The sequence below is a fragment of the Novosphingobium percolationis genome (genome assembly GCF_020179425.1).
Lineage (GTDB): Bacteria > Pseudomonadota > Alphaproteobacteria > Sphingomonadales > Sphingomonadaceae > Novosphingobium > Novosphingobium percolationis.
This window is the reverse complement of sequence record NZ_JAILYM010000007.1, coordinates 1-222,358: the sequence shown is the minus strand read 5'-3', so window position 1 is coordinate 222,358 and position 222,358 is coordinate 1. Positions and strand designations below refer to the sequence as shown.

At 67.3% G+C, this 222,358-nt stretch carries 227 protein-coding genes, 1 tRNA gene and 1 other RNA gene (1 of these 229 cut by a window edge); 109 read left to right on the top strand and 120 right to left on the bottom strand.

All coding sequences use genetic code 11. The annotated features are described in order from the left end of the window. The 4 genes from K3A84_RS17660 to K3A84_RS17645 all read right to left on the bottom strand — a co-directional run. A protein-coding gene (locus K3A84_RS17660) for a hypothetical protein (protein WP_225010796.1) crosses the window boundary here: on the bottom strand, positions 1-215 show its 5' portion. 169 nt of this gene lie to the left of the window's left edge; 215 of the gene's 384 nt are visible here — the first part of the coding sequence; its start codon is at positions 213-215; its stop codon lies beyond the left edge, outside the window. Further along, the gene (gene nadC / locus K3A84_RS17655; protein WP_225010795.1) at positions 215-1,090 is read right to left on the bottom strand and encodes a carboxylating nicotinate-nucleotide diphosphorylase; all 876 of its coding nucleotides are present in this window, start codon (positions 1,088-1,090) and stop codon (positions 215-217) included. Before nadC ends, K3A84_RS17660 begins: the two co-directional genes overlap by 1 nt. A gap of 194 nt (positions 1,091-1,284) precedes the next feature. Continuing rightward, positions 1,285-2,082, bottom strand: coding sequence for a LytR/AlgR family response regulator transcription factor (locus K3A84_RS17650; RefSeq protein ID WP_225010794.1), 798 nt, complete (start codon positions 2,080-2,082; stop codon positions 1,285-1,287). Positions 2,083-2,151: 69 nt separating this feature from the next. Next, positions 2,152-3,345 (bottom strand): sensor histidine kinase, encoded by a 1,194-nt coding sequence (locus K3A84_RS17645; protein ID WP_225010793.1) that lies wholly within the window; start codon positions 3,343-3,345, stop codon positions 2,152-2,154. Between the two features lie 84 nt (positions 3,346-3,429). Here K3A84_RS17645 and K3A84_RS17640 point away from each other — a divergent pair, with 84 nt between their 5' ends. Continuing rightward, the gene (locus K3A84_RS17640; protein ID WP_225010792.1) at positions 3,430-4,032 is read left to right on the top strand and encodes an HD domain-containing protein; all 603 of its coding nucleotides are present in this window, start codon (positions 3,430-3,432) and stop codon (positions 4,030-4,032) included. 19 nt (positions 4,033-4,051) lie between these two features. Here K3A84_RS17640 and K3A84_RS17635 read toward each other — a convergent pair whose 3' ends face one another. The 11 genes from K3A84_RS17635 to K3A84_RS17585 all read right to left on the bottom strand — a co-directional run bounded on the left by K3A84_RS17635 (position 4,052) and on the right by K3A84_RS17585 (position 16,947). After that, complete coding sequence (locus K3A84_RS17635; protein WP_225010791.1) at positions 4,052-4,978, bottom strand: PDZ domain-containing protein; 927 nt, start codon at positions 4,976-4,978, stop codon at positions 4,052-4,054. Then, complete coding sequence (locus tag K3A84_RS17630) at positions 4,959-5,699, bottom strand: DsbA family protein (protein WP_225010790.1); 741 nt, start codon at positions 5,697-5,699, stop codon at positions 4,959-4,961. Before K3A84_RS17630 ends, K3A84_RS17635 begins: the two co-directional genes overlap by 20 nt. Before the next feature lie 10 nt (positions 5,700-5,709). Then, positions 5,710-7,065, bottom strand: a complete 1,356-nt coding sequence (locus K3A84_RS17625) for a M48 family metalloprotease (RefSeq protein WP_404823180.1) — start codon at positions 7,063-7,065, stop codon at positions 5,710-5,712. Positions 7,066-7,077: 12 nt separating this feature from the next. Continuing rightward, positions 7,078-8,016 (bottom strand): alpha/beta hydrolase, encoded by a 939-nt coding sequence (locus K3A84_RS17620; protein WP_225010788.1) that lies wholly within the window; start codon positions 8,014-8,016, stop codon positions 7,078-7,080. A 55-nt stretch (positions 8,017-8,071) separates the two neighbouring features. After that, the gene (locus K3A84_RS17615; RefSeq protein WP_225010787.1) at positions 8,072-9,463 is read right to left on the bottom strand and encodes a PAS domain-containing protein; all 1,392 of its coding nucleotides are present in this window, start codon (positions 9,461-9,463) and stop codon (positions 8,072-8,074) included. Positions 9,464-9,558: 95 nt separating this feature from the next. Further along, positions 9,559-10,446: an HpcH/HpaI aldolase/citrate lyase family protein gene (locus tag K3A84_RS17610; protein ID WP_225010786.1), complete on the bottom strand. Its 888-nt coding sequence runs from the start codon at positions 10,444-10,446 to the stop codon at positions 9,559-9,561. Further along, the gene (locus K3A84_RS17605) at positions 10,424-11,695 is read right to left on the bottom strand and encodes an MFS transporter (RefSeq protein ID WP_225010785.1); all 1,272 of its coding nucleotides are present in this window, start codon (positions 11,693-11,695) and stop codon (positions 10,424-10,426) included. Before K3A84_RS17605 ends, K3A84_RS17610 begins: the two co-directional genes overlap by 23 nt. Positions 11,696-11,711: 16 nt before the next feature. Then, complete coding sequence (locus tag K3A84_RS17600) at positions 11,712-12,155, bottom strand: DUF2141 domain-containing protein (RefSeq protein WP_225010784.1); 444 nt, start codon at positions 12,153-12,155, stop codon at positions 11,712-11,714. Beyond that, positions 12,152-12,883, bottom strand: a complete 732-nt coding sequence (locus K3A84_RS17595) for a sterol desaturase family protein (protein WP_225010783.1) — start codon at positions 12,881-12,883, stop codon at positions 12,152-12,154. Before K3A84_RS17595 ends, K3A84_RS17600 begins: the two co-directional genes overlap by 4 nt. A gap of 33 nt (positions 12,884-12,916) precedes the next feature. Then, positions 12,917-15,178: an NADP-dependent malic enzyme gene (locus tag K3A84_RS17590; protein WP_225010782.1), complete on the bottom strand. Its 2,262-nt coding sequence runs from the start codon at positions 15,176-15,178 to the stop codon at positions 12,917-12,919. Between the two features lie 131 nt (positions 15,179-15,309). After that, positions 15,310-16,947, bottom strand: a complete 1,638-nt coding sequence (locus K3A84_RS17585) for a hypothetical protein (protein WP_225010781.1) — start codon at positions 16,945-16,947, stop codon at positions 15,310-15,312. Positions 16,948-17,069: 122 nt separating this feature from the next. On the opposite strand from K3A84_RS17585, the gene mutS reads away from it, so the two are divergent. Both mutS and K3A84_RS17575 read left to right on the top strand, forming a co-directional pair. Further along, positions 17,070-19,640: a DNA mismatch repair protein MutS gene (mutS, locus tag K3A84_RS17580; RefSeq protein WP_225010820.1), complete on the top strand. Its 2,571-nt coding sequence runs from the start codon at positions 17,070-17,072 to the stop codon at positions 19,638-19,640. Between the two features lie 2 nt (positions 19,641-19,642). Continuing rightward, positions 19,643-20,638, top strand: coding sequence for a hypothetical protein (locus K3A84_RS17575; RefSeq protein ID WP_225010780.1), 996 nt, complete (start codon positions 19,643-19,645; stop codon positions 20,636-20,638). On the opposite strand, the gene K3A84_RS17570 is transcribed toward K3A84_RS17575, so the two are convergent. Then, a complete protein-coding gene (locus K3A84_RS17570; RefSeq protein ID WP_225010779.1) occupies positions 20,628-21,881 on the bottom strand; it encodes a NupC/NupG family nucleoside CNT transporter in 1,254 nt (417 codons plus the stop codon). The two genes, K3A84_RS17575 and K3A84_RS17570, sit on opposite strands and share 11 nt — an antisense overlap. An 89-nt stretch (positions 21,882-21,970) precedes the next feature. Here K3A84_RS17570 and K3A84_RS17565 point away from each other — a divergent pair, with 89 nt between their 5' ends. From K3A84_RS17565 to K3A84_RS17520, 10 genes are all read left to right on the top strand, one after another. Next, positions 21,971-22,651, top strand: coding sequence for a queuosine precursor transporter (locus tag K3A84_RS17565; RefSeq protein WP_225010778.1), 681 nt, complete (start codon positions 21,971-21,973; stop codon positions 22,649-22,651). A 51-nt stretch (positions 22,652-22,702) separates the two neighbouring features. Next, entirely contained in the window at positions 22,703-23,623 is a 921-nt protein-coding gene (gene argB, locus K3A84_RS17560) for an acetylglutamate kinase (protein WP_225010777.1), read from the top strand. A gap of 50 nt (positions 23,624-23,673) precedes the next feature. Further along, complete coding sequence (locus K3A84_RS17555; RefSeq protein WP_225010776.1) at positions 23,674-24,240, top strand: hypothetical protein; 567 nt, start codon at positions 23,674-23,676, stop codon at positions 24,238-24,240. Between the two features lie 103 nt (positions 24,241-24,343). Beyond that, on the top strand, positions 24,344-24,637 hold the full coding sequence (locus K3A84_RS17550) for a YggT family protein (RefSeq protein WP_169494547.1): 294 nt from the start codon (positions 24,344-24,346) through the stop codon (positions 24,635-24,637). Between the two features lie 16 nt (positions 24,638-24,653). Further along, positions 24,654-25,547 (top strand): bifunctional methylenetetrahydrofolate dehydrogenase/methenyltetrahydrofolate cyclohydrolase FolD, encoded by an 894-nt coding sequence (gene folD, locus K3A84_RS17545; protein WP_225010775.1) that lies wholly within the window; start codon positions 24,654-24,656, stop codon positions 25,545-25,547. Positions 25,548-25,655: 108 nt separating this feature from the next. Beyond that, the gene (locus tag K3A84_RS17540; protein WP_225010774.1) at positions 25,656-26,423 is read left to right on the top strand and encodes a hypothetical protein; all 768 of its coding nucleotides are present in this window, start codon (positions 25,656-25,658) and stop codon (positions 26,421-26,423) included. A gap of 3 nt (positions 26,424-26,426) precedes the next feature. Beyond that, entirely contained in the window at positions 26,427-27,047 is a 621-nt protein-coding gene (locus tag K3A84_RS17535; protein WP_225010773.1) for a MarC family protein, read from the top strand. Positions 27,048-27,144: 97 nt separating this feature from the next. Next, entirely contained in the window at positions 27,145-28,131 is a 987-nt protein-coding gene (locus tag K3A84_RS17530; RefSeq protein WP_404823179.1) for a right-handed parallel beta-helix repeat-containing protein, read from the top strand. A 40-nt stretch (positions 28,132-28,171) separates the two neighbouring features. Beyond that, the gene (locus tag K3A84_RS17525; protein WP_225010771.1) at positions 28,172-28,507 is read left to right on the top strand and encodes a hypothetical protein; all 336 of its coding nucleotides are present in this window, start codon (positions 28,172-28,174) and stop codon (positions 28,505-28,507) included. Positions 28,508-28,562: 55 nt separating this feature from the next. Beyond that, complete coding sequence (locus K3A84_RS17520; RefSeq protein ID WP_225010770.1) at positions 28,563-28,862, top strand: hypothetical protein; 300 nt, start codon at positions 28,563-28,565, stop codon at positions 28,860-28,862. A 35-nt stretch (positions 28,863-28,897) separates the two neighbouring features. On the opposite strand, the gene ribA is transcribed toward K3A84_RS17520, so the two are convergent. From ribA to K3A84_RS17490, 6 genes are all read right to left on the bottom strand, one after another. Further along, a complete protein-coding gene (gene ribA, locus K3A84_RS17515) occupies positions 28,898-29,965 on the bottom strand; it encodes a GTP cyclohydrolase II (RefSeq protein WP_225010769.1) in 1,068 nt (355 codons plus the stop codon). After that, positions 29,962-30,753: an exodeoxyribonuclease III gene (locus tag K3A84_RS17510; protein ID WP_225010768.1), complete on the bottom strand. Its 792-nt coding sequence runs from the start codon at positions 30,751-30,753 to the stop codon at positions 29,962-29,964. Before K3A84_RS17510 ends, ribA begins: the two co-directional genes overlap by 4 nt. A gap of 338 nt (positions 30,754-31,091) precedes the next feature. Then, the gene (locus tag K3A84_RS17505) at positions 31,092-31,748 is read right to left on the bottom strand and encodes a LolA family protein (RefSeq protein ID WP_225010767.1); all 657 of its coding nucleotides are present in this window, start codon (positions 31,746-31,748) and stop codon (positions 31,092-31,094) included. A gap of 110 nt (positions 31,749-31,858) precedes the next feature. Further along, the gene (gene rpmG / locus K3A84_RS17500; protein ID WP_011446825.1) at positions 31,859-32,026 is read right to left on the bottom strand and encodes a 50S ribosomal protein L33; all 168 of its coding nucleotides are present in this window, start codon (positions 32,024-32,026) and stop codon (positions 31,859-31,861) included. Between the two features lie 83 nt (positions 32,027-32,109). After that, positions 32,110-32,889, bottom strand: a complete 780-nt coding sequence (ppk2, locus tag K3A84_RS17495) for a polyphosphate kinase 2 (protein ID WP_225010766.1) — start codon at positions 32,887-32,889, stop codon at positions 32,110-32,112. 62 nt (positions 32,890-32,951) lie between these two features. Beyond that, a complete protein-coding gene (locus K3A84_RS17490) occupies positions 32,952-34,013 on the bottom strand; it encodes an acyltransferase family protein (protein WP_225010765.1) in 1,062 nt (353 codons plus the stop codon). Positions 34,014-34,189: 176 nt separating this feature from the next. Here K3A84_RS17490 and phhA point away from each other — a divergent pair, with 176 nt between their 5' ends. After that, complete coding sequence (gene phhA, locus K3A84_RS17485; protein WP_225010764.1) at positions 34,190-35,131, top strand: phenylalanine 4-monooxygenase; 942 nt, start codon at positions 34,190-34,192, stop codon at positions 35,129-35,131. Positions 35,132-35,204: 73 nt separating this feature from the next. On the opposite strand, the gene K3A84_RS17480 is transcribed toward phhA, so the two are convergent. The 5 genes from K3A84_RS17480 to K3A84_RS17460 all read right to left on the bottom strand — a co-directional run bounded on the left by K3A84_RS17480 (position 35,205) and on the right by K3A84_RS17460 (position 40,922). Then, entirely contained in the window at positions 35,205-35,489 is a 285-nt protein-coding gene (locus K3A84_RS17480) for a hypothetical protein (protein WP_225010763.1), read from the bottom strand. Between the two features lie 73 nt (positions 35,490-35,562). Then, the gene (locus K3A84_RS17475) at positions 35,563-35,829 is read right to left on the bottom strand and encodes a GlsB/YeaQ/YmgE family stress response membrane protein (protein ID WP_225010762.1); all 267 of its coding nucleotides are present in this window, start codon (positions 35,827-35,829) and stop codon (positions 35,563-35,565) included. Positions 35,830-35,958: 129 nt separating this feature from the next. Continuing rightward, positions 35,959-36,774, bottom strand: a complete 816-nt coding sequence (locus K3A84_RS17470) for an undecaprenyl-diphosphate phosphatase (RefSeq protein WP_225010761.1) — start codon at positions 36,772-36,774, stop codon at positions 35,959-35,961. Between the two features lie 75 nt (positions 36,775-36,849). Then, the gene (locus K3A84_RS17465) at positions 36,850-38,997 is read right to left on the bottom strand and encodes a M13 family metallopeptidase (protein WP_225010760.1); all 2,148 of its coding nucleotides are present in this window, start codon (positions 38,995-38,997) and stop codon (positions 36,850-36,852) included. A 134-nt stretch (positions 38,998-39,131) separates the two neighbouring features. Next, positions 39,132-40,922 (bottom strand): ABC transporter transmembrane domain-containing protein, encoded by a 1,791-nt coding sequence (locus K3A84_RS17460; protein ID WP_225010759.1) that lies wholly within the window; start codon positions 40,920-40,922, stop codon positions 39,132-39,134. A gap of 163 nt (positions 40,923-41,085) precedes the next feature. Between K3A84_RS17460 and K3A84_RS17455 the strand changes: the two genes are divergently transcribed. Continuing rightward, positions 41,086-42,342 (top strand): polyhydroxyalkanoate depolymerase, encoded by a 1,257-nt coding sequence (locus K3A84_RS17455; RefSeq protein WP_225010819.1) that lies wholly within the window; start codon positions 41,086-41,088, stop codon positions 42,340-42,342. 40 nt (positions 42,343-42,382) lie between these two features. Here K3A84_RS17455 and K3A84_RS17450 read toward each other — a convergent pair whose 3' ends face one another. The 3 genes from K3A84_RS17450 to K3A84_RS17440 all read right to left on the bottom strand — a co-directional run bounded on the left by K3A84_RS17450 (position 42,383) and on the right by K3A84_RS17440 (position 44,450). Next, positions 42,383-42,844 carry a MaoC family dehydratase gene (locus K3A84_RS17450; RefSeq protein WP_225010758.1) on the bottom strand — a complete coding sequence of 154 codons (462 nt, stop codon included), beginning with the start codon at positions 42,842-42,844 and terminating at the stop codon, positions 42,383-42,385. A 78-nt stretch (positions 42,845-42,922) separates the two neighbouring features. Beyond that, a complete protein-coding gene (locus K3A84_RS17445) occupies positions 42,923-44,284 on the bottom strand; it encodes a putative O-glycosylation ligase, exosortase A system-associated (protein ID WP_404823178.1) in 1,362 nt (453 codons plus the stop codon). Position 44,285: 1 nt separating this feature from the next. Then, a complete protein-coding gene (locus K3A84_RS17440) occupies positions 44,286-44,450 on the bottom strand; it encodes a hypothetical protein (protein WP_225010756.1) in 165 nt (54 codons plus the stop codon). A gap of 90 nt (positions 44,451-44,540) precedes the next feature. Between K3A84_RS17440 and K3A84_RS17435 the strand changes: the two genes are divergently transcribed. The 4 genes from K3A84_RS17435 (at position 44,541) to K3A84_RS17420 (ending at position 53,677) form a co-directional block, all read left to right on the top strand. After that, positions 44,541-45,776, top strand: a complete 1,236-nt coding sequence (locus K3A84_RS17435) for a TIGR04063 family PEP-CTERM/XrtA system glycosyltransferase (RefSeq protein WP_225010755.1) — start codon at positions 44,541-44,543, stop codon at positions 45,774-45,776. Positions 45,777-45,839: 63 nt separating this feature from the next. Further along, positions 45,840-47,375 (top strand): hypothetical protein, encoded by a 1,536-nt coding sequence (locus tag K3A84_RS17430; RefSeq protein ID WP_225010754.1) that lies wholly within the window; start codon positions 45,840-45,842, stop codon positions 47,373-47,375. Positions 47,376-47,589: 214 nt separating this feature from the next. Then, positions 47,590-52,230, top strand: coding sequence for a glutamate synthase large subunit (gene gltB / locus K3A84_RS17425; protein WP_225010753.1), 4,641 nt, complete (start codon positions 47,590-47,592; stop codon positions 52,228-52,230). 13 nt (positions 52,231-52,243) lie between these two features. Continuing rightward, entirely contained in the window at positions 52,244-53,677 is a 1,434-nt protein-coding gene (locus K3A84_RS17420) for a glutamate synthase subunit beta (protein ID WP_225010748.1), read from the top strand. Between the two features lie 140 nt (positions 53,678-53,817). Here K3A84_RS17420 and ung read toward each other — a convergent pair whose 3' ends face one another. Then, positions 53,818-54,501, bottom strand: a complete 684-nt coding sequence (gene ung, locus K3A84_RS17415) for a uracil-DNA glycosylase (RefSeq protein ID WP_225010746.1) — start codon at positions 54,499-54,501, stop codon at positions 53,818-53,820. A gap of 141 nt (positions 54,502-54,642) precedes the next feature. On the opposite strand from ung, the gene K3A84_RS17410 reads away from it, so the two are divergent. From K3A84_RS17410 to K3A84_RS17395, 4 genes are all read left to right on the top strand, one after another. Then, positions 54,643-55,947, top strand: a complete 1,305-nt coding sequence (locus K3A84_RS17410) for a UDP-glucose dehydrogenase family protein (RefSeq protein ID WP_225010744.1) — start codon at positions 54,643-54,645, stop codon at positions 55,945-55,947. A 61-nt stretch (positions 55,948-56,008) separates the two neighbouring features. Then, entirely contained in the window at positions 56,009-56,626 is a 618-nt protein-coding gene (locus tag K3A84_RS17405) for a ribonuclease D (RefSeq protein WP_225010742.1), read from the top strand. A 19-nt stretch (positions 56,627-56,645) separates the two neighbouring features. After that, the gene (lptC, locus tag K3A84_RS17400) at positions 56,646-57,290 is read left to right on the top strand and encodes an LPS export ABC transporter periplasmic protein LptC (RefSeq protein ID WP_225010740.1); all 645 of its coding nucleotides are present in this window, start codon (positions 56,646-56,648) and stop codon (positions 57,288-57,290) included. Between the two features lie 33 nt (positions 57,291-57,323). Further along, positions 57,324-57,878: an LptA/OstA family protein gene (locus K3A84_RS17395; RefSeq protein ID WP_225010818.1), complete on the top strand. Its 555-nt coding sequence runs from the start codon at positions 57,324-57,326 to the stop codon at positions 57,876-57,878. Between the two features lie 21 nt (positions 57,879-57,899). Here the strand turns inward: K3A84_RS17395 and K3A84_RS17390 are convergent, their stop codons facing one another. After that, a complete protein-coding gene (locus K3A84_RS17390) occupies positions 57,900-59,492 on the bottom strand; it encodes a glycosyltransferase (RefSeq protein WP_225010739.1) in 1,593 nt (530 codons plus the stop codon). Between the two features lie 322 nt (positions 59,493-59,814). On the opposite strand from K3A84_RS17390, the gene K3A84_RS17385 reads away from it, so the two are divergent. Together K3A84_RS17385 and K3A84_RS17380 are read left to right on the top strand one after the other, a co-directional pair. Next, complete coding sequence (locus K3A84_RS17385; RefSeq protein WP_225010732.1) at positions 59,815-61,629, top strand: ABC transporter ATP-binding protein; 1,815 nt, start codon at positions 59,815-59,817, stop codon at positions 61,627-61,629. Next, on the top strand, positions 61,626-63,395 hold the full coding sequence (locus tag K3A84_RS17380; protein WP_225010730.1) for a glycosyltransferase: 1,770 nt from the start codon (positions 61,626-61,628) through the stop codon (positions 63,393-63,395). Before K3A84_RS17385 ends, K3A84_RS17380 begins: the two co-directional genes overlap by 4 nt. Here the strand turns inward: K3A84_RS17380 and K3A84_RS17375 are convergent. Further along, the gene (locus K3A84_RS17375) at positions 63,343-64,245 is read right to left on the bottom strand and encodes a glycosyltransferase family 2 protein (protein WP_225010724.1); all 903 of its coding nucleotides are present in this window, start codon (positions 64,243-64,245) and stop codon (positions 63,343-63,345) included. The two genes, K3A84_RS17380 and K3A84_RS17375, sit on opposite strands and share 53 nt — an antisense overlap. Before the next feature lie 112 nt (positions 64,246-64,357). On the opposite strand from K3A84_RS17375, the gene K3A84_RS17370 reads away from it, so the two are divergent. From K3A84_RS17370 to K3A84_RS17330, 9 genes are all read left to right on the top strand, one after another. Continuing rightward, entirely contained in the window at positions 64,358-65,365 is a 1,008-nt protein-coding gene (locus K3A84_RS17370; RefSeq protein ID WP_225010722.1) for a glycosyltransferase family 2 protein, read from the top strand. A 171-nt stretch (positions 65,366-65,536) separates the two neighbouring features. Beyond that, positions 65,537-66,610, top strand: coding sequence for a GDP-mannose 4,6-dehydratase (gene gmd, locus K3A84_RS17365; RefSeq protein ID WP_225010721.1), 1,074 nt, complete (start codon positions 65,537-65,539; stop codon positions 66,608-66,610). Between the two features lie 38 nt (positions 66,611-66,648). Beyond that, positions 66,649-67,932: an oligosaccharide flippase family protein gene (locus tag K3A84_RS17360; protein WP_225010817.1), complete on the top strand. Its 1,284-nt coding sequence runs from the start codon at positions 66,649-66,651 to the stop codon at positions 67,930-67,932. 59 nt (positions 67,933-67,991) lie between these two features. After that, positions 67,992-68,951, top strand: coding sequence for a GDP-L-fucose synthase (gene fcl, locus K3A84_RS17355; RefSeq protein WP_318248326.1), 960 nt, complete (start codon positions 67,992-67,994; stop codon positions 68,949-68,951). Next, positions 68,948-70,219 carry a WcaI family glycosyltransferase gene (locus K3A84_RS17350; RefSeq protein WP_225010719.1) on the top strand — a complete coding sequence of 424 codons (1,272 nt, stop codon included), beginning with the start codon at positions 68,948-68,950 and terminating at the stop codon, positions 70,217-70,219. Before fcl ends, K3A84_RS17350 begins: the two co-directional genes overlap by 4 nt. 45 nt (positions 70,220-70,264) lie before the next feature. Beyond that, complete coding sequence (locus K3A84_RS17345) at positions 70,265-70,690, top strand: hypothetical protein (protein ID WP_225010718.1); 426 nt, start codon at positions 70,265-70,267, stop codon at positions 70,688-70,690. Beyond that, a complete protein-coding gene (locus tag K3A84_RS17340) occupies positions 70,687-72,426 on the top strand; it encodes a hypothetical protein (protein ID WP_225010717.1) in 1,740 nt (579 codons plus the stop codon). The genes K3A84_RS17345 and K3A84_RS17340 overlap by 4 nt, the downstream gene beginning before the upstream one ends. Before the next feature lie 152 nt (positions 72,427-72,578). Continuing rightward, positions 72,579-73,787, top strand: coding sequence for a glycosyltransferase (locus K3A84_RS17335; protein WP_225010715.1), 1,209 nt, complete (start codon positions 72,579-72,581; stop codon positions 73,785-73,787). A 7-nt stretch (positions 73,788-73,794) separates the two neighbouring features. Beyond that, positions 73,795-74,931 (top strand): glycosyltransferase, encoded by a 1,137-nt coding sequence (locus K3A84_RS17330; RefSeq protein WP_225010714.1) that lies wholly within the window; start codon positions 73,795-73,797, stop codon positions 74,929-74,931. Between the two features lie 15 nt (positions 74,932-74,946). Here the strand turns inward: K3A84_RS17330 and galU are convergent, their stop codons facing one another. Beyond that, positions 74,947-75,834, bottom strand: a complete 888-nt coding sequence (gene galU / locus K3A84_RS17325; RefSeq protein WP_225010713.1) for a UTP--glucose-1-phosphate uridylyltransferase GalU — start codon at positions 75,832-75,834, stop codon at positions 74,947-74,949. A 136-nt stretch (positions 75,835-75,970) separates the two neighbouring features. Here galU and murA point away from each other — a divergent pair, with 136 nt between their 5' ends. Continuing rightward, positions 75,971-77,254 carry a UDP-N-acetylglucosamine 1-carboxyvinyltransferase gene (gene murA / locus K3A84_RS17320; protein WP_225010712.1) on the top strand — a complete coding sequence of 428 codons (1,284 nt, stop codon included), beginning with the start codon at positions 75,971-75,973 and terminating at the stop codon, positions 77,252-77,254. A gap of 16 nt (positions 77,255-77,270) precedes the next feature. On the opposite strand, the gene K3A84_RS17315 is transcribed toward murA, so the two are convergent. After that, entirely contained in the window at positions 77,271-77,519 is a 249-nt protein-coding gene (locus K3A84_RS17315) for a ribbon-helix-helix domain-containing protein (protein WP_225010710.1), read from the bottom strand. A gap of 47 nt (positions 77,520-77,566) precedes the next feature. After that, entirely contained in the window at positions 77,567-78,289 is a 723-nt protein-coding gene (gene phbB / locus K3A84_RS17310) for an acetoacetyl-CoA reductase (RefSeq protein WP_225010708.1), read from the bottom strand. A gap of 139 nt (positions 78,290-78,428) precedes the next feature. On the opposite strand from phbB, the gene K3A84_RS17305 reads away from it, so the two are divergent. Beyond that, entirely contained in the window at positions 78,429-79,124 is a 696-nt protein-coding gene (locus K3A84_RS17305) for a class I SAM-dependent methyltransferase (RefSeq protein WP_225010707.1), read from the top strand. Between the two features lie 82 nt (positions 79,125-79,206). On the opposite strand, the gene K3A84_RS17300 is transcribed toward K3A84_RS17305, so the two are convergent. The 5 genes from K3A84_RS17300 to clpB all read right to left on the bottom strand — a co-directional run bounded on the left by K3A84_RS17300 (position 79,207) and on the right by clpB (position 85,936). Beyond that, positions 79,207-79,926: a hypothetical protein gene (locus K3A84_RS17300; RefSeq protein ID WP_225010706.1), complete on the bottom strand. Its 720-nt coding sequence runs from the start codon at positions 79,924-79,926 to the stop codon at positions 79,207-79,209. A gap of 252 nt (positions 79,927-80,178) precedes the next feature. Further along, positions 80,179-81,222 (bottom strand): hypothetical protein, encoded by a 1,044-nt coding sequence (locus K3A84_RS17295; RefSeq protein WP_225010704.1) that lies wholly within the window; start codon positions 81,220-81,222, stop codon positions 80,179-80,181. Continuing rightward, a complete protein-coding gene (locus K3A84_RS17290) occupies positions 81,219-82,130 on the bottom strand; it encodes an SGNH/GDSL hydrolase family protein (protein ID WP_225010702.1) in 912 nt (303 codons plus the stop codon). The genes K3A84_RS17295 and K3A84_RS17290 overlap by 4 nt, the downstream gene beginning before the upstream one ends. After that, the gene (locus tag K3A84_RS17285) at positions 82,127-83,143 is read right to left on the bottom strand and encodes a glycosyltransferase family protein (protein ID WP_225010701.1); all 1,017 of its coding nucleotides are present in this window, start codon (positions 83,141-83,143) and stop codon (positions 82,127-82,129) included. Before K3A84_RS17285 ends, K3A84_RS17290 begins: the two co-directional genes overlap by 4 nt. Before the next feature lie 213 nt (positions 83,144-83,356). Beyond that, entirely contained in the window at positions 83,357-85,936 is a 2,580-nt protein-coding gene (clpB, locus tag K3A84_RS17280) for an ATP-dependent chaperone ClpB (RefSeq protein ID WP_225010700.1), read from the bottom strand. A 163-nt stretch (positions 85,937-86,099) separates the two neighbouring features. Between clpB and K3A84_RS17275 the strand changes: the two genes are divergently transcribed. After that, positions 86,100-88,982 (top strand): M16 family metallopeptidase, encoded by a 2,883-nt coding sequence (locus K3A84_RS17275; protein ID WP_225010698.1) that lies wholly within the window; start codon positions 86,100-86,102, stop codon positions 88,980-88,982. An 84-nt stretch (positions 88,983-89,066) separates the two neighbouring features. On the opposite strand, the gene gatB is transcribed toward K3A84_RS17275, so the two are convergent. The 7 genes from gatB to rpsU form a co-directional block, all read right to left on the bottom strand. Then, complete coding sequence (gene gatB / locus K3A84_RS17270) at positions 89,067-90,554, bottom strand: Asp-tRNA(Asn)/Glu-tRNA(Gln) amidotransferase subunit GatB (protein WP_225010696.1); 1,488 nt, start codon at positions 90,552-90,554, stop codon at positions 89,067-89,069. 40 nt (positions 90,555-90,594) lie between these two features. Then, complete coding sequence (locus K3A84_RS17265; RefSeq protein ID WP_225010695.1) at positions 90,595-91,746, bottom strand: acyltransferase family protein; 1,152 nt, start codon at positions 91,744-91,746, stop codon at positions 90,595-90,597. Positions 91,747-91,845: 99 nt separating this feature from the next. After that, complete coding sequence (locus K3A84_RS17260; RefSeq protein WP_225010694.1) at positions 91,846-92,703, bottom strand: FkbM family methyltransferase; 858 nt, start codon at positions 92,701-92,703, stop codon at positions 91,846-91,848. Positions 92,704-92,856: 153 nt separating this feature from the next. After that, on the bottom strand, positions 92,857-94,341 hold the full coding sequence (gene gatA, locus K3A84_RS17255) for an Asp-tRNA(Asn)/Glu-tRNA(Gln) amidotransferase subunit GatA (RefSeq protein WP_225010693.1): 1,485 nt from the start codon (positions 94,339-94,341) through the stop codon (positions 92,857-92,859). Then, positions 94,341-94,643, bottom strand: a complete 303-nt coding sequence (gatC, locus tag K3A84_RS17250) for an Asp-tRNA(Asn)/Glu-tRNA(Gln) amidotransferase subunit GatC (RefSeq protein WP_225010692.1) — start codon at positions 94,641-94,643, stop codon at positions 94,341-94,343. Before gatC ends, gatA begins: the two co-directional genes overlap by 1 nt. A 106-nt stretch (positions 94,644-94,749) precedes the next feature. Then, positions 94,750-95,295 carry an FKBP-type peptidyl-prolyl cis-trans isomerase gene (locus K3A84_RS17245; RefSeq protein WP_225010691.1) on the bottom strand — a complete coding sequence of 182 codons (546 nt, stop codon included), beginning with the start codon at positions 95,293-95,295 and terminating at the stop codon, positions 94,750-94,752. Between the two features lie 179 nt (positions 95,296-95,474). Further along, complete coding sequence (gene rpsU / locus K3A84_RS17240; RefSeq protein ID WP_008070684.1) at positions 95,475-95,681, bottom strand: 30S ribosomal protein S21; 207 nt, start codon at positions 95,679-95,681, stop codon at positions 95,475-95,477. Positions 95,682-95,876: 195 nt separating this feature from the next. Between rpsU and crcB the strand changes: the two genes are divergently transcribed. From crcB to K3A84_RS17205, 7 genes are all read left to right on the top strand, one after another. Further along, positions 95,877-96,275, top strand: a complete 399-nt coding sequence (gene crcB, locus K3A84_RS17235; RefSeq protein WP_225010690.1) for a fluoride efflux transporter CrcB — start codon at positions 95,877-95,879, stop codon at positions 96,273-96,275. Further along, entirely contained in the window at positions 96,272-97,543 is a 1,272-nt protein-coding gene (locus K3A84_RS17230) for an RluA family pseudouridine synthase (protein ID WP_225010689.1), read from the top strand. Before crcB ends, K3A84_RS17230 begins: the two co-directional genes overlap by 4 nt. After that, complete coding sequence (locus K3A84_RS17225) at positions 97,543-98,145, top strand: FMN-binding negative transcriptional regulator (protein ID WP_225010688.1); 603 nt, start codon at positions 97,543-97,545, stop codon at positions 98,143-98,145. Before K3A84_RS17230 ends, K3A84_RS17225 begins: the two co-directional genes overlap by 1 nt. Next, on the top strand, positions 98,142-98,804 hold the full coding sequence (locus tag K3A84_RS17220; RefSeq protein ID WP_225010686.1) for an HAD-IA family hydrolase: 663 nt from the start codon (positions 98,142-98,144) through the stop codon (positions 98,802-98,804). The genes K3A84_RS17225 and K3A84_RS17220 overlap by 4 nt, the downstream gene beginning before the upstream one ends. After that, complete coding sequence (locus K3A84_RS17215) at positions 98,801-99,022, top strand: hypothetical protein (protein WP_225010684.1); 222 nt, start codon at positions 98,801-98,803, stop codon at positions 99,020-99,022. The genes K3A84_RS17220 and K3A84_RS17215 overlap by 4 nt, the downstream gene beginning before the upstream one ends. Continuing rightward, the gene (locus tag K3A84_RS17210; protein ID WP_225010682.1) at positions 99,022-99,717 is read left to right on the top strand and encodes an ATP12 family protein; all 696 of its coding nucleotides are present in this window, start codon (positions 99,022-99,024) and stop codon (positions 99,715-99,717) included. The genes K3A84_RS17215 and K3A84_RS17210 overlap by 1 nt, the downstream gene beginning before the upstream one ends. A 61-nt stretch (positions 99,718-99,778) precedes the next feature. Continuing rightward, positions 99,779-100,075 carry a plasmid stabilization protein gene (locus tag K3A84_RS17205; RefSeq protein WP_225010680.1) on the top strand — a complete coding sequence of 99 codons (297 nt, stop codon included), beginning with the start codon at positions 99,779-99,781 and terminating at the stop codon, positions 100,073-100,075. Here the strand turns inward: K3A84_RS17205 and K3A84_RS17200 are convergent. From K3A84_RS17200 to K3A84_RS17185, 4 genes are read right to left on the bottom strand one after another with little or no spacing between them, the layout of a single operon-like run. Then, a complete protein-coding gene (locus K3A84_RS17200) occupies positions 100,072-100,989 on the bottom strand; it encodes a sterol desaturase family protein (protein ID WP_225010678.1) in 918 nt (305 codons plus the stop codon). The two genes, K3A84_RS17205 and K3A84_RS17200, sit on opposite strands and share 4 nt — an antisense overlap. Beyond that, positions 100,986-101,414, bottom strand: a complete 429-nt coding sequence (locus K3A84_RS17195; RefSeq protein WP_225010676.1) for a hypothetical protein — start codon at positions 101,412-101,414, stop codon at positions 100,986-100,988. The genes K3A84_RS17200 and K3A84_RS17195 overlap by 4 nt, the downstream gene beginning before the upstream one ends. 22 nt (positions 101,415-101,436) lie before the next feature. Further along, a complete protein-coding gene (locus K3A84_RS17190) occupies positions 101,437-101,868 on the bottom strand; it encodes a TIGR01244 family sulfur transferase (RefSeq protein ID WP_225010674.1) in 432 nt (143 codons plus the stop codon). A gap of 13 nt (positions 101,869-101,881) precedes the next feature. Then, on the bottom strand, positions 101,882-102,703 hold the full coding sequence (locus K3A84_RS17185) for a TerC family protein (protein ID WP_225010663.1): 822 nt from the start codon (positions 102,701-102,703) through the stop codon (positions 101,882-101,884). Positions 102,704-102,956: 253 nt separating this feature from the next. On the opposite strand from K3A84_RS17185, the gene K3A84_RS20565 reads away from it, so the two are divergent. The 7 genes from K3A84_RS20565 (at position 102,957) to K3A84_RS17145 (ending at position 109,753) form a co-directional block, all read left to right on the top strand. Next, entirely contained in the window at positions 102,957-103,736 is a 780-nt protein-coding gene (locus tag K3A84_RS20565; RefSeq protein WP_318248325.1) for a cold-shock protein, read from the top strand. A 171-nt stretch (positions 103,737-103,907) separates the two neighbouring features. Then, complete coding sequence (locus K3A84_RS17170) at positions 103,908-105,101, top strand: aspartate aminotransferase family protein (protein ID WP_225010661.1); 1,194 nt, start codon at positions 103,908-103,910, stop codon at positions 105,099-105,101. Further along, entirely contained in the window at positions 105,098-106,027 is a 930-nt protein-coding gene (gene argF, locus K3A84_RS17165) for an ornithine carbamoyltransferase (RefSeq protein WP_225010660.1), read from the top strand. Before K3A84_RS17170 ends, argF begins: the two co-directional genes overlap by 4 nt. Before the next feature lie 8 nt (positions 106,028-106,035). Beyond that, complete coding sequence (hslO, locus tag K3A84_RS17160) at positions 106,036-106,944, top strand: Hsp33 family molecular chaperone HslO (RefSeq protein ID WP_225010658.1); 909 nt, start codon at positions 106,036-106,038, stop codon at positions 106,942-106,944. Positions 106,945-107,042: 98 nt separating this feature from the next. Further along, entirely contained in the window at positions 107,043-107,456 is a 414-nt protein-coding gene (locus tag K3A84_RS17155; protein WP_225010656.1) for a hypothetical protein, read from the top strand. 58 nt (positions 107,457-107,514) lie between these two features. Continuing rightward, the gene (gene queC / locus K3A84_RS17150; protein ID WP_225010655.1) at positions 107,515-108,210 is read left to right on the top strand and encodes a 7-cyano-7-deazaguanine synthase QueC; all 696 of its coding nucleotides are present in this window, start codon (positions 107,515-107,517) and stop codon (positions 108,208-108,210) included. Further along, entirely contained in the window at positions 108,203-109,753 is a 1,551-nt protein-coding gene (locus K3A84_RS17145; RefSeq protein WP_225010653.1) for an MFS transporter, read from the top strand. Before queC ends, K3A84_RS17145 begins: the two co-directional genes overlap by 8 nt. 27 nt (positions 109,754-109,780) lie before the next feature. On the opposite strand, the gene K3A84_RS17140 is transcribed toward K3A84_RS17145, so the two are convergent. The 20 genes from K3A84_RS17140 to K3A84_RS17045 all read right to left on the bottom strand — a co-directional run bounded on the left by K3A84_RS17140 (position 109,781) and on the right by K3A84_RS17045 (position 125,639). Beyond that, positions 109,781-110,308 carry a superoxide dismutase family protein gene (locus K3A84_RS17140; protein WP_225010651.1) on the bottom strand — a complete coding sequence of 176 codons (528 nt, stop codon included), beginning with the start codon at positions 110,306-110,308 and terminating at the stop codon, positions 109,781-109,783. Positions 110,309-110,402: 94 nt separating this feature from the next. After that, positions 110,403-111,470, bottom strand: a complete 1,068-nt coding sequence (locus K3A84_RS17135) for an OmpA family protein (RefSeq protein WP_225010650.1) — start codon at positions 111,468-111,470, stop codon at positions 110,403-110,405. A 191-nt stretch (positions 111,471-111,661) separates the two neighbouring features. Further along, on the bottom strand, positions 111,662-112,120 hold the full coding sequence (locus tag K3A84_RS17130) for a DUF2793 domain-containing protein (protein ID WP_225010648.1): 459 nt from the start codon (positions 112,118-112,120) through the stop codon (positions 111,662-111,664). A gap of 25 nt (positions 112,121-112,145) precedes the next feature. After that, positions 112,146-114,344 (bottom strand): phage tail protein, encoded by a 2,199-nt coding sequence (locus tag K3A84_RS17125; protein ID WP_225010646.1) that lies wholly within the window; start codon positions 114,342-114,344, stop codon positions 112,146-112,148. 10 nt (positions 114,345-114,354) lie between these two features. Further along, positions 114,355-114,744 carry a peptidoglycan endopeptidase gene (locus tag K3A84_RS17120; protein ID WP_225010644.1) on the bottom strand — a complete coding sequence of 130 codons (390 nt, stop codon included), beginning with the start codon at positions 114,742-114,744 and terminating at the stop codon, positions 114,355-114,357. Then, positions 114,741-115,571: a DUF2163 domain-containing protein gene (locus K3A84_RS17115; protein ID WP_225010643.1), complete on the bottom strand. Its 831-nt coding sequence runs from the start codon at positions 115,569-115,571 to the stop codon at positions 114,741-114,743. Before K3A84_RS17115 ends, K3A84_RS17120 begins: the two co-directional genes overlap by 4 nt. 1 nt (position 115,572) lies before the next feature. Then, positions 115,573-117,912, bottom strand: a complete 2,340-nt coding sequence (locus K3A84_RS17110) for a DUF2460 domain-containing protein (protein ID WP_225010642.1) — start codon at positions 117,910-117,912, stop codon at positions 115,573-115,575. 14 nt (positions 117,913-117,926) lie between these two features. Further along, positions 117,927-118,499, bottom strand: coding sequence for a tail tape measure protein (locus K3A84_RS17105; protein WP_225010641.1), 573 nt, complete (start codon positions 118,497-118,499; stop codon positions 117,927-117,929). Beyond that, complete coding sequence (locus tag K3A84_RS17100) at positions 118,492-118,689, bottom strand: phage tail assembly chaperone (protein WP_225010640.1); 198 nt, start codon at positions 118,687-118,689, stop codon at positions 118,492-118,494. The genes K3A84_RS17105 and K3A84_RS17100 overlap by 8 nt, the downstream gene beginning before the upstream one ends. Further along, a complete protein-coding gene (locus K3A84_RS17095) occupies positions 118,686-119,000 on the bottom strand; it encodes a gene transfer agent family protein (protein WP_225010638.1) in 315 nt (104 codons plus the stop codon). The genes K3A84_RS17100 and K3A84_RS17095 overlap by 4 nt, the downstream gene beginning before the upstream one ends. Beyond that, positions 118,997-119,404: a phage major tail protein, TP901-1 family gene (locus tag K3A84_RS17090; protein WP_225010636.1), complete on the bottom strand. Its 408-nt coding sequence runs from the start codon at positions 119,402-119,404 to the stop codon at positions 118,997-118,999. The genes K3A84_RS17095 and K3A84_RS17090 overlap by 4 nt, the downstream gene beginning before the upstream one ends. 25 nt (positions 119,405-119,429) lie before the next feature. After that, on the bottom strand, positions 119,430-119,825 hold the full coding sequence (locus tag K3A84_RS17085; protein WP_225010635.1) for a DUF3168 domain-containing protein: 396 nt from the start codon (positions 119,823-119,825) through the stop codon (positions 119,430-119,432). A 3-nt stretch (positions 119,826-119,828) separates the two neighbouring features. After that, positions 119,829-119,984 (bottom strand): hypothetical protein, encoded by a 156-nt coding sequence (locus K3A84_RS17080; protein WP_225010633.1) that lies wholly within the window; start codon positions 119,982-119,984, stop codon positions 119,829-119,831. Next, positions 119,981-120,535, bottom strand: a complete 555-nt coding sequence (locus K3A84_RS17075) for a head-tail connector protein (protein ID WP_225010631.1) — start codon at positions 120,533-120,535, stop codon at positions 119,981-119,983. The genes K3A84_RS17080 and K3A84_RS17075 overlap by 4 nt, the downstream gene beginning before the upstream one ends. Before the next feature lie 127 nt (positions 120,536-120,662). After that, positions 120,663-121,835: a phage major capsid protein gene (locus K3A84_RS17070; protein ID WP_225010630.1), complete on the bottom strand. Its 1,173-nt coding sequence runs from the start codon at positions 121,833-121,835 to the stop codon at positions 120,663-120,665. A 68-nt stretch (positions 121,836-121,903) separates the two neighbouring features. Continuing rightward, positions 121,904-122,335 (bottom strand): HK97 family phage prohead protease, encoded by a 432-nt coding sequence (locus K3A84_RS17065; protein WP_225010629.1) that lies wholly within the window; start codon positions 122,333-122,335, stop codon positions 121,904-121,906. Further along, positions 122,332-122,640, bottom strand: a complete 309-nt coding sequence (locus K3A84_RS17060; protein ID WP_225010627.1) for a DUF6127 family protein — start codon at positions 122,638-122,640, stop codon at positions 122,332-122,334. The genes K3A84_RS17065 and K3A84_RS17060 overlap by 4 nt, the downstream gene beginning before the upstream one ends. Next, positions 122,637-123,803, bottom strand: coding sequence for a phage portal protein (locus tag K3A84_RS17055; protein ID WP_225010626.1), 1,167 nt, complete (start codon positions 123,801-123,803; stop codon positions 122,637-122,639). The genes K3A84_RS17060 and K3A84_RS17055 overlap by 4 nt, the downstream gene beginning before the upstream one ends. A gap of 26 nt (positions 123,804-123,829) precedes the next feature. Beyond that, the gene (locus K3A84_RS17050) at positions 123,830-125,158 is read right to left on the bottom strand and encodes a DNA-packaging protein (protein WP_225010624.1); all 1,329 of its coding nucleotides are present in this window, start codon (positions 125,156-125,158) and stop codon (positions 123,830-123,832) included. Continuing rightward, positions 125,151-125,639, bottom strand: a complete 489-nt coding sequence (locus tag K3A84_RS17045) for a hypothetical protein (protein WP_225010622.1) — start codon at positions 125,637-125,639, stop codon at positions 125,151-125,153. Before K3A84_RS17045 ends, K3A84_RS17050 begins: the two co-directional genes overlap by 8 nt. A 222-nt stretch (positions 125,640-125,861) precedes the next feature. On the opposite strand from K3A84_RS17045, the gene K3A84_RS17040 reads away from it, so the two are divergent. The 3 genes from K3A84_RS17040 to K3A84_RS17030 all read left to right on the top strand — a co-directional run bounded on the left by K3A84_RS17040 (position 125,862) and on the right by K3A84_RS17030 (position 128,598). After that, positions 125,862-126,500 (top strand): YqaA family protein, encoded by a 639-nt coding sequence (locus tag K3A84_RS17040; RefSeq protein ID WP_225010621.1) that lies wholly within the window; start codon positions 125,862-125,864, stop codon positions 126,498-126,500. A gap of 136 nt (positions 126,501-126,636) precedes the next feature. Beyond that, positions 126,637-127,260 carry a glutathione S-transferase family protein gene (locus K3A84_RS17035; protein WP_225010620.1) on the top strand — a complete coding sequence of 208 codons (624 nt, stop codon included), beginning with the start codon at positions 126,637-126,639 and terminating at the stop codon, positions 127,258-127,260. Positions 127,261-127,560: 300 nt separating this feature from the next. Next, positions 127,561-128,598, top strand: coding sequence for a sensor histidine kinase (locus tag K3A84_RS17030; protein WP_225010619.1), 1,038 nt, complete (start codon positions 127,561-127,563; stop codon positions 128,596-128,598). A 39-nt stretch (positions 128,599-128,637) separates the two neighbouring features. On the opposite strand, the gene K3A84_RS17025 is transcribed toward K3A84_RS17030, so the two are convergent. From K3A84_RS17025 to K3A84_RS17015, 3 genes are read right to left on the bottom strand one after another with little or no spacing between them, the layout of a single operon-like run. Next, a complete protein-coding gene (locus K3A84_RS17025) occupies positions 128,638-129,417 on the bottom strand; it encodes a GDSL-type esterase/lipase family protein (RefSeq protein WP_225010618.1) in 780 nt (259 codons plus the stop codon). Next, positions 129,417-130,616 carry a serine palmitoyltransferase gene (spt, locus tag K3A84_RS17020; protein WP_225010616.1) on the bottom strand — a complete coding sequence of 400 codons (1,200 nt, stop codon included), beginning with the start codon at positions 130,614-130,616 and terminating at the stop codon, positions 129,417-129,419. Before spt ends, K3A84_RS17025 begins: the two co-directional genes overlap by 1 nt. Before the next feature lie 14 nt (positions 130,617-130,630). After that, the gene (locus K3A84_RS17015) at positions 130,631-130,870 is read right to left on the bottom strand and encodes an acyl carrier protein (RefSeq protein WP_225010615.1); all 240 of its coding nucleotides are present in this window, start codon (positions 130,868-130,870) and stop codon (positions 130,631-130,633) included. Positions 130,871-131,031: 161 nt separating this feature from the next. Here K3A84_RS17015 and K3A84_RS17010 point away from each other — a divergent pair, with 161 nt between their 5' ends. Then, positions 131,032-131,601: a Pycsar system effector family protein gene (locus tag K3A84_RS17010; RefSeq protein WP_225010612.1), complete on the top strand. Its 570-nt coding sequence runs from the start codon at positions 131,032-131,034 to the stop codon at positions 131,599-131,601. On the opposite strand, the gene K3A84_RS17005 is transcribed toward K3A84_RS17010, so the two are convergent. Beyond that, positions 131,602-131,964, bottom strand: a complete 363-nt coding sequence (locus tag K3A84_RS17005) for a response regulator (RefSeq protein ID WP_225010611.1) — start codon at positions 131,962-131,964, stop codon at positions 131,602-131,604. Positions 131,965-132,069: 105 nt separating this feature from the next. On the opposite strand from K3A84_RS17005, the gene K3A84_RS17000 reads away from it, so the two are divergent. The 5 genes from K3A84_RS17000 to K3A84_RS16980 are packed head-to-tail and all read left to right on the top strand — an operon-like array spanning position 132,070 to position 135,303. Further along, positions 132,070-132,318, top strand: a complete 249-nt coding sequence (locus tag K3A84_RS17000; protein WP_318248324.1) for a DUF3572 domain-containing protein — start codon at positions 132,070-132,072, stop codon at positions 132,316-132,318. After that, positions 132,315-132,947, top strand: a complete 633-nt coding sequence (locus tag K3A84_RS16995) for an HAD family hydrolase (RefSeq protein WP_225010610.1) — start codon at positions 132,315-132,317, stop codon at positions 132,945-132,947. The genes K3A84_RS17000 and K3A84_RS16995 overlap by 4 nt, the downstream gene beginning before the upstream one ends. Further along, positions 132,940-133,407, top strand: coding sequence for a RidA family protein (locus K3A84_RS16990; protein ID WP_225010608.1), 468 nt, complete (start codon positions 132,940-132,942; stop codon positions 133,405-133,407). Before K3A84_RS16995 ends, K3A84_RS16990 begins: the two co-directional genes overlap by 8 nt. Then, positions 133,379-134,176: a glycerophosphodiester phosphodiesterase family protein gene (locus K3A84_RS16985; RefSeq protein ID WP_225010606.1), complete on the top strand. Its 798-nt coding sequence runs from the start codon at positions 133,379-133,381 to the stop codon at positions 134,174-134,176. Before K3A84_RS16990 ends, K3A84_RS16985 begins: the two co-directional genes overlap by 29 nt. Next, positions 134,173-135,303: a GNAT family N-acetyltransferase gene (locus tag K3A84_RS16980; RefSeq protein ID WP_225010599.1), complete on the top strand. Its 1,131-nt coding sequence runs from the start codon at positions 134,173-134,175 to the stop codon at positions 135,301-135,303. The genes K3A84_RS16985 and K3A84_RS16980 overlap by 4 nt, the downstream gene beginning before the upstream one ends. Positions 135,304-135,306: 3 nt before the next feature. Here K3A84_RS16980 and K3A84_RS16975 read toward each other — a convergent pair whose 3' ends face one another. After that, positions 135,307-136,110 carry an enoyl-CoA hydratase/isomerase family protein gene (locus tag K3A84_RS16975; RefSeq protein WP_225010597.1) on the bottom strand — a complete coding sequence of 268 codons (804 nt, stop codon included), beginning with the start codon at positions 136,108-136,110 and terminating at the stop codon, positions 135,307-135,309. A gap of 2 nt (positions 136,111-136,112) precedes the next feature. Next, positions 136,113-137,501 (bottom strand): 30S ribosomal protein S12 methylthiotransferase RimO, encoded by a 1,389-nt coding sequence (gene rimO, locus K3A84_RS16970; protein WP_225010596.1) that lies wholly within the window; start codon positions 137,499-137,501, stop codon positions 136,113-136,115. Between the two features lie 59 nt (positions 137,502-137,560). Here rimO and K3A84_RS16965 point away from each other — a divergent pair, with 59 nt between their 5' ends. Continuing rightward, a complete protein-coding gene (locus tag K3A84_RS16965) occupies positions 137,561-138,064 on the top strand; it encodes a hypothetical protein (protein ID WP_225010593.1) in 504 nt (167 codons plus the stop codon). A 70-nt stretch (positions 138,065-138,134) separates the two neighbouring features. Then, a complete protein-coding gene (locus K3A84_RS16960; protein WP_225010592.1) occupies positions 138,135-138,548 on the top strand; it encodes a DUF1761 domain-containing protein in 414 nt (137 codons plus the stop codon). Here the strand turns inward: K3A84_RS16960 and K3A84_RS20455 are convergent. From K3A84_RS20455 to K3A84_RS16930, 4 genes are all read right to left on the bottom strand, one after another. Then, positions 138,538-139,326, bottom strand: coding sequence for a M23 family metallopeptidase (locus K3A84_RS20455; protein WP_263626374.1), 789 nt, complete (start codon positions 139,324-139,326; stop codon positions 138,538-138,540). The two genes, K3A84_RS16960 and K3A84_RS20455, sit on opposite strands and share 11 nt — an antisense overlap. Then, entirely contained in the window at positions 139,326-140,606 is a 1,281-nt protein-coding gene (serS, locus tag K3A84_RS16940; protein WP_225010591.1) for a serine--tRNA ligase, read from the bottom strand. Before serS ends, K3A84_RS20455 begins: the two co-directional genes overlap by 1 nt. 53 nt (positions 140,607-140,659) lie before the next feature. Further along, positions 140,660-140,848, bottom strand: a complete 189-nt coding sequence (locus K3A84_RS16935) for a YgaP family membrane protein (protein ID WP_225010589.1) — start codon at positions 140,846-140,848, stop codon at positions 140,660-140,662. A gap of 80 nt (positions 140,849-140,928) precedes the next feature. Then, positions 140,929-141,003 (bottom strand) — tRNA-Val (locus K3A84_RS16930). Between the two features lie 90 nt (positions 141,004-141,093). On the opposite strand from K3A84_RS16930, the gene K3A84_RS16925 reads away from it, so the two are divergent. Then, entirely contained in the window at positions 141,094-141,402 is a 309-nt protein-coding gene (locus tag K3A84_RS16925; RefSeq protein ID WP_225010587.1) for a DUF3297 family protein, read from the top strand. Between the two features lie 51 nt (positions 141,403-141,453). Here the strand turns inward: K3A84_RS16925 and K3A84_RS16920 are convergent, their stop codons facing one another. Then, positions 141,454-142,350, bottom strand: a complete 897-nt coding sequence (locus tag K3A84_RS16920; RefSeq protein WP_225010586.1) for a LysR family transcriptional regulator — start codon at positions 142,348-142,350, stop codon at positions 141,454-141,456. 89 nt (positions 142,351-142,439) lie between these two features. Here K3A84_RS16920 and K3A84_RS16915 point away from each other — a divergent pair, with 89 nt between their 5' ends. The 5 genes from K3A84_RS16915 to mmsB all read left to right on the top strand — a co-directional run bounded on the left by K3A84_RS16915 (position 142,440) and on the right by mmsB (position 148,047). Further along, on the top strand, positions 142,440-143,936 hold the full coding sequence (locus tag K3A84_RS16915; protein ID WP_225010584.1) for a CoA-acylating methylmalonate-semialdehyde dehydrogenase: 1,497 nt from the start codon (positions 142,440-142,442) through the stop codon (positions 143,934-143,936). A 159-nt stretch (positions 143,937-144,095) separates the two neighbouring features. Beyond that, entirely contained in the window at positions 144,096-145,238 is a 1,143-nt protein-coding gene (locus tag K3A84_RS16910) for an acyl-CoA dehydrogenase family protein (RefSeq protein WP_225010582.1), read from the top strand. Beyond that, positions 145,235-146,281 carry an enoyl-CoA hydratase/isomerase family protein gene (locus K3A84_RS16905; protein WP_225010580.1) on the top strand — a complete coding sequence of 349 codons (1,047 nt, stop codon included), beginning with the start codon at positions 145,235-145,237 and terminating at the stop codon, positions 146,279-146,281. The genes K3A84_RS16910 and K3A84_RS16905 overlap by 4 nt, the downstream gene beginning before the upstream one ends. Next, positions 146,278-147,060, top strand: a complete 783-nt coding sequence (locus tag K3A84_RS16900; protein ID WP_225010579.1) for an enoyl-CoA hydratase-related protein — start codon at positions 146,278-146,280, stop codon at positions 147,058-147,060. Before K3A84_RS16905 ends, K3A84_RS16900 begins: the two co-directional genes overlap by 4 nt. Positions 147,061-147,177: 117 nt before the next feature. Next, a complete protein-coding gene (gene mmsB / locus K3A84_RS16895) occupies positions 147,178-148,047 on the top strand; it encodes a 3-hydroxyisobutyrate dehydrogenase (RefSeq protein ID WP_225010577.1) in 870 nt (289 codons plus the stop codon). Positions 148,048-148,065: 18 nt separating this feature from the next. Here the strand turns inward: mmsB and K3A84_RS16890 are convergent, their stop codons facing one another. After that, complete coding sequence (locus K3A84_RS16890) at positions 148,066-148,848, bottom strand: CHAP domain-containing protein (protein WP_404823176.1); 783 nt, start codon at positions 148,846-148,848, stop codon at positions 148,066-148,068. 124 nt (positions 148,849-148,972) lie between these two features. On the opposite strand from K3A84_RS16890, the gene der reads away from it, so the two are divergent. Both der and K3A84_RS16880 read left to right on the top strand, forming a co-directional pair. Further along, complete coding sequence (gene der / locus K3A84_RS16885) at positions 148,973-150,367, top strand: ribosome biogenesis GTPase Der (RefSeq protein ID WP_225010576.1); 1,395 nt, start codon at positions 148,973-148,975, stop codon at positions 150,365-150,367. 7 nt (positions 150,368-150,374) lie between these two features. Next, positions 150,375-150,800, top strand: coding sequence for a DUF983 domain-containing protein (locus tag K3A84_RS16880; protein WP_225010575.1), 426 nt, complete (start codon positions 150,375-150,377; stop codon positions 150,798-150,800). A gap of 3 nt (positions 150,801-150,803) precedes the next feature. Here K3A84_RS16880 and purU read toward each other — a convergent pair whose 3' ends face one another. The 6 genes from purU to K3A84_RS16850 all read right to left on the bottom strand — a co-directional run bounded on the left by purU (position 150,804) and on the right by K3A84_RS16850 (position 155,264). Continuing rightward, positions 150,804-151,655 carry a formyltetrahydrofolate deformylase gene (gene purU / locus K3A84_RS16875; protein ID WP_225010574.1) on the bottom strand — a complete coding sequence of 284 codons (852 nt, stop codon included), beginning with the start codon at positions 151,653-151,655 and terminating at the stop codon, positions 150,804-150,806. Positions 151,656-151,732: 77 nt separating this feature from the next. Further along, positions 151,733-152,515: an SDR family oxidoreductase gene (locus tag K3A84_RS16870; protein ID WP_225010573.1), complete on the bottom strand. Its 783-nt coding sequence runs from the start codon at positions 152,513-152,515 to the stop codon at positions 151,733-151,735. Positions 152,516-152,536: 21 nt separating this feature from the next. Beyond that, positions 152,537-153,085 carry an NUDIX hydrolase gene (locus tag K3A84_RS16865; RefSeq protein ID WP_225010572.1) on the bottom strand — a complete coding sequence of 183 codons (549 nt, stop codon included), beginning with the start codon at positions 153,083-153,085 and terminating at the stop codon, positions 152,537-152,539. After that, positions 153,082-153,768, bottom strand: a complete 687-nt coding sequence (locus K3A84_RS16860; protein ID WP_225010571.1) for a TPM domain-containing protein — start codon at positions 153,766-153,768, stop codon at positions 153,082-153,084. The genes K3A84_RS16865 and K3A84_RS16860 overlap by 4 nt, the downstream gene beginning before the upstream one ends. Position 153,769: 1 nt before the next feature. Next, positions 153,770-154,561, bottom strand: a complete 792-nt coding sequence (locus tag K3A84_RS16855; RefSeq protein WP_225010569.1) for a TPM domain-containing protein — start codon at positions 154,559-154,561, stop codon at positions 153,770-153,772. Between the two features lie 25 nt (positions 154,562-154,586). Continuing rightward, positions 154,587-155,264 (bottom strand): LemA family protein, encoded by a 678-nt coding sequence (locus tag K3A84_RS16850; protein WP_225010568.1) that lies wholly within the window; start codon positions 155,262-155,264, stop codon positions 154,587-154,589. 212 nt (positions 155,265-155,476) lie between these two features. Here K3A84_RS16850 and mscL point away from each other — a divergent pair, with 212 nt between their 5' ends. Together mscL and ssrA are read left to right on the top strand one after the other, a co-directional pair. Then, a complete protein-coding gene (gene mscL, locus K3A84_RS16845) occupies positions 155,477-155,920 on the top strand; it encodes a large conductance mechanosensitive channel protein MscL (RefSeq protein WP_318248328.1) in 444 nt (147 codons plus the stop codon). A gap of 47 nt (positions 155,921-155,967) precedes the next feature. After that, positions 155,968-156,333, top strand: a transfer-messenger RNA (tmRNA) gene (gene ssrA, locus K3A84_RS16840). Positions 156,334-156,383: 50 nt separating this feature from the next. On the opposite strand, the gene K3A84_RS16835 is transcribed toward ssrA, so the two are convergent. The 7 genes from K3A84_RS16835 to K3A84_RS16805 all read right to left on the bottom strand — a co-directional run bounded on the left by K3A84_RS16835 (position 156,384) and on the right by K3A84_RS16805 (position 164,866). Further along, positions 156,384-156,638, bottom strand: coding sequence for a hypothetical protein (locus K3A84_RS16835; RefSeq protein WP_225010567.1), 255 nt, complete (start codon positions 156,636-156,638; stop codon positions 156,384-156,386). Positions 156,639-156,819: 181 nt separating this feature from the next. Further along, positions 156,820-157,857 (bottom strand): arginine N-succinyltransferase, encoded by a 1,038-nt coding sequence (locus tag K3A84_RS16830; protein WP_225010566.1) that lies wholly within the window; start codon positions 157,855-157,857, stop codon positions 156,820-156,822. A gap of 7 nt (positions 157,858-157,864) precedes the next feature. Next, entirely contained in the window at positions 157,865-159,070 is a 1,206-nt protein-coding gene (locus tag K3A84_RS16825) for a hydrolase (RefSeq protein ID WP_225010564.1), read from the bottom strand. A gap of 42 nt (positions 159,071-159,112) precedes the next feature. Continuing rightward, a complete protein-coding gene (gene rsmA / locus K3A84_RS16820) occupies positions 159,113-159,934 on the bottom strand; it encodes a 16S rRNA (adenine(1518)-N(6)/adenine(1519)-N(6))-dimethyltransferase RsmA (RefSeq protein ID WP_225010563.1) in 822 nt (273 codons plus the stop codon). Further along, positions 159,931-160,932, bottom strand: a complete 1,002-nt coding sequence (gene pdxA, locus K3A84_RS16815) for a 4-hydroxythreonine-4-phosphate dehydrogenase PdxA (RefSeq protein ID WP_225010561.1) — start codon at positions 160,930-160,932, stop codon at positions 159,931-159,933. The genes rsmA and pdxA overlap by 4 nt, the downstream gene beginning before the upstream one ends. A gap of 45 nt (positions 160,933-160,977) precedes the next feature. After that, positions 160,978-162,384, bottom strand: a complete 1,407-nt coding sequence (locus K3A84_RS16810) for a peptidylprolyl isomerase (protein ID WP_225010560.1) — start codon at positions 162,382-162,384, stop codon at positions 160,978-160,980. A 199-nt stretch (positions 162,385-162,583) separates the two neighbouring features. Then, a complete protein-coding gene (locus K3A84_RS16805) occupies positions 162,584-164,866 on the bottom strand; it encodes an LPS-assembly protein LptD (RefSeq protein WP_225010559.1) in 2,283 nt (760 codons plus the stop codon). Between the two features lie 115 nt (positions 164,867-164,981). Between K3A84_RS16805 and K3A84_RS16800 the strand changes: the two genes are divergently transcribed. The 5 genes from K3A84_RS16800 to K3A84_RS16780 all read left to right on the top strand — a co-directional run bounded on the left by K3A84_RS16800 (position 164,982) and on the right by K3A84_RS16780 (position 167,899). Continuing rightward, positions 164,982-166,442: a leucyl aminopeptidase gene (locus tag K3A84_RS16800; RefSeq protein ID WP_225010557.1), complete on the top strand. Its 1,461-nt coding sequence runs from the start codon at positions 164,982-164,984 to the stop codon at positions 166,440-166,442. 3 nt (positions 166,443-166,445) lie between these two features. Continuing rightward, positions 166,446-166,601 carry a DUF2256 domain-containing protein gene (locus K3A84_RS16795; RefSeq protein WP_225010556.1) on the top strand — a complete coding sequence of 52 codons (156 nt, stop codon included), beginning with the start codon at positions 166,446-166,448 and terminating at the stop codon, positions 166,599-166,601. Beyond that, positions 166,601-167,044 carry a DNA polymerase III subunit chi gene (locus K3A84_RS16790; protein WP_225010555.1) on the top strand — a complete coding sequence of 148 codons (444 nt, stop codon included), beginning with the start codon at positions 166,601-166,603 and terminating at the stop codon, positions 167,042-167,044. Before K3A84_RS16795 ends, K3A84_RS16790 begins: the two co-directional genes overlap by 1 nt. A gap of 83 nt (positions 167,045-167,127) precedes the next feature. Further along, positions 167,128-167,550, top strand: a complete 423-nt coding sequence (ndk, locus tag K3A84_RS16785; RefSeq protein ID WP_225010554.1) for a nucleoside-diphosphate kinase — start codon at positions 167,128-167,130, stop codon at positions 167,548-167,550. 103 nt (positions 167,551-167,653) lie between these two features. Continuing rightward, positions 167,654-167,899, top strand: coding sequence for a hypothetical protein (locus K3A84_RS16780; RefSeq protein ID WP_225010551.1), 246 nt, complete (start codon positions 167,654-167,656; stop codon positions 167,897-167,899). On the opposite strand, the gene K3A84_RS16775 is transcribed toward K3A84_RS16780, so the two are convergent. The 3 genes from K3A84_RS16775 to purM are packed head-to-tail and all read right to left on the bottom strand — an operon-like array spanning position 167,896 to position 171,093. After that, positions 167,896-168,993: an MFS transporter gene (locus K3A84_RS16775; RefSeq protein WP_225010550.1), complete on the bottom strand. Its 1,098-nt coding sequence runs from the start codon at positions 168,991-168,993 to the stop codon at positions 167,896-167,898. The genes K3A84_RS16780 and K3A84_RS16775 overlap by 4 nt on opposite strands. Positions 168,994-169,052: 59 nt before the next feature. Beyond that, the gene (gene purN, locus K3A84_RS16770) at positions 169,053-169,994 is read right to left on the bottom strand and encodes a phosphoribosylglycinamide formyltransferase (RefSeq protein WP_225010549.1); all 942 of its coding nucleotides are present in this window, start codon (positions 169,992-169,994) and stop codon (positions 169,053-169,055) included. Beyond that, complete coding sequence (purM, locus tag K3A84_RS16765) at positions 169,987-171,093, bottom strand: phosphoribosylformylglycinamidine cyclo-ligase (protein WP_225010547.1); 1,107 nt, start codon at positions 171,091-171,093, stop codon at positions 169,987-169,989. Before purM ends, purN begins: the two co-directional genes overlap by 8 nt. Before the next feature lie 143 nt (positions 171,094-171,236). On the opposite strand from purM, the gene K3A84_RS16760 reads away from it, so the two are divergent. The 5 genes from K3A84_RS16760 (at position 171,237) to K3A84_RS16740 (ending at position 174,722) form a co-directional block, all read left to right on the top strand. Then, positions 171,237-172,475, top strand: a complete 1,239-nt coding sequence (locus K3A84_RS16760) for a heavy-metal-associated domain-containing protein (protein WP_225010546.1) — start codon at positions 171,237-171,239, stop codon at positions 172,473-172,475. 22 nt (positions 172,476-172,497) lie between these two features. Further along, positions 172,498-173,127 carry an HdaA/DnaA family protein gene (locus tag K3A84_RS16755; RefSeq protein WP_225010543.1) on the top strand — a complete coding sequence of 210 codons (630 nt, stop codon included), beginning with the start codon at positions 172,498-172,500 and terminating at the stop codon, positions 173,125-173,127. Between the two features lie 163 nt (positions 173,128-173,290). Next, positions 173,291-173,998 carry a serine O-acetyltransferase EpsC gene (gene epsC / locus K3A84_RS16750; RefSeq protein ID WP_225010541.1) on the top strand — a complete coding sequence of 236 codons (708 nt, stop codon included), beginning with the start codon at positions 173,291-173,293 and terminating at the stop codon, positions 173,996-173,998. Between the two features lie 68 nt (positions 173,999-174,066). Then, positions 174,067-174,369, top strand: coding sequence for a DUF2794 domain-containing protein (locus K3A84_RS16745; protein ID WP_225010539.1), 303 nt, complete (start codon positions 174,067-174,069; stop codon positions 174,367-174,369). Between the two features lie 8 nt (positions 174,370-174,377). Then, complete coding sequence (locus K3A84_RS16740) at positions 174,378-174,722, top strand: hypothetical protein (protein ID WP_225010537.1); 345 nt, start codon at positions 174,378-174,380, stop codon at positions 174,720-174,722. Here K3A84_RS16740 and K3A84_RS16735 read toward each other — a convergent pair. The 4 genes from K3A84_RS16735 to K3A84_RS16720 all read right to left on the bottom strand — a co-directional run bounded on the left by K3A84_RS16735 (position 174,709) and on the right by K3A84_RS16720 (position 178,439). Next, a complete protein-coding gene (locus K3A84_RS16735) occupies positions 174,709-175,323 on the bottom strand; it encodes a DUF4328 domain-containing protein (protein WP_225010535.1) in 615 nt (204 codons plus the stop codon). The two genes, K3A84_RS16740 and K3A84_RS16735, sit on opposite strands and share 14 nt — an antisense overlap. Before the next feature lie 76 nt (positions 175,324-175,399). Then, positions 175,400-176,308: an SDR family NAD(P)-dependent oxidoreductase gene (locus K3A84_RS16730; RefSeq protein ID WP_225010533.1), complete on the bottom strand. Its 909-nt coding sequence runs from the start codon at positions 176,306-176,308 to the stop codon at positions 175,400-175,402. Between the two features lie 59 nt (positions 176,309-176,367). Further along, the gene (locus K3A84_RS16725; RefSeq protein WP_225010531.1) at positions 176,368-177,468 is read right to left on the bottom strand and encodes a branched-chain amino acid aminotransferase; all 1,101 of its coding nucleotides are present in this window, start codon (positions 177,466-177,468) and stop codon (positions 176,368-176,370) included. Between the two features lie 419 nt (positions 177,469-177,887). Then, positions 177,888-178,439 carry a hypothetical protein gene (locus K3A84_RS16720; protein WP_225010529.1) on the bottom strand — a complete coding sequence of 184 codons (552 nt, stop codon included), beginning with the start codon at positions 178,437-178,439 and terminating at the stop codon, positions 177,888-177,890. 25 nt (positions 178,440-178,464) lie between these two features. Here K3A84_RS16720 and K3A84_RS16715 point away from each other — a divergent pair, with 25 nt between their 5' ends. The 4 genes from K3A84_RS16715 to K3A84_RS16700 all read left to right on the top strand — a co-directional run bounded on the left by K3A84_RS16715 (position 178,465) and on the right by K3A84_RS16700 (position 180,716). After that, entirely contained in the window at positions 178,465-179,247 is a 783-nt protein-coding gene (locus K3A84_RS16715; protein ID WP_225010527.1) for a TlyA family RNA methyltransferase, read from the top strand. Between the two features lie 112 nt (positions 179,248-179,359). Next, positions 179,360-179,914: a TspO/MBR family protein gene (locus K3A84_RS16710; protein ID WP_225010525.1), complete on the top strand. Its 555-nt coding sequence runs from the start codon at positions 179,360-179,362 to the stop codon at positions 179,912-179,914. Between the two features lie 143 nt (positions 179,915-180,057). Beyond that, positions 180,058-180,345: an accessory factor UbiK family protein gene (locus tag K3A84_RS16705; RefSeq protein WP_225010523.1), complete on the top strand. Its 288-nt coding sequence runs from the start codon at positions 180,058-180,060 to the stop codon at positions 180,343-180,345. 80 nt (positions 180,346-180,425) lie between these two features. After that, complete coding sequence (locus K3A84_RS16700; RefSeq protein ID WP_225010521.1) at positions 180,426-180,716, top strand: hypothetical protein; 291 nt, start codon at positions 180,426-180,428, stop codon at positions 180,714-180,716. Between the two features lie 9 nt (positions 180,717-180,725). On the opposite strand, the gene K3A84_RS16695 is transcribed toward K3A84_RS16700, so the two are convergent. Together K3A84_RS16695 and K3A84_RS16690 are read right to left on the bottom strand one after the other, a co-directional pair. Continuing rightward, on the bottom strand, positions 180,726-182,081 hold the full coding sequence (locus K3A84_RS16695; RefSeq protein ID WP_225010519.1) for a PAS domain S-box protein: 1,356 nt from the start codon (positions 182,079-182,081) through the stop codon (positions 180,726-180,728). A gap of 75 nt (positions 182,082-182,156) precedes the next feature. After that, positions 182,157-183,365 (bottom strand): trans-sulfuration enzyme family protein, encoded by a 1,209-nt coding sequence (locus K3A84_RS16690; RefSeq protein WP_225010517.1) that lies wholly within the window; start codon positions 183,363-183,365, stop codon positions 182,157-182,159. A 65-nt stretch (positions 183,366-183,430) separates the two neighbouring features. Between K3A84_RS16690 and K3A84_RS16685 the strand changes: the two genes are divergently transcribed. Then, positions 183,431-184,735: a phospholipid carrier-dependent glycosyltransferase gene (locus K3A84_RS16685; RefSeq protein WP_225010515.1), complete on the top strand. Its 1,305-nt coding sequence runs from the start codon at positions 183,431-183,433 to the stop codon at positions 184,733-184,735. A gap of 12 nt (positions 184,736-184,747) precedes the next feature. On the opposite strand, the gene K3A84_RS16680 is transcribed toward K3A84_RS16685, so the two are convergent. Genes K3A84_RS16680 through recO form a run of 3 tightly spaced genes read right to left on the bottom strand, consistent with a single transcriptional unit; the run spans position 184,748 to position 187,581 of the window. Continuing rightward, positions 184,748-185,872: a glycosyltransferase gene (locus K3A84_RS16680; protein WP_225010513.1), complete on the bottom strand. Its 1,125-nt coding sequence runs from the start codon at positions 185,870-185,872 to the stop codon at positions 184,748-184,750. Positions 185,873-185,883: 11 nt separating this feature from the next. Then, entirely contained in the window at positions 185,884-186,939 is a 1,056-nt protein-coding gene (gene leuB / locus K3A84_RS16675; protein ID WP_225010511.1) for a 3-isopropylmalate dehydrogenase, read from the bottom strand. Positions 186,940-186,975: 36 nt separating this feature from the next. Continuing rightward, positions 186,976-187,581: a DNA repair protein RecO gene (gene recO, locus K3A84_RS16670; protein ID WP_225010508.1), complete on the bottom strand. Its 606-nt coding sequence runs from the start codon at positions 187,579-187,581 to the stop codon at positions 186,976-186,978. A gap of 89 nt (positions 187,582-187,670) precedes the next feature. Here recO and apaG point away from each other — a divergent pair, with 89 nt between their 5' ends. The 3 genes from apaG to K3A84_RS16655 all read left to right on the top strand — a co-directional run bounded on the left by apaG (position 187,671) and on the right by K3A84_RS16655 (position 191,030). Next, positions 187,671-188,072 carry a Co2+/Mg2+ efflux protein ApaG gene (gene apaG, locus K3A84_RS16665; RefSeq protein WP_225010506.1) on the top strand — a complete coding sequence of 134 codons (402 nt, stop codon included), beginning with the start codon at positions 187,671-187,673 and terminating at the stop codon, positions 188,070-188,072. A 73-nt stretch (positions 188,073-188,145) separates the two neighbouring features. Further along, positions 188,146-188,952, top strand: a complete 807-nt coding sequence (locus K3A84_RS16660) for a LysR family transcriptional regulator (protein WP_225010504.1) — start codon at positions 188,146-188,148, stop codon at positions 188,950-188,952. 74 nt (positions 188,953-189,026) lie between these two features. Beyond that, on the top strand, positions 189,027-191,030 hold the full coding sequence (locus tag K3A84_RS16655) for a putative bifunctional diguanylate cyclase/phosphodiesterase (RefSeq protein WP_225010502.1): 2,004 nt from the start codon (positions 189,027-189,029) through the stop codon (positions 191,028-191,030). A gap of 13 nt (positions 191,031-191,043) precedes the next feature. On the opposite strand, the gene K3A84_RS16650 is transcribed toward K3A84_RS16655, so the two are convergent. Continuing rightward, the gene (locus K3A84_RS16650) at positions 191,044-192,321 is read right to left on the bottom strand and encodes a multidrug effflux MFS transporter (protein WP_225010501.1); all 1,278 of its coding nucleotides are present in this window, start codon (positions 192,319-192,321) and stop codon (positions 191,044-191,046) included. 110 nt (positions 192,322-192,431) lie between these two features. Here K3A84_RS16650 and dinB point away from each other — a divergent pair, with 110 nt between their 5' ends. After that, a complete protein-coding gene (gene dinB, locus K3A84_RS16645; protein ID WP_225010810.1) occupies positions 192,432-193,568 on the top strand; it encodes a DNA polymerase IV in 1,137 nt (378 codons plus the stop codon). On the opposite strand, the gene K3A84_RS16640 is transcribed toward dinB, so the two are convergent. After that, positions 193,547-194,044 carry an NUDIX domain-containing protein gene (locus tag K3A84_RS16640; protein ID WP_225010809.1) on the bottom strand — a complete coding sequence of 166 codons (498 nt, stop codon included), beginning with the start codon at positions 194,042-194,044 and terminating at the stop codon, positions 193,547-193,549. The genes dinB and K3A84_RS16640 overlap by 22 nt on opposite strands. 119 nt (positions 194,045-194,163) lie before the next feature. Between K3A84_RS16640 and K3A84_RS16635 the strand changes: the two genes are divergently transcribed. The 9 genes from K3A84_RS16635 (at position 194,164) to gspN (ending at position 203,183) form a co-directional block, all read left to right on the top strand. After that, positions 194,164-194,529 carry a hypothetical protein gene (locus tag K3A84_RS16635; protein ID WP_225010499.1) on the top strand — a complete coding sequence of 122 codons (366 nt, stop codon included), beginning with the start codon at positions 194,164-194,166 and terminating at the stop codon, positions 194,527-194,529. 106 nt (positions 194,530-194,635) lie between these two features. Next, positions 194,636-195,481: a type II secretion system protein N gene (locus tag K3A84_RS16630; protein WP_225010492.1), complete on the top strand. Its 846-nt coding sequence runs from the start codon at positions 194,636-194,638 to the stop codon at positions 195,479-195,481. After that, positions 195,478-197,655: a type II secretion system secretin GspD gene (gspD, locus tag K3A84_RS16625; RefSeq protein ID WP_225010491.1), complete on the top strand. Its 2,178-nt coding sequence runs from the start codon at positions 195,478-195,480 to the stop codon at positions 197,653-197,655. The genes K3A84_RS16630 and gspD overlap by 4 nt, the downstream gene beginning before the upstream one ends. Positions 197,656-197,659: 4 nt before the next feature. Continuing rightward, entirely contained in the window at positions 197,660-199,207 is a 1,548-nt protein-coding gene (locus K3A84_RS16620; protein ID WP_225010489.1) for a GspE/PulE family protein, read from the top strand. Next, entirely contained in the window at positions 199,207-200,436 is a 1,230-nt protein-coding gene (gene gspF / locus K3A84_RS16615; RefSeq protein WP_225010487.1) for a type II secretion system inner membrane protein GspF, read from the top strand. The genes K3A84_RS16620 and gspF overlap by 1 nt, the downstream gene beginning before the upstream one ends. 3 nt (positions 200,437-200,439) lie before the next feature. After that, complete coding sequence (gene gspG / locus K3A84_RS16610; protein ID WP_225010483.1) at positions 200,440-200,922, top strand: type II secretion system major pseudopilin GspG; 483 nt, start codon at positions 200,440-200,442, stop codon at positions 200,920-200,922. Between the two features lies 1 nt (position 200,923). Further along, positions 200,924-202,033, top strand: coding sequence for a type II secretion system protein GspL (gene gspL, locus K3A84_RS16605; protein WP_225010482.1), 1,110 nt, complete (start codon positions 200,924-200,926; stop codon positions 202,031-202,033). Beyond that, on the top strand, positions 202,030-202,491 hold the full coding sequence (gspM, locus tag K3A84_RS16600) for a type II secretion system protein GspM (protein ID WP_225010481.1): 462 nt from the start codon (positions 202,030-202,032) through the stop codon (positions 202,489-202,491). Before gspL ends, gspM begins: the two co-directional genes overlap by 4 nt. Next, positions 202,488-203,183: a type II secretion system protein N gene (gene gspN, locus K3A84_RS16595; protein ID WP_225010480.1), complete on the top strand. Its 696-nt coding sequence runs from the start codon at positions 202,488-202,490 to the stop codon at positions 203,181-203,183. The genes gspM and gspN overlap by 4 nt, the downstream gene beginning before the upstream one ends. Before the next feature lie 3 nt (positions 203,184-203,186). On the opposite strand, the gene K3A84_RS16590 is transcribed toward gspN, so the two are convergent. Beyond that, on the bottom strand, positions 203,187-203,642 hold the full coding sequence (locus K3A84_RS16590) for a Dps family protein (protein WP_225010478.1): 456 nt from the start codon (positions 203,640-203,642) through the stop codon (positions 203,187-203,189). Between the two features lie 98 nt (positions 203,643-203,740). Next, complete coding sequence (nhaA, locus tag K3A84_RS16585) at positions 203,741-204,919, bottom strand: Na+/H+ antiporter NhaA (RefSeq protein WP_225010477.1); 1,179 nt, start codon at positions 204,917-204,919, stop codon at positions 203,741-203,743. A gap of 138 nt (positions 204,920-205,057) precedes the next feature. On the opposite strand from nhaA, the gene K3A84_RS16580 reads away from it, so the two are divergent. From K3A84_RS16580 to K3A84_RS16560, 5 genes are all read left to right on the top strand, one after another. Continuing rightward, positions 205,058-206,434: a glycosyl transferase family protein gene (locus K3A84_RS16580; protein ID WP_225010475.1), complete on the top strand. Its 1,377-nt coding sequence runs from the start codon at positions 205,058-205,060 to the stop codon at positions 206,432-206,434. Further along, a complete protein-coding gene (locus tag K3A84_RS16575) occupies positions 206,431-207,558 on the top strand; it encodes a hypothetical protein (protein WP_225010474.1) in 1,128 nt (375 codons plus the stop codon). The genes K3A84_RS16580 and K3A84_RS16575 overlap by 4 nt, the downstream gene beginning before the upstream one ends. A 72-nt stretch (positions 207,559-207,630) precedes the next feature. After that, positions 207,631-208,545, top strand: coding sequence for a sulfite exporter TauE/SafE family protein (locus K3A84_RS16570; RefSeq protein WP_225010472.1), 915 nt, complete (start codon positions 207,631-207,633; stop codon positions 208,543-208,545). Between the two features lie 71 nt (positions 208,546-208,616). Further along, entirely contained in the window at positions 208,617-209,315 is a 699-nt protein-coding gene (locus K3A84_RS16565) for a TIGR02186 family protein (RefSeq protein ID WP_225010808.1), read from the top strand. Positions 209,316-209,417: 102 nt separating this feature from the next. Continuing rightward, positions 209,418-211,079, top strand: a complete 1,662-nt coding sequence (locus tag K3A84_RS16560; RefSeq protein ID WP_404823175.1) for an ATP-binding protein — start codon at positions 209,418-209,420, stop codon at positions 211,077-211,079. Here K3A84_RS16560 and K3A84_RS16555 read toward each other — a convergent pair whose 3' ends face one another. The 3 genes from K3A84_RS16555 to K3A84_RS16545 are packed head-to-tail and all read right to left on the bottom strand — an operon-like array spanning position 211,080 to position 213,570. After that, a complete protein-coding gene (locus K3A84_RS16555; protein ID WP_225010471.1) occupies positions 211,080-212,528 on the bottom strand; it encodes an MATE family efflux transporter in 1,449 nt (482 codons plus the stop codon). It abuts the gene before it with no gap. A gap of 5 nt (positions 212,529-212,533) precedes the next feature. After that, positions 212,534-213,058: a YceD family protein gene (locus K3A84_RS16550; protein ID WP_225010469.1), complete on the bottom strand. Its 525-nt coding sequence runs from the start codon at positions 213,056-213,058 to the stop codon at positions 212,534-212,536. Beyond that, positions 213,055-213,570, bottom strand: coding sequence for a ubiquinol-cytochrome C chaperone family protein (locus tag K3A84_RS16545; protein ID WP_225010806.1), 516 nt, complete (start codon positions 213,568-213,570; stop codon positions 213,055-213,057). The genes K3A84_RS16550 and K3A84_RS16545 overlap by 4 nt, the downstream gene beginning before the upstream one ends. Before the next feature lie 180 nt (positions 213,571-213,750). Here K3A84_RS16545 and K3A84_RS16540 point away from each other — a divergent pair, with 180 nt between their 5' ends. From K3A84_RS16540 to K3A84_RS16525, 4 genes are all read left to right on the top strand, one after another. Next, positions 213,751-214,248: an outer membrane protein assembly factor BamE gene (locus K3A84_RS16540; RefSeq protein ID WP_225010468.1), complete on the top strand. Its 498-nt coding sequence runs from the start codon at positions 213,751-213,753 to the stop codon at positions 214,246-214,248. Positions 214,249-214,304: 56 nt separating this feature from the next. Beyond that, positions 214,305-214,892, top strand: a complete 588-nt coding sequence (gene hslV / locus K3A84_RS16535; RefSeq protein WP_318248323.1) for an ATP-dependent protease subunit HslV — start codon at positions 214,305-214,307, stop codon at positions 214,890-214,892. A gap of 5 nt (positions 214,893-214,897) precedes the next feature. Continuing rightward, positions 214,898-216,199 carry an ATP-dependent protease ATPase subunit HslU gene (gene hslU / locus K3A84_RS16530; RefSeq protein WP_225010467.1) on the top strand — a complete coding sequence of 434 codons (1,302 nt, stop codon included), beginning with the start codon at positions 214,898-214,900 and terminating at the stop codon, positions 216,197-216,199. Between the two features lie 126 nt (positions 216,200-216,325). Beyond that, entirely contained in the window at positions 216,326-216,526 is a 201-nt protein-coding gene (locus K3A84_RS16525; RefSeq protein ID WP_225010466.1) for a DUF1737 domain-containing protein, read from the top strand. Positions 216,527-216,529: 3 nt separating this feature from the next. On the opposite strand, the gene K3A84_RS16520 is transcribed toward K3A84_RS16525, so the two are convergent. The 4 genes from K3A84_RS16520 to K3A84_RS16505 form a co-directional block, all read right to left on the bottom strand. Then, positions 216,530-218,347 (bottom strand): ABCB family ABC transporter ATP-binding protein/permease, encoded by a 1,818-nt coding sequence (locus K3A84_RS16520; protein ID WP_225010465.1) that lies wholly within the window; start codon positions 218,345-218,347, stop codon positions 216,530-216,532. Between the two features lie 58 nt (positions 218,348-218,405). After that, complete coding sequence (locus tag K3A84_RS16515) at positions 218,406-219,353, bottom strand: aspartyl protease family protein (RefSeq protein WP_225010460.1); 948 nt, start codon at positions 219,351-219,353, stop codon at positions 218,406-218,408. A 67-nt stretch (positions 219,354-219,420) separates the two neighbouring features. Then, positions 219,421-220,911, bottom strand: a complete 1,491-nt coding sequence (locus K3A84_RS16510; protein ID WP_225010459.1) for an oligosaccharide flippase family protein — start codon at positions 220,909-220,911, stop codon at positions 219,421-219,423. Positions 220,912-220,916: 5 nt separating this feature from the next. Continuing rightward, the gene (locus K3A84_RS16505; RefSeq protein WP_225010458.1) at positions 220,917-221,915 is read right to left on the bottom strand and encodes a glycosyltransferase; all 999 of its coding nucleotides are present in this window, start codon (positions 221,913-221,915) and stop codon (positions 220,917-220,919) included. Between the last annotated feature and the right edge of the window lie 443 nt (positions 221,916-222,358).

The window sequence follows — 222,358 nt, the reverse complement described above, 5'->3', positions numbered from 1 at the left end:
ACGAACCAGCGGGCAAGGCCCATGCGTCCGCGCGAGACGACCAGCGCAAGGCCGGTCGAGACGGCGGCGTTGGCGAAGGCGCCCATCATGATCGTGGGCGGCGCGGCCTGGCTGAACGCGGCGAGCGCGCCCATGAACGCGGCCACGCTGCCGAGCCGCAGTGCCTGACCTGCAAGGAACAGGCGTTCAAACCAGGTGACCGACTGGGGACGCATCAGGCGGCACCTTCCATGGGGGTGAAATCGAGCCCGATGTCGGCGGCAGGCGCCGACTGGGTCAGCCGTCCGACCGAAACATAGTCCACGCCGCTCGCGGCGATTGCGGCGATGGTATCCAGCCTGACCCCGCCCGAGGCTTCACACGGAACGCGGCCTGCGACCACGGCCAGCGCCTGACGCAAGGTGTCCGGCCCCATGTTGTCGAGCAGCAGGCGCGTGGCCCCGGCGGCGAGCGCGGGCTCGATCTGCTCGATGTGGTCGACTTCGCAGATCACGTCGGTCACGCCAGCGGCGAGCGCGCGGGCGACCGCCTCGGCGACACCGCCTGCGACCAGCACGTGGTTGTCCTTGATCATCGCGGCGTCCCACAGCCCCATGCGATGGTTGTGCCCGCCGCCGGTGCGCACCGCGTACTTTTCGAGGTGACGCAGGCCGGGAATGGTCTTGCGCGTATCGAGCAGCTTTGCCTTCGTTTCCCCCATGGCATCGACGTAGGTGCGCGTCAGCGTCGCCACGCCCGAAAGGTGCTGCACGGTGTTGAGTGCGCTGCGCTCGGCCGTGAGCATCGCGCGGGCATTGCCGACGAGGCGCATGAGGTCGGTGCCGGGCGCGACCTGTGCGCCTTCATCGACAAGGATCTCGATCGCCATGGCCGGATCGAGCGCGCGGAAGAACGCAGCGGCGATGGGCAGCCCGCAGACCGTGATCGCGTCGCGGCTGTCCATGACGCCCGAAAACAGGGCGTCCTGCGGGATCACGCTGTCGCTGGTGACGTCGTGCCCGCCGCCGGGCAGGCCCTGTCCGAGATCTTCGGCCAGCGTGGAAGCGACGAAGGCGTCGATGTCGAAGCCGGGGATGGTGAAAGTGCTCATGGGCTGAGCACTATCCGCCCCGGCGAGGCCTGTCGAGGCGGCGGCGATGCTCCGACCGTTAGGTGAGGAAATCCGTTTCTCGCGGCGACGCAGAGGAGAAGGAAGGGCGCAGAGATGAGGCACAACGCCTCTGCGCTCGCTTGATCCCCGGCGTCTCTGCGAGAAACCGCACTACAGCGGCCGTGCCGCGACGTTCAATGGACGAAGCGCGCCACCACGTCGCGGTACGAGCGCGAGACCTTCACTTCCGCGCCCGATTCCAGCACGAGGAAGCATTCGCCGTTGGTGTGCGGGCGCACCTGCCGGACCTGATCCAGATTGACGATCTTCGAGCGGTGCACCCGCTGGAACACGCGCGGATCGAGCCGGCGTTCGAGATCCTTCATCGTTTCGCGCAGGATCAGCGAATTGTCGCCGGTGTAGATGCACATGTAGTCGCCCGCCGCCTCGATCCGTTCGATCGAATCGACGTCGACGCGGAAGATCTGGCCGCGATCCTTGATGTTGATGAGCTTTTCGAAGCGACCGGCAGCCGGTTCGCCGTCCTCGACCATCTCGGGCATTGCGTCGGGCGCGACTTCGGCGAGCACGTTCTTGAGCTTCTCGGCCTCCTCCAGCCCACGCTTTTCGGCCAGGCGGGTGCGCGCGCGGTCGAGCGCGTCGGCGAGACGGTCCTCCTCGACGGGCTTGAGCAGGTAGTCGACGGCGTTGGCCTCGAACGCCTTGATCGCGTGTTCGGAGTATGCGGTGACGAAGACGAACAGCGGCGGGTCGATCTCCATCACGCCCTTGACCACCGAGAACCCGTCGAAGCCGGGCATCTGGATGTCGCAGAATACGAGGTCGGGCTTTTCCGTCTTGATCTTGCGGATCGCCTCGCGCCCGTTCGAGCAGGTGTCGATCACCTCGACGTCGGGGAAGGCCTGGAGGCGGAGCTGGAGGCCCTGGATGGCGAGCTTCTCGTCGTCGACGAGGATCGTACGGATGGTCATGCGCTACCCTTGTTGTGCTTGAGGCAACCGCGACAAGAATGCGTCCCGGGCATTAAGTTCCCGATCGGTTCAATTTACAGCGAGCCGGGCCGACGCGGGCCTTGTACCGACCGCCACCGGAGCCTGTTCGCGCGCTTCGAACGGCAATTCGAGCGTTACCATGAATCCGCCTTCGGGGCGGTTGGCGATTTCGAAGCGCTGGTTCTCGCCATAGGCCTGGGCCAGCCGGTCGCGGATATTGGCAAGGCCAACTCCGGTCGAGACGTGTCCCGACCCAAGGCCCGACACGGTTGTTTCGCTGCTGTCGCTGGTCACGCCGATCAGCTTCGTCGGGTCAGTGCCCGCTGGCAAGCCCGGTCCGGTATCGGACACGGTAACGCGAAGCATCGAGCCGACGAGTTGCGTGGCGATGGTGATTTCGGCCCCGTATTCCAGCGGCCCGACCGCGTACTTGATCGCATTTTCGACCAGTGGCTGGAGCAGCAGCGAGGGCATCAGCGCGGCCTTGGTGTCCTCGTCGATGCGGAACTCGGTGCGCAGGCGCTCCTCGAAGCGCATCCGCTCGATGTCGAGGTAGAGCTTCAGTGTCTCCACTTCCTGCGCCACGGTCACGCGCGCGGTGGGCTCGTTCACCAGCGTATAGCGCAGGAACGAGGACAGGCGGCTGAGCATGGCGTTGGCGGGCTCGGTCTGCTTGAGCAGCACCAGCGTCGAGATCGAGTTCAGCGTGTTGAACAGGAAGTGCGGGTTGAGCTGATAGCGTAGCATGGCGAGCTGCGCGCTCGTGGCCTGGTTCTCCAGCCGCATCAGCTGGTCGTTCTGTTCTTCGACCTGGATGTAGAAATTGATCGCGTAATAGAGCGCCGACCATGCCCCTAGCAGCGTCAGGTCGAGGTAGAACACGCCCAGGAACAGCTGCGCGAAGCCCGCATCGCTGTTGGTGCGATAGAGGCTGATCACCCACGAATCGATGAAGGCATAGAGGCCCACCGCTATCGCCAGCACCACCGCCGTCACGCCCCAGGTGATCAGCGGTCGCCGGTTGATCAGCGCGCGGTAGATCACCGACAGGATCAGCGAGATCGAAAAGCCGGTGATCGTGGCGATCAGCACGATGATCAGGAACGACCAGGGCTGGGCGTTGGCGATGCTCGACAGCGCGCGCAGCAGCATCGCGCCGCCCCAGCCGAGGAATTGCAGGCGCCAGAAGGCGCGGTTCTTGTTGCCGAAGAACGGCGTAGGGGTCAGCGGCAGCACGGCCATCGACCTATCCTAGCGCCAAGCCGGGCATTGCGCAAAGCCTGCAAAGGCGTAGCCTGCCCGGCAAAACAACACAGGTGGAGATGGATGATGGGCCACGAGTCGCTCGCAGCCGTGGAGGAACGTGCGAAATTCCATGCGATGGAGGAGGGCACGAAGGAGGATTGGGCGATCATCGCGCGCGATTACAACGCCTTCGCCACCGGCCTTGCCGATCGCGTGCTGGCCCACCTGAAGCTGCTCGACGGCGATTTCGGTGGCTTTCCCGTCGACCGGCTGACCCACAGCCTGCAATGCGCCACGCGCGCGCATCGCGACGGGCGCGGCGAGACTTACGTGGCGATGGCGCTGCTGCACGATATCGGCGACACGCTTGGCACCTACAACCATCCCGAGGTTGCAGCCGCGATCCTCAAGCCCTTCGTGACCGAGGAGGAACACTGGATCTGCCAGAACCACGGCGCGTTCCAGGGGTACTACTACTTCCACTTCCTCGGCATGGACCGGAACCTGCGCGACAAGTTCCGCGATCATCCGTTCTACGCGGCCTGCGCGGAGTTCTGCGCCAGGTACGACCAGTCGGCGTTCGATCCGGATTATGACACGCTGCCGCTATCGTTCTTCGAGCCGATCCTTCGGCGTGTGATGGAAATGCCGCTCAGCCGGAGGCCACTGCCTGTTCCGGCCTGATGTCCAGGCCCTGAGCTTTTCAGGGCGCGACGTTGCGCTTGAAGCGCAGCGGCCAGTCCGCGTCGGGCGCGGCGGCGAGCGCGGCCAGCTCGGCATGGATATCGGCGGCGCGGGTACGCCAGCCACCGTGGCTTGAAGATCCGATCAGGAACTGCCGCCGCGCGATCACCGTGCGCATCAGCCGTTCCTCCGCCTCGGGCGGATAGCCCGCGTTGGCGAGCAGCCAGACTGCGAGCCGGTCGGCCTCGCGTTCGGTCTGGCGCACGACCGCGTTGGAGGATGCTGCTTCGAGCGTGGTCTGGTGGTCGAGCGCTGCGTGGGCCAGTTCGTGCGCGACGATGGCCGCCAGCAGCGCATCGTCACCTTTCGTCGTATTGTAGAGCCCGCGCCCGACGCGCACGTCGTCGCGGCTGGAACTGGCGTTGCCGCCACCGTCGTCCAGCAGGAAGCGCACGCGGCAGGCAGGCTCTCCGGTGATGGTGATGGTGCGCCCACCCGCGAGCGTCAGCGTAACCGCGCCCTTGTCGGCGACGGCCGTCTCCATGCGCGTCTGGAGGGCGAACAGGCGGGTCCAGCGGTCCTTGCCGGGCAGCGGCGGGCCCACCTCCTCGCCAGCGATGGCGACAATCGTGTCGTTGGCCTGCAGCCCCGCGCGGGCAGCCGGGCCATCGTCGGCGACGGCGCCGACCGCGATGTCGCCGGACAGGCCGTAGACGGCACGGGCGGCGGCGGGGTCTTCGAAAGTGCGCGCATCCTGCAACAGCAGGCCGATTCCCGGGGCCGCGCGCTTGCAGAAGCGGGCATTGGCGTGGGCGAGTTTCCAGCCGACCGACTGCACTTCGGCATCGGCCACTTGCAGACCGTCCACCGGGCGGGCCACCGATGGCGCGGCGGCCAATGCTAGCCCCAGCGCGGCCAGCCAGCGCTCAGCCCTTGCGCGCAGCATCGATGGCCTGTTGCAGACGGTCCTGCCCGACCGCGCCTGCGATCATGTCCTTGCCGATCACCCAAGCAGGGGTGCCGTTGACGCCCAACTGGCGCGCGAAGCCGAGGTTGCGCTCCAGCTCCTTGCTTACCTCGTCGCGCCCGGCGAAGGTCTGCGCTGCAGCCGGATCGACCCCGGCGGCGCGCGCGGCGGCGGCGATGCTCTCGGCGCTGGGGCGCGGCCCTGCGAACATTGCCTGATGAAAGGCGGCGTATTTCCCCTGCGCGGCTGCGGCGAGGCCCATGCGCGCGGCGGGCTCGCTTTCCGGCGCGATGATCGGCAGTTCCCGCACGACCACGCGCAGATCGGGATTGGCGCGGATCAGCGCGGCCACGTCCTCCACGCTCTTGCGGCAGTAGGTGCAGGCGAAGTCGGTGAATTCGACCAGCGTGACCTTGCCTGCCGGGTTGCCCAGCACTGCGCCGGGGAAGGGCGTTTCCAGCGCGCCGCGCATGGGGGCAAGCCGGGCCTGATTCTCGCGTGCCTGCAGCCGGTCCATCGCTTCGGGCAGGATTTCGGGGTGGTCGAGGATGTAGTCGCGCACCACGCCTTCGATCGCGGCGCGGTTGCTGCCGCCGATCGCAGCGGGTGTGCGAGCCTGCAGCCACCAACCTCCGGCGACGCCGAGAAGGGCTGCAGGCAGGGCGAAGACAAGCGCGGAGCGGAAGGCTGAGGTGGTCATGCGGGAAGCGCTACTTCTTCTTGCCGCGGCGCTCAATCATCGCGCGCGCCGACATGGCGATGTCCTGCGCGCGCAACCAATCGGGCGAACCCTTGGGCAGCGCGGCTTCGGCAGCTTCGGCACTGCGTACCGCTTCGGTCAGGTTCAGTTCCATCAACTGCTGTTCGGCGCTGGCAAGGCGCGCGCGCGCTGTGTCACCTTGCGCTTCGTAGACGACGCCCAACTGATACCAGGCAAACGGGTTCTCGCGGTCGCGCGCCACCGCGTTCTTGAGCACCTTCTCCGCTTCGGGATAGTTTGCGTGGTCCTCGGTCGCGAGCAGGGCGTGGCCAAAGGTGGTGGCGATCAGCGGGGCATTGCCGCTCAATTGGGTCGCACGGCGCAGCGGATCGAGCGCATCGCGCGGGCGACCCGATTCGAGCAGGATCTGCCCCTTCAGTTCGAGCGCGTAAGGATCGTTCGGCGTCTGCGCCAGCAGTGCGTCGGTCTCGCCCAGCGCCTTGTCGAGAAACGCCTCCTTGTGGAAGGCATAGGCGCGCGCATAGCGCGCCGGGCTATCGGTCAGGTATTCGGGATAGGCGGTCAGCGTCGATTGCGGCTCGGCCAGGTAGCCATAGAGCTTGGCCTTCACGCGCAGGAAGCGGGCCTGCAGCGCCGGGTCCGCTGGCTTGCCCCACGCAGGGTCGTGCTCGTAGGTGTCCTGCAAGGTGGTCAGGCGGTCCGAGGTCATCGGGTGGGTGCTGTAGAATTCGGCATCGGCGTCGCGCTTGAAGCCGTAGCGGAATTCCTGGCTCTGCAGCTTCTTGAAGAAGTCGATCGAGCCGCGCCCCGAGATACCGGCCTTCGACAGGTACTGCGCGCCCGCAGCGTCCGCGCTCGATTCCTGGCTGCGGCTGAAGGCGAGGTACTTGCCGAGCGCGGCCTGCTGGCCGCCCATGAACACCGCCATCCCCGCCTCGGTCGCGCCCGCCGCCGCCGCCGCCGCGCCCAGCAACAGGCTGAGCAGGGTGATGCCGGTGGCCGGCTTGGATCCCGCATCGCTGATGACGTGGCCACCGGTGATGTGGCCCAGTTCGTGCGCGATCACGCCTTGCACCTCGCCCACGTTGTCGGCCGCGCCGATCAGCCCCGAATGGATGTAGATCGCCTGGCCCCCCGCGACGAACGCGTTGATCGTGCCGTCGTTCAGCAGGATGATGTCGACGTTCTTCGGATCGAGCCCCGCCGCCGCGATGATCGGGGCGGACATGTCGCGGAACAGCGCTTCGGTTTCGGCATCGCGCAGCACCGCTTGCGCGGCGACCGGCTGGATCGTCAAAGCGAGCGCCGAGGCGAGCGAGACGAGGCGGGCGAGGAAAGGCTTCACGTCGCGCAAGGCTTATCGCCCCGCCGCCTGAACCGTGGGTGAAGCGGTGACTTTGGCAAGGAAGCCCAGCACGGCGTCCATCGGGCGGGCATCGCGCGTGAAGGGCCGGGCGAAGGCCATGATCACGGCTTCGTGGCCCATGCCGTCGAGCAGCACGGCATGGGTCGGCGCGCCTGCTGCCGTCAGCGCGCGGGCGAGCGCAACGGAGTTGCGCGGGCGTACGCGGGTATCGTCGCGGCCATGGAGCAGCAGCATCGGCGGCGCATCGCCGCGCACATGGGCGATCGGCTGGGTGTCCTCCGGGTTTGGCGCATGACCGAAGGCGGCGATGGTGGCCGAATCATCGAAGGGATAGAAGTCGTAGGGGCCCGAGAGGCCCACCACGCCGCGCAGGGCGTCGGCGGACAGCCGCTGATGCGCCAGCCAGCGCCGGTCGAGCGCGAGCATCGCCGCGTTATAGGCCCCTGCGGAATGGCCCATCAGCACCACCCGCGCCGGATCGCCGCCGTGCGCGGCGGCATGGTCGGCCACCCAGCGCAGCGCCATCGCGCCGTCTTCCAGCATCACCGGGAAGCGACCATGATGGTTGAGGCGATAGCCTGCCAGCACCACGGCATAGCCTTGTGGCGCCAGCGCGCGGGCGATGAAACGATAATCGTGCGGATCGCCCGAACGCCAGCCGCCGCCGGGGATGAACACCACCACCGGAAGGGGGCCGCGCGCATTGGCCGGCACGAACATCTCGATTTTCTGTTCGGGGTCTGTGCCATAGCGCGCCGCCGCGACCTGCCGGATCGTTCCGTCACCGCCGCGCAGCAGCTTGTCCGCGCCATCGAGCACGGCGACCGCGTTGGTTTCGAGCGCATGGCGCACGGCGACGAAGCCGACGAGCGCGAGCAGCAGCAGGCTGAGCCCGGTCCAGCCGAGCCAGCCGATCTGGGGAAGTGCCACGCGTTTCCGATCCTGCCTGCCCGACGTCATTGCACCGGGCTAGCAGGACACGGCCCTATCCCACAAGCCGACGCGCGGCGCGTTCGAACAGCGGCAGGTCATCCGAGACTTCGCCCACCAGCACCACGTCGCCCGAAGGCAGGCGGCGGACCATGACGAGCGCGAATTCGGCGCCTGCTTTCGGCAGCTCGACCAGCGGCGTGGCCGGCAGCGCGCGCAGGTCCTCTGCGATCGCTTCGTGCGGATCGAGCCGATCGCGCCCGCCTTCTTCGCGGCGCAACCGGCGTTCGAGCGCAACCACGCCCTTCAGCCCCCCCGGCGCTTCGGCAAGGAAACGCCCCAGTTCGCCCCGGCCAAGGCCGATGCGCTGCGCATGGCCGAGCGCGGTGGCATATTCGGTAAGGCGTGTCTTGTCGTAGTCCGCGCCGAACACGAGCTTCACCAGCGGGGTCAGCGGCGCGCGCTCCTGCATCGTCAGCCCGGCTTCCTCGACCATGCGGCGATAGTCCTGCGGGCAGGCCTGCGCGGCGAGCGCACAATCCCAGGCACGGCCAATCGCGGCATAGAGCGCGCTGCGGGTACGGTCCTCGCTCGAATTGGCGAGCTTGGCCAGTTCGCGCGCGGACGACAGCCAGTCGGCCAGCGTGGCGGGCACTTCCTCGTGCGGGCCTTGCGCCGCTAGGCCGAAGGCAGGGCCCGGCAGCGGTGCGGCGGCGAAGTCGCCCTCGTCGAGCGCTTCGGGGAAGGGCAGGATCTCGGCGTCGAAGTCAGCGAGGTCGAGCGGCGGCAGGTCCAGCATGGCCGGGCCATCGGCCCATTCGGCCAGCGGTTCGGCAGCGCGACCCGCCTTGCGGCGCGCGTCGGGCCGGGGCTCCAGCGCCTGGCCGATCTCGAGCAGAAGCTCGTCGGTCACGGCGCGGTCGGCCACTTCCTTCCAGTTGATCACGCCATAGATGTAGTCGATCGCGTTGCCGTTCGAGGTGAACGGCAGCAGGATGCCACGATAGAGGATCGTGCGCCCGCGCTGGTTGACGAACTCCGCCTCGAACCCGATCGGCGCCTGGTTGGCGATGATCTGCAGGTAGTGGTCGGTGATGCGCGAGAGCAGCGAGCGGCCCGGAACGTCGCTCAGGCGCTTGAGCACGCCTTGCGCGCCGCACTCTTCGGCCAGCGTCTGGCCGAGAATGGCGATTGCCGGATCGTCCATGCCGCGATCGAAGCGCAGCAGCACCGAATTGGGGGCGAAGTCGGGCAGCTTGCCATCGAGCAGGCTGGCGACCGGCGGGAACGGCCCGGTGCCCAGCAGGCTCGCCCAGAAGTTGTAGGCGCGCACCTGCATCCGGCGCTCGTCCTGCCCCACGGCAGGGGGCGGCGATTCGATCGGATGGTCGTCTTCGGCCAGTTCGTAGTCCTGACGCTCTGTGTCGAAGCCGCGGTAGTCGTCCATCGCAAGGAATCCCTGGAACCTGTCGGGACCCTTCTGGCGCAACGTGGTAAAGGAATCTTTAAGTTGCGCCGCAACTTTCCCCTCAGGTCGGAGGCTCAGCGTGCAGCGATGGCTTCTGCCTTTGCAATCAGGCGCTTGGCCATTTCAGCATGGAGCAGTTCGGCCATCTTGCCGTTGACGCGCAACGCGCCGCGCCCTGCGTTTTCAGGCGCTGCGAAGGCTGCGACGATCGCTCGCGCATCGGCCAGGTCCGATTCGGAAGGGGCGAACACGCGGTTGGCGACCTCGATCTGGCTGGGGTGGATCAGCGTCTTGCCGTCCATGCCGAAGTCGCGCGCCTGCGTGCATTCGGCTTCGAGCCGGGCGGGGTCGTCGATTGCGTTGCACACGCCGTCGAGCAGGGCGAGGCCGTTGGCGCGTGCTGCCATGATCGCCTGGGACAGCACCGGCACGAACACCGCGCGGCCGGGCAACTGCGCCATGCCGGTATCCTTGGCGAGATCGTTGAGGCCGAGCACGAAAGCGGCAAGGCGCGTGGTGCCGGCACAGGCGGCGATGCGTTCCAGCGCCAGGATCGCGCGCGGTGTCTCGATCATCACCCACAGCGCCACGTTGGGGGCATAGCCTGCCGCGTCCATCGCCTGCGAGAGCGCGACCACATCGTCGGCGTCATCCACCTTGGGCGCGAGCAGCGCATCGAGCGGCGCGGCAGCCAGCGCGGCCAGGTCGTCGTGGCCCCACGGCGTTGCCAGCGCGTTGATCCGCCCGACCATGCGGCGATGGCCGAAGCCGCCCGCCGTCAGCTCGGCCACCAGAATTTCGCGCGCCTCAACCTTCATCTCGGGCGCGACGGCGTCCTCCAGATCGAGCGCCACCGCATCGGCGTCCAGCCCCCGCGCCTTCTCGATCGCGCGGCGGTTGCTGGCGGGCATGTAGAGCAGCGAGCGCAGGGGCCGATGATCAGCGGCGGGCGACGTTTGCATGGGCCTCTGGCTCCTCTACCGAATCGATGCGTCCTTGTTCGCGGGTCGGCATAGGCGCGATCAGGCGCAGCGCAAGCGTCGCGGCGGTCCATGCGGCGGCGGTCCGCAGCGCGACGGGCTGGCCCGCCATGTCGGCAAGGCTGCCCCAGATCCATGCGCCCAGCGCCATGCCCCCGAAGGTGACCGCCTGGTAGATCGCCAGGCAGCGCCCCAGAATCGCCTCGGGCGAGCGCAATTGCATCGCGACGTTGAGGCTGGTCATTGCCGAGACGAAGCCTGCGCCGCCGAGGAAGGCCGAGGCCATGGCGTGGGGCAGGCTGTGCGCCAGCGAGATCGACAGCAGCGCCATCGCAAAGGCCACGGTCGCAGCGCTGACCACGTTTTCGCTGCCGAAGCGGCGACGCGCCTTGCTGACCCACAACGCGGTCAGGATCGAGCCGATGCCGAACGCGCCCAACATGAGGCCGTAGTCGAGCTCGGTGCCGTGCAGCATGCCGCGCACGACCGTTGGCATCAGTGCCTGAAAGCCTGCTACGCCGAGGCCGAAGCACAGGCCCCGCAGCAGCACCTTGCGGATCGGCGCGGAGGACCAGCAGAACGAGAGGCCCACGCGGATCGAGCCCAGCATCGGCTGACGCTGCGGCGGGGGAGCTTCAGGCCGCCACGCCAGCAGCACCGCGATCATCCCGACATAGCTCACCGCGTTGAGCGCGAAGGCGAGGCTGACGCTCCATAGCGAGATCAGCACGCCGCCCAGCGCCGGACCCACGCTGCGCGCCAGGTTGAACGCGATCGAATTGAGCGCGATCGCCTGTGGCAGGTCCTCGCGCCCCACCTGCAAGCGGACAGAGGCTTGCCAGGCCGGACCGTTCAACGCCGTGCCCATGCCCACCATCAGCGTCAGGGCAAGCAGCAGATGGGGCGTGAGCCACCCGGCGTAGCCCAGGGCGGCCAGCACGGCCGAGACGACCAGCATCCCGGTCTGTGCCCACAGCATCACGCGGCGGCGGTCGAAATTGTCGGCGATCGCGCCTGCGAACACGCCCAGCAGCAGGATGGGGATCGTCGCCGACGCCTGGATCAGCGCGACGAGGACGTGACTGCGCGTGAGGTCGGTCATCAGCCAGGCGGCGGCGACCGACTGGATCATCGAGCCGACATTGGAAAACAGGTTGGCCGTCCAGATGGCGCGGAATGCAGGGTAGCGGAACGGTGCCAGCGCCCCGCCGGGCCGGGGAGGCGCCCCCATGGTCACGGACGCCCGGTCACAGCAGGTAGCGGACCTTGATCGCGGTGCGCAGGGGAGCTTCCCCCACCACGAGCGCGGCTGCGCGGAAGCTCGGCGGGCCGAAGCGCACCGGCGCGTCGCGCGAGAATCCATAGCCTTCCTTGGGGATCATCATCATCTTGTCCATCCGGCCATTGCCGTTCTCGTCGTGGAACAGCGCCACGGCATAGCGCCCCGGAACAACGTCGTGGAAGGTCACGGTTTCCCCGTCACGCGCAGGGACAGACAGATGCCGTGCGCCTGAATCCTTCTGGCAGTCGGGGAAGGTCTTCGCATCGGCGGTCAGGCACACCTGCACCAGCCCCTTGCCCGAACGCAGGCCATCGACCGTCACTTCCACCGACGAGCGGGCAGGAGATGTGGCGCCCAGCACCAGGGGCAGCCCGGCCAGCAACGCAAACGGCAGAGGCAGGATCTTCATGGCGCGGAAAGTCCCTTGTCGGTGCCGCACAAGCGATCCCAGAAGCGGAAGTACAGGCCGTAATTGCACCGATACTGCTCGTGATGGCGGTGGTGGTGGCTTGCGGATATCAGCCACCGCCCTGCCCGCGCATGAACGAGCCAGGCGGGAAACATTTCCCAGCCCATGTGGTTGGTCACCCCCATCACCGTCATGACCAGCAGCACCAGCCCCAGCATCCCGACATGGATCGGGATGACGAAGACCAGCGCCGGGATCAGCAGCCCGACCAGCGCGGCCTCGACCGGATGGAAGTTCATCGCAGCCCACGCCGTCGGCGGGCGGCTGGCGTGGTGGATCGCATGGATGCGGCGGAACACCGCCGGGCGGTGCATCCAGCGGTGCGTCCAGTAGAACCAGGTATCGTGCAGGAACAGGTAGGCCAGCAGCGACAGCGGCAGCCACCACAGCGGGTAAGCGGCAGGATCGGTATAGATCTTCGTCCAGCCGCGTTGCTGCCAGCCCCACGCGACCACGCCGGCCGGCACGCCATAGATCAGGCAGGAGACGAGGCTCCAGGCGATCTCGGCGCGCATCTGCGCTTCCAGGCCCTTGTAGTGGCCCGGCCGGACCTTGCGGGTCAGGCCCGCGAACAGGCCCGACGTGGCCAGATAGCGCACCGCCACGATCGCGGTCATCGCCAGCGCCGAAAGCGCGACACTCACCACAACGGAAGGCGGCGTGTCCATGGCCGCGTCAGCCCGGACCCGCCGCCGTGCGCATCAGCCCGCGATCCCCGCCGCCGCCAGCACGGCAAGCGTCAGGATGTCGGGCGCGATCGCGGTCATCGGCGCGACCTGCACCGGCTTTTCCATGCCGATCAGCATCGGCCCGATCACCGCGTTGCCCGCCAGTTCGCGCAGCAGCTTGGCCGAGATGTTGGCCGATTGCAGCCCCGGCATGATCAGCACGTTGGCCGGGCCCGAAAGGCGGCAGAACGGATAGTTCGCCATGACCTTGGGGTTGAGCGCGGCATCGGGCGCCATTTCGCCTTCGTATTCGAAACCGGGGTTCTTTTCGTCGAGGATGGAGACCGCCCCGCGAATGTTGTCCAGCCACTTGCCCGAAGGATTGCCGAAGGTGGAGTACGACAGGAACGCCACGCGCGGTTCGTGGCCCATGCGCTTGGCCACCGCAGCCGTCTCGATCGCGATGTGGGCGAGATCCTCGGCCGAGGGGCGCTCGTTCACGGTCGTGTCGGCCAGGAACACGGTGTAGTTCTTGGCGACCATCAGGTGAATGCCGAAGGGCAGGTGGCCGGGCTTGGGGTGCAGGACCTGGCGCACTTCCTTCATCGACTGCGCGAACGTGCGCGTCATGCCGGTGATCAGCGCATCGCCATGGCCCAGCGCGACCAGCAGCGAGGCAAAGACGTTGCGGTCCTGGTTGACCATGCGGCGGACGTCGCGTTCCAGGAAGCCGCGGCGCTGCAGCTGCTCGTAGAGGTAGGCGACCATCTCGGGCACCAGCGGCGAGACGGCAGAGTTGTGGATCTCGTACGAATCGGCGTCGGCCACGCCCAGTTCGTTGAGCTTGTCGAGCACCGGCTGGGTGCGCCCCACCAGCACCGGCGTGCCATAGCCGAAGTCCTTGAACTGGATCGCGGCGCGCAGCACCACTTCGTTTTCGGCTTCGGCGAAGACCACGCGCTTGGGGTTCTCGCGCGCCTGTTCGAACACGCGGGTCAGCACAGCGGTCGTCGGATTGAGCCGCGCCTTGAGGCTGGTGCGATAGGCCGCGAAATCTTCGATCGGCTTCTGCGCCACGCCCGTTTCCATCGCCGCACGGGCGACGGCGGACGAGACCACTTCCATCAGGCGCGGATCGAACGGGGCGGGGATGATGTAGTCGAGCCCGAAAGTGTGGTTCTGGCCATAGGCCGCGGCCACTTCTTCCGGCACCGGCTCGCGCGCCAGTTCGGCGATGGCGCTGGCGGCGGCGATCTTCATCTCTTCGTTGATCGCGGTCGCCCGCACGTCGAGCGCACCGCGGAAGATGAAGGGGAAGCCCAGCACGTTGTTGACCTGGTTCGGATAGTCCGAACGGCCCGTTGCCACGATCGCGTCGGGGCGCACGGCCTTGGCCTCGGGCGGGGTGATCTCGGGATCGGGATTGGCCATCGCGAAGATGATCGGCTGCGGCGCCATCGAACGCACCATGTCCTGCGTCACCGCGCCCTTGACCGACAGGCCGAGGAAGATGTCGGCACCGACCATGGCTTCGGCCAGCGTGCGCTTGTCGGTCATCACCGCATGCGCCGACTTGAACTGGTCGACGTTTTCGCGGCCCGGATAGATCACGCCCTTGGTGTCGCACATGATCACGTTTTCGTGGCGCACGCCCATGGCCTTGATCAGCGCGGTGCAGGCGATCGCTGCTGCGCCCGCGCCGTTGACCACCACCTTGACCTCGTCGAGCTTGCGGCCCGTCAGGTAGCAGGCATTGAGCAGGCCAGCGGCCGAGATGATTGCGGTGCCGTGCTGGTCATCGTGCATCACCGGGATCTTGAGGCGTTCCTTGAGCGCCTGTTCGATGATGAAACATTCGGGTGCCTTGATGTCTTCAAGGTTGATGCCGCCAAAGCTCGGCTCCATCAGCGCCACCGCTTCGATGAACGCCTGCGGATCTTCGGTGGCGAGTTCGATGTCGATCGAATCGACGTCGGCGAAGCGCTTGAACAGCACCGCCTTGCCTTCCATCACCGGCTTCGACGCAAGCGCGCCGAGGTTGCCCATGCCGAGGATGGCGGTCCCGTTCGAGATCACCGCGACGAGGTTGCCCTTGGCAGTGTAGTCGTAGGCGGTGGCGGGATCGTCGGCGATGGCGCGCACCGGCACGGCGACGCCGGGCGAATAGGCGAGGCTGAGGTCACGCTGCGTCGCCATCGGCTTGCTGGCGATGATCTCGATCTTACCGGGGCGGATCGTGTTGTGGTAGAAAAGCGCCTCGCGCTCGGTGAAGCGGACGTTGCTTTCCTCGGACATGAGTCCCCCCTGATATTTTGGCGCGTTGTCGAAAGTCGAAACGGCACTGTCCGACCTGAACCGCTACGTCAAGGCGGCGATGCAACGCATTTTTCGATACTGCGATTGCGTATTGCGCAAGAAGGTTGCGGCTAGAAGTCCTTGGGCTTCCACGTCGGGAACCCCAGTGGACGGACCTGGAACAGCAGGCTGCGCCCTTCCTGCCACACGAGCTGGAGCCGGGGGTCGGGATTGCTGGGCAAGCCGGTGTCGATCAGCCACACGTAATCGACCCGCTCGATCGGCGCCTTGCTCAGCGCATAATCGACGGTGCGCATCCGGCGACCGGCGCAGCGGGGCGACCACACGAACTCCGACGGGTCGGCGGCGAAGTTGCGGCCGGGGCGGAAGCGCGGGATCACCATGTGCAGCCCCGGCACGGCCCAGTTGTCGTTGACCCAGGCCTGGCGATAGAGGCTCGACAGGCTGGCGAGGTGGTCGCGCCGGGTGTTGCGCCACGATTCTTCCAGGCAGGAATGTTCCACGAAAGCGAGCACGCGGCTGCCCGGCTCGACATGGTGGAGCGCCGCCAGCTGCTTGCGATAGTCCTGCGCGTAGTCGGCAAAGCTCGCGCCGGTGACCACCAGCCGCACCGCCAGCAGCAGCATGCCCGCCGTCGCGATGATGCGCGCGCGCCGTTCGCCCGCCTCGCTCCAGTCCTGCAGGCCCAGCGCCAGCATGGCGGCGACCGGCAGCAAGCGCACATCGACGAAGGCGCTGCCATTGATGTCGCTGGGGATCGCCAGGAACAGCAGGAACACGAGCAGGCCGGGCAGGCCGAGCTGCCACTTCCACCGCGCGCCAAGCGCCCAGCCGAACAGCACCAGTCCGATGCACAGCGCGGTCGTCGTGCCGTCGAGCAGCTTGGACTGGTCGCGCAGCGTCAGCACCAGATACCAGGCTTTCTGATCCCAGCGCCACTTGTTGAGGCTGCGCACAGGCTCGGGCGAAAGGTACTTCCACAGCACCATCGTCACGATCGTTGCCAGCAGCGGCCAGCACAGCAGCCACAGCCGCCAGGCGATGTCCTTCCACCCCAGTTCGCGCACCAGCGTGCGGGCGATCGAGGGCTTCCACCAGCCGCGCGGCAGGCGGTCGATCTCGCGCCCGACGGCGTTCGCGCCGACCAGCAGCGCCAGCAGCATGCCGCCGATGGCATGGCACAGCATCGCCACCGGCTGCGCCGCGATCAGCAGCGCCGCGCGCTGCTTCGGCTTGCGCTCCAGCCACACCGAGGCGGCGAACGCGGTCAGTGAAATGCCGGTTGCGAGAATATAGTTGAGAAAGCCGGTCAGCAGCGGGAAGCTGAACACGAACATCAGCGCCCAGGCCGCGCCGTGCCCACCCTTGGGATTGAGCACGCGGATGGTCCACAGGCAGCCGCCCGCGAACAGGCCGGTCGCCAGCACCGTGCTCCACCATCCGGCGGCAAGGATGCCGAACTGCGCGCCCAGCACCTTCATCAGCACGCCGCCACCGATGTTCAGGGTGAACACCCACTTCCAGCTGAAGTACTTTTCCAGCGGATTGCCCGGCCCGGCGGCCTCGATCGCGGCGGCGCCCATGTGGCCCGGCACGTCGATCAGCGGTGGCACTTCGACCAGCGCGAAGGGTAGGCAGATCGCCAGTACCAGCAGCACGATGCCCGGCCCGCTCAGCCACGGCAGCGCACCGGCGCGATCCCACAGCGCGCGCACGACGGACGAAAAGGATTTGTCGCGGACCTGCATCAGCCCTTTTGCGAGCCCCTGTGCGCTTGGCCGGAACTTGTCGATATCCGGCGACGGTGGTTTGAGAAACGGGCGCGTCTGGTCTAGCCACCAGCGTCGTGACGCCTAATGCCCCAACTCCGATGATGGCGCAATATCTTGCGCTCAAGGCGCAAGCCGCCGACTGCCTCCTGTTCTACCGGATGGGGGACTTCTTCGAGCTGTTCTTCGACGATGCGAAGGTGGCTGCACAGGTGCTCGACATCGCGCTGACCAGCCGGGGCGAACACGGCGGCGCGCCGATCCCGATGTGCGGCGTGCCGGTGCATTCGGCCGAAGGCTACCTCGCCCGGCTGATCAAGGCGGGCTGCCGCGTGGCCATCGCCGAACAGGTCGAAAGCCCTGAGGAAGCGAAGAAGCGCGGCGGCTCCAAGGCGCTGGTCGCGCGCGATATCGTGCGTTTCGTGACGGCGGGGACGCTGACCGAGGAAGCCCTGCTGGAACCGCGCCGCGCCAACGTGCTGGCCGCGATCTGCGGGGTGCGCGGGGTTGTGGGCATCGCCGCCTGCGACATCTCGACCGGCCGCATGGAGCTGGAGGAATGCGCGCCCGAGGCCATCGGCGCCGCACTCGCACGCCTGGGTGCGAGCGAGATCGTCGCACCCGAAGACTGGGACGAAGCACCCCTGGATATCGTGCCGCGCCCGGCGCGCAGCTTCGATTCGGGGCGTGGCGAGGCGCGGCTGAAAGAGCTGCACGGCGTTTCCACGCTCGATGGCTTTGGCCAGTTCAGCCGGGCGATGCTCGCCGCCGCCTGCGGGCTGGTGGACTACCTCGACCATGCGGGGCGCGGAAAGCTGCCGTTCCTGCTGCCGCCCGTGGTGCGCGAGCCGGGCGGCCACATGGCGATGGACGAGGCAACGCGCGCCAGTCTCGAAATTCTCGCCAGCACCACCGGCGGGCGCAAGGGCAGTCTGGTCGAAGCGGTCGACCGCTGCGTCACCGGGGCGGGCGCGCGGCTGCTGGCCGAAGACCTTTCGGCCCCGCTGACCGATCCGCAAGCGATCCGCCAGCGGCTCGAGCTGGTCAGCTGGCTCCACGATGATCCCCTGCTGCGCGGCGACGTGCGCGCGATCCTGCGCGCGGCGCCCGACGTGGGCCGTGCGCTCGGGCGTCTGGTCGCGGGGCGCGGCAGCCCGCGCGATCTCGGCCAGTTGCGCGATGGCCTGTCCGAAGCGCTGCGCCTGCGCGAGCTGCTGTTTGCGCGCGGTGACCGGCCGGTGCTCGCCGATGCGCTGGTCCCTGCGCTCGGCGGCCATGGCGCGCTGGTCGATCTCTACGCCCGCGCGCTCGTCCCCGCGCCGCCGACCGAGCGCGCGCAGGGCGGCTTCATCGCCGAAGGCTACGACGCTGCGCTCGACGAATTGCGCCGCGCGTCGGGCAATTCGCGCCGCACGATTGCCGCGCTCGAAGCGAAATACCGCGACGAAACCGGCGTTTCCGCGCTCAAGATCCGGCACAACGGCGTGCTGGGCTACTTCATCGAGGTTCCGGCCCGCCATGCCGACCGCCTGATGCAGCCCGATTCGGGCTTCACCCACCGCCAGACCATGGCGGGCGCGGTGCGCTTCAACGCGCTGGCGCTGCACGAGGAAGCCAGCCGCATCGCCGAATCGGGCGGCCATGCGCTCGCGGCGGAGGAAGCGCACTTCGAGGATCTGGTGGGCCAAGCCGTCGAACGCCGCGAGGCCATCGCCGCCACCGCCGCCGCGCTCGCCCGGCTGGATGTTGCCGCCGGGCAGGCCGAACGCGCTGCCGAGGGCGGCTGGACCCTGCCGCGCGTGGTGGACGAGCCCAGCCTCGAGATCGTCGGCGGACGCCATCCCGTGGTCGAAGCGGCGCTTGGCGCCAAAGGCGAACGCTTCGTCGCCAACGACTGCGCACTGTCTTCCGACGACCGGCTCTGGCTGATCGGCGGCCCCAACATGGGCGGTAAATCGACCTTCCTACGCCAGAACGCGCTGATCGTGCTGCTGGCGCAGGCGGGGGGCTTCGTGCCCGCGGAACGCGCCACGGTGGGCCTTGTCGACCGCCTGTTCAGCCGTGTCGGCGCTGCCGACAACCTCGCGCGCGGGCGCTCAACCTTCATGGTCGAGATGGTCGAGACCGCCGCGATCCTGTCCCAGGCGACCGAGCGCAGCTTCGTCATCCTCGACGAAGTGGGGCGCGGCACCTCGACCTACGATGGCCTCGCGCTGGCGTGGGCCGTGGCCGAGGCGGTGCACGAAGTGAACCGCAGCCGCTGCCTGTTCGCCACGCACTACCACGAACTGGCGCGGCTGGCCGAAACCTGCCCCGCGCTCTCGCTCCACCACGTTCGCGCGCGCGAGTGGAAGGGCGATCTGGTCCTGCTACATGAACTGGCCGAAGGCCCTGCGGACAAGAGCTACGGCCTTGCCGTCGCGCGCCTTGCCGGGGTGCCCGCACCGGTCGTCAAGCGCGCCAAGGCGGTCCTCGACAAGCTGGAGAAGGGCCGCGCCGCGACCGGGGGCCTCGCCGCGGGCCTCGGCGACCTGCCGCTGTTCGCCGCCGCGATCGAGGCGGCGGAGGAAAAGGTCGACGCCCTGCGCGACAAGCTGAACGCGGTGGACATCGATTCGCTCTCCCCGCGCGCCGCGCTCGATCTGCTCTACGATCTGAAACGGGAAATCTGACGATGGGGCGGGGGGCGTTGCGTTTGCTGGTGCTGGCGCTGTTCGCCCTGCTCGCCGTCCCGGCGCAGGCCGCCCCTGCTCAAGCCGGTGCGCCGAAAGCGGATGGCGTGCTGGTCGATCAGGAACTCTACCGCGCCGTCACCGAGCGGGTGCGCGCAGGCGAAGGGTTCTACCCCGCCACGATCACGGAACAGCGCGCGCGCGACTACCCGGTGCGCCCCGCGCTGGCCGTGCGCCCGCCGACGCTGGCCTATGGCCTCGCGCTACTGCCAACGACCAAGGCGCGCACCGCCGCGCTGTGGGGGCTGCTGTTCGTCGCGCTGATCGCGCTGCGCCGCACGCTGTCGGACCGGACCTCGCCAGAAGCGCTGGCCGCGATCGCCCTGGTGCTGGCGGGCCTGTTCGGCGCGTTCTTCCCCGGTGCGGCCTATCTGCACGAACAATGGAGCGTGCTGCTCGTCCTGCTCGCGCTCTGCGCGCATCGGCAGCCGGCGCTGATGGTCCTGCTCGCCTTCGCCGCCGTGCTGGTGCGCGAAACAGCGCTGGCGTGGCTGGCGGCGATGGTTCTCGTCGCCTTGTGGAAGCGCGATTGGAAGCTGGCGGCCATGAGCTGCGCGGCCATCGCAGGGGCGGGTGCGCTGTGGATGGTCCACGCCCACTTCGCCGCCGCGCAGGTCACCGCCGCCGATGTCGCCTCGCCCGGCTGGGTGCGCTTCCAGGGTCTGACGCTGGTCATCGACGCGCTGCGCCGCAACCTCGCGCTCTATCCGCTGCCCGGCTGGCTGCTGCTGGCAACCGTCGCGGCCTCGCTCGCTGCGATGCTGCGCTGGGGGCGCGAGCGCGAGCGCATCGCCGCGATCGGCAGCGCCGGCTTCCTCGCCGCGCTGACCGTGCTGGGGCGCGAGGACAACGGCTACTGGGGCTTCATGGTCGCGCCGTTCGTGCTGATGGGCCTGCCGCTGCTGGCGCGGCAGGGCTACACCGCGCTCAGGCGCTGAGGAACAGCCCGGCCAGCGCGGCGCTCATCAGGTTCGACAGAGCGCCCGCGACGAGCGCGCGCAGGCCGAGCTTTGCGATCACCGGGCGCTGGTTGGGGGCAAGGCCTCCCGTCACCGCCATCTGGATCGCGATCGAGCTGAAGTTGGCAAAGCCGCACAGCGCGAAGGTCACGATCGCGACGGTGTGCGGCGAAAGCCCTTGCGCATTGCCGAGGTCGATGAAGGCGACGAATTCGTTCAGCACCAGCTTGGCCCCGAACAGCCCGCCCGCCTGCATCGCCTCGGCCCAGTCGGGCGCGCCCAGCAGCAGGAACACCGGCGCGAAGACATAGCCGAGCACCTGCTGGAACGAGAGGTCGGGATGGCCGAACCAGCCGCCGATCCAGCCGAACATGCCGTTGGCGAGCGCGACCAGCGCGACGAAGGCCAGCACCATCGCGCCCACCGCGACGGCCAGCTTCACGCCGGTCTGCGCGCCCTGGCTGGCGGCCATGATGATGTTCGCGGGTCGCTCTTCCTCAGGGTCCATCGCATCGGGCAAGGGGTGCGGATCGGGCAGCACGCCGTCGATTCCGGCGGGCGCGGGTGGTTCGTCGGGCATCATGATCTTGGCCATCAGCACCCCGCCCGGCGCGGACATGAACGCGGCGGCGACGAGGTAGTCGATGCGGATGCCCATCGCGGCATAAGCGGCCAGGATCGTGCCCGCGACGCCCGCCATGCCCACGCTCATCACGCAGAACAGCTGCGACGGGGCGAGGCCGGCAAGATAGGGCCGGATCACCAGCGGCGCCTCGCTCTGCCCGACAAAGATGTTCGATGCCGCGCACAGTGCCTCGACCTTGCTGATCCCGGTCAGCTTCTCCAGCCCGCCGCCGATCCAGCGGATCACCAGCTGCATCACCCCCACGTAGTAGAGGATCGAGATCAGCGCGGCGAAGAACACGATCGTCGGCAGCGCCGAGATCGCGAAGCTGTGCCCGCCGATCTCGGGCGCGGCGAGCGGGCCGAACAGGAACTGCACCCCGGCGCGCGCAAAGCCCAGCAGGCTCTCCACCCCATGCGCCGCGCCCTGCAGGGCGGCGTTGCCCGGCGGGAAATAGAGCACCAGCGCCGCAAGCCCCGCCTGCAGCGCGAAGGCTGGGCCGACCACCCGCAACCGGATCGCGCGGCGGTTGGAGGACAGGGCAACGGCGAAAAGCAGGATGAGGGCCATCCCGGCAAGGCTGAGGATCACGCGCATCGGCGGGTCGGCGGCTCCGTGCAGGGAACTGGTTTCAGCCGGTCCTAAACGGGATTTGGCGAGGGGTCAAAATCCGCTATCGCGCGGTGATGCCAGGCCCTTCCGAAACCCTCACCATGCCCCGCTCGCTGTTCGCCTTCGCGCTGCTCTATGGCGGCTTGGTGGTGCTGGCAGGCGTGCTGGGCACGAAGATCGCTTCGCTCGGGCACTGGCCGCTGCTGGGCGATCTCGCGGTCGAATCGGGCATTTTCGCCTTCCTTCTGCTGGTTGTGCTGGCGAGCGCCGTGGCCGAACTGTTCGGACAGGACACGGCCAATCGCCTCGTGCGGCTGGGCTTCGTGCCGCTGATCGTCTCGATGGCGCTGCTCACGTTCGTCATCCACGCCGTCCCGCCCGCGCCCTTCTGGAGCGATCAGGACGCCTTTGCCCGCCTGCTGGGACAAGGGGCGCGGATGCAGTTCGCAGGCCTCGTCTCCTACGGTGTGTCGCAGACGCTCAACGTTGCGGTGTTCTCGCGCCTTGCCAGTGGGCGCGGCAACCTGCTGCTCGTGCGGGCGTGGGTTGCTGGCGTGTTGAGCCAGGTGGTCGACACGCTGATCTTCATCACCCTGTCGTTCTGGGGCGTGGCCGATGCGAGTGGCCATCCGCTGCCCCTGGCGCAGATGCTGGAGGGCCAGATCATCGCCAAGCTGGTGCTCTCGACGATCATGGTCCCGCCGCTGATCTGGGCCTTCGTGTGCCTTGGCCGCTGGCTCGACGGCACGGGCTGAATCACGATTCCGCTTTAAATTCGCTGCCGGGTGCGTAAGGGCGCGAGGACTATGGCCACGAACATCGACCAGACCGACGCCTATCGCCAGTCCATGCTGGACAAGGCCGAAACGCTCATCGAGGCGCTGCCCTACCTGCAGCGCTATGCGGGGCGCACCTTCGTGGTGAAGTACGGCGGCCACGCCATGGGCGATCCCGATCTGGCCGAGGACTTTGCGCAGGACATCGTGCTGTTGAAGGCCTGCGGCATCAACCCGGTGGTGGTCCATGGCGGCGGCCCGCAGATCGGACGGATGCTCAAGGCGCTCGGCATCGAATCGCGCTTCGTCGATGGCCTGCGCGTGACCGACAAGCAGACCGCCGAAGTCGCCGAAATGGTGCTGGCGGGCGCGATCAACAAGGAACTGGTGGGCTGGATCGCCCGCGCCGGGGGCAAGGCCATCGGCATTTCGGGCAAGGACGGTGGCATGGTGCTGGCCCGCAAGGTCCAGTCCAAGGCGCCCAAGGCGATCGAAGACCATGGCGAGCCGCTGGTCGTCGACCTCGGCTTCGTGGGCGAGCCGGAGCGGATCGACACCACCGTCATCGACACCGTCTGCGCGGCGGGCATGATCCCGGTGATCGCGCCGATCGGCGTGGGTGCGGATGGCGAGACCTACAACATCAACGCCGATACCATGGCGGGCGCCATCGCCGCAGCGCTGGGGGCATCGCGCCTGTTCCTGCTGACCGACGTTCCGGGCGTGCTCGACAAGGACAAGAACCTCCTCACCGACCTTACGCCCGCCGACATCACGGCGCTGGCCGAAGAAGGCACGATCAGCGGGGGCATGATTCCCAAGCTCGAAACCTGCGTCCACGCGGTGGAGGCCGGGTGTGAGGCGGCGGTCGTGCTCGATGGTCGCGTGCCCCATGCCATGCTGCTGGAAATCTTCACCTCGCGCGGGGCGGGCACGCTGATCCGCGCGTGATCCCGGCGGCGCCCGCGGGAACCAAAGCGGGCGGCAGGCGTCGCTGCCCCATGATCCGCTTTGCCCTTGCCGCCGCGCTCACTTCGGCCGTCGCCATCAACCTGAGCGGTTGCGACCGGCCCGCGCCGGTGCCGAGCGACAGCGCCAGCCCTTCGGACGCGGCGCTGGAAAGCATGGCCGCCAGCGTCGGCTCCAGCGTCGGTGCTGTCGTGGATGGGCCTTCGCCGGCCCCGACGCCCACCGCCGACATCCGCACTCCCGGCGTGCCTTCGGTGTCGCGCGATGCGGGCGAAGTTCTTGCCGCGTGGCGCAAGGCGGTGGAAGCCCGCGACTGGGCCACGGCGCGTGCCTATTGGGGCGATCACGGCGCACGCAGCGGCTTGTCGGAGAAGGCCTTCGCGGCGAAATGGTCGACCTTGCTCGACCCCAAGGTGACCATCGACAGGGGTGAACAGGAAGGCGCGGCGGGTTCGCTCTACTACACCGCGCCGGTGCGGATCATCGACGGCTCGCGCATCCTCCGGGGCGAGATCGTCCTGCGCCGGGTCAATGACGTGGACGGCGCGACCGACGAGCAAGTGCGCTGGCATATCGACAGCACCACGCTCGAGCCCTGATCCCGCCCGCACTCATCCGTATTTTCCAGTCGCGCAGGTGTTTCCACCGCACGCCAAAATGCTCTAAGGGGCCTCGCATCCATCCCGCGTGCGAGGACGTTCCATGCTGCTCTACACTCTCGTCCAGATGATCGATTATCTGGTCAACATCGTCAGCATGGTGGTGATCGTGCAGTTCGTGCTCGGCCTGCTGATCGCCTTCAACGTCGTCAACATGCAGAACAATGCCGTCGCCGCGATCTGGAAGGCGCTGAACGCCATTCTCGAACCGCTGTTGGCCCCTATCCGCCGCATGATGCCCGATACCGGGCAGATCGACTTTTCGCCGATGGTGCTGATCGTCCTGCTCAATCTGCTGTCGATCCTGCTCCGTGGCATTGCCGCGTCCGGCTACTGATACAGGAACCTCGCCCATGACCGCTGCCGTTATCGACGGAAAGGCCTTTGCCGCCACCTTGCGCGCGCGCGTCGGCGATCTTGCTCGCGCCTTCGAGGAGAAGGCCGGCCGCAAGGCAGGTCTCGCCGTGGTGCTGGTGGGCGAAGACCCGGCGAGCCAGGTCTATGTCCGTTCCAAGGGCAAGAGCACGCTGGAAGCCGGCATGGCGAGCTTCGAGCACAAGCTGCCCGCCGACACCGCCGAGGCCGATCTGCTCGCGCTGGTCGAACGGCTCAATGCCGATCCGGCGGTCGATGGCATCCTTGTCCAGTTGCCGCTCCCGGCGCACATGGACGAACAGAAGATCATCGCCACCATCGCGCCCGACAAGGACGTAGACGGCTTCCACGTGATCAACGCCGGGCGCCTCGCCGTGGGCCAGCCGGGTTATGTGCCGTGCACGCCGCTCGGCTGCCTGATGCTGCTGAAGGACAAGCTGGGTGACCTGTCGGGCCTCGATGCCGTGGTCATCGGTCGTTCGAACATCGTGGGCAAGCCGATGGCGCAGCTGCTGCTGGCCGAAAGCTGCACCGTTACCATCGCGCACAGCCGCACGAAGAACCTGCCCGATGTGGTGCGCCGCGCCGATATCGTCGTGGCCGCCGTGGGCCGCCCGCAGATGGTCAAGGGCGACTGGATCAAGCCCGGTGCGACCGTGATCGACGTGGGCATCAACCGCATCCCCGCTGCCGAGGAAGGCAAGACGCGCCTCGTCGGCGACGTCGACTATGCCGAAGCCGCGCAGGTGGCGGGCGCGATCACCCCGGTACCGGGCGGCGTCGGCCCGATGACCATCGCGGTCCTGCTGCGCAATGCGCTGGTCGCCGCCTACCGCCACGAAGGACTGGAGCTGGCGCCCGACGCCATCTGAGTGGCGGAAAGGCCCACCCCTCGCGCATATGTGGGGTGGGCAGCGGCGCTGCACGACGCACTGCCCGCAGGGGTGGGCACCGCACGCCCTTTCGGCTACCCTGGGCCCATGAAGCGTCTGATCCCGCTCGCCTTCCTCGCCCTTGCAGCGACAGTCCCCGCCCATGCCGAGCGGGCCCCGCGCGGCGGCATGATGCGCCCACTCGCCAATCCCAGCGCCCTGATCGCGGCGGAAATGGCCTTTGCCCGCGCGGCGCAGGACAAGGGCCAGTGGACCGCCTTTGCCGAAACCGCCGCGCCCGAAGCGCAGATGTTCGTGCCACGGCGCGTGTCTGCGCCCGAATGGCTCAAGAACCGCGCCAATCCGCCCGCCGCCGTGAAGTGGCAGGCCCACGCCGTGTGGATGGCCTGCGATGGCAGCGTCGGCGTCACGCGTGGCGCATGGGCTGGCGAAGGCAGTGCGACCGGCTGGTTCACCACCGTCTGGCAGCGCCAGAAGAAGGGCGATTACAAGTGGCTGCTCGATCAGGGCGGGCCTTCCCCTACCCCGATCGCAGCCCCCGATTTCCTTGAAGGCAAGATCGCCGATTGCCCCGTCCGGCCCGATCCGAAGGGCGATGAAGCGCCGCCCCCTGCGCCTGAGCGTCGCCCCGCCAAGGGCGTACCCGAACCCCTGCCGCCGCTCGCCGGGCCGATCCCTTCGCTTGATGCGCCCGCAGGCGCGGACGCCAAGGACGGGCGCTCGCGCGATGGCACGCTGGCCTGGCGTTCGGTCGTGCTGCCCGATGGCGCGCGCGATTTCATCGCGTGGATGTGGAAGGACGGGGCCATGGCCGAAGTCGTTAGCACCCACGCCGACGCGCCAAAGGCGGGCTGAACCATGCTCCAGCTGTTCATCTCCGCCTTCGTCACCCTGTTCGTGGTGATCGACCCGCCGGGCTGCGCGCCGATCTATGCGGGCCTCACCTCGAACGCCTCGGCCAAGCAGGCGTTCTCGATGGCCTTGCGCGCCTGCCTGATCGCCACCGGCATCCTGCTGGTCTTTGCCCTGTTCGGCGAGGACCTGCTGGGGGCGTTGCACATCGAACTCGACAGTTTCCGCATCGCGGGGGGCATCATGCTGTTCCTGATCGCGCTCGACATGGTGTTTGAAAAGCGCACCGAACGCCGCGAGGAACGCGCCGAGAAGGTCCGCACCGCGCAGCCCCATGTCGAGGACGTTTCGGTGTTCCCCATGGCCATGCCGATGCTGGCGGGGCCCGGCTCGATCGCTTCGGTGATGCTGCTGACGGCGCGGGCCAAGGGAATCGAGGAAACCGGCGTGATCCTCGCCGCGCTGGCGGTGGTCATGCTGCTCAGCTTCCTCGCGCTGGTAGCGGCGCGCCCCATCATCCGCGTGCTCGGCTCGCAGGTGGAGGCCGTGGTCACACGCCTGCTGGGCGTACTGCTGGCGGCACTGGCGGCGCAGTTCGTGATCGACGGGATTCAGGCCCAGTTCTGACGCCTGTCCCGTTACGGTGCGGCACTGCGCCGGGAACCGGGATGACGGGTCGACCATTTGGCGATACCCCGATGCCATGCGTCGGACTTTCGCCATGATGAACCCGTTCGAATCCCGGATGAGCCGCCACAGCGCCGCGCGCGTGCAGCTGATGCTCCTTGGTCTGGCCATGCTGCTGGCGATCCCCGCGGGTGCGGTTTTCGCCCAGAGCCAGCTTGCGCCCTACACCGTGGTGGAAAGCGGCCAGCGCTTCGGCTCCCTGCAACAGGCGGTCAACGCCATCGGCGAAGGATCGGGCACCATCTCGATCGCGCCGGGCGTGTGGCGCGATTGCGCGGTGCAGACGCAGGGTGATGTCGCCTATCTGGCCGAAGTTCCGGGCAAGACCGCGTTCGACGGGCAGACTTGCGAAGGCAAGGCGGCGCTGGTGATGCGTGGACGGTCGATGCGGGTGGAAGGGCTGACCTTCCAGAACCTGCGCCTCGCCGAAGGCAATGGCGCGGGCATCCGGCTCGAACATGGCGACCTCACCGTCCGGCAGACCTGGTTCAAGGACAGCGAGGAAGGCATCCTTTCGGCCGAAGACCCCACCGGGACGGTGCTGATCGAACGCTCCACCTTCTCGCGCCTCGGCCGCTGCGATCGCGGGCTTTCGTGCGCGCATTCGCTCTATTTCGCCAATTACGGCAACGTGATCATCCGCCGCAGCCGTTTCGAGGAAGGGCGCGGGGGGCATTACGTGAAGAGCCATTCGACGCGGATCGAGGTGGTCGATTCGAGCTTCGATGACAGCCGGGGCAAGACGACCAACTACATGATCGACCTGTCGGTGGGCTCGACCGGGCTGATCGCCGGCAACTGGTTCGTGCAAGGCAAGGACAAGGAAAACTACAGCGCCTTCATCGCCAATGGCGCCGAAGGGCACAAGAACTCCGCCAACGGCTTGACGATCAAGGACAATGTCGCGCGCCTCGCCCCCGGCGTCGATCGCAACACGGTGTTCTTCGCCGACTGGACCGGCGATGCGGTGAAGCTGGGCGCAAACACGATCGGCGCGGGGCTCAAGCCGTTCGAGAAGCGCTGAAAGGCTTGGATTTTCGGCGTTTGGTCCTTAGATCGGGGGCATGACGCTGCGCCGTCCCTTCCGTGTGTGGACCTTGTTGCTGGTCCTCCTCATCGCTTTCCAGGCGCTCGCGCCGGTGGGCGAAGGGTTGCGGCTGCGTTCGGGATCGGCGTTCAGTGCCGATACCGTGGAAGTCGCCATCGCGCCGGTCCGGCGAATGGCCGACGCCTCGCTTCCGGCGCTTCCCGCCCCTCCTGTTCCGGTTCCGGCGGTGGTGCCGCCCCTGGTCATGGCACTGGTCGCGGTGTGGTTGCCGAAACCGCGCCAGACGGCCCCCCCACGCCTGAATCCGGCGCTTTCCCAAAGGCTTAGACCGCGAGCGCCGCCGCTGACCTGAACGACACCTAACCGCACCCAAGGTGCACCTAGACGTCTTTCAGGACTACAGAGCCATGAACGAACTGAACCCGAGCGCCACGGCGCTCGCCCGCCGCGCGCACGTCGAGGCGCTGCTGGCCGCCTACCCCGATGTCACGCCGTCCGAGCATGAATTGCTGGTCAACTGGTTCCGCAAGGAAGCCAGTTCGCTGGACGTTGGCATGGTCGCAAGCAATCCCGACATCGCGCGGGGCTATCGCCTGTTTCGCCAGCAACATGTCGACCGCTTCACGCTGGCCGATCTGGGGAAGGGTCTAGCTTTCGCCTGTGCGATGGTGCTGATCTGCGGGCTGATGCTTTTCCGCGCCTTCTGAACCGTGGATGGGAGAGGTGCTTGCCGCCTCTCCCTCTACTTCAGGATGTGGCCCGTCCGGTCGCGCTTGGTGGCGAGGTAGCGTTCGTTGTGCGGATTGGCGGGCAGCTGGTGCGCGACGCGTTCGATCACGTCTACGCCAACCGCCTGCAGCGCGGCGACCTTGGCCGGGTTGTTGGTCATCAGCCGCACCTTTTCGATGCCCAGCAGGTCGAGCATCCGTGCCGCCACGGGAAAATCGCGCGCTTCGCTGGGCAGGCCGAGCCGTTCGTTGGCGTCGACCGTGTCGAAGCCCTGGTCCTGCAATTCGTAGGCGCGCAGCTTGTTGATCAGGCCGATCCCGCGCCCTTCCTGCCGCAGGTAGAGCAGCACGCCCCAGCCGCCCGAATCGCGCGCTTCGGCCGCCATCGCCCGCAGCGCCGCGTCGAGCTGCGGGCCGCAATCGCACTTGAGACTGCCAAGGATGTCGCCGGTCAGACATTCGCTGTGCAGGCGCACCAGCGGGGGGCGGTCGCCGCTCTGTTCGCCGATCACCAGCGCGACGTGTTCCCGCAAGTCGTCGCGGGCGCGGAAGGCGACGATCTGGGCGTGCTCGCAGGCATCGACCGGCAGGCGGGCGCGGGCCTGGATGGTGAGGTTGAGCGGGTCCTTGAAGGCGGCAAGATCGGCCACCGTCACGTCGACTGCCACCTGCGCGCCGCTGGCGACGAGGAAGGCGGGCAGGATGCCTGCCAGCCGTGCCAGTTCCATCGCGGCGACGGCGGCGTCGTGCGCAGCGATCGGCTCGGCGCGGAACGGCCCGCGCAGCGGATGGGCAAGGTCGAGCGCCGGATCGGCCAGTTCGCGCGCGGCGTGGAGGCTGAACGGTTCGGCGCCGTGGATCATCACCGGCGCTTCGGGCACGGCGGCTTCGCGCTGGTTGGCGAGCTTGAGCGTGGCGGCGCGGGCGGCGGAAATCAGCAGGCGCGCGGCATAGAGGCCGGGCTGGGCAAAGCCGGTTTCGGCCGCCAGCAGATCGAGCGCGCCCGATTCGCCGGTCACGCGAATCGCCCAGCCATGGCGCAGCGCATCGAGCGCGCGGGCGACGGCCCGAGCCTCGCTCAAAGTGCCAGCTCCGTGATCAGTGGAATGTGGTCCGAAGGCTGTTCCCAGCGGCGGGTCTCTTCCACGAAGCGGTGCGCAACCGACTGCGCGGCGACTTGCGGTGAGGCCCACATGTGGTCGAGCCGGCGTCCCTGATCCTTCTGCCGCCAGTAGGAGCGATAGGACCACCACGAATAGTTGCGCTCAGGCGCGGGGATGTGCTTGCGGCCAAGGTCGACCCAGCCGTGCGCATCGGCAAAGCGTTGCAGGGTCTCGATCTCGATGGGGGTGTGGCTGACCACCTTGAGCAGCGCCTTGTGATCGTAGACGTCGCACTCCAGGGGCGCGATGTTGAAATCGCCGACGATCAGCGTCGGGCGGTCGAGCGTGTCTGCCCAGCGGGTCATGCGCTCGAGGAAGTCGAGCTTCTGCCCGAACTTGGGGTTCACCGTGCGATCGGCAATGTCGCCGCCCGCCGGGATATAGACGTTTTCGAGGATCAGGCCCTGGCCCGGCCCCAGCAGTTCGACGCCGACGTGACGCGCTTCGCCGTTGTCCTGCCAATCGTGGCGGTCGATTTCACGCAAGGGGATGCGGCTGACCGTGGCGACGCCGTGGTAGCCTTTCTGCCCGTGCACCGCGCGGTGGGTGTAGCCGAGCTTGTCGAACACATCGTGCGGGAACAGCGATTCGGCCGTCTTGATCTCCTGCAGGCACAGCACGTCGGGCGCTTCGGACAAGAGAAAGCGTTCCACTTGTTCGGCGCGCAGGCGGACGGAATTGATGTTCCAGGTGGCGATCGAGACCATGGCCCGGGCTTTAGGGGCGATGGCGGGGGGCGGCAAGGGAATCGGTTGGTGTTGCGCTTTGGCGGGGCACTGGGGCGGGGTGGGGCTGCCAGCGCCGTGACCGCAAAGGAAAACCCTCGTCCCGGGGGCATTGGGACGAGGGTTCCTTGTGCGTTCGTCACGCGATGACAAGCGGCGAATTGGAGGCCGGGCAACAGGGGGGAAACCCGCCTCGACCGTCTTGTCGAGAACCCTTCTAGGAGGCTCCGGCTTGCTGGCCGATGAATGCAACCGTCAGGATTATCGCAATTTGTCGCGAGAAGCGGGCAGGCCCGTGACGAAGCGCGCCATTCGGCCGATCAGTGGCGGACCTGCGGGCGCGGGTCGTTCCAACGGAAGGTGTTGTCGCTGACGGCCATCCCGTACTGGTGATTCGCCAGACGCACGGTGGTCCGCTTGGCCTGCGAATCAAGCGAGACCCACGAATCGAGTTGCCACCCGCCCGGCGCATCGGCGCGACGCGTCATGACCAGCGTGATCGTGCCGTATTCGGGGTGGCGCGGATCCTTGACGGTCAGGCTCAGCACGTCGGGATGCGCCGTGGGGTTGAGCGTGGCAAAGCGCGCCACGTCCTTGTTCGGATCGAGCAGCGCGCCCAGCGGGCTGTTGCGGATCGGCCAGCGCTGCACCTGCCGCACTTCATAGTCGATCATCGTCAGCGCGCTGCCGTCGGACACGATCAGGAAGGGCACGCCCTTCTGGTACTGGAAGCGGATGCGGCCCGGACGCTTGAGCGTCATGACGCCCGAAATGCCCTGTCCGTTGCGGTCGGTCTGGACGAAATCGGCGCGCATCGTGGTGATCGCGCGCAGCGCGGCGACCGCCTGGTCCACCTGCGACGAGCGCGCGGCCTGCGCGGCGACGGGCGCGGAGAACGCAGAAAGGCCCGTCACGCCAAGCGCGAGGGCCGAACCGGCTAGAGCCAGCGTGCGAAGGGAGTTCGAGATCGTGTTCATCGCCGTTCCTTGCAGTGTCGGCGTTGAACTCACCGTGAACCTGACAGGTTCCGGGAAAGGTGCGGGGCCCCGTACGCAGTGGTGTGCGCAAAGGCTGGCCCCGGCGCGCCTTACTTGATCTTCGCTTCCTTGAACTCGACGTGCTTGCGCACGACGGGGTCGTACTTGCGGAAGGTCATCTTCTCGGTGGTGTTGCGCGGGTTCTTCTTCGTCACGTAGAAGAAGCCGGTGTCTGCGGTCGAGACCAGACGGATCTTGACGGTGGTGGGCTTTGCCATTGCTCTATCCTGAAACGAAAGCGGCGGCGCGTCGCCACGCCGCCATCACAGGGCGCGGGCGTTGGGGGAGAATCGGGGCAAAGTCAAGTGTCGGGATAGGGTCTGAGCGGTTCGACCAGCCCGAAGCGCTCCGCGTGCGGCGGGTGCCCCAGCCGCGGCAGATCCAGCGGGGGCACGGGCACGGCGGTATCAGGCAGGCGATCGAGCAGGTGGCGGATCAGGGTCAGCCGGCCCCGGCGCTGGTCGTTGAAATCCACCAGTGTCCAAGGTGCGTGGGGCGTGTGGGTGACGGCGAGCATGGCTTCGCGCGCAGCGGTGTAGTCGTCGTAGTGCGCCCGCGCTTCCAGATCGACAGGCGAAAGCTTCCAGCGCTTCATCGGGTCGTCGCGGCGTTCGGCGAAGCGCTTCTCCTGTTCTGCCTGATCGCAGCACAGCCAGTACTTGAACAGGTACAGGCCATCATCGGTGAGCAGCTTTTCGAACGCTGGCGTCTGCGTGAGGAAAGCTCGCACCTGTTCGTCGCTGGCATAGCCCATCACAGTTTCGACTCCTGCGCGATTGTACCAGGAACGGTCGAACAGCACGATCTCGCCCGCGGCCGGAAGGTGCGGGACGTAGCGCTGGAAGTACCACTGCGTGCGCTCTCGCTCCGTCGGCTTGGCGAGCGCCACGGTGCGCACCTGCCGGGGATTGAGCTTTTCGGAAATGGCGTGGATCACCCCGGTCTTGCCCGCCGTGTCACGCCCTTCGAGCACGATCGCGACGCGCGCGCCGGTCGCCTGCGCCCAGCGCGCCATGCCGGAAAGTTCCTCGTGCAGCGGTTCGAGGAGGGCGTCGTAGTCCTTGCGCTTCAGTTCGGTCATGGAGATGCTCCGGTGGCGCGCTAAGCGTGGACCAGCTGCGAGCGATGAGCAACCGGCGTGCGTCAGGCCACCGACGGATTGGCGGGGCGGCGAGTTTCGAACGAACGAAACAGGCGGGTCAGCGGGCGCTCGCAGGCAATGTGGAAGGCGAAGCCGCCCGCGACCGAGCCAACGCAGATGGCAAGCACCAGCGGTGGCTGTGGCAGGGCGGCGACCGCCGGTATCTTCAGCAGGCGGCCGTAGCCGATCATCACGAAGACATGGCTGAGATAGAGCGCGTAGGAAGTGTCGCCCAGCCGAGCGAGCGCGGCGCCCGCGCGCCCGCGGGCGCGTAAGGGGAGCGACAGGCCTACCAGCACGAGCGCGGGCAGGCCCCAGGCTAGGACCCGTGCGGCGGCTGGCAGTTCGGCCGTGGTGGCGTGGGGAACCAGTACCGCCGCGAGGCACATGGCGATCAGCGCGAGCGCGCCCAGCGCAAGTGCGAGAACGCGCGGCAGGGGGCGTTCAATGACCCTGCGCCCAACAATGGCAAGGCCGATGCCGTAGCAGAACTCGATCGGCAGCGGGCTTTGCAGGAAGTCGCGCACCGGTCCTGCCGGCAGGAAAGTGGCGAGCGCGGCAGCACAGAGCAGCAGGCCCGGCACGCCGATGACGACCACACGGCGCGATCCGGACGCGAGCAGCAGCGTGAAGAGGATGTAGAACCACATTTCGAACACCAGCGTCCACGCCACGCCGACCAGCGTCGCGGGCGGGAACAGCGCGAACGAGCGTGCGATCTCACTGCCGGTGAAATTGTGCGCGCGCAGGAAGCCCATGGCGACGAGCGCGAGCATGGCGGTGCAGGTCAACCAGTAGAGCGGGTAGATGCGGACTACGCGGCGGTAGAGGAACGTCGCAGGGCGCAAGGGCGCGCGACCTTCCGGAAATGTCGTCCAGACCATGATGAAGCCGCTTATGACGAAGAACAGGTCCACCCCGGCAGCACCCACTGTCGTCAGCCAGTCGGGGCTGAAGGGCCTTGCCGCGCCGTTTGAATGTTCGAGCGCGTGGTGGGTGACGACCGCCAGCGCGGCGAGGCCGCGCAAAGCCTGAATGCCCTGAAGTTGATTCGTTCCCGCCATGCAACAGCCCGCCCCTATCTGCAGGCGAAACTAGCGATTGGTTGCAGTGCAGCAAGGAGCAAACCCGCCGATGCGGCGCAATCGGCATCGGCGACGTTCCGTTCGGGGCGCATCCGGCAGGTTGCGGCCAAATCCGGGAGGTTCCGGTTTGTCGTGCGTGGGTGTATAAGGTTTCAATGGAAACTTTGACCACCCCGACCGACTCTGTCTTCTCGCGCTTGCCCGACCCTTCCTCCGGCGTGTTCACCGCGCCCTTGCAGCGGCCGGGCCATGTCGGCGAGGACTGGGTGGAGCCGCGCCAGCACGTTTACGGCGCCGACGAGAACGCGGTGTGGGACGACCTGTTCGCGCGGCAGATGGAGGTTCTGCCGGGGCGGGCGGCGTCGACGTTCCTGGCGGGGCTGGGCAAGCTGGATCTGGGGCGCGGGGGCGTGCCGGAGTTTGCGCGGCTTTCGGCCGACCTTGGCGCGCTGACGGGGTGGAGCGTGGTGCCGGTGCCGATGCTGATCCCCGATCACGTGTTCTTCTGGCACCTTGCCAACCGGCGCTTTCCCGCGGGCAACTTCATACGCGGGCGCGCAAGCTTCGACTACATCGAGGAGCCGGACGTGTTCCACGACGTGTTCGGGCACGTGCCGATGCTGGCCGACCCGATCTTTGCCGACTACATGCAGGCCTATGGCCGCGCGGGGTGGAAGGCGATGCGGCACAACCGGCTGAAGGCGCTGGGCGCGCTCTACTGGTACACAGTGGAGTTCGGGCTGGTGGAAGAAGGGGGCGCGTTGCGCGCCTATGGCGCGGGCATCCTGTCGGGGCCGGGAGAGGCGGTGTTCGCGCTCGAGGCGGCCTCGCCCAATCGCATCCGGCTCAATGTCGACCGGGTGATGCGCACCGACTACGTGATCGACGACCTGCAGCCGACCTACTTCGTGATCGAGAGCTTTGCCGATCTCTATCACCAGACGGTCGAGCGCGATTTCGATCGGCTCTATCGCGGGCTCGGGCCCGGGTTCACGTATGCCAATACGGCGGTCATCGACATTGACGATGTGCTGCACCGAGGGACGCTGGAGTACCACTTGCGCGGCGGGCGACGTTCGGGAGCGAAGCCGGTCTGAACGCAAAAGCCAAGCGGCGCCGGGTTGCCCCGACGCCGCCTGTGCGAACCCGAAAGGTCGGCGCTGCGGGCGATCAGCCCGGCGCCTTGTCCATCTTGTCAGCCTGGTCTTCCATCTTGTCGGCCTTGTCCTCGCCAGCCTTGCGGACGGCGTCGGCCTTGTTTTCGAGCTTCTGCTCGGTCGCGCCGCTGGTGGCGTTGGCGGCCGCGTCGATCGCGTCGGCCGTGGCGTCGGTCATCTTGCGGACGGCGTCGGCCTGGTCTTCGGCAGCGTTTTCCTGCTTGGAATCGCAGGCGGCAAGGCTGAGGCCGAGCGCGGCAACCGACGCGATCATCGCGCCCTTGATGAAGCTCTTCATGATTTTAGTCCCCTTCTTGGAAGAAGGGCGGTCCCGAAGGGCCGCCCTTGATGTTGAGGTTGGGTGGGTCGGCTCAGCGCACCGCGCCGCGACGGACGAGGTTGACGATGGCGAGCAGGATCACCGCGCCGAGGAACGACACGATCAGGCTGCCGGCCGAAATGCCGTCGGTGATCGAACCGCCGCCGATCAGCGGTGCGAGGAAGAAGCCGCCCAGCAGTGCGCCGACGATGCCGACGACGATGTTGAGGAAGATCCCCTGCTGCGCATCGGTGCGCATGACGATGCTTGCCAGCCAGCCAAGAATGCCGCCGACGACGAGAAGAATGATCAGGCCCATGGTGGTAATCCCTTCGAATTGCTGTCTTTCCGGCAAAACCGGGGGGACGGCATTTGGTTCCGAAGGTGCGACGAACCGTTACGGCAAGTGCTTGCCGGGGACTTGGTCTTTACTTGGGGTGGCGTGCGATCAGGCGTTCAGCAGCCAGGCGCCTGCCGCGAGGCCGACGACGATGCGATACCACGCAAACGGCGTAAAGCCGCGGCGGCTGACATAGGCGACGAACAGCTTGATCACCGCCAGCGCCACGATGAACGCAACCGCGAAGCCGATGGCGATCTCGCTCCAGCCGACGCCGGTGGTGCCGGCGGCCAGTTCGTGGCGCTGGCCGAGCAGTTCGATCGTGCTGGCGCCGAGCATGGTCGGGATGGCGAGGAAGAACGAGAACTCGGCCGCCGTGCGCCGCTCGATGCCCATGGCAAGCGCGCCCATGATCGTGGCGCCTGACCGGCTCATGCCCGGAATCATGGCGAAGCACTGGACGAAGCCGACGCCGATCGCCTGGCGCAGCGGCAACTGGCCGATGCCCGAAGGCTCGCCACCCTTGGCGAAGCGTTCGACGATCAGGATGCCGATGCCGCCGACAATCAGCGCGCCGCAGACCACCAGCGGGCTGCCGAGCATGCCTTCGATCTGGTGCTTGAAGATCAGGCCGATCACGGCGGCGGGCATGAAGGCGGCGAGCAGGTTGCGCACGAAGCGGATGCTGAGCGGTTCGAGCCGCAGCAGGCCCATGCCGACCGCCCAGAAGGTGCGCCAGTACTGCACCACGACCGCAAGGATCGCGCCCAGCTGGATCACCACGTTGAACAGCGCCCACTGGTGCGCGTCGTAGCCGAACAGCTCTGTCGCGAGGATCAGGTGGCCGGTCGAGGAGACGGGCAGGAATTCGGTCAGGCCCTCGACGATGCCGAGAAGAACCGCGGTGATGGTGGTGCTGTCCATGGGGGCATGGAGTTGCCGCAGTGCAGCAGAGTGTCAAGGGCGGCGGCTGCGCGCCGCCCTTAAATTTCGGTCACCTTACCAGATGCGAACGCGCTCCTTCGGCGGCAGGTAGAGCTTGTCGCCCGGCTTGACGTGGAAGGCCTTCACCCATTCGTCGAAGTTCCGCACCACGCCGTTGATGCGGTACGTCGCGGGCGAGTGCGGATCGGTGACGAGGTACTGGCGCGCGGTTTCCTCGCGGATGGACTGGCGCCAGACCTGTGCCCAGCTCATGAAGAAGCGCTGGTCGCCGGTCAGGCCGTCGATCACCGGGGCGGGCTTGCCGCCCAGTGACAGCTTGTAGGCGCGGTAGGCAAGGCTGAGGCCGCCGAGGTCGCCGATGTTCTCGCCCATGGTCAGCTGGCCGTTGACGCAGGCCTTGCCGCCTTCGCTCTTGTCATCGAACGGGCAGAAGCTGTCATACTGCTTGCCCAGCATTCCGGTCAGCGCCTCGAACGCGGTGCGGTCCTTGTCAGTCCACCAGTTGCGCAAGTTGCCCTTGCCGTCATAGGCCGAGCCCTGGTCGTCGAAGCCGTGGCCCATCTCGTGGCCGATCACGCCACCGATTGCGCCATAGTTGACCGCCGGATCGGCGTGGGGGTTGAAGAACGGCGGCTGCAGGATCGCGGCGGGGAACACGATCTCGTTGAAGGTGGGGTTGTAGTAGGCGTTGATCGTTTCGGGCAGCATGCCCCATTCGCTGCGATCAACCTCCTGCCCGACGCGCGCGGCTTCAAAGCGGCTGGCCCAGTCCTGCGCGGCGATCGCGTTGGCGAGCGGGGTCGCGGCGGACAGTGTCAGCCCGGCGTAGTCCTTGTATTTCACCGGCGCGCCGATCTTGGGCGTGAAGGCATCGAGCTTGGCCTGCGCTTCCTTGCGCGTTTCCGGGCCCATCCACTTGAGATCGGCAAGGTTCGCGGCCATCGCCTTGCGCAAGTTGGCGACGAGCGCGTCCATCGCCACCTTGCTTTCGGGCGGGAAGTAACGCTCGGCATAGAGCTTGCCCAGCTGCTCGCCGACCTGGCCCTCGACCGTGGCGATCGCGCGCTTCCAGCGGGGCTGCTGCTGCTTCTGGCCCGCCAGCACGGTGCCGTAGAAGGCGAAGCGGGCATCGTCGATCGACTGGGGCAGGGCGCCCGCATAGGCCGACAGGAACTGCACGGTCATCCACGCCTTCCAGCTGTCGATCGGCTCGCTGCGGATCAGCGCGGCCATGGCAGGCACACCGCCGCCCAGCTTGGCGGCCATTTCGGGCGTGAACCTGGCGGCGGTCAGCTTGTCCTGCGAAGGCGGCATCTGCGCGATCACGGCATAGGTCGCCTTGGAAAGGCCCATGGCATCGAGCATGGAATCGACCGGCAGGCCGGGCAGCGCCTGCCCGAGGTCTGCGCGCGCCAGCTTGGTGTAGGTGAGCGTGGGGTTGCGCGAGAGCGCGCGGTCCCAGTCGGCGGCGGCAAGCTTCTTTTCGAGCGCATAGACCGCATCGGCGGTCTTGGCCGGATCGGCATACCCCGCCTGGGTCAGCGCAAAACGCAGCCATTCCATGTACTTGGCGCGCACGGTCAGGTTGCGGGGATTGTCGACGAGGTAGAAATCGCGATCAGGTAGGCCGAGGCTGCCGGTGGCCAGATAGAGCGCGTAGTGGTCGCTGTCCTTTTCGTCCGCCGTCACGAAGAAGTTGATCGGCGAAGCGATGCCGGGCGCGGCGAAGAGGTGGGCGAGATCGTCGGGCGTTTTTGCGGCCGCGATCTTGTCCAGCCACGGCCTTGCAGGCGCAAGGCCCGCTGCGTCGATGGCGGCGGTATCGAGGTAGGCAGCGTAGGCCGCGGCGATCTTGCCTTCGGGCGTGGCCGGGTCAGGCTTCTTCGCCACCAGTTCGTCGAGGATGCCCTTGAGGCGATCCTGCGAAAGATCCTGCAGCACGTTGAACGAGCCGTAGCGCGTCTTGTCGGCAGGCATGGCGAAGGCCTGCTGCCACTTGCCGTTGACGTAGGCGTCGAAGTCGTCGCCCGGCTTCACCGCCTTGTCGACGTACTGAAGCTGCAGGCCGCTGCCGGGGAAGTCGCGACTCATCAGTGGGGCGGCCGGCTGCGCCTCGGTGGCGGGGGCCTGTTGTGCGTTGGCGGTGGAGGCGAGGAGGGCGAGCGCCGACGCGGCGAGAAGGGTAGCACGGTACCTGGGCATCTTCGGGGATCATCCGTCCGGTTGCAAATGTGACCGGATCATCCTTAACGCCTTGACCGGCGCTGAACACCCCCGACGGCGGGGGTGGTCAGGTAGCTCATGTCGTTTGTCGGCAGGTGTGGCGCGTTTGTCGATCAGGCGTCCGCGCCATCGAACTGAAGACGTGCGAGGCGGGCATAGAGGCCGTTCTGGGCCGACAGGCTGGCGTGGGTGCCCTGTTCGGCGATGCGGCCGTGATCCATGACGATGATGCGGTCGGCCTGGCGCACGGTGGCGAGGCGGTGGGCAATGACCAGCGTGGTGCGCTGGCGCATCAGCCGGTCGAGCGCATCCTGCACCAGCCGTTCGCTTTCGGCATCGAGCGCACTGGTGGCTTCATCGAGAAGGAGGATCGGCGCATTGCGCAGCAGCGCCCGGGCGATGGCGATGCGCTGGCGCTGGCCGCCCGAAAGGCGCGCGCCGTCTTCGCCGAGGAAGGTGTCCAGCCCCTGGGGCAGCGCGCGCAGGAAGGTTTCGGCATTGGCATCGCGCGCGGCCTGCCAGATCTGCTCGTCGCTGGCGTCCCAGTTGCCATAGCGCAGGTTGTCGCGGGCAGAGGCGGCAAACAGCACGCCTTCCTGCGGGACCAGCGCCATGCGCGCGCGGATCTCGGCGGGGTCTGCCTGCGCCAGCGGTACGCCGTCGACGCGCACGGTGCCGCCTTGCGGATCGTAGAAGCGCTCGGCCAACTGGAACAGCGTGGACTTGCCCGCGCCCGAGGGGCCGACGATGGCGACCGTCTCGCCCGGTTCGATGGTCAGCGAGAAGTCTTCGAGCGCCGAGACTTCGGGGCGGCTGGGGTAGCGGAAGGTGACGTTCTGGAAGGCCAGTTGGCCGCGCGGCGGCTGGGGCAGCGCGATCGGCCGGGCGGGCGGCGCGATGTCGGGCTCTTCCAGCAGCAGTTCGTTCAACCGGCTGGCCGCGCCCGCGCCGCGAACCAGATCACCGTAGACCTCCATCAGCGCGCCAAACGCGCCCGCGACGATGCCGCCGGTCAGCACGAAGGCGGCGATCGTGCCGCCGCTGATCGTCCCTTCGGCCACGGCCCTTGCGCCGCGCCACATCAGCGCGACGAGGCCGCCGAAGACCAGGAAGATGGCGATGGCAGTCAATGCCGCGCGGATCGAGATGCGGCGCTGCGCGGCGGCGAAGGTGCGCTCGACCGTGCCGCGGAAGCGCTGCGCCTCGCGGCTTTCCTGGCCGAACGCCTGGACCACGCGCATCGCGCCCAGCACTTCGGAGATCATCACGCCGATGTCGGCAACGCGGTCCTGGCTGGAGCGCGAGGCATTGCGCAGGCGCGTGCCGAAGAAGATGATGGGACCAAGGATCAGCGGGATGCCGATCAGCAGGTAGGCGGTCAGGCGCGGGGCCAGCGCGAACAGGTAGATCACCCCGCCGATCGCGGTCAGCAGGTTGCGCAGTGCGACCGAGACGGTGGTGCCGACGACCGTTTCGATGATCGCGGTGTCCGACGTCATGCGCGAGGAGATTTCCTTCGGGCTGTTGGTCTCGAAAAAGGAGGGCGGCAGGCGCAGCAGGTTCTGCTGCACCTTCAGCCGCAGGTCGGCGACGACGCGCTCGCCGATCCACGAAACGAAGTAGAAGCGCGTGGCCGTGCCAAGGCCGAGGATGAAGACGATCACCACCAGCAGCGCGAAGGCATGGTCGATGGTGGTGGTGTTGGCACCCGCGCCGAAGGCCTGATCGATGATCGAGCGGAACCGGGCGGGGATCGAGATCGTCGCCGCCGACGTGGTCATCAGCGCGGCGAGCGCGATCAGGACCTGCGTCGGATAGGCAAGCGCGAGCCGCCACACGGTGCGCAGGGGGGAGAGGCTGCGCGCGCGGCGCGGTTCCTCGGAGCCTTGAGATACCTCGTCCATGCGCGCTCGCCTAGCCGATGCGCGGGCGCGCCGGAAGGGGGTGCGGGGCGCCTGCCCTTTTTTGCTGCATTGCACAATCGCGCAATTGCAGGCATTCTCGGGCGCAATCGAATCCCGACCGCGTCTTCCGACAGAGGGCAGCGGATCACGAAAGGTGTCGCAGGTGCTCTACAAGGCCTATGAAATCCAGCGTTCCCTGCTCAACGCAGGCAGCGCCTGGGCGTCGATGACGGCGGATCTGCTGAACGATCCGCGCTACCCGCTGGCCGGAGTCGGTGGCACGCAGATGCTCGCCTCCGCGCTCGACGTGTTTGCGCACGCCACCGCACCGCGCGGCAAGCCCGCCTTCGGGATCAAGGCCATCCATGTCGATGGCGCGAGCCACGCTGTGAGCGAATCGACCGAAGTGCAGCTGCCGTTCGGCAAGCTCAAGAAGTTCACCCACGCCGGCCTTCCCGCCGATGCGCCGCGCCTGCTGATCGTGGCGCCGATGAGCGGTCACTTCGCCACGCTGCTGCGCGGCACGGTGGAGCGCATGCTCGACCGCTGCGTGGTCTATATCACCGACTGGGCCGATGCGAAGTTCGTGCCGCTGGCGGAGGGCACGTTCGATCTCGACGACTACATCGAGTACCTGGTGAAGTTCCTCGAACATATCGGCCCCGGCGCGCATGCCATGGCGGTGTGCCAGCCTTCGGTGCCGATGTTCGCGGCGACGGCGGTGATGGCGGCGGACGAACACCCCTGCCGCCCCGTGACGCTGACCATGATGGGCGGGCCGATCGACACGCGCGAATCGCCTACGGCGGTCAACGATCATGCGATCACCAAGCCCTACGTGTGGTTCAAGCACAACGTCATCACCACGGTGCCGAGCAACTATCCGGGCGAGGGGCGCCGCGTCTATCCGGGCTTCGTGCAGCTGACCAGCTTCATGTCGATGAACCTGGGCAGCCACATGATGAGCCACTACAAGCTCTACCAGCACCTGATGCAGGGTGCCGACGAGAACGCCGACGCGACCAAGGCGTTCTACGACGAATACCGCGCTGTCTGCGATCTGCCGGCGGAATTCTATCTCCAGACCGTGGACGTGGTGTTCCAGCAGCACGCGCTGCCCAAGGGCGAGTTCGTCCATCGTGGCAAGGTCGTCGACCTGGGTGCGATCACGGATACCGCGATCCTGTGCATCGAGGGAGAGAAGGACGATATCTCGGGCATCGGGCAGACCAAGGCCGCGCTCAAGGTGACGCCGAACCTGCCCGACGAGATGAAGAAGTATCATCTCGCCGCCGAAGTCGGCCACTACGGCATCTTCAACGGTTCGCGCTGGCGCGCGTCGATCGCGCCGGTGGTGGATTCGTGGATCGCCAAGTTTGAGAAGAAGGCCAAGGGACGCAAGCTGAGCGTCGTGGCCTGAAGCGCGACGCCCCCGGCGCGAGCCGGGGGCTGATGCAGCTTCACACGAAGAACTGCGTGACCCATTCGCAGATCAGGGCGGGCTTTTCCTGACCCTCGATCTCGACGGTGATCTCCATCGTCTGCTGCCACTGGCCGGGGCGCTTTTCGTCCAGCTCGAGCAGCTTGAACAGGCCGCGGATGCGCTTGCCCGAGCGGACGGGCGAGAGGAAGCGCGTCTTGTTGCCGCCGTAGTTGACGCCCATCTTCACGCCTTCGGGGCGCGGGCAGTCGCTTTCCATGGTCAGCAGCGGGATCAGCGACAGGGTCAGGAACCCGTGCGCGATGGTGCCGCCGAAGGGCGTGTCCTTGGCGCGTTCGGGATCGACGTGGATGAACTGGAAGTCGCCCGTAGCTTCGGCGAACTGGTTGATCCGCTCCTGCGTCACTTCGACCCAGTTGGACGTGCCGACCACCTGGCCGACCTGCTTCCTGATCTCGGCTGCCGGAATGTACCGCGTCATCTCTCTCTCCGCCTGTGATTTTGCGGACAGTCATGACGGCTCTGCGCGATGCGGGCAAGGCCTTGCTTAACTGATTGCTTAACCTGCGGCGGCGGGGACGGTCCGGGGCGCGCGGAACGGCACGGGCGCCGCGCGGCGAACGCGGCCGATATAGGCGGACAGCCCGCATTGCAGCCCGACCAGCATGTAGCAGAACGGCTGGAAGGCGATGCCCACGAACGCCCCGCCCACCAGATAGACGATCTGCGCCTGTTGCAGCGCATCGGCCAGTGGCGTCACCCAGGCGAACTGTTCGGGCGGGTTCTTCGCGTATTGCCGCCGGATCACTTCCATGTGGATCACCCCCATGAGGTGCAGCAGCAGCCACAGCGCAAGGCCCGGATAGCCCTGTTCGCCCAGCATCTCGAAATAGCTCGAATGGTAGGCGCGGCCCTTTTCCTCGATCCGCTCGGTTTCGATGACGGCGTTGTTGTCGCCCGCATAGTCGGCCTTTTCGGTGTCGTAGGAGACCGCGTTCTGGCGGAAGGCGTCGAAGCCGCCGCCGAAGGGGTGATCCTTGGCGAATTCTATCGTCCACTTCCACACCGCGACACGGGTGGAGGCGGACTGGTCGGCCTTGTGGTTCTGGATCGTGCTCATCCGCTCGCTGAAGCTCGACGGCAGCAGCGGGATCGCCACCAGCGCGCCTGCGCCCAGCAGCGAGAGGTAGAGCAGGCGGCGCTTGGTACTGCGCAGCATCATCGCCAGCAGCACGCCAAAGCAGACCAGTCCTGTGCGCGCCTGCGTTCCCACTGGCATCAGCACGCAAGCGAAGCACAGCGCGAGCGCAAAAGCCCAGACCATCCAGTTGGGGCGGAAGATCGTGCCGTATCGCGCCAGCCACAATGCCAGCGGGATCACGCAGATGGCGACGGTGGAGATGATCGAGCCTTCGTAAAGCCCGGTGTTGTCGTTCACCAGCAGCTTCAGCTCGCCATAGCCGCCGCCCGAGAACACCGTCTTGATCCCGCCGCCGATGACGATGACCGAGACCGACAGCACCATGATCAGGGTCAGCGCCTCGATCCTGAGGCGCGTGCGGAGCGTTAGCGGCAGGAACAGCGCGAAGACCAGCGCCTTCCACACCCAGCCCCACTTTTCGAGGGCCTGTTCTGGAAAGTCGGCGGTGCGTGTGGTCAACCCGCAATAGATCAGCAGCAGCAGCAGCACCATCTGCCGGGGCGAGAGGCGGATGCCGTTCTTGTCTTCGGCCACCATCCACGCCCCGAACGCGCAGCAGAACGCGATCAGCGAGACGGGAACGCTCTGGAGGAATCCCCAGGTGACCTTCTGCGGTGCGACAATGTCGATATAGGCATAGGCGAGCACGAACAGGAACGGCCTGCGCACGCCAGCGGCGAGGAAGGCCGAAACGAAAGCCGTGAGGAACAGGTTGAGCACGTCAGTGCGGGCCCTCTGCATCGCTCCGCAGGCGCTTCGTGCGCTGCCAGCCGAGCGTGCGCCGGGGCAGGGAGGGATCGGAATCGAGATCGTCGCGGTGGAGCAGGCGCCAGATCGCCAGCGCCATCAGCAGGTGGGGCAGCAGAACGGTGAAATTGTCGATCATCGCCGTTGTCCCTGCGCCTTTTGCCCGAACTTGCGGCTACAAGAACGAAGTTGACGCTGCGTTAAGCGTTCTGTTGGCATCGGAGGCAGCATGACCAGGGTGCTCCACGTCCTCGACCACAGTCTGCCGCTGCACAGCGGCTACACGTTCCGCACCCGCGCGATTCTCAAGGCGCAGCAGGAGCTTGGCCTGACGGTGGCAGGCGTAACCGGGCGTCGGCACAATGTCGAGACGGGCGAGGCCGCGCCGGATGCGGCGCAGGAAGCCGAGGGATTGACCTTTCACCGCACGGCCGGGTTGCCCGGCGGCCCGCCGCTGTGGCGCGAATGGCGCGAGGTTGGAGCGCTGGCCGAGCGCATCGTGGCGGTGGCGCGCGATTTTCGGCCGGAGCTGCTCCACGCCCATTCGCCCGCGCTCTGCGGCCTTGCCGCGCTGCGCGCCGGGCGGCGGCTGGGGGTGCCGGTGGTCTACGAGATCCGCGCTTTCTGGGAGGACGCCGCGGTCGGCAACCTGACCGGACGCGAGGGATCGGCGAAGTACCGCCTGACCCGTGCGCTGGAGGACCGGGTGGTCGCGAGCGCCGATGCGGTGGTGACGATCTGCGAAGGGCTGCGCGCCGATCTGGTGGCGCGAAAAGTTTCCCCGGGGAAACTTTCTACGATGCCCAATGGCGTGGACCTGTCGCTGTTCGGCGATCCGCGCCCGCGCGATCCGGCACTGGCAGAAGCGCTGGGGCTGGGCGAGGGCCCGGTGATCGGCTTCCTTGGCAGTTTCTACCCCTATGAAGGGCTCGACGATCTGGTTGCGGCCATGCCGCGCATCGTCGAGGCGCGGCCCGATGCCCGCCTGCTGCTGGTCGGTGGGGGCCCTGCCGCCTCCACCGTGCGCGCGCAGGCGGCGGCTTCGCCGGCGGCCCATGCGATCCGCTTCGTCGACCGCGTGCCGCACCACGAGGTAGAGCGCTACTACGCGCTGGTCGATGTGGTCTGCTATCCGCGCAAGGCGATGCGCCTGACCGAACTGGTGACGCCGCTCAAGCCGCTGGAGGCGATGGCGCAGGGCAAGCTGGTGGCGGCAAGCGATGTCGGCGGACACCGCGAACTGATCGCGCACGGGGTGACGGGCACGCTGTTCCCCCCCGACGATCCCGCTGGGCTCGCGGCGGCGCTGGTTGCGCTGCTGGCCGACCGCAGCGGCTGGGAGGCGCGGCGCACGCAGGCGCGGGCTTTCGTGCAGCGCGATCACGACTGGGCTTTCAATGTCAGGCGTTATCAGCGCGTTTACCAAACCGCTTTAGATCCGGGGTCCAGGTTGGACCAATCGTGACGCCTGCCGGCGCGCTTTTTGTCTACGCGAATCGATGAAAGCAAAGGCATAAGTCAGAGGATCATGAGCCGACGCCAGACCACCGCAGGATCGCCCGCCCGCGCCGAAGCCCGTGCCGCGGGGCAGCCGGTCCCCCAGCCGATTACGGGGCATCGCCTGTTTCCTGCACTCGTGGCGTTGTGGTTTGCGGCGCTGCTGGGCCTCGGCAGCTTCGTGGTTCCCGCCAGCCTGATCGAGCGCGCGAGCAGCGCGGCAGGCCTCGCCGCGCTTGTTCCGGCTGCGGCGCCCCCGCTGGGGCTGACCGCGCGGCTGCTGATAGCAGCCGTGATGACGATAGTGGGCGTCGTTGCGGGCCTCGGCCTCGCGCTGCGGCTGCGCCCGCGCCCGGTCGAGGTGGTGCGCCGTCGCGGCGCTGTCGCGCGGACGTACGATGCGGACGAAGTCGAAGAGGCCGAGCCCGTGCAGGAGGAGGCTCCCGTGCTGGCTAAGCAAGAGGATGACGCGCCGCAGGTGCGCGCATTCGATGCCCATCCCGACGCGCCCCCGCGCAGGCCCTTCGTGCTGAGCGACGATCTGGTCCTCGCGGACGAGCCTGCGTCGACGGACCATGACATGCCTCGTGTTGCCGAGCCGACGATCGCCCGCGATGCGTTCGAAGAGGCCGAATGGACCGAGGCGGAAGGTGAAGAGCAGGTTTTCTGCGTCTCCGAGGCTGTTGCAACTGCGGCGCCCGACGTGGCGGTGGAGAGCGCGGCGGCAAGCCCGGTCGCCAGCGTCATCGCGCGCAGAGGCGCTGCGATTGCGGATGCTCCGCTCGATACGCTGGGGCTGGTGCAACTGGTCGAGCGGCTCGCGCTGGCGATCGATGCGCGCCGCGCCTTTGTTGGCGGCGATGGCCAGCCTGCTGCGGCGCCTGCGCACGTTCCGTTCGTCCAGCCTGAAAGCGAGCCTGTTGTTGCCCAGAGCGCCGAGAGCATCGAGTTCGCGGAGAGCATCGAGGCGACCGAGCCGGAAATCCCGCGTCAGGTGTTTGTGATGCCCGGCCCGGCGGACGCGCCGGCGGAGATCGCGATCGAGGCGGACGTCGAGCTGGAAACCGAAGTGGCGGAGCAGGCCGATATCGTCGCACCGGACGTGGTCGCACCGCTGCCGTTGGCCCGACCTTCCACCCCCCTGCCGCGCCTGTTCGGTGCAGGCGAAGCGCGTGCGCAGCCCCCGCGCATCCTGGCGGCGAGCTGGGACGCGTCGGACGACGATGATGCCCACGACGAAGACATCGTCGTGCCGCGCTTTCTCGGACGTGCGCCTGCCGCCACCGCTACGCCAGATGATGGCAACGCCGAGCCCACGCCGGTCTCGCGCTTCGGGGCGCCGCGCGCCACGCCGCGCCAGGAGTTCATCCGTGACCATGCCGACGACGCCGACGCGTCCGAACCCGTTGTGGTCTTTCCGGGGCACGCCGCGCGCGCGCCGGTCGATGATGGGCAGAGCCGCGCTACCCAGGTCGAGCCGCGCATCGATCCCCAAGGTGCGGAAGACACCGAGCGTGCGTTGCGCGCGGCGCTGGCGACGTTGCAGCGGATGACAGCGCGCGGCTGATGGCGCGCCGGGCCTGCCCAAAAAGCTAGGCAATGCACGGACTTGGGCCGTGCATCCGTATTTCCCTGATAGCCTTGATGGGCGGAATCGCCTCTCGCGGTTGCAAAATAACTTTCCTGCAGTCATGGGGGAAATTCGCGCAACTTTCGCTCTCCAGCCGGGGGGCGTGATTCGCGTAGCCTTTCCACTTTATGGATGTAGGAACACCTTCGAGATGGGATTTCCGCCGGTTCAGGGCCTGTATGATCCGCGTAACGAGCACGATGCGTGCGGTGTGGGCTTCATTGCCCATATCAAAGGCGTCAAAAGCCACGCGATCATTAACCAGGCCCTCGAGATCCTGCACAATCTCGACCATCGCGGCGCGGTGGGCGCAGACCCGCTGCTGGGCGATGGCGCAGGCATCCTGATCCAGCTGCCCGACCAGCTGTTCCGCAAGTGGGCCGCTGCCGAGGGCAAGGACCTGCCGGCCTCGGGCGACTACGCCGTGGCGATGTGCTTCCTGCCGCAGGACGAGCCGAGCCGGAACTTCGTGACGGAATTCTTCGAGAAGTTCATCGCCAAGGAAGGCCAGGAACTGGTCGGCTGGCGCGACGTGCCGACCACGCTCGAAGGCCTTGGCAAGACCGTGATCGCCGAAATGCCGGTGATCCGCCAGTGCGTGATCAAGCGCGGTGCGGGCACGCCCGACCAGGACGCGTTCGAGCGCAAGCTGCTGGCGATCCGCAAGCAGACGCAGAACCCGCTGGCGGCCATGGCCGAAAAGTACAACCTGCCGGGCGTGACGCAGCTCTACATGCCGAGCTTCTCGTCGCGGACGATCGTGTACAAGGGCCTGCTGCTCGCCACGCAGGTCGGCGGTTTCTATGACGACCTGCGCGATCCCGACTGCGTCTCGGCATTGGGCCTCGTCCACCAGCGCTTCTCGACCAACACCTTCCCGAGCTGGAAGCTGGCGCACCCGTTCCGCTTCGTTGCGCACAACGGCGAGATCAACACCGTTCGCGGCAACGTGAACTGGATGAACGCGCGCCGCCGCACGATGGAATCGGAGCTGCTCGGCCCCGATCTCGACAAGATGTGGCCGCTGATCCCGCATGGCCAGTCGGACACCGCGAGCCTCGACAACGCGCTCGAACTGCTGCTCGCGGGCGGCTATTCGCTGGCGCACGCGGTGATGATGCTGATCCCGGAAGCCTGGGCCGGCAACCCGCTGATGAGCCCGGCGCGTCGTGCGTTCTACGAATATCACGCCGCGCTGATGGAGCCGTGGGACGGCCCTGCCGCCGTGGCCTTCACCGATGGTCGCCAGATCGGTGCGACTCTCGATCGCAACGGGCTGCGGCCCGCGCGCTTCTCGATCACGCGCGACGATCTGATCTGCATGGCCTCGGAAAGCGGCGTGCTGCCGTTCCGTGAAGAGGACATCGTCCGCAAGTGGCGTCTCCAGCCCGGTCGCATGCTGCTCATCGACATGGACAAGGGCCGGATCATCGAGGACGAGGAGATCAAGGCCGAACTCGCGGGCGCCGAGCCCTACGAGGAGTGGCTTGAATCCGCGCAGTACAAGCTCAAGGAGCTGGAAGTCGTCGAGCCCGAGCTCGCCGCGCTGCCGGTGGAGACGACCTCGCTGCTCGATCGCCAGCAGGCCTTCGGCTACACGCAGGAAGACGTTACCAAGTTCCTCGAACCGATGGCGGCGATGGGTGAAGATCCCATCGGGTCGATGGGCACCGACACGCCGATCGCGGTCCTGTCGAGCCGTTCGCGCCTGCTCTACGACTACTTCAAGCAGAACTTCGCGCAGGTGACGAACCCGCCGATCGACCCGATCCGCGAGGAACTGGTCATGTCGCTGGTCAGCATGATCGGGCCGCGCCCGAACCTGCTCGGCCATGACGCGGGCAGCCACAAGCGGCTCGAAGTCGACCAGCCGATCCTGACCAACGAAGACGTGGCCAAGATCCGTTCGGTTGAGGCTGCGCTCGATGGCGCGTTCCGCACTGCCACGATCGACACCACCTGGGACGCCGCGACCGGCGCTGCCGGGCTGGAACAGGCGGTCAAGGAAATGTGCTGGGCTGCGACCGAGGCCGTGCTGGCGGACAAGAACATCCTGATCCTGTCCGACCGCTCGCAGTGCGAAAGCCGCATCCCGATGCCCGCGCTGCTGGCGACGGCGGCGGTGCACCACCACCTTGTCCGCCAGGGCCTGCGCATGCAGACCGGCCTCGTCGTGGAAACCGGCGAAGCGCGTGAAGTGCATCACTTCTGCGTGCTCGCGGGCTATGGCGCCGAAGCGATCAACCCCTATCTCGCTTTCGAAACGCTCGAAGCCATCCGGGTCGACAAGGATCTGCCGCTGTCGACCAAGGACGTGCAGAAGAACTACATCAAGGCGGTCGGCAAGGGCATCCTCAAGGTGATGTCCAAGATGGGCATCTCCACCTACCAGTCGTACTGCGGCGCGCAGATCTTCGACGCGGTGGGCCTGTCGAGCGACTTCGTCGAGAAGTACTTCACCGGCACTGCCACCACGATCGAAGGCGTCGGCCTGGCCGAAGTCGCCGAAGAAACCGTGCGTCGCCACGCGGCGGCCTATGGCGACAATCCGATCTACAAGAAGATGCTCGACGTGGGCGGCATGTACCAGCTGCGCCTGCGCGGCGAGGAACACGCCTGGACCGCCAGCAACATCGCCAACCTGCAGCACGCGGTGCGCGGCAATACGCCTGAAAAGTATCGGGAATTCGCCGAAAGCATCAACGAGCAGTCGGAGCGGATGCTGACCATCCGCGGGCTGATGGAACTGAAGAAGGCCGACCAGCCGATCGACATCTCCGAGGTCGAACCGGCGAGCGAGATCGTCAAGCGCTTCGCCACCGGCGCGATGAGCTATGGCTCGATCAGCTGGGAAGCGCACACCACGCTGGCGCTGGCGATGAACCGCATCGGCGGCAAGTCGAACACCGGCGAAGGCGGCGAGGACCCGATGCGGTTCAAGCCGCTGGCGAACGGCGATTCGATGCGTTCGGCGATCAAGCAGGTTGCCTCGGGCCGCTTCGGCGTGACGGCGGAATACCTCGTCAATGCCGACGACGTGCAGATCAAGATGGCGCAGGGCGCCAAGCCCGGTGAAGGCGGCCAGCTGCCAGGCGACAAGGTCGACAAGACCATCGGCAAGACCCGTCACTCGACGCCGGGCGTCGGCCTGATCTCGCCCCCGCCGCACCACGACATCTACTCGATCGAAGACCTCGCGCAGCTCATTCACGATCTCAAGAACGTGAACACGGCTGCGCGCATCTCGGTCAAGCTGGTGTCCGAAGTGGGCGTGGGCACCGTGGCCGCGGGCGTTTCCAAGGCGCGTGCCGACCACGTCACGATCTCGGGCTACGAAGGCGGCACCGGCGCTTCGCCGCTGACCTCGCTGACGCACGCGGGCAGCCCGTGGGAAATCGGCCTTGCCGAAACCCAGCAGACTCTGCTGCTCAACAACCTGCGTTCGCGCATCTGCGTGCAGGCCGACGGTGGCCTGCGCACGGGCCGCGACGTGGCGATTGCGGCGCTGCTCGGCGCTGACGAGTTCGGCTTTGCCACGGCACCGCTGATCGCGGCGGGCTGCATCATGATGCGCAAGTGCCACCTCAACACCTGCCCCGTCGGCGTTGCCACGCAGGACCCGGTGCTGCGCGCGCGCTTCACCGGCCAGCCGGAACACGTGATCAACTACTTCTTCTTCGTCGCCGAAGAGCTGCGCGCGATCATGGCCGAGATGGGCTTCCGCACGATCGCCGAAATGGTCGGTCGCGTCGACCGGCTCGATACCAAGAAGGCGGTGTCGCACTGGAAGGCGCAGGGCGTCGACCTGTCGAAGCTGCTGCACAAGGTGGAACCGGTGGCCGGCACCACGCTCAACTGGAGCGGGACGCAGGACCACGGGCTCGAAGCCGCGCTCGACAACGACCTGATCGCGGCGGCGAAGCCTGCGCTCGACAAGGGCGAGCCGGTGCGCATCGAACGCAACGTGATCAACGTCAACCGCACCGTCGGCGCGATGCTCTCGGGTGAAGTCGCCAAGAAGTATGGCCACAAGGGCCTGCCGGACAACACCATCGCCATCTCGTTCAAGGGCGTGGCGGGCCAGTCGTTCGGCGCGTTCCTGGCGCATGGCGTGACGGTCGATCTCGTCGGCGATGCCAACGACTATGTCGGCAAGGGCCTCTCGGGCGGTCGCGTGATCGTGCGGCAGCCCTCGCACGTCGAGCGCGAGGCGACCGACAACATCATCGTCGGCAACACCGTGCTCTATGGTGCGATCGCGGGTGAAGCCTACTTCAACGGCGTGGCGGGCGAACGCTTTGCCGTGCGCAATTCGGGCGCTATCGCGGTGGTCGAAGGCACGGGTGACCACGGCTGCGAATACATGACCGGCGGCGTCGTCGCGGTGCTGGGCCGTACGGGGCGCAACTTCGCGGCGGGCATGTCGGGCGGTATCGCCTACGTCTATGACGTGGACGGCAACTTCGCCCAGCTCGTCAACGGGGCGATGGTCGATCTGCTGCCGATTTCGGCCGAGCGCGACGAAGAGGACGGCACCGGCCGTCCGCAGCAGCGCGGTGTGGACGTCAACGATTATGGCATGGGCGACATGCTCCGCCATGACGCCGAACGCCTGCGCGTGCTGATCGAGCGCCACCTGCTGCACACCGGCAGCAAGCGGGCGCGCGCGATCCTCGACAACTGGGCCGAGGAACTGCCGCGTTTCGTCAAGGTCATGCCGCGCGACTACGCGCGTGCGCTCCGCCAGATGGAGGCCGAGCGCCTCGCTGCCGCCTCGGTCGCGGCGGAATAAGGGTTAGAATACAATGGGCAAGGCAACCGGCTTTCTCGAGATCGATCGCAAGGATCGGACCTATGACGCTCCTGCCGAGCGTCTGAAGCACTATCGCGAATTCGTGATTCCGCACGACGAGGCGGGCCTCAAGGGGCAGGCCTCGCGCTGCATGAACTGCGGTATTCCGTATTGCCACAACGGCTGTCCGGTGAACAACCAGATCCCGGACTGGAACCACCTGGTCTATGAAAACGACTGGCAGGAAGCGGTCGAGAACCTGCACTCGACCAACAACTTCCCCGAGTTCACCGGCCGCATCTGCCCCGCCCCGTGCGAGGCAGCCTGCACGCTGAACATCATCGACCAGCCGGTGACCATCAAGTCGATCGAATGCGCGATCGTCGACAAGGGCTGGAAGGAAGGCTGGATCGTTCCCCAGGTGCCGGCCAAGAAGACCGGCAAGTCGGTGGCGGTCGTAGGGTCGGGTCCTGCCGGTCTCGCCGCGGCGCAGCAGCTCGCGCGCGCCGGCCATTCGGTGACCGTGTTCGAAAAGAACGACCGCGTGGGCGGTCTGCTCCGCTATGGCATCCCCGACTTCAAGCTGGAAAAGCACCTCATCAACCGCCGCATGGTGCAGATGATGGCCGAAGGCGTGGAGTTCCGCACCTCGGTGGAAGTGGGCGTCACCGTCTCGGTGGCCTCGTTGAAGGAAAACTTCGATGCGATCGTGATGGCGGGCGGTGCGGAAGATCCGCGCGGCCTTGACATCCCCGGCTTCGAACTGCCGGGCGTGCGCTTTGCGATGGAGTTCCTGACACAGCAGAACAAGCGCAACGCGGGCGATGATGAACTGCGCGCCGCGCCGCGCGGCTCGCTGCTCGCCACCGGCAAGCATGTCGTCGTGATCGGCGGCGGCGACACCGGGTCGGACTGCGTCGGCACCTCGAACCGTCAGGGTGCGGCGTCGGTCACGCAGCTCGAAATCATGCCGCGTCCGCCCGAAAAGGAAGACAAGGCGCTGAGCTGGCCGAATTGGCCGCTCAAGCTGCGCACCTCGTCGAGCCATGAAGAGGGGGTCGTGCGCGAATTCGCCGTGCTGACCAAGCGCGTCGTGGGCGAAAACGACGTGACCGGGCTCGAATGCGTCCGCGTCGAATGGGTCGATGGCAAGATGCAGGAAGTGCCGGGCAGCGAATTCACGCTCAAGGCCGACCTGATCTTCCTCGCGATGGGCTTCCTGGGACCGCGCAAGCAAGGTCTGCTCGAACAGGCCGGTGTCGAACTGGACGTGCGCGGCAACGTCAAGGGCAACATGACCGACTACAAGACCAGCGTCGACGGCGTGTTCGCCTGCGGCGACATGCGTCGCGGCCAGAGCCTTGTCGTGTGGGCGATCCGCGAAGGCCGCCAGTGCGCGCGCGCGGTGGACGAGGCGCTGATGGGCGTGAGCGATCTGCCGCGCTGATCGTTCGCAGTCCGCTGAAAATCAGGAGGGGCGTCCGGTAGCGGGCGCCCCTTTTGCTTGGGTCCAAGGCTGGCGCGTAAGGGTGGCGCCCAGCCCAGACCCTTCCTGCTTGCGGGAGGTGGGATTCGGGCTTTGTTGTCTCAAACCCGCCAGTCGATTGCGCCGCGACCGTGACGTTCAAGAAATTCGTTGGCCTGGCTGAAATGGCGTGAGCCGAACCAGCCGGAATGCGCCGACAGCGGGCTGGGGTGCGGCGCGCGCAGCACGAGATGTGGGCCGCTCGCGAGTTCCGGCACGCGTGCGGCCTTCTTCTGCGCGTGGCTGCCCCAGAGCATGAACACGCTGGGCACGTCGCGTTTCGCAACTGCAGCGACGGCGGCGTCGGTGAACGGCTCCCAGCCGCGCTGCTGATGCGATCCGGCCTGCCCCGCCTCGACCGTCAACGCATTGTTGAGCAACAGCACGCCCTGCCGCGCCCAGGCTTCGAGATTGCCGTGATTCGGACGCGGCAGGCCGAGGTCGCTTTCCAGTTCCTTGTAGATGTTGAGCAGGCTGGGCGGCACTTTCACGCCCGGCTGGACCGAGAAGGCGAGGCCGTGGGCCTGACCGGGACCGTGATAGGGATCTTGCCCGAGAATCACGACTTTCACGTCACCGAGGGGCGTGAGTTCAAGCGCGCGCAGGCGCTGGCCGCGCGGCGGGAACACGGTCTTGCCACCCGCTTCCTCTGCACGCAGAAAGCCACCGAGTGCGCGCAGTGGCGGCGTTTCGAGAACGGGCCCGAGTGAGGGCTGCCAGCTGGGCGGTAGGGCGGATCCGGTCATCGTTCCCTTGCGATAGGCGCTGGGCCCTCACCCAAGCAAGTCCTCGGCGCTTGCTCCCATAAGGATCTGCCCTTAAATGCTGCTTCTGCGAAGAGAATTTTCCAGCGGCCCGCGCCGCACCAGCAAGCCAAGGAACTGCGAATGAAGATCGCGATGGTGGGGTCCGGATATGTGGGCCTCGTTTCCGGTGCGTGCCTTGCCGATTTCGGACACGACGTGGTTTGCATCGACAAGGATGCGGGCAAGATCGAGCGCTTGCATCAGGGCGTGATGCCGATCTTCGAGCCTGGCCTTGCCGAGCTGGTGGCGTCGAATGTCAAGGGTGGCCGGCTTTCGTTCTCGACCGACCTTGCCAGCGCCATCGACGGCGCGCAGGCGATCTTCATCGCGGTTGGCACGCCTTCGCGGCGCGGCGATGGCCATGCGGACCTGAGCTATGTCCATGCCGTGGCGAAGGAAGTGGCCGAGAACCTCAAGACTCCGGCGGTGGTCGTGACCAAGTCGACCGTGCCGGTGGGCACGGGCGACGAAGTCGAGCGGATCATCCGCGATTCGGGCACCAAGGTGCAGTTCGCGGTCGTGTCGAACCCCGAATTTCTGCGTGAAGGCGCGGCGATCGGCGATTTCAAGCGGCCCGACCGCATCGTCATCGGCGCCGAGGACGATTGGGCGCGCAGCGTGATGAACGAGGTCTATCGCCCGCTGTTCCTCAACAAGGCGCCGATCCTGTTCACCAGCCGCCGCAGCTCGGAACTGATCAAGTACGCCGCCAACGCCTTCCTTGCGACCAAGATCACCTTCATCAACGAGATGGCGGACCTGTGCGAGAAGGTGGGCGGCGACGTGCAGGACGTGGCGCGCGGTATTGGCCTCGACGGGCGCATCGGGTCGAAGTTCCTGCACGCGGGGCCGGGCTACGGCGGCTCGTGCTTCCCCAAGGATACGCTGGCGCTGCTCAAGACCGCCGAGGACTACAACAGCCCGGTGCGGATCGTGGAGGCGGTCGTCCACGTCAACGATTCGCGCAAGCGCGCCATGGGCCGCAAGGTGATCGAGGCACTGGGCGGCGAAGCGCGGGGCAAGAAGGTCGCCCTGCTGGGCCTGACCTTCAAGCCGAACACCGACGACATGCGCGATGCGCCCTCGATCGCGATCGTGCAGGCGCTGCAGGATGCGGGTGCCGATGTGGTGGCCTACGATCCCGAAGGCATGGACATCGCCGCGCCGATGATGCCGGGCGTGACCATGGCCAAGGGCGCCTATGACGCGGTGACGGGCGCGGACGTGGTCGTGCTGGTGACCGAATGGGATGCCTTCCGCGCCATCGACCTCGATCGCGTGGGCCAGCTTGCGCGGCAGAAGATCATCGTCGACCTGCGCAACGTCTACAATCCGGCCGAAGTGCGTGCTGCCGGGTTCGCCTATAGCAGCGTCGGGCGGCCCTGAACCTTTGCGCGCGGTGGCGAGGGTCCTTGCCGCCGCGCGCCGAAGGCCTTAAGTGCCGGCAATGGCCGTTTACCTGCACGAAGAAGACCTTCCCGCCGATTGCCTTGCACCGGGCATCGTTGCGGTCGACACCGAAACCATGGGGCTGATCACCACGCGCGACCGCTTGTGCGTGGTGCAGATCTCCGACGGGAAGGGGGACGAACACCTTGTCCGCTTCGGCGTGGGCAGTTCTTATGACGCGCCCAACCTCAAGGCGGTGCTGGCGGACCCTGCCCGCATCAAGCTGTTCCACTTCGCACGGTTCGATCTGGCCGCGATCCACCACTATCTGGGCGTGATGGCGACGCCCGTGTTCTGCACCAAGATCGCGAGCAAGCTGGTGCGCACCTACACCGATCGCCATGGGCTGAAGGATCTGGTCCGCGAACTGCTGGGCAAGGAAATCTCCAAGCAGCAGCAGTCGAGCGACTGGGGCGCGCCCGTTCTGACCGATCCGCAGCAGGAATATGCCGCGTCCGACGTGCGCCACCTGCACGCGATGCATACGATCCTGGTCGAGCGGCTGGAACGCGAAGGCCGCACCGCGGTTGCGCAGGCGTGCTTCGATTTCCTCCCCAGCCGCGCCCTGCTCGACATCGCCGGTTGGGCCGACCGCGACATCTTCAGCCACGAGTGAGCGGCGAGCGCGCGCGTCCATGACCATTCAGGCCGACCAGATCCGCTCGCGGCGACAGCTGTTCGCCGCGCCGGGCGGCTCTCATGACCGGCTGGTGCGGCTGGCCGCGCGCGGGCTGCCGCTGCTGATCGGCGCGCTGCTGGCGGTGATGATCCTTGCGCCTCTCAGCCCGCGCGGCGAGATCAGCTTCCTGCTCGATCGCAACAAGGTGGCGGTGGTGCAGGACCGATTGAAGGTCGTGAGCGCGATGTATCGCGGGCAGGACAACAAGGGGCGCAACTTCTCGGTCACGGCGGGCAATGCGGTCCAGCATTCCGAACACGACGACGTGGTGCAGATGAAGGACGTGACCGCGCGGGTGATGCTCGACAGCGGGCCTGCCATCCTGACGGCGGATGCGGGTGGTTACAACTTCGCCAAGCAGACGATCGCGGTGGACGGTCCGGTCAATTTCCAGACCGCTGACGGCTATCGCATGGTCACCGAAGGCAGCGATATCGACATCGACGCCAAGCGCATGGTCAGCCGCGGGCGCGTCGAGGGCCGGATTCCGGCTGGCACATTCACCGCAGACAGGATAAGCGCCGACCTTGAACAGCGCACCGTGACGCTTGAGGGCAACGCCCGACTGCGCATGGAGCCGGGCAAGATGAAGACGCCGTGAGGACGATGCCATGAGGACCAGGCCTTGACGACGATGATCGAGACCATCCGCCAGGCCCGTCCGCTGCGTCAGGCCGCCATCGGCTTCGCGCTTGCGGCCGCAGGCATTGCCGGGGCGCAGCATCTTGCGGCGCAGGCGATCGCCTCGCACAACAGCAATGCGCCGGTGAACTATGCGGCCGACCGCATCGAACTGCAGGACAAGCAGAAGCGCGTGGTCCTGTCGGGCAATGTCGACATCACGCAGGAAGCGCTGCACATGACGGCGGCGCGGACCACTGTCGCTTATACCGATGCGGGCGATCTCAAGATCCAGCGGATCGACGCGACGGGTGGCGTGGTGGTGACGCGGCGCGACGAGCGCGCCAGCGGCGACGTGGCGGTCTATGATTTCAACCGCAAGATCATCACCATGGTCGGCAATGTCGCACTGCGGCGCGGCAGCGATACGCTCAACGGCGGGCGCCTGGTGATCGACCTGAACACCGGCATTTCCAGCGTCGACGGACACAGCGGCGGCGGCGCTTCGGGCGCGGCGGGCAGCGGCGGCCGGGTGAGCGGCAGCTTCAGCGTCCCCAAGAAGTCCTGAGGCCGGGGTTGCGCGGCGGGGTCAGCCCGCCTTGCGCGCGCGGATGGCGATGTTGACCGGGAAGGTCGGATCGCACGGTTCGAGCCATTGGACGCCAACGTCCTCTTGCGCCACGCCTTGCAGGAAGCAGGTGGCGGCAAAGGCATTGCCGCTCAGCTCCACGTCGACGTTGCCCGCGCCGAATGCTTCTTCGAACAGGCGCTGCGCGGAATGGCGCGTGAACAGCCAGTACCATTCCCAGTCTTCGTGATCGACGGGCGAGATGGCCGGCACGGTTGCCAGCACCACTCCGCCGGGCTTGAGCGCGCGATGCAACTGCCGAACCGCGCCGCGCGCGTCGTAGAGGTATTGCAGCGTCTGGGTCAGCACCACGCAGTCGAAGGCATCCGCCGGGAGCAGGCCATCGGCGGCAAGATCCCCCACGATGGTCGCGCCTTCTGCCGGCACGGCGTTCAGGATGTCCTGTTGCGTGATGGCCCGGCCGTAGCGGCGGCTGTACTTGTCGTCGGCGATTTCCAGCACGCGGCCGCGGATGTCCGCTGCGTGGGTCACGAGGAAACGCTCGATGTAGAAGCGGTCGACCGGGGTGCCGCGCCGGAAGCCGTAGCCCTGGCTTACCGGCTTGATCCGCGCGAGGTCGCCGAAATCGATCTTGCCCGCGCCTGCGATCAACGCTCGGCGGCGCAGGCTGCGCATCGCGTCCGCCAGCGGGCGGGGCAGGCTTCGCGCCAGGAGTTGGCGCAAGGCGGCCTTGGTCGTCGTCCAGGGCGCGAGCGCCATCATCCTTCTCCGCTGCTTCCACTTCGGCCCGACGCTGGCGCCGCGATCGGTCCAGACGATGTTGGCATAGGCGCCGACCTGGGCGTGCATCCCTTCCTTCCACGCTTGCAGCGCGGCAGGATCTGAACCGTCGGGACGATAGCGTTCCAGTACGCGCCGATGCCAGGTGAGCATCTCGACGGCATCGAGTGACATGTTGGAGCCGTGCAGGCGGTAGAGCGCAACAACGCCATTGTGACTGGCGATGCGATGATCGCGCGTGATGCGCAAGTAGAGTTCGTAGTCCTCGCAGCGCCGCAAGGCAGGGTCGAATCCGCCGACCTTGGTCACGACGTGGCGATCGTAGAGTACGGTTGCCGGCATTCCGATGTGGTTGCCGCGCAGTAGCGCATTGTGGCCGAGCGGCCCCAGCCGGGGCAGCACCGCCCCACCGCGCGGACGCAGGTTAGCGTCTGCCAGCCGGAAGCCGCCGCAGACCAGCGCGACGCCAGGGTTGGCATCGATGCATGCAAGGCCATCGGCCACGGCACCGGGCAGCAGCACGTCGTCGGCGTCAAGAAAGATCACATGACGCGCGGTGATGGCGGCAAGGCCATTGTTGCGGGCGGCGGGCAGCCCCTGGTTCGTGGTGCGTACGACGCGGACGGCGGGGAATTGCGCGGCGACGGCTGCCGGGTCGTCGGTCGAGCCATCGTCCACGACGACGACTTCTCGGGGCAACCGGGTCTGCGCGAAGACGCTGCGCAGCGCGTCTACCAGGAAATGGGCATGATTGTAGGTGGCGATGACGACCGCGACATCGGCAGCCCCTTCGGAGGTGCATTCGGGGGTCACGCCAGCCGGAGCGGGGGCAGCGAGGCCAACGCCTGCAAGCCCGGAGCAAGCCAGGTCTGGGTCTGTGCCCAGGGTCATGACCAAAAGCTGTCGATGTGCCTAATCATCCGGTCTGTCGTTATCGTCATGGTGCCGCCTTCGCAATTGCGAAACCTATCGGAAACATGCGATAAGTCTATGCTATCGGTTTATGAGGCAAGGTTTCTTTGGCGGTACGTGTAGAACGGCGGGGAAGGTTGTTGGTGTATCGTTTTAGACGGGCAGGGACTGAATGATATCTAAAGACTATATTTAACACTAACCTTAGGTAAGGCCTCTACTCTTGTCCGGACCCCTGCCTGATCCCACAGATGCCGACCAGGGCGATGGCGGCCGAGCGACCCCCGCCTCGTTGCTGACGTCGCCTGTGCTGGGGCCGATTCTGCGACCCTATTGGCGGTATGCGCCGCTGGTGGTCCTGCTTGGATTGCTCACCACCCTGCTCGAAAGCGTCGGTATTGGCGCGCTCGTTCCCCTGATCGGCCTGCTGATGGGCCGGAACATCGCCATCGAACTGCCGGGGCCGATGCTGGCGATGGAGCGACTGGTCGGAACGGTCGCGCCCCATGGGCAGGCCTATGTGCTGCTCGGGATCATCATGGCCTTGATCGCGGGGAAGGCCATGGCGCACGTCGCCAACAACGCGCTGGTGGGACGGGTCCATGCCGCCGCCTGCCGCGACGTGATGGACGCGATGGCGCGCAAGACGCTGGATCTGGAGTTCTCGCTGCTGCTCCGGGGCCTTGGCGCGCGCATCTTTCCCCTGTTCGGACAGGCGAGCTGGTGGTCGTTCGAAGCGATCCGCGCGCTGTTCCTGATCCTGCAGGCGAGCGCCAGCGTGGTGGTCTTCGCGGCGATCCTGGTCTGGCTCGACTGGCGTCTTTCGCTGATAGCGGTGCTGGGCGTCACGGCGGTCTCGCTGGTGATGTCCCGGATCGAGGCCGCCCAGCGGCAACGCAGCCTTGCGGCCAGCGAGCGGGACAAGGCCCTGCTGATCAAGGCCCGCGAAATCACCGACGGGGCGCGTGTCATCCGCCTGTTCGGTCAGGCCAAGGCCGAAGAGCAGCGGTTCAGCGCCGTCTCACGCGAAAGCTTTCGCGACTATCGCGTGCTCAACGTGCTGGGCGGGGTGGTGCGGCCGCTGTTCGACTTTCTGGTCGCCTGCATGTTCGTGTCGCTGTTGCTGGCGGCCTTCATGCTGGCCGTGCCGATCGAGCAGGTGACCGCATTCCTGCTGCTGATCCTGCGTGCCCAGCCGCAGGCGGCGCAGATTACCCAGGCGCGCGCCGCGCTGGCCGCCTATGCGGGGTCGGTGGGCGAAGTGGAATGGCTGCTGCGCCTGCCATCGCCGCCCCCGCCCGCACCCGATGCGCTGGCCGTGCCCGCCATCGACCGCACGATCACGTTCGACCGCGTCGACTATGCCTATCCCGATGGCAGCGTGGCGCTGGCCGGCGCATCGTTCGCGATCCAGCCGGGCACAGTGACCGCGCTGGTAGGCAAGTCTGGCGCGGGCAAATCGACCGTAATCAACCTGCTGACGGGACTTGTGGCGCCCGCGTCAGGCGCGGTGCGCTTCGGCGATGCGCCGCTGTCGTGCCTCGACATGGCACAATGGCGCCAGCGGATTGCGGTGGCCGGGCAGGACGTTGGCCTGTTCGATGGCAGCGTGGCTGACAACATCGCCTATGGCTGCCCCGACGCTAGCGCTGCACAGATCGGCGAGGCGGCCCGCGCAGCAGGGGTCGAGCAGTTCCTTGCCGCCTTGCCGCACGGCCTCGCTACGCGGGTCGGCGAAGGGGGGGGCAACCTCTCTGGCGGCCAGCGCCAGCGCGTCGCGCTCGCCCGGGCGCTGCTGCGCCGGCCCGACCTGCTGATTCTCGACGAAGCGACCAACGCGGTCGACGCCGTGACCGAGAACGAGGTCATGGCGCTGCTCGACGATCGGCGCTGGTTCCGCACCGCGCTGGTCATCAGCCACAGGCAGAGCACGCTGTCCGCCTGTTCCGCGGCGATCGTGCTGCAGGATGGCCGTGTCGTCGAAGCCGGCCCCTTGCAGCAGACGGCCTATCACGCGGTCATGGGAGGGGCGCCGTGACGCGCGATCCGGGCCTGCCATCGTTCTCGATCATCATCCCCACCTACCAGCGGCGCGACATGGTTTGCGAAGCCGTAGGGGCGCTGTGCCGGCTGGACTATGCGGGCGCGATTGAACTGGTCGTGGTGGTCGATGGATCGACCGATGATACCGCCGCCGCGCTGCGCCGGATCGAAACGCCGTTTCCCTGCACGATCATCGAGCAACCCAACGGCGGGCTGGCGCAAGCCCGGAATGCCGGGGCCGCGCGCGCTTCGGGCGAGATCCTGTTCTTCCTCGACGACGACATGATCTGCCGCCCCGATATCGTTGCCGAGCACGCGCGCAGCTATGCCGAGGGCGCGGACGCGGTGGTGGGCGAGATTCCACTCGAAGCCAGTTCGCCGCGCGGGTTCCTGACCGAAGGCATCGCGCTTTGGGCGGAGCGGTCGGCCAAGGCGGCGCGGGCCCTCGACAAGCTGACCCCGTTCAACGTCTTCGGTGGGCAGATCTCGATCCGGCGGAGCGTGTTCGACGCCATCGGCGGGTTCGATCCCGACTACACGGCGGGCGGCAAGTACGGCAAGGAAGACGCCGACATCGCGGTCAAGCTGCTCGCGCGCTACGATGTGCGGCACAACTCCCGCGCGGTCAGCATGCACCGCTACATCGTCGAGCCGCGCGAGTACCTGCGGCGCGGTTATGAACTGGGGCGGGCCGACGTGCGCTTTGCGCAGCGGCATCTGGGCCATGCGCGGGAAATCTTTGAGATCAGCCTCGCTTCGCACCCCGCCACGCGCTGGATATTTCGCCCGCTGGCCAGGGTGCCGGGCCTGCATCGGCTGCTGGCGACCGTGGCGGCGAGCATGGCCGAACTGGTGCTGCGCAGCCCCTGGCGTTCGAGCCGAACTTTCGGGCGGCTGTTTTTCGCGTGCCGGATGGTCGGCTATTGGGCCGGCGTCGCCGCCAGCGGCGGCGTGCCGGACCGCCAGAGCGCACTGGTGCTGTGCTACCACGCCATCGCCGATCATGCCGAGGATCCGGTGCTGAGCTGCTTCAGCGTGCCGCGCGCGCGTTTCGAGGCGCATCTCGCTTCGCTGGTACGGCGCGGTTTCGTGTTCATCAGCGCCGACGATCTGCTGGCCGCGCGCGAAGGCCGCATCGGTCTGCCCCGGCGCGCGGTGCTGCTGACCTTCGACGACTGCTATGCCGACCTGCTCGACGTGGCGTGCGAGATCCTGCGCCCGCGCGGCATTCCGGCGCTGGCCTTCGCGGTGACCGGCATGGCTTCTTACACCAACGAGTGGGACCAGCCGCACGGCGCGCACCGCCATCGCCTGCTGGATTGGGCGCAGTTGCGCGAACTGGCGGCGCTGGGCGTCGAACTGGGGTGCCATTCGCGCAGTCATCGTTCGATGCCGCTGCTCGATCCGGCGGCGCTGGAGGCAGAGACGCGCGGCGCTGCGGACGATTTCGAAAGGCATGGCCTGCCGCGCCCGCGTACGTTCTGCTATCCCTTCGGGCAGCACGATGCGCGCGTGCGCGACGCTGTCGCGGCAGCCGGCTATCGCGCGGCCTTCGGCCTGAAGGATTGCCGCGTCGAGGCACACAGCCCGCTGTTCGACCTGCCGCGAATCGAGATCAACGCCACCGACGGGCCTTGGCGCTTTGCCTTCAAGACGCAAATGCCGCGCCTTGCCACGTTCCTGCGGGTAGCAGCCTGGCGCGACCGGATCAGGCGCGAGTTGTGCGCCCTCTGGCCCGCCAGTGGCGGACACGCCACCTGAGCTTCCACAGCAGCGGATGCCGCAGCCAGCGCAATTCCGTCCGAACGGTACGCGCCAGCCCGGGCGTGGCGAGTGCGGGGTGGCGCACAAGGTGCCCGGCCAGCCATTCGAAATACTGGCGGCGGCGCGGCAGGTACTGGCGCGCGGCGCGGACATGGGCAGTGCAACTGTCACCCCGAACGCGATAGAGCAGCCAGTGGCGATCCGAAAAGCACGTGGGATAGGCCAGCATCAGCTTGGTGAAGAGCACCTGGTCCTCGTACATGTCGCGAAAGGCATCTTCGGGCCCGCCGACCGCCATCACCGCATCGCGGCGCAGCAGGACTTCGCTCGGGCTGGGCGCGCCATCATCGCCCACGGGATAGAGCCGCGGGACCGGGACGCCCGGCGGCGCGACCGGCGCGATCGCGCCACCGGTGCGGATCACCTCGTCCTCGCCGCCGTCCCAACTGCTCCAGTAAGTGACAACGCCGCAGGCCATCGCCGCGTCGGGGTGCGCATCGAGCAGGGCCACCTGTTCGCCCAGCTTGCCGGGCAGCCAGACGTCGTCGGCGTCGAGGAACGCGACATATTGTCCGCGCGCCACCGAGAGGCCCAGCGAGCGCGAGGCGCTGATGCCCAGATTGGCCCGGCCGGGGTGCGAGAGCATGGTCGCGCGGCCGGGCAGGCAGGCGGCGTGGGCTTTGGCGATGCTTGCACTCGAATCAGTCGATCCGTCGTCGACGAGGATCAGTTCGAAATCCGTGAAATCCTGCGCGAGAACGCTGGCGAGCGATTCGGCAATGAAGCTTTCGGCGTTGAGGAAAGGGCAGATCACCGAGACGCGAGGGGACACAGCGGCCTTTTGCATCGACGGGTTTCCCTCAATCACCTATCTTCGCCCCTGCAACATGGCGGGGGCAGGCTCGATCTGCTTCTATCGTCGCGACCGGCCGCTGCAACCATGACGAGACAGATTCCCCATGCCAATGCAGAGTGAAGCCGGGCCGATCGAGGCGGGGTGGTGCGGCGGCGCGACCTTGCCCTTCATTTCGATCATCATTCCCACGTACCAGCGGCGCGACGTCGTCTGTGACGCGCTGCGCGCGATCGACAGGATTGCCTACGGCGGCCCGTTCGAGACGATCGTCGTGGTTGATGGATCGACCGACGGCACCGAAGCGGCGATTGCCGGGCTGGCGCTGCGCCACCCCCCACGCGTGCTGGTTCATGCGAACAAGGGGCCTGCCTATACCCGAAATCGTGGCGCCGGGGCGGCGCAGGGAGAGATCCTGCTGTTCCTCGACGATGACATGATGTGCCGCGAGGACATCCTCGACGCCCATGTCGCTGCGCACCGTACGGGGGCGGACGCGGTCATGGGCGACATTCCACTCGATCCGACCTCGCCGCGCGGGTTCCTTAGCGCGGGCGTGGGGGCGTGGGCCGAACAGCGGCGATTGCGGCTGGCGTCCGGCGGAGCGCTTGATACGGCTGATCTGCTGGGGGGGCACATTTCCGTGCGCCGCGAAGTGTTTACCGCGATTGGTGGGTTCGACGGACGCTTCACCCGGGACGGAACCTACGGCAACGAGGATCTCGATTTCGGGGTTCGCCTGCTCGAACGGCACACGGTGGTCTTCTGTGCGCAGGCCGTCGCCTTCCAGCGCTACGTCGTGACGCCCGCACAGAACTTGCGCCAGTATTTCGAGGCGGGTGAGGCGGACGTGCTGTTCGCGCGCAAGCATCCCGGGCTGGCGGCGGATGTTTTTGCGCCGCACCGGCCCGATCGGTTGCGGGTGCGGTGGCTGATCCGTCCTCTGGCGCGGATACCCGGCGCCCCGTGGGTTTTGGCGCGCCTTGCCTGCCTTGCTGCAGCGCGGCAGCGGACGAGCCCGCGTATGGACCGGTTCGTCGAAAGGGTTTTCAGCCAGACGCGCGAGGTCTTATACTGGGCAGGGGTCAACCGCGCCCGGAAAATGCTGCACTGATATTGCAGTTGCATGTAGTTGGCGTGCGGGTGCGAATTGGCAGGGCTGTCGTCAGATCTAACGCGCTTGATGCGTGATTTACCATTCATTTTGGATGTTTTTGCTTGCGCCGCCGCAAATGGACGGTAGATCATTTCGCATCTGCACAATTCTCAGATTCAAGGCGGAACCATGACGGACGGCGTCGGCAAAGTTGCATTGATCACGGGTGTCACCGGGCAGGACGGCGCCTATCTTTCGCGCCTGCTTCTGGAAAAGGGCTATGTCGTTCACGGCCTGAAGCGGCGCTCGTCGTCGTTCAATACCGGCCGCATCGAGGACATCTACCAGGACCCGCACGTGGAGCATCAGCGCTTCCACCTGCACTATGGCGATCTGACGGACTCCACGAACCTGATCCGGATCGTCCAGCAGGTTCAGCCCGACGAGATCTACAACCTTGCGGCGCAGAGCCATGTGCAGGTCTCGTTCGAAACGCCCGAGTACACGGCCAACGCCGATGCGATCGGCACGCTGCGCCTGCTCGAGGCGATCCGCATCCTCGGCCTCGAACAGAAGACCAAGTTCTACCAGGCTTCGACCTCGGAACTTTACGGTCTCGTCCAGGAAGTGCCGCAGCGCGAAACGACGCCGTTCTATCCACGTTCGCCCTATGGCGTGGCCAAGCTCTATGGCTACTGGATCGTGGTCAACTACCGCGAGGCCTATGGCATCCACGCCAGCAACGGCATCCTGTTCAACCACGAAAGCCCGCTGCGCGGCGAAACCTTCGTGACGCGCAAGATCACCCGCGCCGCGGCCGCGATTTCGCTGGGGCGGCAGGAAAAGATCTATCTCGGCAACCTCGATGCCAAGCGTGACTGGGGCCATGCCCGCGAATACGTGCGCGGCATGTGGCTGATGCTGCAGCAGGAAACGCCCGACGACTACGTTCTGGCGACTGGCGAGACGACCGAAGTGCGCGAATTCGTGCGCTGGGCCTTCGAGGAGGTGGGCATCACCGTCGAGTTCAAGGGCTCGGGCGTCGATGAAAAGGGCTACTGCGCCAAGACCGGCAAGTGCCTTGTCGAGATCGACCCGCGCTATTTCCGCCCGACCGAAGTCGAACTTCTGATCGGCGACCCGACCAAGGCCAGGGAAAAGCTCGGCTGGACGCACGAGATGACGGCGCGCGAACTCGCCAGCGACATGGTCCGCGCCGACCTCGAAGTGATGAAGAACGCGCCGATCGCGAAGGACGCCTGAGGCGCGGGCGGTGATTCTGCGGGCTGGGCGATGACGTGATGCTCAATATTCGGCGCAACGTCATCTTCAGTCTGCTCGAGGTCTGCTCTGCGACCCTACTGACCTTCTTCAGCTACCGCATGGTGGTGGTCGAAGGTGGTATCGCGCAGCTTGGGGTGTGGTCGACGCTGATGGCTTGGCTGGGTATCGCCCGGCTCGGCGATTTCGGTCTCGGCGGTGCGGCGACTCGCTTCGTCGCGCCGCTCGACGCGCGCACCGATACGCACCGCATCCACGGCTACATCGATACTGCGATCATCAGCAACGTCCTGCTGATCACGGTGTTGTCGCTCGCGGCGGGGCTTGCGGTCTCGCACTGGCTCACGTTCGTCGTCGGGCCCGATCACGTCGCGGTGGCACGGCCCGCCTTGCCATGGATGGTCGGCGCGATCGTCTGCACCAATCTGGCGATGGTGGTCACCAGTTCGCTGTTTGCGCTCCATCGCGGGTTCGTCCGTTCGATGATCATGGTGGCGGGCAACCTGATCCAGCTGAGTCTGGTGTTCGTGCTGGTCCCGCGTCACGGACTGACCGGCTTCGCCATTGCTCAGATCGTTCAGTTCCTGTTCTGCTCGCTCGCGGCCTGGATCGCGGTATGCCACGCGCTCGGCGCGCCCCGCCTGCCCATCGCCTTTCGCATGAGCGCCCTGCGCGATCTGGTCGGGATCAGCGTGAAGCTGCAGGCAGCAAACATCCTCAACTCTTCGTTCGAACCCCTGTCGAAGATGCTGGTCAGCCACTTTGGCGGGATGCACGTGCAGGGGCTATATGAAGCCGCGTTCCGGGGCGTGACGACCGCGCGTAATCTGTTTTCGAACACCTCGACCACGCTGGTGCCTGCGATGGCTCGCCTAATCGGGACGGATCTGCCCGAAGCGCAGCGTTTGTACCGCGTGACCTTGCGGAACATGTGGCGCGGGGTGCCGATCGTGTTCATCGGGCTCGTGGTCGGGTCTCCGGTGATCTCCCTGCTGTGGTTCGGTTCCTTTCAGGCGCCGTTCTGTGTCTTTGTGGCGCTGCTGTGCTTCGGTCACGGAACGGCTGCGATCTGTGCGCCCGCCTACAATCTGGGTCAGGCGACGGGCATGATGCGCGGCGTGATCGTTTCAACCGGGATCGGTCTTGCCACGCTGGCGTTGGCCGGAACGGTGGTGGGGCTGTTCGGACCGCCGATGCTGATCGTGCTTGTGGTGTCGGCTACGCTGGTGGGCCAGAACCTGCTCGTGCGGCGCATGAACGAGCCGATTCTGGGCCTGCATCATCACGCGCCGCAGGCCGCGTGACGCGCTGACTTTGGATTGAAACCGAGGCTCCGTGCGAGCCGCAGTACCGGGAAGTGACCATGGCTGACGTACCCCACGATCTGAGCGGAAAGCGCGTCTACGTCGCCGGCCATCGCGGCATGGTCGGCTCGGCGATCGTGCGGCGCCTTGCTTCGGAAAACTGCGAGATCCTGACGTCGGACCGTGCGACCGACCTGCGCGAACAGGGCGCGGTGCGTGATTGGTTCGAGGCGAACCGGCCCGACGTGGTGGTTCTCGCCGCCGCCAAGGTCGGGGGCATCCTCGCCAACGACACCTACCCGGCGCAGTTCCTCTACGACAACCTGATGATCGAGGCGAACGTGATCGAGGCGGCGCGTCTGGCGGGCGTCGAGCGGCTGCTGTTTCTGGGCTCCTCGTGCATCTATCCCAAGTTCGCGCCCCAGCCGATCACCGAGGACGCGCTGCTGACCGGGCCGCTGGAACCGACCAACGAATGGTACGCGATCGCCAAGATCGCCGGGATCAAGCTGTGCCAGGCCTATCGCCGCGAGTACGGGCTCGACTACATCAGCGCGATGCCGACCAACCTCTATGGTCCGGGCGACAACTTCGACCTGGCGGGTAGCCACGTTTTGCCCGCGCTGATCCGCAAGGCGCACGAGGCGAAGCTGGCGGGCAAGGACGCGATCGAGATCTGGGGGACGGGCACGCCGCGCCGCGAATTCCTGCACGTCGATGACCTGGCTGACGCCTGCGTCTACCTGCTCAAGACCTATTCGGGCGAGAGCCACGTCAATGTCGGCAGCGGCACCGATATCGCCATCGGCGATCTGGCCGAACTGGTGTGCAAGGTCGTGGGCTTCGAAGGCGGCGTCACCAAGGATGCGACCAAGCCCGATGGCACGCCGCGCAAGCTGATGGACAGCGGCCTGCTGGCGAGCATGGGCTGGAGCGCCTCGATCGGTCTCGAAGAAGGCGTCGCGGGCGCGTACCAGTGGTTCCTCGAAGGGCTGGAACAGGGCACGATCCGCGCATGACCAGCTCTGTGCCGGTCCTGCTCATCGGGGTGAACTATGCACCCGAGCCGGTGGGCATCGGTCCTTACACGACAGGTCTGGCCGAGGCGCTGGTCGAAGCCGGGCGACCTGTCACCGTGATCGCGGGGCAGCCCTATTACCCGCAATGGCGGGCCTACGACGGCTATGGCGGTGGCTGGCGGCGCAGCATCGAGCGGGGCGTCGGCGTGGTGCGGTGCCCCCACTACATCCCGCGTAACCCCGGCGGGCTGAAGCGCATCGTCCATCTGGCGAGTTATGCGCTGACGGCGCTTCCGGCCGCGCTGGCGGCGGCGTGGCGAGCGCGGCCCGGCGTGGTCGTGGTGATCGCGCCCGCGCTGCTGTCGGTGCCCGTGGGCTGGGTGGTCGCGCGCCTGTTCGGGGCGAAGCTCTGGGTCCATGTGCAGGACTTCGAAGTCGATGCCGCGATGGCGACAGGCCTGGTCGATGCGCGCGGGTTCGTGCCCAAGCTGGCGCTGTGGGTGGAGCGGGTGATCCTGCGCGCCGCCGATCGCGTTTCCACGATCAGCCCGCAGATGTGCGCGCGGCTGGTGGAGAAAGGCGTCGCTCCTGAGCGCGTGATCGAGGCGCGCAACTGGGCGAACCTCGCCTTCGCGCGGCTCGATGCGACCGGCAACGACTATCGCCGCGACTGGAACCTGGGTGACCGGAAAGTGGCGCTCTATTCGGGTAACATCGCCAACAAGCAGGGCATTGAGATCATCATCGAAGCCGCGCGGCTGCTGGCCGACCGGCGGGATCTGGTTTTCGTGATCTGCGGTGAAGGGCCCAACCGTGCGCGGCTGGCGCAATTGGCCGAAGGGCTATGCAACGTGCAGTTGCACGATCTGCAGCCTGCCGAAAAGGTCGCGGATCTGCTGGCGCTGGCTGCGGTCCACCTCTTGCCGCAGATCCCCGATGCGGCGGACCTTGTCCTGCCGAGCAAGCTTGCCAACATGCTCGGCTCCGGCCGTCCGGTGGTGGCGACGGCGGCAGCGGGGACGGGACTGGCGGTGGAAGTCGAAGGTGCCGGCCTGGTGACGCCGCCCGGTGATGCTGTGGCTTTCGCCGACGCGGTCGCACATCTGCTCGATCATCCGGAGCAAGCGCAGGCGTTTGGCGAGGAAGCGCGCGTTCGCGCAAGAACACGGTGGGGCAAGGATGCACTGCTCCAGCGCTTTGTCGATGCCATCGGCGCCATCGCGCGTCGCCAGAGCGGGCCAAACGACACTGAGCTTTCCTACAAATAACCATATAGGTTATCTAGCGCACCTTTCCAGCAGAAAGGTGTTCTCATGCCTCCCACCCCCATTGCGTCCCCCGCGGGCTATGCCACCGCCAATGCCATGGCTTATGCCGATGGCGACGGAAACGTTGCGATCGTCTCGGGCCAGCAGCCGCTACCCGTGCAGAAGAAGTTTGCGGCGACCGCGCCGCTCGCAGGGTTGACAAGCGTAACCGGCGTGTTCGGGCCGTTTGCCCCGGCGCTTGATCGATCCGTCATGCTCACGCTGTCGGGAACCTGGGCGGGGACGGTCAAGGTCGTGCGCTCGATCGACGGCGGGGCGACGCGCCTGCCGCTGACGGTCGCGGGCAGCGTCTGGGCGCAGTTCACCGGCAACGCGTGCGAACCTGTCTGGGACGAATCCGAATCGGCCGCCACGCTCTATCTCGATGTCACGCTGACGTCGGGCACGCTTGTCTACCGGCTGGCCCAATGAGCATGGACGCGATCGCGCGGGGCCTCGCGAACAAGGCCCAGACCGCCATTGCCAACGGCAACCTTCCCTATGCATTGTCGACCGGGTTCTCCACGGGAACGGTCGGACGCAAGCTTCAGGAGACGCCGAGCGCGCGCGACTTCGGCGCGAAGGGGGATGGCAAGCTCCTCAGCAACGGCGCGATGACGGCAGGCAGCGCCACGCTGACGGTGAGCCTTTCCGGCTTCTCTGGTTTCACCGCCGCGGATGTCGGCAAGGCCATCACCGTTCCGGGCGCCGGAACGGCGGGTGCCGCGTTGGTCAGCACGATCGCCACCGTGGTGTCGAGCAACAGCGTGACGCTGGCGGCGAGCGCGGTGACGACGGTGACCGGCCAGCAGGTGACCTTCGGCACGAACGACACGGCGGCGTTGCAGGCCTTGCTCGACTACGTCACCGTCAACCGCCGCCAGGCGTTCCTGCCCGATGGCATCTACTGCGTCACGAGCACGCTGAATGTACAGGCACGCCCCGGCTGGGGCCTTTCGGGTAACGGACCGGAATGTTCGATCATCGTGCAGATGGCCGACAACGTGCCGTTGCTCGACCTTGGCGGCGTTGCTGCGTCGCTGCTGCACACCTACCTGCTTGAAGATTTCAAGCTGTCCTATGCCGCGCTCCAGCCTTCGGCGAACACCAATGCCTCGTGCATGGTCTTTTCGACGATGGCCTTCTGGGGATCGCTCCGCCGCATCTATTTCGAACGCGGGTTCGACGGCATCAAGGTACGTTCGGGCATCGGTGGGCCGTGGGGCCAGAACTGGGACGACTTCCGCTTCATGCAGACCTTGTCCGGCTCCGCGATGGACTGGACCGGGGCCACCAACGGCGTACCCAACAACCGCTGGGGCCGCATGGTCGTTGAGATGAACAACATGGCCAAGCCCGCCTTCAACCAGGTGCGCGGGTACAACTGGTCGATCGAATCGATCGAGATGCTGGGTTCGGTGGGGCCGAACTCGGGCGGTGGCACGGGTCAGCAGCTGTTCAACCTGCAATCCGGGTCGACGGTCGACATCAACTGCCTGAAGCTCGAAACGTTGAACTACACAGGCACCCATGCCTTCACCAGCAGCGCCCTGATCTATGCGCCCAGCGGTGCGGTGCGCATCCGCCAACTGTTCTTCGGCGGCACGCAGAGCGTGTTCAACACCACCAATGCACTGACGATCTTTGGTGGCGCGGTTCGCGATTTCCAGGTGGAGTACTTCTACACCACGCTGTCGCAGGCACCGGTCAACGTCACCGTCAGCGGGGCAAGCTCAGGGCGCGTGGTCATCGGCAATCTGGATGATGCCAACGGCGTGGGCGTGATCCCTATGACCAACATCGGCAGCAGTGTGGGCGCAAACATGGTGACGTATGCCCGCAATGCGGTGCGCCGGCTGTCCGACGACATCGGCAATGCCGATTATACGCTGGCGACCAATGGCGGACCGACCGTGATCGTCGCGCAAACCGCCCTGACGCTGCCGCGCTCGGTCGAGATCATGGCCGACACAAACTACCTGTTCAACGGCTACACGGTGACCGTGCTGTCGCGCGGGGCGGTCAACGGCACCAACACGCTGACGATCAAGGCAGGCGGCATCACCAAGGCGACGATCAGCAGCGACAACTACGCCGTCGAGCTGACCTGGCGGCGCAATCCGACCGCGCACAGCGGCTGGGTCATCACGCGACAGGGCGCGGCCTGAACGCAGGTGCAGTGCGAGTGTCGGCAGGGGGGGCGTGGCAATGGCTGCGCCCCCTTTTTCTGGCCGCCAATTTTGCTGCATTGCCTTCATACTATTCAAAATGGAGCTTTTCTGGTTGCAACGCAGCAAGGAATTGCCTTTAACCTCAAGCCATGACGAACCCTGGGCGCCAACCGACGATCGGCCTGATCTGGACCCAGTTTTCGGCGTATCACGTTGATCGCCTGGAAGCGGTGGGCCGTCGTCTGGCTGGCCGCGCGCGCGTTCTGTCGGTCGAGGTCGCGTCGAAGTCCGCCACTTATGCTTGGGATCCTTCGGGCGATGTTGCGGGGACCGAAAAGAAGCGCCTTTTTCCCGGTGAATCGCACGAGGCGATCCCGATCTGGCGGCGGTTCCGTACCGAATTGAAGGTGCTGCGCCAGTGCGACGTCATCTTCGTCGGCGTCCCCTACAGCGAGCCGGACATTATCGCGCTGTCCTACATCCTGCGCATGCTGGGTAAGCGCGTGGTGATGATGACCGCGTCGAAGTTCGACGATTTCCAGCGCCAGGCCTCGCGCGAATACTTCAAGCGACTGCTGCTGACACCCTATTCCGCGGCGATCGTCGGCGGGCGGCGGCAGTTCGAATACGTGCGCTTCCTCGGCTTTTCCAATCGTACTGTCCTGCCCGGCTATAACACCGTCAGCATGGAGCGGGTGCGCCAGCAGGCGCAGGATGGAGGGTCGGAACCTGCGTTCGACGAGCGCAGCTTCGTCTTCGTCGGCCGCTTCGTGGAAAAAAAGAACATCGAGCGGATGTTCGAGGCCTATGCCCGCTACGTCCATGCTGCACCGCAGCGCGCCAAGCGCCTGAACATGATCGGTGATGGCCCCTTGCGGGCCGCGATCGACGCGCAGTGCGCGCGGCTCGGCATTATGCACATGGTCGATTTTCCCGGCTTCCTGCCTGCCGCCAAGGTCTCGGCCCAGCTCGCCCGTTCGCTGGCGCTGGTGCTGGTGAGCGAGGAGGAGCAGTGGGGCCTTGTGATCAACGAGGCGCTGGCCGTGGGCCTGCCCATCCTTGCCAGCGCCGAAGTCGGCGCGCGCGAGGCGCTGGTGCGCAATCTCGAGAACGGTATCGTCGTCGAAGCCGGCGCGATCGAGGGCATGGCGCGCGGATTTGCCCGGATCGGCGACGACGAGGGTGAGTGGCGAGCAATGTCGGAGGCTTCCACCGCGCGCGGCTGGCATGCCGATACCGAGCGTTTTGCCGATGCGGTCGAACTGATGGTGTTCCCCGGCGCCGAGCCGGCTGCCACGGACAATGCCCGCTTTGCGGCGGAAATCCTGATCGATCCTTCGCGGGTCGCCTGCGTATGAGGTCCGCATGAAGGGGCCGCTTTCCGGCCTGCGCATCGGCCTGCTGACGCCGTGGGCTTCGCGCGCAGGCGGCGGCGTCTTCGAAGTGGTGGCGCTGCAGGCCGGGATGATCCGCGCCGCCGGGGGTGAGTCGCTCGTCTTCGCGCTGGATCGTGGGCACGCGGACGAAGACACTGCCCGCTTTGCGCGCGGCAGCCTGCGGCTGTGCCGGCAGGTCGGGCCATCGTTCCTCGGCTATGCGCCCGACATGGTCGATGTGCTGGTTGGGGCCGACCTCGACTTGCTCCATCTCCACGGCATCTGGATGTACCCTTCGGCGGCCGGCGCGGCCTGGGCGCGGCGCACGGGACGGCCCTACATCGTCTCGCCCCACGGGATGCTCGATCCGTGGATCACGGGTCGCGGGCGCTGGAAGAAGGCGCTGGCGCGGGCGGGCTACGAGCGCCGCAGCTGGCAGGCCAGTGCTTGCTTCCATGCGCTGACCCAGCGCGAGGCCGAGGATATCCGGCGCGAATCGGGCCGGGCCGACACCATCGTCATCCCCAATGCAGGCCCTCTGGCCACCATCCGGTCGAGCGGCTTTCCGCCCCCGCAGGTGGTCTATATCGGGCGCATCCACCCCAAGAAGAACCTGCTGCCGCTGGTTGCAGCGTGGAAGGCGGCGGCTCGTCCTGCCGAGGCCCGGCTGGTGATCGCGGGGTGGGGCGCCGAAGCCGACGTTGCCGCGCTCACCGCCGCGATCGGCGATGATCTGTCGATCGACTATATCGGGCCGATCTTCGGAGAGGCCAAGGACGCGCTGATCGCGGGCGCGCGCTATGTCGTGCTGCCATCGCTCAGCGAGGGCCTGCCCATGGCCATCCTCGAAGCCTGGGCGGCTGGGGTGCCGACGATCATGACCGACGAATGCAACCTGCCTGAAGGGTTGGAAGCGAACGCCGCGGTGCCCTGCGGCTTCGATGCCGCTGCGATCGCGGCCGCGCTCGACATGGCGCTGGCGATGCCCCCGCAGGACTGGGCGATCATGGCGGCGAACGCGCGCCAGCTCTACGAAGAGCGCTTCAGCGCGGCGCATGTCGCCAGCGCATGGGTGGGGACTTACGCCCGCCTTGCCGCTGCGAACGCCAGGTTCGCCGGGGCCTGAGCCCCGGCGCAAGCCTTATTCCGCCAGCAGCCTGCGCATGATCGCGCGCACGTCGTCGGCCATGTCCGGGCGTTCGAGCGCCAGCGCGATCGTTGCCTCGACAAAGCCGGTCTTGCTGCCGCAATCGAAGCGGCGGCCTGCAAACTTGACCGCGTGGAACGGCTGGTGGCCGATCATCTGGGCCATCGCGTCGGTCAGCTGGATCTCGCCGCCCGCGCCCTTCTCCTGCCCTTCGAGCGTGCGCATCACGTCGGGCTGCAGGATGTAGCGGCCCGAGATGATCAGGTTCGAGGGCGCATCCTCGCGCTTCGGCTTCTCGACCAGCCCGGTGACTTCGGTCAGCGTGTCCGAAATCCTGGCGCCCGGCGCGATCACGCCATAGCTCGACACTTCCTCTTCCGGCACTTCCAGCACCGAGATCAGGTTGCCGCCGACTTCGTTGTAGGCATCGACCATCTGCTTCATGCAGCCGGGGCTGCCGACCATCATTTCGTCGGGCAGGAAGATCGCGAAAGGTTCGTCGCCCACTACCGCGCGCGCGCACCACACCGCGTGGCCAAGGCCCATCGGCACCTGTTGGCGCACGGTGACGAGGTTGCCCGGCTGGATGCGCGTCGGCTCCAGCACTTCCAATGCCTTGCCGCGCCCGCTCATCGTCGCTTCGAGTTCGTAGGCCGTGTCGAAATGTTCGACGATCGCGGTCTTGCCGCGCCCGGTCACGAAGATCAGCTGTTCGATGCCCGCCTCGCGCGCCTCGTCCACGGCGTATTGGATCAGCGGACGATCGATGATCGGCAGCATTTCCTTGGGGATTGCCTTGGTCGCGGGGAGAAATCGCGTGCCAAGGCCGGCAACGGGAAACACGGCCTTGCGGATGGGCTTGCGGATGCTGGCGCTGGTCATGCCTCGTCTATTTCCCATTTATGTTGCAGTGCAGTTATGCAGCGCACAATTCGCAACGCAAGCGCCGTTTGTCGTGGCGGTGGAACAAGCAGCCGACGCCTTTGCACGCGTCGGCCAAACTCGCTAAAGCCTGCCGATGGACAAGATCATCATTCGTGGCGGCAAGCGGCTTTCCGGTACCGTCCCCGTTTCCGGCGCCAAGAACGCGGCGTTGACCCTGCTGCCCTGCGCGCTGCTGACAGACGAGCCGGTGACGCTGCGCAACCTGCCGCGGCTGGCCGATATCGACGGCTTCCAGCACCTGATGAACCAGTTCGGCATCTCGACATCCATCGCGGGCGCCCGGCCAGAGGATTTCGGCAGGGTGATGACCTTGCAGGCGACGCGCCTCACCTCGACGGTCGCGCCCTATGACCTCGTGCGCAAGATGCGCGCCTCGATCCTCGTGCTGGGGCCGTTGCTCGCGCGCGCGGGCGAGGCGACCGTGTCGTTGCCCGGCGGCTGCGCCATCGGCAACCGCCCGATCGACCTGCACCTGAAGGCGCTCGAGGCGTTCGGCGCGAAGATCGAGCTGGCGGCGGGTTATGTCCGCGCCATTGCCCCTGATGGCGGCCTGCCCGGCGGGCGCTACAGCTTTCCCGTGGTCTCGGTCGGTGCGACCGAGAACGCGCTGATGGCCGCCGTTCTGGCACGCGGCACCAGCGTGCTGCACAACGCCGCGCGCGAACCCGAAATCGTCGACCTGTGCAACCTGCTCGTCGCAATGGGCGCGCAGATCGAAGGTATCGGCACGTCCGACCTCACTATCCACGGCGTCGATCGCCTGCACGGTGCGACCTACATGGTCATGCCCGATCGCATCGAGGCCGGTTCCTATGCCTGCGCCGCCGCGATCACCGGGGGCGAAGTAACGCTCGCGGGCGCGCGCGCCAGCGAAATGGAAGCCACGATCCAGGCGCTGCGCGACGCTGGCGTCCATGTCGAAGAGACGAAGAACGGCGTCCATGTCGCTGCCGATGGGCCGCTGCGCCCCGTCACGCTCTCGACCGCGCCCTATCCCGGCTTTGCTACAGACATGCAGGCCCAGCTCATGGCGATGCTTTGCCTTGCGCAAGGGTCCAGCGTGCTGACCGAAACGATCTTCGAAAACCGCTACATGCACGTTCCCGAACTGAACCGGATGGGGGCGCGGATCGAGACCAAGGGCCGCACTGCGATCGTCCATGGCGTCGACAAGCTGCACGGGGCCGAAGTGATGGCGACGGACCTGCGTGCATCGATGAGCCTCGTCATCGCAGGCCTTGCCGCAGAGGGCGAAACCCAGGTCCACCGCCTCTACCACCTCGATCGCGGTTACGAGCGGTTGGAAGAAAAGTTCGCCCTGCTCGGCGCGGACGTGGAGCGCGTCGGCGGGGATTGATCTAGGCCGCGGCCACTCAGTCGGCCCCGTCGTTTCGCAGTACCCGCGCCGCCAGCCAGAGCCGGATCGCGCCCGCCAGCCCAGGCGGCGTTTCGGCCTGTATGCGCTCGACGTCGATGCGCGCGACAAGCGCGTTGATTGGCACGCCTTCATCCTCGGCCGCCTGCCGCAGCAGGTCCCAGAACAGCGGTTCGAGACTGATCGAGGTCTTGTGCCCGGCGATCTCAACCGAACGTTTGACCGGCGGGTGGTAGGGCGTGGGCATGTTCGTCGGGACGTGGGGACCTGCCCGGTGGCAGGCCCCCGAACGCCTCAATACATGTGCTGGCCGCCGTTGATGCTCATGGTCGAGCCGGTGACGAAGCCACCGTCTTCCGAGGTCAGGAAGGCGACGCCCCGCGCGATCTCGCTGGCCTGGCCGAGACGGCCGCAGGGGATCTTGGCGATGATTTTTTCCAGCACCGGGGCGGGCACGGCGGCAACCATGTCGGTGTCGATGTAGCCCGGTGCGATGGCGTTGACGGTGACGCCGAACTTGGCGCCTTCCTGCGCCAGCGCCTTGGTGAAGCCGTGGATGCCAGACTTGGCCGCGGCATAGTTCACCTGCCCGTACTGGCCAGCCTGCCCGTTGATCGAGCCGATGTTGACGATGCGGCCCCAGCCGCGCTCGCGCATGCCGGGGAAGGTTGCCTTGGCCATGTTGAAGCAGCCGCCCAGGTTGATGCGCATGACTTCGTTCCAGTCGTCGAAGCTCATCTTGTGCAGCACGCCGTCGCGGGTGATGCCGGCGTTGTTGACGACGATGTCGATCGGGCCGACTTCGGCGGCGACGCGGGCGCAGCCTTCCAGCGTGGCTTCATGGTCGCCGACGTCCCACTTGTAGGCCTTGATTCCGGTCGCCTCGGTAAAGGCGCGGGCCTTTTCTTCGTTGCCGCCGAAATTGGCCACCACCGTGCGGCCTTTTTCCTTGAGTGCAAGGCATATCGCCTCACCAATACCGCGTGTACCGCCCGTAACGATTGCAACTCGCGTCATCTCATCAACTCCCGCCTTTGCCCTCTCGCGGCTAGGGTAGAAGCATGACGGTGATGCGACAAGCGCGGTGGTGGCGCGCGTTGACGGCTGGATGGGGTCCGCATAGGAATTAATGCGAAATGGCCGTGCGGGGATGACGATGCAGCATGAACTCGGCCAACTTGCCGCCCGGCGGATCGACGGGCTGCCCGTGTTCTGCGGTGCTGCGGCGCCAGGGTTGATCGAAGTTGCCGAATGGCACGTCTGGAGCCTGATTCCCTCGACCCCCGACCAGTTGCGGATCGAGGCCTGGCTGGAAGGCTTTGCGCTCAACGGCGCTTCGATCCTGCATGTTGGTGCGGGCAACTCGCTGTTTGCCAAGCGGTTTTGCGGGCATGGCGCATGCGTTACCGGCACCACCGTGGCGCCCGAGGAAGTGGCACATGGCGAAAGCCTGGCCATCCCCGGCTACCGGGTACTGTTGCACAACAAGTATTCCGGGGCCGATGGGCGCGACTGGCCGCGCTTTGATTTCATCGTCGACAACAATCCGTCGAGCTTCGGCTGCTGCCTCGATCACTACATGGCGATGCTGCGCTTCTATGCCGATGTGCTGGCACCCGGCGGGCAGGTGCTGGTCGACAGGGTGGGCCTTGGCTGGTCGTTGAGCAATGCGCAGTCGGATGCGCGCTGGGGGTTTGCGTTCGAGGATCTGGCGGCGACGGCAGAACTGGTGGGCCTTCGCGCTTTCGCGGTTTCGCCGACGATCATCGCTCTGGCGCGGGAAAATCCAAAAAAACCGAGCTATATCAGGCAATTGATGCGAAAAATCGTGCGGCGACTGAAAGGGGGCTGAACGGCACCTAAAGGGGGGAGAGGCCTACCCAAGGCGCGTGGAAGCGGGCCTGATAGCCACCAATCAGCCGTTCAAACGGGAATCAGAAGCGGAACTGGGTTCCGACGTAGACGGCCTGGTTATCCTGCTTGCCGTCGGTGAGCGGACGCAGGCGGTCGCGCTCGGACGAATAGCGGATGCCGGCCGTGACGTTGAAGTTTCGCGTCAGGCGATAGCTGCCGCCCAGATCGAGCTGGTAGTCGCCCTGATTTTCCAGCGTGCGCGGGGCGCGGCCGGTGCGTTCCTTCTCGTCGATCTGGATGCGCGGGGCCAGGCGACCGGGGTTGACCGGCGTGGTCGACCCGGCGGGCGTGAAGCTGCGCAGATCGGGCACGTTCAGGCGCTCGATCTCCCGCGGGAGCACCGCGTTGCCCGCGGCGAAGCTCTGATAGCCGCGTGCGGCGCCCAGATTGTAGACCGTGGGGGCGATGCGGACGGCGGCGAAGCCGGGCGTGGTTGCGGAAGCGGGCAGCGCGCCGCGCACCGAAATCGCGCGGGCTTCATCGCCATCGATGCGAATCGCCACAGTTACGGCGCGGTCGGGCCGCGTTTCGGATCCGGCGGGCGTGAAGCGGAACAGCTTGCCGTGGGTCGACAGGCCGAGCTGTGCGGCAAGGCGCGGATCGACCGAGGCCGGTGTGAACGAGCCGAGGCCGCCACGCGCCGCGAGGCTGACCGGCTTAGGCTCGAAGTGCCCTGCAAGTGCGTTGCCGACAGTGGGGACGACGAAGATACCAAGCGCGGCGAAGGCAGTTGCGAGCAAGGGCGCACGCAGAAACTGACGGCTGATGCCGCGTTTCGCTCCCCTGTTCCCCTGCCCAGCCATTGCTTAGAACCTGACCCTTGTGTGCCCGATCCCCCTGACGACTCGCAGAAACTGCTGCTGCCGGAGAATCTCGTAGCTCAGACATAGGCAACAAGTCGGCGTAATTCCAGCGGTGAAGCATGCGGATGTGGCACACATCGATTCTTCCCGTCGCCTGTTGCGCAAACCCCACAGCGGCGCAAGGCGTGTTCAGGCGCGGCGCTGCTCGGCTCGGCGCATCCGCGCGCTGGCGGTCATGCCGGGCAGCAGGCGGCGACCGATGGCGCGGACCAGCTTCTTCATCCGGAAAAGGGCGGCGAGCGCGGCCGAATTTTCCTCGGCGATGCGGCCGCTGATCAGCGCGACGCGTGCGGGCGCCGTGCCGCGAGCGAGGATCGAGGCGGCCGCGATCGTGGCGAAGTGGGCGTTGTCCTGCCCGACCACGCCGCCGCATCGGGCCAGCAGGTGGATGTTCTTGAAGGCGACCAGCGTTTCCTGCTCGACCAGGTCGGGACGCTCCATCAGCATCTTGTGGTTGGCGTTGTTGAAGCGCTGCTCCTCGGTGTCGAAGATCAGTTCGACGCCCGGCGGGCACACTATCTCCTGCGGGGCGGCGGGGCTGTCGCTGGCGAGGAACAGCTTGGCAAACGGCCAGACGGCGTGGATCTCGGCAATGCGGGCGTTGATGACCGAGGCGGGCACGAAGGCCGTTTCCACCGCCTTGTCGCCCCGGCGGAAGTGGACGCCCAGCGTGTCGGCATCGACGCCGAGCCGCGCGCGCTGCGCTTCGCACCAGGCGGCTACATCGGGCAGGATCTTGAGCCAGTTGAAGGCGAGCCCTTCTGCCAGGGTGCGGCTGGTGACGGCCATGCCGAGCCGCGCCGACATCTTGTCGAGCAGCGCCTTCTTTGCCGCCGCATCGAACGGCGGCATCAGGCGCGGGTCGTGGACGACGATGCGCGCGCTCTGGTCTTCGGTGATCGCGACGACGGGTGCGTCGTCCAGCCCGGTCAGGTCCACCGGATCGTTGAGTTCCGCGAACGTCTGGCCATAGGGCGGATCGGCGGGCGAGAGGAACACCGCCTTGCGCCCCAGCGCGAGCGCCATGGCGAGCGTCATGATGCGCCCGGAAAGCTGGCCGCCAAGGCCGCAAGCGACGGGGCGGAACACCAGCAGGCGGTCGACCGGGCCGAACTGGAGCGCCTGCAATTTCTGCTCGAAGCGCTCGGTCAGGGTGAGGGAAGCGTCCATCATGGTTCCTCGCGCTTACGCGGATTGAAGGGGGGCAGGTTGGGGATGATGGCATCGGCGATCAGCCGTGCGCCCCGTGCATTGGGGTGGATGTCGTCGATGTAGCAATCGCGGTCCCAGCCGGGCAACGCGGCGGGCGAAACGTAAGCACTGCCGGGGCGGACGGCGGCCAGTTCGCGAAAGAATGGCTCGCCCGCGATGTCGCCGTCCATGATGCTTTCGTCGCGCCGGGCATGGCCGACGATCACGATCGGCCCGGCGATGCGCGGCGCGATTCCGGCAAAGCGGGCGAGGGCCTCGCCGCGCATTTCCGGGCGGTGCGGGCCCGGCGTCAGGAAGTGCGAACGGAACGGCCACCAGCGCGGCCGGGCGCGGTAGATGTGGCGACGCGCCAGCCACAGGGCGAGCCAGAGCGGACGGCGCGTGGGGAACGACAGCTCGCTTTCGCCCCGGCCCACGGTGTCGAAATCGCCGGTGTTGACGACCCAGACCAGCGCGGCGGCCTGTTCCCAGCCGGGCAGCGTGGTGAGGGCCCCGAGTTCGTTGGAGAGTGCCCAGCCGTGACAAGCGACCGCGCTGACCGCCCAGCCGCTGTCGCGCGCGACGATGGCCGCCAGCGTATCGTCCTGATCAAGATGGATGCCGCCTTCGACCACGCTGTCGCCCAGCAGCACGATCCGCCCGGCAAGGCTGGCGGCGCTGTCGTCGGTGCGAATGCCGAAGCGGTCGAACCGCCAGCGGGCGCGGCGGCGGAAGCGGCCCTGCTGATCCGACGCCATGCGGTAGGTGGATGCCGGGTCGCGCGCGTAGAGCGGGAAGCCGCCCAAGCCCATCACGCGCAGCGCGATATCGAGCGCCAGCGCGCCAGCAATACCAAGGCTTGCGACCGCGAGGAGCGCTGGCGCGATCATGCGAGGCCGAGGTAGCCGCGCAGGCGTTCGATGCTCTGCGCGCCCCACGCGCGGGCGCGCGCAGCGGCAAAGGCGGGGTCCTGCGGGGGCGGGATCGCGGCGGGATCGAAGCTGGCGGGATCGCCATCATAGGCGACGTGCGCGAGCCCTTCGACGATGCAGGTGCGTTCGAGCAGCGAGCCCTTGCGCACGATCACCGGCAGGCCGAGCTGGATGGCGCGGCCGAACACGCCCGAGGCCTGATCGTAATCGGGCGCGTAGCAGCTCCAGATCGCGCTGGCGGAGGCATAGAGGTCGAGCAGTTCCTCGTGGCTGATGTAGCGCACGCGCGACAGGCCGCCGACCGCTTCGAAGGCACGCAGGTCCTCGCCCACTTCGTGTTCGGTGACCTTGCCGCCGAAGGCGAAGAGCCAGCGTTCGCGCAGGTCGGCGCGCTGCGCGAAAAGCTGCGCGAACATCGCGAAGCCCTTGTCGATGTCCTGCCGACCGACGGCGCTGACGACCTTGCGCCCGGCGGCAGCTTGACGGATTTCCTCGGCTAGTGGCCCGGCCGGGCGATCCTTGTCGACCGCTTCGGGGTAGTTCAGGTCCCAGTACTGCGGATCGTGAATCCAGCCATTGGCAAAGCGCGCGAAGGCGGGCTCCAGCTCGAACGGCAGGATCGTCAGCGTGGCGACGCCGGGCAGGGGCTTTACCAGTTGCAGCAGGAAGCGCTTCAAGCGCAGTCGGAACAGCTTGCCTTCGACCAGCGGTAGCGGTCGGAAGAGGATCCCCGCGGTGCGGCGTCCCATCAGCGTGCGCACCACGCAGAGCGCGACGTAGGACCAGACCGAAGCCTCGATCGCGCCGTCCAGCACCGGCTGGCGCGCCCACAGCGCGCGCCATAGCGAGTTGGTGCGCGCACTGCCGATCAGGCGGGCCATCAGCGCGTAGTATTCGGCGCGGTGACCCTCATTGCCCGGATAGTTGTCGTAGATGATGACCGCGGGCGCGGTAGCCGCGCTCTCTGTCATGCAGCGGCTTTTCGCAGGTGCGGCGGAGCCGGCGATAGATCAGACACGAACGGTTCCTCCGGCCAACAGGTCCACGGGTTTGGCGAGGCGCGCGTCCGATAGAGATCATGCTGGCGGGCGCGTCAAGACCTTGCGCCGCTATCCCGTTGTTGCACTGCGATATCGTGACGGGACCGGCTCCGGAAGGGCGTGACCCCTTCCGGAGCCTGTCGATCAGGCGACGATGAAGGTCAGCGCGCCATCGCCTTCGTCGATGCTGACGGTGCTGCCGTCGGGGATTTCGCCCGCCAGCAGGCGCTCGGCCAGCGGGTCCTGCAGGTAGCGCTGTACCGCTCGCTTCAGCGGCCGCGCGCCATAGACCGGATCGTAGCCGACCCGGCCCAGCCAGCGCTTGGCGGCATCGGTCAGGTCGATGGAGATCTTGCGATCCTTGAGCAGCTTGGCCACGCGCGCCACCTGGATGTCGACGATCGGGGCCATGTGATCCTGCCCCAGACGATGGAACAGGATGATCTCGTCCAGACGGTTGAGGAATTCCGGCCGGAAGTGCCCGCGCACCACGTCCATCACCTGCGGCTCGACGCTTTCCACGTCCTGCCCTTCTTCCAGATTGGCGAGGTACTGGCTGCCGAGGTTGCTGGTCAGGATGATCAGCGTGTTGGTGAAGTCGACCACGCGGCCCTGGCCATCGGTCAGGCGGCCATCGTCGAGCACCTGCAACAGGACGTTGAACACGTCCTGGTGCGCCTTTTCCACCTCGTCGAACAGCACGACCTGGTAGGGCCTGCGCCGCACGGCTTCGGTCAGCACGCCGCCTTCGTCATAGCCGACATAGCCCGGAGGGGCGCCGATCAGGCGGCTGACGGCGTGCTTTTCCATGAACTCGCTCATGTCGATGCGCACCATCGCGTTGTCGTCGTCGAACAGGAAACCCGCCAGCGCCTTGGTCAGCTCGGTTTTGCCGACACCCGTGGGGCCGAGGAACAGGAAGCTGCCGAGCGGACGGTTCGGGTCCTGCAAGCCGGCGCGCGCGCGGCGCACCGCCTTGGACACGGCGAGCACCGCGTCCTTCTGCCCGATCACCCGCTTGCCGAGTTCGGTTTCCATGGCGAGCAGCTTCTCGCGCTCGCCTTCCATCATGCGGTCGACGGGCACGCCGGTCCACTTGCTGACGACGGCGGCGATGTCCTCGGCCGTGACTTCCTCGCGCAGCATCGCATTCTGGCTGACGCCTTGCGCTTCTTCGAGCTGGCGTTCGAGATCGGGGATGCGGCCATAGGTCAGCTCACCCGCCTTGGCGAAATCGCCATTGCGCTGCGCCTGCTCCAGTTCGACGCGCGCGGCGTCGAGCTGCTCCTTGACCTTGCCCTCGGCCGCGATCTTGTCGCGCTCGTTCTGCCAGCGCGTGGTCAGTTCCGCGGACTGCTGTTCGATGTTGGCCAGATCTTCGCGCAAGGTGGCAAGCCGGTCCTTCGAGGCCTGGTCGGTCTCCTTGGCGAGCGCCATCTCCTCGATCTTCATCTGGATGATGCGGCGGTCGAGCTTCTCGATCTCCTCGGGCTTGCTTTCCACTTCCATGCGGATGCGGCTGGCGGCCTCGTCCATCAGGTCGATCGCCTTGTCGGGCAGGAAGCGGTCAGAGATGTAGCGGTTCGACAGCGTCGCCGCGGCCACGATGGCGTTGTCGGCGATGCGCACGCCGTGGTGCAGCTCGTACTTGTCCTTGATGCCGCGCAGGATCGAGATGGTATCCTCGACCGTCGGTTCACCCACGAATACCGGCTGGAACCGGCGCTGGAGCGCGGGGTCCTTCTCGACATACTTCTGGTATTCGTCGAGCGTGGTCGCGCCGATGCAGTGCAGTTCGCCGCGCGCGAGCGCGGGCTTCAGCAGGTTGGAGGCATCCATCGCGCCTTCGCCTTTGCCCGCCCCGATCAGGGTGTGCATCTCGTCGATGAACAGCACGATCTCACCCTCGGCGCCCTTGACCTCGTCGAGCACGGCCTTGAGCCGCTCCTCGAACTCGCCCCGGTACTTCGCGCCCGCGATCAGCGCGCCCATGTCGAGCGCCATCAGGCGGCGGTCCTTGAGACTGTCGGGCACGTCGCCATTGGCGATGCGCAGCGCGAGGCCTTCGGCGATCGCGGTCTTGCCCACGCCTGGTTCGCCGATCAGCGCCGGGTTGTTCTTGGTGCGGCGGGCGAGGATCTGCACGGTGCGGCGGATTTCCTCGTCGCGGCCAATGACCGGATCGAGCTTGCCGTCGCGCGCGGCCTGGGTAAGGTCGCGGGCGTACTTCTTCATCGCTTCATAGGCGTTTTCCGCGCCCGCGCTGTCCGCTGTGCGGCCACCACGCAGCGCGGTGATCGCGGCTTCGAGCGCCTGCGGGGTGACGTTGGCAGCCTTGAGCGCCTGCCCTGCTGTGGTGGTGGTGGCGAGCGCGAGGGCCACGAGCATACGTTCGACGGTCACGAAGCTGTCGCCGCTCTTGGTGGCGATCTGTTCGGCCTGGTCGAGCACGCGCACCGCGTCGTTGTCGAGGCCGGGCGTCTGTTGCGCGCCGGATCCCGACACGGCCGGAACCTTGGCCAGCGCCTTGTCCACCTCGCTCTGCGCGAAGGCGGCGTTGCCACCGGCGCGCTGGATCAGCCCGCTGGCCATGCCCTCGCCGTCTTCCAGCAGGGCCTTGAGCACGTGGTCAGGGGTGATCCGCTGGTGGTTCATGCGGATGGCGACGGTCTGGGCGGCCTGAAGGAAACCCTTGGCGCGGTCGGTGAATTTCTCGAGGTTCATGGGGTATGTGTCCTCCTGCTGGATCCAGAAGTAGTGTTGCGTTTTGGCAACACAAGGACGTAGATCAAAAATGTACCCGTGCGGCGCAGCGTGCAAGCACGTGCATCGAAAATTGCCGATGGTTCATTGGTTTTCGTACGGGGGACGGTTAGCATCCCGGCCCATGCGCATCTCCCACTCGTTCGCCACCTCGCTGCTCGCCCTCGCGCTCACCGCCTGCGCCGTCGGGCCCACCTCGCCGCTGCCGGTGGCTGCGCCCCCGCCGCCAGTTGCCGAGGCGCCAAGGGCCGCGCCGCTCTCCGACCTCGTCGCGGCGGTGAAGCTGCCTTATGAGCGGTTCACGCTGGCCAACGGGCTGACGGTGCTGGTCCACACCGACCGCAAGGCGCCGGTGGTGGGCGTGGCGGTGTGGTATGGCGTGGGCTCGAAGCACGAACCGCAGGGCAAGACCGGCTTTGCCCACCTGTTCGAACACCTGATGTTCTATGGCACGCGCCACGTGCCGGGCGATTTTTTCCAGCCGCTCACCCAGGCGGGCGCGACCGACATGAACGGGACGACCTGGTTCGATCGCACCAACTATTACGAGACGGTGCCGACCCCGGCGCTCGACCGGGCGCTGATGATGGAAAGCGATCGCATGGGCTATCTGCTGCAGGCGATGACGCAGAAGCGGCTCGATGCGCAGCGCGCGGTGGTGCAGAACGAGAAGCGCCAGCGCGACAACGATCCGTTCGGGCTGGTCGACTACGAGATGCTGGAAACGCTGTACCCGGCGGGGCACCCATATCGCCATTCGACCATCGGCTCGATGGCGGACCTCGATGCTGCTTCGCTGGCCGACGTGAAGGGCTGGTTCATCGACCATTATGCCCCGAACAACGCGGTGCTGGTGCTGTCGGGCGACATCGACGTGGCAACCGCGCGGGCCAAGGCTGAACGGTGGTTCGGGCCGATCCCGACGGGCCCGAAGGTCCAGCCCGTGGCCGTGCCGGTGCCGACGCTGCCCGCACCCGTCGCGCGCACGATCCATGATCAGGTGCCGACGACCCGGCTTTACCGGATGTGGGCGGTGCCGGGGTACGACCAGCCCGATTATCTGCCGTTGCAGGTGGCGGGCGTGATCCTGGGCGGGCTGTCCAGCTCGCGGCTGGATGATGCGCTGGTGCGCGAGAAGCAGCTGGCCGTGGCGGTGAGCGCGGGCGCGCAGGTGTTCGCGCAGGGTGGGCAGTTCTTCGTGCAGGCCGACGTCAAGCCGGGGGCCGACCCGGCGGCGGCAGGCGCGGCGCTCGATGCCGAACTCGCCCGGTTGCTGGCCGAGGGGCCAAGCCCGGACGAGATGACGCGCGCGCTGACGGTGGTGGCGAGCGGGCAGATCCGCGCGCTCGAATCGGTGGGCGGCGAAGGCGGCAAGTCGCAGTCGCTGGCCGAGGGCCTGCTGTTCTCGGGCGATCCCGCCTATGTCGAAGCCGAGCTGAAGCGCGCCGCCGCGCTGACGCCCGCCGACGTGCGCGATGCCGCGCGGCGCTGGCTCGCCCGCCCGGCCTTCGCGTTGACCGTGGCGCCCGGCGTGCGCGAGGGCGGAGGCGAGCAGCGCGGCGGCGACGGCCTGCCGCCGCTTCCCAAGGCGGCCCGCAAGGTCAGGACGATGCCGCCGATGACGGCTTTCGTCGATCCAGTGGACCGGACGAAACTGCCACCTGCCGGCGCGGTCGATGCGCTGGACTTCCCGGTGATCGAGCGCGCGACCTTGTCCAACGGCATGAAAGTTGCCTTTGCGCGCCGCACGGCGGTGCCGACGGTCTCGGTGCGGATGGAGTTCGATGCAGGCTATGCCGCCGATCCGGCCGATGCCGCGGGCACCGGCGCGCTGCTGCTGCAACTGATGGACGAGGGGACGACGACGCGGTCATCGACCGAACTTGCCCGCCAGCGCGAGCGGCTGGGTGCGCAGATCAATGGCTCTGCCAGTGCAGATACGACCTCGTTCCAGTTGGACGCGATGGAGACGAACCTCGCGCCTTCGCTCGACCTGCTGGCCGATTACGTGCGCAACCCGGCGCTCGCCCCGGCGGAGCTGGAGCGCGTGCGCGCGCAGCAGCTGACCGCGATCGCAGGCGAGGCAAGCGACCCGCAGGGATTGGCGAGCCGGGTGTTGTACCCGGCGCTGTACGGTCCCGGCCATCCCTATGGCCGCGCGCCATCGGGCACGGGTGAGGCGGTTGTCGTGGCGAAGCTGTCGCGCGATGACCTCGCCGCGTACCACCGCCGCTGGCTGCGGCCCGACCGCGCGCAGGTGATCGTGGTGGGCGATACCACGCTGGCCGCGGTGACGCGCCTGCTCGAAGCAAGCTTTGGCGATTGGCGCGCGCCCGCCGAGGCCGCACCGACCAAGGCGTTCCCGCAGGCGTTGCCTGTCGCGCAATCGCGGGTGTTGCTGGTCGACCGGCCGGGAATGCCGCAAGCCATGATCATGGCGGGCGAACCGATCGCGGTGAAAGGCGCGGACGATACGGTGGCGCTGGAGACGGCCAACGACGTGATCGGCGGCGATTTCCTGTCGCGGCTCAACACCGACCTGCGCGAGACGAAAGGCTGGTCCTACGGCGTCTACAGCGGCCTCAACGACCGCGCCGACGCACGGGCGTTCCTGATGGTCGCCCCCGTTCAGGCCGACAAGGCAGGCGCGGCGGTGGCGGCGATGCGCGGCGATCTGGTCGACTACTTGAACCGGAAGGGCACGACGGCGGCCGAACTGGACCTGGCGAGCGCGAGCAACGCGCGCAAGTTGCCAGGAATGCTCGAAACCACACCATCGCTGCTGGAGGCTGTAGCCAAGATCGTGCGGCTGGGGCGGCCCGACGATTTCTACGCGCGCCTGCCCGAACGCTATCGCACGCTGACCGCGACAGACCTGGACGCTGCGATCCGGAGCAAGGTCGACGCGGGGCGGCTGGTCTGGGTGGTGGTGGGCGATGCGAAAAGCATCCGCCCGCAACTGCAAGGGCTGGGGCTGGCGGTGGAGCAGGTGAAGGTGGCGGAGTGATCCGCGCCTTCCCATCGCAACCGACGAAGCGCCATCCCCAAACCGCAAGCGTTTGAAAAATGGCGCGGTATCGGTCCTGAATGCTTACCCCAGCTTTGCCTTCAGCACCTGGTTGACCAGCTGCGGGTTACCCTTGCCAGCCATGGCCTTCATCGTCTGACCGACGAAGAAGCCGAACAGGGCTTCCTTGCCGCCGCGATACTGTTCCACCTTGTCGGCATTGGCGGCCAGCACGGCATCGACGGCGGCTTCGATCGCGCCGGTGTCGGTGGTCTGCTTGTTGCTGTCGATTTCGGCGGCAAGGTCGATGTCGCTGGTCAGGTGACTCTCGAAGATTTCCTTGGCCTTGCTGCCCGAGATCACGCCCGCTTCGGTCGCCACGACGATGGCGGTGTTGGCTTCGAGCGAGTTCTTGGCGTGGTCGGCCGGAAGCGCGTGGGCGTTGAGGATGCCAGGGCGTTCCGACAGCAGCCAGTTGGCGACCCGCTTGGCAACGTCGGCATCTGCCTTGCCCGCGGCGCTGGCGACCGAAGCCAGCAGTTCCTCGAACTGACGCGCCGTTTCGACATCGGCGGTCAGGGCGTTTGCGTTGTAGGCCGACAGGCCGAGCGCGGTTTCATAGCGGTGGCGCTTGGCGTCGGGCAATTCGGGCAGGCTGGCGCGGCATTCGTCGAGGAAAGCATCATCCAGCACCAGCGGCAGCAGGTCGGGGTCGGGGAAGTAGCGGTAATCGTGCGCGTCTTCCTTGCTGCGCATCGAGCGGGTCTCGTTGCGGTCGGGATCGTAGAGGCGCGTTTCCTGCACGATCTTGCCGCCGTCCTCGATCACGCCGACCTGACGCTTGGCTTCCTGTTCGACCACGGCCATCACGAAGCGGACCGAGTTGACGTTCTTGGTCTCGGTGCGGGTGCCGAACGGCTCGCCCGGGCGGCGCACCGAGACGTTGACGTCGGCGCGCATCGAGCCCTGGTCCATGTTGCCATCGCACGAGCCGACATAGCGGACGATCTGGCGCAGCTTGGCAAGGTAGGCGCCGGCTTCGGCGGGGCTGCGCATGTCAGGGCGGCTGACGATCTCCATCAGCGCCACGCCCGAGCGGTTGAGATCGACGTAGGACATCGTCGGGTGCTGGTCGTGCATCAGCTTGCCCGCGTCCTGTTCGACGTGGATGCGCTCGATGCCGATGGTCTTGGTCGATTCGGGGTTCTTCTCGTCGACCTGCACCTCGAGGCTGCCTTCGCCGACCAGCGGGTGGTAGAGCTGGCTGATCTGATAACCCTGCGGAAGATCGGCGTAGAAGTAGTTCTTGCGGTCGAAGCGCGACCACTTGTTGATCTGCGCGTTGATCGCCATGCCCGTGCGCACCGCCTGGCGGATGCATTCGCGGTTGGGCACCGGCAGCATCCCCGGCATCGCCGCGTCGACAAGGCTGACCTGCGCGTTCGGCTCGGCCCCGAACGCGGTCGCCGCGCCCGAAAAGAGCTTGGCGTTGGAAGTGACCTGCGCGTGGACTTCGAGGCCGATCACGACCTCCCATTCGCCGGTGGCGCCCTGGATACGATATTCGCTCATGCTGTGCCCGATAGGGCGCGAAGCGGCGCGTGAAAAGGGGTCAAGTCACGCGCGGGGCGGGAACGGGGGCAAGCAGCAGCCGGCGCGACCAGCGGCGGGCCGGATCTTCGACCAGCCGCCAGCCGATCCATGCGGCGAGCAGGGCGGTGCCGATCATGACGATGCACAGCGCCAGCGTCGGGAGCGCGGGCAGCAGGATCAGGTCTTCGCCGCCGAGATGGGCCGAAACCCAGGTCGCGCCCAGCCGGGTCTGGACGATCCCGATCACGTCGAGCACGCGCCCGAACACCAGTCCGTGAACCATGTAGAGACCATAGGAAAGCGTGCCGAGCCAGACCAGCGGTGCGGTCAACAGCAGGCGGCTGACCGGCCCGCGCTCGCCCGCAAACAGCAGAAGCGTCGCGCCGAACAGAAGATCCATTGCGAGGTAGGGCCAGTCGGCCGCGGCGGCGGCAAGCAGCACGGGCAAGGCGGCCAGTTCGAGCAGTGCCATCAGGGGGCCGGGCAGGGTGCCAAAGGTGCGCCCGCAGCGGTCATGGAGCAGCCAGCAGCCAAGGCCCAGACCGAACCCGCCGATGCCGCGCAGGATCTGGTCGGAAATAGCATCGGACCCGACCAGCAGCAGCCCCAGCGCGGCAAAGGCAGCCGGGATGGCCACGGCATAGGCGCGCGGTCCCAGCGCTTTCCACAGCAGGGCGATGCCAAGGTAGAGGCCCACTTCGACCGAGATCGACCAGCTTTGCGCGTTCCACAGATCGCGCCACGGATAGAGCCAGGCCTGCAGCAGGAACAGCGAGACAGGCAGCGTGGCCAGTTCGCGCGGGCCGGTGAAGGGCACGCGTCCGGACAGGACGCCAAGGTTCTCGCCCGTGCCGCCGCCTGTCTTGAGCCAGAACGCGGTTTCCAGCGCGAGGTAGGCCAGCACGAGCGTGGCGTGGAGCGGCCACACGCGTCCCAGGCGCAAGCCCATGAAGCGCCACAGGCCGAAGCCGTCGGACAGGCGGCGGCCATAGCTCGCGGCGATGACGAAGCCGGAAAGGACGAAGAAGAAGTCGACCGCGAACGACAGGTTGCGGTGGAGTGTGCCCGACAGGAAGAACGCCGTGCCGTGCAGATGGTTGACGGCGACGGCGAGCGCGGCAAGCCCGCGCCAGGAATCGAGCACGCGGAATTTGGGACGACCTTCGGTCACGCGTCGCACCCGGACACGGCGGGTTTGGAAAGTCTCATGGGCCGCAGTGCTATCACCGCGGGGCGCAGGCGGCAACGCGCGAGCAGGCCCCCAGGGGCTTCAGGGCCTGAGGTAGAAGATCGAATGGCCCTGCACGATCATCTCCATGCCGCGTTCGGCCATGGCGCGCTGGAGGTGGCGCGAACTGCGGCGGCCCGGGAATAGCCAGTCGTGCGGTTCGACCATGACGATCTCGAACCGGTCGATCCAGCCGGTATCGCGGGCGAAGAGGTCCTCCTCGAAGCCTTCGATGTCGATCTTGCAGGCGAAGGGCTCGCCGTCGGGCACATGGGCCAGCGCCTGCTCTATGGTGACGATCGGCACGCCTGTCTGTGCGCGGGTTGTGCGGACGCCCCAGGCAAAGCCGTCGCCATCGTTGGACAGCGCGGCATGGCCGGGCACGCTGCCGATCGCTGCTTCGAGCAGGAGGTGATTGGGTGTGCCGACAAGGTTCCGCCGCGCCATGGCGGCATTGCCGGGGTCGGGCTCGATGGCGACGAAGGCGGCACGGGGCCAGGTTTCGGCGAAGGCGATAGTGGCAGCGCCGATGTTGGCGCCGCAATCGAGTACGACCGGACGACGGCCCGCAGCGAGAATGGCGCGGTATCGCCGATCGAGGCGCGCGGCGAGGTGGGGGTGGCGGGCCATGTCGTAAGCGCGCTCGCCGAACACCTCGCGCAGCACGGAAAGATCGCTTTCGTGGCGGCGGATCTCGATCGGGCCGTGGCCGCGCAGGTGGACGGTCTGGATCGGCTGGGCGGAAAACCGCCCGAAGTGTCGCAGCAGCACCGCAGGCCCCAGTCGCACCGCATCGCTGAAGTTCAGCGCGACCGAGGCACGCAGACGGCGCCACATGCGCCCAACGGCACTCTCGGCCGGCGCAGGTTGCGGCAGTGTCGCGCGGATCGGATGCGGCATGCCGCGCGGCGGCGCATCCAGACCGGGCGGATCAATCCATTCCTGCGCAACCATGATCACCCCAACTCATATCGTTGGGGCCATATATAACTATCTTTGGTTATAATTCCATACTTACCGTCAGGTTAGGTCTCTTTGCGAGGGTCGCCCAACTCACCACCACCGTGCCGGGCGAGCGGTGAACGCGGCGCGTTGTTCGATGGCAAGACCAGCATTCAGCACGCCCTGCTCGTCGAATGCCTTGCCGATGATCTGCAGCCCGAGCGGCAACCCGTTGCGATCGAGGCCCGCAGGCACCGACATCGCGGGCAGCCCGGCAAGGCTGGCGGGCACCGAGAACACGTCGTTCAGGTACATCGCCAGCGGATCGTCGCTGTTTTCGCCGAGCGCGAAGGCGGCGGTGGGGGCCGTCGGCGCCAGGATCACGTCGCATTGCGTGAAGGCGTTGGTGAAATCGTGGCTGATGAGCGTGCGGACCTTCTGCGCCTGCGTGTAGTAGGCATCGTAGAAGCCGGCCGAGAGCACGTAAGTGCCGATCAGGATGCGGCGCTTCACTTCCGGGCCGAAGCCTGCCGCGCGGGTGGCGGCGTACATGTCCTGAAGCCCTGCGCCGTCAGGCAGGTCGCGCAGGCCATAGCGCACGCCATCGTAGCGTGCGAGGTTCGACGAAGCTTCTGCCGGGGCGATGATGTAGTAGGTCGGCAGCGCATACTTGGTATGCGGCAGCGAGATGTCGACGATCTCTGCGCCAGCTTCCTTGAGCCAGGCGATGCCTTCGTCCCACGCGCGGGCGACGTCGGCGTCCATGCCATCGAGCCGGTATTCGCGCGGAATGCCAACCTTCTTGCCGCGCAGGTCGGCCGACAGGGCGGCGGTCCATTCGGGCACGGGCAGGTCGAGGCTGGTGGCGTCCTTGGGATCGAACCCGGCCATGGCTTCGAGCATGATCGCGCAGTCGGTGACGTCGCGCGCCATCGGGCCTGCCTGATCGAGCGACGAGGCGAAGGCGACCACGCCCCAGCGCGAGCAGCGGCCATAAGTCGGCTTGATGCCCGAAATGCCGGTGAACGCAGCGGGCTGGCGGATCGAGCCGCCGGTGTCGGTGCCGGTCGCGGCAGGCGCAAGACGCGCGGCGACCGCAGCGGAGGAGCCGCCCGACGAGCCACCGGGGGCGAGCGGGGCAGTGTCATCCGGGCGCCGCCAGGGCGAAATCACGTTGCCGAACGCGCTGGTCTCGTTCGAAGAGCCCATCGCGAACTGGTCGAGGTTGAGCTTGCCCAGCATGCCCGCGCCCGCGTCCCACAGCTTCTGCGAAACGGTCGATTCGTATTCTGGCTTGAAGCCTTCGAGGATCTTCGAAGCGGCGGTGGTCTGCACGCCCCGGGTCGCGAAGAGATCCTTCATGCCGATGGGAACGCCCGCCATCTTGCCCAGCGGTTTGCTTGCCGCACGATCGGCGTCGATTTTCGCGGCGGCCGCGAGCGCGGCGTCGGGCGTGGTCACGATGAAGGCGTTGAGCGCGTCCTGCGCTTCGGCCACCGCCGTGTTGAACGCGGTCGCGACTTCGGTGGCGGTGAATTCGCCGCTGGCGACGCCATCGCGAATGGCGGCGACGCCGAGATCGGTCAGATCAGTCATTATTCGATCACCTTGGGCACGCCGAAGAAGCCGTGTTCGGCAGCGGGAGCGTTGGCGAGCACCTGGTCGCGGATGCCGCCGCCGGTCAGCGGATCGGCGTTCACCACGTCATCGCGCAGGCGCAGCGTGTTGGGGATGACGGCGGTCATCGGCTCGATTCCGGTAACATCGACTTCGCCGAGTTGTTCGACCCAGGCGAGGATGCCGTTCAGTTCGGGCACCATGGCCTCGAGATCCGAATCGGTGACCTTGATGCGGGCCAGCGAGGCGATCTTCGCCACCGTGGCGGTGTCTACGGACATGGGAAACAAGCCTTTCCAAAGCCGGAAAAAGGAACGCCGCGCGCTAGCACAGGCGCGCGGCGATCTTCAAGCAGCGGGCCGCGATGCAGCCCGTTGTGGCAGGCGATCAGGGCTTCGGTGCGCCGTGGGGCATGTCGGGCATGCCCTGTCCACCCATCTGCTGCTGCATCTGCTGGATCATCTGGCGCTGGCGCTCGATCTCGGCCGCGCTCTTGAAATCGAGCAATTCGACTTCGAACACGAGGTCGCTGTTGGCCGGGATCACCACTTCGCCGGTGGCCGGGCTCTTCTGCTCGTTCGCGCCATAGGCCTGGCTGGCGGGGATCTCGATCCGGTATTTGCCGCCGCGCTGCATCTGCTGCAGGCCCTTGGCAAAGCCGGGGATCACGCCTTCGACCGGCATGACGGCCTTTTCACCACGATCGAATTCCTTGCCGCTGGCGAGGCGGCCGACGTAGTTGACCAGCACGACATCGGCAGACGTCGGCATCGCGCCTTGCCCGGCCTTGACCGTTTCGACCACCAGCCCGTGATAGCGCGTGGCGACGGCGGCGGCCGAACCCAGCGCGACCGCGAGCGCAACGCCCAGCCAGATCCTGGTGAGCGAGCCCTTGGCAACAGGCTGCAGCGGAACGCGAGTGATTTCCGACATTTCTTCCCCTCTGGGGTGAACCCCGAAATGCTTACAAGATCGGCGCTGATTCGCCTCGCAGGCCATGGACAAGGCCCGGATATGCAAAAGGGCGCCGCTTTCGACGGCGCCCTCTTGGCCCAGCAAGGGCCGCACGGCAAGAGGCCAGAAGGGAGAGGGTGGCCTCTCCCCCGGCAGTCTTACTTCGCGCCGTCGCGTTCGGCGCGCTTGCGCTCCAGCTTGCGGGCGCGGCGCACGGCGGCAGCCTTTTCGCGAGCGCGCTTTTCCGAGGGCTTCTCGTAGTGGCGACGCAGCTTCATTTCGCGATAAACGCCTTCGCGCTGCAGCTTCTTCTTGAGCGCACGAAGGGCCTGGTCGACGTTGTTATCGCGAACGAGAATCTGCATAAACCGCTATACCTCAATCAGCTTTGGACCAGAGCCCGCCATGTAAAAGCGCGGGAGTCGTCCCCAATTCCGGGAATGATCAAACGGGCCGAATCCGCAAGGGACTGGCCCGAACCGGCGCGCCGATAGCGATTCTACCCGGCAAAGGCAAGCAAACTCGTGCATTTGCCGCCCCGAGCGGCTAAGGGCCGGTCGATGATATCGACTTCTTCCTGGCAGGCCAGCGGTCTTGTCGCCTTGGGCGGCGCGACCGGCGCGGTGCTGCGTTTTCAAATGGGCCGTATGGTCCTCGCCCTCACAGGCCCCAATGCGGCATTTCCATGGGGCACCTTTTCGATCAATGTTGCAGGCTCGCTGGCGATGGGCCTGCTGGCCGGATGGCTGGCGCGTCATGGCGGTGGCGAAGCGTGGCGGCTGTTGCTGGCGGTCGGCGTGCTGGGGGGCTTCACCACGTTCTCCTCGTTCAGCCTTGAAACGGCACTGCTGATCGAACGCGGTCTGATGGGGCTCGCCGCGACATACGCGCTCGGCTCGCTGGTGGCAGGCGTCGGCGGCCTGTTCCTGGGCCTTTTCGTTATGAGGGCCGCAACATGAATCCGAAAGACGACAGCGAAGTTCGCCAGTTCACTATCAACAAGGACGACGCGGGCGCGCGGCTCGACCGCTGGTTCAAGCGTCACCTTCCGCAAGTGGGCTTCGCCACGGTTTCGCGCTGGGCGCGCACGGGGCAGATCCGCGTCGATGGCAAGCGCGCCGATGTCGACACCCGACTGGAATCGGGCCAGGTGCTGCGCGTGCCGCCGGGCGGCGCGCTGCCCGTGGGCGGCAAGGGCGTGCGCAAGCGCAAGCCGCTGACCGAGGAGCAGATCGCGCTCGCCGAATCGATGGTGCTGGAAAAGGACCGCGCCGCGATCATCCTGAACAAGCCGCCGGGCCTTGCCACGCAGGGCGGAAGCGGCACCTATGAACACGTCGACGGGTTGCTCGACGCCTTTGTCGGCGAGGACGAGCCGCGCCCGCGCCTCGTCCATCGGCTCGACAAGGATACCTCGGGCGTGCTGCTGATCGCGCGTTCGGCGGGCAGTGCGGCGTTCTTTTCCAAGCGTTTTTCTGGGCGGACCGCGCGCAAGATCTATTGGGCGCTCGTGACCGGCGTGCCCGACGTGAAGGACGGGCTGATCGAACTGCCCCTGGCCAAGCAGCCGGGAACGGGCGGCGAGAAGATGATGGTCGACGAAAGCGGCGAGGGGCAGAGCGCCCGCACCCGCTATCGCATCATCAGCCGCGCGGGCAACGCAGCGAGCTGGGTGGAATTGCAACCGCTGACCGGGCGCACCCACCAGCTGCGCGTGCACATGGCCGCGATCGGCCATCCGATCGTGGGCGATGGCAAATACGGCGGGCAGGCGGCGTTCCTGACCGGCTCGATCAGCCGCAAGATGCACCTGCACGCGCGCAGGCTGCGCATAGAACACCCCGAAGGCGACCTGATCGACGTGATCGCGCCTTTGCCGGACCACTTTGCCGCGAGCATGGCAAGCCTGGGCTTCCACGAGGAAGAGGGCGACCTGCCGCTCGAACCGATCAAGCTGGTGCCCGAAAAGGACATGCAGAAGCGCGCGGCCAAGGCGCACGCCAAGGAATACCGCAAGGAACGCCGGGGCGAGCGCCGCAAGCGCGCCGATGGCGGCGGCGGCACGGCGCGCAAGCCCACTGGCAAGCGTGCGGCGGCGCCTGCGGGCAAGCCGGGGGCAAGGCCTGTGGCAAAGGCGGGGACGAAGCCTGCGGGCAAGCCGGTCGCGCGTCCTTCGGGCCCGAGGAAGCCGGCCAGCCCCAGGAAGCCGCTCGGCCCTAAGGCCTGATGCATCCCAACCCGGCCTTCCGAAACGCCGACCGCGCATTGCACGAGGCGCTGGTGGAGGAGATCGGCTTCGGCATGGTCTTCGCCACGACGCCCGATGGGCCGCGCGTGGCGCATACCCCGTTGCTGTCGACCGGCGACGGGGCCGTGCAGTTCCACCTTGCGCGCGGCAATGCGCTGACGCGGCATCTGGACGGCGGGACCGCGCTGGTCGTGGTCAATGGACCGGACGGCTATGTCAGCCCGCGCTGGTACGCAGATGCCGCCCAGGTCCCGACGTGGAACTACGTCGCGCTCGAACTGGAAGGCCGCGTGCGCCGTATGGGGCGCGAGGGATTGCGCGCGTTGCTGGAGGGGCTGTCCGTCCGGCAGGAGGGGCGGATTGCCGAAGGCCAGCCGTGGACGATGGACAAGCTGCCCGAGGTTGCGCTTTCGCGCATGATGGATGCGATCACGGGCTTCGAGATGGAAGTGCAGGCGTGGCGTCCGACCTTCAAGCTGTCGCAGAACAAGTCCGCCGACGACCGGGCGCAGGTGGCGGCATGGCTTGAGGCGGAGGGATCGCCCGCGATCGCGGAACTGATGCGGAGGCTGGGAACGTGACCGTGCGATTGGCGATCTTCGATTGTGACGGCACGCTGGTCGATAGCCAGGCCGATATCTGCGCAGCGATGGACGCGGCTTTCGGCGCGCACGGACTTGCCGCGCCTGAACGCAACGCGACGCGGCGGGTCGTCGGGCTGTCGCTGCACGAGGCGATGCGGCAGCTCCATCCTGATGGCGCGCACGACGACCACGCCGCGCTGACGCAGCACTACAAGGACGCGTTCCGCGCCCGGCGCGAGGCGGGATCGGTGGCCGAGCCGCTCTACGAAGGCATTGCCGCGCTGATCGAGGAACTTGTCGCCGATGGCTGGCTGCTGGGCGTCGCCACGGGCAAGAGCGATCGGGGGCTGGCGCACTGCCTTGCCACGCATGGGCTGACCGGGCATTTCATCACGCTGCAGACGGCGGACCGCCATCCTTCCAAGCCGCATCCGAGCATGGTCGAGGCCTGCCTCGATGCCACGGGAGCGGATCGGGCGGCGACGGCGATGATTGGCGATACCGCCTATGACATGGCCATGGCGGTCAATGCGGGTGTGCGGGCTTTCGGGGTCGACTGGGGCTACCACGATCCCGAGGAACTGGTGGAGGCAGGCGCCGAAGCCGTCGCCACCTCGATGGCCGAGCTGCGCGCGCTGCTGCGGGGCATGGAATGAGCGGGCGCGATCCGGCGGCGAGCCGCTTCGCCATGTTGCAGGCGGTGCGGCTTTCGGGCGCGGTGCTGGCGCTGATGGGTGTGCTGGTGATGTCGGGCAATGTCGGCTGGCTGCAGGCCGTGCCCAAGATGGCAGGCTATCCGCTGCTGCTGGCCGGCATGGCAGAATTCTTCTTCGTGCCGCCTCTTCTTGCACGGCGGTGGAAAAGCAGGGACTGATGAAGCGTTTCTACAAGGAAGTGACCGTCGCCGGGGAAGGCGAGGGGTTTAGGGTCATGCTCGACGGTCGTGGCATCCGCACGGTGGCAGGCAGCCCGCAAGTGGTGCCGACGGCGACGCTGGCCGAGGCGTTGGCGGCGGAATGGGCAGGGCAGCGCGAGGAGATCGACCCGGCACGCTTCATCCTGCGCGACATGGCTGACTATGCGCTCGATGTCGTGGCTCCCGACCGGGCGCGGGCGATTGTCGAACTGATGCCTTACGTCGAGACGGACACGCTGTGCTATCGCGCCGAACCGGACGAGCCACTTGCCGCCCGCCAGCACGCGGTGTGGGAGCCCTTGCTCGAAGCTGTCGAGGCGCGCCATGGCGTGTGCTTCCGCCGCGTGGCAGGGATCATGCACCAGCCCCAGCCCGAGGAGACCATTGCGGCGCTGCGGATGGTAATCGAGGGGCTCGACGCCTTCGCGCTGGCGGCCTTGCGCAACACCACCAGCCTTGCCGCTTCGCTGGTGATCGGGGTCGAGGCAATCCTGCCTGACGCCGATCTGGACGCGCTGTGGAATGCCGCGAATCTCGAGGAAGACTGGCAGGTCGAACTTTGGGGCCGCGACGAAGAAGCGATGGAGCGACGAGAGCGTCGGCACGCTGCCTTCGTCGCCGCCGCGCGCTTTGCCGCGCTTTCGCGCGGCTGAGGCGGGAACTTTCGGCGCGGTTGACGCGCTCCTTCGCCATTGCGATCGAGGGAGAAGTGCCATGCCGCGCGGAGACAAGGACGCCTATACCGACAAGCAGAAGCGCAAGGCCGCACATATCGAGGAAGGATACGAGGAGCGCGGCGTCGGCAGGGACGAAGCCGAGCGCCGGGCCTGGGCAACGGTCAACAAGCAGGACGGCGGTGGCAGGAAGTCGGGTTCTGGCCGGGGTCGCAAGAACGATCGGGCCGCCTCGCATCGGGGTGGCCGCAAAGGCGCAGCCCCGCAAAGCGCCGAACAACGCTCCGCAGTGGCGACGAAGGGCTGGGAGACACGGCGACGCAAGGCTGGCGGTTAGTCCGCCGGATCGCGCCGTTCGCGCCAGCGCGCGCGGATCGCATCCGAGCTTTCGCGGCTGCCATCATGGCTCCAGCCGGGTTCGCGCACGAGATACGACAGCTTGTGCCGGAACGGCGCGGTGGCGAAGTCGCGCAGCATGGCCGCCCATTCATGGAACGCGGCGTTGAGCAGGTGAAAGCTGCCCAGTTGCCGCACGATGCCATAGCGGATGCGGCCGAGACCGGGCTCGCTTTCGTCGAGTTCCGGCTGGAAGCTGCCGAACAGGCGGTCCCACACGATCAGCACGCCCGCATAGTTGCGGTCCAGATAGAGCGGGTTGGTGGCGTGGTGGACGCGGTGGTGCGAGGGCGTGTTGAACACGGCTTCGCACCAGCGCGGCATGCGGCCCACCGCCTCGGTGTGGATCCAGAACTGGTAGACGAGGTTCACCGCGCCGACCGTGACGATCATCGCGGGCGGAAAGCCCAGCAGCGCGGGCCAGATCCGGAAGGCGAAGGATAGCGCAATGAAGCCAGTCCAGGTCTGGCGCAGCGCGGTCGACAGGTTGTAGTGCTGGCTGGAATGATGGTTGACGTGGGCGGCCCAGAACCAGCGCACGCGGTGGCCGGTGCGGTGCGCCCAATAGTAGTTGAAGTCGTCGAGCAGGAAGCAGGCGATCCACGCCCACCATGCCCACGGCACAGTGGCGATGCGATGCGCGTAAAGCCATGTCGCGGCGGCATAGACCAGCCCCGCCGTCAGCGCGCCTGCGATCGTGCTTCCAAGCCCGAGCGCGAGACTGGCCAGCGTGTCTGCTGGCTCATAGGCGTCGGGGCGACGTCGTCCGGCCCAGATCATCTCCAGCACGATGGCGAGGATGAAGAACGGGATCGCATAGACGACGACGTCCACCGGATGGTCCAGCGGCTTCATGCGGAAGCTCCGAGGCGCCGCAGGCTGGCAGCCCAGATCTGCGCCTGAGGGCCCAGATCGAGCGTTATGGCGCCAAAGCGCCGATCTGTCGTGGCGATGGTCAGGAACTGGCGATCGAGCCGGATCCCGGCGTGCGAACTGAGCAGGCGCGCGGCGAAGTGGCTGCCGTGGCGGCGCAGCAGCAGCACGCGCCCGTCGGCGCTGCGCACCAGCGCCCCGATCCGCGCGCGGTCCAGCGCCACATCCACCGGATCGAAGCCGCAGATCGCTTCCTCGGCCAGCGCGCGCGCGTGGTCTGCATCATGGATGCGGTTGTCACCGCCGAGCTTCATGGCCCGCGCGATCCACCAGATCGACAGAATCGCCGCCAACGACAGTGCTGCCTGCACCGCCAGCGCGATGAGGTTGAAGCCCCCCGTCTGCATCGTGCCCCTTCCCGAGAACGGATCAGCCGTTGGCGGCGAGCATGTCGACCTGGGCGCGGATCGGCGCGATGTCGTATCCTGCACCCGCGGCGCGCGTGGCGATTTCGTCGGGCGCCATGCCGCGCTTGGCCTGGGTCAGCGCCCAGAGCAGCGTCGAGCGTGTGCCCGAACGGCAATAGGCGAGCACCGGCGCGTCGCCCGCTGCGGCCAGCGCTGCGTCGAGCGCCTCCACCTGCGGCAGCGAGAACCCGGCGTGGCCGACGGGAATGGCGACATAGGCGATGCCTGCGGCGCGGGCCGCGGCTTCGATCTCGGCGCCCGGCGTCTGGTCGTCGGCCTCGCCTTCGGGGCGGTTGTTGACGATCAGGACGACGCCCAGCGCCTTGGCCTCGGCCACGTCGGCCACCGTGATCTGGGGGCTGGCGTACGTCTTGTCGTCGATCTTGCGGAACATGCTGCTTTCCTTCTCAGTCGGCGGTCGCGGCGCGGCGTCTTTCGCGCCGGTTGCGACCGACGATGTTGAGCATCTCGACGAACACCGAGAAGCCCATCGCCGCGTAGATGTATCCCTTGGGAATGTGGAGTCCGAACCCGTCGGCGAGCAGCACGAGGCCGATCATCACAAGGAACGAGAGCGCCAGCATGACCAGCGTGGGGTTCTTCTCGATGAACTTCGCCAGCGGATCGGCCGCGACCATCATCAGCGAGACGGTGGTGACGACGGCTGCGATCATGATCGCGATCTCGTCGGTCATGCCGACGGCCGTGAGGATCGAATCGATCGAGAAGACGAGATCGAGAGCGATGATCTGGGCGATCGTGGCGCCGAAGTTGGCGGCAACCGCCTTGCCCGCGCCACTTGCGCCGCCGCCATGACCCTTGTGGTCCAGCAGTTCGCCGCTCGGCTCGGGATCGATGGCATGATGGATTTCCTTGGTCGCCTTCCACAACAGGAACAGGCCGCCTGCAATGAGGATCAGGTCGCGGCCCGAAAAGGCCGTCTCGAACGAGGGTTCGCCATGCGCACCGGGAGCACCCGAGATGCCGAGGTCGATCAGGGGCGCTTGGAGCGTCACGATCCAGCCGATCAGGGTGAGCAGGCCCAGCCGCAAGCCGAGCGCCAGCATGAGCCCGATTCGCCGCGCCTTCTGCTGCTGTTCGGGCGGCAGCTTGTTCGAGAGGATCGCGATGAACACGAGATTGTCGATGCCGAGCACGATCTCGAGCAGCACGAGGGTGACGAAGGCGGCCCAGGCGGCCGGATCGGCAAGAAGCGCAACTATGTCCATGGCTTCGACTGTGGCGAAACGCGGCAGCAAGGGCAAGGCGAGACCGGGGTACGATCAAATGTCAAAGTATTTCGCACCCTTTGCGCGTATTTTCGATGATTCCGTTCGCGCTGGGGCTTTTTGTGGGTTATAGTCACGATCGCAATGGAGAGGGCTGGCCTGGCGCTGGCGTGATTCTTTGTCGTGCCGCCGGCATCCGTGTCCGGCCTGCGGCGCCGGGAAAGCAGGCCGGAACGAAGGTTTATTGGTTTCTATGGGTTTTGACAGAGGGCGGCGGGGTCGCGGACGCGACAAGCGCGACGGTTTCGGCGACGAAGGTTTTGATCCCTACGGCGGTGGCGGCGGCGGCGGCTTCGGCGGCGGGTTTGACCGCGGCGGCTTTGGCGGCGGCGGCGGTCGCGGTGGTTTCGGCGGCGGCGACCGTGGTGGTTTCGGCGGCGGCGACCGTGGCGGCTTCGGCGGCGGTGGCGGCGGCGGCTTTGGCGGTCCCCGTGGCGGCGGCGGTGGTGGCGGCTTCGGCGGCCCGCGCGGCGGTGGCATGCCTGCCCAGGTGGTCGGCACCGGCAAGGGTGTCGTCAAGTTCTTCAACGGCCAGAAGGGCTTCGGCTTCATCCAGCGTGAAGACGGTGGTGAGGACGTGTTCGTCCACATCAGCGCGGTCGAACGTGCCGGTCTTGAAGGCCTGGCCGAAGGGCAGCAGCTCGAATTCAACCTGGTCGATCGCGGCGGCAAGATCTCGGCTGCCGACCTTCAGGTCGTGGGCGACGTGATCGAAGTGGCGGCCAAGCCCGCCGCGCCGCAGCGTCAGCTGACCGGCGAGAAGGCGACCGGCACGGTCAAGTTCTTCAACGCGATGAAGGGCTTCGGCTTCATCACCCGCGATGACGGCCAGCCGGACGCATTCGTGCACATCAGCGCTGTCGAGCGTTCGGGCCTGCGCGAGTTGAACGAGGGCGACAAGCTTGAGTTCGACCTCGAGGTCGATCGACGAGGCAAGCACTCGGCGGTCAACCTGGTGCCCGTCCAGGGTTGATCCCGATCGCATCGCCCCTTGGTCGGTTTGACCGGGGGCCTGCAAAAGCCTAAACGTGCACAGATGGCGGCCCTTCCGGGGCCGCCATTTGTCGTTTGCGATTCCCGATCCCATCCCGGACCCCGGCCCAAGGTAGGCGGCCGGACCGATTCGCGAAAACAGGAGATGTCCATGTCGATCACCCCGCTGATGCCCGTGTACCCCCGGTGCGGCGTGCGTCCGGTGCGAGGCGAACATTGCCACCTGATTTCCGAAGACGGCACGCGCTATCTCGATTTCGCCAGCGGCATCGCGGTGAACCTGCTCGGCCATTCGAACGAGCATCTGATCGGCGCGATCCAGCGGCAGACGGTGACGCTGATGCACGTCTCCAACCTCTATGGCAGCCCCCAAGGCGAGCACCTGGCGCAGCGGCTGGTCGATCTGACCTTCGCGGATACGGTGTTCTTCACCAATTCGGGCGCGGAGGCAGTGGAGTGCGCGATCAAGACCGCGCGCGCCTACCACAGCCACGTCGGCCACGACGACAAGTACGAGCTGATCACCTTCAAGAACGCCTTCCACGGGCGCACGATGGCGACGATCAGCGCGTCGAATCAGGAAAAGATGCACAAGGGGTTCCTGCCCTTGCTGCAGGGCTTCAAATACGTCGACTTCGACGATCTCGACGGCGCGCGCGCCGCGATCGGCCCAAATACGGCGGGCTTCCTGGTCGAACCGATCCAGGGCGAAGGCGGCATCCGTGACGCTTCGGACGAATTCCTCAAGGGCCTGCGCGCGCTGTGCGACGAGCATGACCTGATGCTGATCTTCGACGAAGTACAGTGCGGCGTTGCCCGCACCGGCACGCTTTATGCCTACGAGCAGTACGGTGTCGTGCCGGATATCATGGCCACGGCCAAGGGCATCGGCGGTGGCTTCCCGATGGGGGCCTGCCTCGCCACCGAAAAGGCGGCGCGCGGCATGGTGATCGGCACGCACGGCAGCACCTATGGTGGCAACCCGCTGGCAATGGCCGCGGGCGAGGCCGTGCTCGACGTGGTCGCCAATCCCGAATTCCTGGCCGATGTCACCGCGAAGGGGGAACGCCTGCGCGGTCGGCTCGAGCAGTTCATCGGCAACTATCCGGACTTGTTCGAACTGGTGCGCGGTCGGGGCTTGATGCTGGGCGTGAAGATGAAGGTCGAGCCGCGTGCGTTCGTGGCGCACATGCGCGACAACCACCAGTTGCTGACCGTTGCTGCTGGCGACACGACCTTTCGTGTCCTGCCGCCGCTGGTCATCGGTGACGCTGAAATCGACGAATTCATGGATAAGCTCTCGGCTGCCGCCGCCAGCTACAATCCCGAAGGTCCTGCCACATGAGCACCCGGCACTTCCTCAACCTTGCCGACGCGGGTGGCGACGGGGTCGCCGCGATTCTTGCCGATGCGATCGACCGCAAGCGCGCGCGCGATGGCCAGCCGAAGGGGCGCGTCGATGCCGATGCGCCGCTGGCCGACCACGTCCTGGCCATGGTGTTCGAGAAGAATTCGACCCGCACGCGCGTGTCCTTCGACATCGCAATGCGCCAGCTGGGCGGCGGCGCCGTCATCCTTGATTCTGGGACCACGCAGCTCGGCCGCGGCGAGACCATCGCCGATACCGCCCGCGTGCTGAGCCGCATGGCCGACGCGATCATGTTGCGCACCGACGATCACGCCAAGATCGAGGAACTGGCGCATTACGCGACGGTGCCGGTGATCAACGGGCTGACCGACCTGTCGCACCCCTGCCAGATCATGGCGGACCTGCTGACCGTGATCGAGCACGGCAAGGCGCTGCCTGGGCTTGAAGTCGCCTGGCTGGGCGACGGCAACAACGTCCTGAACTCGATCGTCGAAGCGGCCGGGCTGATGAAGTTCAATGTCCGCATCGGCGTGCCAGAGGGCTATGAGTCCGACGCAGGCTTCATCGCGCTGGCGGAAGCTGGCGGCGCGCGCATCAGCCTGCACCGCGATGCGGCCGAAGCCGTCGCCGGCGCCGACGTGGTCGTGACCGACACCTGGATCTCGATGGGCCAGGCCCACGCCGAGGCCAAGCTGGCGGCGATGGCGCCCTATCAGGTCAACGATGCGCTGATGGTCAGGGCCAAGGCCGATGCGCTGTTCCTTCACTGCCTGCCCGCGCACCGAAATGAGGAGGTCACCGACGCGGTGATCGACGGGCCGCGCTCGGTGGTGTGGGACGAGGCGGAGAACCGCATCCATGCGCAGAAGTCGGTACTGCGCTGGGTGTTCGGGCAGATCTAGAGGGCGCCATGAGTTCGACCGACCTGCCCGGTGGCGATACCGGCTTCGACCGCCTGCTCCACTTCACCATCCCCGACCGCGATGCGCGCGGGCGGATGGTGCGGCTGGGGCCGGTGCTGGACACGATCGTTTCTGCCCACGCCTACCCCGCACCGATCCGCAACCTCTTGGCCGAGGCGCTTGTGCTGACGGCGTTGCTCGGTTCGCTACTCAAGGAAGGCGATGGGCAACTGACCATGCAGGCGCAGACCCAGGACGGCGTCGTCGAACTGCTGGTGTGCGACTGTCGCAATGGCGAACTGCGCGGGTACGTGCGGCACGATCGGGCACGGCTTGACGAGTTGGGGCCGAACCCGAGCCTGCATTCGCTGTTCGGCGACGGATATCTTGCGATCACCTTCGATCTTGCCGCCACGGGCCAGCGCTATCAGGGGATCGTGCCGCTGGAGGGCGAACGGCTGAGCGAGGCCTGCGAAAGCTACTTTTGGCAATCCGAGCAGGTCCCGACGCTGATTCGCGTCGGCCTCGGCAACGAAGAAGGACACCATTGCGCTGGCGGCCTGTTGCTGCAGCACCTGCCCGAGGGCGAGGAAGGCCGCGAGCGGCTGCATGTCCGGCTCGATCATCCTGAATGGGAGCATGTCTCGATCATGGGAGGCGCGGTCCGCCGCGAGGAACTGGCCGATCCGGGGCTGGGTCTCGAATCGCTGCTCTGGCGGCTGTTCCACGAAGAGCGTGAAGTGCGGGTCGAAAAGGGTGCGTTCCTGTCGCGAGGCTGCCGCTGCACGCTGGAACATTACCGCGACCTGATCGGGCGCTTCCCGGCCGAGGAGCGCATCGACATGGCCAACGACGAGGGTGAAATCCTGGTCGATTGCGCCTTCTGCTCGAAGGTGTTTCGCATCGAGAATGTGTAGCATCCCCTGATCGCGGTAATTCAAAACCGCACGAATGCGCGCTAAAGGAAGGGAGCGCCGGTGTCAGGGGGACGCCGGTTCCGATCCCGGATCGCGCCATGGGTAGAGTTCAGTTCGTCCGCGCCGCGCGCCTGCTGGCGGCAGCCATCGCCCTGATGGGGGGCGTCGTCGTGGCGGGGGCGCCATCCCTCGCCATGCTCGATCGGTTCGAATCCGGCCAATGGGAATTGCGGCAGCGCGACGGCGGAGGGGGCGGCAGCCGGCGCTGCCTTGGCAATGGAAGGACGCTGATCCAGTTGCGTCATCCTGGCCTGCAGTGTCGCAGCACTATCATCGAAGATGGCGAGGCTTCGGTCACCGTCCAGTACGTCTGTCCCGGCAATGGCTATGGCCATACGCGCATCCGGCTGGAGAATCCCCGCCTTGCCCAGATCGAGACGCAAGGGATTGCCAATGGCCTGCCGTTCGCGTTCGTGGCAGAAGCACGTCGTGCCGGTCCCTGTCGGCGCTGACGTCTGCCCCCGCCCGGCGACCATTGCCACGCCATTGCGCGCGGGCTAGCCCCTCTGCATGAAGCAATTGGAAACGGGCGCCGAGGCGCCGCTCGCCGTGGTGCTGCTGTCGGGTGGCCTGGATTCGATGGTCTGTGCCGGCTTGGCCATCGAGCAGGGCTTTCGCGTTCTGGCGCTGACGATCGACTACAACCAGCGACATCGCATCGAACTGGACGCTGCCCGCATCATTGCGACGCGGCTGGGGGTCGAGCGCCACGTGATCCTGCCGCTCGACCTGCGCCAATTCGGCGGCTCGGCCCTGACAGCCGACATCGACGTACCCAAGGATGGAGTGGGTGACGACATCCCGGTAACCTACGTGCCTGCGCGCAACCTCGTATTCCTCTCGCTCGCGTTGGCATGGGCCGAGGCGGCAGGATCGAGCGATCTGTTCATCGGCGTGAACGCGCTCGATTATTCAGGCTACCCTGATTGCCGACCAGAGTTCGTCGCCGGCTTCGAATCACTGGCCCGCATTGCGACGCGCGTCGGTTCGGAGGGTGGGACGGTCAAGGTTCACGCGCCGCTCCAACACTTGAAAAAGTCGGAAATTGCGCGCGAAGCTGCGCGTCTCGGACTTGATGCAGGCCAGAGTTGGTCGTGCTACGATCCCCTTCCCGATGGCCGCGCTTGCGGTCAATGCGACAGCTGCCGTCTGCGTCGTGCCGGGTTTGAAGAGGCGGGCCTGCAAGACGGGACAAAATATGGGTGAGGAAAAGGATGCCGGGACGGACAGTGCCGCTCGGGTGGAAAGGTATAGTTGGTACGCGCTGGGCGTGCTGGTCCTGGTCTGTCTGCTGAACTTCGTTGATCGGCAGTTGCTGACCATTCTGGCTGTCGACATCAAGCACGATCTCAAGATCGATGACGGTCAGTTCGGCTTTCTCTATGGCACCGCCTTCGGCGTGTTCTATGCCCTGTTCGGGATCCCGCTCGGCAAGCTGGCCGACCGCTATGCCCGCACGAGGCTGCTCTCGCTGGGTCTTGCGCTCTGGTCCGGGATGACCGCCCTGTCGGGCTTATCGGGCAATTTCATGCAATTGGGCGCGGCCCGGATCGGCGTGGGCGTTGGCGAAGCGACGGCTGGGCCATGTGCCTATTCGCTGCTCTCGGACTACTTCCCACCGCGGCGGCGGGCGACTGCCATCGCGATATACTCAGCCGGAATCTATCTGGGCGGCGGCATCTCGCTGTTCCTCGGCACGTCGATCGCGAGTGCCTGGAACCGGGCATTCCCCGTAGGCGCGCGTCCCTTCGACCTTGCTGGCTGGCAGGCGGCGTTCCTCGCGGTGGGCGTGCCAGGCCTGCTGCTGTCGATGTGGGTGCGCAGCTTGCGCGAGCCCCGTCGTGGCCGGTTCGAGGGGGTGGTGGTGCCCGATGTCCCGCCCCGGCTCGCATTCGGTGCGTTTGTCGCCGATCTCGGGACGATCGTTCCGCCGTTCACGATCGTTGCTGCGGCGAGGCGTGGCGGCCGCGCGTTGCTGGAAAACATTGTCGGTCTTGGCGTGATCGCCGCAAGTGTTGCGGCTTTGACGTTTTTGCTTGGCGATATGGTGCAGTGGATCGCGCTGGGCACCGGCATTTACGCAATCTATTCGTGGGCTTGTGCGCTCCGTCGTGACGATCCGCCTGCTTTCGAGGTGATCTGGGCGTCGAAGTCGATCGTCGGTCTCAATATCGGGTACGGCCTGATCAGCGCGATATCCTACGCCAGTTCGGCGTTCGGGCCGCTGTTTGCGATGCAGTACCATGGCATCTCGCCAACGGCCGTCGCGCTGGTGGTTGGGGGGATGGCGGCCATGGGCGGCGCGCTGGGCGTCATCGCAGGTGGCGCGCTAGGGGACCGGGTGGGCGTCAACGGACAGAATTCGCGCAGAGTTCTCGTCGTGCTGGGCGCGTCCGCGCTTTCGGTCGCCCCTAACTTGGTCTCGTTGACCACCAACTCGCCGACGGTCTTCCTCTTCTGCATCTTCCCAATGTGGTTTCTGATGAGCGTCGGCCTGGGGGGGGCGTCGGGGGCGATGGTCAACATCGTCCCGGCATCGATCCGCGCCACGGCAACGGCTGCGTTCTTTCTTGGGGCGACGATCCTCGGCCTTGCCATGGGGCCATATGCGGCGGGTCGGATCTCGACCGAATTCAGCAGCCTGCGTGTCGGCCTTGGCGCGATGCTATTGCTGTTCCCGCTGGCATTCGGCGCACTGCTTTTGTCCTGGCAGGATTGCCGGCGTCGCGAGCGGAAGATCGGAACCTGATGGCGTTGGGGTAAACTGGGCCCGGCGTCACGCCGGGCTCAGGACGCCGCACGCTATCCGCCCACCGCTGTTGCCAGCCGGGTCGGAGCGATAGTCGTCCGGGCCTGCGTGAATTACCACAGCGGTACCGTCCGTGTCGAAAATATGCGGCGAGAGTTCCGCCCATTGGCCCGGCAGCATGATGGTAGCTGCGCCGGCTCCGTCAGCAGCAACCGCAATGTTGGGAAGATCGCCCAAGTGCGAGCCAGCTGGGTTCTGCACGCCGTGCTGGTGCATACCCGGATTCAGGTGGCCGCCAGCGCTGGCGAAGGTAGGGGCAACGCACTGGCCGACAGCGTGGAGGTGAATACCGTGGGGGCCTGGTTTTAGGCCGGTCACTTGGACCGTAAGGGTCACAATGCCCGCACGGTCGGAAATCAGTGCAGATCCGATTGCGCGCCCGCTCGCATCAGCGATGCTTGCTCTTGCGAGTTCGTGATTGGTTGCTGCGGTGGTGGCGCATCCGGCCGAGGCCAGAAGGGCGGCACTCAACGGCATGATTGATCGCAGGCGCATGGCTAACCTCCATCCATAACAACGACTCGGCTGATAACGAAAAAGGGGCCGGATTTCTCCGGCCCCCTTCGCATTTATTTCCGCAGAAGCAGAATTACATGCCCGAACCCGGACCGTACGTGATTTCCACGCGACGGTTCTGGAGTTCGCGAACGCCATCGGCGGTCGGAACGCGCGGGTTGGATTCGCCGAATGCCTGGCTGCTGATCGCAGCCGACGGGACGCCGTGCGAGGTCAGGTACGACTGGACCGACGCGTTACGACGCGAGGAAAGGCCCAGGTTGTACTTCGGGGTGCCCGAGCGGTCGGTGTAACCGGCAAGCATGATCGGAACGCTGGCGCAGTTGCCATAGGCCGTGACCGCGTTGTCGAGGATGGTTGCCGCTTCAGGCGTGATGTCCGACTTATCCCAGTCGAAGAACACGATGTACGGACCCTTGTTGCAGACCGGAGCCGGCGGCGGGGGCGGCGGGGGCGGCGGGGGAGCCGGCTCCGGCATCGGCTCGGCGCCACCGAAGTTGTAGGCGAGCGTGCCCAGCAGCGAGTGCGAGCGGAAGCGCGTTTCAACCGGCACGCCGGCAAGTGCGTAGTTGCCGGTCAGCTTCACGTTGTTGACGTTGAAGAAGCGGTACTTCAGGCCCACGTCCCAGTGCTTCGAAAGCGGAGCGCGGACGCCCGCGATCGCCTGCCAGGCAAAGTTGGTGTCGGAGTCATCGACGCCGCCGAAGCTCTTGATGATATGGTACTTGACGTTCGCGACGCCAACACCGCCGCCGATGAAGCCCTGAAGGCCATCGTCATCGCCGAAGTCGAGCAGGCCGTTGACCATGTAACTCAGAGCGCGCGCGTGACCGCGCAGCGTGTCGTCATCACGGTTGAACGTGGTGTTGCCGACGGTCAGCGAGTCGTTCTGAGCGCTGCGATAGCCGACTTCGCTTTCCAGGCGGAAGCCACCAAAGTCGTAACCGACGATGCCACCGAAATCGTAGCCCGTCTTGTTGTCGAGAGTCGCCGCGTTTTCAACGCCACCAATGGTGGCTTCGGAATTTTCCAGGATCATCGCGCCGCCATCGGCTTCAACGTACCAGGAATCATTCCGAGCGAGAGCCGGAGTCGCCATCGCTGTCGACGCCAAGGCAAAGCCAAGGACCAGTTTCCGCATTATCGTTTCCCCTTTTAGCGAAATCACGCCACGTCGTTGTTCATGTCTATCGGTTCTGTTGTATTCGTGCAAGCGGGCACCGAGCCAAACTGTTGCCGAAAAACAACTGCTGCGTGTTGTTTGGACGACAAAAGCGCAGTGGAAACGCCCTCATGTGCCCCTCCAAATGCAACCTCTCCGTTTTGGTTCCGTCAGGGTGACGAAAAAATGCCCGCTTGTGCGAGCAGGGACAGTACTGTGGCAAGGACGGCACGCGCCTGGGTGTCGACTACGGTACCGCCACTCGGCGGCGCAGGCGCGATCACGCGGCTCCAGGCATCGGTGAAGCGGATCGTGCAATCGTGCTCGGTGTCGTGCGCCGACATTCCGCGGACCGGCGACAGGAAGCGCCAGCCACCGTTCGTCCATGCGGCAATCTGCCCCGCATGGCCGGAAAATGACCCGCTGGGGGACGGACCGACGATCCAGGCTTTCCCGATCGTTGGCGTGGTGGGAGGAGTCGAAACGGTCGCCTCGATCACGGGGTTGAGCAGGATATCGACGAGGGCGAGGGCTTCGTTGACGGTCGTCTCCTTCTGACTCTGCCCAGCGAACAGCAATGGCAGTGCGTGATGGGTCGTCGCGGAGGGAAAGCTTTGCGGGTCGGTCATGGAACGGCTCCAGGGAAAAGGAAGGTCATGCGGGGAAGGCGATCGTCAACGCCGGGGAAAGCGATGCGCGCCCGATCTGGCGTATGCTGAACTGCGCGCCCGACGACGGCGGCGCTGGTAGATCGCTCGCTGGGATTGACAGTCGCGGAACGCTGCAGGTCCAGCGGGCCAGGGGGGCGGCCAGATCGCCGAGCACCACGTCCCACGCTTCGCGCTCTTCGTTCAACGGGGTGTCGACGAAGTCGGACCAGGCCCATGCGCCTCGTGCGCGGCGCACCCAGCTCAGGGTCACAGAACCGTCTGGCTCCAAGGCGACCTTGCCGTGAACCGGGCTCAAGGGGCGGAGTGTTGCGCCTGCACAGCTGATTTCCGCCGATACAGGCGTTGTGTCGTTCAGGCCAACGGCCAGAAGCGGACCGGCGCTCCCCGCGAGCGCCTCTGCACTTATGGAGACAAGCGGCGAGTCCAGAAGCGCAAAGGGCTCCCCTGCCACATGGCTGCTGATCGCCCATTCGGTTCCGCCACGACCGCGCAGTAGCCCTGAGAGGCGCCAGCGACCTGAGCCAAGGGGGGCGGCCTTGGCGAACTGGACGATTTCCTCACCCACGAGCGCCCGGTTGGCACCATTTAGGATGGCGGAAAGCGTGGCCCCGCTCAGATCGAGGTCGACCGCCGCAAGCTGCACGTCGAGGGTCGAGCAAAGGTCGCGCAGCAACGGCGATGCGAGCCCTAGCGCGTTGAGGGTGATGCCGGTCGTGGCGCGTCTGCGACCCGTTGTGCCGAGGGGGGCGAGGTCCCCCGAACCGGACCCGACGGGTGCAAACAGAGCAGCCCCCTTCCAACCGGCACCGCTGCTGGAGGCTGCAGCGAACACCACAGAGACATTGCCGTTGCCCGTTCCGTCCCACGGCAGTTCGAAGGCCTGCAACTGCGTCGGCGTGACGATGGCGTCCACGGCCGGGTTGTGACGTCCCGCATCGGTGCTGGCATCCGTGGCGGGCAACGCGATGTCCTGCAGCATCGTCAGCTGCAGCACGACGCCGTCCTTCTGCCACTCCCAGTCGTCGATCCGCCAAGCGCCTGCGCTGATCGGCGTCCGGACGACGGGTCCCGAGAACAGCGCGGGATCGATCGTCGTCGTGCGATAGGCTAGGGTCTCGGTCGGACGGGACAGGCGCTGGCTGGCCCTGTCCGCCAGCGTGCGCGCGTGTTCCGCCGCTAAGGTTGCGGGCAGATCGATGATGGTCAGGTCGCCCTGCTCGCTGCGCCCCTTCCCGCGTTGCAGGCCCGGTTGATAGTCGCGCGCGACATCATAATACCGCAAACCGCATTGGCGCGCGCGTGGCAGGGGCTCGCGTCGCCGCGACCAACCGCCGCTCTTCAGATCCTGGGCATTTGCGTCTTCCCCGGCTGCGGGCAGGGGAAGCATCGGCGGAACCGTCGTGGCAGACATGGCATCCGCCAGCACCAGCGTCTCGCCGGAGAGCCAGGCCGAAATCGGGATCGCCCTGCCGATCACAGCGATGGTGTCGCCTGTCGTGCCCTGATCGATCGAAAATCCGGCGAAGGTCTGGGCAAGTCCCGTGCAGCGCGCATCGGGCAGGATGCTCTGGCAAATCGCTGCTACGTCGCACCCTGTCGCATCCGCAAAAATCTCGAACGTGAGCGAAGGAATGCGATTGCCGAAGTCGGAAAGTTGCAGATCCTCGAACACCACGTAAGCGATGCCGCGGTAGGCCGGGCAGTGGCCTGCGGCTTCCGCCTGGGCGAGCAGCGGGTCGGCGTCCTGGTCGCCAAAGCCGGTGTGCAGCCGCATCGTGCCGCCGACCTTGAGATCGCCTGCCGCACCGCGCAGCAGGTTCCCGTCTGCCCAGATGCGCCCGATGCTGCCGATGGGGCGGCTTGCCACTGCGACCGCGAAGGAGGCCGAATAGGTGTAGGTCGTAACGGTCGGCTGCCCCTTGCCACCGCCCGACCGTGCTTCCTGCTCGATCAGTTCGGTCGACCAGATGACGGTGCCCGCGCTGCGGACCGTGCCGAAGTGAAGCGGCAGCGCGTCGCCATAGCTCGACGTCTGGACCGAGACGTCCTTTAGCCGGGGGCCATGGACGGCGCGCCCCCCCAGAACCATGCTGTCCACTTCGCGTCCAGCCAGCGCACCGATCGCGCCACCGATGGGGCCGCCCAGCGCGGTACCCGCAGCCGTGAGAAGCAATGTCGCCATTTTGAATGTCCTAGTTTGAGCGAAGTCGCCATTCGCCAGCGATGGGCCAAGGCGTTTCGCCCGGCAGGAAAACCACGCGGCGCAGGCCTGCATGCGCATGGACGAACCCGTCGGGCACGCGGATCAGAAGGTGAGGTTGTACCGGATTGGCTCGAACGAGGACCAGATCGCCCTCGCGTTCGACGGTCTCGAACCCGTTCAGCGGGGCGAACAGGGCAAACCCGCTGCAATCGACCTGGCGCATCGTGTAGCCCTGCGGCGCGACCACGCGATACCCTGCCCGGATCATGGCCGCGGCCACCACCCCCACGCAATCGAGACCGTCGTCCGCGCTGCGCCCATGCAGGCGGTAGCGGACTCCGATCAGGCTGATGGCCGCCGTTGCCAAGGCGGCATTCATGCGCCCGCCAGTGGATAGCGTGCCAGCAGGTCATTGCCCGGCAGGAACGGCTCGCCCCGAAAGTTTACCGCATTGGCAAACCGTGCAGCGCAAGTCTGCAGAATGTGGTCGCACCCCTGACGCACGGTCATGCGTGTGCCGACACTGGTCGTCGGATCGAGCGGGCGGTCGAGCAGGAGCCAATCGCCGTCCCTGCCTTCGACACGTCGCCACAGCCCGGCATCCGGTCCACCAAGCGCGCGCAGCTTTCCGAATACGAGGTCGTCGAGCGCAACTGCGCCGTCGATACGGATCGCGTAACCCGTGTCACTGATCGCGGCCAGTGCATGCACGGCAGTGAAGCGCGTGGCTGAAAGAGTGCAACCGACCTCGCAGAATTCCGCGCGGCACGTCGGCGAGGTGCGCGGTACGATCTCGCGTTCGAACACCGACTTCAGCGATTTCAGCTCGGCCGAAAAGCCGGCGCCCTCGATCCCGACCGCGCCAATCGTGCCCCGGTAGATGTCCTGCCGTTCCAGCGTCTGCCAGTCGACCAGTCCCATCGCGATCGACGCGCCGTCGAAGCGTCCAGCCGTCAGATCCTGCTCGCGGATCAAATCATGGCTGAGCGCGCCCGCTATCTCGGCGCTGTCGGGCTCCAGCGTACCGGTCTTGCGGATCGAGGAGGGCGTCATGCCCGGTGCCGTGCGGTGCAGCAGCCCGTCGAACCACAGGTCGCGGTCATGCGTGGTAAAGCCGAGCGCGAAGCCGTCGGCGCGTTCGATCCGCCACCACACCGCCGCCGTCTCCAGCGGCTGGCTGAACCAGATGCGCGTACGCTCCGCCATGTCAGGCCTCCTCGCGCAGTTCGACCAGCGGCACGCTTGGCGCCTCGCCTGCCGCGAAGGCGGCGCCCGAAACATCCAGCCGGTCCTCGGCAAACCGCACCGGCACATCGAAGAGGAAGCCCGCCCGCACTACTGCGCCAGCCGCGGGAGCGGTCGCGAACATCACAACGCCGCCGTCGGCCAGCGTCCAGCCGCCCACCTCGATGCCATTCACGCTGACTTTCAGGCTCTCCGCCCGTACCCGCGTGATGCGCCGGGTCTGCAGGTCCGCGCCGTCGCCATAGGCTTTGATCAGTTCGAACCGAGCCTTGGCGCCGTCGCCCGAGCCGATCACCTGATCGAGCGCGGTCGGCGTGCCGGTCATGCCGTTGGAGCTGTAGTCCGACGGATCGCGCAGGCGGAACCCCCGCGCCTGGCCACGTCGCGCCCGAAAGAAGGCGATCAACTCGCCCAGTTCAGCCTCGGATCGCACGCCGGGCCCCACATCGAAGCGCAGTCGCGCATCCGACCACAGGCTGTTGCGCCGCTCGAAACCCGATGCGGTGATCGTGACGTTGGTCGAAAACTCGGGCGTCACGGTTGCCGCACGGCCGAGCGCGATGGGGAACAGGACATCGTCGAAAGGTTGCATGGTTTGATCCTCGCTGGCGTCGGGCAGGCGGGTGAAGCCATCGCGCGCCACTTGCGGCAGCGCCCAGATAAAGGTTTCGGCCACGCCCAGCGCACGGGCTTCGCTGGCAGCGGCGTCGATCCGCGCCCATTCGGCCTCGGCATTCTCCGGCAACAGCACGAAGCCCGACAGGAAGTGCTGCTGCGCGCGTACATATCCCAGCCGCGCCTCGACGGCTGCCCGCCCGGCCGCGCGCAGCGCCTCCTTGCCCGCCGTCAGCCAGTCGTAGTCTTCCAGCTGGAGCGTATCGAAAGCCGGGCTTGCCCAGCCGATCGGCAGGTTGGCGCGCCGCGCTTCGGGAAATTGCGGATCGAGCACTGTCGGCAGAAATGCCAGCAGCAGCACTTCGGCACCCGCCGCGCCCGCCTCTGACCGCACCGCTGCCGTCAGCGCCGCCGTTGCGCTCGCGAGCACCGCGCCCGCACTTTCAAGCAGAGCCTTCTGCGGCGCGGTCAGGCTCGCGGCCATGTCGGGGATCGCCACCGGACTGCCGCCGAACGCTGCCTTGGCAGCATCGTCATAGACGCAGATCTCGCGCCCCGGCGTGATCCACCACCAAGGCTCGCCCACCTGAAAGCGCACGGGCAAGCCTGCGGCCTTCTGCAAGGCCACTAGCCGCCGCGCCACCTTGGCGAGCCAGCCCTGCGCGCCCGAATGCGCAGGCGAAAGCAGCGCCGAGGGTGGCAACCACGCGGTCCGCGCCGCCCCTCCGCTCGCGGTGCGCTGCTGCCAGGCCGCAGGGCAATGCTGCGCCAGCAGTTCGAAAGACTGCGACAGGATCACCGAATAGCCGGCTGCTTTCGCTTCGGCGAGGAAAGCACCATGCCACGCCTCGGCCGCCGCATTCATCGCGGGCAGCACCGGATCGACCACGAAGCCGCCCGCGCCATCGGGCGCCAGCGGCATGAAGTGGCTCATTCCGACGTAGTGGTTGATGCTCCCGCGATAGCCCAGCCCCAGCGCCTGACGGACCACCCGCGACGGGGTCTGGTTGTAGCAATCGTCATAGCCCGTCGCGATCGACAGGCCATGCGGTGGCACCATCACGTCGCCCATGTTCAGCATCGGTCGGTGCCCGTCGCAGCGGATCTGCGAAAGCTCGGCCCAGCCGGTCAGCGCGGTCGCGAACGGCGAGGCATCCGCCGCAGCATATCCGGCAGGGGCGAGCGACACGAACATCCGGTCGATCGCCGCCGGATGCACCGGGTCGGCGTCTGCCGGAAGCGAGAAACCGCCCTCCAGCGCGGAGAACGGCAGCGTCACCTGGGCATCGGTCGGCGTGCCCATGGCATAGTTCCACAGCCGCACGTACCAGGTCCGCCCCGCACCTGCGGCATCACGCCCCTCGATCGTCAGCGTCGGCCCGTTGACCAGATCGAGCGGCAGCACCCCGGACGAACGCCATCGGAACGACAGTGTCGTGCGCGCATAGTCTCGGTCGGTATCGTAGGCGAGCAGCGGGTGGTCCCAGCGGTCCTCGCTTTCCCAGATCAGCCCGACAAGGTCGTTTCGCTTCTGGAACACCGCGTCGACGCGCAGCGCATCCGGGGCTGAAACCACCACCGACGCCATCGCCGGACGGGGAAAATCCACCGTCCAGAAGCGCGGGTCGAAGCGCTGGATCATGTCGGTCTGCTGGACCGTCCGTTTCCTGGCGAGCCAGAAACTCATGGCAATCTCCGATTCTAAGTGTCGCTGAGCGCGCGGCGCACCGCCTGCGCCACCTGCCGCCCCGAACGCCGCAGGCTTTCGGGCTGGCTGGACCCTGCCGGGGCGACCACGCGGATCGAGACGTTCACGTTGCGCGGTGCCCCGCCCGCGCCGTTCTCAACCCGCCCGGCGGACGTGGGTACGAACAGTTCCGGCCCCCGCTCGCCCACGACATAGGCCTGCCCTGGCGCCACCGGCCCGCCGGTCGCACGTCCTGGAAGGCCGAACAGCGAGCCGATCAGCGAGGTCAGGCCACCGCCCAATCCGCCATCGCTCCCGCCGCCCCCAAGGCCTAGCGATCCCAGCCCCGCGCGCAGCGCCTGCCCGGCAATGCCATCCAGCACCTGGTTCGCCATGCGCCCCAGATCTTCGAAGCCGAGGCTGCCCTTGCGGATCGCGCTGGCTAGGCTGCGCTCCAGCGTCGTCCCTCCCTTGGCGAAGCCTTCGACGAGAATGCCGTCGAAGCTGTTGCGCATCCTGCCGATGTCAGCGTCGAAGCCGTCCGTGCTTGCGCGCACATCGACGACCAGAGTGTCGAGGTTATCCATGTCGCTCGCGCTCCATCAGGGCGTTGATCGTCTGGCGGTCGATACCGCCGTCGGGGGAGGGCATTGCCGCGGCGAGCACCGTCGCCAGTTCCTCGGGCGTCGCGCGCCAGAAGCGTTCGGGTGGCCAGCCGAGCAGCAGCGCGACATGGCCCGAAAGGCGCGCTGCGCCGGGCCCGAACCGCTCGCTCACGCCTTGCCCTTGAGCACCTGCACCAGCAGCGCGCGCAGCACCGGCGCGCAGGCGGCAATACCGGCACGGGCGAGCGCCTCGCAGAACGCCGTCCGGTCGGCCCCGTCGCGATCGCGCAGGCAGTGCCAGAACAGCGCCGCCAGCTCGGCCAGTTTCAGATGACCTGCGCTCGCGCGCTCGACCAGCGCGAACAACGGCCCCAGTTCCTCCTCGGCGGCGACCAGCGCGCCAAAGGTCGGGCGCAGGACGTGTTCGATCCCGTCGAGCACCAGCGCCGCTTCCCCGCGATGTGGGTTTGCGCCCGCGCTCATGCCTGCGCCACCGCGCCAGAGCTTTCGAGCGTCATCGTGTAGTTGCGCTCGCCGTTGAAATCGCCCGAGTAATCGAGCCGCTGGACGAGGAACCGGCCGCGCATCTTCTCACCGCCTTCGAACGACAGTTCGTAGTCGGCGATCGTGCCCGCCAGCGCATTGCCGCGCACTTGCGTCTCGGCCGCGCTGCCCAGGAAGATCCCGGCCGCGCTGACCGTCACCGAGCGAGTGCCCGCACCCGAAAGCAGTTCGCGCCAGCCGCCCGAATCCTTGCTGGTGATGACCACGGCCTCGCCGTTGATCGACATCTGCGTGGTGCGCAGACCTGCGACGGTGTTGTAGGTGGGCGTTGCTGCGCCATCGCTGATCTTGAGCAGGAAGGCGCTTCCCTTCTGGGCAGCCATGTCGGTTCTCCTCTGTCGTTGGGGGTCAGGCGGCCATCACGCGGACGCGGTATTCCAGCACCAGCGCGCGCCGGGCCTCGCCGCGCTGTTCGGCGCGGCCTTTCAGGAACATCAGGCTGGCGATGCGAAATCCCGCCGCGCTCTGGTCGGCAGGCAGGCTTTCCACCCGCCGTTCGATCGCGGCGATGAGCGCCGCTTCCGACAGCGGATCGTCGCCACGATAGTTCAGCTCCAGCGCCACGCGGATGTCGCGCCCGGCTTCGGTCTTGGTGCTCCAGTCGGTGCTGGCGCTGGCGGTCAGCGCAAGCCACGGCAGCGCCGTGCGCGAAGGCGCTTCCTCGACCACGGCGTTGAGGTTGCCGCTGAGCGCCGGGTCGGCCTGAAGCCAGGCCAGCAGCGCCGAACGAAAGGCGATTTCCATCGGTCAGTCCTTTCCGAACAGGGGCCAGAGCAGCGCCGCGCTGCGCCACTTTGCGGGCGAATGCCGCGCGGCGAGGTTCGCGGCACGCGCGGCGGCCAGCGCCTTCGCCCTGGCCAGCAACCGCTGCCGCAAGTCGGCGAAGTCCGTGGTGGCCCTCATGCCAGCCGCATCCGCCGCCACGGCCGCCACAGCGCCGCGATCGCGGCGGGGGGTGACGCGGCCTCGCCCGGCTTGTCGGCGTCGCGGCGGCGATGCTCGTGCGCGGCAAGGCGCATGATGCCTTGGCGCAGCGCGTCGGGCAGGCCTGCCCAGCCCGTCGCCATTCCGGCGGTGAAGGTCACGGCCACGCGCGTCTGGTCGGTCGCACGGCGCAGCCGGAACAGGCCGGTGCCATCGGCGGTCAGGTCGACGTCATAGTCGCCCGCCCCCAGCGCCGTGCGTTGCCCGCTGGCCGAAAGCGCCGCCGCGCCGGTGATCGCCTGCACCGGCCGGGTCGAAAGCGATTGCCATTCGCCCGAGGTTGCCAGGATTTCCTCGCAGCCGGACTGCAGTGGCATCGCGCCGGTGAAGCCCTCGCACAGATCGAGCGCGGCCATGATCAGCGCGGTCAATTCCGCGTCGTCGCGGCTGGAGCTGATGCCCAGCCACGCCTTCAGTTCCAAAAGCGCCGCCGGGGCCAGCGAGGGCGGCGCGACAATTGCCCGCTTCATGGCAATCTCCGGTTTCTGGGGGAAATGGGAAAAGCCGCCCGCGACGACGGGAAAGCCACCGTCGCGGGCGCAAGTCAGGAATGCGCGCTGGGGAAGGACGCGCACACCAGGGAGCGGGGCAAGCCGATCAGGTGGAGATCTTCAGGAGCTTGATCGCATCGCTGTCGAGCACCTGCCCGCCGATGCGGCGGGTGGCGTAGAACTGGACGTAGGGCTTGTTGGTATAGGGATCGCGCAGGATGCGGGTCGCGCTGCGCTCGGCGATCAGGTAGCCGGCCTTGAAGTTGCCGAAGGCGATCGGGGTGGCGCCCGCGCCGATATCCGGCATGTCCTCGGCTTCGATCACCGGGTAGCCGAGCAGGCGGTTGGGCTGCCCATCGACAATGCCGGCCTGCCACAGGAAGGTGCCGTCCGGCGCCTTGAACTTGCGCACGGCGGCGAGCGTTGCCGAATTCATCATCCACACCGCGCCCTGGCGCAGGCCTGCGCGCAGCGAGAACACCATGTCGATCAGCTTGGCATCGGGGCTGGCGTCGAAGCCGGTCGCGTTGGCCGAAACGATGTGCTGCAGCGTGCCATAGCTGCGCGTGGCGTCGTTGGCGGTGCTCGACCCGGCTTGGAGGAAGCCCTTGGGCTGGTTGGTGCCGCTGCCGTTGATGAACGCCGCGCCTTCGGCCCGCGCGAACTCGCCGGCGATTTCGCCAGCCAGCCACGATTCGACGTCGAAGGCCGCGTCATCAAGCATCGCCTGCGTGGCCGAGGGGTTGGCGTAAAGCTCGCCCATCGGCGGCGCAATCTCGGTCAGCTTGGGGCTGGCGGTGTCGGGACGCGCCGCCGTTTCGCTGACCCAGCCAGAAGCGGTGCCGCCGGTCGAAAGCAGGCGACGGAAGCCGCTGGTGCTGGTCTGCACCACAGACGCGACCGAGCGCACCGGACTGATCTTGAGCAGGCGGCGCGCGATCAGTTCGTCGATCTCGCGCGGCACGGCATAGCCGCCATCGGCGGGCACTCCCTGCGACAGCGACTTCAGCTCGGTTTCGCGGCCTGCGCGCAAGTAGCCGTCGACGAAGCCCTTCAGCTCGACCGAGGTAGCGCCAGCGCCCAGCATCGGGCGAACGGCAGGAGCGCGATAGACCCGCTCGAGGCGGCTCTTCACTTCCTCCACTTCGCCGCGCAGCATGGCGAGCGCGGCGTCGTGCGCTTCCTGTCGCGCGGCCAGGTCGAACGAGCCCTCGAGCGCGTCGGCCTTGGTTTCGAACGCAATCGCGTCTGCGATCGCGTTGAGGTTTTCGATGTCCATGGGGCTGAACGTCCTTTCTGCTAGGGATGGCCACCCCACGGGCGGCCCTTGGAAAAAGTCGGAAAGTGTCAGGCCGCAGGCGGCGGGCTGACCATGTGCACCCGCGCCAGCGGCTGCATCGGCTTCGAAACGAGGCTCACTTCGAACAGGTCGAGCGCGCGCAATTCGCGCCCGCCGGGACGGATCTGGCCCTCACGGACGCGGTATCCGAACGACAGGCCGTCCACCGCGCCGCGCGCCAGCGCCTTGGCGGCAGGGGTGTCGGTGGCCGTCACCTCGGCGATGACGCGCAGGCCGCGCGCATCTTCCGCAGCGCTCTCGATCCAGCCGATCTGCTGGTCGGGGCGATGCTGCCAATACAGTGGCAGTCGCTGCCCGGCCTCGGCGCGCGCCGCCAATGTGGCCGCAAATGCGCCCGGCAGGATCGTGTCCCCGCCGCTGTCGCGCTTGCCGAACACCGCTGCATAGCCTGCAAAGCGCAAGGGTTGCTCCGCGCTCATTGCAGCAGCCCTGGCGAGCCGACACGCACCGCGATGCCCATCAGCAGCAACGCCAGCACGCCGCGTACCAGCCAGTCGACTGCGGCCTTCCACGCGCTGGCCTTGGCATCGCGCCAGGCCTGCAACAGCTCGCGCAGTTCGGTCAGGTCCTCGTGGGCGCCCTCGTCGGCCAGGCCCATGCGCTCCAGCACGCGCTTGGCGCCAAGGTCGCTCGCTTCCTCCACGATCGCGCGCAGCGTGATCAGTTCCGACCCTTCGGTCTCGGCCTGCGCCAGCAGGCGGGCGAGCATATCCTCGCGCTTCACCGTGCGACCTCCGGCGCGAGGCCGAGCATCGTCCGCTTCTCCGCAGGGGAGAGGAAGTCGGCACCGCTGACCATGCTCCACAGCCGCTCGCGGTCCTCTGCCAGTGCAGGCACGCGGTCGAGATCGACGCCTAGCGTCAGGCCGGGGAACCAGCCCGCCAGCCCCTCTGCCAGCGCCGACAGGATCTTGGTGGCCAGTGGCAGCAGCGTGAGCCGCCATAGCGCGCGGTTGGCCTCGCGATAGTTAGCGTACGTGGCATCGCCCGGCAGGCCCAGCAGCATCGGCGGCACCCCGAAGGCCAGCGCGATGTCGCGCGCGGCGGCCGCCTTCAGCGTGGCGAAGTCCATGTCCGCCGGGGTCAGCGCCATCGCCTGCCACTTCAGCCCGCCTTCCAGCAGCATCGGCCGTCCGGCGTTGCTCTGCCCGGTATAGGCGGCGGTCAGCTCGCTCTTGATCCGCTCGAACTGGTCGGCGCTCAGCGTCGCGCCCGGCTCGCCGGGATCGTAGACCATTGCGCCCGAGGGCCGCGCCGCGTTGTCGAGCAGCGAAAGGTTCCAGCGCGAGGCGGCGTTGTGCACCGCGACCGCATCGTCCGCCGCTTCCAGGCACCCGGCGCCATAGTGGTCGTCGGTCGGGTGGAAGCCGCGAATATGGATCACGTTGGGCTGGCCGAAATCGTCGAGCGCGGGCAGCGTCAGCGCGCGCTCGCCCACCTTGTAGGCGAAGGCCACCGGCCAGCCGCTCGCATCGGGCACTACGCTCACCCGCTCGGGCCGCAGCGCAAACAGCTCGGCGGGCGCTTCCTCGGCATCGCGCAGCACCTGCACATAGGCGTTGCCATGCAGCAGCATCTGGCTGGCAAGCGTCTCCAGCAGCGCCTGTCCTGCGCTCGTCGCACCGACTAGCGCGGCGGCTTCGGGATGCGAGGCATTGACGGGCGCGCCGCCGATGCCCTCGGCCACCAGCCGCACCGCACGCTGCGCCACCGGGTTGCCCAGGTATGCCTCGCGCGTTGCCGTCGGATAGTTCATGGGCCCGCGCGCATCGCCGCCGCGCCAGTCGAACGCTTCCGCCCAGGGCGAGATGTAGCTGCGCCCCAAGGGCGCGCGCGCGGTCACCGCCCCGCCCTTGAAGGCGGCGGCCAGGCTGTCGAAGAAGGACATGGAATACCTTTCGCGTGTCGAATGGATCAGTCGAACCAGACTCGTGGCTCGCCGGCCTGCCCCAGCATCAGTTCGGTCAGCGCCCAGACGCAGGCGTCGGCGCGGTCGGGCGATCGGCCCGGCCCCTGGTAGGTGCCGCCCGGCATCAGGGCGCAAAGCTCGTCTTCCAGCCGCGCGAAAAGCCCGGCATGACGGACCCGTCCGGCCTCGTAGAGCGCTGCCACCGGCTCTGCCCGTGCTGTCTTGCCCCGGCTGGCGTGGACCAGCCGCAGCGGCAGCGTCTCGTTGGCCGCGCGCAGGACCGCCGCGACCATGTCGCCGCCCTGGTTGGCCTCGGCTACCACGCGGTCGGCGGACCAGCCCCGCGCCGCCTCGGCCACGGCGCGCGCCCAGCGCTCGGGCCTTGGCCGCTCGACCGAAAGGTCGGCCAGCACGCGCCCCACGCGGTCCTCGCCCAATCCGCAAACCACGATGCCGCAGGCATCGCCCTGCGCGCTGGCTGGCGGATCGACGCCGATCACGATCCGCGTCAGCGGCGCGCCGGCCGCTTCGCGGCAGCGCTCCAGCATGGCCCGCGTCCACAGCGCGCCCGGCAGATCGTCGATCATCTCGCCGTCGATCTCCTGCCGCCCGAGCAGCGTCTCGCCATAGTTCTGCCGCATCGCCTCGATGAAGCGTTCCGGCAGATGTTCCGCGTTATCGTAGGTGCTGCCCCGCGTGATGGCCGTGCCGCCGCGCTTGGCCTCCTCAATCAGGCGCAGCACCAACGGCGCGGCGCGCGGCGTGGTCGTTGCCAGCACGCGCGGGTCACGGCCCAGCCGCAGCCCCATCATCAGGTTGTCCCAGGCGCTTTCGGCCCGGCCCGATGCGTTGTCCCATTTGGCGATCTCGTCGCACCAGGCATGGCTATGCTGCGGCCCACGCAGCGATTCGGGTTCGGCCGCCGAATAGAGCTGCGCCTGCGCCCCGTTCGGCCAGGTCAGCCGCCGCAGCGAAGGTTCGAACACTGGACGACGATGCGGCGCCATCACCGCCATGATCCCGCTTTCGCCCTCCACCATGATCGATCGCGCTTCGCCCAGATTGGCCGCCACCAGCGCGATACGTGCCGCGGGATCGTGCTCGGCCACGGCATTGGCCCACTCCGCTCCGGTCCGCGTCTTGCCAAAGCCGCGCCCGGCCAGCAGCAGCCACACGCGCCAGTCGCCCGGCGGCGGCAGCTGCGCGGCCCGCGCCTTCAGCCCCCAGTGCCAGCGCCATTCGCGCAGTTCCTGCTCGCTCAGCGTCGCCAGCTCCTCCGCGATCTCGGGTTCGTGCGCCGCGCTGATCCAATCCAGCGGTTCCGCCTCATCCATGGGCCGCGCTTTCGGCCGCGCGGCGGGCGAGAATGTTCTCGCGCATCTTGCGCAGCTTGGCGTCGATCGAGGCGCGGATCGCGGCGACGTCCTCGTTCTCGCGCTGGGCCAGTTCTCGCGCCACGCTGTCGCGGTGCTGCGCCAGCAGGCGCATGGCCGTGGCGTTGTCGAACTTGCGCTCCTCGTCCTTGCCTTCGCCGAAGCGCATCCGGCGCAGCAGCTCCATTTCCAGGTGCTCGTATCCCTCCAGCAATGCCGCGCGCCAGGCACGGGCGAACTCGGGCTCGACGCGTCGCACCTTGTAGGGGCGGCTGGGATGCACGCCTGCCGCCGCAGCGGCAGCGGTCACGTTCGACGTTTCGGCCAGCGCATCCAGAAAGGCGGTGCGCCAGTGACGGTTGAGTTTGTCTTCGGTGCTCGCAAGCCGGGCACTGATCTCCGTCCGGCATTTGCCGGGCGAAGGCCGTTTCGGGTCGGCCATGAACCATCCTCGCGCTGCTATGTCGAAAAGGGACGCGTCAGGAGCAGGACCGCCTCTGCGGCGACTCACACCTTCGCGATGTTCTTGTTATGTACCTATCGAGCGTGACGATGTCAATGAAAAAGTGCCAAATGGGTTAATAGCACCGGGTTCTGGCGCTTTCATTTGGGGCCGGGTAAAGCGCTTTCGCACCGCACCATGCGCAAGGGATGCCTGAAACCGATGCTTCGCCGACTTTACGACTGGACCATCGCCAAGGCCGCGCACCCCCACGCAGAACTGTGGCTCGCGCTCGTCGCCTTCGTCGAGGCGAGCTTCTTCCCGGTCCCGCCGCACCCGCTGCTCGGCCTGATGTGCCTGGCCGAACCGAAGAAGGCGGTGCGCTTCGCCGCCATCGCCACGATCGCCTCTGTCCTGGGTGGAGTGCTCGGATATGCCATCGGGCACTTCCTCTACGACAGCATCGGCACGCAGCTCCTCGCCGCGCTGCACCTCACGCAGAGCTTCCCCAAGGCTGCCTGCTACTTGCGCGAATACGGGGTGGAGATCATCGTGATCAAGGGCGCGACGCCCATCCCGTTCAAGCTGCTGACGATCACAGCGGGCTTCATTTCCATGCCGCTGGTGCCGTTCCTGCTGGCAAGCCTCGTTTCGCGCTCGATCAGCTTCATGGTCGTGGGCGTGCTGTTCCGCCTGTTCGGCGCCCCGATCAAGCGCTTCATCGACAAGTACCTGGGCCTCGTCACTGTCGGCTTCGTCGTCCTCGTCATAGGCGGCTTCGTTGCCGCCTCCATGCTTGGCGGCGGCAACGGCAAGCAGGCCAACGCCAAGTGCGAACACGCCGTGATTGCGCAGCCCTGAGCGCCTCTCCCTCTCCCGCAAGCGGGCGGGGCCGCGAGACTTGGTCCGTCGCCAGGCGGGCCTAGTCGCAGGTGGGTGGGCGAGCCGCCCCGCCCACCATCTTGCCAACCCGCCCATGCGGGTTAAACTCACAGGCATGATAACACTCTACCATTGCCGCGACGCCCGCTCGTTCCGTGCCCTCTGGGCGCTCGAGGAAATGGGCCTGCCCTATGAACTCCACGTCCTTCCGTTCCCGCCACGCGCGCGGCACGAAGGGATGAAGGACCTGAACCCGCTGGGCACGATCCCGGTGCTGTTCGACGGTGGCCGCCGCATGACCGAAAGCGCGGCGATCCCGCACTATCTGGCAACGAAGTACGGCCCAACCCCGCTCGCCGTGTCGCCGCAAGAGCCCGGCTATGCCGACTACCTCAACTTCCTCGTCATGGGCGAAGCGACGCTGACCTTCCCCCAGACCATCCATTTGCGCTACGCCGTCTTTGCCGCGCCTGAAGCGCGCCGTCCCGAGATCGCCCGCGATTATGCCGAATGGTTTGGCGCCCGTCTGCGCAACGCCGAAACGATGATGGACGGCGATTACGCCGCCGCAGGTCGCTTCACCATGGCCGACGTCTCGCTCGCCTATGCGATCAAGCTCGCGCTGGGCATCGGCCTTGCCGAGTTCGTGACCCCGGGGATGCAGGCCTATTTCGAACGCGTCAGCACGCGCGCGGCTTACGCACGCGCCATGGCGGCCCAGAGGCAGGCCGAGGGGTAGGGAACTTCAAGCGGATACCGGGTGCGCGACGATGGCTTCATCACGCTCAATCCTGCAGAATTTGTCTTGCGGGATGAAAAATTCTTGAAGTCTGATTCCGATTGAACTGATGTTGAGTATCAATAAAGCACGTGCGCATTTGTCTTGGCGTAAATGTCGGTGCGGGAATTGTCGTTAGTGCCTGACTGAAAGCCATGCTATCTCGTTGCGAGACTTGGCGCCGACGTCCTGTAAACGGCGTCCGGTTCGGCGGGTAATGGCTTGCACTCCGCAAGTCTCTGGGCACCGGAGGCGCATCGCATGGACAGCTTCATTCCGGTCGGCCCGACCATGGCCAATGGGCTTGGCATGGCGCTGGTCATGTCTTCAACCACCCCGCTCGTACTGCTCGATGGCGGGTGGCGCGTCGAAGCGGTCAGCGGTTCCTTCTGTCGCGCGTTCGGACTGGATCCGGTGGACATCGTGGGCAAACCCATCTTCGCCATCGGCGGTGGCGAATGGAATGTGCCGGAATTGCGCGCATTGAAGGAAGCTTCCGCAGCCTTGCGGACCACGGTTGCCAACTGCGAGATGGATTTCGTGCAGCAAGGCTGCGCGCCACGACAGCTGGTCTTGAGCGCGCACCAGCTGGATCTGCCTGACAGCGCGGGAAACCACGCGGTTCTAGGCGTTGCCGATGTCACCGACCTGCGACGCGGGGAGCGCATCAAGGATGATCTCATCCATGACAAGCAACTGCTCCTGCAGGAATTGCGCCACCGCGTTGCGAACAGCCTGCAGATCATCGCCAGCGTCCTGATGCAGAGCGCGCGGCACGTGCAGTCCGAAGAAGCGCGCAATCATCTCCACGATGCGCAAAGACGCGTGATGTCGATCGCCACGCTCCAGCACCAGCTGGCGATCAGCGATTCCGATGATGTCCCCATCGGTCCCTACTTCGAGGAGCTGTGCAAGAGCATCGGTGCCTCGCTGATCGGCGATCCTTCCGCGATCCGCCTGACCGTGGACGCCGATGGCACGATCATGAGCAGCGCGATGTCGATCAGCCTTGGCCTTATCGTCACCGAGCTTGTGATAAACTGCCTCAAGCACGCCTTCCCTGATCGGCGGGATGGCGGCATTATCGCGGTCGATTGTCACACAACGTCCACCGGCTGGCGCCTGTCGGTGACCGACAACGGGATCGGCATGCCGATCTCGCCGGCGCTGATCACGCGGGGCCTGGGCACAGGCATCGTCAATGCGCTGGCCAAGCAACTCCACGGCGAAGTCGCGATCACCGACAACACGCCGGGCACGCGGGTAACGATCGTGGGCCAAAGCGCGCCCTTGGTCTAGCCGGCCGGTCCCACCTCGGCCCGCACGGCGCGGCGTCTGCTACCGCCGCCGCTTCTCGCCGCCAGCTGCCTTTTCGGCCTGCGCCAGCGCGGCCAGCGCGATCGGCTCCATCATGGCATAGCCTTCGGGCGAGGGGTGCACGCCATCGCCTGCCAGCCCGGGCTTCATGCCGCCTTCGGCATCGGCCATCGCCGCATGGTAATCGGCAAAGACGTATCCGCGTGCCTTGGCGAACGCGCGCAGCCAGCGATTGAGCGCCTCGATCTGCGCCGCGGGGCGAAACCCGGGGCGCCAGGGAAACGCGGCTGCGGGCAGCACGCTGGCAATCACCACCGCGATCCCATTGGCGTGGGCGATGTCGGCCATCGCGCTGATCGCATTGACGTATTCGGCGGCGCTGGTCGGGCCCTTGTTCCCGGCGACGTCGTTGGTTCCGGCCATGATGTGGACCACGCGCGGGCGCAGGCGCACAACGTCCTGGGTGAAGCGCACCAGCATCTGCGCGCTCGTCTGTCCGGTGATCCCGCGGTTGACCACGCCGTCGGCAAACAGCGCGGGGCCGGCCGCAAGCCAGTATTGGGTGATCGAATCGCCAATGAACACCGCGCGGGGTGGGGCGGCAACTTCCCGGTCGGCGCGCTGGTAGTGGCACAGCGCGCCCCAGTCGCCGGGGTTCGGTCCCAGCGCGCAAGGATCCTCGACCATCGCGCTCTGCAGCGGCGCGGGTTCGGCGGCGGCCTGCGCCATGGTGGCAGGCGCGGCGCAGAGCGAGACTGCGCTCGCCAGCACCGGCGCCCCCGCCTGCGCCCAGACCCCCATCAGATGATCCCCACGGCCTTTCCGGCGCGCTCGAACATGCCGATGATCGTCTGCACCTGTTCGGCCGAATGCTCGGCGCACAGCGAGCAGCGCAACAGCGTCATGTTCGCAGGCGTTGCGGGCGGGCGCGCGAGGTTGACGTACAGCCCTTCGCGCAGCAGCGCTTCCCACATCATCGCGCCGCGCTCCAGATCGGGCATGATCACCGCGATGATCGCGCTCTGCGCCTCCTCGGTGCCAAGCTGGAAGCCTTTGTCGCGCAAGGCCTTGTGCAGCGTCCGGCTGTTTTCCCATAGATGCGCGCGCTTGTCGCCCGCATGCATCAGCTTGCGGATGCTGGTCGCAGCGGTGTGCACCACGCTCGGCGGCAGGCTGGCGGTGAAGACATAGGGACGGCAGACCAGCCGCATGATCTCGAACTTGGGGTGGTTCGAAACGCAGAAGCCGCCGACCGTGCCGACCGATTTCGAGAACGTGCCGATCACGAAGTCCACGTCATCGAGGCAACCCTGTTCCTCGGCCACGCCGCGCCCGTTGGGGCCGATGAAGCCCATCGAATGCGCCTCGTCCACCAGCACCATCGCGCCGTTGTCCTTGGCGACCTTGATCATCTCCTTCAGCGGCGCGATGTCGCCCAGCATCGAATAGACGCCTTCAAGGACGACCAGCTTGCCCGCGCCTTCGGGAATGCGCTTCAGGCGCTTTTCCATGGCGACGATGTCGTTGTGCTTGAACGGCACCACCTCGGCATCGCCCATCTTGCAGCCGTCCCAGATCGAGGCGTGGCTGTCGATGTCGAGCACGATGTAGTCGCCCTTGCCGGCGATCGTGCTGATGATGCCCAGATTGGCCTGGTAGCCGGTTGAGAACACCATGGCATGGTCCATGCCATAGAACTCCTTGAGCGCGTCCTCGCACAGCTTGTGCCCGGCATAGGTGCCGTTCAGCACGCGGCTGCCGGTGGTGCCCGACCCGAACTCGTCGAGCGCCTGCTTGCCCGCCGCGATCACGTCGGGGTCGAACGTCATGCCCATGTAGTTGTAGGTGCCGAGCAGGATCGTCTCGCGCCCGTTGCAGATGGCGCGGGTGGGCGACAGCACGCGCTCCATCACCAGGTTGAACGGGTCGGTCACGCCGGTGTCGAGCAGGGCGCGACGCTGTTCGATCAGGGGATCGAACTTGCTGAAAAGGTCGGTCATGTGCGCTTTTGTCCTCAGCCCTGAAGCTTGGTCACCGCGTCGATCAGCTGGCCATAGGTCTCGATCTCGGCTTGCTGGTTCATGCTGATGATGATGTCGAACTCGTCCTCGATGGCCGCGACGAAGTCCATCACGGTCAGGCTGTCCCATTCGAGGTCACCGGCAAAGGTGGTCGCATCGGTCAGGGCAACGCCCTTCTTGTTGAAGGGCTCGATCACTTCGGCGATCTTCTGGGCGGTTGCGGCGCGATCCATTGTCTGTCTCCACTGGGCCTCGCAGGGGCCCGGAAATGCTTCCCGTGACGCCTGCCAGATGAATACGGCGGAAAAGCGGCTTGTGGCCCAGCTTGTCAAGGACGGGGCGGACGTGGCATCGCTCGAGCGGCAACGAACATACGTAAAAGCGGGGGGAAAGCATGGACAAGCCCACTGTGGACGAACCGCCCAGGGTCGTCGCCACGCCATCGCCGCTTTCGCCCTCGGGCTTTTCCAATCACGCGATCCATCTTGTACGCACGTCGCAGCAGATCAACCTGACGTTGAGCCAGATGGCCGATGCCAAGGCATCGATCCTGATGGGCGCGACGTTCCTGGTGTTCACGATCTCGGTCGGGCAGGCGAAGAACGGGGCCTTGCCATGGTCGCTGTGCGTGCTGGCGCTGTTCGCCTTCGCGTCTGCCCTGTGCGCGGTGTTCGCGGTGCTGCCCTCGGTGGGCAACCCCAGCACCAGTCGGCTGCATGGCAAGCCCAACAAGCTGTTCTTCGGCTATTTCACGCATGTCGACGAGGACGAGTGGATGGATTCGGTGCTCGACGAACTGCGCGCCGACGAGACCATCTTCCGCACCATGCTGCACGACATCTACCAGAACGGGCAGGTCCTGCAGCGCAAGAAATATCGTTTCCTTGCAATGGCCTACAAGATATTCATGGCCGGATTGTGCCTGACGGTGGCGACCTTCGTCGCCGAGCGGTTCTTCCTGTAACTACAGCAGCTTGTTCACCGCCTGCATGAACGGCGCGATCGACACCGGCTTGGCGAGGTAGCCTTCGGCGCCCGCTTCGCGGATGCGTTCCTCGTCGCCCTTGCCGGCATAGGCGGTGACGGCAAGGACGGGTATGGCGCGCAATTCGTCGTCCTGCTTGATCTGCTCGATCAGGGACAGCCCTGACACATTGGGCAACTGAATGTCCATGACCACCAGATTTGGTACGAACAAGCGCGTCTTTTCAATGGCTTCGCGCCCATCAGCGACGGGCTCCACCTCGAACCCGTTGGCCTTGAGCAAGTCACAGAACAGCTTGCGGTTGAGGTCGTTGTCCTCGACAACCAGAATTCTTTTTGCCACTGGATCGAGCCTGTCCTCAACGACACCTAGACGCACCTGAAATGCACCTGGCGGCACCTCTATTCACCTGAAAGGGTCCTGACAATCATTCGAGAGCGGACCGAATTGCCCGATCCGGTGGCGCTGGCGCTTCAGGCGCTCGGCTGGGTGCTGTCCGACAGCCAGCGCGCCGACCGCCTGCTCGCGCTGACCGGCATGACGCCCGAGACGCTGCGGGGCGGCTTGTCCGATCCGGGCGTGCTGGGCGCTTGCCTCGAATTTCTCTGCAATCACGAGGCGGACCTTGTCGCGGCGGCGCAGGCACTCGACATAGCGCCTGAACATCTGGTCGCCGCACGGGAGAACCTGACATGAGCCGTCCGCTGATCATCAGCGATTGCGACGAAGTGCTGCTGCACATGGTCGCGCCGTATCGCGACTTCCTTGCCGAAAAGCACGACATCGATTTCGTGATGAATTCCAACGACTTCGGCAAGTCGATGCGATACCGTGCCAATGGTGAGCTTGTGGAGCCGGCCGAAATCTGGCGCCTGCTCAACTTGTTCTTCGACACCGAAATGCACCGCCAGCAGGCGATCGCGGGCGCGGTCGAGGGAATCAACGCGCTCAGCCAGCATGCCGACGTGGTGATCCTGACCAATCTTGGCGATCACCGCCGCGACACCCGCGCCGAACAGCTGCGCAACGTGGGCATCGATGCGCGGGTGTTCACCAACCAGGGGCCGAAGGGCCCGGCGCTCAAGGCGATTCTCGAAGAGTACAATCCTTCGAAGGCGCTGTTCATCGACGATCTGCCGCAACACCACGGCTCGGTGGCGGAGATGCTGCCGCATGTGCATCGCCTGCACTTGTGCGGCGAACCGATGATCGCAGCCCATATCGATTGCGCGCACAAGGCGGGCCATGCCCATGCCCGCATCGACGACTGGGCCACGGCGCTGCCGTGGATCATGGAACGCGTTACCGGAGACAACGATGACTGATTCGATCACCGCTCGCCTTGCCGAACTGGGCCACGTGCTGCCGCAGGCCGCCGCGCCGGTCGCGGCCTATGTGCCCACGGTGGAGGCGAATGGACTGCTGCACGTTTCGGGGCAATTGCCGTTCATCGACGGCAAGCTCGTCACCGGGCGGCTGGGCGAGGATGTCAGTCTGGAACAGGGCGCCGCCGCCGCACAGGCTTGCGGCCTGATGCTGCTGGCGCAGGTCAAGGCCGCGCTCGGCTCGCTCGACCGGGTGGAGCGCGTGGTCAAGCTGGGGGCGTTCATCAGCTCGACGGGCACCTTCACCGACCAGCCCAAGGTCGCCAACGGCGCGTCCGAACTGATGGTCGCGGCCTTCGGCGATGCGGGCCGCCACGCGCGCAGCGCGGTGGGCGTGCCGGTGCTGCCGCTGGGTGCGGCGGTGGAAGTCGATGCTGTCTTTGCTGTTCGCGCTGTTTGATCGCTGGTTCGCACCCGCTCCCAAACCGGAGCGGGTCGGCTGGCTGGGGCAGGTGGAAGCCTATGCCCATCGCGGGCTGCACGGGGTTGGCGTGCCTGAAAATTCGCTGGCGGCGTTCCGGCTGGCCATGGAGCGCGGGCTTGGCATCGAATGCGATGTGCAGCGTACCAGCGACGGCATGGCCGTGGTCTTCCACGATTGGGACCTCGATCGCCTGACGGCGGCAAGCGGGCCGGTGATCGACCGCAAGGCCGCGCAGTTGCAGGACCTCGCCCTGCTGGGGGCCGAGGGCGAGCGCATCCCGGCCTTGCGAGACCTGCTTGATCTTGTGAACGGTCGCGTGCCGCTGCTCATCGAACTGAAGTCGAAGCGGGAGATGCACGTCGTGCCGCTGTGCCTCGCGGTGCGCCGCCTGCTCGAAGGCTATCGCGGCCCGGTGGCGGTGATGAGCTTCGACCCGCGCGTGTCGCACTGGTTTCAGCGCCATTCGCCACACATCGTCCACGGCCTCGTCATGACCGAGGAAGGGCGCACCACGCTGCTGGCGCGCGTGCGCCGCCATCTGGCGCTGTGGCACGCCGAACCCGATTTCCTCGCCTATGACGTGCGCGACCTGCCAAGCCGCTTTGCCGCATCGCAGCGTCGCCGGGGCCTGCCGTTGCTGACCTGGACGGTGCGCTCGCCCGATCTGGCAGAGCGGGCGGCGATTCATGCCGACGCGCCGATCGCGGAAGGGGCCGGGGTCGCCGGGAGCGGAGCGGCCGCGTGAGCGTCACCGCCCGCATCCACCAGAGCGTTGGCGAGATCGACGTCGCACAGTGGGATGCGCTGGCGGGTGGCGGCAATCCTTTCACAAGCCACACTTTCCTTTCGCTGCTGGAGGAATCGGGCAGCGTGGGCGAGGGGACCGGCTGGTCGCCGCTGCCGGTGGTGATCGAGGACGAGGCGGGCGAACCCGCTGCCGCACTGCCAGCGTACCTCAAGAGCCACAGCCAGGGCGAATATGTGTTCGACCATAGCTGGGCCGATGCCTGGCACCGCGCCGGGGGCAGCTACTACCCCAAGCTGCAGATCAGCGTGCCCTTCACCCCCGCCACGGGGCCGCGCCTGCTGACCGGCACGCGGCCCGATCTGGCCGTGCCGCTGCTGAAGGTGGCCGAACAGCTGTGCGTGCAGAACGAACTGTCGAGCGCGCACGCCACCTTCATCGCGCCCGAACAGGTGCGGCTGTTCGAGGAGGCCGGGTGGCTGCTGCGCAGCGACATCCAGTTCCACTGGGACAATCGCGGCTATGCCAGCTTCGACGAATTCCTTGGCGCGCTGTCGTCGGACAAGCGCAAGAACCTGCGCAAGGAGCGCGCCCGCGCGCAGGACGGGGTGGAGATCCGCGTGCTGACCGGGGCCGATATCCGGCCCGAACACTGGGATGCGTTCTGGGTGTTCTATCAGGAGACCGGCGCGCGCAAATGGGGCACCCCCTATCTGACGCGCGCGGCGTTCGACCTGATCGGCGCGCGCATGGCGGACAAGGTGCTGCTGGTGCTGGCCTTCATCGACGGCGCACCCGTGGCAGGCGCGCTGAACTTCATCGGCGCGCAGGCGCTGTACGGGCGGTACTGGGGCGCGGTGATCGACAAGCCGTTCCTGCACTTCGAGCTGTGCTATTATCAGGCGATCGACGCGGCCATCGCGCTAGGGCTGGATCGCGTGGAAGCGGGCGCGCAGGGCCAGCATAAGCTGGCGCGCGGCTATGCCCCGGTGCAGACATGGTCAGCCCACTGGATCTCCGACAAGGGTTTCCGCCGCGCCGTGGCAGACTTTCTGGAGCGTGAGCGGGCGGGCGTGGCGCAGGACCAGAGCTTTCTGGTGGAGCGGACGCCGTTTCGGAAGGGGTAGCGCTCAGTCCAGCGGCTGGCGCAGATCCGTACCGCTCTGCACATAGCGGTGCAGAACGCCGCGCACTTCGTCGCTGCCGAGGCGGGCGTTGACCATGCGCTGTTCGAGGGTGAGCGCCTCTTCGAGCGGCAGGTCGGTGCTGGCGTGGATCAGGCGCTTGGCATCGGCGAGGGCGCTTGGCGAGAGCGAGGCGAACTTGCGGGCCATGGCGAGCGCGGCTTCCAGCGGATCGTCCAGCGCGGCGTTGACCATGCCGAGCCGGGCGGCCTCTTCGGGATCGACCACGCGCGCGGTGCCGATCAGTTCGAGCGCGCGCGCCGGGCCCAGCAGGCGGGCGAGGCGCACCGTGCCGCCGCCGCCGGGGAACATGGCGATGTGCAGTTCGGGCAGGCCGATGGTGAAGGCGCCGCGACGGGCGAGGCGGATGTCGCAGGCGAGCGCGAGTTCGTAGCCCACGCCCATGCAATCGCCGTTGATCGCCGCGATCACCGGCACGTCCAGCGTTTCGAGCGCGCGGGTGATGCGGTGGAAGATCGAATCCTGCCACGTTGCGCCCGCGTCGGCGGGGCTGGCCGCGATGGCGTCGGCCGCGCCCGCCAGTTCGGCCAGATCGAAATGGCGTATCAGTACGCCGTCCTGCGCGCCGGTCAGGATCAGCGCGCGCAAGGGCTGGTCGCTCGCCAGCGCGGTGAGGTGCGCATCGAGCGCGGCGGTCATCGCGCCGTCGAGGAAGCCATGGGGCGGGTTGTCGAAGCGCAGGACGGCGATGGCACCGCTGTCCAGACGCTCCAGCAGGACCGCACCCACGGTCAGGCGATCACGCCGAACAGGTCGTGCGCGTCGGCCTCTTCCACCAGAACCTCGGCGAAATCGCCTGCCTTCAGCGTGGCGGGCACGTTGCGCAGATAGACCGCGCCGTCGATTTCGGGCGCGTCGGCCTGGCTGCGCGCGGTGGCGCCGATGTCGCCGTCCTCGTCGGGTTCGCCCACTTCGTCGATGATGACGCGGATGGTGCGGCCGACCTTGGCGGCGAGGCGCGCGGCGCTGATCGCCTCGGTCTTCTCCATGATCCGGCGGTAGCGGTCTTCCTTGACCTCTTCGGGCACGGGATCGGGCAGGTCGTTGGCGGCGGCGCCTTCGACCGGCTCGAAGCGGAACGCGCCGACGCGGTCGAGCTGCGCTTCATCGAGCCAGTCGAGCAGGTACTGGAAATCGGCCTCGGTCTCGCCGGGGAAGCCGACGACGAAGCTGGAGCGGATGGCAAGGTCCGGGCACAGTTCGCGCCACGCCTTGATGCGTTCGAGCACCTTGGCCTCGTTCGCGGGGCGCTTCATGGCGCGCAGCACGTTCGGGCTGGCGTGCTGGAACGGGATGTCGAGATAGGGCGTCACCAGCCCTTCCGCCATCAGCGGGATCACCGCGTCGACGTGGGGGTAGGGATAGACATAGTGCAGGCGCACCCAGGGCGTTTCGCCGTCGGGGGTGCGCAATTTGCCGAGTTCGCGGGCGAGGTCGGTCATGTGGGTGCGGACCGGCTCGCCCTTCCACATGCGTTCCTCATGGCGCACGTCGACGCCATAGGCCGATGTGTCCTGGCTGATCACCAGCAGTTCGCGCGTGCCCGCCGCAACCAGCTTTTCGGCTTCGCGCAGCACCGCATCGATGCGCCGGCTGGCGAGCTTTCCGCGCAAGGACGGGATGATGCAGAAGGCGCAGGCGTGGTTGCAGCCCTCTGAAATCTTCAGGTAGCTGTAGTGGCGCGGGGTGAGCTTCACATCGCCCGGCTCGGCCTGCGGGATCAGGTCTATGTACGGCCCCATGCTGGGCGGGGCGGCTTCATGCACCGCTTCGACCACGTCTTCATACTGGTGCGCGCCGGTGACGGCGAGGACCTGCGGGAACTTCGCGCGGATCACCTCGGCTTCGTTGCCCATGCAGCCGGTGACGATCACCCGGCCGTTTTCGGCGATGGCCTCGCCGATCGCGGCAAGGCTTTCCTCCTTGGCCGAATCGAGGAAGCCGCAGGTGTTGACCAGCACCACGTCGGCGCCGGCATAGTCCGCGCTCATGGCATAGCCATCGGCGCGCAGGCGGGTGAGGATGCGTTCGGAATCGACCAGCGCCTTGGGGCAGCCGAGGCTGACCATGCCCACCTTGGGCTGATCGGGAATCGCGACAGGAGTGTTTTGGGATGCCATTATGGCGGCGGCCCATAGCGGGATTTGGCCGGTTCGTCACCAACCGCTATGCAACGCGCATGATGCGCATCACCATCGCCAAGGGATCGGTCGAGGATCACATCGGCGTGCGCCGTGCGGATGGCTCGCGGATCGAGACGCGGCTGGCGCACAAGGGGCCGGTGCCGCACGATGCGGTCCACCTGTTCGTGGAACAGGCCTTGGGCCTTTCGCGCGGATTCTGGGGGCTGGTCGCGGCGGGGCATCATCCCGCAGAGCTGGTCGAGCTGGCGAAGGCGGCGGGGCACGCCAGCGCGGCGCGGGCGCAGCAGCCCGAGCCGACCATCGTGGAACTGTTGCAGGCCGAACGGCTGGTCGAATGCTATGAAGCGCTGCTGTGGGGCGGCGGGGGCACGCGCGAGGATGTGCTGGCGATGGCCGATGTCGCCTGCGCGACGAGCTTCGTGCCTTGCCCCGCGCTGCCCGAGGACACGCACAAGGCCATCGTGGCGGCACTCGATTCGTTTGCACAAGCGTGGGTCGCCGCTCCGAAAGGGCACGTCGTCGAGCTGGCATGGAGCTGATTTGCCAAGCTTCGCCAATGGGGTTAGGCATCGCGGCACGGGGCAAGACCAAGGCAAGGAAGAAGAAAGCATGGGTCCTGTGAACTGGCTGGCCGTGGTCGCCGCCGTGGTGGCGGCCCTTGTCGTTTCGGCGGTCTGGTACGGGCCGCTGTTCGGTCGTGCGCGGCTGGAGGAAGTAGGCCCGGGCGGCCTTGGCGTGCGCCGCGCGCCAGGGCGCACACTGGCGCTCACCGCGCTGCTGCTGCTCGTTTCCGCCTCGATGATGGGCCACATGTTCGCGCGAGTCGGCACAGCGACACTGGCGGTGAAGCCGTGGCTCTACTTCATGATGTCGGGTGGTCTCGCCGGGGCCTTCATCATCCCCTCGCTCTGGATCAGCTATACCCACCAGCGCATCAGCACGCGCCTCGCCCTGCTCGATGCCGGATGCTGGCTGGCGGTCTACCTGACGATGGGGCTGGTGTTCTTCGCGTTCAAAGCCTGACGGGAAGGTAAGCGTAGGGATCGCGCGCCAGGTTGTCCTTGCGCACTTCGAAGTGGAGCGTGGGGGTACTCGCCTCGCCGCTCCTGCCGATGCGCGCGATGACCTGCCGTGCGGTCACCTGCTGGCCCTCCCTGACCGCAAGCTTGCCGAGATAGGCATAGGCGGTGGCCCAGCCGTTGCCGTGGTCGATCACCACCAGTTGTCCGAAGCGTTCTGGCTCCTCGCCGGCAAAGATCACCTTGCCTGCTGCTGCCGCATGGACGGTCATCCCGGCAAACGTGGCAAGGTCCATGCCGCGATTGACCTTGCCTTTCACGATCACGCCGAAGCGACCGACCACCGCGCCCGAAGTGGGCCAGGCAAGGCGCGGCGCACCGGGTTCGCGGGCGTGCGCGGGCAGCGGCTCTGGTACGGGCCGGGGCGAAGGCATGGCGCGCGGCGTCGGGGCCGGGCGCGGCGTGGGGCGGGGGCTGGGCCGCGCCCTGGGCGCGGTGTCGGGCGCGGGGGCCTGCGTGAGCGTGGCTCCGGGCACGCTGACGGGTGCGCCGGGCGGATCAGGGCGCTTGAGGACCTGCCCGACTTTCACCGGCCACGGGTAGGACAGCGCGTTGGCAGCGGCGAGTTCCTTCATCGTCACGCCCATGCGCCGCGCGATCGTCTGGAAGGTGTCGCCGGGGCGGACAGTGTAGGTCCACGCGACGATCGGCTTTTCGCCCGGTGCCGCGGACGCGGGAAGCGCCGCCGCCAGCAGCAGGAGCATGGCGGCGGCGTATCGCATCAGCCTTGCGGCACCAGCCGGGTGAGGCCGCCGGTATAGGGCAGCAGGGCTTGCGGCACGTCGACCGAGCCGTCCTCCTGCTGGTAGTGTTCCAGCACCGCGACGAGCGTGCGGCCCACGGCAAGGCCCGAGCCGTTGAGCGTGTGGACGAACTCGGTCCCTTTCGCGCCTTCCGGCCGATAGCGCGCGTTCATGCGCCGCGCCTGGAAATCGCCGCAGTTGGAACAGGACGAAATCTCGCGATAGGCGCCCTGTCCCGGCAGCCAGACTTCAAGGTCGTAGGTCTTCTTCGCGGTGAAGCCCATGTCCCCGGCGCAGAGCAGCATCTTGCGATAGGGCAGGTCGAGCGCCTGCAGCACGCCTTCGGCGCAGGCCGTCATGCGCTCGTGCTCCGCCTCGGAATCTTCGGGCTTGCAGATCGAGACCAGCTCGACCTTTTCGAACTGGTGCTGGCGGATGAAGCCGCGCGTATCGCGGCCCGCCGAACCCGCTTCGGAGCGGAAGCAGGGGGTCAGCGCGGTCATGCGCAAGGGGAGCGTTGCTTCGCTGAGGATCTGGCCCTGCACCGCGTTGGTCAGCGAAACTTCGGCGGTGGGGATCAGCCAGCGCCCGTCAGTGGTCTTGAACAGGTCTTCGGCGAACTTGGGCAGCTGGCCCGTGCCGAACACGGCCTCGTCCTTGACCAGCAGCGGCGGCAGGCATTCGACATAGCCGTTCTGCTCGGTCTGGCGGTCGAGCATGAACTGCGCCAGCGCGCGGTGCAGGCGCGCCATCTGGCCCTTGAGGAAGGTGAAGCGCGCGCCCGAGATCAGCGCGCCGGTTTCGAAATCGAGCCCGAGCGCGGGGCCGAGGTCAGCGTGTTCGACCGGCTGGAAGGCGAAGTCGCGCGGGGTGCCCCAGCGGCTGACCTCGACGTTGCCGTCCTCGTCCTCGCCTTCGGGCACTTCGGCGGCAGGCAGGTTGGGCCAGGCCGCCAGCGCGGCGTTCTGTTCGGCGGTAAGGCGGCGCTCGTCTTCCTCGAGCGCGGGCAGCTCCGCTTTCAGCGCGGCGACTTCGGCCTTGAGCGCTTCGGCGGTGTCCTTGTCGCCCTTGCCCATGGCCGCGCCGATGGCCTTGCTCGCCTCGTTACGGCGGGCCTGCGATTCCTGCATCCGCGTCGCCACCTCGCGACGCTGCGCGTCGAGCGACAGGATCACCGCCGATTGCGGGGCAACCCCGCGTCGGGCGAGTTGGGCGTCGAAGGCTTCCGGATTGTCCCGGATCAGGCGGATATCATGCATGGGCCGGGGCTATGCCGCCGCGCTTGCGTCGATGCAAGCGCGGGGCGGTGCCATCATGAATGCAGGCGATAGTCGATCCGCAACAACTGGTAGAGCGGGCAATAGCCGAATGCTGCGCTGGCGAGCGGCACCAGCCCCAGCCACGCCCACTTCGCGCCCGGAACGAGCAGGGCGAGCGCAACCAGCGCGACACCGAGGATGATGCGGATGAGCTTGTCGTAACCGACCACGTTGCGGTCCATCGGGTATGTCTCCTTGCTGGAGACGCCCCATCGCCATTTCCGCGAGGCCTGCCTTGATCGAGGTCAAGGAGGGGAGGAAATGGTGGGCGCGACAGGGATTGAACCTGTGACCCCACCCGTGTGAAGGGTGTGCTCTACCGCTGAGCTACGCGCCCGCTCCCGCCGTGTTTGCGGGGCAGGGGCGCGCCTCTATCCCGGCTCGCTTCGATTGACAAGTGGGGTGGGCAAGATATTTGCCGCTTCCCATGACCGACGAAACCACCACTCCGCCCGCAGCTCCGGCCTCTGGCGCCGATGTGCCGCCCGATCACCTCGCCATCAATCCGCGCAGCCCGTTCTTCGATGCGGACAAGCTGAGCCGCGGCATCGGCATCCGCTTCAAGGGCGTGGTCCGCAACAATGTCGAGGAATACTGCATTTCCGAAGGCTGGGTGCGCGTGCAGGCGGGCAAGACCATGGATCGCAAGGGCAACCCGCTGACGCTCAAGCTGAGCGGCCCGGTCGAAGCCTGGTACGAAGATCTGGGCGAAGACGCGCCGGTCGCCAAGGCCTGACGGACTCTCTGTCCTCCCCGCTTGCGCCTTCGACGATGGCGGGGAGAATTTCTAATGCGGCAGCAGCCGTCCCCTTTCGCGCGCGGCGAGCGCGGTCAGCCAGTCCTTGAAGGCGCGCACGCGGGCGAGGTTGTGCGTGTCCTTGTGTGTCACCAGCCAGAAGCTGCGGGTGATTCGGCTTTCGGGCAGGACCGGGACCAGCCACTTGTCCGCATCGCCGATGAAGCACGGCAGCACGCCGATCCCCGCGCCCGCCGCGATCAGGCGGTGCTGGGCATTGATCGAGCTTGAGCGCACCGTGGCCGACAGGTCCGGCTCGATTTCCGCCAGATAGCGCAGCTCGGGCGCATAGAGCAGGTCGGGGATATAGCCGACAAGGCGATGCCCTTGCGCGAGATCCGCTGGCCGTTCGGGCATCCCGCGCCGCGCGAGATAGCCGCGCGTGGCGTAAAGCCGAAGCGTGTAGTCCGACAGCTTGCCCGCGATCACCGGACCTGCGCGCGGGCGCGACAGAGTGACGGCAAGGTCGGCCTCGCGCTTCGATGGGCTGAGGAATCCCGAGTTCGCCACCAGATCGACCATCAGGCGCGGGTTGGCGTCGATGAAGGCGGGCAGCGCGGGCGCGACGATCCAGCTGGCGAAGCCTTCGGACAGGCTGACGCGCAGCAGACCCGCCGGGCCCCCGCCGGTCGCGGCGTGTTCGGCGATGCGGCTGGCGGCCTGCTCCATCGCCTCGACTTCGGCGAGCATGGCCTCGCCCGCTTCGGTCAGCACCTGGCCCTCGCGCGTCTGTTCGAACAGCGTGGCGCCCGCGCGCGCCTCCAGCCGGCGCAGGCGGCGGCCGATGGTGGTGGCATCCACGCCCATCGCGGCGGCGGCGCGCGCCAGCTGCCCGTGACGGGCCACGGCCAGGAAGGCCTGAAAGTCGTTCCAATCGGGGACCTGCATAATTGCAGGTGAACCTCGCATTTTACTGCGTTGCTTGCAACCGCGTCGGGGTGCAGGAAGCGCCGGCATCAGCACAGGAGAGGATTTCCATGCGCCTCATCGACCATTTCATCGTCGGCGGTTCCGGCGGCGAGCCCGCCCGCAAGGGTGACGTTTTCGATCCCAACAATGGCGGCGTGCAGGCGCAGGTCGCGCTCGGCACCGCCGAAACGCTCGAACGCGCCGTGCAGGCCGCGCTTAAGGCGCAGCCCGCCTGGGCCGCGACCAACCCGCAGCGCCGCGCCCGCGTGATGTTCCGCTTCAAGGAACTGGTCGAAGCCAACATGGACGAGCTGGCGCGCACGCTGTCGGCCGAACACGGCAAGGTCATCGCCGATTCGAAGGGCGATATCCAGCGCGGGCTCGAAGTCGTCGAGTTCGCCTGCGGCCTGCCGCACGTGATGAAGGGCGAATATACCCACGGCGCGGGCCCCGGCATCGACGTCTACTCGACGCGCCAGCCGATCGGCATCGGCGCGGGCATCACCCCGTTCAACTTCCCCGGCATGATCCCGCTGTGGATGAGCGCCATCGCCATCGCCACCGGCAACGCCTTCATCATCAAGCCGTCGGAGCGCGATCCTTCGGTTCCGGTGCGCCTTGCCGAGCTGTTCATCGAAGCCGGCCTTCCCGAAGGCATCTGCCAGGTCGTCCACGGCGACAAGGAAATGGTCGACGCGATCCTCGACCACCCGGCGATCGGCGCGATCAGCTTCGTCGGCTCGTCCGACATCGCGCACTACGTCTACAACCGTGGCGTGGCCGCCGGTAAGCGCGTGCAGGCCATGGGCGGCGCCAAGAACCACGGCATCGTCATGCCCGACGCCGATCTCGACCAGGTCGTCAACGACCTGTGCGGCGCGGCTTTCGGTTCGGCTGGCGAACGTTGCATGGCGCTCCCCGTCGTCGTTCCCGTGGGCGAGGAAACCGCCGAAAAGCTCAAGGCCAAGCTGATCCCCGCGATCAATGCCCTGCGCGTCGGCGTGTCGACCGATCCCGAAGCGCACTACGGTCCGGTCGTGACCCAGGCGCACAAGGAAAAGGTCGAAGCGTGGATCTCGAAGTGCGTCGATGAAGGCGGCGAGCTGGTGATCGATGGTCGTGGCTTCACGCTGCAGGGCCACGAGAACGGCTACTTCGTCGGCCCGACGCTGATCGACCACGTCACCGCCGACATGGACAGCTACCATAACGAGATCTTCGGCCCGGTCCTCCAGATCGTCCGTGCCAAGAACTTCGAGGAAGCGCTCGAGCTGCCGAGCAAGCACCAGTACGGCAACGGCGTCGCCATCTTTACGCGCAACGGCCATGCCGCGCGGGAATTCGCAGCGCGCGTCAATGTCGGCATGGTCGGCATCAACGTGCCGATCCCGGTGCCGGTCGCATACCACACCTTCGGCGGCTGGAAGCGGTCTGCCTTCGGCGACACCAACCAGCACGGCATGGAAGGCGTCAAGTTCTGGACCAAGGTGAAGACCGTGACCCAGCGCTGGCCCGACGGTTCGCCCGACGGCGGCAACGCCTTCGTCATCCCGACCATGGGCTGATGCAAGAAACGGCCGGGCGTGCAAGCGCCCGGCCCTTTTGCACGATATTGCTGGATATCCGTCATCACCCAAGGGTGAGGCTGGACAGTCGCAAGGCGCAGGCATAGGCGCGAAAGCGGCAATTCAAGCGGGCGGTTAAGCCGCCAAGGGGAAGGACTTATGACCGATCAGTTCGCGCTGACCGAAGACCAGATCGCCATCCAGGACATGGCGCGCCGTTTCACCGCCGATGCGATCACCCCGTTCGCCGCGCAGTGGGACGAAGACCACACCTTCCCGCGCGAAACGATCAAGGCCGCGGCCGAGCTGGGCTTCGCCGCGATCTATGTCAGCGAGGAATCGGGCGGCATCGGCCTTGGCCGTCTGGAAGCCGCGCTGATTATGGAAGCCATGGCCTATGGCTGCCCGGCGACGAGCGCGTTCATCTCGATCCACAACATGGCGTCGTGGATGATCGACTGCTTTGGCGGGGACGAGATCAAGGGCCGCTATCTCCCGCAGCTCGTGACCATGGACAAGATCGCCAGCTACTGCCTGACCGAACCCGGCTCGGGTTCGGACGCGGCGGCGCTCAAGACCACGGCGCGGCTGGACGGCGACCACTACGTCGTCAACGGCACCAAGCAGTTCATCTCTGGCGGCGGCGTCAACGATATCTACGTCACGATGGTCCGCACCGGCGATGACAGCGCGCGCGGCATTTCGTGCCTCGTCATCGACAAGGACATGGACGGCGTCAGTTTCGGCGCGCCGGAACGGAAGCTCGGCTGGAATGCCTCGCCGACCGCGCAAGTGATCTTCGACAACGTGCGCGTGCCCGTGGCCAACCGCGTCGGCGCCGAAGGCGATGGCTTCAAGTTCGCGATGGCAGGCCTCGATGGCGGGCGCCTCAACATCGGCGCCTGCTCGCTGGGCGGTGCGCAGCGCTGCCTCGATGAAGCGGTCCAATACGTCAAGGATCGCAAGCAGTTCGGCAAGTCGATCGCTGAATTCCAGAACACCCAGTTCCAGCTGGCCGACATGGCGACCGATCTCGAAGCGGCCCGCGCGCTGCTCTATCTCGCCGCCGCCAAGGTGACGCAGGGCGCGCCCGACAAGACGCGTTTTTCGGCCATGGCCAAGAAGCTCGCCACCGACAACGGCTCGCAGATCGTCGACCAGGCGCTGCAGATGTTCGGCGGCTATGGCTACCTGCGCGACTATCCGATCGAACGCTTCTGGCGCGACCTGCGCGTCCACCGCATCCTCGAAGGCACCAACGAGGTCATGCGCATGATCGTGGGAAGGGACCTGCTCAAGTGACAGATGATCTTCTGGTAAGGCACGAGGGCGCGGTGGGCGTGCTTTCGCTCAACCGTCCCAAGGCGATCCATGCGCTGAACCTCGACATGGTCCACGCCATGGTCGCCGCGATGCAGGGCTGGCAGGGTGACGATGCGGTTCAGGCCATACTGATCGACCACAGCGAGGGCCGCGGCTTCTGCGCCGGGGGCGACATCGCCTTCCTGCGCAATTCGGCGTTGAACGACGGCGGCGTTTCGGGCCGCAAGTTCTTCCATGACGAATACCAGCTCAACCACCTGATCCAGAGCTACGTCAAGCCCGTGGTCGCGTTCATGGACGGGATCACCATGGGCGGCGGTGTCGGCATTTCCGGCCCCGCGCAGTATCGCGTGGCGACCGAGGCGACGCGGCTTGCGATGCCCGAAACCGGCATCGGCCTGTTTCCCGACGTGGGCGGCGGCTGGTATCTCTCGCGGCTCAAGGGCCGACTGGGGCAGTACCTTGCGCTGACCGGCGCGCGGCTCGATGGTGCGGAATGCGTGTGGGCAGGCCTTGCCACGCACTATCTGCCGGCCGAGAACGTGGCCGAGGCCAAGGCGCGCATCGCCGCCGATCCGGCTGCGATCCCGACCATCCTGCGCGAACTGTCGGCAGTGCCGCCCGCCGCCAAGATCGCGGCGCACGCCGACGAAATCGAGCGCCTGTTCGCCTCCGACCGCTATGAGGACATCCTCGCCGCGCTGGAGGCCGATGGCAGCGACTTCGCTGCTGCGACGCTGGCCAGCCTTGCCACGAAGAGCCCGCAGACCTGCAAGGTCGCGCTGCGCCAGCTGGCCGACAGCCTGAAGTGCGCCGACTTTGCTGCGAACATGGTGATGGAATACCGCATCGCCAGCCGCGTCCTGACCCGCCCCGACTTTGCCGAGGGCGTGCGCGCGGTGATCGTGGACAAGGACAACGCGCCCAAGTGGGACCCGGCCACCCCCGAAGGCGTGACCGACGAACTGATCGACAGCATCTTCGCGCCGCTGGGCGCTACCGAGGAATGGAAACCGCTATGACCTACGAGACGATCCTCGTCGAACAGAAGGGTGCCGTCACCCTCATCACGCTCAACCGTCCGGCTTCGCTCAATGCGCTCAATTCGCAGGTGCTGGGCGAACTGATCGACGCCTTCGCCGCGTTCGAGGCTGATGCCTCGCAGGGTTGCGCGGTTCTGACCGGCGCGGGCGAAAAGGCCTTCGCGGCGGGCGCCGACATCAAGGAAATGGCCGACAAGCCTGCGGCCGACTTCTACAACGAGGACTTCTTCTCGAAGTGGACCAGCCACCTCGTCAAGACCACGCGCAAGCCGTGGATCGCGGCGGTCAACGGCTTTGCGCTGGGCGGCGGTTGCGAGCTGGCGATGATGGCCGACTTCATCATCGCGTCTGAAAACGCCAAGTTCGGCCAGCCCGAGATCAAGCTGGGCGTTGCTCCGGGCATGGGCGGCTCGCAGCGCCTGACCAAGGCCGTGGGCAAGGCCAAGGCGATGGACATGTGCCTGACCGGCCGCATGATGGATGCCGCCGAGGCCGAGCGTTCGGGCCTCGTCACCCGCGTCGTGCCGCTCGCCGATCTGCTGGACGATGCGCTCAAGACTGCCGCCGTGATTGCCGCCATGCCGCCGATGGCCGCCAAGGTGAACAAGGAAATGGTCAACGCCGCGTTTGAGACCACGCTCGACCAGGGCCTGCTGTTCGAGCGCCGCGCGTTCCAGATCCTCACCGCCAGCGAGGACAAGGCCGAAGGGATGAAGGCCTTCATCGAGAAGCGCCCCGGCGTCTTCAAGGGCCGGTAAGGCACCGACCAGTCCCCCTCCCGCATGCGGGAGGGGCCAGGGGTGGGCAGGTTCCCACCCATCATTTCGGGAGACGGCCCAGCCCCGGCCCTCCCGCCAGCGGGAAGGGAGTTCCCCATGAAGATCGCATTCATCGGCCTTGGCAACATGGGCGGCGGCATGGCCGCGAATCTCGTCAAGGCAGGCCATGAAGTCCACGCCTTCGACCTGTCGGCGGACGCGCTCGCCAAGGCAGCCGAAAACGGCTGCGCCACCTTCACCACCGTGCCCGAGGCCGTTTCCGGCGTCGATGCGGTTGTGACCATGCTGCCCAATGGCGGCATCGTGAAGGCCGTCTACACCGCCGACGTGATCGGCAAGGCGCCCAAGGGCGCGCTGTTCCTCGATTGCTCGACCATCGACCTTGCCACCGCGCGCGAAGTGGCGGCACTGGCTGTTGATGCCGGGTATGAAATGGCCGACGCGCCGGTTTCGGGCGGCATCGCCGCGGCCAACGGCGGCACGCTGACGTTCATGGTCGGCGCTACGGACGCCACGTTCGAGAAGGCCAAGACCGTGCTGGAGCCGATGGCCAAGGCCGTGATCCACGCGGGCGAGGTGGGCGCGGGCCAGGTTGCCAAGATGTGCAACAACATGCTGCTGGCGATCCACATGATCGGCACCTGCGAAGCGCTGGCGCTGGCCGAAAAGGCCGGGCTCGATCCGCAGAAGTTCTACGAGATCTCGTCGAAGTCGACGGGCTATTGCTGGTCGCTCAACGACTACACGCCTGCCCCCGGCATCGGCGCGGCGAGCCCCGCCGACAACGGCTATGCGGGTGGCTTCGCTTCGGCGCTGATGCTGAAGGATCTCAAGCTCGCCATGGAAGGCGCGGCCACCGCCGGTGCGACCGTGCCGATGGGCGAACACGCCAAGGCGATCTACGAAGCCTTCGTGGAAGCGGGCAACGGCGGCAAGGACTTCGGCGCAATCTTCACGACTCTGTGATCAGGGGGCTCTGAAAGTTCAGCGCATCCGGGCGGCGATGATGCGCCCGATCGGATCGTCGGAAAGCGACCGCGCCCCCTTGGGTGCGGTCGTTTTTGTTGGCGCTGTCGGCGCGGCATAGGCCAGCATCTGGCGCACCGGCTTCGGCCTCGCCCGCGCGGACGCATCGGTGACGATCCCCGCCAGGAAGTCCGAACCGATCTGCGAGCGGTAGGGCGCGCGGTCCAGCGCGGCGGGCAGCGAGGCCGAGGCCAGCACCACCGGCTTGTCCGTGGTCCTGACGCGCTCGTTGTAGATGAAGCCGTTGACCGGCCAGTGCGTGGTGCCCAGATCGCCCAGCGGCGCGTACCACACGCGCACTTCGCTCCAGTCGTTGCCGGGCGAGACGTCGATCGCGCGGACGTTGTCCTCGATCTGGCCGCGCCGCCCGTCGATCGGCGACCAGTTGGCGTGGCGCAGCAGCACGGTGCGGCGATCGATCACGCGGGCCACCGCCGCGACATGGCCGAGGCGCATGGCGCCATGCGGCGCAAAGCTCATCACCGCGCCGACCTTGGGACGCGTGCCGCGCACGTACTGGCCCTCGGCCTGGTCCCACCAAGTCCACGCATCGCCGTAGAGCGCGATTCCGGAAACCTGCCGGGCGTAGGGCACGCATTGCAGATAGGCGTCCGCGCCGTCGGTGATTCCCGCATCGGCATCGGAAACCGAAATATCGAGCGAGCGGGCCATCGCGCCCGGCCCGATCCCTGCGCCCAGCGTTGCCGCCAGCAGCAATGTCGCCTCTTTCCAACCCCGCATGGCCCAAGTCCTGCCCCGTGGATGGTTGCAGAGGCTATAGCTTAAATGGTTAACAAAATCCTGCAATGCTCGGGAAAGTCCGCGCGCGCTTGCGTTCGGCGCGCATAAGGGCCACGGGAAGGCCATGCGTCCCCAGGTCATCATCATCGGTCGCCCGAACGTCGGCAAGTCCACCATCTTCAACCGTCTGGTGGGCAAGAAGCTCGCGCTCGTCGACGACCAGCCCGGAGTCACCCGCGACCGGCGCTTCGGCGATGCCACGCTGCTCGGGCTGGATTTCACCATTGTCGATACGGCGGGCTGGGAAGATCTCGACCCCACCACCCTGCCTGGCCGCATGCGCCAGCAGACCGAAGCGTCGCTGGTCGGCGCCGACGTCGCGCTGTTCGTGATCGACGCGCGCGCCGGGGTGACCCCGCTCGACGAGGAAATTGCCCGTTATCTGCGCCAGAGCACGGTGCCGATCGTGCTGATGGCCAACAAGGCCGAGGGGCGCTCGGGCGATCCGGGGTTCTACGAGGCCTTTGCGCTGGGCTTTGGCGAACCGGTCGCGTTCTCCGCCGAACACGGCCAGGGTCTGGCCGACCTGTTCGAAGCGCTGCGCCCGCTGATCGAGGCCAAGCAGGACGACGAGGACGACGACATCGCAGCCGATGCCGGTGAGGGCGAGGAGGAGTTCGACCCCGAATCGGTGCTCAAGCTCGCCATCGTCGGTCGCCCGAACGCCGGCAAGTCGACGCTGATCAACAAGCTGCTCGGCGAGGACCGCCTGCTGACCGGGCCGGAAGCGGGCATTACCCGCGATTCGATCGCGATCGACTGGCAGTGGTTCGATCCCGAGCGCGAGGCCTATCGCCCGGTCCGGCTGATCGACACGGCGGGCATGCGCAAGAAGGCGCAAGTGGTCGACAAGCTGGAGAAGATGTCGGTCGCCGATGCGCGCCATGCCATCGATTTCGCCGAAGTGGTCGTGCTGGTGCTCGATGCGACGCGCGGGCTCGAACACCAGGATCTCAAGATCGCCTCGATGGTGCTTGAAGAAGGTCGCGCGCTGATGATCGCGATCAACAAGTGGGACATCGCCGAAGACCCCTCGGGACTGTTCCAGGGCATCCGTGCCGCGCTTGAGGATGGCCTTGCGCAAGTGCGCGGGGTGCCGCTGCTGGCGATCTCGGGCCGCACCGGCAAAGGCCTCGACGATCTCCTCAAGGCCGCGTTCGAGATCAGGGCCGCGTGGTCCAAGCGCGTGCCGACCGCTGCGCTCAACCGCTGGTTCGACGATGCGCTCGCCGCCAATCCACCGCCTGCCCCCGGAGGTCGCCGTATCAAGCTGCGCTACATCACGCAGGCCAAGACTCGCCCGCCGGGCTTCGTGCTGTTCGGTACGCGGCTTGATCAGCTGCCTGAAAGCTATCGCCGCTACCTCATCAACGGCATCCGCCGCGAACTGGGTTTCGATGCGGTGCCGATCCGGCTGACGCTGCGCAGCCCCAAGAACCCCTTCGCCGACAAGAAGTAGGCCCCCCATGCCCGAAACCGCCCTGCCGTTGCCCGCCTCGTCGCTGCCACGCACGCTCGGCGCGGCGCTGGGACGGGGGCTGCAGGGCCAGTGCCCGCGTTGCGGGGGTACGCATCTGTTCGACGGCTTCGTCAAGCCGGTCGAGCGCTGCCGCCTGTGCGGGCAGGACTGGACGCTGCACGCGGCTGACGATTTTCCGGCCTATCTCGCAATTCTGATCACCGGGCACGTCATGGCCCCGATCATCATCGCGCTGGGGCTGAACACGGACATGTCGCTGGCTGCGATGATGGGGGCGGTGGGGCTGATGGCGCTGGTGCTGCTGATCGGCCTGCTGCGCCCGGCCAAGGGCGCGATCATCGCCTTCCAGTGGTGGATGGGGATGCACGGCTTTGCCGCCCGTCCGGGACGGCGCGAGGCCGTCTCCGAATAGCATTCAGCTCTTGAACACCACCGTCTTGCTGCCGTTGATCAGCGCGCGGTCGTCAAGATGCAGGCGCACCGCCTCGGCCAGCACGCGGCGTTCGATGTCTCGCCCCTTGCGCACCAGATCCTCGGGCGTGTCGGCATGGCTGACGGTTTCGACATCCTGATGGATGATCGGCCCTTCGTCGAGGTCCGCCGTCACGTAGTGCGCCGTGGCGCCGATCATCTTCACCCCGCGCGCGTGCGCCTGGTGATAGGGCTTGGCGCCCTTGAAGCTGGGCAGGAACGAATGGTGGATGTTGATGCAGCGCCCCGACAGGAAGCGCGCCAGATCGTCCGACAGGATCTGCATGTAGCGCGCCAGCACCACCAGTTCGGCACCCGTCTCATCGACGATGCGCTTCACTTCGGCTTCCTGTTGCGGCTTGGTGTCCTTGGTGATCGGCAGGTGGTGATACGGCAGGTCGCCGAACAGCGAGACATTCAGCGCTTCGAGCGGGTGGTTGCCGATGATCGCGACGATCTGCATCGGCAATTCGCCGATGCGTGCGCGATAGAGCAGGTCGCCCAGGCAATGGTCGAACTTGCTGACCATCAGCACGACGCGGCGCTTCACCGATGTATCGCGCAAGGACCAGTCCATACCCAGGCTCGCTGCCATCGGCGCGATCGCCCCGTGCATCGCTTCCAGCCCCGCCTCGGCGGCAAAGACCACGCGCATGAAGAAGCGGCCGGATTCGACATCGTCGAACTGCTGCGCCTCGAGGATGTTGGCGCCCGCCTGGAACAGGCAGCCGGTCACCTTGGCGACGATGCCGGGGCGGTCGTCGCAGGAAAAGGTCAGGATCAGGGGCGCAGGCATGAAGTATGGGTTCCCGTCTTGCGGGGGCGCTCATAGGGCAGCGGCGGGGGTTGGCCAACCCCCGCCAAGGCGCGGCGTCACATCGCCGAAATGCCGCCGTCGAGTTTCAGCTCCGCGCCGGTCATGAAACGGCTCTCGTCGCTGGCAAGGTAGAGCACGCCGTTGGCGATGTCCTGCGGAGCGCCCACGCGGCCCAGCGGGATCTGGCGCGCCAGCTTGCCCATCACCACGTCCTTGTCGAGATTGGCGTTGGTGGCGATGCCATCGAGGATCGGCGTGTCGACGAACGTCGGGTGGACCGAGTTGCAGCGGATGTCCCAGCCGCGCTTGGCGCAATAGAGCGCGACCGACTTGCTCAGCATCCACACCGCCGCCTTGCTGGCGTTGTATCCGGGCATGGTGTCCGACGCGATCAGGCCCGCGATCGAGCTGATGTTGACGATCGAGCCGGGCTGGTTCTCCTTCATCACCGGCAGCGCCTTCTGGCAGCCGAGGAACACCGAATCGACGTTGATGGCAAAGCCGCGCCGCCAGTCTTCCAGCGTCGCAGTCTCGATGTTGCCGCGCACGCCCACGCCCGCATTGTTGACCAGCACCGACAGCCCGCCGAGCTTGTCCTGCGCCATGGCGATGGCCGCATCCCAGTCCTCGGGGCTGGTCACGTCGTGCTGCATGGCAAATGCGGTGCCTTCGCCCAGCTCGGCGTTGATCGCGGCGGCCTGCGTGGCAGCGCCTTCGCCGTTGATGTCGGTCAGCAGAACGCGCGCACCCTCGCGCGCCAGCGTCCAGGCGTGCGCCGCGCCAAGCCCTTGCGCCGCGCCGGTCACCAGCGCCTTCTTGCCCTCAACCCTGCCTGCCATGTTGTTCCTCTCCGTTCGTTCTTATCGTAGTTCGGGAATGCGTGCTCCCAGCAGCATCAGCATCCGCACGTCAATGCCGTATCCGGCCGCGCGCTTATCGGCGAGGAAGTCGTCCAACCCCGCCAACGGCACGCGGTGAACGGTGATGCCTTCGCCTTCGGTGCCGCCACCTTCGCCGACCTTCACCAGATCGTGCGCGCGGAACATCGTGAAGCTTTCGGTGACCATGCCCGGCGAAGAATGGAACTCGCCCAACGATTCCATGCGCCCTGCGCGATATCCGGTCTCCTCCTCCAACTCGCGCGCGGCGGCGATGACAGCATCCTCGTCCTCGCTGCCTTCCACGTCGCCGATCAGCCCGGCGGGCATCTCGATCGAAGGCTTGCCCAGCGGCACGCGGAACTGTTCGACCAGGATGACGTGGCCTGCCTCGATGGCGAGGATCACCGCCGCACGGATATTGCGCGTGCGGCTGACGTATTCCCAGCGCCCGCGCGTCTTGGCGGCGATGAACCGGCCCTCCCAGCGAATCTCTTCGGGCTGGCTGGTGAATTCTTCTTCAAGGCTCATACTTCGATCAATCGGTCCGGAAGTTCGTTGGTGTCGTCGCCCGCGCGCGGGAAGTGTGCGGCAAGCACCGCGCCCACCTGCTCGACGCCGGCAATCATGCCGTCGGCCACGCGGCCCTCGCGCAAGTGATCCAGCATGGCGTGCATGGCATCGCCCCACACTTCGGGCGCGACCTTGGCGGCGATCGCCTCGTCGGCGATGATCTCGGCGCGGTGTTCGGCAAGCGACAGGTAGATCAGGATGCCGGTGCGCCCGGTGGTGCGGCTCTGCGCGCCGACGCGGAAGCAGGTGAGCGCGCGGGCGTGGACCCGCGCCGCCTTGACCGGCTTGGGCGTGAGCCACAGCCGCAACGGAAACCACGCCATGAGCAGCAACATGCCGAGGAACTTGAGCGTTGCCACCGTCAGCGCAAGCCCCAGCACGGCGCGCGGCGTCCAGTCGCTCGCCCACAGCCCCAGCACCCGATCGACCAGCGCGATATAGAAATCGGGCGCCAGTTCGAGCGCGGCCAGCGCCAGCAGCGCAACGAACGCGCTCCATCCCAGCGCCACGTCGCGATAGATGTCGGAGCGCGGGGTGACGATGGTGACGATCTCACCCGCGCTGGCCAGCTCCGCCTGCGTGACGGCAGCGGCAACGCGCGCGCGGTCACGGTCGGTCAGGGCCTGTTCGGTCAGCGCCATGTCACCAGTCCCCCGACGATCCGCCGCCGCCGAAGCTGCCGCCGCCGCCCGAAAAGCCGCCGCCACCCCCCCAGCTGCTGCCGCCACCACTGCCCCAATCCGATCCGCCGCCCCAGCCGCCGGTGGGGAAGATCATCACGCCGGGGCTGCGGCCATAGCGTCGCCCGCCGCCGCGCATCGCGCGCAGGAATGGCAGGACGAAGAAAAAGAAGAACACGAACAGGAAGACCACCGTGCCGAAATCGAACTTCGGCTCGCTCGCCTTCTTCTGCTGGCTGCCTGCTGCTTGCGCCACCTTGCGGGCCTCGTCGTCGGGCAGTTTCAGTTGCGCGATCAGCTGGTCGGTCGCCGCATCGATGCCCCCGGCATAGTCGCCAGCCTTGAAGCGCGGCACGATCTCGCGGCTGATGATCACGCTCGACAGCGCGTCGGTCAGGATGCCTTCAAGGCCATAGCCGACCTCGATCCTCACCTTGCGCTCGTTCGGCGCGACGATCAGCAGTGCGCCGTCGTTGCGCCCCTTGTCGCCAATCCCCCAGGCGCGGCCCAGCCGGTAGCCATAGTCCTCGATCTCGTAGCCTTCGAGGCTGGGCAGCGTGACCACCACCAGCTGGCGCTGCGATTGCTGCTCCAGCCCGGCGAGCTTGGCATCGAGCGCGGCGACCTGTTCGGGCTTGAGCAGGTGCGCTTCATCGACCACGCGGCCGGTCAGCTTGGGGAACGTCTGCGCAAAAGCGGGGCCAGCCATGCAGGCCAGCGCCGCCATCACGATGAGGACAAGGCGCTTGAGCATCGCCGGGGCGCTCCGGGCGCGCCCCTTACTGCCCCGCCGCCTTGCTCGCCGCTGCCGCCGCGTTGTCGTTGGCGGGCGCTGCAGCCGGAGCCGCCGGGCCGTCGAAGCTGACCGCAGGCGCGGTGTCAGCGCCCGGCGTCGTCGCTTCGAACGGGATCATCGGCTTGGCGCCGTAGATCACCTTGGCGCCGATGATCGCGGGGAAGGTGCGGATCGTGGTATTGTAGTCCTGCACGGCCTGGTTGTAGTCGCGCCGTGCCACCGCGATGCGGTTCTCGGTGCCTTCAAGCTGGCTCTGCAGCGCAAGGAAGTTCTGGTTCGACTTGAGGTCGGGATACGCCTCGACCGACGCGAGCAGGCGGCCAAGCCCCGCCGAAAGCTGGCCCTGCGCCGCCTGATACTGCGCCATCTTGGCCGGGTCGGTGACGTCGGCGGCGGAAATCTGCACGCTAGTCGCCTTGGCGCGCGCCTCGGTCACCTTGGTCAGCGTGTCCTGCTCCTGCTTGGCATAGCCCTTCACCGTCGCGACGAGGTTCGGGATCAGGTCCGCGCGGCGCTGGTACTGGTTCTGCACGTCGGCCCACTTGGCCTTGGCGTTTTCTTCCGACGTGGGGATCGAATTGACGCCGCAGGCGGACAGGCCCGCCGCAGCGGCGGCGACAAACGCGAAGCGGGTAAGGCGCGACAGGAAGGAAGCAACCATGGCTTTGATATGTCCTCTCGGGCGTCGGCGTGGGCCGACCATCGAAGCGGCAATGTAGCGAAGGGCAGGGGCGGTTCAAGGCCAGCCATGAATCGTCACATCGCGTTCATCGGCAAGGGTCCGATCTGCAACCTGATCCACCTTGTCGCGTTGCCCCGCGAGTGGCAAGCAAGGAGGTGCTAAGGATGATGACCAGAGGGGAGCAACGGGTCATGGGGATGATGCACGAATTCAAGACCTTCATCGCGCGCGGCAACGTACTCGACCTCGCCGTCGGCGTGATTATCGGCGGTGCGTTCGGCAAGATCGTCACCTCGCTGACCGAAAGCGTGATCATGCCGCTGGTCGGTTTCATCACCGGCGGGGTGGATTTCACCCGCTTCTTCGTCCGCCTCGGCCCGATCCCGGCGACGTTCAAGGGTGACGCCACCAGCTATGCCGAGCTGAAGGCGGCGGGCGTGCCGATGATCGGCTATGGCGACTTTATCACGCAAGCCGTCAACTTCGTGATCGTTGCGTTCATCATCTTCCTGATCGTCAAGGCCGCCAACCGCCTGGTCGAGAGGCCGAAGGAAGAAGCGCCCGCTGCGCCCGTCGGCCCCAGCGAAGTCGAACTGCTGACCGAGATCCGCGATGCGCTGAAGGCGCGTGGCTGACCGCTTCTGCGACAAAAACGGACGTATACAGGGGCGGCGCAATACCGCCCCTTTTCATTTGGATCAGGCCCCCTATATGGGACGTGCCGGTTTCGACCGGCTATGATGATAAATTGCGGCGTGCAATAGGCACAGCGGACCCGGGGGCGGTACCCGGCGGCTCCACCATCACCACCGGCTGAGACAGGCCGGGCCTTGTTGTCGCAAGGGTGTTGATGGGGCCGAACTAGGATCGACGTGTGTTGAAAAGCGTTGTTTTCATCCGGGCTGAGTAACCCGTTCAAGGCTCAAAACTCACAAGTGCCAACGACAACGAAGCACTTGCTCTCGCGGCGTAATCCGACGGCTTAACGGCCTGATCTTACAAAGCTAGAGCACGGTTCGGACCGAACCGGGTAACAGAATCGGAAACCGGGGGCTGGGGGCGAGCCCAGCAACAGAATCGCCCTATTTTCCCTATATCTCAGGTGTCCCCGCCAACAAGCGCCCGCGCGCGGTCCTTGTCAGCCTGTTCGTAGCGCAGCGCGTCGAGGATCTTGGCGCCCGCCATGAACACCGCGCCAGTGCAGGCGAGGAACAGCAGTCGACCGCCAAAACCTGGATATTGCGTAAGATAGACGCTGCCCCGTTCCACCGCGCCCAGGGCCAGCGCGTAGATGATCGCGAAGGCCTCGAACCGGCTCTTGATCAGGAACAGACGCGCAATCTTGCCCAGCATGGGGGAGTCCTCTTCTAGTCCCGATCCCGTCGCAACCATCGTGCCAGACGGGGAATCGCGGGGCCTTCGTTGGTTAACCGCGCGGTCACTGTAAATCGCGGCGACACCTCATGCCAACAGGCTTGGGGGTGCATAGCCGATTGAACTAGGTAATGACCGCAGGGGTTCCCCGCGTGGCGATTCAGCGCCGCACGTGCCAGACCGTGTCGCCCGCGCCGACACCCAGGTTCGCGGCGGCAATGGGATCGAGCGCCAGTCCTTCGTCGCCCTCGCCGATCTCGGCAAAGCAGCAGCGGAAATCGGCAAGCCGGCCCGTGGCGACCAGCGCCTTCCGGGCTGCGCCCGTGCCTTCGGGCGCGCGAATATGGGCGACCTGCGCGGCTTTCGATCCGCTGATCGATTCCACCCGGTCGGTCCGCGCAGTCATCGTCGGGCCGCCGTCGAAGATGTCGACATAGCCCTCGTGCGCGAAGCCTTCCTCCTCCAGCATCCGCATCGCCGCGCGTCCGGAAGGATGGGGCAACCCGATCGCGCTGCGGGCAATGTCGGGCAGCATGGCGATGTAGACCGGATGCTTGGGCATCAGGTCGGCGATGAACTGGTGGCCGTTGATCGCGTTGAAGTAGTCCGCTTCCTGGAAGTTCATCCCGAAGAACCGCCCCGCTACGCCGTCCCAGAACGGCGATCCCCCGCGCTCGTCGATCACCCCGCGCAATTCGGCGAGGATGCGGTCGGAGAAGCGCTTGCGGTGCATGGCGATGAACAGATAGCGGCTGCGCGCCAGCAGCATTCCGAGGCCTCCTGCGCGCTCCGAAGGATGCAGGAACAGCCCGCCCACTTCGCTCGATCCTTCCAGATCGGTGACGAGGTTGAGCATCTCGGCGCGGAAGGTGCGGTTCAGCTCCTTCGAATGCTGGGTCAACGTGGCGATGCGATAGGAATAGAACGGCCACTGCTGGCCCACGCGCGTGAAGATCTGCGCGGTGCCGCGCACTTCGCCGGTCTGTGTGTCCTCCAGCACCAGCACGAACAGTTCGTCCTTGGGTGTGTTGGGATCGCCTTCCTCGAGGTTGGCATAGGCCTGCGCCGAGCGTTCCAGCTTGGCGGTCAGCGCCTTGCGGTCGGGCGGCAGGTTGGTGAAGCCGCCCCCGGTCAGCTTGGCCATCTCGTAGAGGTGCTGCAGGTCGTCGGGCCGCGCGGCGCGGATGCGATGAGTCATGGTGTTGTTATTCCCCTCCCGAAAGTCGGTGCAGCACAAGCGCCGACAGCGCCGCGCGTTCGGCCAGCGAGGCCGTGATCAGGTATTCCGCCGGCGAATGGATCGCCCCGCCGCGCACGCCCATCGTATCGACCACCGGCACGCCATGCGCGGCGATATTGTTGCCATCGCACACGCCGCCTGCCGCCTGCCAGCGGATCGGCTGGCCCAGCGCCGCACCGCATTCGCGCACCAGCCCGAACAGCGCCTCGGCCTTGGCGTCGAGCGGCTTGGGCGGGCGCGTGACGCCGCCGTGGAGGTGGATCGACACTTCGTGCGCCGCTTCGATGGTCGCGATCAGCGTGGCCAGTTCGTTCGCAAAGGCGTCGGCCAGCTCCGGGGTGCGGGGGCGCACGTTGAAGCGCAGGATCGCGTGATCGGGCACCACGTTGTTGGCGCTACCGCCGTCGATCCGCGCGGGGTTGATGCTCAGGCCATCGCGCACCGCGTCGCGCAAGGCGAGCGCCAGCGCGGCCGCCGCCACGATCGCATTGCGCCCGTCCTGCGGGTTGCGCCCGGCGTGGGCGCTGCGCCCGGTGATCACCGCGCTGTAGTTGCCGCTGCCCGGCCGCGCGCCCGCCAAGGTGCCATCGGGCAGGGCGGAGGGTTCATACGTCAGCGCCGCCGCCTTGCCGCGCGCCAGCGCCGCGATCAGGGCTGCGGACGAAAGGCTGCCGGTCTCCTCGTCCGAATTGATCATCACGTCATAGCCGACGCTTGCCGCCACCGGGCTGCGCTCGAACGCGGTCAGCGCGGCAAGGATCACCGCGATCCCGCCCTTCATGTCGGCCACGCCCGGCCCGCCCAGCACGCCTGGCTCCAGCCAGGTCAGCGACTGGAAAGGATGGTCGGCAGGATAGACCGTGTCCATGTGCCCGGTCAGCAGGTAGCGGCGGCTGGCCTCGGGGCGCACTGACAGCACCAGATGCCGCCCGTGGTCGAGCGCGATCCGCGCGCCGTCCGCGGCCACGGCCTCGACTGGCGCTGCCTCCGCCAGCCGCACTTCGCCCGGCAGTGCCGCAAAGGCGTCGGCCAGCAGCGCCGCCTGTTGCGCAAGTCCCGCAAGGTTGCGCGTACCGGTATTGATCGTGCACCAGCGTTCGACCTGCGCCAGCATGGGCGCTGCCTCGATCGGCATCAGCAAGGCCTGTTCGGCAGCGGAAAGCTGTTTCATCCGCAACCGTCTAGCGCGCCCGGAGCGCGGGGTGAACCCCTGCTACTTCGTCAGTACGCGCGCGATGGCCACGAACTCGTCCACATCCAGCGTCTCGGCGCGACGCTGCGGGTCGATCCCCAGCGTTTCGAGCGCGTCCAATGCGCCGGGCAGGCCCTTCAGCGACTGGCGCAGCATCTTGCGGCGCTGGCCGAACGCGGCCTCGGTCACGCGCTCCAGCATCCGCGCCGATACGCCCTCGGGCATCGTGCCGGGCTCTACATGGATGATCGCCGACATCACCTTGGGCGGCGGCGTGAAGGCGCTGCGGTGGACTTTCATCGCAATGCGCGGGGTGCTGCGCCACTGCGCCAGTACGGCAAGGCGGCCATAGGCATCCGAGCCCGGACGCGCGATGATGCGCTCGGCGACTTCGAGCTGGAACATCAGCGTCAGCGAACGCCACTGCGGCGGCCAGTCCTGCCCGGAAAGCCAGCCCGTGAACAGCATCGTGCCGACGTTGTAGGGCAGGTTCGCCGCGACGTGCCACGGTTCGTCGAACAGCGTGGCGGGGTCGATCTTGGTCGCATCGCCCTCGATCACGCGCAACTGGCCGGGAAAGGCCTCGGCCAGTTCGGCGAGCGCTGGCAGGCAGCGCTTGTCCATCTCGATCGCGGTCACGTTCGCGCCCGCACGCAGCAGTGCACGGGTAAGGCCGCCGGGGCCGGGGCCGACTTCCAGCACGCTCTGCCCTTTGAGCTTGCCGGGCACTGTCGCAATGCGGCTGAGCAGTTGCTCGTCGAACAGGAAGTTCTGGCCCAGCGCCTTCGTGGCGATCAGGCCGTAACGATTGACGACATCGCGAAGCGGGGGAAGCTCGGTCATGCGGCGTGCCTCCGGTTGGCGCATTCGCCCGCCATGCGGATCGCCGCGACCGTCGCGCCGGGCCGCGCGGTGGCGGTGCCGGCAATGGCGAAGGCGGTGCCGTGATCGGGCGAGGTCCGCACGATCGGCAGGCCGAGCGTGACGTTGACGCCCTCGTCGAAATCGAGCGCCTTGATCGGGATCAGCGCCTGGTCATGGTACATGCAGATCGCCACGTCATAGGTCGCGCGCGCGGCGGGATGGAACATCGTGTCCGCAGGCAGCGGCCCGCGCGCATCGATCCCCTGCGCCTGCAAGGCCGCGACGGCGGGCGCGATCAGCGCCGCGTCCTCGTACCCCATGCGCCCGTCCTCGCCCGCGTGCGGGTTGAGGCCCGCGACGGCAAGCCGGGGTGCGGCGATGCCATAGTCGCGCACCAGCGCCCGCGCGGCGATGGCCGACCGGCGCTCGATCAGCGCGGCGGACAACAGCCCCGGCACGGCGGACAGCGCGATGTGGACCGTTACCGGCACGACGCGCAGGCTCGGGCCTGCGAGCATCATCACCGCGTCTTGGGCGGCGATGCCGCAGGCGGCGGCGACGAACTCGGTCTGCCCCGGATGGTCGAAGCCCACGCGTGCGAGGCGGCTCTTGGCGATCGGCCCGGTCACCAGCGCCCCGGCATGGCCTTCGCGCACCAGCCGCGTCGCCTCGGTCAGCGCCGCCAGTGCCAGCGCCGCGCCCGCATCGTCGGGCACGCCGGGCGTGTAGTCGATGTCGCCAAGGTCCAGCACCGGCAGCGCCTGATCGAACACGGCGGCGGCTTCGTGGGCTGCGGTGATCGCGCGTACCTTGATGTGCAAGCCGCGCCTGCGCGCCGCCTTCTCCAGCACGCGCTTTGAGCCGACGACAAAGAACGGCGGCAGGTTGGCCGTCCCGCTCAGCGCCCAGGCGGCGCAGGCGAGTTCGGGACCGACCCCGGCAGGGTCGCCAATGCTGACAGCGAGCGGCTGGATCATGGCTCCCCGCCTAGCGCCGAAGCGCGTCGGCGGGAAGAGTGCCGATCAGTCGTATTCGATCACCGCGTCGCGGCGCAGGTCGCGCAGGTAGGTCTGGGCGCGCTTGTTGACGCGCTCGTCCTCCATCTGGGCCTGCAACTGGTCGAAGTTCGGGCCCGAAGTCTCCTTGGGATCGTCGCGACCGCACAGCAGCAGCACGCGCACGCCGTCTTCCACCGAGCCGAACGGCGGCGTCGCTTCGCCAACCGACAGCTTCAGCAGCATGTCCTGCAGTGCAGGCGGCAGGTCGCGCGCCTTGATCTGGTCGTTGGCAACGATCGTCGCGCCCAGCTTGGCCGAAGCCGCTTCCGCCTCGCCGCAGCCGTGGATGTCCTTGACCGCGCTGGCGAAGGTGGCGGCCTTGGTGGTCGCGTCCTTTTCGGCGATGCCCTTGGGGAAGGTGATCGAGATCTGCTTGAGGCTGAGCAGCGCATCGCGCGGATCGGCGGTCAGCACCTGGCGCTTGTCGATCAGGTAGAGGATCGAAAAACCGCCGCTGACCGGGATCGGGCCGACCAGCTGGCCCGCGCTCATCTGCCCGGCCGCCACGGCCAGTTCGGCCGGAAGCTGCGCCAGCTTGATCCAGCCTAGGTCACCGCCGACCGCCGCGGTCGACGCCTCGGAGAACTGGCGGGCATAGGCGACGAAGCTGCCGCCCTGCTTCAGCTGGTCGACGATCTTCTGGGCATTCGCTTCGACAGCTGTGCGGTTCTGGTCGTTGGCCGAGAGGTAGATCTCGCCGATGCGATATTCCTCGGTGCCCTTGGCCGCCTTGAGGCGGTCCATCATTTCCTTCACTTCTTCGTCCGAGACGTTGATGAAGGGCTGCACGTTGCGGCGCAGCAGGCGCTGCCAGGCCATCTCGCCCTTGATCTGGCGCTTGAGCGAAGCCCCCGACGAGCCGATCCCGGCGAGGTACTTGTCGAGCGCGGCGACGTCCTTGCCGAAGTTCTGCTGCGCGACGCGGGTGTAGCTGTCCATCACCTCTTCGTCGGGAATGTCGATGTCGGCGGCCTTGGCCTCCTGGATCTGCAGCGTCTCGTCGATCAGGTTGCGCAGCACCTGCAGGCGCAGGCGGTCCATTTCCTCCGGGTTCACCTTGCCGCCATTGGCGTTGACGATCAGCGCCAGGCGCTGGTCGATGTCGGTGCCGGTGATGATCTCGCCGTTCACGACCGCCGTTGCGCGGCGCACGTTGGGATCGCTCTTGCCGAAGATGCGCGGATTGGCGGGAATGTTGAGCGCGCCGCTGGCGCCCGAAGGTCCTTCGACAGCGTCCGGCGCGCCCGCCTGCGCATGGGCGATCCCGCCTGCGATCGGCGTGGCGACCATCGCCGCCACCCCCAGCATCAGCGCGGGACGACGGAAGGTGGAAAAGCCGATCGGGGCAAGCAGGCGGAAACTACGCTTCATGGCAATCGCAACATCCTGTCGATGGGGCGAAGGCTTGCGCCTGCCCTTGTCGTTTCACCCGCAGATCGGCTCCATTCGCTGAACCCAAGCTGAGTTTCGCAAGCGGCCAAGCCGAGCCTGCAAGCGGATAGACGGCCCGATAACCCGTTTGCAATGGGCTGCAAAGCCAATCCCCCGGAAAACCCGGCGGGCAGGGCGCTCACTTCGTCCCGAGATTGCGCAGCGACAGGCTGACGAGGAAGCTGTTGCCCTTGCTGGCATCGCCGGTCGTCACATAGTCGCGCCGCCAGGTGACGGCGAGGTCGAGGCAATCGTCGGTATAGGCAAAGCCCAGCCGGTGGCGCAGCATCTGGAACCCGTCCGAGGTGTTGGTCGGGTCTTCCGCCTTGTCGGTCAGGTTGACCACCGCCGAGGCAAAGGCCGACCAGTACTTGGCGAAAGCCACCCGGCCCGCCACGCGCACTTCCTCGCGGTCGCGCAAATCCTCGAACGTGGTGGCGATGTTGCGGTTGAGCCGCAGGTAGCCGATCTCGACATAGGTGCGGTGTCCGCCCAGCGTCGCGTCGAACTCGTTGCGGCGCAGCGCCAGCGTGTCCTTGTCCAGCCGGAAGCGATGGGTGAACTGCACCACGTCCCTGAACCGTACCGACGTGCGCCCGACGATGTCCGACATGCGCGTGGAAAGCCCGGTGCCGTCGGGCAACAGCGTGTTGTCCTTCGACAGGCGATAGCTCTGGCCGATCGTCGTTGCCACGCGCCAGCCCGGCCGCGTCAACTGCCAGTCGAAGCCATAAGTGAAGCGCACCCCGTCCTCGATCCGGTCGTAGCCGGGGAAGCGGTTGAGCGAGAACAGGTTCGAATCTTCAAGGTCGACCGAGCGCGAATCCTCGTTGGGGATCGACAGGTTGCGCACGTGCGGCGTGGCCACGATCTGGAAGCGCGGGGTCAGTACTTGCGTGCCGCCGAAGGCCTCACCCGCGAAAGGCCACTTCACGTCGATCGCCGCGGTCGCGATGCCGCGCGTCTGCCAGCCGGGATCGCCGCGATAGATCACGGTCGAGGTCAGCTCGTTCTGGCTCGAATGGTAGAGGTCGCCGCGCACCAGCGCGGTCAGCGTCACTTCCTGGCCCATGCCGGTGATCGTGCGCATGTCCCACTGCGCGCGGGCGAACGCGCGCTGCGTGTCCTGCCCTTGCGTGCGCGTGATGGCCAGGCTGTTGGCCTCCAGCTCGAACCGCCCCAGTGGCGCGTCGATGCGACGGCGGTATTCGAGGCTCGGCAGCGCGATCGGCACCTGCCCCTGCACGTCGCCCAGGCGCAGCGTCTGGATCGCCCAGCCTGCCAGGCTGAAATAGCTCTGGTCGTCGATGCGTTCGAGGTTGATCGACGAGCGCAGCCGGTCGTCGCGGCTGATGTCATAGCGGCGCAGGAAAGTACGGTCGCTGACATAGCGGCCATAGCCCGTCAGGCTCCACGTCGGCGAGAACTGCAGGCGCCCGTTGGCTTCGATATAGCCACGGAAGCGGTTGGAGCCGGGATCGCCTGCGCTGGACGTGGAGGTGGTCGAGATGCGCTGGCTGCGCGTGACGTAGTCGGTTACCTGGAACGCGCCGATGTCCATCAGCTGGCGATATCGCGCAGACACCATCGGCAGCGACCCGGTGTAGACGTACCCGGTGACCGCCAGGTCCTTGTTGTCGGCGATGCGCCAGTACCAGGTGTCGGAAATCTCGACGCCGTTCGACGCGCCCAGCCGCAAGTCGGGGATCAGCAGGCCGGTTTCGGCGCGGAAGTCGCTGGTGTGGCCAAGGCCGGGCAGCGGCAGGATCGGCACGCCGAACATGTGCAGCGTCGCGCCCTTGTACTTCACGCGCTTGTCCGCCGCGTTGAACACGATGCGCACTGCCGTTACTTCCCAGCTCGGGCGCTTCGGGCAGCCGTCCTCGCCTTCGACCGCGCAGCCGGTGAACGCGGCCTGGTGCAGCACGATATTGCCGCTCGCGTCGCGCTCGCCGCTGCGCGCGGCGATCCGCCCTCCTTCGCGCAGCACCAGCAGCATGTCCTCGATCGCGCCGGCCTTCAGCTCCTCGGTAAGCTCGACCTTGTCGGTGTAGAGGACGTTGCCGTCCTGATCGACGAAGCGGATATTGCCGTTGGCTTCGATCTGGCCGGTCTTGCGGTCCCACGTCACCGTGTCGGCGCGCACGGTCTGTTCGGCGCGTCGCAGCAGGACGTTGCCGCTGGCGGTCACCTTGTCCGAATCGTTGGCATAGCCGACCTTGTCCGCCTCGAAGCGGATTTCCTCCTCCGCTGCCGCGGTAGTCGCCGGGGCAGGGACGGGAGGGGCGGGCGCATCCTGCGCCCGGGCAAAGCCGGGCGCGAGCGCCAGCGAAAGGACGCAAAGCGAAGCGCCCGCGGCCAAACGGCGCAGGCGCAAGCATCGGGAAAAGGCTTGCGGCAGCGGCCGCGCGGGCGAAGGCATGCGCTTGCCTATCGCACCGGCGCGCCCTAACTGCAAACCAACATTTTGCGCGTCCGCCCGCGAGTTGCTTCATCGCCGCGCCGGGCCGCGCACGATCCGACAGGAGCCTTACGCAATGATCGTTGAATTCGGCCAGCCCGGCGCAGAGCGCCCCCGCCTCGTCGCCCGCCTTATTGCAGAGGGGGCGCTTCCGGCCGATCTCGACACGGTCAACCGCGCCGCCGCAGAGGCGCACCGCTTCACCGGCAAGAGCGCGCAGGTCTTCGAATATTTCGCCGCCGGTGAAGGCGGCGCCCTCGTCCGCCACGCGCTCGTCGGCACCGGCGAGCCGGGCGCTGCGGGCCGCATCGCCGCGCTGGAAAAGGCAGGCGGGGCACTCACCGCCAAGTTCCTCACTTCGGGCGAACCGGCGCTCGGCATCGACTTTGCCGGCAGCGGCCTGACGGCGGACGAAGCCGCCGCCGTCCTCATCGGCGCGCGCCTGCGCGGCTGGCGTCACGACGTCTATCGCACCAAGTTGAAGGACGAACAGAAGCCCAGCGTGGCGAAGATCGTCGCGTTCGACGCTCCCGAAGGGACGGCCACGGCGTGGGAGATCGAAAGCGCCATTGCCGAAGGCGTCGAGTTCACCCGCGAACTGGTCACCGAACCCGCCAACGTGATCTATCCCGAAAGCTTCGTCGAACGCTGCCGCGCCCGCCTCGAAGGCACCGGGGTGGAGATCGTCGTGCTGGACAAGGCCGAAATGACCGCGCTCGGCATGGGCGCGCTGCTCGGCGTGGCGCAGGGTTCGGTGCGCGAACCGCGCCTCATCGCCATGCGCTGGAAGGGCAAGGCCGGCGCCCGCCCTACCGCGTTCGTGGGCAAGGGCGTGACGTTCGATACCGGCGGCATCTCGATCAAGCCCGCCGCCGGCATGGAAGACATGAAGTGGGACATGGGCGGCGCGGCAGCGGTCGCGGGCACCATGCTCGCGCTGGCCAGGCGCAAGGCGCAGGCCGACGTGATCGGCGTGTGCGGGCTTGTCGAGAACATGCCCGACGGCAATGCCCAGCGCCCCGGTGATGTCGTCACTTCGATGTCGGGCCAGACCATCGAAGTCATCAACACTGACGCCGAAGGCCGCCTCGTGCTGTGCGACGCGCTGACCTGGGTGCAGAAGGAATATGCCCCCGCAACCGTGATCGACCTCGCCACGCTGACCGGCGCGATCATCATCTCGCTCGGCCACGAACACGCCGGGATGTTCAGCAACGACGATCTGCTGGCAGGCCAGCTCGATGCAGCGGGCAAGGCAAGCGGCGACAGCCTGTGGCGCTTCCCCATCGGCCCGGCTTACGACAAGCTGATCGACAGCCCGATCGCCGACATGAAGAACGTCGGCCCGCGCTATGGCGGCTCGATCACCGCGGCGCAGTTCCTCCAGCGCTACATCGACAAGGGTGTCGCCTGGGCGCATCTCGACATCGCGGGCACGGTCTGGGTCGACAAGGCCGGGGCCACGCACGACAAGGGCGCGACCGGCTTCGGCGTGCGCCTGCTCGATCGCTACGTGCGCGACGTGCTCGAAGCCTGATCCATGCCGAAGATGCGGCGCAAGTCGGACTTGCCGAGCAAGACTTGCGCCGCCTGCGGCTTGCCGTTCACGTGGCGCAAGAAGTGGGAGCGCGACTGGGACAACGTGAAGTTCTGTTCCGACCGCTGCCGTTCGGGCAAGGGTAAGGCCGCCGTCTGATGCGCGTCGATTTCTACCAGCTGACCCGCGATCCCGCCGAACTGGTGCTGCCGCTGATCGCGCGCGCCACGCTCGGTGCGGGCGCGCGGCTGCTGGTGGTCTCGAACGACGAGGCGCAACTCGCCCGCATCGACGAAGCGCTGTGGACGCGCCTGCCCGAAACGTTCCTCGCGCATGGCCGGGCCGGAGGCGAGCACGATGCGCGCCAGCCGATCCTGCTGTCCGACCGGCCGCAAGCCACCAACGGCGCCACCTACCTTGCCTGCGCCGATGGCCGTTTCCGCGACATGGACGGCATGGAGCGTGCCTTCCTGCTGTTTCCGCCTGCGCAAGTGGACGATGCTCGTAACACCTGGAAGGTGCTGCGCGCGCGCGAAGGTGCCGACCTGCGCTATTGGCGGCAGGGCGAACGCGGCTGGGAAGAGGTCAAGCCCAAGGGCTGAAAGGCTCCGCGCCTTGCAGTGCAGCACAAACCCCGCTAGGGGCGCGCCCAACCAAAACCCCCGCAGTTCGCAAGGAAATTCCCATGGCGGTTACCCGCACCTTCTCGATCATCAAGCCCGACGCCACCCGCCGCAACCTGACCGGCGCGGTCACCAAGATGCTGGAAGAAGCCGGCCTGCGCGTCGTCGCTTCGAAGCGCATCCACATGACCCGCGAACAGGCCGAAGGCTTCTACGCCGTTCACCGCGAACGCCCCTTCTTCAACGACCTCGTCGAATTCATGATCTCGGGTCCGGTGGTCGTGCAGGTGCTCGAAGGCGAGAACGCCATGCAGCGCAACCGCGACGTGATGGGCGCCACCAACCCCGCCAATGCCGAGCCGGGCACGATCCGCAAGGAACTGGCCGAATCGATCGAAGCCAACACCGTCCACGGTTCGGACTCGGACGAGAACGCCGCGATCGAGATCGCCTACTTCTTCAAGCCGGAAGAAATCGTCGGCTGATTTCCCGCACAGGGCAACGGACAAGGGCCGGGGCGAAAAGCTCCGGCCCTTTTCGTTTGGGACCGGCGCCGCTATCTCTCCCCGCAAAGGGAGACACAAAGCGATGCTCGGCATGGGTCAGGGCGACAATTGCCCGTTCGAATTCAACTTCGATGCCGCCACCTTCAAGGTCGGCGACGTGGTCAGCTACCGCATCGGTGGCGGCAGCTTCGACGGAATGCCTTTCGTCGGCACGCTGCTCGAAGTGGCCGATGATCACGTGGTGATCGCGGGCGACGCCAACGATCCCAGCGTGCGCTACACCGGCACGCGCGAAAGCCGCCCGGTCGTCAGCGCGGACCAGATCTAGGCGCGCTCCGCCGCGCGCACGTACCAGCGGTTCAGCATCGCCGCCATCACTGCGATCGCGCCGAGTCCCAGCAGGATCGGCAGGCGAAAGCTCGCGCCGCCTGCCAGCAGCGCGGCGGTGATCAGGCAGGCCGCCGAACAGCCCAGGTCCCAGCCGCCCTCCGTCGCCATCGAAAAGCGCAGGACGCAGGGGGATTGCCGCGCCATGGCATAGAGCGGGGCGAGCATCGCCGTGGCCGTCATCGGCGTCACCAGCGCGCCCAGCGCGGTCGCCACGATTGCCAGCACGGGGTGCGCGAAGGCCGCGCCCTTGACCATCAGCGCCAGCGCCGCCGCGCCATAGGCGACCGCGAGCGAATGGCGCGGGTGGCCGGTATCGATCAGCCTCCCAACCAGCAGGCTGCCCGCCGCCGCTGCCACGCCTGCAACGGCCATGGCTCCACCCAGCGCATCGAAATGTTCGCCCAGCGAGGCAAACAGGGCGAGGTTCCACACCACCACCGCGCAGCCAGCGTGAAATCCCTCGTTGAAATAGAGCCGCCGCGCGTGGCGCGCGACGTCCCGGTCCAGCGCCACGTCGGGCGCGATCCGTGGGTTGGGGCCGTACAGCAGCGGCAGCGCCGCCAGCAATTGCAGCGCGGCATTGGCGAAGAACGCCGCGTTCGCGCCGCCGTGCGCCAGCAGCAGCCCGCCCGCCGCCGGCGCGATGATGCCCACCACCGCACTCGTCGCCTGCTGCACGCTCACCTGTCGTCCGCCGCGCGCCTCGTCCATCACCGCGGGCATGAACGCGTGCCACGCCGTCCAGTACAGCACGCTGCCAAGGCCGCTTACGGCCAGGAACAGCGCCAGCAGCGGCCCGATCCCGGTCACGAACGGCAGCAGGGCAAAGCTGCCCGCGCGGATCACCACGCCGGTCAGCAAGGTCGTGCGCAGGCCGCCGGCCCGTGCCAGCGGCAGCACCAGCCCGCGCAAGGCGAAGCGCGACAGCAGGATCAGCGCGAAACTGGCAAGCGCGGCGGGATAGGAAAACCCGCGCGAGACGAGGAAGCCCGCGACGAAGATACCGCCACTCGACTCGACAAACGATTGCATTCCCGCGTGCAGATAAACGCGGCGCAAGGGGCTGGCAGAACTGCGCGACATCGTAAGGGTCAGACGTCCATCATCGCGGCGAGCTTGCGCGGTGCGACGGCCAGCCACGAACGGCGGAGCCGGTCGGCCACGTCGTCCCAGTCCACATCCCCAAGATCAAGGCGCATGGCGATCCAGCCGTCGCCGAAATAGGCGGGGCGGTAGAAGCGCACCGGATCGCTCTCGACCAGCTGTTCCTGCTCGTCCGCACCGCTGATCTTCACCAGCAGTGCCACGCGCCCGTCGCCGTGATGGTCGTTGGAGACATAGGCAAACTTCTTGCCCTTGATCACGCCGAAGCAGGCCATGCCGTGGCTCAGCGTCTCGTCGGCATCGGGCAAGGCCAGCGCGCGCTCGCGCACTTGCCCGATCAGCCACTCGGGCGAGGTTTCGCGCCGGACCAGCGCCGCAAGGCATCGCGCATAGAGCTGGTGTTCGGCAAACAGCACGCGCGCGGCCAGCGTATCGGCAGTGTCGCCCGGCAGGATCGCCACCGGGACCTGCCCCAGCACCGGCCCTTCATCCAGGTCCGCCGTCACCAGATGCACCGTGCAGCCGCCATGCGAATCGCCTGCCGCGATGGCGCGGTCGTGCGTGTGCAGTCCGGTGTACTTGGGCAGCAGCGAGGGATGGATGTTGAGCATCCGTCCTTCCCAGCGTTCGACGAAGCCTTCGGACAGGATGCGCATGTAGCCCGCCAGCGCGATGAACCGCGCGCCGTGCTCCACTACCACCGCTTCCATCGCCGCGTCATGCTCCTCGCGGCTCATACCCTTGTGCGGCAGCGCGAACGTGGGCACGCCCTCGGCTTCGGCCAGTCGCAGCCCCGCCGCCTCGGCCTTGTTCGAGCCGACCAGCACGATCTCGTAAGGACAATCGGGCAGGCGGCTGGCATAAAGCAGCGCCGCCATATTGGTGCCACTGCCCGAAATCAGGACGGCGACTTTCGCCTTTTCAGCCAAGATGCACAGCTTCCCACGGCTCGCGCGCCGACCACGCCTCGGCGCTGCCGAACACGGTGCAGCCCTTGTCGCCTGCTACGATCTCGCCGATGCGGAACACGGTCTCGCCGGCCGCGCCCAGATCGCGCGCCAACTGGTCGGCCTCGTCCGCCGCCACTGCCAGCACCATGCCGATGCCACAGTTGAAGGTACGTGCCATTTCCTTCGGCTCGATGTTGCCCTGCGCCTGCAGGAACGCCATCAGTCGTGACTGCTCCCACGAATCGGCGTCGATGCGGGCGTGCAGGCCCGCAGGGAGAACGCGCGGCACGTTCTCCAGCAGCCCGCCGCCGGTGATGTGCGCCAGCGCATGGATGCGGTTCGCACGAATGAACGGCAGCAGTGTCTTCACGTAGATCCGCGTCGGTTCGATAAGATAATCGATCAGCAGCCGTTCGTTGTCGAACAGCGCCGGACGGTCGAGCTTCCAGCCCTTGTCGGCGGCCAGGCGGCGGACCAGCGAATAGCCGTTCGAATGCACGCCCGACGAAGCAAGGCCCAGCAGCACGTCGCCGGCCGCCACCTTGTCGCCGGTCAGCTGCTCGCCGCGCTCCACCGCGCCCACGCAGAAGCCTGCCAGGTCGTAGTCGCCATCGCCGTACATCCCCGGCATTTCCGCCGTTTCGCCGCCGATCAGCGCGCAACCGGCCAGCTTGCAGCCATCTGCGATGCCCGCCACCACGCGCTCGGCCACGCCGTTGTCGAGCTTTCCGGTCGCGAAGTAATCGAGGAAGAACAGCGGTTCTGCGCCCTGCACGATCAGGTCGTTGACGCACATCGCCACGAGGTCGATGCCGATCGCATCGTGCCGGTCGTGGTCGATGGCGAGCTTGACCTTGGTGCCCACGCCGTCGTTGCCGGCCACCAGCAGCGGGTCCTTATAACCTGCCGCACGCGGATCGAAGAACCCGCCGAAGCCGCCCAGCTCGGCATCGGCGCCGGGCCGCGCCGTCGCCTTGGCGAGCGGGCCGATCGCCTTCACCAGCGCGTTGCCGGCGGCGATGTTCACCCCTGCCTGTTCGTAGGAATAGGACTGCTGCTTGTTGTCGTCGGAAGCCATGGCCCGAGCGCCTAGCGCCTTTCCGCTTGGATTTCCACTCGCCCTTGGGCAAAAGCGGCGGAGCTTTCGGCAGCTTGCGGATTTTCGTGGCCTGCCGCTGTCCTTGCGGAGTTCCCTTGGCCGTTTCCAGCCTGCCGAATCGAGTGTCGTTCCCGCGCAAGGCGCTGCTCGGTCTCGCCGGAGCGGCGGCGCTCGGTCTTGCGGGCGTTGCGCTTTATGCGCAGATCGAAGGTGATCGCGGCATCCCGCCGATCGCCAGCACGGGCGACTTCGAAGTCTCGGGGATCGAGGTCAACGCCACCGGCGACAACGCCGAAGCCGCGCGCGCCGCGGGCTGGCGCGAGGCGCAGCGCAAAGGCTGGGAACAGCTGTGGGCGAAAAACGGAGCAGGCGGCGCCGCCCCCGCGCTCGATGCGGGCACGCTCGATGGCATGGTCTCGGCCATCGTCGTCGAAAACGAACAGGTCGGCCCGCACCGTTACATCGCGAAGCTTGGCGTGATTTTCGATCGCGCGCGTACCGGCGGCTACCTCGGGATGCAGGGGCAGATCGCGCATTCCGCGCCGATGCTGGTGATCCCGGTGCTTTATCAGGGCGGCGTCGGCTCGGTGTTCGAGACGCGCACCCCCTGGCAGAAGGCGTGGGCCGAGTTCCGCACCGGGCAGAGCGTGATCGACTACGTCCGCCCCACCGGCTCGGGCGCCGATTCGCTGCTGCTCACCGAAGGCCAGCTGACCCGCCGCAGCCGCAACTGGTGGCGCCTGATCCTCGACGAATTCGGCGCGGCCGACGTCGTCATCCCGATCGCCCGGCTGGAACGGCAGTTCCCCGGCGGCCCCGTGCGCGGCACCTTCGCCGCGCGCTTTGGCCCGGACAACCAGTTCCTCGGCAGCTTCCAGATGACGGCGGAGAGCGAGGACAAGCTCCCCGCGATGCTGGCCGAAGCGGTCCGGCGCATCGACGGCCTTTACGCACAGGCGCTTACCGCCGGACGCCTGGCGCCCGATTCGACGCTCCTGGTCCAGCCAGAGATCGACCCGAAGCTGATCGACGAGGTGCTGGCAAAGTCCGGCGCGCTCACGCGCACCGCGCCGACCACGGCAGAGGCGGGCCAGCCGGCGCCCACGGCCACCACCGCCGCGCAGGCGCAGGCTTTTACCGTCCAGTTCGTCACCCCCGATGCCGCCGCGCTCGATGGCGGTCTCGTCGCGGTGCGTTCCGTGCCGGGCGTGCAGGGCGCAACCGTCACCTCGCTTGCGGTCGGCGGCATGTCGGTCATGCGCGTGACGTATGCGGGCGAACTGGACGCACTCGCCGCCGCCCTGCGCGCGCAAGGCTGGAAGGTGACGCAAGGCGCGGGCGCCCTCGTCATCCGCAAGTAGGCGGCAGGCACCCCGCTCAACCATGAGCCAGATCGCGCTTCCCCTCTCCAGTGCCGCCACCGGCGCGGGCCGGATCGTCACCGGGCCCTCGCTCGATCCCGTGCTGGCCGCACTGGGTGCGAGCATGGACTGGCCTTTCCACACCGCCGTGCTCGCCGGACCGCCGCGTTCGGGCAAGAGCCTGCTGGCGCGCTGGTTTGCGCAATCGGGCGCGGGCGATGTGGTCGACGATGCCGATCGCATGGAAGAGAACGCCCTTTTCCACCGCTGGAACCGCGCCCAGGCCGAAGGGCGTCCGCTGCTCCTGGTCAGTTCCCGCCTGCCCGGCGAATGGAAGATCACGCTGCCCGATCTCGCCTCGCGCATCGGTGCAGCGCTGTTGATCGAGATCGCCGCCCCCGACGACCTGATGCTGCGCGCGCTGATCGAGGAACACGCCGCCCGGCGCTCGCTGGTGCTGGGCGAGGGCGTCCTCGCATGGCTGCTGCCCCGCATCGAACGCAGCCACGCCGCCGCCGAGGCACTGGTCGAAACAATCGACCGCCTCTCCCTTGAGCGCAAGGCGGGCGTCACCATATCGCTCGTGCGCGACGCTCTGGCCGAGCGCGTGCACGGCGCGACCGGCGGCGAATTCCAGCCGCGCTTGCTCTAGGGGGCTTGGCAGCATCGCGCTGTGAAGACCCACCCCCAGCCCCTCCCGCCTGCGGGAGGGGAGCGAGACTTGCGCTTGCGCAGCAAGCGTTAGTCGCAGCGGGGTGGGCATTCGGCAACGCGGCTTGCCAAGCGGAACAAAACAGGGGAAGATTGCGCGTACCATGTTCGACAGCCTGATCGCCTATCTGGATTCGATCCGCGCGCGCGATCCCGCGCCGCGTTCGCGCTGGGAAATCCTGCTCTATCCGGGGCTGTGGGCGGTGGCCTTCCACCGCGTCGCGCACTGGCTGTTCGAAGCCGAGCTGTACTTCCTCGCCCGCCTCGTCAACCACGTCTCGCGGATACTGACCGCGATCGATATCCATCCGGGTGCGAAGATCGGCCGCCACCTGTTCATCGATCACGGGTTCACCGTGATCGGCGAAACGGCGGAGATCGGGGACAACGTGACAATCTACCAGTGCGTCACGCTGGGCGGCACCAACCCCGCCAATGGCGTGCCGGGCAAGCGTCACCCCACGCTGTGCGACAACGTGATCCTCGGTTCGGGCGCGCAAGTGCTCGGGCCGATCACCGTCGGCGCGCGTGCTCGCGTCGGCGCCAACGCGGTCGTGACGGATGACGTGCCCGAAGGCGCGACCATGATCGGGCTCAAGGCGCGCTCGACGCTCGTCCCCGTCGAAACCTGGCTCAAGGACTTCATTCCGTACGGCACCCCGTGCCGGGAACCGTGCGAGCCCGATGGCGGTAGCCGGGTCGATGAACTCGAAGCCGAAGTCGCCACGCTCAAGGCGCAAGTCGCGGCGCTGATCGCGCGTGAAGCGCCCGAGCCTGCGCCCACCAGTACCCGTCGAGGAAGCCGCAACTGAGCGGGCAGGGACCAGACCCGGCGATCTCGCTCGCCAACGTCGTTCCGCTCCCGGTTGCGCGCCCGGTCTTGCAGGTCGGGTTCGACCGGCTGGAGCTGATGCGCATCCTCGATCTTTACGGGCGCATGGTCGCGGCGGGATTGTGGAAGGACTACGCGCTCAATTTCGACAAGGACGCGGCCAGCTTCTCCGCCTATCGCCGCAGCGCCGATCGCGCCACCGCGCGGATCGAAAAGCGCCCCGCGCTGCGCCAGCGGCAGGGCATGTGGGCGCTCTATGGCGAAGCGGGGCAGGTGCTCAAGCGTGGGCACGATCTTCCCGGCGTGCTCGCCCTGCTCGAACGCAAGCTGCTGAAAGTGGTCGAGGACTGACCTTGCGCTTGTCCATGCTGCTCGGCGCGTGCTTGGCGCTCGCCGCCTGCTCTCCGCAGCCGCAGCCGCGCCAGCCCGCATCGGGCGCAACGCCGGTTCTGCGCGTGCTCTATCGCGACGATGCGCACGGGAATGCCGCCTTGATGCTGCTCACGCAGCCGTCCGGCCCCGATGGGCCCCGGCCCTCGCGCGATTGTGCCGCCCCGCTGCTGATCGATCCCGTCACGGGCGCGGCCCATGCGCTTGGCCCGCAGGAAGTCGTCGCGCGGCTGCGGACCATGCGGATCGTCGGCGCTACACCCGGCACCTGCGAGAACAAGCCGGTCAGGGACGCCGCCCTCAGGCGAACGTAGCCGCTTCGGCTTGCCCGGTCTGCGCGCGCGTCACCGTGGCGACGATGCGGGCAAAGAACAGCCCTGCCGCGAACAGCGCGGCCACGCCCACCGCGTCCAGCACCATGCCCATGCTCCTGCCGCCGATCGCGTCGATCCGCGCCGCCATCGACATCGCCATGTTGCCCACGATCCAGGCCGACCACCAGCGCACCAGCAGCGGGTCGGAAGATCCGGCGAAACTGTCGTCCGCACCCAGGCTTTCCGCCCAGATCTCCTTCATCGCGCGATAGGGCATGAACAAGTTGGCGATGGGCAGGAAGTACCAGGCCCAGGCGCCACGCGGCGAATGCTGCATCGCCACCCCGCGCGCGGCGAGGTTGGCGCTCGCCGCGTGCAGCCACATGGCGGAGACCACCACGCACAGGAATGCCGCGGCCAGCTGGACCAGCGCGACGCTGGCCGTCACCGCCACCGCGCCATGCGCTGGATCGGCCAGGCCCATCCGGTCGAGCAGCGTGAACGCGGCGAGCGAAATGCCGAACAGCGGCAGCAACCAGCGCAGGCGCCGCGCAGCCTTGATCAGCGGGGGCAGCCGGGGCGCTTCGATCTCGTCGGGCATGGCGTTTTCTTCCTCTCCGGCCACAGAACTTAAGTGCGGCGGGGTAAAGGGCAAGGAAAACCCCGATGCGGGCAAGCTACCCCTTCAGCGCGGCGGCCAGCGCGTTCAGGATCACGCCCGATTGCTCGCCGCCCGATTGCGGCACGAAGTCGCCGATGCGGTCGGAAATGCGGTTCCACGCGGCGGCAAAGCCTTCCAGCGTCTGCTCGTCTTCGGGCAGGACCACCGGCGGGTTCATGGTCACCCATGAACAATGGAACGCCCCGCCACCCGCGCCCACGATGGCGTTGGTCGGCGCATCCTCGGACACGAGGTAGAGCGCGGCCGGCACCACCTTTTCGGGCGAGAACGCGGCGAAGGCGGCTTCGGGGAAGATGTCCTCGGTCAGCCGCGTCGCCGCCACCGGGGCCAGCGTGTTGACGCGGATGTTGTACTTGGCCCCCTCCAGATACAACGTCTTGGTCATGCCCGCGACGCCCAGCTTGGCCCCGCCATAGTTGGTCTGGCCGAAGTTGCCGAACAGCCCGGTCGAGGACGACGTCATCAGGATGCGGCCATAGGCCTGCTCGCGCATCGTGTCCCACACCGCCTTGGTGGCAAAGGCGGCGCCCGTCAGGTGAACCTTGACCACGGTCTCGAAATCGACCGGGTCCATCTTGGAAAAGCTCTTGTCGCGCAGGATCCCGGCGTTGTTGACGAGGATGTGAATCCCCCCCCACCTTTCCTTCACGCGCGCGGCCATCTCGACCATCTGCTCGTATTCGGTCACCGAGCCGCCGTTGGCCATGGCCTCGCCGCCCAGCGCCTCGATTTCTTCCACGACTTTCAACGCGCTATCCGACGCACCCATGCCGTCGCGGCTGCCGCCGAGGTCGTTGACGACCACTTTTGCGCCGCGCCGCGCGAGTTCGAGCGCATAGTCGCGGCCCAGCCCGCCGCCCGCGCCGGTGACGATGGCCACGCGGCCTTCGAACGATATGGTCATGTGCGTCTCCGGTGCGGTCAGGTGCCGTTAGGTGTCGTTCAGGTGCCTCTAGGTGTCGCTTACGCGATGCGCTCCACCCAGCCGTGGGTGTCCTCGGCATCGCCGCGCTGGATCGCCACCAGCTTCTGCCGCAGCTTCTGCGTCAGCTGGCCGGGCCCGCCCGAACCGATCGTGAATTCGCCATCGCGGCCCGCGACCTTGCCCACCGGCGTCACCACCGCAGCGGTGCCACAAGCGAACGTTTCCAGCAGCTTGCCCGAAGCGGCGTCGGCCTTCCACTGGTCGAGGCTGTAGCGCCCCTCGCGCACGGTCAGGCCTTCCTCGGCCGCCAGCTTCAGCAGGCTTTCGCGCGTGATGCCGGGCAGGATCGTGCCGGTCAGTTCGGGCGTCAGGATCGAGCCGTCGTCGAACACGAAGAACAGGTTCATGCCCCCCAGTTCCTCGATCCACTTGTGCTCCGCGGCATCGAGGAACAGCACCTGATCATGCCCGCGCGCGAACGCTTCGGCGGTGGGGACGAGGCTGGCGGCATAGTTGCCGCCGCACTTGGCCGCGCCCGTCCCGCCCGGCGCCGCGCGGGTGTAGTCCGACACCCAGATCGACACGGCGGGCGAACCCGACTTGAAGTAGTTGCCCGCAGGGCTGGCGATGACGAGGAACTTGTACTCCTTCGCCGGGCGAACGCCGAGGAACGCCTCAGAGGCGAACATGAACGGGCGCAGGTACATCGAGCCGCCCTCGACCGTGGGGAACCAGTCCTTGTCGACCAGCACCTGCTGGCGCACGGCTTCGACGAACAGGTGTTCGGGCAGTTCGGGCATGGCAAGGCGCCGGGCCGAGGCGTTGAAGCGCGCGGCGTTGGCGTGCGGACGGAACAGCGCGATGCCGCCATCGGCAAGCCGGTAAGCCTTCAGCCCTTCGAAGATTTCCTGGGCATAGTGCAGCACCGCCGCTGCCGGATCGAGCGGGATCGGACCATAGGGCGCCACGCGCGCATCATGCCAGCCGCGTCCCTCGGTGTAGTCGATCTCCACCATGTGATCGGTGAAGGCGCGGCCGAACCCGGGATCCGCCAGCACCGCTGCCCGCGCATCCACCGCCAGCGGGGCGGGGTGGGGATGATGCTTGAAGGAAAGGGCGGTTTCGGCGGTCGTCGCCATTGCTTGGATTTCCTTGCCTGGAATCGTAATGGAGCCGGCTCCGTGAACGATTGTTGCGTAAGAAGCAAGGGGAATGTAATAAATGTGAAGGGCCGCGCCGGTCAATCCGGAGCGGCCCTTCGCATGGTCAGCGGCCGGAAGTGCCGCCCACGAAGCCTTTATCGCTTAATCGAAACTCAGCGATAATGCCTCGCGCGGGACTGTACCGACCTCTCTGCTGAACCATGAGACATCGGATCACCTCCTTTCGCGCTGTTGAGCCAAAGTCACCACTCTCGTGGCTGGATCGAAAGGCCTTCAGCCTGCTTCGATCTTGAAGGCAATGTGAGTCATCCGGAGGCCAACAACAAGTCTTGCATGAAATTATTTTGACGTCAGGATAGGGGCTTCGCGCCGCGTTCCGGCTGCGGCTCCCGCGATCAGCGACAATCCTCCACCACGCGGCCCACTTCGGCCCACGCGGGCAGGACCAGCGTGGGCAAGCCATTGACATCCAAGATGAAACGGCCCCGGCTGAAGGCCATGGCATCGAGCAGGCGGTCGCTGCTGGCGAACGCCATCGCCACCATCGGCGGACTGGCCCCGGCGACCGGCGCGGCGCTCAGCGGGCGGGTCTCGCTCGTGGTGGTGATCGAGGCGGGCACGGGCGCGCTGGCGGCGCCGTTGCGGGCCAGGGTCACCCGCCGCGCGACCCGGTCGCAGCGCAAGACGGCCAGCGCCTCGCCGCCTGCCGGCCCGAAGCGCGCCTCGCTGCCGCCTGCGACGGGTGCATAGCGCCAATCCCCCGGCGTTTGCGGCGCATCGCGCCAATCCTTCGGCGCGGGCGCGGCGGCGGGCGGTGGGAGAGCGGGACGCGGCGCGGGCGCGGGCGGCGGGGGCGGAGCGGCCACGGGCACTGCCGCGCAGCCCGCCAGCGTGGCCGAAAGCGCAAGCGAAACGAACGAGGCAAGGTGCGCGTGGTTGATCTTCATGCCCGGCTTATGGAAGAGACGTGCCGTGACCTCAACCCGCCCAGCCTCGCCCCGTCCTCCCAAAGCTTCGGCAGGGCCCAAGCAGCGCGTCGACCAGCTGCTGGTCGATCGCGGCCTTGTCGAAAGCCGCACCCGCGCACAGGCGCTGATCCTGGCTGGCCTCGTCTTTTCGGGCGAGACCAAGATCGCCAAGGCAGGCCAGCCGATCGCCGCCGATGCGCCGCTCGACGTGCGCGGGCGCGATCATCCGTGGGTCTCGCGCGGGGGCATCAAGCTCGCCCACGCGATCGAGCATTTCGGCCTCGATCCCGCAGGCGTCACCGCGATGGACATCGGCAGTTCGACCGGCGGCTTCACCGACGTGCTGCTGCAAAAGGGTGCCGAGCATGTCTTCGCGGTTGATTCGGGCACGAACCAGCTGGCGTGGAAGCTGCGGCAGGACCCGCGCGTGACGGTGCTCGAACAGACCAGCGCGCGCATCCTGACGCCCGGCCACATCGATCGCCCCGCGACATGGGTGGTGTGCGATGCCAGCTTCATCGGCCTGCGCAAGGTGCTGGAAGTGCCGCTGGCGCTGGCGGCACGGCCGACGCGGCTGGTCGCGCTGATCAAGCCGCAGTTCGAAGTGGGCCGCACGGAAGTGGGCAAGGGCGGGGTGGTGCGCGATGCAAGCCTGCACGCGCGCGTCTGCGACGAAGTGCGGCAGTGGCTGGAAGGCGAGGGCTGGGCCATCCAGGGCATTGTCGAAAGCCCGATCACCGGCCCGGAAGGCAATATCGAGTTCCTGATTTCGGCGTCCCGGGATTGAACGCCGCACCGGACCATAGGGGGAATTGCCTGATCGGCAGCCTCCCGCCAATATCCCCGCCCATATGCGTTGCCGAACCGGCACGAATCGAGGGGGTCGTCGCAAGGGCATCATGAGATATCTCGCTTCCCGCGCGCAGTTGCGCGCCAGCCTGCTGCGCTGGTCCCTCTTCACCGTACCGCTGGTGCTCGGCCTTGGCCTGCTGTCGGGTTTCGCGGCGGGCAGCGGCCCGGCCAACGCGTGGTTCGCCGCGTTGGAAAAGCCTGCGATCTATCCGCCGCCCGCTGCCTTCGGGATCGTGTGGAGCGTGCTCTATGTGCTGATGGGCGTGGCGCTGGCCATGGTCATCGCGGCGTGGGGCGCGCGGCTGCGCGGGCTCGCCATCGTGCTGTTTGTCCTGCAACTGGCGCTCAACCTGGCGTGGAGCCCGGTGTTCTTCGCGCTGCACCAGCCCCGGCTGGCCCTTGGCGTGATCGTGGCGATGATCGTGGCGGTGCTGGTCACCTTCGTGGCGTTCACCCGCATCCGCCCGCTGGCCGGGCTGCTGCTCCTGCCCTACCTTGCGTGGATCTGCTTTGCCGCCGTGCTCAACTGGCAGTTCGTCGAACTGAACCCCGATGCCGAACAGGTGCGCGGCAGCGGCGCGGCGGTGCGGGTCGAGCTTTGACGCGCTTGCGCGTTGGCTGGAATGGCAGGTGTGGGGGCTGGCATGGCAGGTGGGGCTTGCGCGGGTGGGGGCTTGCGACCATCTAGGCGAGACGATCCCCGCCGCGCAGCCTGACGCGGCGCAACCGTTGCGAAGGTCATACAATGCAGAGCGAAAACCCGCTGATCGCCGATTTCGTCAAGCTGCTGAACGGCGCCGCCGGCACGTTCGCCGGCATGAGCCGTGAAGCCGGGGCCACCGCACGCGAAAAGCTGCGCGAGGCGATGGGCGGTCTCGATTTCGTCAGCCGCGAGGAATTCGACGCGGTTAAGGAAATGGCCGTGACCGCGCGCGAGGAAGTCGATGCGCTCAAGGAGCGGCTGGCCGCGCTCGAAGGCAAGACCACCGCGGTCGATCCGGGCGCCGCCGCCAGCGACACCGCCGTCGGCTGAACGCGGCCGCGGCACAGCGCGCGGAACCACAGCCATGTCTGCGAAGTTGGGATTTCCGATCCAATGGAGTCCCGCTTCCCGTGTTTACGCAACTCAACCCGACGATTCCGCTACACGTCCTGGGCAAAGGCGATGGTTATGCGATCGGCATGATCGACTATGGCCAAGAGCATAACCTGATCTGGGTCACCGCGATCGACGCCACCGGCGAGATCTGGTGCGCGCCCAACCACAAGGTGCGCCTCGGCCGCAACTGGACCATGGGGCGCGGCGAAAACGCACTGATCACCCGCGACCGGCAGGAACTGGACGAAGCCGCCGGGCAGGATGCCCGCGGGCAAGTTCCGGTCCGAGACCCCGCTCGGGCCTGAGGCCCGGGCTCAGCTCGAAAGGCTGCGCGCAATAGCGCCCTCGCACTCCAGCCGCCAGACGAGGCCCGTGGGGGCGTAGTCCAGCGTGACATCCGCCTTGAGGCTGCGCGCCGGAATGTGGCGGATCAGCGTCGTGCCAAAGCCGGAAGCCTCGGGCGCGCGCACCACCGGGCCACCCGTTTCGCGCCATTCGATCCGCAGCCGGTCGGCTGCGGTGGTTTCCCACGAAAGCCACACTTCGCCGCCGGTCTTCGACAGCGCGCCGTATTTGAGCGCATTGGTGGCCAGTTCGTGCAGCGCCATGCCGATGATCTCGGCACTGCGCGGCGAAAGGTCGAAGTCAGGGCCGCAGGTCTTGGCGAGGCCACGGCTTTCGTTGCCGAGGATGGCCAGCTGCGCCTCGACCAGCTCGCGCATCGGGATCGTGGCCCAGCCGCGCCGCACCAGCAGGTCCTGGTTGGCCGACATGCTGGCCAGCCGGTTCTCGAAGCGTTCGAGGAAAGCCGTGTCGCCGCTGCCCGAACGCCGGGCGAGCGCCTGGACCACCGAGAGCAGGTTTTTCGACCGATGGTTCACTTCCATCAGCAGAACGCGGATCTGCTCTTCCTTTTCAAGCAGTTCGGTGACGTCGGTATTGGTGCCGAACCAGTTGACGATGTGGCCGGCGGCGTCCTTGATCGGCTTGGAACGCGACAGGAACCAGCGGAACTGCCCATCCTTGCCGCGCAACGGAAACGTGTCCTCCCACTCCGTGCCCGTCGCGATGCAGGTGTCGTAATGTTCGCGCACGCGGCTCAGATGATCGGGGTGATGGACGGTGACCCAGCCCCAGCCCTTCATCTGGTCGAAGGTGGTGCCGGTGAAATCGTACCAGCGCCGGTTGTACCAGATCAGGCCGCCATCGGGCGCGGCGATCCACGCCAGTTGCGAGATGTTGTCCGCCAGCATCCGGAACTTCAGCTCGCTTTCGTCGCGCGCGGCCTGCACCGCGTGGCGCTCGGTCACGTCGCGCGCGATCTTGCTCGCGCCGATGATCGTGCCATCGGGATCGAGGATGGGAGAGACCGTCAGCGACACGTAAAGCGGACTGCCGTCCTTGCGCTGGCGGATCGTCTCGAAACTGCGCACGCGTTCGCCCCGGCCGATGCGGGCAAGGATTTCGTCTTCTTCGGCCTGGCGGTCGGCGGGGATCAGCTTGCGGATCGACTGGCCGACCATCTCGTCCTCGGACCAGCCGAAGATGCGGGTCGCCGCCGGATTCCAGCTGATCACCGTCCCATCCAGCCGCTTGCTGATGATCGCGTCGTCGGAAGACTGGATGATTGCGGAGAGGTGGGCTTCCGCCAGCAATGCGCGCGCTCCCATGACAACCCCACCCGCCAGCACTCTACGCGCTCGCGGAGGGGATGCAATCGGATAAAAACTTGTTTTTACAGTATTTTACAGACCTGCTTTGATCAGGGCTTGATCAAGATCGTCGATCACGTCGTCGGCATCCTCGAGTCCGACGTTGAGGCGCAGCATCCCTTCGCCCACGCCCATGTCGGCGCGGGTTTCGGGGCCGACGCCGTGGTGGGTGGTCGAGGCCGGGTGGCACATCAGCGAGCGCGAATCGCCGATGTTGTTCGAAATGTCGATCAGCTCCAGCGCGTCGAGCAGGGCGTGGGCCTGGGCGCGGCCACCATCGAGTTCGATCGACAGGATCGAGCCGCCCGCCTTCATCTGCCTTTGCGCCAGCGCGAACTGCGGGTGGCTTTCCAGGAACGGGTAGAGCACGCGCGGCACGCGGGTTTCGAGGAAGCGCGCGACCTTGAGCGCGTTCTCGCTCTGGCGATGGATGCGCAGGTCCAGCGTTTCCAGCCCCTTGAGCACAACCCACGCATTGAACGGCGCGCAATTCGGACCGGTGTTGCGCTGGAAGGGGTGCAGCACGCCTTCGATGAAATCGCGCGAACCGCAGACCGCGCCCGCCAGCACGCGGCCCTGTCCGTCCATCATCTTGGTGGCGGAATAGGCAACCACGTCCGCGCCGAAGTCCATCGGGCGCTGCAGCGCGCTGGTGGCAAAGGCGTTGTCGACCACGGTGACGATGCCGTGCTTGCGGGCGAGGCCGCAGACGAATTCGAGGTCGACCAGCCCCATCGTCGGGTTGGCCGGGCTTTCGAAGAAGAACACCTTGGTGTTCGGCCGGATCGCGGCTTCCCACGCGGCATTGTCGGCGGCGTCGATGGTGGTGCCGGTGATGCCGAAGCGCGGCAGCAGGTTGTCGACCAGCCAGCGGCACGATCCGAACGCGGCCTTGGCGGCGACCACGTGGTCGCCTGCCGAAAGCTGGCACAGCAGGGCGGTGGTCATAGCGGCCATGCCGCTCGCCTGCGCGCGGCAGCTTTGCGCGCCTTCCAGCACGGCGATGCGCTCTTCCAGCATCTGCACCGTCGGGTTCTGCACCCGCGAATAGGTCATGCCGTCGTCTTCGCCGGCAAAGCGCGCGGCGACCACGCCTGCGCTGTCGTAGGAAAAGCCCGAGGTCAGGAACAGCGCCTCGCTGGTCTCGCCCATGTCCGAACGCCAGGTGCCGGCGCGGATCGCCTGGGTTGCGGGACGCCACTGGGTGGTGATCGAACGGTCCTGGCCGGTTGTGCGCTTCATGGGGCATGGCCTTAGTTTCCGGTGCGGCAAGGCGCAAGCGGGCGGGATTGCTTGGGGGGCGGCAAATGGCCTATCTGCCTGCCCAGATGACGTTTTCGCCCCCTTCGTCGCATGCGCGCGACCCGCTTCCCTGGCTGTTGGCAATCACCGCTGCGTTCTTCGCGCTGGCGCTGCATCGCCTTGCCATCCCGTCGAAGCCGATGTTCGACGAAATCCACTACCTGCCCGCAGCGCGGCGGCTGATCGACCTGACCCGGCGGTTCAATCCCGAACACCCGCTGCTGGCCAAAGAGATGATATCGCTGGGGATGCGCGCGTTCGGCGACGTGCCCTTCGGTTGGCGCTTCCCCAGCGCGGTGCTGGGCGCGATCGGCCTGTTCGCTGCGGCCCGCGCGGTATGGTGGGCCAGCGGGTCGCGCGCGGCGACGCTGCTGTTCGCGGTGCTGCTCGCCTCGGATTTCGTGTGGTTCATCCTCAGCCGTATCGCCATGCTCGACATGACGATGCTGGCGATGATGGCGTGCGCGTTCTGGCAGTGGGCGCTGGCGTGGCGCAAAGGCAGCCGCCTGCACCTCATCCTGTGCGGGCTGTTCATGGGCCTGTCGCTGGGGGCCAAGTGGAACGGCGCGCCGCTGCTGGTCGCGCCCGGCCTGCTGTTCGCATGGGATCGCTGGCAGGCACTCGGCCGGGGCGAGCGCGGGCGCGTCCTGATCGCGCGCGGCGCGGGGCCGGTGCCGGGGGTCTCGCTGATCGAGGCGGGGGTATGGCTGGGGCTGTGGCCGGTGGTGGTCTACCTCGCCACGTTCGCGCCTGCCTTCTTCTATCAGGTCCAGCCGATGACGCTGCGCGGACTCATCCCCTGGCAGGGCTACATGCTGCAACTGCAGGACAGCGTGGTGAAGCCGCACACCTACATGAGCCGGTGGTGGCAGTGGGTGCTCGATATCCGCCCGATCTGGTTCCTCTACGAGAACATCGACGGCGCACAGCGCGGGGTGCTGATGCTGGGCAACCCGTTCACCATGCTGGCGGGCCTGCCCGCGCTGGCCCTGTGCGCGTGGGACGGGCTCAAGGGCGACAGGCTGCGGCGGGGCGTGGCGCTGCTCTATGCGCTGGCGCTGGTGTTCTGGGCGACCAACGGCAAGCCGGTGCAGTTCTACTACCATTACGCGCTCGCCAGCATGTTCCTCGTCGCGGCGCTGGCCCTGGTGCTGGCGCGCTGGTGGGAGACCGGGCGGCGCTGGCCGGTGCGCGCCAGTGTAGGACTGGCGCTTGTCCTGTTCGTGGGTTTCTACCCGATCCTGTCGGCGGCGGCACTGCCGCGCGCCAACTCCTACGTCGACTGGATGTGGCTCAGGAGCTGGCGCTGACGGCGGGGCACATCAGCCGTACTTGCCCCACACGAACTTGCTCGACAGCGCGAAGTTCCACACCGAAGCGAGCACGATGCCCGCGATCGCGGCGGGATAGGTGTGCACGCCCACGCGCACCAGCGCGGTCGATACGCCGATGTTGGCCAGCATCCCGAAGGCGCAGGTTGCCGCGAACTTGAGCCAGCCGCGCGCATAGGGCCCCCAGCCGCGCAGGCGCTTGTCGGAATAGGTCAGCTCGTTGTTGAGCACGAAGTTGAAGGTCATCGCGGTCAGCGCGGCCACGGTCTGGCCGACGATGAACGCGGTTTCCTTGGGATAATGGCTGACCTGCAGCTCGGTCCCGAACAGACGCAGCACCAGCGACAGCATGGTCAGGTGAACCACCGCGCCCAGCGCGCCGACGGTGCCGAACAGCGCAAAGCGGGTCGGGATGATCCGGCCCAGCCACTTGTCGTAGAGGCCGATCAGGAACTCGAACACGACGGTGCGGTCGAGCTTGGATTCGCCTTCCATCCGCGCCGAGAAGTTCATCGGGAACTCCTTGATCCGCAGCGGTGCTTCGACGGTCGCGAGGATGTCGAGCAGGATCTTGAAGCCCACGCCCGACAGGCGGTGCGCGTCGGCGCGCAGCGTTTCGCCCTTGAGCATGAAGAAGCCGCTCATCGGGTCGGACAGGTCGACGCCCGTGACCTTGCGCGCGATCGAGTTGGCGACGCCCGACGCCTTCACCCGGTCGGGGCGGCCCCAGGCCTCGGTGCTGGCACCTTCGGCGAAGCGGCTGGCATAGGCCACGTCGTAGTCGCCGCCGTTGATCGCCGCGAACATCTGCGGCAGCAGCTTTTCGTCGTGCTGGCCATCGGCGTCCATCACCGCGACAATCGGCGCGGCAGTGGCGCACATCCCTTCGATCGCGGCGGAGGCAAGCCCGCGCCGGCCGATGCGTTCCAGCACGCGCACGCGCGGGTCCTCGCGCGCAATGCGGCGCGCCTCGTCGGCGGTGCCATCGGGGCTGTTGTCATCAACGAACACGGCTTCCCAGGCGATGCCCTGGAGCGCGGCGTCGAGCCGTTCGACCATCAGGCCGATGTTCTTGCGTTCGTTGAAGGTCGGCAGGATGACAGCGAGTTGCAGCATGACGGGCGCGCTTACAGGCGTTCGAGCACCGCGTCACCAATTTCCGTAGTTCCCGCACTGCCCCCCAGATCCCGGCCCAGGACACCGTCCTCCAGCGCCTTGCCCACGGCGGCTTCGACGCGGTCGGCGGCGTCAGCCTGCCCCAGCGAATGGCGCAACAGCATGGCCGCGGACAGGATCGTCGCCATCGGGTTGGCAAAGCCCTTGCCGGCAATGTCGGGCGCCGAACCGTGGATCGGCTCGTAGAGGCCGAAGGTGCCGTGTGCGGTGGTGCGCTCGCCCAGCGAGGCCGAGGCGAGCATCCCGATCGAGCCGACGCACATGCTGGCCTGATCGGACAGGATATCGCCGAACAGGTTGCCGGTGACGACGACGTCGAACTGGCCGGGGTTGCGCACCAGCTGCATCGCGGCGTTATCGACGTACATGTGGCTCAGCGCCACGTCGGGGTATTCCTTGGCCACCTCGATCACCACGTCGCGCCACAGCTGGCTGGTTTCCAGCACGTTCGCCTTGTCCACCGAACACAGGCGCTGGCCACGGCCCTGCGCGGCGCGGAAGGCGACATGCGCGATGCGGCGCACTTCGCTTGTCGCATAGGACATGATGTCATAGCCCTCGCGCTCCCCGTTCGGGGTGGTGCGGAAGCCCTTTTCGCCGAAGTAGACGTCCCCGTTCAGCTCGCGCACGATCAAAAGGTCGATCGCCGAGGCGACTTCGGGGCGCAGCGCCGAATGGTCCTCCAGCCCCTTGAACACCTTGGCCGGGCGCAGGTTGGCGAACAGCGTCAGCTCCTTGCGCAGGCCGAGGATGGCCTGTTCGGGGCGCAGGTGGCGATCGAGCGAATCGCAATCGGGATCGCCCACCGCGCCGAACAGCACGCCGTCCGAGGCGCGCGCGATTTCCAGCGTTTCAGGCGGCAGGGGGTGGCCATAGGCCTTGTAGGCCGCGCCGCCCACGGGGGCGTGCTTCAGCTCGATGCCAAGGGCCAGCGCCTCGATCACGCGAACCGCTTCGTGCGTGACTTCGGGACCGATGCCGTCGCCCGGCAGAACCGCAACCTTCATGGACGTAACCCCTTCGTTAACCCGGGCACCCCTTGGTCAGCCCGGAATGCGCTTCAACCTGTCGAGAAGAATCGCGCGCAGCCCCATAACATCGCGGGCCCGATCGGCAAGCAGCCGGTTCCCGATCGCCTTGCCCTGCCGATCGAGTCGGGCGAGCAGATCAGGCCAGGCTTCCTCGGCCGGGGGCATTCCTGCCTGGCCATAGCCCACCTCGCGCAGCAGCAGCGCTTCATAGGCGGCGAGCGCCCGCGCCCAGCCGCGCGCCGAAGGAGCATGGCAGATCGCATCGAGCAGCGCGCCCAGCGCGGCATACAGCGCGGGGTAGGGATGGCCTTCGGGCAGCGTGGCGGCGGTGAGCGCAACGGCCCAGCCGATCCCGGCGCTCGCCAGCGGTTCGCCCAGCCACGCGCCGCGGCTTTCGGTCAGTTCGACCCGCGCCGAGGGCAGCTGGCTGGCGCCGCGCACGCGCATCTCGGCCTCGACGCGGTTGCCGGGGATCAGCACGGGCCGCAACTCGCGGCCCCTTGCGCCTGCGACATAGGCGGCCAGCAGCCCGTGATCCTCAGTCAGCAGGCGCACGACCGCGCCATGTTCGCCGTGGGCGCGCGCGGCACACAGGATCGCAGGGACGCGAAGGTTCATCGGGCCCCTGTGCGTTTACTCGGGAACGGTGGCAAGCGGGACAATTTATGTCGTTGGAACGCAGAGCCTTGTGGAGTAGTTTGGACGCCATGAAACAGCTCTTCCAGCACGCCGCGACGACGGAAGGGGTGACCGTGCGGGTCGCCGTCAACTTCCTGCCGGAACAGTCGCGGGTCGATGCGGGCAAGTGGTTCTGGGTCTATCACATCCGCATCGAGAACGATGGGGATGATCCGGTACAACTGCTCACCCGGCACTGGCGCATCACCGACGGTCGCGGCCTCGTCAACTTTGTCGATGGCGATGGCGTCGTGGGCGAACAGCCGGTGCTGCGGCACGGGCAGGCGCACGATTATGTTTCGGGCTGCCCGCTGGGCACGCCGCATGGCAGCATGCAGGGCCACTACACGATGCAGCGCGCCGACGGGTCGCTGTTCGACGTGGCGATACCCTTCTTCCCGCTGGCCGCCCCTGCCACCGCCGGTCGGTGAAGCGTGCGGCCTGAAGGGCGCGGCCTGACGTGCGCGGATTGACATTCCGCGCCGTGCACCGGAAGGGAGCGCCATGAAGCGGACGCACCTGCCCCTGAACGGCCTGCGCGTGCTCGATGCAGCCGCGCGCCACCTCTCGTTCACCCGCGCGGCGGACGAACTCGCGGTGACGCCTGCCGCCGTCGGCCAGCAGATCCGCGCGCTCGAAGACCTGCTCGGCGTGGTCCTGTTCCGCCGCACCTCGAAAGGTCTGGAACTGACCGACGAGGCGCTGGCCGGGCTCGACGCGCTTCGCGAAGGCTTCCTGCGCTTCGAGGAGGGCGTGCAGGCAATCCAGGCGGGCCAGTCCAGCCACGTCTACACCATCGCCTGCCCGCGCGATTTCTTCGCGGCCTGGCTGTCCCCCCGCCTTGCCGCGTTCCGCAGCCAGAACCCGCAGCTGCGCTTCTTCCTTGTCGGAAGCGATGGCAATGTCGACTTTACCGAGGCCAATCTCGATCTCGCGGTGCGCTGGGCCGAAGGGCCGGGCGATCTCGAAGGGATCGCGCTGGGCGCGCCCGAGATGGTCACCGTGGTCGCGCCGGATTCGCCCGATGATGCGCCGTGGATCGGCTGGCCGGGCGATCCCGCGCCCGATGGCGGCGTGGGCGAGGTGCAGTTCTCGGTCGGCGATGCCGGAACCGCGATCAGCGCGGCGGCGGCGGGGCTTGGCCGCGCGCGCGTGCCGCTGCTGCTGGCGCAGGGCGCGATCGATTCGGGCAAGGTCGTGGCGCTGGGTGGTGCCGAATCGGGCCGCCGCAGTTACTGGCTGGTCGCGCCGCTGCCGCAGTGGCGCCAGAAGAAGGTCAAGGCGCTGATCGACGCGCTTTCACACGCTTGAGCCGCATGATTCCTGCGACCAGACGATTGCAAGTCTTGACTCTGCGTTAACCTCGGTGGCCCTACTCCTGCGCAATGGGAACGGGCAATCTCCAAGCGGGCGACGAAGCGGGGCATGGTGCCCGGCCGCTGCGCGTGCGCCTGTTGCGCAGGCTTGCCCGGCTGCGCCTGAGGTTCCGCCAGCACCAGGGCGAATCATTCACCCGCGCCTACGCGCAGTCGCTCTCGCGACGCCTGCCGCTGCTCTACATGGTCGTGGTGGTCGACCTGCTGCTGTTGTCGATCCGCTTCCTCGGCCGCGCGCCGACGGTGCTGGTATTGGCGGGGCCCGCGCTGTGCCTGTTCGGGGCTTCCCGTGCGGTGCATTGGCTGCCGTATCGCGTACGCCGTCGCAGCTTGCGGCAGTTGCGCCGCGATCTCGAAAACATGAGCCGGATCGGGGGCTTTTCCGGCCTGCTGTTCGTCAGCTGGGGCCTTGCGCTCTACCCGTTCGGCGACGCCGACGCGCGCAGCCTTGTCCACTACATGCTTGCGGTCACGATGATCTCGGGCATTCTGGGCCTGACCCATGCGCCGCAGACCGCGCTGCGCCTCGCCTTGTCCTTCGTCATTCCGAGCAGCCTGTTCTTCCTGCTCGCAGGGCACCCCAACGCGGTCTACGTCTCGCTGGTGCAGGTGATCGTCACCGTGATCCTGTTGTTCATCACGCAGGGCCACCATCGCGATTTCGTTCAACTCGAACTTTCACGCCAGGAACTGGTCGAGCGCGAGGCCGAGACCGCGCAACTGGCGGGCGAGGCGCAGCGGCAGGCGACGATCGATGCGCTGACCGGGGGGCTCAATCGCCGGGCGATCCTCGATCGGCTGGAACTGGAGATGGCTGCCGCCGCGCAGGACGATGCGCCGCACCCCTGGCTGGCATTGATCGATCTCGACGGTTTCAAGCACGTCAACGACACTTACGGTCACGCAGCGGGTGACGAAGCGCTGAAGACGATCAGCGCGCGTCTTGGCGCCCTGTCGGGAGTCGTGGCGCACGGGCGGCTCGGGGGCGACGAGTTCGCGGTCATGTTCGATGCCGCGCTGGAAGGTCCGGCAGTCGCTGCCGCCGCCGCGGGCCTGATCGATGCGATCCGCCGCGAAATCCCGCACAACGGCGCCAGCCTGCGCCTGTCGGCATCGGTCGGGCTGCACCGGATCTGTGCACAGGGCGTCAGCGGCGCGCTCGAACGCGCCGACGCCGCGCTCTACAAGGCCAAGGACCGGGGCGATGGCTCGGTCGTGCTGTTCGGGCCTGAGGACGAAGTGGCGTTGCAGCAGCGCATCGACGTCACCCGCCGCTTCAACGATTGCGCGCTCGATGACCGGCTGCGCCTGCTCTACCAGCCGATCCGCAATGCGCAGGATGGACGCGTCGTCGCGGTCGAGGCGCTGGCGCGCTGGTCACCCGATGGCGTGACCTGGCAGAGCCCGGCGGCCTTCCTCGCGGTGGCGGAAGCGACCCGCCGCACCGGCGAACTGACCCGCGTGGTGCTCGCCCGCGCGCTGGCCGAATGCCGCCCGTGGGAAACCGGGCTGGGCCTTGCCATCAACCTTTCACCGCGCGACGTCATCCGCGATGGCGCAGCCGCCACCATCGCCGCCATCGTCCGCGATGCCGGGGCCTCGCCACAGTCGATCACGCTCGAAGTCACCGAGCGCGCGATCCTGGCCGATCCGCGCCGGGCCGCGCTGCAGTTGCGCGCCTTCCGCGACCACGGCTTTCGCATCGCGCTCGACGATTTCGGCGCGGGCTGGTCCAGCCTGTCGCAACTGCGCGAACTGCCGCTCGACATGATCAAGCTCGATCGCACGCTGTCGGCGGCGCTGCCCACCGATCCCGGCGCGCGCGCCATTGCGGGCATGATCGTGGCGCTGTCGTGGCAGCTTGGCATCGATTGCACGCTGGAAGGCGTTGAGACCGAGGACCAGGTCGCGGCTGCGCGCGGGCTCGGCATCCGGCTGATGCAGGGCTATCTGTTCGGTCGCCCCGGCACGATCGGCGAAGCGCTGGCATCGGGAGAACGCGCCGTCGCCTGAGCCACGGGGGCGTTCAGTGAAAGTCGATCACCGTTTCGCGCGCGGCGCCTGGTGGCAGCACGCGGCGGAACAGTCGCCCATGTTCGCTCCACAGCACCAGCGCGAGAGAAGCGAGGCCGCCCAGCAGCAGCGACAGCGCCAGTGGCCGCGCGCTGCCGTCGTAGGCCTGCCCGATCACCATGCCCAGCAGCGAGGCGATGGCCATGCGCAGGAAGGCCTGCACCGAACTGGCTGCCCCCGCCGTCGCGGCGAAGGGCTGCAATGCGATCGAGCTGAAGTTCGCGCCGATGAAGCCCATCAGGCACACGTTGATCGCCATCACCGGCAGGAACTGCCACAGCGTTTCGTGCGGCTGCATCGCCAGCAGGACCTGCAAACTGGCGGTGAGGATGAAGGCGACCAGCGCGGTGTGCGACACGCGCCGCGCGCCGAAGCGCTCGACGATGCGCGCGTTGAAGAAGTTGGCGAGCGACAGTGCAAGGCCAGTGATGCCGAAGCACAGCGGCATCATCTCGCCCGCGCCGAAGTGTTCGCCCACCAGCTGTTGCACGGAATTGACGTAGCCGAACATCCCCGCCAGCACGAGGCTCGACCCCAGCACATAGCCGATCGACGAGCGCGTGGTGGCGGCGCGGCCCATGTTGGTCGCGATCGTGGCCGGGCGGATCGCCTGCCGGAATTCGGGGTGGAGCGTCTCTTCCAGCCGGAACCACACCCAAGCGCCCATCACGCAGGCCAGCACCGCCAGCAGCGCAAAGATCCAGCGCCACCCCGCGAACAGCAGCACGCTCTGCCCGATCATGGGCGCAAGTATCGGCACGATCATGAACACCATCGACACGGTCGACAGCATCCGCGCCATGCGGTCGCCGCCGTGGCGGTCGCGGATGATCGCGCTCGGCACCACGGTCAGCCCGGCACAAGTGAAGCCGTGGATCACGCGCAGCACCAGCAGCACGGTGAAATCGGTGGCGAGGGCACAGGCGATCGACAGCACGATGTAGCTTGCCAGCGCGACCAGCGCGACCGGGCGGCGGCCATAGCGATCGGCCAGCGCGCCGGGCACCAGCGAGCCGATGCCGCTGGCCAGCAGGAACGTGCCCACCACCAGCTGGCGGCGGTTGGGATCGGACACGCCAAGATCGTCGGCGATCTGGCCCAGCGAGGGCAGCATGGTGTCGATCGCCAGCGCTTGCAGCGCCATCATCATCGCCATCATCGCCACGAATTCGCGATAGGCCATCGCGCCCGGTGTGGAAGGCGGCGCGGCTTGCTGATTCTTCCCCGACATGGCGCAGGCCTTAGGGCCCCTTCGCCAGCACTGCCAAGACTTTATGCCGCAGCGCGAAATCGTATATTCAACACGCGATGAGCGGCGATCGACACGAACTGGACGGCAGGATGGCAGGCGCGCCCGTCGATTCGGGCGGTGCCTTCCGCAAGATCATCCATGTCGACATGGATGCCTTCTACGCCAGCGTCGAACAGCGCGACGACCCTTCGCTGCGGGGCAGGCCGGTGGCCGTGGGCGGTTCGTCGGAACGCGGCGTGGTCGCCGCCGCCAGCTATGAAGCGCGCCGGTTCGGCGTGCGCTCGGCCATGCCCTCGGTGCGCGCGGCGCGGCTGTGCCCGGACCTGATCTTCCGCCGCCCGCGCTTCGACGTCTATCGCGGCGTGAGCCAGCAGATCCGTCGCGTCTTCCTCGACTACACCCCACACGTCGAACCGCTCTCGCTCGACGAGGCCTATCTCGACGTCACCGAGGACCTTAAGGGCATCGGGTCGGCGACGCGCATCGCCGAGCTGATCCGCGCGCGCATCCGCGCCGAAACCGGGCTGACCGCAAGCGCGGGCGTTTCCTACAACAAGTTCCTCGCCAAGCTCGCCAGCGACCAGAACAAGCCCGACGGCCTTTGCGTGATCCGCCCCGGCGAGGGTGCGGCCTTCGTCGCAGGCCTGCCGGTCAAGCGTTTCCACGGCGTCGGCCCGCGCGGCGCGGAGAAGATGGAGCGGCTGGGCATTCACACCGGCGCGGACCTTCGCGCGCTCGACATCGCGACCTTGCGCGAACACTTCGGCAGCTTCGCCGACTACCTCTACCGCGCGGCGCGGGCGATCGACTTGCGCACCGTGCGCGCCGACCGCCCGCGCAAGTCGGTGGGGGGCGAGCGCACCTTCGACCGCGACCTGTCCTCGGGCACGGTGCTGCGCGAGACGCTGGAGACGATCATCGACATCGTGTGGGACCGCATAGAGCGCAGCGGGGCCAAGGGCCGCACGGTGACGCTCAAGGTCAAGTACACCGACTTCCAGCCGATGACTCGCGCCCGCTCGCTGCCGCGTCACGTCGCCGACAAGGCCGAGTTCGCGGCCATCGCGCGCGCCATTCTCGATTCGGTGCTGCCGCTGCCCCAGCCGATCCGGCTGATGGGCCTGACGCTGTCCGCGCTCGACGGCGCGCACGACGATGACGAGGAGGAGATCGCGCCCGGGCCAGGCGCGCCCGCACCGCCGCCTCAGGCCGAATTGCCGTTCTGACCGGCCATCCACGCCTGCCACAGCCCGATGTAGTATAGCGGCCCCTCGCAGGTCCGTTCGGGCAGCGCGTCGAGCGCGAAGAAGCGCGCCTCGCGCAATTCGCGCCCATCGACGCGCGGGGCATCCGCCGTGGTTCCCGCGACCAGTTCGGTCACGTTGGTCCACCCTTGCGCGGTCGGCATCGGATGCGTGGCGAACCATGCCGGGCCGTCGAGCCGACAGCCGGTTTCCTCGCGCAATTCGCGCGTGGCCACGCGCACCGGATCGCGATCGCGCCCCATGCCGCCGCCCGGCAGCATCCACCAGTCGGGCCGGTGATAGCTGTGGCGCACCAGCAGCACGCGCCCTTGCGGATCGAACGCCAGCACGCTCGCGCCGCGCACCTTCAGCCGCAGCAGCCCCCACACGCGCAGCCGCACGGGTTGCGCCGTGCGCAGCAGCCAGCGGTGGACGGGGGCGGGCAGGCGGTGGAACATCACGTTCCGGTCTGCGCCCGCGCAAGGAAATCGGCAAGTCTGTCCCGCTGCGAAACGGGCGTGGTTTTCATCTGGTTAACGCTCTCGACGGACTTGCGCGTGCGCGGCACGGTCCACGCATGAACACGCTCCTGCTGCTCGCCGCCGCCACGCTTTCCGCGCCGCATCCGCCAGCGCCGGCCCTGCCTGCTGCTGCCGCAGCGCATGCGCTGCGCTGCGCCGCCACCAATGCCGTCTTGGCCGCCATGCTCGACAGCGCGCCCGATGCCTCGCCGACCGACCGTGCCAGCGCCGCCAGCTTCCGCGCCGAGGCCGAAAGCTGGCGCGCACGTTCGGGCGAACAGGCGCAAGGCGCTGCGCTGGCGCGCGAAACCGAAGGCCTAGCCCGCCAGGTCATGGACAGCCCCGCCCCCGATGCGGCGCAGGCCCTGCTCGAATCCCGCCTCGCCGAATGCCCGGCGCAGGCAGACTTTGCCACCAGCTAACCCCGTCACCGCCAGCCATCGTTTGTAATTCGCCAAGCGCTTGTTATGGCTGATGCGACAGGGGGCAGGCGCAGGCGCGTGTCTGCAGACGGGGGATCGGGCGGCCTTGGCGCGAACGGCGGATGATGGCGTGGCACGGCGCGGCTTGGCGCTGGCGGCACTGCGCCCGCTGACCTTTCACGACCTGCTCTGGTGGCTGCTCGCCGCGATCAATGCCCTGCTCGCCGCTGCGATTGTCTGGGCGCTGGTGACGCCGCTCTCGCCGCTCGGAGATTGGCAACCCGCGAGCGTCCGGCTGATCCCGCAAGCCGAGCGCGCCGCGCTCTACGCCGCGTTCGATCCCTTCCACCGCACGGTCTCTGCCGCACCGGCCGATAGCGGCGCCGTCACCACCCTCGCGCTCACGCTCTATGCCACCCGCGCCACGCCGGGCGGCGGGGGCAGCGCCATCATCGCGGGCGCGGACGGGGTGCAGCAGGTGATTCGGGCAGGCGGCGAAGTCCAGCCCGGCGTCCCGCTCGCCGCCGTCGCGTTCGATCACGTCGTGCTGTCGCGCAATGGCGCGCGCGAGATGCTCTATCTCGACCAGTCGGGCCCCGCGCCCGCTGCCGAGGCGCTCGTCGCCGAAAATCCCGTCCGCGCGACAAAGATCGCGCGTGCCGAAGCGGGGGAGATCACCGTCGAAACCGTGCGCCGCGGGATCGGTTTCGGCCCCCATGCGGCGGGCGGGCGCGTCATCGGTCTGGAAGTGCTGCAGCAGGGCTATGGCCAGACCTTCCGCGCTGCCGGGTTCCAGCCGGGCGATCTTGTCACCGCCGTCAATGGCCAGCCGGTGCGCTCTGCGGGCGACGCCGCGCTCGTCGCCGGCGCGCTCAAGCCCGGCGCCACCGTCACGGTCACCGTCCAGCGCGGCGACCGCCAGCTTCCCCTCGCGATCACCCTGGGACAATGAATCTGCGACACTTCCTCACCGCGCTTTGCGCCACCGCGCTCGTCGTCCCGTCGATGGCCCACGCGCAATACACGCTCAACGTGCGCGAGGCGGATATCCGCGCCTTCATCGCCGATGCCGCCGAAGTCACGGGCCGCACCTTCATCGTCGATGCGCGGGTGCAGGGCAAAGTCAGCGTGGTCAGCGATCGCGCGCTATCGCGTTCGGAATATTTCGAGGTGTTCCTGTCCACCCTGCGCGCCAACGGGTTGCTTGCGGTGCCCACCGGCAACGGCGCGTTCCGCATCCAGCCGGTCGAAGGCGCGGCCAGCCAGCCCATGCGCATCGGCAGCAAGGGCGCGGCGCGCAACCAGATGGTGACCGAGATCGTGCGCCTCTCCACCATCGACGCCGCGCAGGCCGTCGAAACGCTGCGCCCGCTGGTCAGCAAGGACGGCTCGATCACCGCGAACAAGGCGGGCAATTCGCTGGTGGTGGTCGATTATGCCGACAACCTCGCCCGCATCCGCGCACTGGTCCGCTCGATCGACCGCGACCAGTCCTCCACCCGCACCGTGATGCTGGAACATGCCGGGGCGCGCGAAATCGCCACCGCGCTGACGCAACTGGTCCCGGCGGGCGGCGAGGGCGGGCGTTCGCTTGCCAGCGTGGTCGCGGTCGACAGTTCGAACGCGCTGCTGCTGCGCGGCGATGCCGCCACGCTCGGCCGGCTCGAAGCCATGGCCCGCCAGCTTGATGCGCGCGCCGCGCACGGGGGCGAGATCAAGGTGCTGTGGCTCGACTATGCCGATGCCGCCGTGCTCGTGCCCGTGCTCGAACGCCTCGTCGGCGGCAGCGGCGGCAGCGAAGTGGCTTCGGGCTCGCAGGCCCCGGTCTCGCTCGGCGGCGTCGGCGGCTCCAGCACCTCGACGGGCGGTACGCAAGGTTCGACCATGGCCGCAGGTGGGCAGGCGGCGGGCGCGCAAGGGATAAACCCCACCGGCGGCACCAGCGGCGGTCTTGGCTCCGGCCCGATCAAGCTGGAAGGCGGGCGCGGCACCGCCACGATCACGCGCTATCCCGGCGCCAATGCGGTGATCATCGCGGCCCCGGCCGACGAACAGCGCCGCCTGACCGAACTGGTCCGCCAGCTCGACGTGCCGCAGGAACAGGTGCTGGTCGAAGCGATCATCGTCGAAATCAGCAACGATGTCGCGCGCAAGCTGGGCGTGCAGATGCTGATCGGCGGCAAGGACATTCCCTTTGCCGTCACCAACTTCTCCAACGTCTCGCCCAACATCATCGACGTGGCGGGCGGGCTCTATGCCGACAGGCTCGACCAGACGACCACGGTGATCAACGGCAGCACCGTCACCACCAGCACCAATTCGCCCACGGCAGACCTGCTGCGCCAGAACGCGGCCAGCGCGATCCTCGGCGCATCGGGCGGCTTCGGCGGCTTTGCCACCGATATCGGCAAGGACCGCTTCTTCGGCGCGCTGATCAACGCGGTGCAGGCCGATACGAACTCGAACATCCTGTCGACGCCGCACATCACCACCAACAACAACGTCCCCGCCTCGATCCTGTTCGGCAAGGAAATCCCGGTGGCGACGGGCGAGGCGCTCTCTTCGGCCAACTACAACAACACCTTCCGCACCATCCAGCGCCAGAACGTGGGCATCGAACTCGACGTCACCCCGCAGATCAACGCGGGCGATCAGGTGCGGCTCGATCTGCGCCAGCAGGTTTCGTCCATCGCCGGGCCTGTCTCGTCGCAGAACAGCGAGCTGATCATCAACAAGCGCGAGATCAAGACCACCGTCACCGTGGGCGACCGCGAGATCGTGGTGCTGGGCGGGCTGCTCGACGACAACGAGCGCCGCACGATCGAGAAGGTGCCGCTGCTGGGCGACGTCCCCCTGCTGGGCGAACTGTTCAAATCGCGGGGCAAGAGCCACGTGAAGACCAACCTGATGGTCTTCATCCGCCCCACGATCATGCGGAATGGCGCCGATCGCGCCGCGCTGACCGCCCGCCGCTACGGCGTGATCCGCGATGCACAGACCGCGTTCGATCCCAAGCGCGAACCGAACATCGACGAACTGATCGTCGACTACATGGGCGCCGCGCTGCCCACGGCGCCCGCGCCGGCGGCGACCGACACCGTGATCACCCCGAAGCCCAAGCCCTGACCCGATGGACGAAGCGGCCCCCGATCTTGCTCCGGGCCTGACGCTGGCAGGCGGTATAGACGTGGCCGCTCCCGCGCCCGCGCCCGCGCCCGCGCCCGCGCCAACGGTGCCATACGCCTTCGCGCGCGATCGTGGCCTGCTGGTCGAAGGCCTGACCGATACCGAAGCCGCCATCGTCCTGCGCGAAGGTGCGGACCCGCTGCCCCTGCTCGAACTGCGCCGCGTGCTGGCCCGCCCGCTCGCCTTGCGCCGAGTCACCCCAGCCGAGTTCGAACGGCTGATCGCCGAAACCTACGCCGTCGATGGCGCGGCGGCGGCCATGGCGGGCGACCTTGGCATCGGTGGCGAGGGGGCGGACTTCGGCCTGCCCAGCGCCGAAGACCTGCTCGACAGCGCCGACGATGCCCCCGCGATCCGCCTGATCAACGGGCTGATCGCCGAAGCGCTGCGCCAGGGCGTGTCCGACATCCACGTCGAGCCTTACGAACAGGCGCTGGTCGTGCGGATGCGCGTCGATGGCGTGCTGGCGGAAAAGCTGCGGATGCCCGCGCACGTCGCGCCGGTGCTGGTCAGCCGCATCAAGGTCATGGCCCGGCTCGACATTGCCGAGCGCCGCCTGCCGCAGGACGGGCGCATTTCGCTTTCGCTCGGCGGGCGGCTGGTCGACGTGCGCGTTTCCACCCTGCCGGCGCGCGCGGGCGAGCGCGTGGTGCTGCGCCTGCTCGACAAGGAGAACGCAGGGCTCGATCTCGCCGCGCTCGGGCTCGATGGCCACAGCGCGGACATTCTCACCCGCGCGCTGGCCGAGCCCAATGGCGTCATTCTCGTCACCGGCCCCACCGGCTCGGGCAAGACCACCACGCTTTACGCCGCGCTGCGTCTGCTGAACGATGGCGCGCGCAATATCCTGACCGTGGAAGACCCCGTCGAATACGCGGTCGATGGCGTCGGGCAGACGCAGGTCAACGCCAAGGTCGGCCTCACGTTCGCGGCGGGCCTGCGCGCCATCCTGCGGCAGGATCCCGACGTGGTCATGGTCGGCGAAATCCGCGACCGCGAGACCGCCGACATCGCGGTGCAGGCCGCGCTGACCGGCCACCTCGTGCTCTCCACCGTGCACACCAACGATGCCGTCGGCGCGGTCACGCGGATGCGCGACATGGGCGTGGAATCCTTCCTCCTCGCCTCCACGCTGCGCGCCGTGGTCGCCCAGCGCCTCGTCCGCCGCCTGTGCCTGCAATGCAGCACCGAGCGCGCGCTCGAACCTGCGCTGGCCGAGATGTTGGGGATGAAGGCGGGCCGCATGGTGCGCGATGCGGTGGGCTGCCCGGCCTGCGACCACACCGGCTATGCCGGGCGCATCGGCGTGTTCGAGGCGCTGCGCGTCGATGACGTCGTGCGCCGGATGATCCACGAAAACGCCAGCGAGCAGGCGCTCGCTCGCCACGCCTTCGCCGATGCGCCGCGCCTTGCCAAGTCGGCGCGGCGGCTGGTCAAGGAGGGCCTGACCAGCGCCGCCGAGGCCGCGCGCATCCTGCGGCAGGACGGCTGATGGCGCGCTTTGCCTATCACGCCATCGACCCGAAGGGGCAGGAGAAGCGCGGCGCGGTGGAGGCTGCGGACGAAGCCGCCGCCAGCGCCAAGCTGGCCCAGCGCCAGTGGCACGTTCTGGCGCTCCACGCCGATTCGGCGGCCTCTGCGCGCCATGCCGCGACCACCACCAGCGGGCTGTGGTGGTTCGCGCCCCGCCTTTCGGCCAAGCAGCTCGCGCTGTTCACGCGCCAACTCGCCTCGCTGATGCTGGTGACGCCGCTCGAAGAGTCCCTGCGCACGATCGCCCGCCAGACCGAGAAGGATCGCGCGCGGGCGATTCTCGGCAATGTCCATGCGGGCGTGGTCGAGGGCCTGCCGCTGGCCGAGGCGATGCGGCGCGAGGAAGCGAGCTTTCCCCCGGTCTACCGCGCGATGGTCGCGGCGGGCGAGAACTCGGGCAGCCTGCCGTCGATCGCGCTGCGGCTGGCCGACCTGCTCGAACGGCAGGCGGCGGTGCGCGCGAAGATCCTAGCCGCGCTGGCCTATCCCATCGTCCTGTCGCTGGTGGCGCTGGCGGTCGTTTCGGGGCTGATGATCTCGGTCGTGCCGCGCGTGGTCGAACAGTTCGACAACGCCAGCCGCCAACTGCCGCTGCTGACCCGCGCGGTGATCGCGGTGTCGCAGGTGCTGGCGGGCTGGTGGTGGGCCATCGCGCTGGCGCTGGCGCTGGGCATCGCCGGTTTCGTTCGCGCCTTGCGCGATCCCGCCTTCCGCCTGCGCGTCGATACCATGGTATTGCGCCTGCCCTTCGCCGGGCGGCTGGTGCGCGATCTTCACGCCGCGAGCCTTGCCCGCACGTTGGCGACGATGATCGAGGCGCGGTTGCCGCTGGTCGATGGCCTGCGCCTTGCCACGCGCACCGTGTCCAACACCGTGCAGCGCGCCGCGCTTTCGGCGATCACCGAGAAGGTGCGCGCGGGCGGCTCGCTGTCCACGGGCTTGCGCGATGCGGGCACGTTCCCGCCGCTGCTGGTCTATCTGGCGGCGAGCGGCGAGGCGGCGGGTCAGCTGGCGCTGATGCTCGAACGCGCCGCCGACTATCTCGAGCGCGAGTTCGAGAGCTTCACCGCTGCTGCCATGGCGCTGCTCGAACCTGCGATCATCGTGGTGATGGGCGTGGTCGTGGCGCTGATCATCCTTGCGATCCTGCTGCCGATCCTGCAGCTCCAGAACCTCACCGGACTATAGAAAATGCGCCACCGACCGAACGACACCTACGGGGTACAGAACGACGCCTGCCGGCGCGGGAAGGCCTCTGACAGCGGCTTCAGCCTGGTCGAACTGATGGTCGTTCTGTTCATCATGGCGCTGCTCGCGGCGGTGGTCGCCTACAATGTGATTCCGGTGGGCGACAAGGCCAAGGTGGTCGCGGCGCGCGCCGATATCGCGACGCTCGACCAGTCGCTCGAAATGTATCGCCTCGACCTCGGAACCTACCCCTCGCAGGCAGAGGGTCTCGCCGCCTTGCGCACCGCTCCGGCAGGGCTCGCCAGCCCGCAGGACTATCGCAGCGGCGGCTACATCAAGGACTTGCCCAACGATCCCTGGGGTCATCCCTATCAGTACAAGGTTCCGGGCGACGAAGGGCATCCGTTCGAGGTGTACTCGCTCGGCGCCGATGGCCAGCCCGGTGGGTCGGGCCTCGATGCCGACGTCACCGCAAAGAAGGACTGAGGTGGAGGTCGCAGGCCCTCCCGATGGCGTGATCGCGCTGCTGCCTGCCGTGGCGGGCGCACCGTGGCGCTGGTGCGCGGTGACGGGCGGCGCGCTGGGCGACGAGCGTGCATGGTCGCCCGATGAGCCTGCGCCGTGGGTTGCGGGGACTTTCGCGACGCTGCTGGTACCTGCCGCCGCCGCGCCGGTCAGCGATGCGCCGCTGCCCGACCTGCCGGTGCCGCAGGTGCTGGCCGCCGCGCGGATCGGCGCGGCGAAGGGCGAGCTTGAGGCCGATCGGCATGTCGCGGCTTCGACGCAGGACGGCCGCTTGCTGACCGCCGTGGCGAGTCCTGCCGACATGGACCTGTGGCTCGCCGGGGCTGCTGCGGCGGGGTTGGTGCCAAAGGCGCTGGTTCCGGCGGCGCTGGTGCTGCCGCGTCCCGAAAGCGGCGTTGTCTTGACCGACCTCGGCGACCAGCCTCTGGCGCGCACGGGGCAGGCTGCCTTTGCCGCAGAGCCGGCGCTGCTCGATATGCTGGGCGAGGGGACACCGCTGGTCCTTGCCGCTGCCGATATCGAGGTCGCCCTGCTGGCGCTCCACGCCGCGCCGCCGCTTGATCTGAGACAGGGACGCTATGCCGCTCCGCGCGTTTCGTTCTTCACACTGCCCGACTGGCGCGGCCTTGCGCGCATGGCGGCGAGCGCGGCGCTGCTCGCGCTCGTGCTGATGCTGGTGCTGATCGTGCGCCTCGATCGGGACGCCGCCGCGCGTGAAGATGTCGCGCTGGAACTGGTGCAGCAGCGCTTCCCCTCTGCCAGCGATCTCGACAGTGCGGAACGGCTGGTTGCGGCAGATGCGGCGCGGCACGGGCAGGGTGCGGTGGGCTTTGCCGCACCGACGGCGGCGCTGCTGGCGGCGATGCGTCCGGTGCCCGGCGTCTCCTTGCGCGACATCGGCTTTGGCGAGGACGGCATCTTGCGCTTCACCGCCGCCGCCCCTCGGGCCGAGGAGATCAATCTCGTGCTGGTCGCGCTGCAAAGGCAGGGATGGAAGGTGACGGTGCCGCCCGCGCTCGCGCCCGATCCCACCGGCGCGACAGTCGCGGCGATGACGGTGCGCGCGCCATGAACCGGGTGATCCAATGGCGAACGGGCCTGACGTTGCGCGAACGGCGCATGGTCGATTTTGCCGCCGCGCTGACCGCATCGATCGTGCTGGTCTATGGCCTGATCCTGCCGCTCGGCGCGGCCTATGATGCCGCGACGGCGCGGCACGATGCGGCGGTGCGGCGCAGCGCGGCGCTGGTGGCAAACATCAAGGCGCTGGAAGCCGCGCCGTTGGCGAAGGCGTCCGGCCCGATCGACCAGCAGGTGGCCGCAACCGCGCAGGAGGCGGGGCTGGTCGTGCAGTCGCTCCAGCCGCGCGGGTCTGCGCGGGTGGCGGTCGCGATTGCCAGCGTCCCGGCTTCGTCCGCGCTGCGCTGGCTCGACCGTCTGGGCGGCATGGGCCTTGCCGTGGAGGGCCTGACGTTGCGGCCAGCGCCCGACGGCACGGTCATGCTCGATCTGGTGGTGCGTCGGCCATGATCGGTCGGCTGATCGCCTTGCGCGATGCGCGCGCGCCGATGGGAGCAAAGGCGGGGCTGATCGCGCTGTTCGTCGTGGCGCTGGTGGCGCTGTTGCCCTTGCGCGTGGTGGCGGGCCGGGTTGCTGGGCTTTCGGCGCAGGCGGCGCAGGGTTCGGTGTGGGCCGGGCGCTTGCAGGATGCGGCTTATGGCCCGCTGACGCTGGGCGATCTCGATGCCCGACTTGCGCTTTGGCCGCTGCTGCTGGGCCGGGCCGAAATTGCCTTGCGCGGCGAAGGCTTTGCCGCGCGACTGTCGCGCGCCGGTGTGCGCGAGGCGAGCGGTACGCTGCCCTTGCGCGGTGGGCTGGGCGCGCTGCCTGTCGAGTCAGCGGCCTTCGATCATGTCACGGTGGTGTTCCACGACGGCGCCTGCGATGCGGCGCAAGGCCGCGTCGGCCTCACGCTCGCCATTCCCGGTGTCTCGTCGCTGGTGCTGTCGGGCGAGGCGCGGTGTGCGGGAGCCGTGCTGCTGCTGCCCTTGCGTGGGCCTGGCGGCATGGAGCGGCTCGACCTGCGCTTGCAGGGCGATGGCCGCTGGCGTGCCGATCTCGTGCTGTCGGGGCTTTCGCCCGAAGCCGCCGCACCCTTGCGCGCGGCGGGGCTGGCCGCCCGCCCCGATGGTCTCGTGCTCAGGACGGGCGGTCGGTTCTAGGCCTCAGCTGGCGATCTGCGTCAGGAACCACACGCGCTTCTGGGCCTCGTCGGTCCAGTCGTCGGCCATGCCTTCCGTGGCATTGTCGCCCGCTTCGGTGGCCGCCGCCTTGGCCGCGCGGATGCGGTCGACCAGCGTGGCGTTGTCGTCGCGCAGCGCCTTGACCATGGCGATGGCGTCGACCTTGGGCCGGTCGTCGTCCTTGATCACGGTCTTGCCCGCGATCGACCCGATCGAGGTCAACGTCGCGCCGCCGTTCTTGCGCACGCGTTCGCCGATCACGTCGGTCAGCGCGAACAGTTCCGCCGCCTGTTCATCGAACAGCAGGTGGAGATCGCGGAACTGCGGCCCGGCGACGTGCCAGTGGTAGTTCTTGGTCTTGAGATAGAGCGCGAAATAGTCGGCTAGCAGCCCGTTGAGGCTGTCGATCAGGGCCTTCGTGGCGTTGTCACCCGGCATGGATATTCCCCTTGGACGTGGTCGGTCTGGTCGGGGCTTGATACGCCGGGCAGGCGCAAAGGTTTCACGCAAATGCCGCCTTGCTGTGATCGATCCGCTCAATCAATCGCGTGTGATCGAGCGAAACGCAGCACCAGTGCGCCGCCCAGCGCCGAGAGCAGCGAGCCGGCAAGAATGCCGACCTTGGCCTCTTCGGCAAGCGCGGGCGCGCCGGGGAAGGCGAGCCCTGCGATGAACAGGCTCATGGTGAAGCCGATGCCGCACAGCAGCGCCATGCCCCACAGGTGCGCGAAGGTGGTGCCTTCGGGGCGCTGCGCAAGGCCGAGATTTTCCGCCCCCAGCACCGCCGCGAGCACGCCCGCCTGCTTGCCGAGGAACAGCCCCGCTGCGATCCCCAGCGGCAGGGGGGCGAGCGGGCTGCCGCCTGTGCCCCCCAGCGCGACGCCCGCGTTGGCAAGGCCGAACAGCGGCACGATGACGAAGCCGTTGGGCGCAACCAGCGCGTGTTCCAGCCGCAGCAGCGGGCTGTCGTGGTGGGCGTTGAGCGCCATCGGCACGGTCAGCGCCGCCAGCACGCCCGCCACCGTGGCGTGGATGCCCGAATGCAGGACGGCGTACCACAGCACCACGGCCAGCAGCATGTAGGGCCAGGTGGCCCGCACGTTCAGGCGGTTGAGCAGCACCATCGCGGCCAGCACCGCGCCCGCCGCGCCCAGCCAAGCCACGCTGATCTTGGCCGTGTAGAACAGCGCGATCACGGCGACCGCGCCCAGGTCGTCGACGATCGCCACGGTCAGCAGGAACAGCCGCACCGAAGGCGGCGCGCGCTTGCCCACCAGCGCCAGCACGCCGATGGCAAAGGCGATGTCGGTCGCCGCCGGGATCGCCCAGCCGGCATGGAGACCGGCGTGGTCGCGCGTCACCGCGAGGTAGACCAGTGCGGGCACCGCCATCCCCGCCAGCGCGGCGATCACCGGCAGGCGGCGGCGCTGCGCATCGGCGAGCGCGCCTGCCAGCACCTCGCGCTTGATTTCAAGGCCGACGACGAAGAAGAACACCGCCATCAGCGCGTCGTTGATCCACAGGTGCGCGCTGTCGAGCTTGGCGATCGGCGTCCATGGCAAGGTGCCGTGGAACAGCGCGTGCCAGCCGTGCGCCAGCGGTGAATTGGCAAGCGCCAGCGCCAGCGCGGCGCAGGCCATCAGCACCAGTCCCGGCGCGGCCTCGCTGTGCAGCAGCCGCGCCAGTGCGCGGCGAGAGTCGCGGATTCCCGCCATATTCGAACCAAAACCCCGTGCTGCTCGCGTTGCCATTCGGCCCGCCCGGTCCATACTCTGCAACGCAGGGGCGGGTTCCGTCAAACCCGATGGGGACTGCAACGGCCCGCAGATGGGCCGTTCGGAGACTGGACGCAAATGCCGTTGGAAATGGCTCTGGACTGGCTGGGTCGTGCCGAGCACGAACTGCTGCTGTTCGCGGGCGTGTGGTTCGCGATCGGCGCGATCGACGAGTTCGGGATCGACGCGCTCTACCTCTGGCTGCGGCTGACCGGGCGCGTGCGGACCGGGCAGGTGCTGGCCGATCGGGGCGCGCCCTTGCGCGGCGTGGCCGCCGTGTTCGTGCCCGCGTGGCAGGAAGCCGGCGTGGTCGGCGCGATGCTGCGCCACTGCCTGTCGGTCTGGCCGCAGGCCAACCTGCGCATCTATGCCGGATGCTATCGCAACGATCCGGCGACGCTGGCCGCGATGGTCGCGGTCGGGCATGATCCGCGCCTGCGCATCGTCGTCCACGATGCCGATGGCCCCACGACCAAGGCCGATTGCCTCAACCGGCTCTACGCCGCGATGCGGCAGGACGAACGGCGCGGCGGCTTTGCCGTGCGCAGCGTGATCCTCCACGATGCTGAGGACATGGTGCATCCCGCCGCGCTCGCCGCGCTCGACCGCGCGCTCGACGAGGCCGACTTCGTGCAACTGCCGGTGCGGCCCGAACCGCAGCGCTCCTCGCGCTGGATCGCCGGGCATTACTGCGACGAATTTGCCGAAAGCCACGGCAAGGGCATGGTCGTGCGCGACTGGCTGGGGGTGGGCCTGCCCGCTGCGGGCGTCGGCTGCGCGTTCCGGCGCGAGGCGATCGAGGCCATCGCCCGGCGGCGCGGGGTGCGCGATCCCTTCGCCGCCGAATGCCTGACCGAAGACTACGAATTCGGCCTGCTGGTGGGCGAGATCGGCCGCCGCGCGCGCTTCCTGCGGTTGCGCGATGCGGATGGTGCGCTGGTCGCCACGCGCGAGTTCTTTCCCGGTCGGCTGGGCAGCGCGGTGCGGCAGAAGACGCGCTGGCTGCACGGCATCGCCTTTCAGGGGTGGGAACGGCTGGGCTGGAACGGCAGCGCGGTGGAACTGTGGATGCGGCTGCGCGACCGGCGCGGGCCGCTGATCGCGGTGGTGCTGGCGGCAGGCTACCTGCTGTTTGCGATCGCGCCGGTGACGGCCTTCGCGGCGTGGAGCGGGGCGTGGACGCCGCCGCCGGTCGATCCGCTCCTGCGCGCCCTGATCGCGTTCAACTTCGTCGCGCTGGTCTGGCGACTGGCGATGCGGGTCGCCTTCACCGCGCGCGAATATGGCTGGGCCGAAGGCGCGCGCGCGGTGGTGCGGATGCCGCTGGCCAACGTGGTGGCGATCATGGCCGGGCGGCGCGCGCTGTTCGCCTATCTGCGCGCATGGCGCAGCGGGCGCGTGCGCTGGGACCATACCGCGCACTTCGGCCATCCGACGCTGGTCGCAGCGGCTTGAGCGTGGCGCCCGTCCCCGATCGTCCGCGCAGGCGCGGTCATCCGGTAATGGCGCTGGTGCTGCTGCTGGGCGGGTGGATCGGGATTCGGGCGATGGTGCTGACGGGCGAGGCGCAGGCGATCGCAGCGCCCGGTGTGGCGCGGTTCAGCGGTGGCGTCAGCAGCGGGGTGAGCGGGGCGCCCGCGGCGGAGGTGCAACTGGCGGGGTGGTGCCCTCTCGTGCCGCCAGTGGTCGACCTTGCGCCCATCGCGGCGCGTTGCGGAACGGCGGCAGAGCCGGTGCGCCTGGCGGGGGGCAGCGTGCCTCCCTCTGCTGCCGGGGCAAGCGGTGCGCCGGGTGCGATCATCGATCACGGGTTCATGCTGGCGCCGGGGCACGAGGGGCAGAAGCCTGTCGCAACGGTGCGCGAGGACGTGCCGACGCCCGCTTCGGTCTCCCCAGCCGCGCTGGCGGGCGAACCGCGCAGCGGGCGGCGGCGCTGGTCGGTCGATGCGTGGATGTTCGTGCGGCGCGGCGAAGGTGCGCTGACGCTGGGCACGATGACGCCGTTCTATGGAGCCAGCCAGTACGGCGTGGTGGTGCGCCGCGCCTTCGGCTCGGGGCCGCGCCCGCGCGCCTTCGCCTATGCGCGCGTGGCAGGCGCGACCGAAGTGCTCGACCGGCAGGTGGCGCTGGGGCTGGGCGTGCGACCCTTGCGCGCGGTGCCGGTGGCGGTGCTGGCCGAAGGCCGGTTGCAGCAAGACCTCTATGGCAAGCACGTGCGCCCGGCGGCGGCGCTGGTCAGCGAAGTGCCGCCGGTGAAGCTGCCGCTGGGTCTGACGGGCGACGTCTATGGGCAGGCGGGCTGGGTCGGCGGGCGCGGGGCGACGCCGTTCTTCGATGCGCAGGCCGTGGTGGACCGGGGCGTGGTGCGCGCTTGGCGGGGAACCGACGTGCGGCTGGGCGGGGGCGTCTGGGGCGGTGGGCAGAAGGGCGCGGTGCGGCTGGATGTCGGCCCGCGCGCCAGCATCCGCACCCATATGAAGGGCTGGCCGGTGCAGGTTTCGGCCGACTACCGTTTCCGCATCGCCGGTCATGCCGCGCCGGGATCGGGCCCGGCGGTGACGCTTTCGACGGGCTTCTGATAGAGCGGGCCTTGGGAAAAGAGGCGGGGCCGGTTCCCATCGCGGCGCGCCTGCGCTAGCGTCGCTGCCGAGATGGATGTCTACCTCCCCATCGCCAACCTTGCGGTCAACGGCCTCGTCATCGTCGGGCTCGGTGCGCTCACGGGCATCCTGTCGGGGATGTTCGGCGTCGGCGGCGGGTTCCTGACGACGCCGCTGCTGATCTTCTACGGCGTGCCGCCCACGGTGGCGGCGGCTTCGGCGGCGAGCCAGGTGACAGGGGCGAGCGTTTCGGGCGCTTTCGCCCATGCCCGGCGCGGCGGCATCGACTACCAGATGGGCGGCGTGCTGGTGGCAGGCGGGGTGCTGGGGACGGGCATCGGCGCGCTGCTGTTCCGCCTGCTTCAATCGCTCGGCCAGATCGATACGGTCATCAACATCCTCTACGTGCTGCTGCTGGGCGGGATCGGCGGGTTGATGGCGCATGAAAGCGTGACCGCGATCCGCGCGCAGCGCAGCGGCATCCCCCTGCCCGCAAGGAAGCGGCGGCACCATCCGTTGGTCGCCAGCCTGCCCTTGCGCTGGCGGTTCTACCGCTCGGGGCTCTACATTTCGCCGCTGGCGCCGCTGCTGCTGGGCATGGCGACGGGCGTGCTGACGATGCTGATGGGCATCGGCGGCGGCTTCATTCTCGTGCCGGCGATGCTCTACATCCTCGGCATGGGGGCGAGCGTGGTGGTGGGCACGTCGCTGTTCCAGATCCTGTTCGTGACGATGGCGACGACGATGATGCACGCGCTGACCACGCGCGCGGTCGATATCGTGCTCGCCTCGCTGCTGCTGCTCGGCTCGGTTTCGGGCGCGCAGGTCGGCGCGCAGTTCGCGCAGAAGGCCAAGCCCGAGCAATTGCGGCTGATCCTCGCCGTGATCGTGCTGGGCGTGGCGGTGCGGATGGCGCTGGGCCTCGGCTACCGGCCCGACGAGATCTATACCGTGGTGCCCCTGTGACAGTCGGGGTGACGGGCTTTCGCGCACTGTTCCTCGGCCTGTGCGCGCTGCTGCTCGGTGGCGCGCGCGACATGGTGCTGGTGCCCGAAATCTCGCAGCACGAGATCGAGGTGCGGCAGGGCTTCACCGGGGCCGACCTGCTGCTCTATGGCGCGATCCTTTCGCCCGAAGGCGCGCGCGCGGCCAAGGACACCGATATCGTCGTCGTGCTCGAAGGACCGGTGCGCTCGATCGTGCTGCGCGAAAAGCAAAAGGTCGCGGGCGTCTGGGTCAATGCCGACAGCACCCAGTTCCGCTCCGCGCCCGCCTTCTTCGCGGTGGCTTCGACCCGGCCCATCGCCGATATCGTCGACGACAAGACCGCTGCGATCTACGAACTGGGGCTCAAGTGGCTGCAGCTTTCGCCGATCGGGGTGATCGACCCTGCCGAACAGGCGCGCTTTTCGGCAGGGCTGGTCGACCTGATGCGGCGGCAGGGGCTGTACCAGGAGAACGAAGGCGCGGTGAAGACCAGCGGCGACGTACTCTATCAGGCGCGGATCTCGCTGCCGTCGAGCGTCCAGACCGGCACCTATACCGCCGAAACATTCGCCATCCGCAAGGGCAAGGTGGTGGCTTCGGCAATCACGCAGGTGGACGTGCGCAAGGAAGGGTTCGAGCGCTTCGTCGCGGTCAATGCCGAGACCAACGGACTGATCTACGGCCTGTTCGCGGTGCTGCTGTCGGTCGGCATGGGCTGGCTGGCGGGGCGGCTGTTCGCGCTGGTCTGAGCCCGCGCCGCGGGGTCGGCTTATCGGCTTGTTAACCCTGCTTCTCCTAATCTCACAGGCACATGGCGCAGCGTTCCCGCGCGCCGGGGGCTTGGCTGGGCGATGAGCGAGATGAACGTGCAGGGGTTTGCGGCAACGCAAGGCATGGACGCGGTGGAAGACAACGCGCGCCTGCCGATCGGCACGGTGATCGACGTCGCAGGCTCGGGCAGCCTGATCGCGCTTGATCTCAAGCGGATCGAACAATGCATGGCCGATGCCGACCCCTCGGTTTCGCTGTCCGGGCAGGTCGGCAGCCAGATCAAGATCCGCGTCGGCAATTCCTGGCTGCTCGCCAGCGTGCGCACACAGCGGCAGGAAAACGGGCTCGACAACGCCATCGTCGCGCGCGTCGACTTTCTGGGCGAAGGCGAGGAGGAGCGGCTGACCGGGCGCATCTTCGCGTTCCGGCGCGGCGTCACCCGCTATCCCATCCCCGGCTCGCTGGTCTATCCGGCTACCAGCGGCGACTTGCGCCAGATCTATGCGGGCGACGGGCGCGCCAGCATCTCGATCGGCACGGTCTTTCCCAGCCGCGACATCCGCGCCGGGCTCTACATCGACGCGTTCCTTGGCAAGCATTTCGCGCTGCTGGGCTCGACCGGCACCGGCAAGTCGACCAGCGCGGCGCTGATCCTGCACCGCATCTGCGAGACCACGCCGCAGGGGCACGTCGTGATGATCGACCCGCACGGCGAATATGCGCAGGCCTTCCGCGGGATCGGCCAGTTGCTCGACGTGTCGAACCTGCAGATGCCCTATTGGCTGATGAACTTCGAGGAGCACTGCGAGGTGTTCCTGACCTCCAGCGGCGCCGACCGCCAGATCGATGCCGACATCCTCGGCCGCGTGCTGCTGGCCGCGCGCCAGCGCAACCGCCTTGCCGCCGAGATCGGCAAGATCACGGTCGATTCGCCGATCCCCTACCTGCTGTCCGATCTCGCCACGATCCTGTCGAATGAGATGGGCAAGCTCGACAAGGGCACCAATTCGATCCCCTATATGCGCATCCGGTCCAAGCTCGACGAGATCAAGGCCGACCCGCGCTACCAGTTCATGTTTTCCGGCATGCTGGTGGGCGACACCATGGCCGAATTCATCGCCAAGGTGTTCCGCCTGCCCGCCAACGGCAAGCCGATCTCGATCATCGACGTTTCGGGCGTGCCGAGCGACATCACCTCGACCGTGGTCGCGGTGCTCAGCCGCCTCGTGTTCGACCATGCCATCTGGGCGCGTGACGAGCAGACCCGGCCCGTGCTGCTGGTATGCGAGGAAGCGCACCGCTACGTGCCCAACGAGAAGAACGCCGATGGCTCCTCGGTCGGGCGCATCCTGTCGCGCATCGCCAAGGAAGGGCGCAAGTACGGCGTCAGCCTGGGCCTGATCACCCAGCGTCCGTCCGACCTTGCCGAAGGCGTGCTGTCGCAGTGCGGCACGATCGTCGCCATGCGGCTCAACAACGACCGCGACCAGGCCTTCGTGCGTGCGGCCATGCCCGAAGGCGCGCGCGGCTTCCTCGATTCGATCCCGGCGCTGAAGAACCGCGAATGCATCATCTGCGGCGAAGGCGTGTCGATTCCTGTGCGCGTCACCTTCGACGAGCTGGACGCCGGATTGCGCCCGGCTTCGGACGATCCCTCGTTCGCGCAGCTGTGGAACCAGGTGGGCGGCGAGGAGGAAGCGGTCGAGCGCACCGTGCAGCGCTGGCGCGCGCAATCGCGCTGATCAGAGCGCGGGCGCCATGCGCCCTGCGGCTTCGCCATCGGCGTGGGTTTCCTCGGCGCATTCCTCGGGCGGGACCGCACGGCCCTGCGCGCGCCAGCCGGAGCGGCGATAGGCGAGGATTGCCAGCGCCATCGAGACGGTCGAGCCCACCGAGAACGACAGCCACAGCGCGTCCGATCCCAACGCGCCCTTCGTCAGGGCATAGAATCCCAGTCGCACCGGGTACATGCTGATCGACAGGATCACGAGCGGCGCGACGACCACGCCCCCTGCGCGCATCGTGCCGAACAGCACGATCGTCACCCCGAACAGCACATAGCTCCAGATCGCCAGATACTGGATATGGCGGGCAAGCTCCACCGCCGGGCTGCCACTGCCCAGGAACAGCCCCAGCACGGGCCGGTCGAACAGCAGCACCAGCGCGGTCATCGTGCCGGTCATGGCAAGGTTCAGCACGATCCCCGACCGCGTGATCCGGCCCAGCCGCTCGGGCAGGCCAGCGCCGATCGCCTGCGCGGCCATGGCCGAAACGGCGGCGGAAATCGCCATCGCGGGCATCTGCAGATAGGCCCACAATTGCAGCGATGCGCCATAGGCCGCGCTGAACATCGCGCCTTCGCGGTTGACGAGGCCGACCATGATGATCCCGGCAAGCGAGACGATCAGCATCTGCGCGCCCATCGGCAGGCCTTTGCCCAGGATGTAGCGCAACTCGTCGGCACGCGGCATCAGGTAGCCAAGCTCCGCGCCCTTTAGCCGCAGCGGCAGGTTGCGCGCATAGACATAGACCAGCAGCGCCGCCATCGAGACCAGCGCCGAGATCGTCGTCGCGAGCGCCGCGCCCGCGATGCCGAGCTTGGGGAAGGGCCCGATCCCGGCGATCAGCAGCGGGTTGAGGCCCACGTCGAGCGCCACCGACAGGATCATGAAGCGCAAGCTGGTCTGCGCATCGCCTGCGCCGCGCAGGCCCATGCCGATCATCAGCGTGATCATCGACGCGGGCATCGAGACGAAGATCACGCGCAGGTAATCGAGCGCGAAATGAAAGACCTCGGGCGGGGTCGCCATGGCGCGCAGCAGCGCCGGCGCAAAGACCCAGCCCGCGCCCGCGACGATCGCCGACAGTCCCACGCACAGCCCCAGCGCACTGCCGAACGTGCGGCGCGCGGCATCGACGTTGCCCGCGCCGAAGGCCTGCCCGACCTTGATCGTGGCGGCCATGCCGAAGCCGAACACGCCGGCAAAGACGAGGAACATCACCACGTTGGCATTGGCAGTGGCAGCCAGCGCGTTTTCGCCCAGCAGCTTTCCCACCCAGACGGCGTTGACCGAGCCGTTGAGCGATTGCAGCACGTTGGACAGCAGGGTCGGCGCGGAAAAGGCGACCAGCGTGCGCAGGATCGGCCCTTGCGTCAGGTCGCGGTGGTTCCCGGCGCGCGGGGCCGCCATCGCGCTCAGTCCTTCTGCTTGAGCGCGGCGAGCGCGGCGAACGGCCCGCTGGAAGGATCGCCCGCCAGGTTGTGTTCGATCCGCGCGCGTTCGGCCTCCGGGCCTTCGGCGAAGGGATCGATGGCCAGCGCGAGGGTCTGCGCCACGGCTTCGCCGATGTCGATGGTCAGGCCCTCGAACTCGATCTCGTCGCATTCGTCGGCGCCGATCTCCAGTTCCTCGTCCGGGGCATGGTGGCCCGGCGGCACGAAGCGCAGCGCAATCGGCTCGTCGATGTGCACCGGGAAGTCCTCGCCCGAAATGGCGCAGGCCTGCACGATATCGGCGACGAGGCGGCCGCTGGCGCTGACCTTGTCGCCCTCACGCACCAGCTTGACCTCGGCGCGCAGGGCATCGACCGCGCTGATGCCGAAGCGCCCGGCCAGCTTGCGGCGTTCGGCGGCATCGGGTTCGAGCACGAAGGGCGCGTCGGTGACCTGGCGCAGGTCGATCAGGCGCGAGAATTCGGGCGGGGGCAGGGGCGCGCTCACTTGCCGATCTCCGCCGCCAGCACGCGATGCGCCGGCACCAGCGCGAGGCCTGCGGCGAAGGCGCGCGCGCGCTGCGCGGCCAGCAGCGGGTCGGCCCCGTCCTTCAACGTGACGTTGCGTGCCACGGCCTCGGCCATCGCCGCCTCGCCTGCTTCCAACCCGGTGCGATAGGCGCCGAGCCTGCCGCCCAGCGTGCTCATCAGCTTGCCCACGTGCTTGCCCACCATCAGGTCGCCCACGCCGCTTTCGCGCAGCTGGCCGTCCATGTCCTCGACGAACAGTTCGGTCAGCCGCACCGAGGGCTCGATCAATTCCTGTTCGCGCTCCATGCGCAGCAGCACGACCGACAGGATCAGCGTGATCGCATCGAAGCGCCCGGCGACGCTGTCGGCAATGCCGCAGTCGCGATACCATTCGGGCTCGCGCGCGATTTCCACCACCTTGTGCCACAGCGGCCGCGCGACGGCGCGATCATCCTGCGTCTGGCCGAACAGGCGGGAGAGCAGCGACATGGCGAAGGAACCTTTCATCAGCGGTGCGCCCGTTCAGGGCCAATTCAAGCGGGGGGCCCCAGCGCAACCGCGCCATTGCGGTAATGCCGTTTGGACCCTAAGGCTTGCCGCGATATAGGGACACCGGGGCGCATGGCAATTGTCCGGGAGGGTGCCCGGATCGATGGATCGGAGCGAAGAATGCGAAATACCGAGGTTGGCCTGCGCGCGATGGCGATTGTCGGCCTTGCCGTGCTGGCCTCCGGCTGCTCCAGCATCCGCGATCATCGCGGTTACCTGATCGATCCGGCGCTGACCGATTCGATGCAGCCGGGCATCGACAACCGCCTCTCGGTCGAACGTGCGCTGGGCCAGCCCACGTTCAAGAGCCAGTTCGGCAAGCAGACCTGGTACTACGTGTCGATCGATACGAAGCAGGCCCCCTTCACGCGCCCGCGCACCAAGGACGAGAAGATCATCAAGATCGACTTCGATCCCAAGGGCAACGTGTCGAGCGTCAGCCGCGAAGGCATGGAAAAGGTCGTGCGTATCAGCCCCGATGGCGACAAGACGCCGACGCTGGGCCGCGATCGCAGCTTCTTCGAAGACCTGTTCGGCAACATCGGCGCGGTCGGCGCGCTGCCGGGCGGCGGCGCCCAGCAGGGTGGCCCGGCAGGGTCGGGCCCGAACGGCAGCTGATCCCCGCCTGAAATCGCCTGCTTGAAATCCAACATGCGCCCCTCATATCGCGGTGCATGGACGAGAGCAGGGCTAGCCACGGCCTGATCCAGTGGCACGGCACCACCATCATCGGGGTGAAGAAGAACGGCCGGACGGTCATCGCGGGCGATGGCCAGGTCTCGATGGGCAACACGGTGATGAAGCCGAACGCCCGCAAGGTCCGCCGCCTCGGCGCACCGGATGAGAGCGGGCGGGGCAAGGTCGTCGCCGGGTTCGCCGGGGCGACCGCCGATGCCTTCACCCTGTTCGAAAGGCTCGAGCGCAAGCTGGAACAGCACCGCGGGCAGCTGATGCGCGCCGCGGTCGAACTCGCCAAGGACTGGCGCACCGACAAGTACCTGCGCAATCTCGAAGCGCTGATGATCGTGGCCGATGCCGAGACCATGCTGGTGCTGACCGGCAATGGCGACGTGCTGGAGCCCGAAGCCAGCCAGGACACCGTCATTGCCGCGATCGGCTCGGGCGGCAACTACGCGCTCGCCGCCGCGCGTGCGCTGACCGACTACGAGGATGACGCCGAAAAGATCGCGCGCCGCGCCATGCAGGTGGCGGCTGACGTCTGCGTCTTCACCAATGACCGCGTGACGCTGGAAGAAGTCTGATCCCCATGACCGATACCCTCACCCCCAAGGCCATTGTCCGCGCGCTGGACGAACACATCGTCGGCCAGACCGATGCCAAGAAGGCCGTGGCCGTCGCGCTGCGCAACCGCTGGCGGCGCCAGCGCCTGTCAGCCGACCTGCGCGACGAGGTTTCCCCGAAGAACATCCTGATGATCGGGCCGACCGGCTGCGGCAAGACCGAGATCAGCCGCCGCCTCGCCAAGCTGGCCGATGCGCCGTTCGTAAAGGTGGAGGCGACCAAGTTCACCGAGGTCGGCTATGTCGGCCGCGACGTGGAGCAGATCGCACGCGACCTGGTGGAAGAGGCGATCCGGCTGGAAAAGGAACGCCGCCGCGATGCGGTGCGCGATGCGGCGAGCAAGGCCGCGATGGACCGGCTGCTCAAGGCGCTGGTCGGCGACGGCGCCAGCGAAGCGACGCGCGAGAGCTTCAAGGCCCGGCTGGCCGATGGTTCGATGAACGACGTCGAAGTCGAGATCGAGGTCGAGGACGCACCCTCGATGCCGATGGAGATTCCCGGCATGGGCGGCAATGTCGGCATGATCAATCTCAGCGACATGATGGGCAAGGCCTTCGGTCGGCAGCAGATGAAGCGGCGCAAGATGCGCGTGGCCGACGCGTGGGACAAGCTGGTCGATGAAGAAGCCGAAAAGCGCATGGACCAGGACGACGTCGCCCGCGTGGCGCTGCAGAACGCCGAGACCAACGGCATCGTCTTCCTTGACGAGATCGACAAGATCGCGGTCAGCGACGTGCGCGGCGGATCGGTCAGCCGCGAAGGCGTGCAGCGCGATCTGCTGCCGCTGATCGAAGGCACCACGGTTTCGACCAAGTACGGGCCGATGAAGACAGACCACGTGCTGTTCATCGCCTCGGGCGCGTTCCACGTCGCCAAGCCGAGCGACATGTTGCCCGAATTGCAGGGCCGCCTGCCGATCCGTGTGGAATTGCAGGCGCTGACCGAGGACGACTTCGTGCGCATCCTGTCGGAAACGCGGGCCAATCTGGTCGAACAGTACCGCGCGCTGATCGCCACCGAGGAGGTCACGCTCGATTTCACGCCGGGCGCGATCCGCGCGGTCGCGCGCACCGCTGCGCAAGTCAACGAAAGCGTAGAGAACATCGGCGCGCGGCGCTTGCAGACGGTGATGGAAAAGCTGCTCGAGGACGTCAGCTTCGACGCCGAGGACCGCAAGGGTGAAACGGTGATAGTGGACGAAGCCTATGTCGCCGAGCGGCTGGGCGGCCTTGCGGCCAACGCGGACCTGTCGAAGTACATCCTCTGACGCAGCAACGAGGGGGCTCCTCTGCCATATGACCAATGGTCATGTTGAAGCCCCCGAAACGCTGCTGGACGCAGGTGTTTCATCAACTAGACCGGGTTCGACCCCACCGCGCAAGGTGCAAAGATCATGTACGAAACGCCTGAGAACCGCCCGATCTACCGCCTGCTCACCGGCAAGGACGACCGCGCCTTCTGCGAACGCGTGTCCGAAGCGCTGGAACAGGGCTGGCGGCTTCATGGCTCGCCCGCGATGACCTATGACGGCGGCATGGACTGCATCAAGGTGGCGCAGGCCGTGGTCTGGCACGAAGCCGACGTGGTGAAGTGACGCTTACTCCGCCGCTTCGCTGACCTCGTCGCTTTCGGCCAGCTGGCGCGTCCACATTTCGGCGTAGAGGCCATTGCGGCGCAGCAGGTCGGCATGGCTGCCCTGTTCGGCGAGGCGGCCCTGATCCAGCACGAGGATCGTGTCCGAATCCGCGATCGTCGACAGGCGGTGCGCGATCGAAATCGTCGTCCGGTCGCGGGCGACGTCGCGCATCGTGCCGAGGATTTCCTGTTCGGTGCGCGTGTCGAGCGCGCTGGTCGCTTCGTCGAACAGCAGGATCGGCGGGTTCTTCAGCAGCGTGCGGGCAATGGCCACGCGCTGCTTCTCGCCACCCGACAGCTTCAGGCCGCGTTCGCCGACTTCGGTCGCATAGCCTGCGGGCAGGCGAGCGATGAAGTCGGCAATGGCCGCGCCGCGTGCCGCCGCCTCGATTTCGTCCTGCCCCGATCCTTCGCGGCCGTAGCCGATGTTGTAGCCGATGGTGTCGTTGAACAGCACCGAATCCTGCGGAACGATGCCGATGGCCGCACGCACGCTCGCCTGCGTTGCGGTGCGGATGTCCTGCCCGTCGATCAGGATGCGCCCGGCCTGCGGATCGTAGAAGCGGAACAGCAGGCGCGCGATCGTGCTCTTGCCCGCGCCCGAAGGCCCGACGATGGCGACGCGGTTGCCGGCTGGAACCTCGAACGACAGCCCGTGCAGGATCGTGCGATCGGGATCGTAGCCGAACACCACGTTGTCGAACGTGACCGAGGGACGGCGCACGACCAGCGCGGGCGCGCCGGGCGCGTCGTCCACTTCGACTTGCGTGTCGATCAGGCGGAACATCTCGGCCATGTCGATCAGCCCCTGCCGGATCGTGCGATAGACCATGCCGAGCATGTCGAGCGGGCGGAACAGCTGGGTAAGGTAGGTCTGCACGAACACGAGCTGCCCGGCGGTGTACTGCCCCTTCGACCAACCCCACACCGTATAGGCAAGCGCGCCCGCCATCAGCAGGTTGACCACCAGCGCCTGCGCGATGTTGAGCAGGCCGAGGCTGTTCTCGCTCTTGACCGCGGCATCGGCATAGGCGCGCGTGGCCGCCGCGTAGCGCGCTTCCTCGCGCGCCTCGGCGCCGAAGTACTTCACCGTCTCGTAGTTGAGCAGCGAATCGACCGCGCGCGACAGCGCCTGCCCGTCGAGCCGGTTCATCTTTTCGCGCAAGTGCGTGCGCCATTCGGTGATCGTGCGCGTCACCCAGATATAGGCGACGATCGCAAGCCCGGTCGCGGCGACCAGTCCCCAGCCGAAGTTGAGCTGGAAGATCACCGCCACCACCACCAGCTGCAGCACTGTCGGCGCGATGTTGAACAGCATGAAGTAGAGCATCGTGTCGATGCTCTTGGTGCCGCGCTCGATCACCTTGGTCACTTCGCCGGTGCGACGGGCGAGGTGGAAGCGCATCGACAGGCGGTGCAGGCGTGCGAAGACGTTTTCGGCCAGATGCCGCGTCGCATCCTGCCCGACGCGTTCGAACACGATGTTGCGCATGTTGTCGAAGGCGATGCCGATAAAGCGCCCCGCGCCATAAGCGAGCACCGTCAGCATCACGAACTGCAGCGCGCGCGGGCCAGTGACGTTCATCGCGTCGACCGCCCATTTGAGCGCGTAGGGCAGCGAAAGCTGCACGCCCGTCGAAAGCAGGATCAGCACGCAGGCGGCGACGATCCGCCGCCGCAGCGCCGGATTGTCGCGCGGCCAGAGGTAAGGGAGGAAACGCTGGAGCGTCATCCAGCCGTCGTGACGGGCGTTGCGGTCGGTGGCGGTATCTGGCGGCATCGCCTTTCCAGATAGGCGCTTTCCCCCCGCGCGCCAGTCCCCTTGGGAATTGAACTCCTCAGATCGGCGGCAAGCCCGCGCCTTCGGGCATGTCGAACAGGATGCGCCGCGCGGCAAAGTCGATGGCAACGCGGTGGAACATCCGCAGCTGGTTCATGCCCAGCAGCAGCGCGGGCCTGCGCGCCAGGCCCAGCCGTTCGAACGGCGGCGCGTCGGCAAAGACCAGCTGGGTGTTGGTCATCACCAGCTGCCCGAGTTCCAGCCTGCGGGCGATGCCGATGTCGGCAAAGATCGTCTGCCCGGTGACCGAGAGCAGTTCCGCCTGCTGGTGCGAATGGCGGCGCACGAGCGCGTTTTGCAGCGCGCGGTTGCCGATCGAGGTGTCCGAGCCGGTATCGACCACGACCGCGGTGCGCACGCCGTCGATCACGGCGTCGGTCATGATCAGCTGGCCCGACCGGCGGCGCGCGGTGACGACGATCTCGAACCCCTTGCTGCCGCCCAGTTCCGCCGCCTCGCCGATGGCCATGCGATTGCGATCGAAGTCGATCAGCACGCGCTGGCCTTGCAGGCTGTCCAATCCGACGATGCCGTCGGCACCGATGTTGCCGCCTTCGAGCAGCGGCGCAGACAGATCGAAGAAGCTGCGCGCGCCAAGCCCGATTTCGGCCACGTCGACCAGATCGACCTGCTGTTCGCCCGCCACACCGATCATGCGCGCGGTGCCTTGCGCGACAAGGCCGAGCCGCGTTGCGATGTTGCGCGCCAGCACGGTGCGTTCCGCGCCGGTATCGACCAGGAATTCGAAGGGCCCCGCCGTGCCGATCCGCACGGGCACGGTCAGGCGCTGCCCGCCGTCGCGGCCGAGAATGACGGTCTCGGTGGGGTTCGTTTCCGGGGCTGGCATCATTTCAGCGGCTGGCAGGGGTTGCGCAGCAACGGTCGCCGGCCACAGCGTGACCAGCGCCAGCAGCAACCCCGTCGCCTTATGCGATCGCAGGTTCATGGCATCGTACTCCCGCACGCAGCATACGCCTGCGCGGGGCCGGACGCCACGGATTTGCGCTATGGTCTCAGCGCGGGACGGGGATTACCTGCGAAAGCAGCGGCACCTGTCGCGCGATGCCGATCAGTTCGTCCAGAACCGGATGCCGCAGCAACGCCAGCGCAGCGAGCCAGCACAGGCCTCCGGCCAGCGCGGCGAGCGCCAGCGGGGCAAAGCCCATGGTCGCAGGCGGGCTCCACAGGACATAGGCGAGCGCCAGCGGGGCCAGCGCCGCCAGCGTCGCCAGCGCGCTGCGGACATAGATGGCAAGCAGCGCGCGCGCATCAAAGCCGATGATGCGCTTCAGGAACCCGAAGTAGAGCAGGTACCAGCACGCGCCGTAGACCAGCCGTGAGGCCGCGGCCCCGGCAATGCCCCAGCGGCAGCCGATCGCCAGCAGCAGCACCGACATGGCGGTGTCGATCACGTTGCGCGCCAGCAGCGGGTTGAGCTTGCCCGCCAGAATCGGCAGGTCGATGTGCAATGGCAGCGCAACCAGCAGCACTTCGGTCAGCGCGATCAGGGTGAGCGGCATGGCCGTCGCGCTCCACGCCGGGCCGTAGAGCGCGCGGATCAACGGTTCGGACGCGAGCGCGAGGCCCGCCATGCCCGGCCAGATCACCCCCGAATAGCCCGCGCAGACGCGCAGATACGCCGGGCCGAGCGGCTCGCCCCGGTCGCGGATGCGCGCGAAGGCGGGGTAGAACACGCTGCCGATCGCGCCAGAGATCAGCATCCGGAACTGGTCCGACAGGCTCGCCGCGCGGCTGAACAGGCCGACTGCAAACGTGCCCAGCGCCTTGCCCACGATCAGGTCGGGCGTGCGTGTGCCAAGAGCGCCCGACAGGTAGAGCAGGCTTGAGCGCGCGCCAAAGCCGAGCACCGGGGCGATGCCGTCCAGCCGCACCCGGCGCGGCAGGCTGGGGCGCAGCACTTGCGCGGCGATCCCGCGCGCGGCGGCGGCGGCCACCGTCGCCCAGGCGAGCGCGAAGGCCGACGAGCCCGCCGCTGCAAGGGCCAGGGCGACCGCCCCTTGCGCCAGTGCGCCCGACAGGTTGACCACGAAATGCCCGCGAAACTGCATCGCTCGCGCCATCAGCGCCATCGGGATCACCGACAGCGGCACGAACAGGTAACTGGCGGCGATGATCCGTAGCAGGGGAGCCAGCGCCATCTGACCATAGAAGCGTGCCAGCACGCCGCTCGCCAGCGCCAGCACGCCCGCGATGGTAAAGGCGAACAGGAACGCCACCGACCCGCAGCGCGCGATCTCGTCGCGGTCGAGGCTTGGCAGCCCTGAAATATAGCGCGCAAGGCCGAAGTCCTGCAGCACCGCGACGACCAGCGCAGCCGCCATGGCGATCGAGAAGAGGCCGACTTCTGCAGGGCTGAGGAACAGGCGCGAGATCACGACCGAGGTCGCGAACTGGATCGCGAACGACAGGTATTGCCCGGCCATGGCCCAGACTGCGGCCCCGCGCACGCTCATTGCTGCGGGTTCGCGGGTGTCGTTCTCCATGGAAGTCACCCCAGCGCCAGAGTCGCCGCGAGCTGAACCGCCCGCAGCGGTTCGCCGAAGCGGACCAGCCTGCCCACGGTCCGCCACAGGCCGTCGCGCGAACCGCCTTCGCGAATATAGCGCTGAAGGATGTCGAAGCCGTCGTCGCGCAGCGCGCTCCGCGAATAGAGCAACCCCGGCGCGACACGTGCGCGCACGGCGCGAGCGACGCCTTCGCGCCCGAACAGGGCATCGAGCTGGTCGATAGGGGGGAGGACGTCGAGATCTGCCGTAGGATCGGGGCGTCCTGCCTGTCGTTCGCCATGTGCGATGCGGGCCACTGCCGCGCCGACCTGCTGCACCGTGGCGTGTCGGCTCGAGACCTGCTCTTCGTAATGGCGATAGCGCAGCAGCCGCTCGGGCAGGTTGGCGATGCGCGTCACCGCCGCCAGCCGCAGCCACAGGTCGAGATCCTCGCAATGGCGGAAGGCGGCGTGATAGCCGCCGACCGACAGCACCACGTCGCGGCGATACATCACCGCTGGGTGGCACAGCAGGGGCAGGCCAAGTTCGACCGCCCGCAGGAAGTCCTCGTGGCCGAGCGGGTGATCCGGGGCGAGGACCGGGTGGGGGCCGCCCAGTTCGTCGATATCCTCGGTCCAAGTGCCAAGGACGCCGATTTCGGGGTGCGCATCGAGATAGGCCAGCTGGCGGCCGAGCCGCTCGGGCAGGCAGAGATCGTCTGCATCCATGCGCGCCACCAGCGGCGCGCGCGCCTCGGCCAGCAACTGGTTGAGGCTGGCGACAAGGCCGCGGTTTTCGCGCACGATCGGGCGGATGCGCGGATCGCGAGCGGCATGGTCGGCGATGATCGCAGGCGTCGCATCGCGCGAACCATCGTCGAGAATCAGGAACTCGAAGTCCCCGCAGGTCTGCCCCAGCACGCTCTCGATCGCCTGCGCGAGGAAACGCTCGCCATTGTAGACGCTGAGCGCGACACTGATGCGGGGATTGTCGGTCGGCATTCGGGTTCCGGCGTTAGCAGCACGCCAGCGCGCCTGCGCTCGTGCCGGTTAGAGCATTTACCGTAAAAAAAGCGTGAGGGCACACGCAAAGCCCGGAACCCGGCCATTTTGGGATGCCTGCCATTTTTCTGCAATTTGAGTGTTGACCGAATCGAGGGTGGTATCTAGAGGCGTGTTCACCGGCAGGGACGCCGCCTTTGAGGCGCTGAATTGCTGGTCGCCACATAGGACGGACACCTGGTTTTCCCGATCGGAAGATGGGGAGGGAAGGTTGTCCGGCCGATTTCGTCTCTCCGGTGTATATCGGGTTGAGGTGGGTTGAGTGGTTCTTTGACATTGTAGGAAAAGATGAAGGGACATGTGGGCGACGGCGCCTGCTCCTGGGGCTTCAGGGCTCGGGGTGGCAGTTAGATAGTCGTCACGTTTGCATGTCCTAACGTAAC

Coding starts and splice junctions, on each gene's coding strand:
- recO (WP_225010508.1), bottom strand. CDS start 187,581: ATGAACCTTCGCGTCCCTGCGATCCTGTGTGCCGCGCGCGCCCACGGC.
- gatC (WP_225010692.1), bottom strand. CDS start 94,643: ATGTCCGTAGACACCGCCACGGTGGCGAAGATCGCCTCGCTGGCCCGC.
- hslU (WP_225010467.1), top strand. CDS start 214,898: ATGACCGATACCCTCACCCCCAAGGCCATTGTCCGCGCGCTGGACGAA.
- K3A84_RS17105 (WP_225010641.1), bottom strand. CDS start 118,499: ATGGATAACCTCGACACTCTGGTCGTCGATGTGCGCGCAAGCACGGAC.
- K3A84_RS16800 (WP_225010557.1), top strand. CDS start 164,982: ATGATCGTTGAATTCGGCCAGCCCGGCGCAGAGCGCCCCCGCCTCGTC.
- K3A84_RS16520 (WP_225010465.1), bottom strand. CDS start 218,347: ATGCCGCCAGATACCGCCACCGACCGCAACGCCCGTCACGACGGCTGG.
- K3A84_RS17405 (WP_225010742.1), top strand. CDS start 56,009: ATGGCCGTTTACCTGCACGAAGAAGACCTTCCCGCCGATTGCCTTGCA.
- K3A84_RS16695 (WP_225010519.1), bottom strand. CDS start 182,081: ATGGGAGCGCGCGCATTGCTGGCGGAAGCCCACCTCTCCGCAATCATC.
- gltB (WP_225010753.1), top strand. CDS start 47,590: ATGGGATTTCCGCCGGTTCAGGGCCTGTATGATCCGCGTAACGAGCAC.
- K3A84_RS17185 (WP_225010663.1), bottom strand. CDS start 102,703: ATGGACATAGTTGCGCTTCTTGCCGATCCGGCCGCCTGGGCCGCCTTC.
- K3A84_RS17025 (WP_225010618.1), bottom strand. CDS start 129,417: ATGGGGGTCTGGGCGCAGGCGGGGGCGCCGGTGCTGGCGAGCGCAGTC.
- argB (WP_225010777.1), top strand. CDS start 22,703: ATGGCCACGAACATCGACCAGACCGACGCCTATCGCCAGTCCATGCTG.
- K3A84_RS17090 (WP_225010636.1), bottom strand. CDS start 119,404: ATGGCTGCCCAGAAGGGAAGCGCCTTCCTGCTCAAGATCAGCGATGGC.
- K3A84_RS16795 (WP_225010556.1), top strand. CDS start 166,446: ATGCCGAAGATGCGGCGCAAGTCGGACTTGCCGAGCAAGACTTGCGCC.
- K3A84_RS17520 (WP_225010770.1), top strand. CDS start 28,563: ATGAACGAACTGAACCCGAGCGCCACGGCGCTCGCCCGCCGCGCGCAC.
- K3A84_RS17260 (WP_225010694.1), bottom strand. CDS start 92,703: ATGCCGCATCCGATCCGCGCGACACTGCCGCAACCTGCGCCGGCCGAG.
- gmd (WP_225010721.1), top strand. CDS start 65,537: ATGACGGACGGCGTCGGCAAAGTTGCATTGATCACGGGTGTCACCGGG.
- K3A84_RS17440 (WP_225010756.1), bottom strand. CDS start 44,450: ATGATCGACAATTTCACCGTTCTGCTGCCCCACCTGCTGATGGCGCTG.
- der (WP_225010576.1), top strand. CDS start 148,973: ATGCGTCCCCAGGTCATCATCATCGGTCGCCCGAACGTCGGCAAGTCC.
- hslV (WP_318248323.1), top strand. CDS start 214,305: ATGGACGAGAGCAGGGCTAGCCACGGCCTGATCCAGTGGCACGGCACC.
- rpmG (WP_011446825.1), bottom strand. CDS start 32,026: ATGGCAAAGCCCACCACCGTCAAGATCCGTCTGGTCTCGACCGCAGAC.
- K3A84_RS17510 (WP_225010768.1), bottom strand. CDS start 30,753: ATGGTCTCGATCGCCACCTGGAACATCAATTCCGTCCGCCTGCGCGCC.
- K3A84_RS16510 (WP_225010459.1), bottom strand. CDS start 220,911: ATGGAGAACGACACCCGCGAACCCGCAGCAATGAGCGTGCGCGGGGCC.
- K3A84_RS17290 (WP_225010702.1), bottom strand. CDS start 82,130: ATGATCGCGCCAGCGCTCCTCGCGGTCGCAAGCCTTGGTATTGCTGGC.
- K3A84_RS17035 (WP_225010620.1), top strand. CDS start 126,637: ATGATAACACTCTACCATTGCCGCGACGCCCGCTCGTTCCGTGCCCTC.
- K3A84_RS17550 (WP_169494547.1), top strand. CDS start 24,344: ATGCTGCTCTACACTCTCGTCCAGATGATCGATTATCTGGTCAACATC.
- crcB (WP_225010690.1), top strand. CDS start 95,877: ATGATATCGACTTCTTCCTGGCAGGCCAGCGGTCTTGTCGCCTTGGGC.
- K3A84_RS17490 (WP_225010765.1), bottom strand. CDS start 34,013: ATGGCGGGAACGAATCAACTTCAGGGCATTCAGGCTTTGCGCGGCCTC.
- K3A84_RS17635 (WP_225010791.1), bottom strand. CDS start 4,978: ATGCTGCGCGCAAGGGCTGAGCGCTGGCTGGCCGCGCTGGGGCTAGCA.
- K3A84_RS17330 (WP_225010714.1), top strand. CDS start 73,795: ATGAAGGGGCCGCTTTCCGGCCTGCGCATCGGCCTGCTGACGCCGTGG.
- K3A84_RS17570 (WP_225010779.1), bottom strand. CDS start 21,881: ATGCGCGTGATCCTCAGCCTTGCCGGGATGGCCCTCATCCTGCTTTTC.
- leuB (WP_225010511.1), bottom strand. CDS start 186,939: ATGAAGGTTGCGGTTCTGCCGGGCGACGGCATCGGTCCCGAAGTCACG.
- K3A84_RS17615 (WP_225010787.1), bottom strand. CDS start 9,463: ATGGACGACTACCGCGGCTTCGACACAGAGCGTCAGGACTACGAACTG.
- K3A84_RS17345 (WP_225010718.1), top strand. CDS start 70,265: ATGCCTCCCACCCCCATTGCGTCCCCCGCGGGCTATGCCACCGCCAAT.
- K3A84_RS16935 (WP_225010589.1), bottom strand. CDS start 140,848: ATGGACCGCAACGTGGTCGGTTACGACAAGCTCATCCGCATCATCCTC.
- argF (WP_225010660.1), top strand. CDS start 105,098: ATGAGCACCCGGCACTTCCTCAACCTTGCCGACGCGGGTGGCGACGGG.
- ppk2 (WP_225010766.1), bottom strand. CDS start 32,889: ATGACCGAACTGAAGCGCAAGGACTACGACGCCCTCCTCGAACCGCTG.
- K3A84_RS17605 (WP_225010785.1), bottom strand. CDS start 11,695: ATGGGGGCGCCTCCCCGGCCCGGCGGGGCGCTGGCACCGTTCCGCTAC.
- K3A84_RS16680 (WP_225010513.1), bottom strand. CDS start 185,872: ATGCTGCAACTCGCTGTCATCCTGCCGACCTTCAACGAACGCAAGAAC.
- K3A84_RS17205 (WP_225010680.1), top strand. CDS start 99,779: ATGCCGCGCGGAGACAAGGACGCCTATACCGACAAGCAGAAGCGCAAG.
- K3A84_RS16870 (WP_225010573.1), bottom strand. CDS start 152,515: ATGGCAGGCAGGGTTGAGGGCAAGAAGGCGCTGGTGACCGGCGCGGCG.
- purM (WP_225010547.1), bottom strand. CDS start 171,093: ATGGCTTCCGACGACAACAAGCAGCAGTCCTATTCCTACGAACAGGCA.
- queC (WP_225010655.1), top strand. CDS start 107,515: ATGAAGCAATTGGAAACGGGCGCCGAGGCGCCGCTCGCCGTGGTGCTG.
- fcl (WP_318248326.1), top strand. CDS start 67,992: ATGGCTGACGTACCCCACGATCTGAGCGGAAAGCGCGTCTACGTCGCC.
- K3A84_RS17610 (WP_225010786.1), bottom strand. CDS start 10,446: ATGCAAACGTCGCCCGCCGCTGATCATCGGCCCCTGCGCTCGCTGCTC.
- K3A84_RS17350 (WP_225010719.1), top strand. CDS start 68,948: ATGACCAGCTCTGTGCCGGTCCTGCTCATCGGGGTGAACTATGCACCC.
- K3A84_RS17200 (WP_225010678.1), bottom strand. CDS start 100,989: ATGAAGCCGCTGGACCATCCGGTGGACGTCGTCGTCTATGCGATCCCG.
- K3A84_RS17195 (WP_225010676.1), bottom strand. CDS start 101,414: ATGCAGACGGGGGGCTTCAACCTCATCGCGCTGGCGGTGCAGGCAGCA.
- K3A84_RS16635 (WP_225010499.1), top strand. CDS start 194,164: ATGAACACGCTCCTGCTGCTCGCCGCCGCCACGCTTTCCGCGCCGCAT.
- gatB (WP_225010696.1), bottom strand. CDS start 90,554: ATGAGCGAATATCGTATCCAGGGCGCCACCGGCGAATGGGAGGTCGTG.
- K3A84_RS17585 (WP_225010781.1), bottom strand. CDS start 16,947: ATGCAGGTCCGCGACAAATCCTTTTCGTCCGTCGTGCGCGCGCTGTGG.
- K3A84_RS16910 (WP_225010582.1), top strand. CDS start 144,096: ATGACCGATCAGTTCGCGCTGACCGAAGACCAGATCGCCATCCAGGAC.
- K3A84_RS17360 (WP_225010817.1), top strand. CDS start 66,649: ATGCTCAATATTCGGCGCAACGTCATCTTCAGTCTGCTCGAGGTCTGC.
- K3A84_RS16995 (WP_225010610.1), top strand. CDS start 132,315: ATGAGCCGTCCGCTGATCATCAGCGATTGCGACGAAGTGCTGCTGCAC.
- K3A84_RS17065 (WP_225010629.1), bottom strand. CDS start 122,335: ATGAGCGCGGAGCAACCCTTGCGCTTTGCAGGCTATGCAGCGGTGTTC.
- K3A84_RS17275 (WP_225010698.1), top strand. CDS start 86,100: ATGCGCATCTCCCACTCGTTCGCCACCTCGCTGCTCGCCCTCGCGCTC.
- spt (WP_225010616.1), bottom strand. CDS start 130,616: ATGACCGACCTTTTCAGCAAGTTCGATCCCCTGATCGAACAGCGTCGC.
- serS (WP_225010591.1), bottom strand. CDS start 140,606: ATGCATGATATCCGCCTGATCCGGGACAATCCGGAAGCCTTCGACGCC.
- gspM (WP_225010481.1), top strand. CDS start 202,030: ATGAACCGGGTGATCCAATGGCGAACGGGCCTGACGTTGCGCGAACGG.
- K3A84_RS17395 (WP_225010818.1), top strand. CDS start 57,324: ATGATCGAGACCATCCGCCAGGCCCGTCCGCTGCGTCAGGCCGCCATC.
- K3A84_RS16570 (WP_225010472.1), top strand. CDS start 207,631: ATGGATGTCTACCTCCCCATCGCCAACCTTGCGGTCAACGGCCTCGTC.
- K3A84_RS16525 (WP_225010466.1), top strand. CDS start 216,326: ATGTACGAAACGCCTGAGAACCGCCCGATCTACCGCCTGCTCACCGGC.
- K3A84_RS16960 (WP_225010592.1), top strand. CDS start 138,135: ATGGGTCCTGTGAACTGGCTGGCCGTGGTCGCCGCCGTGGTGGCGGCC.
- K3A84_RS17575 (WP_225010780.1), top strand. CDS start 19,643: ATGGGGCGGGGGGCGTTGCGTTTGCTGGTGCTGGCGCTGTTCGCCCTG.
- K3A84_RS16985 (WP_225010606.1), top strand. CDS start 133,379: ATGCTGTCTTTGCTGTTCGCGCTGTTTGATCGCTGGTTCGCACCCGCT.
- K3A84_RS17410 (WP_225010744.1), top strand. CDS start 54,643: ATGAAGATCGCGATGGTGGGGTCCGGATATGTGGGCCTCGTTTCCGGT.
- K3A84_RS17075 (WP_225010631.1), bottom strand. CDS start 120,535: ATGAAGCGGGCAATTGTCGCGCCGCCCTCGCTGGCCCCGGCGGCGCTT.
- nhaA (WP_225010477.1), bottom strand. CDS start 204,919: ATGGCGGGAATCCGCGACTCTCGCCGCGCACTGGCGCGGCTGCTGCAC.
- K3A84_RS17155 (WP_225010656.1), top strand. CDS start 107,043: ATGGGTAGAGTTCAGTTCGTCCGCGCCGCGCGCCTGCTGGCGGCAGCC.
- K3A84_RS17470 (WP_225010761.1), bottom strand. CDS start 36,774: ATGGACAGCACCACCATCACCGCGGTTCTTCTCGGCATCGTCGAGGGC.
- nadC (WP_225010795.1), bottom strand. CDS start 1,090: ATGAGCACTTTCACCATCCCCGGCTTCGACATCGACGCCTTCGTCGCT.
- K3A84_RS17480 (WP_225010763.1), bottom strand. CDS start 35,489: ATGAAGAGCTTCATCAAGGGCGCGATGATCGCGTCGGTTGCCGCGCTC.
- gspG (WP_225010483.1), top strand. CDS start 200,440: ATGCGCCACCGACCGAACGACACCTACGGGGTACAGAACGACGCCTGC.
- pdxA (WP_225010561.1), bottom strand. CDS start 160,932: ATGATCCAGCCGCTCGCTGTCAGCATTGGCGACCCTGCCGGGGTCGGT.
- ndk (WP_225010554.1), top strand. CDS start 167,128: ATGGCGGTTACCCGCACCTTCTCGATCATCAAGCCCGACGCCACCCGC.
- K3A84_RS17225 (WP_225010688.1), top strand. CDS start 97,543: ATGCATCCCAACCCGGCCTTCCGAAACGCCGACCGCGCATTGCACGAG.
- gatA (WP_225010693.1), bottom strand. CDS start 94,341: ATGACTGATCTGACCGATCTCGGCGTCGCCGCCATTCGCGATGGCGTC.
- K3A84_RS17055 (WP_225010626.1), bottom strand. CDS start 123,803: ATGTCCTTCTTCGACAGCCTGGCCGCCGCCTTCAAGGGCGGGGCGGTG.
- K3A84_RS17535 (WP_225010773.1), top strand. CDS start 26,427: ATGCTCCAGCTGTTCATCTCCGCCTTCGTCACCCTGTTCGTGGTGATC.
- K3A84_RS17015 (WP_225010615.1), bottom strand. CDS start 130,870: ATGGATCGCGCCGCAACCGCCCAGAAGATCGCCGAAGTGATCGAGCCC.
- K3A84_RS17210 (WP_225010682.1), top strand. CDS start 99,022: ATGAAGCGTTTCTACAAGGAAGTGACCGTCGCCGGGGAAGGCGAGGGG.
- K3A84_RS17640 (WP_225010792.1), top strand. CDS start 3,430: ATGATGGGCCACGAGTCGCTCGCAGCCGTGGAGGAACGTGCGAAATTC.
- K3A84_RS17285 (WP_225010701.1), bottom strand. CDS start 83,143: ATGACAGAGAGCGCGGCTACCGCGCCCGCGGTCATCATCTACGACAAC.
- K3A84_RS17230 (WP_225010689.1), top strand. CDS start 96,272: ATGAATCCGAAAGACGACAGCGAAGTTCGCCAGTTCACTATCAACAAG.
- K3A84_RS17030 (WP_225010619.1), top strand. CDS start 127,561: ATGGACAGCTTCATTCCGGTCGGCCCGACCATGGCCAATGGGCTTGGC.
- K3A84_RS17135 (WP_225010650.1), bottom strand. CDS start 111,470: ATGCGGAAACTGGTCCTTGGCTTTGCCTTGGCGTCGACAGCGATGGCG.
- K3A84_RS16710 (WP_225010525.1), top strand. CDS start 179,360: ATGAGATATCTCGCTTCCCGCGCGCAGTTGCGCGCCAGCCTGCTGCGC.
- mmsB (WP_225010577.1), top strand. CDS start 147,178: ATGAAGATCGCATTCATCGGCCTTGGCAACATGGGCGGCGGCATGGCC.
- rimO (WP_225010596.1), bottom strand. CDS start 137,501: ATGGCATCCCAAAACACTCCTGTCGCGATTCCCGATCAGCCCAAGGTG.
- folD (WP_225010775.1), top strand. CDS start 24,654: ATGACCGCTGCCGTTATCGACGGAAAGGCCTTTGCCGCCACCTTGCGC.
- mutS (WP_225010820.1), top strand. CDS start 17,070: ATGATGGCGCAATATCTTGCGCTCAAGGCGCAAGCCGCCGACTGCCTC.
- K3A84_RS17125 (WP_225010646.1), bottom strand. CDS start 114,344: ATGGCGACATTGCTTCTCACGGCTGCGGGTACCGCGCTGGGCGGCCCC.
- purU (WP_225010574.1), bottom strand. CDS start 151,655: ATGCCTGCGCCCCTGATCCTGACCTTTTCCTGCGACGACCGCCCCGGC.
- K3A84_RS17435 (WP_225010755.1), top strand. CDS start 44,541: ATGACCAGGGTGCTCCACGTCCTCGACCACAGTCTGCCGCTGCACAGC.
- K3A84_RS20565 (WP_318248325.1), top strand. CDS start 102,957: ATGGGTTTTGACAGAGGGCGGCGGGGTCGCGGACGCGACAAGCGCGAC.
- K3A84_RS17525 (WP_225010771.1), top strand. CDS start 28,172: ATGACGCTGCGCCGTCCCTTCCGTGTGTGGACCTTGTTGCTGGTCCTC.
- phhA (WP_225010764.1), top strand. CDS start 34,190: ATGGAAACTTTGACCACCCCGACCGACTCTGTCTTCTCGCGCTTGCCC.
- K3A84_RS16730 (WP_225010533.1), bottom strand. CDS start 176,308: ATGACCATATCGTTCGAAGGCCGCGTGGCCATCGTCACCGGCGCGGGC.
- K3A84_RS16925 (WP_225010587.1), top strand. CDS start 141,094: ATGACCGACGAAACCACCACTCCGCCCGCAGCTCCGGCCTCTGGCGCC.
- K3A84_RS16655 (WP_225010502.1), top strand. CDS start 189,027: ATGGGAACGGGCAATCTCCAAGCGGGCGACGAAGCGGGGCATGGTGCC.
- K3A84_RS17070 (WP_225010630.1), bottom strand. CDS start 121,835: ATGGACATCGAAAACCTCAACGCGATCGCAGACGCGATTGCGTTCGAA.
- K3A84_RS16890 (WP_404823176.1), bottom strand. CDS start 148,848: ATGCGGGGTTGGAAAGAGGCGACATTGCTGCTGGCGGCAACGCTGGGC.
- K3A84_RS16545 (WP_225010806.1), bottom strand. CDS start 213,570: ATGTCGCTGCTCTCCCGCCTGTTCGGCCAGACGCAGGATGATCGCGCC.
- K3A84_RS16540 (WP_225010468.1), top strand. CDS start 213,751: ATGCGAAATACCGAGGTTGGCCTGCGCGCGATGGCGATTGTCGGCCTT.
- K3A84_RS17505 (WP_225010767.1), bottom strand. CDS start 31,748: ATGAACACGATCTCGAACTCCCTTCGCACGCTGGCTCTAGCCGGTTCG.
- phbB (WP_225010708.1), bottom strand. CDS start 78,289: ATGACGCGAGTTGCAATCGTTACGGGCGGTACACGCGGTATTGGTGAG.
- dinB (WP_225010810.1), top strand. CDS start 192,432: ATGGCAGGCGCGCCCGTCGATTCGGGCGGTGCCTTCCGCAAGATCATC.
- clpB (WP_225010700.1), bottom strand. CDS start 85,936: ATGAACCTCGAGAAATTCACCGACCGCGCCAAGGGTTTCCTTCAGGCC.
- K3A84_RS17565 (WP_225010778.1), top strand. CDS start 21,971: ATGCCAGGCCCTTCCGAAACCCTCACCATGCCCCGCTCGCTGTTCGCC.
- K3A84_RS17475 (WP_225010762.1), bottom strand. CDS start 35,829: ATGGGCCTGATCATTCTTCTCGTCGTCGGCGGCATTCTTGGCTGGCTG.
- K3A84_RS16735 (WP_225010535.1), bottom strand. CDS start 175,323: ATGCCCGACGAGATCGAAGCGCCCCGGCTGCCCCCGCTGATCAAGGCT.
- K3A84_RS16560 (WP_404823175.1), top strand. CDS start 209,418: ATGAGCGAGATGAACGTGCAGGGGTTTGCGGCAACGCAAGGCATGGAC.
- mscL (WP_318248328.1), top strand. CDS start 155,477: ATGGGGATGATGCACGAATTCAAGACCTTCATCGCGCGCGGCAACGTA.
- K3A84_RS17335 (WP_225010715.1), top strand. CDS start 72,579: ATGACGAACCCTGGGCGCCAACCGACGATCGGCCTGATCTGGACCCAG.
- K3A84_RS16660 (WP_225010504.1), top strand. CDS start 188,146: ATGAAGCGGACGCACCTGCCCCTGAACGGCCTGCGCGTGCTCGATGCA.
- K3A84_RS17590 (WP_225010782.1), bottom strand. CDS start 15,178: ATGTCCGAGGAAAGCAACGTCCGCTTCACCGAGCGCGAGGCGCTTTTC.
- K3A84_RS17340 (WP_225010717.1), top strand. CDS start 70,687: ATGAGCATGGACGCGATCGCGCGGGGCCTCGCGAACAAGGCCCAGACC.
- hslO (WP_225010658.1), top strand. CDS start 106,036: ATGAGTTCGACCGACCTGCCCGGTGGCGATACCGGCTTCGACCGCCTG.
- K3A84_RS17115 (WP_225010643.1), bottom strand. CDS start 115,571: ATGGCGGAGCGTACGCGCATCTGGTTCAGCCAGCCGCTGGAGACGGCG.
- K3A84_RS17530 (WP_404823179.1), top strand. CDS start 27,145: ATGAACCCGTTCGAATCCCGGATGAGCCGCCACAGCGCCGCGCGCGTG.
- K3A84_RS17595 (WP_225010783.1), bottom strand. CDS start 12,883: ATGGACACGCCGCCTTCCGTTGTGGTGAGTGTCGCGCTTTCGGCGCTG.
- K3A84_RS17245 (WP_225010691.1), bottom strand. CDS start 95,295: ATGTCGGAAATCACTCGCGTTCCGCTGCAGCCTGTTGCCAAGGGCTCG.
- K3A84_RS16620 (WP_225010489.1), top strand. CDS start 197,660: ATGGACGAAGCGGCCCCCGATCTTGCTCCGGGCCTGACGCTGGCAGGC.
- K3A84_RS17295 (WP_225010704.1), bottom strand. CDS start 81,222: ATGATGGACGCTTCCCTCACCCTGACCGAGCGCTTCGAGCAGAAATTG.
- K3A84_RS16790 (WP_225010555.1), top strand. CDS start 166,601: ATGCGCGTCGATTTCTACCAGCTGACCCGCGATCCCGCCGAACTGGTG.
- K3A84_RS20455 (WP_263626374.1), bottom strand. CDS start 139,326: ATGCGATACGCCGCCGCCATGCTCCTGCTGCTGGCGGCGGCGCTTCCC.
- K3A84_RS17095 (WP_225010638.1), bottom strand. CDS start 119,000: ATGAGCGCGGGCGCAAACCCACATCGCGGGGAAGCGGCGCTGGTGCTC.
- K3A84_RS17305 (WP_225010707.1), top strand. CDS start 78,429: ATGCAGCATGAACTCGGCCAACTTGCCGCCCGGCGGATCGACGGGCTG.
- K3A84_RS17630 (WP_225010790.1), bottom strand. CDS start 5,699: ATGACCACCTCAGCCTTCCGCTCCGCGCTTGTCTTCGCCCTGCCTGCA.
- K3A84_RS17050 (WP_225010624.1), bottom strand. CDS start 125,158: ATGGATGAGGCGGAACCGCTGGATTGGATCAGCGCGGCGCACGAACCC.
- galU (WP_225010713.1), bottom strand. CDS start 75,834: ATGACCAGCGCCAGCATCCGCAAGCCCATCCGCAAGGCCGTGTTTCCC.
- K3A84_RS16850 (WP_225010568.1), bottom strand. CDS start 155,264: ATGGTTGCTTCCTTCCTGTCGCGCCTTACCCGCTTCGCGTTTGTCGCC.
- K3A84_RS16775 (WP_225010550.1), bottom strand. CDS start 168,993: ATGCAATCGTTTGTCGAGTCGAGTGGCGGTATCTTCGTCGCGGGCTTC.
- K3A84_RS16640 (WP_225010809.1), bottom strand. CDS start 194,044: ATGTTCCACCGCCTGCCCGCCCCCGTCCACCGCTGGCTGCTGCGCACG.
- K3A84_RS17315 (WP_225010710.1), bottom strand. CDS start 77,519: ATGCCCACGCCCTACCACCCGCCGGTCAAACGTTCGGTTGAGATCGCC.
- K3A84_RS17140 (WP_225010651.1), bottom strand. CDS start 110,308: ATGCGCCTGCGATCAATCATGCCGTTGAGTGCCGCCCTTCTGGCCTCG.
- K3A84_RS17460 (WP_225010759.1), bottom strand. CDS start 40,922: ATGGACGAGGTATCTCAAGGCTCCGAGGAACCGCGCCGCGCGCGCAGC.
- K3A84_RS16690 (WP_225010517.1), bottom strand. CDS start 183,365: ATGAAGCGCACAACCGGCCAGGACCGTTCGATCACCACCCAGTGGCGT.
- K3A84_RS17430 (WP_225010754.1), top strand. CDS start 45,840: ATGAGCCGACGCCAGACCACCGCAGGATCGCCCGCCCGCGCCGAAGCC.
- K3A84_RS16990 (WP_225010608.1), top strand. CDS start 132,940: ATGACTGATTCGATCACCGCTCGCCTTGCCGAACTGGGCCACGTGCTG.
- K3A84_RS16880 (WP_225010575.1), top strand. CDS start 150,375: ATGCCCGAAACCGCCCTGCCGTTGCCCGCCTCGTCGCTGCCACGCACG.
- K3A84_RS17190 (WP_225010674.1), bottom strand. CDS start 101,868: ATGTTCCGCAAGATCGACGACAAGACGTACGCCAGCCCCCAGATCACG.
- K3A84_RS16565 (WP_225010808.1), top strand. CDS start 208,617: ATGGTGCTGGTGCCCGAAATCTCGCAGCACGAGATCGAGGTGCGGCAG.
- K3A84_RS16825 (WP_225010564.1), bottom strand. CDS start 159,070: ATGAAACAGCTTTCCGCTGCCGAACAGGCCTTGCTGATGCCGATCGAG.
- K3A84_RS16705 (WP_225010523.1), top strand. CDS start 180,058: ATGCAGAGCGAAAACCCGCTGATCGCCGATTTCGTCAAGCTGCTGAAC.
- K3A84_RS17540 (WP_225010774.1), top strand. CDS start 25,656: ATGAAGCGTCTGATCCCGCTCGCCTTCCTCGCCCTTGCAGCGACAGTC.
- K3A84_RS17040 (WP_225010621.1), top strand. CDS start 125,862: ATGCTTCGCCGACTTTACGACTGGACCATCGCCAAGGCCGCGCACCCC.
- K3A84_RS16965 (WP_225010593.1), top strand. CDS start 137,561: ATGATGCGCATCACCATCGCCAAGGGATCGGTCGAGGATCACATCGGC.
- K3A84_RS17375 (WP_225010724.1), bottom strand. CDS start 64,245: ATGCAAAAGGCCGCTGTGTCCCCTCGCGTCTCGGTGATCTGCCCTTTC.
- K3A84_RS16685 (WP_225010515.1), top strand. CDS start 183,431: ATGGCCTATCTGCCTGCCCAGATGACGTTTTCGCCCCCTTCGTCGCAT.
- K3A84_RS17650 (WP_225010794.1), bottom strand. CDS start 2,082: ATGACCATCCGTACGATCCTCGTCGACGACGAGAAGCTCGCCATCCAG.
- K3A84_RS16780 (WP_225010551.1), top strand. CDS start 167,654: ATGCTCGGCATGGGTCAGGGCGACAATTGCCCGTTCGAATTCAACTTC.
- K3A84_RS16830 (WP_225010566.1), bottom strand. CDS start 157,857: ATGACTCATCGCATCCGCGCCGCGCGGCCCGACGACCTGCAGCACCTC.
- ung (WP_225010746.1), bottom strand. CDS start 54,501: ATGACCGGATCCGCCCTACCGCCCAGCTGGCAGCCCTCACTCGGGCCC.
- K3A84_RS16580 (WP_225010475.1), top strand. CDS start 205,058: ATGCCGTTGGAAATGGCTCTGGACTGGCTGGGTCGTGCCGAGCACGAA.
- K3A84_RS16720 (WP_225010529.1), bottom strand. CDS start 178,439: ATGAAGATCAACCACGCGCACCTTGCCTCGTTCGTTTCGCTTGCGCTT.
- K3A84_RS17080 (WP_225010633.1), bottom strand. CDS start 119,984: ATGAGGGCCACCACGGACTTCGCCGACTTGCGGCAGCGGTTGCTGGCC.
- K3A84_RS17555 (WP_225010776.1), top strand. CDS start 23,674: ATGATCCGCTTTGCCCTTGCCGCCGCGCTCACTTCGGCCGTCGCCATC.
- K3A84_RS16805 (WP_225010559.1), bottom strand. CDS start 164,866: ATGCCTTCGCCCGCGCGGCCGCTGCCGCAAGCCTTTTCCCGATGCTTG.
- K3A84_RS17450 (WP_225010758.1), bottom strand. CDS start 42,844: ATGACGCGGTACATTCCGGCAGCCGAGATCAGGAAGCAGGTCGGCCAG.
- gspF (WP_225010487.1), top strand. CDS start 199,207: ATGGCGCGCTTTGCCTATCACGCCATCGACCCGAAGGGGCAGGAGAAG.
- K3A84_RS17120 (WP_225010644.1), bottom strand. CDS start 114,744: ATGAATGCCGCCTTGGCAACGGCGGCCATCAGCCTGATCGGAGTCCGC.
- murA (WP_225010712.1), top strand. CDS start 75,971: ATGGACAAGATCATCATTCGTGGCGGCAAGCGGCTTTCCGGTACCGTC.
- K3A84_RS17215 (WP_225010684.1), top strand. CDS start 98,801: ATGAGCGGGCGCGATCCGGCGGCGAGCCGCTTCGCCATGTTGCAGGCG.
- K3A84_RS16650 (WP_225010501.1), bottom strand. CDS start 192,321: ATGTCGGGGAAGAATCAGCAAGCCGCGCCGCCTTCCACACCGGGCGCG.
- K3A84_RS16855 (WP_225010569.1), bottom strand. CDS start 154,561: ATGCTCAAGCGCCTTGTCCTCATCGTGATGGCGGCGCTGGCCTGCATG.
- apaG (WP_225010506.1), top strand. CDS start 187,671: ATGAAACAGCTCTTCCAGCACGCCGCGACGACGGAAGGGGTGACCGTG.
- K3A84_RS16920 (WP_225010586.1), bottom strand. CDS start 142,350: ATGCAGGTCCCCGATTGGAACGACTTTCAGGCCTTCCTGGCCGTGGCC.
- K3A84_RS16865 (WP_225010572.1), bottom strand. CDS start 153,085: ATGAGCCTTGAAGAAGAATTCACCAGCCAGCCCGAAGAGATTCGCTGG.
- K3A84_RS17370 (WP_225010722.1), top strand. CDS start 64,358: ATGCCAATGCAGAGTGAAGCCGGGCCGATCGAGGCGGGGTGGTGCGGC.
- K3A84_RS16860 (WP_225010571.1), bottom strand. CDS start 153,768: ATGGCGCTGACCGAACAGGCCCTGACCGACCGTGACCGCGCGCGCGTT.
- K3A84_RS16755 (WP_225010543.1), top strand. CDS start 172,498: ATGAGCCAGATCGCGCTTCCCCTCTCCAGTGCCGCCACCGGCGCGGGC.
- lptC (WP_225010740.1), top strand. CDS start 56,646: ATGACCATTCAGGCCGACCAGATCCGCTCGCGGCGACAGCTGTTCGCC.
- K3A84_RS17170 (WP_225010661.1), top strand. CDS start 103,908: ATGTCGATCACCCCGCTGATGCCCGTGTACCCCCGGTGCGGCGTGCGT.
- K3A84_RS16725 (WP_225010531.1), bottom strand. CDS start 177,468: ATGGCGACGACCGCCGAAACCGCCCTTTCCTTCAAGCATCATCCCCAC.
- K3A84_RS17465 (WP_225010760.1), bottom strand. CDS start 38,997: ATGCCCAGGTACCGTGCTACCCTTCTCGCCGCGTCGGCGCTCGCCCTC.
- K3A84_RS16515 (WP_225010460.1), bottom strand. CDS start 219,353: ATGAACCTGCGATCGCATAAGGCGACGGGGTTGCTGCTGGCGCTGGTC.
- K3A84_RS17645 (WP_225010793.1), bottom strand. CDS start 3,345: ATGGCCGTGCTGCCGCTGACCCCTACGCCGTTCTTCGGCAACAAGAAC.
- K3A84_RS17010 (WP_225010612.1), top strand. CDS start 131,032: ATGGACAAGCCCACTGTGGACGAACCGCCCAGGGTCGTCGCCACGCCA.
- K3A84_RS16555 (WP_225010471.1), bottom strand. CDS start 212,528: ATGGCGGCCCCGCGCGCCGGGAACCACCGCGACCTGACGCAAGGGCCG.
- rpsU (WP_008070684.1), bottom strand. CDS start 95,681: ATGCAGATTCTCGTTCGCGATAACAACGTCGACCAGGCCCTTCGTGCG.
- K3A84_RS17045 (WP_225010622.1), bottom strand. CDS start 125,639: ATGGCCGACCCGAAACGGCCTTCGCCCGGCAAATGCCGGACGGAGATC.
- gspN (WP_225010480.1), top strand. CDS start 202,488: ATGATCGGTCGGCTGATCGCCTTGCGCGATGCGCGCGCGCCGATGGGA.
- K3A84_RS16900 (WP_225010579.1), top strand. CDS start 146,278: ATGACCTACGAGACGATCCTCGTCGAACAGAAGGGTGCCGTCACCCTC.
- K3A84_RS17600 (WP_225010784.1), bottom strand. CDS start 12,155: ATGAAGATCCTGCCTCTGCCGTTTGCGTTGCTGGCCGGGCTGCCCCTG.
- K3A84_RS17085 (WP_225010635.1), bottom strand. CDS start 119,825: ATGGAAATCGCCTTTCGTTCGGCGCTGCTGGCCTGGCTTCAGGCCGAC.
- K3A84_RS16810 (WP_225010560.1), bottom strand. CDS start 162,384: ATGAAGCGTAGTTTCCGCCTGCTTGCCCCGATCGGCTTTTCCACCTTC.
- K3A84_RS16915 (WP_225010584.1), top strand. CDS start 142,440: ATGCGCCTCATCGACCATTTCATCGTCGGCGGTTCCGGCGGCGAGCCC.
- K3A84_RS17420 (WP_225010748.1), top strand. CDS start 52,244: ATGGGCAAGGCAACCGGCTTTCTCGAGATCGATCGCAAGGATCGGACC.
- epsC (WP_225010541.1), top strand. CDS start 173,291: ATGTTCGACAGCCTGATCGCCTATCTGGATTCGATCCGCGCGCGCGAT.
- K3A84_RS16590 (WP_225010478.1), bottom strand. CDS start 203,642: ATGCCGGGTGACAACGCCACGAAGGCCCTGATCGACAGCCTCAACGGG.
- K3A84_RS17145 (WP_225010653.1), top strand. CDS start 108,203: ATGGGTGAGGAAAAGGATGCCGGGACGGACAGTGCCGCTCGGGTGGAA.
- K3A84_RS17130 (WP_225010648.1), bottom strand. CDS start 112,120: ATGACCGACCCGCAAAGCTTTCCCTCCGCGACGACCCATCACGCACTG.
- K3A84_RS16835 (WP_225010567.1), bottom strand. CDS start 156,638: ATGCTGGGCAAGATTGCGCGTCTGTTCCTGATCAAGAGCCGGTTCGAG.
- rsmA (WP_225010563.1), bottom strand. CDS start 159,934: ATGACCGAGCTTCCCCCGCTTCGCGATGTCGTCAATCGTTACGGCCTG.
- K3A84_RS17110 (WP_225010642.1), bottom strand. CDS start 117,912: ATGAGTTTCTGGCTCGCCAGGAAACGGACGGTCCAGCAGACCGACATG.
- gspD (WP_225010491.1), top strand. CDS start 195,478: ATGAATCTGCGACACTTCCTCACCGCGCTTTGCGCCACCGCGCTCGTC.
- K3A84_RS16505 (WP_225010458.1), bottom strand. CDS start 221,915: ATGCCGACCGACAATCCCCGCATCAGTGTCGCGCTCAGCGTCTACAAT.